This is a genomic window from Streptomyces sp. NPDC008317 (assembly GCF_042955955.1).
Classification (GTDB): Bacteria; Actinomycetota; Actinomycetes; order Streptomycetales; family Streptomycetaceae; genus Actinacidiphila.
In genome coordinates, this window is record NZ_JBIBFQ010000002.1 from 568,696 (window position 1) to 796,578 (window position 227,883).

General features: G+C 72.6%; 197 protein-coding genes, 4 tRNA genes, 1 other RNA gene and 2 pseudogenes (2 of these 204 cut by a window edge). 94 read left to right on the forward strand and 110 right to left on the reverse strand.

Features of this window, described 5'->3' with window-relative positions; all coding sequences use genetic code 11:
* Together ACFY9V_RS07530 and corA are read left to right on the forward strand one after the other, a co-directional pair.
* Nucleotides 1–393: the 3' portion of an NAD(P)/FAD-dependent oxidoreductase gene (locus tag ACFY9V_RS07530; protein ID WP_355334541.1), read on the forward strand. Its footprint begins 1,185 nt before the window's first position; only the last 393 of its 1,578 coding nucleotides appear in the window; the start codon falls outside the window, past its left edge; its stop codon occupies nt 391–393.
* Nucleotides 390–1,553 carry a magnesium/cobalt transporter CorA gene (gene corA, locus ACFY9V_RS07535; RefSeq protein WP_391160058.1) on the forward strand — a complete coding sequence of 388 codons (1,164 nt, stop codon included), beginning with the start codon at nt 390–392 and terminating at the stop codon, nt 1,551–1,553. Before ACFY9V_RS07530 ends, corA begins: the two co-directional genes overlap by 4 nt.
* 4 nt (nt 1,554–1,557) lie before the next feature.
* Here the strand turns inward: corA and ACFY9V_RS07540 are convergent, their stop codons facing one another.
* Complete coding sequence (locus ACFY9V_RS07540; RefSeq protein WP_391160595.1) at nt 1,558–2,544, reverse strand: small ribosomal subunit Rsm22 family protein; 987 nt, start codon at nt 2,542–2,544, stop codon at nt 1,558–1,560.
* Between the two features lie 295 nt (nt 2,545–2,839).
* Between ACFY9V_RS07540 and ACFY9V_RS07545 the strand changes: the two genes are divergently transcribed.
* The gene (locus tag ACFY9V_RS07545; RefSeq protein WP_391043682.1) at nt 2,840–4,336 is read left to right on the forward strand and encodes an exopolysaccharide biosynthesis polyprenyl glycosylphosphotransferase; all 1,497 of its coding nucleotides are present in this window, start codon (nt 2,840–2,842) and stop codon (nt 4,334–4,336) included.
* Here ACFY9V_RS07545 and ACFY9V_RS07550 read toward each other — a convergent pair.
* A complete protein-coding gene (locus ACFY9V_RS07550) occupies nt 4,333–5,295 on the reverse strand; it encodes an NAD-dependent epimerase/dehydratase family protein (protein ID WP_391160060.1) in 963 nt (320 codons plus the stop codon). The genes ACFY9V_RS07545 and ACFY9V_RS07550 overlap by 4 nt on opposite strands.
* A gap of 95 nt (nt 5,296–5,390) precedes the next feature.
* Between ACFY9V_RS07550 and gmd the strand changes: the two genes are divergently transcribed.
* From gmd to ACFY9V_RS07570, 4 genes are all read left to right on the forward strand, one after another.
* Complete coding sequence (gene gmd, locus ACFY9V_RS07555) at nt 5,391–6,404, forward strand: GDP-mannose 4,6-dehydratase (protein ID WP_188285703.1); 1,014 nt, start codon at nt 5,391–5,393, stop codon at nt 6,402–6,404.
* Nucleotides 6,405–6,523: 119 nt separating this feature from the next.
* The gene (locus ACFY9V_RS07560) at nt 6,524–8,746 is read left to right on the forward strand and encodes a LamG-like jellyroll fold domain-containing protein (RefSeq protein ID WP_391043679.1); all 2,223 of its coding nucleotides are present in this window, start codon (nt 6,524–6,526) and stop codon (nt 8,744–8,746) included.
* Nucleotides 8,743–9,495: a hypothetical protein gene (locus ACFY9V_RS07565; protein ID WP_391160061.1), complete on the forward strand. Its 753-nt coding sequence runs from the start codon at nt 8,743–8,745 to the stop codon at nt 9,493–9,495. The genes ACFY9V_RS07560 and ACFY9V_RS07565 overlap by 4 nt, the downstream gene beginning before the upstream one ends.
* Nucleotides 9,496–9,545: 50 nt before the next feature.
* Nucleotides 9,546–10,370 carry a glycosyltransferase family 2 protein gene (locus ACFY9V_RS07570; protein WP_355334560.1) on the forward strand — a complete coding sequence of 275 codons (825 nt, stop codon included), beginning with the start codon at nt 9,546–9,548 and terminating at the stop codon, nt 10,368–10,370.
* Between the two features lie 155 nt (nt 10,371–10,525).
* Here the strand turns inward: ACFY9V_RS07570 and ACFY9V_RS07575 are convergent, their stop codons facing one another.
* Nucleotides 10,526–11,671: a glycosyltransferase gene (locus ACFY9V_RS07575; RefSeq protein ID WP_391043673.1), complete on the reverse strand. Its 1,146-nt coding sequence runs from the start codon at nt 11,669–11,671 to the stop codon at nt 10,526–10,528.
* Between the two features lie 152 nt (nt 11,672–11,823).
* Between ACFY9V_RS07575 and ACFY9V_RS07580 the strand changes: the two genes are divergently transcribed.
* Nucleotides 11,824–13,338 (forward strand): O-antigen polymerase, encoded by a 1,515-nt coding sequence (locus tag ACFY9V_RS07580; RefSeq protein WP_355334566.1) that lies wholly within the window; start codon nt 11,824–11,826, stop codon nt 13,336–13,338.
* On the opposite strand, the gene ACFY9V_RS07585 is transcribed toward ACFY9V_RS07580, so the two are convergent.
* The 3 genes from ACFY9V_RS07585 to ACFY9V_RS07595 form a co-directional block, all read right to left on the reverse strand.
* Entirely contained in the window at nt 13,307–14,557 is a 1,251-nt protein-coding gene (locus tag ACFY9V_RS07585; protein ID WP_355334747.1) for a hypothetical protein, read from the reverse strand. The genes ACFY9V_RS07580 and ACFY9V_RS07585 overlap by 32 nt on opposite strands.
* 209 nt (nt 14,558–14,766) lie before the next feature.
* Nucleotides 14,767–16,482, reverse strand: a complete 1,716-nt coding sequence (locus ACFY9V_RS07590) for a lipopolysaccharide biosynthesis protein (RefSeq protein ID WP_391160063.1) — start codon at nt 16,480–16,482, stop codon at nt 14,767–14,769.
* Nucleotides 16,479–17,795, reverse strand: a complete 1,317-nt coding sequence (locus ACFY9V_RS07595; protein ID WP_391043668.1) for a glycosyltransferase — start codon at nt 17,793–17,795, stop codon at nt 16,479–16,481. Before ACFY9V_RS07595 ends, ACFY9V_RS07590 begins: the two co-directional genes overlap by 4 nt.
* Before the next feature lie 218 nt (nt 17,796–18,013).
* Between ACFY9V_RS07595 and ACFY9V_RS07600 the strand changes: the two genes are divergently transcribed.
* Nucleotides 18,014–18,472 (forward strand): adenylyltransferase/cytidyltransferase family protein, encoded by a 459-nt coding sequence (locus ACFY9V_RS07600; protein ID WP_355334575.1) that lies wholly within the window; start codon nt 18,014–18,016, stop codon nt 18,470–18,472.
* Here ACFY9V_RS07600 and ACFY9V_RS07605 read toward each other — a convergent pair.
* Complete coding sequence (locus ACFY9V_RS07605; RefSeq protein ID WP_391044246.1) at nt 18,450–19,151, reverse strand: CDP-alcohol phosphatidyltransferase family protein; 702 nt, start codon at nt 19,149–19,151, stop codon at nt 18,450–18,452. The genes ACFY9V_RS07600 and ACFY9V_RS07605 overlap by 23 nt on opposite strands.
* Before the next feature lie 484 nt (nt 19,152–19,635).
* Between ACFY9V_RS07605 and ACFY9V_RS07610 the strand changes: the two genes are divergently transcribed.
* Both ACFY9V_RS07610 and ACFY9V_RS07615 read left to right on the forward strand, forming a co-directional pair.
* Entirely contained in the window at nt 19,636–20,457 is an 822-nt protein-coding gene (locus tag ACFY9V_RS07610; RefSeq protein ID WP_391160065.1) for a polysaccharide deacetylase family protein, read from the forward strand.
* Nucleotides 20,457–21,734: a beta-propeller fold lactonase family protein gene (locus tag ACFY9V_RS07615; RefSeq protein ID WP_355334581.1), complete on the forward strand. Its 1,278-nt coding sequence runs from the start codon at nt 20,457–20,459 to the stop codon at nt 21,732–21,734. The genes ACFY9V_RS07610 and ACFY9V_RS07615 overlap by 1 nt, the downstream gene beginning before the upstream one ends.
* A 114-nt stretch (nt 21,735–21,848) precedes the next feature.
* On the opposite strand, the gene ACFY9V_RS07620 is transcribed toward ACFY9V_RS07615, so the two are convergent.
* The 3 genes from ACFY9V_RS07620 to ACFY9V_RS07630 form a co-directional block, all read right to left on the reverse strand.
* Nucleotides 21,849–22,949 (reverse strand): serine hydrolase, encoded by a 1,101-nt coding sequence (locus ACFY9V_RS07620; protein ID WP_391160066.1) that lies wholly within the window; start codon nt 22,947–22,949, stop codon nt 21,849–21,851.
* Nucleotides 22,915–23,184 carry a hypothetical protein gene (locus ACFY9V_RS07625; RefSeq protein WP_391160068.1) on the reverse strand — a complete coding sequence of 90 codons (270 nt, stop codon included), beginning with the start codon at nt 23,182–23,184 and terminating at the stop codon, nt 22,915–22,917. The genes ACFY9V_RS07620 and ACFY9V_RS07625 overlap by 35 nt, the downstream gene beginning before the upstream one ends.
* 71 nt (nt 23,185–23,255) lie before the next feature.
* On the reverse strand, nt 23,256–24,560 hold the full coding sequence (locus ACFY9V_RS07630) for a Bcr/CflA family efflux MFS transporter (protein ID WP_391043660.1): 1,305 nt from the start codon (nt 24,558–24,560) through the stop codon (nt 23,256–23,258).
* Nucleotides 24,561–24,663: 103 nt separating this feature from the next.
* On the opposite strand from ACFY9V_RS07630, the gene ACFY9V_RS07635 reads away from it, so the two are divergent.
* Complete coding sequence (locus ACFY9V_RS07635) at nt 24,664–25,680, forward strand: Gfo/Idh/MocA family oxidoreductase (RefSeq protein WP_355334584.1); 1,017 nt, start codon at nt 24,664–24,666, stop codon at nt 25,678–25,680.
* 155 nt (nt 25,681–25,835) lie between these two features.
* Here ACFY9V_RS07635 and ACFY9V_RS07640 read toward each other — a convergent pair whose 3' ends face one another.
* Nucleotides 25,836–26,156, reverse strand: coding sequence for a 4a-hydroxytetrahydrobiopterin dehydratase (locus tag ACFY9V_RS07640; protein WP_391160070.1), 321 nt, complete (start codon nt 26,154–26,156; stop codon nt 25,836–25,838).
* 74 nt (nt 26,157–26,230) lie between these two features.
* Here ACFY9V_RS07640 and ACFY9V_RS07645 point away from each other — a divergent pair, with 74 nt between their 5' ends.
* Nucleotides 26,231–26,986 (forward strand): SDR family NAD(P)-dependent oxidoreductase, encoded by a 756-nt coding sequence (locus tag ACFY9V_RS07645; RefSeq protein ID WP_391160072.1) that lies wholly within the window; start codon nt 26,231–26,233, stop codon nt 26,984–26,986.
* A gap of 67 nt (nt 26,987–27,053) precedes the next feature.
* Nucleotides 27,054–27,914 carry a PhzF family phenazine biosynthesis isomerase gene (locus ACFY9V_RS07650; protein WP_391160075.1) on the forward strand — a complete coding sequence of 287 codons (861 nt, stop codon included), beginning with the start codon at nt 27,054–27,056 and terminating at the stop codon, nt 27,912–27,914.
* Nucleotides 27,915–27,932: 18 nt separating this feature from the next.
* Here ACFY9V_RS07650 and ACFY9V_RS07655 read toward each other — a convergent pair whose 3' ends face one another.
* Nucleotides 27,933–28,805 carry an SAM-dependent methyltransferase gene (locus tag ACFY9V_RS07655; protein ID WP_391160076.1) on the reverse strand — a complete coding sequence of 291 codons (873 nt, stop codon included), beginning with the start codon at nt 28,803–28,805 and terminating at the stop codon, nt 27,933–27,935.
* Nucleotides 28,806–29,014: 209 nt separating this feature from the next.
* Here ACFY9V_RS07655 and ACFY9V_RS07660 point away from each other — a divergent pair, with 209 nt between their 5' ends.
* Together ACFY9V_RS07660 and ACFY9V_RS07665 are read left to right on the forward strand one after the other, a co-directional pair.
* Nucleotides 29,015–29,854, forward strand: a complete 840-nt coding sequence (locus ACFY9V_RS07660; RefSeq protein ID WP_391160078.1) for a polysaccharide deacetylase family protein — start codon at nt 29,015–29,017, stop codon at nt 29,852–29,854.
* Between the two features lie 53 nt (nt 29,855–29,907).
* A complete protein-coding gene (locus ACFY9V_RS07665; protein ID WP_355334600.1) occupies nt 29,908–30,924 on the forward strand; it encodes an acetylxylan esterase in 1,017 nt (338 codons plus the stop codon).
* Between the two features lie 160 nt (nt 30,925–31,084).
* Here the strand turns inward: ACFY9V_RS07665 and ACFY9V_RS07670 are convergent, their stop codons facing one another.
* From ACFY9V_RS07670 to ACFY9V_RS07705, 8 genes are all read right to left on the reverse strand, one after another.
* The gene (locus tag ACFY9V_RS07670; protein ID WP_391160080.1) at nt 31,085–35,227 is read right to left on the reverse strand and encodes a beta-galactosidase; all 4,143 of its coding nucleotides are present in this window, start codon (nt 35,225–35,227) and stop codon (nt 31,085–31,087) included.
* Between the two features lie 356 nt (nt 35,228–35,583).
* Entirely contained in the window at nt 35,584–36,600 is a 1,017-nt protein-coding gene (locus ACFY9V_RS07675) for an ABC transporter permease (protein ID WP_355334606.1), read from the reverse strand.
* Between the two features lie 61 nt (nt 36,601–36,661).
* Nucleotides 36,662–38,404 carry an ATP-binding cassette domain-containing protein gene (locus ACFY9V_RS07680; RefSeq protein WP_391160082.1) on the reverse strand — a complete coding sequence of 581 codons (1,743 nt, stop codon included), beginning with the start codon at nt 38,402–38,404 and terminating at the stop codon, nt 36,662–36,664.
* Nucleotides 38,404–39,501, reverse strand: a complete 1,098-nt coding sequence (locus ACFY9V_RS07685; protein WP_355334612.1) for a substrate-binding domain-containing protein — start codon at nt 39,499–39,501, stop codon at nt 38,404–38,406. The genes ACFY9V_RS07680 and ACFY9V_RS07685 overlap by 1 nt, the downstream gene beginning before the upstream one ends.
* Before the next feature lie 452 nt (nt 39,502–39,953).
* Nucleotides 39,954–41,459: an L-arabinose isomerase gene (araA, locus tag ACFY9V_RS07690; protein ID WP_355334615.1), complete on the reverse strand. Its 1,506-nt coding sequence runs from the start codon at nt 41,457–41,459 to the stop codon at nt 39,954–39,956.
* The gene (locus ACFY9V_RS07695) at nt 41,456–42,313 is read right to left on the reverse strand and encodes an L-ribulose-5-phosphate 4-epimerase (RefSeq protein ID WP_391160084.1); all 858 of its coding nucleotides are present in this window, start codon (nt 42,311–42,313) and stop codon (nt 41,456–41,458) included. Before ACFY9V_RS07695 ends, araA begins: the two co-directional genes overlap by 4 nt.
* Nucleotides 42,314–42,388: 75 nt before the next feature.
* Nucleotides 42,389–44,065 carry a ribulokinase gene (araB, locus tag ACFY9V_RS07700; protein ID WP_391160086.1) on the reverse strand — a complete coding sequence of 559 codons (1,677 nt, stop codon included), beginning with the start codon at nt 44,063–44,065 and terminating at the stop codon, nt 42,389–42,391.
* 238 nt (nt 44,066–44,303) lie between these two features.
* Nucleotides 44,304–45,362 carry a substrate-binding domain-containing protein gene (locus ACFY9V_RS07705; protein ID WP_391043637.1) on the reverse strand — a complete coding sequence of 353 codons (1,059 nt, stop codon included), beginning with the start codon at nt 45,360–45,362 and terminating at the stop codon, nt 44,304–44,306.
* A gap of 782 nt (nt 45,363–46,144) precedes the next feature.
* Between ACFY9V_RS07705 and ACFY9V_RS07710 the strand changes: the two genes are divergently transcribed.
* Complete coding sequence (locus ACFY9V_RS07710) at nt 46,145–47,065, forward strand: phosphotransferase (RefSeq protein ID WP_391160088.1); 921 nt, start codon at nt 46,145–46,147, stop codon at nt 47,063–47,065.
* Nucleotides 47,066–47,130: 65 nt separating this feature from the next.
* On the opposite strand, the gene ACFY9V_RS07715 is transcribed toward ACFY9V_RS07710, so the two are convergent.
* The 7 genes from ACFY9V_RS07715 to ACFY9V_RS07745 all read right to left on the reverse strand — a co-directional run bounded on the left by ACFY9V_RS07715 (nt 47,131) and on the right by ACFY9V_RS07745 (nt 52,162).
* Entirely contained in the window at nt 47,131–47,292 is a 162-nt protein-coding gene (locus ACFY9V_RS07715) for a hypothetical protein (RefSeq protein WP_391160090.1), read from the reverse strand.
* The gene (locus ACFY9V_RS07720) at nt 47,256–47,639 is read right to left on the reverse strand and encodes a hypothetical protein (RefSeq protein ID WP_391160091.1); all 384 of its coding nucleotides are present in this window, start codon (nt 47,637–47,639) and stop codon (nt 47,256–47,258) included. The genes ACFY9V_RS07715 and ACFY9V_RS07720 overlap by 37 nt, the downstream gene beginning before the upstream one ends.
* Nucleotides 47,549–48,724, reverse strand: coding sequence for a hypothetical protein (locus ACFY9V_RS07725; RefSeq protein WP_391160092.1), 1,176 nt, complete (start codon nt 48,722–48,724; stop codon nt 47,549–47,551). Before ACFY9V_RS07725 ends, ACFY9V_RS07720 begins: the two co-directional genes overlap by 91 nt.
* 165 nt (nt 48,725–48,889) lie before the next feature.
* Nucleotides 48,890–50,104, reverse strand: a complete 1,215-nt coding sequence (locus ACFY9V_RS07730) for a GDSL-type esterase/lipase family protein (RefSeq protein WP_391160094.1) — start codon at nt 50,102–50,104, stop codon at nt 48,890–48,892.
* A gap of 6 nt (nt 50,105–50,110) precedes the next feature.
* A complete protein-coding gene (locus ACFY9V_RS07735; RefSeq protein WP_355334633.1) occupies nt 50,111–50,689 on the reverse strand; it encodes a WHG domain-containing protein in 579 nt (192 codons plus the stop codon).
* 243 nt (nt 50,690–50,932) lie between these two features.
* Nucleotides 50,933–51,100 carry a hypothetical protein gene (locus ACFY9V_RS07740; RefSeq protein WP_391160096.1) on the reverse strand — a complete coding sequence of 56 codons (168 nt, stop codon included), beginning with the start codon at nt 51,098–51,100 and terminating at the stop codon, nt 50,933–50,935.
* 510 nt (nt 51,101–51,610) lie between these two features.
* A complete protein-coding gene (locus ACFY9V_RS07745) occupies nt 51,611–52,162 on the reverse strand; it encodes a winged helix-turn-helix transcriptional regulator (RefSeq protein WP_391047226.1) in 552 nt (183 codons plus the stop codon).
* A 76-nt stretch (nt 52,163–52,238) separates the two neighbouring features.
* Here ACFY9V_RS07745 and def point away from each other — a divergent pair, with 76 nt between their 5' ends.
* Nucleotides 52,239–52,832, forward strand: coding sequence for a peptide deformylase (def, locus tag ACFY9V_RS07750; RefSeq protein WP_355334644.1), 594 nt, complete (start codon nt 52,239–52,241; stop codon nt 52,830–52,832).
* A 40-nt stretch (nt 52,833–52,872) separates the two neighbouring features.
* On the opposite strand, the gene ACFY9V_RS07755 is transcribed toward def, so the two are convergent.
* Complete coding sequence (locus ACFY9V_RS07755) at nt 52,873–53,511, reverse strand: molybdopterin-dependent oxidoreductase (RefSeq protein WP_391160598.1); 639 nt, start codon at nt 53,509–53,511, stop codon at nt 52,873–52,875.
* 202 nt (nt 53,512–53,713) lie between these two features.
* Entirely contained in the window at nt 53,714–55,006 is a 1,293-nt protein-coding gene (gene eno / locus ACFY9V_RS07760) for a phosphopyruvate hydratase (protein ID WP_391160099.1), read from the reverse strand.
* Nucleotides 55,007–55,144: 138 nt separating this feature from the next.
* Between eno and ACFY9V_RS07765 the strand changes: the two genes are divergently transcribed.
* Entirely contained in the window at nt 55,145–56,035 is an 891-nt protein-coding gene (locus ACFY9V_RS07765; protein WP_391160101.1) for a winged helix-turn-helix transcriptional regulator, read from the forward strand.
* A 15-nt stretch (nt 56,036–56,050) separates the two neighbouring features.
* Here ACFY9V_RS07765 and ACFY9V_RS07770 read toward each other — a convergent pair whose 3' ends face one another.
* A complete protein-coding gene (locus ACFY9V_RS07770; RefSeq protein WP_391160103.1) occupies nt 56,051–56,806 on the reverse strand; it encodes a helix-turn-helix domain-containing protein in 756 nt (251 codons plus the stop codon).
* A 46-nt stretch (nt 56,807–56,852) separates the two neighbouring features.
* Between ACFY9V_RS07770 and ACFY9V_RS07775 the strand changes: the two genes are divergently transcribed.
* From ACFY9V_RS07775 to ACFY9V_RS07785, 3 genes are all read left to right on the forward strand, one after another.
* Entirely contained in the window at nt 56,853–58,058 is a 1,206-nt protein-coding gene (locus ACFY9V_RS07775) for an MFS transporter (RefSeq protein WP_391160105.1), read from the forward strand.
* A gap of 63 nt (nt 58,059–58,121) precedes the next feature.
* Nucleotides 58,122–58,334 carry a hypothetical protein gene (locus tag ACFY9V_RS07780; protein ID WP_391160107.1) on the forward strand — a complete coding sequence of 71 codons (213 nt, stop codon included), beginning with the start codon at nt 58,122–58,124 and terminating at the stop codon, nt 58,332–58,334.
* 189 nt (nt 58,335–58,523) lie between these two features.
* The gene (locus ACFY9V_RS07785) at nt 58,524–59,690 is read left to right on the forward strand and encodes a type III polyketide synthase (RefSeq protein ID WP_391160109.1); all 1,167 of its coding nucleotides are present in this window, start codon (nt 58,524–58,526) and stop codon (nt 59,688–59,690) included.
* 171 nt (nt 59,691–59,861) lie between these two features.
* Here the strand turns inward: ACFY9V_RS07785 and ACFY9V_RS07790 are convergent, their stop codons facing one another.
* Together ACFY9V_RS07790 and rnpB are read right to left on the reverse strand one after the other, a co-directional pair.
* Entirely contained in the window at nt 59,862–62,018 is a 2,157-nt protein-coding gene (locus ACFY9V_RS07790; protein WP_391160111.1) for a SpoIIE family protein phosphatase, read from the reverse strand.
* 285 nt (nt 62,019–62,303) lie between these two features.
* An RNA gene (gene rnpB, locus ACFY9V_RS07795) (RNase P RNA component class A) lies at nt 62,304–62,709 on the reverse strand.
* Nucleotides 62,710–62,963: 254 nt separating this feature from the next.
* On the opposite strand from rnpB, the gene yaaA reads away from it, so the two are divergent.
* Both yaaA and eda read left to right on the forward strand, forming a co-directional pair.
* Entirely contained in the window at nt 62,964–63,749 is a 786-nt protein-coding gene (gene yaaA / locus ACFY9V_RS07800) for a peroxide stress protein YaaA (RefSeq protein WP_355345317.1), read from the forward strand.
* Nucleotides 63,750–63,842: 93 nt separating this feature from the next.
* Nucleotides 63,843–64,460 (forward strand): bifunctional 4-hydroxy-2-oxoglutarate aldolase/2-dehydro-3-deoxy-phosphogluconate aldolase, encoded by a 618-nt coding sequence (eda, locus tag ACFY9V_RS07805; RefSeq protein ID WP_391160113.1) that lies wholly within the window; start codon nt 63,843–63,845, stop codon nt 64,458–64,460.
* A gap of 91 nt (nt 64,461–64,551) precedes the next feature.
* Here the strand turns inward: eda and ACFY9V_RS07810 are convergent.
* The 3 genes and pseudogenes from ACFY9V_RS07810 to ACFY9V_RS07820 form a co-directional block, all read right to left on the reverse strand.
* A pseudogene (locus ACFY9V_RS07810) lies at nt 64,552–65,301 on the reverse strand (histidine phosphatase family protein); the annotation flags it as partial.
* Nucleotides 65,302–65,321: 20 nt separating this feature from the next.
* Nucleotides 65,322–66,065 (reverse strand): C4-type zinc ribbon domain-containing protein, encoded by a 744-nt coding sequence (locus ACFY9V_RS07815; RefSeq protein ID WP_391160599.1) that lies wholly within the window; start codon nt 66,063–66,065, stop codon nt 65,322–65,324.
* Nucleotides 66,062–66,985 carry a Nif3-like dinuclear metal center hexameric protein gene (locus ACFY9V_RS07820; RefSeq protein WP_391160116.1) on the reverse strand — a complete coding sequence of 308 codons (924 nt, stop codon included), beginning with the start codon at nt 66,983–66,985 and terminating at the stop codon, nt 66,062–66,064. Before ACFY9V_RS07820 ends, ACFY9V_RS07815 begins: the two co-directional genes overlap by 4 nt.
* A 347-nt stretch (nt 66,986–67,332) precedes the next feature.
* On the opposite strand from ACFY9V_RS07820, the gene ACFY9V_RS07825 reads away from it, so the two are divergent.
* A complete protein-coding gene (locus ACFY9V_RS07825; protein WP_391160118.1) occupies nt 67,333–68,670 on the forward strand; it encodes a hypothetical protein in 1,338 nt (445 codons plus the stop codon).
* A 795-nt stretch (nt 68,671–69,465) separates the two neighbouring features.
* Here ACFY9V_RS07825 and ACFY9V_RS07830 read toward each other — a convergent pair.
* A complete protein-coding gene (locus tag ACFY9V_RS07830; protein WP_355345326.1) occupies nt 69,466–70,119 on the reverse strand; it encodes a TetR family transcriptional regulator in 654 nt (217 codons plus the stop codon).
* A 157-nt stretch (nt 70,120–70,276) separates the two neighbouring features.
* On the opposite strand from ACFY9V_RS07830, the gene ACFY9V_RS07835 reads away from it, so the two are divergent.
* On the forward strand, nt 70,277–71,746 hold the full coding sequence (locus ACFY9V_RS07835) for an MFS transporter (protein WP_391160120.1): 1,470 nt from the start codon (nt 70,277–70,279) through the stop codon (nt 71,744–71,746).
* Between the two features lie 395 nt (nt 71,747–72,141).
* On the opposite strand, the gene ACFY9V_RS07840 is transcribed toward ACFY9V_RS07835, so the two are convergent.
* The 3 genes from ACFY9V_RS07840 to ACFY9V_RS07850 form a co-directional block, all read right to left on the reverse strand.
* Complete coding sequence (locus ACFY9V_RS07840; protein ID WP_391160121.1) at nt 72,142–73,095, reverse strand: 3-oxoacyl-ACP reductase; 954 nt, start codon at nt 73,093–73,095, stop codon at nt 72,142–72,144.
* Nucleotides 73,095–74,180, reverse strand: coding sequence for a Zn-dependent alcohol dehydrogenase (locus ACFY9V_RS07845; RefSeq protein WP_355345335.1), 1,086 nt, complete (start codon nt 74,178–74,180; stop codon nt 73,095–73,097). The genes ACFY9V_RS07840 and ACFY9V_RS07845 overlap by 1 nt, the downstream gene beginning before the upstream one ends.
* A 120-nt stretch (nt 74,181–74,300) precedes the next feature.
* On the reverse strand, nt 74,301–75,176 hold the full coding sequence (locus tag ACFY9V_RS07850; protein WP_355345338.1) for a MaoC/PaaZ C-terminal domain-containing protein: 876 nt from the start codon (nt 75,174–75,176) through the stop codon (nt 74,301–74,303).
* 286 nt (nt 75,177–75,462) lie between these two features.
* On the opposite strand from ACFY9V_RS07850, the gene ACFY9V_RS07855 reads away from it, so the two are divergent.
* The 3 genes from ACFY9V_RS07855 to ACFY9V_RS07865 are packed head-to-tail and all read left to right on the forward strand — an operon-like array spanning nt 75,463 to nt 78,571.
* Nucleotides 75,463–76,479, forward strand: coding sequence for an ATP-binding cassette domain-containing protein (locus ACFY9V_RS07855; RefSeq protein ID WP_391160124.1), 1,017 nt, complete (start codon nt 75,463–75,465; stop codon nt 76,477–76,479).
* Nucleotides 76,476–77,207, forward strand: a complete 732-nt coding sequence (locus tag ACFY9V_RS07860; protein WP_355345344.1) for an ABC transporter permease — start codon at nt 76,476–76,478, stop codon at nt 77,205–77,207. The genes ACFY9V_RS07855 and ACFY9V_RS07860 overlap by 4 nt, the downstream gene beginning before the upstream one ends.
* Nucleotides 77,204–78,571: a histidine kinase gene (locus ACFY9V_RS07865; RefSeq protein WP_391160127.1), complete on the forward strand. Its 1,368-nt coding sequence runs from the start codon at nt 77,204–77,206 to the stop codon at nt 78,569–78,571. The genes ACFY9V_RS07860 and ACFY9V_RS07865 overlap by 4 nt, the downstream gene beginning before the upstream one ends.
* A gap of 26 nt (nt 78,572–78,597) precedes the next feature.
* Here the strand turns inward: ACFY9V_RS07865 and ACFY9V_RS07870 are convergent, their stop codons facing one another.
* From ACFY9V_RS07870 to ACFY9V_RS07880, 3 genes are all read right to left on the reverse strand, one after another.
* On the reverse strand, nt 78,598–82,287 hold the full coding sequence (locus ACFY9V_RS07870) for a LamG-like jellyroll fold domain-containing protein (RefSeq protein ID WP_391160129.1): 3,690 nt from the start codon (nt 82,285–82,287) through the stop codon (nt 78,598–78,600).
* A gap of 361 nt (nt 82,288–82,648) precedes the next feature.
* Nucleotides 82,649–83,353, reverse strand: coding sequence for a hypothetical protein (locus tag ACFY9V_RS07875; RefSeq protein WP_391160131.1), 705 nt, complete (start codon nt 83,351–83,353; stop codon nt 82,649–82,651).
* A 297-nt stretch (nt 83,354–83,650) separates the two neighbouring features.
* Nucleotides 83,651–84,016: a nuclear transport factor 2 family protein gene (locus ACFY9V_RS07880; RefSeq protein ID WP_355345356.1), complete on the reverse strand. Its 366-nt coding sequence runs from the start codon at nt 84,014–84,016 to the stop codon at nt 83,651–83,653.
* Nucleotides 84,017–84,219: 203 nt separating this feature from the next.
* On the opposite strand from ACFY9V_RS07880, the gene ACFY9V_RS07885 reads away from it, so the two are divergent.
* Nucleotides 84,220–84,825 carry a response regulator gene (locus ACFY9V_RS07885; protein WP_391047638.1) on the forward strand — a complete coding sequence of 202 codons (606 nt, stop codon included), beginning with the start codon at nt 84,220–84,222 and terminating at the stop codon, nt 84,823–84,825.
* A gap of 4 nt (nt 84,826–84,829) precedes the next feature.
* Here the strand turns inward: ACFY9V_RS07885 and ACFY9V_RS07890 are convergent, their stop codons facing one another.
* The gene (locus ACFY9V_RS07890) at nt 84,830–85,390 is read right to left on the reverse strand and encodes a TetR family transcriptional regulator (protein ID WP_391160132.1); all 561 of its coding nucleotides are present in this window, start codon (nt 85,388–85,390) and stop codon (nt 84,830–84,832) included.
* 245 nt (nt 85,391–85,635) lie between these two features.
* On the opposite strand from ACFY9V_RS07890, the gene ACFY9V_RS07895 reads away from it, so the two are divergent.
* The 4 genes from ACFY9V_RS07895 to ACFY9V_RS07910 all read left to right on the forward strand — a co-directional run bounded on the left by ACFY9V_RS07895 (nt 85,636) and on the right by ACFY9V_RS07910 (nt 88,856).
* The gene (locus ACFY9V_RS07895) at nt 85,636–86,634 is read left to right on the forward strand and encodes an NAD-dependent epimerase/dehydratase family protein (protein WP_391160134.1); all 999 of its coding nucleotides are present in this window, start codon (nt 85,636–85,638) and stop codon (nt 86,632–86,634) included.
* A 184-nt stretch (nt 86,635–86,818) separates the two neighbouring features.
* Nucleotides 86,819–87,202: an SRPBCC family protein gene (locus ACFY9V_RS07900; protein ID WP_391160601.1), complete on the forward strand. Its 384-nt coding sequence runs from the start codon at nt 86,819–86,821 to the stop codon at nt 87,200–87,202.
* 143 nt (nt 87,203–87,345) lie between these two features.
* Nucleotides 87,346–87,849 carry a hypothetical protein gene (locus ACFY9V_RS07905; protein ID WP_391160136.1) on the forward strand — a complete coding sequence of 168 codons (504 nt, stop codon included), beginning with the start codon at nt 87,346–87,348 and terminating at the stop codon, nt 87,847–87,849.
* Between the two features lie 53 nt (nt 87,850–87,902).
* A complete protein-coding gene (locus ACFY9V_RS07910) occupies nt 87,903–88,856 on the forward strand; it encodes a helix-turn-helix domain-containing protein (RefSeq protein ID WP_391160138.1) in 954 nt (317 codons plus the stop codon).
* Here the strand turns inward: ACFY9V_RS07910 and ACFY9V_RS07915 are convergent.
* Complete coding sequence (locus tag ACFY9V_RS07915; protein ID WP_391116493.1) at nt 88,807–90,261, reverse strand: DHA2 family efflux MFS transporter permease subunit; 1,455 nt, start codon at nt 90,259–90,261, stop codon at nt 88,807–88,809. The genes ACFY9V_RS07910 and ACFY9V_RS07915 overlap by 50 nt on opposite strands.
* A gap of 138 nt (nt 90,262–90,399) precedes the next feature.
* Here ACFY9V_RS07915 and ACFY9V_RS07920 point away from each other — a divergent pair, with 138 nt between their 5' ends.
* The 5 genes from ACFY9V_RS07920 (at nt 90,400) to ACFY9V_RS07940 (ending at nt 95,123) form a co-directional block, all read left to right on the forward strand.
* Entirely contained in the window at nt 90,400–90,987 is a 588-nt protein-coding gene (locus ACFY9V_RS07920) for a hypothetical protein (RefSeq protein WP_391160140.1), read from the forward strand.
* 44 nt (nt 90,988–91,031) lie between these two features.
* On the forward strand, nt 91,032–91,682 hold the full coding sequence (locus ACFY9V_RS07925) for a class I SAM-dependent methyltransferase (RefSeq protein ID WP_355345385.1): 651 nt from the start codon (nt 91,032–91,034) through the stop codon (nt 91,680–91,682).
* 224 nt (nt 91,683–91,906) lie between these two features.
* Complete coding sequence (locus ACFY9V_RS07930) at nt 91,907–92,890, forward strand: N-acetylmuramoyl-L-alanine amidase (RefSeq protein WP_391160142.1); 984 nt, start codon at nt 91,907–91,909, stop codon at nt 92,888–92,890.
* Nucleotides 92,891–93,028: 138 nt separating this feature from the next.
* Nucleotides 93,029–93,868, forward strand: coding sequence for a hypothetical protein (locus tag ACFY9V_RS07935; RefSeq protein WP_355345391.1), 840 nt, complete (start codon nt 93,029–93,031; stop codon nt 93,866–93,868).
* 244 nt (nt 93,869–94,112) lie between these two features.
* Entirely contained in the window at nt 94,113–95,123 is a 1,011-nt protein-coding gene (locus tag ACFY9V_RS07940) for an LLM class F420-dependent oxidoreductase (RefSeq protein WP_391160144.1), read from the forward strand.
* Nucleotides 95,124–95,230: 107 nt separating this feature from the next.
* Here the strand turns inward: ACFY9V_RS07940 and ACFY9V_RS07945 are convergent, their stop codons facing one another.
* The gene (locus ACFY9V_RS07945; protein WP_391047296.1) at nt 95,231–95,785 is read right to left on the reverse strand and encodes a hypothetical protein; all 555 of its coding nucleotides are present in this window, start codon (nt 95,783–95,785) and stop codon (nt 95,231–95,233) included.
* A gap of 184 nt (nt 95,786–95,969) precedes the next feature.
* On the opposite strand from ACFY9V_RS07945, the gene ACFY9V_RS07950 reads away from it, so the two are divergent.
* Nucleotides 95,970–96,257: a hypothetical protein gene (locus tag ACFY9V_RS07950; protein WP_188285062.1), complete on the forward strand. Its 288-nt coding sequence runs from the start codon at nt 95,970–95,972 to the stop codon at nt 96,255–96,257.
* 15 nt (nt 96,258–96,272) lie between these two features.
* Here ACFY9V_RS07950 and ACFY9V_RS07955 read toward each other — a convergent pair whose 3' ends face one another.
* Genes ACFY9V_RS07955 through ACFY9V_RS07965 form a run of 3 tightly spaced genes read right to left on the reverse strand, consistent with a single transcriptional unit; the run spans nt 96,273 to nt 99,657 of the window.
* Nucleotides 96,273–97,379, reverse strand: a complete 1,107-nt coding sequence (locus tag ACFY9V_RS07955) for a prenyltransferase (protein WP_391160146.1) — start codon at nt 97,377–97,379, stop codon at nt 96,273–96,275.
* Entirely contained in the window at nt 97,376–98,158 is a 783-nt protein-coding gene (locus ACFY9V_RS07960) for a class I SAM-dependent methyltransferase (RefSeq protein ID WP_355345403.1), read from the reverse strand. Before ACFY9V_RS07960 ends, ACFY9V_RS07955 begins: the two co-directional genes overlap by 4 nt.
* The gene (locus ACFY9V_RS07965) at nt 98,158–99,657 is read right to left on the reverse strand and encodes a glycosyltransferase (RefSeq protein ID WP_391160149.1); all 1,500 of its coding nucleotides are present in this window, start codon (nt 99,655–99,657) and stop codon (nt 98,158–98,160) included. Before ACFY9V_RS07965 ends, ACFY9V_RS07960 begins: the two co-directional genes overlap by 1 nt.
* Before the next feature lie 276 nt (nt 99,658–99,933).
* Here ACFY9V_RS07965 and ACFY9V_RS07970 point away from each other — a divergent pair, with 276 nt between their 5' ends.
* From ACFY9V_RS07970 to ACFY9V_RS07980, 3 genes are all read left to right on the forward strand, one after another.
* Nucleotides 99,934–100,584, forward strand: coding sequence for a TetR family transcriptional regulator (locus tag ACFY9V_RS07970; RefSeq protein WP_188285065.1), 651 nt, complete (start codon nt 99,934–99,936; stop codon nt 100,582–100,584).
* 407 nt (nt 100,585–100,991) lie between these two features.
* Nucleotides 100,992–101,846 (forward strand): helix-turn-helix transcriptional regulator, encoded by an 855-nt coding sequence (locus ACFY9V_RS07975; RefSeq protein ID WP_188285066.1) that lies wholly within the window; start codon nt 100,992–100,994, stop codon nt 101,844–101,846.
* 11 nt (nt 101,847–101,857) lie between these two features.
* The gene (locus ACFY9V_RS07980) at nt 101,858–102,043 is read left to right on the forward strand and encodes a DUF397 domain-containing protein (RefSeq protein WP_188285067.1); all 186 of its coding nucleotides are present in this window, start codon (nt 101,858–101,860) and stop codon (nt 102,041–102,043) included.
* A 147-nt stretch (nt 102,044–102,190) separates the two neighbouring features.
* Here ACFY9V_RS07980 and ACFY9V_RS07985 read toward each other — a convergent pair whose 3' ends face one another.
* Together ACFY9V_RS07985 and ACFY9V_RS07990 are read right to left on the reverse strand one after the other, a co-directional pair.
* Nucleotides 102,191–102,427 (reverse strand): ferredoxin, encoded by a 237-nt coding sequence (locus tag ACFY9V_RS07985; protein ID WP_355345411.1) that lies wholly within the window; start codon nt 102,425–102,427, stop codon nt 102,191–102,193.
* Entirely contained in the window at nt 102,427–103,968 is a 1,542-nt protein-coding gene (locus ACFY9V_RS07990; protein ID WP_391160152.1) for an aldehyde dehydrogenase family protein, read from the reverse strand. The genes ACFY9V_RS07985 and ACFY9V_RS07990 overlap by 1 nt, the downstream gene beginning before the upstream one ends.
* A gap of 132 nt (nt 103,969–104,100) precedes the next feature.
* Between ACFY9V_RS07990 and ACFY9V_RS07995 the strand changes: the two genes are divergently transcribed.
* On the forward strand, nt 104,101–105,141 hold the full coding sequence (locus tag ACFY9V_RS07995) for an MBL fold metallo-hydrolase (protein WP_355345417.1): 1,041 nt from the start codon (nt 104,101–104,103) through the stop codon (nt 105,139–105,141).
* A 29-nt stretch (nt 105,142–105,170) separates the two neighbouring features.
* On the forward strand, nt 105,171–105,446 hold the full coding sequence (locus ACFY9V_RS08000; protein WP_391047311.1) for a hypothetical protein: 276 nt from the start codon (nt 105,171–105,173) through the stop codon (nt 105,444–105,446).
* A gap of 30 nt (nt 105,447–105,476) precedes the next feature.
* Here the strand turns inward: ACFY9V_RS08000 and ACFY9V_RS08005 are convergent, their stop codons facing one another.
* On the reverse strand, nt 105,477–106,646 hold the full coding sequence (locus ACFY9V_RS08005) for a steroid 3-ketoacyl-CoA thiolase (protein ID WP_391160155.1): 1,170 nt from the start codon (nt 106,644–106,646) through the stop codon (nt 105,477–105,479).
* A gap of 222 nt (nt 106,647–106,868) precedes the next feature.
* On the opposite strand from ACFY9V_RS08005, the gene ACFY9V_RS08010 reads away from it, so the two are divergent.
* Nucleotides 106,869–108,116: a cytochrome P450 gene (locus ACFY9V_RS08010; RefSeq protein WP_391116527.1), complete on the forward strand. Its 1,248-nt coding sequence runs from the start codon at nt 106,869–106,871 to the stop codon at nt 108,114–108,116.
* 76 nt (nt 108,117–108,192) lie between these two features.
* On the opposite strand, the gene ACFY9V_RS08015 is transcribed toward ACFY9V_RS08010, so the two are convergent.
* The 3 genes from ACFY9V_RS08015 to ACFY9V_RS08025 form a co-directional block, all read right to left on the reverse strand.
* Nucleotides 108,193–109,257 (reverse strand): hypothetical protein, encoded by a 1,065-nt coding sequence (locus ACFY9V_RS08015; RefSeq protein ID WP_391160157.1) that lies wholly within the window; start codon nt 109,255–109,257, stop codon nt 108,193–108,195.
* Nucleotides 109,258–109,356: 99 nt separating this feature from the next.
* Nucleotides 109,357–110,109, reverse strand: a complete 753-nt coding sequence (locus ACFY9V_RS08020) for a hypothetical protein (RefSeq protein ID WP_355345432.1) — start codon at nt 110,107–110,109, stop codon at nt 109,357–109,359.
* Nucleotides 110,110–110,219: 110 nt separating this feature from the next.
* On the reverse strand, nt 110,220–112,286 hold the full coding sequence (locus tag ACFY9V_RS08025) for a DHA2 family efflux MFS transporter permease subunit (protein WP_391160159.1): 2,067 nt from the start codon (nt 112,284–112,286) through the stop codon (nt 110,220–110,222).
* A gap of 183 nt (nt 112,287–112,469) precedes the next feature.
* On the opposite strand from ACFY9V_RS08025, the gene ACFY9V_RS08030 reads away from it, so the two are divergent.
* The 3 genes from ACFY9V_RS08030 (at nt 112,470) to ACFY9V_RS08040 (ending at nt 115,500) form a co-directional block, all read left to right on the forward strand.
* Nucleotides 112,470–113,633, forward strand: a complete 1,164-nt coding sequence (locus ACFY9V_RS08030) for a peptidoglycan-binding protein (protein WP_391160161.1) — start codon at nt 112,470–112,472, stop codon at nt 113,631–113,633.
* A gap of 528 nt (nt 113,634–114,161) precedes the next feature.
* Nucleotides 114,162–114,740, forward strand: a complete 579-nt coding sequence (locus ACFY9V_RS08035; RefSeq protein ID WP_391160164.1) for a hypothetical protein — start codon at nt 114,162–114,164, stop codon at nt 114,738–114,740.
* 109 nt (nt 114,741–114,849) lie between these two features.
* Nucleotides 114,850–115,500 (forward strand): HAD-IA family hydrolase, encoded by a 651-nt coding sequence (locus ACFY9V_RS08040; RefSeq protein WP_355349995.1) that lies wholly within the window; start codon nt 114,850–114,852, stop codon nt 115,498–115,500.
* A gap of 74 nt (nt 115,501–115,574) precedes the next feature.
* Here ACFY9V_RS08040 and ACFY9V_RS08045 read toward each other — a convergent pair whose 3' ends face one another.
* Complete coding sequence (locus ACFY9V_RS08045; protein WP_355349992.1) at nt 115,575–116,156, reverse strand: TMEM165/GDT1 family protein; 582 nt, start codon at nt 116,154–116,156, stop codon at nt 115,575–115,577.
* A 314-nt stretch (nt 116,157–116,470) separates the two neighbouring features.
* On the reverse strand, nt 116,471–117,244 hold the full coding sequence (locus tag ACFY9V_RS08050; protein WP_355350004.1) for an ABC transporter permease: 774 nt from the start codon (nt 117,242–117,244) through the stop codon (nt 116,471–116,473).
* A gap of 401 nt (nt 117,245–117,645) precedes the next feature.
* Between ACFY9V_RS08050 and ACFY9V_RS08055 the strand changes: the two genes are divergently transcribed.
* Nucleotides 117,646–118,326 (forward strand): VTT domain-containing protein, encoded by a 681-nt coding sequence (locus ACFY9V_RS08055; protein WP_355349989.1) that lies wholly within the window; start codon nt 117,646–117,648, stop codon nt 118,324–118,326.
* Between the two features lie 78 nt (nt 118,327–118,404).
* Here the strand turns inward: ACFY9V_RS08055 and ACFY9V_RS08060 are convergent, their stop codons facing one another.
* Complete coding sequence (locus ACFY9V_RS08060; RefSeq protein ID WP_188285091.1) at nt 118,405–118,590, reverse strand: hypothetical protein; 186 nt, start codon at nt 118,588–118,590, stop codon at nt 118,405–118,407.
* A gap of 267 nt (nt 118,591–118,857) precedes the next feature.
* On the opposite strand from ACFY9V_RS08060, the gene ACFY9V_RS08065 reads away from it, so the two are divergent.
* Complete coding sequence (locus ACFY9V_RS08065; RefSeq protein ID WP_355349985.1) at nt 118,858–120,279, forward strand: family 2B encapsulin nanocompartment shell protein; 1,422 nt, start codon at nt 118,858–118,860, stop codon at nt 120,277–120,279.
* A 137-nt stretch (nt 120,280–120,416) separates the two neighbouring features.
* On the opposite strand, the gene ACFY9V_RS08070 is transcribed toward ACFY9V_RS08065, so the two are convergent.
* From ACFY9V_RS08070 to ACFY9V_RS08095, 6 genes are all read right to left on the reverse strand, one after another.
* Nucleotides 120,417–121,175, reverse strand: coding sequence for a DUF4239 domain-containing protein (locus ACFY9V_RS08070; RefSeq protein ID WP_391160167.1), 759 nt, complete (start codon nt 121,173–121,175; stop codon nt 120,417–120,419).
* Nucleotides 121,176–121,199: 24 nt separating this feature from the next.
* Nucleotides 121,200–121,502: a hypothetical protein gene (locus tag ACFY9V_RS08075; RefSeq protein WP_391160168.1), complete on the reverse strand. Its 303-nt coding sequence runs from the start codon at nt 121,500–121,502 to the stop codon at nt 121,200–121,202.
* 1,101 nt (nt 121,503–122,603) lie between these two features.
* Nucleotides 122,604–123,890 (reverse strand): histidine kinase, encoded by a 1,287-nt coding sequence (locus tag ACFY9V_RS08080; RefSeq protein WP_391160170.1) that lies wholly within the window; start codon nt 123,888–123,890, stop codon nt 122,604–122,606.
* A gap of 17 nt (nt 123,891–123,907) precedes the next feature.
* Nucleotides 123,908–125,911, reverse strand: coding sequence for an MMPL family transporter (locus ACFY9V_RS08085; RefSeq protein WP_391160603.1), 2,004 nt, complete (start codon nt 125,909–125,911; stop codon nt 123,908–123,910).
* Between the two features lie 272 nt (nt 125,912–126,183).
* Nucleotides 126,184–126,735, reverse strand: coding sequence for a flavoprotein (locus ACFY9V_RS08090; protein ID WP_391160173.1), 552 nt, complete (start codon nt 126,733–126,735; stop codon nt 126,184–126,186).
* 139 nt (nt 126,736–126,874) lie between these two features.
* Nucleotides 126,875–126,946, reverse strand: a tRNA-Val gene (locus ACFY9V_RS08095).
* A gap of 149 nt (nt 126,947–127,095) precedes the next feature.
* Here ACFY9V_RS08095 and ACFY9V_RS08100 point away from each other — a divergent pair.
* A complete protein-coding gene (locus ACFY9V_RS08100; protein WP_355349974.1) occupies nt 127,096–128,337 on the forward strand; it encodes a hypothetical protein in 1,242 nt (413 codons plus the stop codon).
* A 138-nt stretch (nt 128,338–128,475) separates the two neighbouring features.
* Here ACFY9V_RS08100 and ACFY9V_RS08105 read toward each other — a convergent pair whose 3' ends face one another.
* The gene (locus tag ACFY9V_RS08105) at nt 128,476–128,709 is read right to left on the reverse strand and encodes an FmdB family zinc ribbon protein (protein WP_391047336.1); all 234 of its coding nucleotides are present in this window, start codon (nt 128,707–128,709) and stop codon (nt 128,476–128,478) included.
* Between the two features lie 234 nt (nt 128,710–128,943).
* Between ACFY9V_RS08105 and ACFY9V_RS08110 the strand changes: the two genes are divergently transcribed.
* Complete coding sequence (locus ACFY9V_RS08110; protein ID WP_355349968.1) at nt 128,944–129,480, forward strand: DUF4383 domain-containing protein; 537 nt, start codon at nt 128,944–128,946, stop codon at nt 129,478–129,480.
* Between the two features lie 25 nt (nt 129,481–129,505).
* Here the strand turns inward: ACFY9V_RS08110 and ACFY9V_RS08115 are convergent, their stop codons facing one another.
* Entirely contained in the window at nt 129,506–130,165 is a 660-nt protein-coding gene (locus tag ACFY9V_RS08115; RefSeq protein ID WP_355349965.1) for an O-methyltransferase, read from the reverse strand.
* Between the two features lie 54 nt (nt 130,166–130,219).
* On the opposite strand from ACFY9V_RS08115, the gene ACFY9V_RS08120 reads away from it, so the two are divergent.
* Complete coding sequence (locus ACFY9V_RS08120; RefSeq protein WP_391160175.1) at nt 130,220–130,846, forward strand: nucleoside/nucleotide kinase family protein; 627 nt, start codon at nt 130,220–130,222, stop codon at nt 130,844–130,846.
* A 261-nt stretch (nt 130,847–131,107) separates the two neighbouring features.
* On the opposite strand, the gene ACFY9V_RS08125 is transcribed toward ACFY9V_RS08120, so the two are convergent.
* From ACFY9V_RS08125 to ACFY9V_RS08135, 3 genes are all read right to left on the reverse strand, one after another.
* Nucleotides 131,108–131,926: an HAD family hydrolase gene (locus tag ACFY9V_RS08125; protein ID WP_391047340.1), complete on the reverse strand. Its 819-nt coding sequence runs from the start codon at nt 131,924–131,926 to the stop codon at nt 131,108–131,110.
* Nucleotides 131,923–134,526 carry a phosphoribosyltransferase domain-containing protein gene (locus ACFY9V_RS08130; RefSeq protein WP_391160177.1) on the reverse strand — a complete coding sequence of 868 codons (2,604 nt, stop codon included), beginning with the start codon at nt 134,524–134,526 and terminating at the stop codon, nt 131,923–131,925. The genes ACFY9V_RS08125 and ACFY9V_RS08130 overlap by 4 nt, the downstream gene beginning before the upstream one ends.
* Before the next feature lie 111 nt (nt 134,527–134,637).
* Nucleotides 134,638–135,804 (reverse strand): HpcH/HpaI aldolase/citrate lyase family protein, encoded by a 1,167-nt coding sequence (locus ACFY9V_RS08135; RefSeq protein WP_355349953.1) that lies wholly within the window; start codon nt 135,802–135,804, stop codon nt 134,638–134,640.
* Nucleotides 135,805–135,967: 163 nt separating this feature from the next.
* Between ACFY9V_RS08135 and ACFY9V_RS08140 the strand changes: the two genes are divergently transcribed.
* Entirely contained in the window at nt 135,968–136,882 is a 915-nt protein-coding gene (locus ACFY9V_RS08140) for a TerD family protein (protein ID WP_355349950.1), read from the forward strand.
* A gap of 27 nt (nt 136,883–136,909) precedes the next feature.
* Here the strand turns inward: ACFY9V_RS08140 and ACFY9V_RS08145 are convergent, their stop codons facing one another.
* The 6 genes from ACFY9V_RS08145 to ACFY9V_RS08170 form a co-directional block, all read right to left on the reverse strand.
* Nucleotides 136,910–137,641: a Tellurium resistance gene (locus ACFY9V_RS08145; protein ID WP_355349947.1), complete on the reverse strand. Its 732-nt coding sequence runs from the start codon at nt 137,639–137,641 to the stop codon at nt 136,910–136,912.
* Between the two features lie 70 nt (nt 137,642–137,711).
* Nucleotides 137,712–138,905: a DUF475 domain-containing protein gene (locus tag ACFY9V_RS08150; protein ID WP_391160179.1), complete on the reverse strand. Its 1,194-nt coding sequence runs from the start codon at nt 138,903–138,905 to the stop codon at nt 137,712–137,714.
* A 55-nt stretch (nt 138,906–138,960) separates the two neighbouring features.
* Nucleotides 138,961–139,536 (reverse strand): TerD family protein, encoded by a 576-nt coding sequence (locus ACFY9V_RS08155; protein ID WP_355349942.1) that lies wholly within the window; start codon nt 139,534–139,536, stop codon nt 138,961–138,963.
* 111 nt (nt 139,537–139,647) lie between these two features.
* Nucleotides 139,648–140,223, reverse strand: coding sequence for a TerD family protein (locus ACFY9V_RS08160; RefSeq protein ID WP_188285108.1), 576 nt, complete (start codon nt 140,221–140,223; stop codon nt 139,648–139,650).
* 108 nt (nt 140,224–140,331) lie between these two features.
* The gene (locus tag ACFY9V_RS08165; RefSeq protein WP_391047347.1) at nt 140,332–140,814 is read right to left on the reverse strand and encodes a redoxin domain-containing protein; all 483 of its coding nucleotides are present in this window, start codon (nt 140,812–140,814) and stop codon (nt 140,332–140,334) included.
* 199 nt (nt 140,815–141,013) lie between these two features.
* Nucleotides 141,014–141,454: a DUF3052 domain-containing protein gene (locus ACFY9V_RS08170; protein ID WP_188285110.1), complete on the reverse strand. Its 441-nt coding sequence runs from the start codon at nt 141,452–141,454 to the stop codon at nt 141,014–141,016.
* 411 nt (nt 141,455–141,865) lie between these two features.
* Here ACFY9V_RS08170 and aceE point away from each other — a divergent pair, with 411 nt between their 5' ends.
* A complete protein-coding gene (aceE, locus tag ACFY9V_RS08175) occupies nt 141,866–144,613 on the forward strand; it encodes a pyruvate dehydrogenase (acetyl-transferring), homodimeric type (RefSeq protein ID WP_391160182.1) in 2,748 nt (915 codons plus the stop codon).
* A 109-nt stretch (nt 144,614–144,722) separates the two neighbouring features.
* On the opposite strand, the gene ACFY9V_RS08180 is transcribed toward aceE, so the two are convergent.
* Entirely contained in the window at nt 144,723–144,989 is a 267-nt protein-coding gene (locus ACFY9V_RS08180) for a small hydrophobic protein (protein ID WP_355344825.1), read from the reverse strand.
* Nucleotides 144,990–145,393: 404 nt separating this feature from the next.
* Here ACFY9V_RS08180 and ACFY9V_RS08185 point away from each other — a divergent pair, with 404 nt between their 5' ends.
* The 3 genes from ACFY9V_RS08185 (at nt 145,394) to ACFY9V_RS08195 (ending at nt 147,782) form a co-directional block, all read left to right on the forward strand.
* A complete protein-coding gene (locus tag ACFY9V_RS08185) occupies nt 145,394–146,560 on the forward strand; it encodes an alpha/beta hydrolase (protein WP_355344870.1) in 1,167 nt (388 codons plus the stop codon).
* Between the two features lie 77 nt (nt 146,561–146,637).
* Complete coding sequence (locus ACFY9V_RS08190) at nt 146,638–146,991, forward strand: MmcQ/YjbR family DNA-binding protein (RefSeq protein ID WP_355344822.1); 354 nt, start codon at nt 146,638–146,640, stop codon at nt 146,989–146,991.
* 38 nt (nt 146,992–147,029) lie between these two features.
* On the forward strand, nt 147,030–147,782 hold the full coding sequence (locus tag ACFY9V_RS08195; protein WP_391047353.1) for a DUF4429 domain-containing protein: 753 nt from the start codon (nt 147,030–147,032) through the stop codon (nt 147,780–147,782).
* Between the two features lie 61 nt (nt 147,783–147,843).
* On the opposite strand, the gene ACFY9V_RS08200 is transcribed toward ACFY9V_RS08195, so the two are convergent.
* Both ACFY9V_RS08200 and ACFY9V_RS08205 read right to left on the reverse strand, forming a co-directional pair.
* Entirely contained in the window at nt 147,844–148,866 is a 1,023-nt protein-coding gene (locus ACFY9V_RS08200) for an aldo/keto reductase (RefSeq protein ID WP_391160185.1), read from the reverse strand.
* The gene (locus ACFY9V_RS08205) at nt 148,866–149,375 is read right to left on the reverse strand and encodes a MerR family transcriptional regulator (protein ID WP_391160187.1); all 510 of its coding nucleotides are present in this window, start codon (nt 149,373–149,375) and stop codon (nt 148,866–148,868) included. The genes ACFY9V_RS08200 and ACFY9V_RS08205 overlap by 1 nt, the downstream gene beginning before the upstream one ends.
* A gap of 144 nt (nt 149,376–149,519) precedes the next feature.
* Between ACFY9V_RS08205 and ACFY9V_RS08210 the strand changes: the two genes are divergently transcribed.
* Complete coding sequence (locus ACFY9V_RS08210; RefSeq protein ID WP_391160190.1) at nt 149,520–150,338, forward strand: serine hydrolase; 819 nt, start codon at nt 149,520–149,522, stop codon at nt 150,336–150,338.
* An 18-nt stretch (nt 150,339–150,356) separates the two neighbouring features.
* Here ACFY9V_RS08210 and ACFY9V_RS08215 read toward each other — a convergent pair whose 3' ends face one another.
* Nucleotides 150,357–151,070: a pirin family protein gene (locus ACFY9V_RS08215; protein WP_391047646.1), complete on the reverse strand. Its 714-nt coding sequence runs from the start codon at nt 151,068–151,070 to the stop codon at nt 150,357–150,359.
* Between the two features lie 371 nt (nt 151,071–151,441).
* Here ACFY9V_RS08215 and ACFY9V_RS08220 point away from each other — a divergent pair, with 371 nt between their 5' ends.
* From ACFY9V_RS08220 to fabF, 5 genes are all read left to right on the forward strand, one after another.
* Nucleotides 151,442–152,647 (forward strand): helix-turn-helix domain-containing protein, encoded by a 1,206-nt coding sequence (locus tag ACFY9V_RS08220; protein WP_355344804.1) that lies wholly within the window; start codon nt 151,442–151,444, stop codon nt 152,645–152,647.
* Between the two features lie 89 nt (nt 152,648–152,736).
* The gene (locus ACFY9V_RS08225; RefSeq protein WP_355344801.1) at nt 152,737–153,687 is read left to right on the forward strand and encodes an ACP S-malonyltransferase; all 951 of its coding nucleotides are present in this window, start codon (nt 152,737–152,739) and stop codon (nt 153,685–153,687) included.
* Nucleotides 153,688–153,700: 13 nt separating this feature from the next.
* Complete coding sequence (locus ACFY9V_RS08230) at nt 153,701–154,711, forward strand: ketoacyl-ACP synthase III (RefSeq protein WP_355344798.1); 1,011 nt, start codon at nt 153,701–153,703, stop codon at nt 154,709–154,711.
* 70 nt (nt 154,712–154,781) lie between these two features.
* Nucleotides 154,782–155,030 (forward strand): acyl carrier protein, encoded by a 249-nt coding sequence (locus ACFY9V_RS08235; RefSeq protein ID WP_355344795.1) that lies wholly within the window; start codon nt 154,782–154,784, stop codon nt 155,028–155,030.
* Nucleotides 155,031–155,109: 79 nt separating this feature from the next.
* Nucleotides 155,110–156,378: a beta-ketoacyl-ACP synthase II gene (gene fabF / locus ACFY9V_RS08240; RefSeq protein WP_355344792.1), complete on the forward strand. Its 1,269-nt coding sequence runs from the start codon at nt 155,110–155,112 to the stop codon at nt 156,376–156,378.
* Nucleotides 156,379–156,658: 280 nt separating this feature from the next.
* Here the strand turns inward: fabF and ACFY9V_RS08245 are convergent, their stop codons facing one another.
* Both ACFY9V_RS08245 and ACFY9V_RS08250 read right to left on the reverse strand, forming a co-directional pair.
* Nucleotides 156,659–157,546, reverse strand: a complete 888-nt coding sequence (locus ACFY9V_RS08245; RefSeq protein ID WP_391160191.1) for an NAD(P)-binding domain-containing protein — start codon at nt 157,544–157,546, stop codon at nt 156,659–156,661.
* Between the two features lie 56 nt (nt 157,547–157,602).
* Complete coding sequence (locus tag ACFY9V_RS08250) at nt 157,603–158,097, reverse strand: DUF3145 domain-containing protein (protein WP_188285125.1); 495 nt, start codon at nt 158,095–158,097, stop codon at nt 157,603–157,605.
* 453 nt (nt 158,098–158,550) lie between these two features.
* On the opposite strand from ACFY9V_RS08250, the gene ACFY9V_RS08255 reads away from it, so the two are divergent.
* On the forward strand, nt 158,551–159,273 hold the full coding sequence (locus ACFY9V_RS08255; protein WP_391047362.1) for an SGNH/GDSL hydrolase family protein: 723 nt from the start codon (nt 158,551–158,553) through the stop codon (nt 159,271–159,273).
* A gap of 76 nt (nt 159,274–159,349) precedes the next feature.
* On the opposite strand, the gene ACFY9V_RS08260 is transcribed toward ACFY9V_RS08255, so the two are convergent.
* Both ACFY9V_RS08260 and ACFY9V_RS08265 read right to left on the reverse strand, forming a co-directional pair.
* Nucleotides 159,350–160,120 carry an EI24 domain-containing protein gene (locus ACFY9V_RS08260; RefSeq protein ID WP_391160193.1) on the reverse strand — a complete coding sequence of 257 codons (771 nt, stop codon included), beginning with the start codon at nt 160,118–160,120 and terminating at the stop codon, nt 159,350–159,352.
* Between the two features lie 613 nt (nt 160,121–160,733).
* On the reverse strand, nt 160,734–163,289 hold the full coding sequence (locus ACFY9V_RS08265) for a glycoside hydrolase family 3 C-terminal domain-containing protein (protein WP_391160196.1): 2,556 nt from the start codon (nt 163,287–163,289) through the stop codon (nt 160,734–160,736).
* A gap of 149 nt (nt 163,290–163,438) precedes the next feature.
* Between ACFY9V_RS08265 and ACFY9V_RS08270 the strand changes: the two genes are divergently transcribed.
* Entirely contained in the window at nt 163,439–164,101 is a 663-nt protein-coding gene (locus ACFY9V_RS08270) for a TetR family transcriptional regulator (protein ID WP_391160198.1), read from the forward strand.
* Between the two features lie 59 nt (nt 164,102–164,160).
* On the opposite strand, the gene ACFY9V_RS08275 is transcribed toward ACFY9V_RS08270, so the two are convergent.
* Together ACFY9V_RS08275 and ACFY9V_RS08280 are read right to left on the reverse strand one after the other, a co-directional pair.
* Nucleotides 164,161–164,589 (reverse strand): organic hydroperoxide resistance protein, encoded by a 429-nt coding sequence (locus tag ACFY9V_RS08275; protein WP_355344774.1) that lies wholly within the window; start codon nt 164,587–164,589, stop codon nt 164,161–164,163.
* Between the two features lie 118 nt (nt 164,590–164,707).
* Complete coding sequence (locus tag ACFY9V_RS08280; protein WP_355344771.1) at nt 164,708–165,718, reverse strand: NADP-dependent oxidoreductase; 1,011 nt, start codon at nt 165,716–165,718, stop codon at nt 164,708–164,710.
* 149 nt (nt 165,719–165,867) lie between these two features.
* On the opposite strand from ACFY9V_RS08280, the gene ACFY9V_RS08285 reads away from it, so the two are divergent.
* Nucleotides 165,868–166,374, forward strand: a complete 507-nt coding sequence (locus ACFY9V_RS08285) for a MarR family transcriptional regulator (RefSeq protein ID WP_355344768.1) — start codon at nt 165,868–165,870, stop codon at nt 166,372–166,374.
* A 28-nt stretch (nt 166,375–166,402) separates the two neighbouring features.
* Here ACFY9V_RS08285 and ACFY9V_RS08290 read toward each other — a convergent pair whose 3' ends face one another.
* From ACFY9V_RS08290 to efeU, 4 genes are all read right to left on the reverse strand, one after another.
* A complete protein-coding gene (locus ACFY9V_RS08290) occupies nt 166,403–167,446 on the reverse strand; it encodes a hypothetical protein (protein WP_391160200.1) in 1,044 nt (347 codons plus the stop codon).
* Between the two features lie 154 nt (nt 167,447–167,600).
* Nucleotides 167,601–169,115 (reverse strand): aldehyde dehydrogenase family protein, encoded by a 1,515-nt coding sequence (locus ACFY9V_RS08295; protein ID WP_391160202.1) that lies wholly within the window; start codon nt 169,113–169,115, stop codon nt 167,601–167,603.
* A 149-nt stretch (nt 169,116–169,264) separates the two neighbouring features.
* The gene (efeB, locus tag ACFY9V_RS08300) at nt 169,265–170,515 is read right to left on the reverse strand and encodes an iron uptake transporter deferrochelatase/peroxidase subunit (protein WP_355344867.1); all 1,251 of its coding nucleotides are present in this window, start codon (nt 170,513–170,515) and stop codon (nt 169,265–169,267) included.
* Between the two features lie 131 nt (nt 170,516–170,646).
* The gene (gene efeU / locus ACFY9V_RS08305) at nt 170,647–172,800 is read right to left on the reverse strand and encodes an iron uptake transporter permease EfeU (protein WP_391160204.1); all 2,154 of its coding nucleotides are present in this window, start codon (nt 172,798–172,800) and stop codon (nt 170,647–170,649) included.
* 247 nt (nt 172,801–173,047) lie between these two features.
* On the opposite strand from efeU, the gene ACFY9V_RS08310 reads away from it, so the two are divergent.
* The 3 genes from ACFY9V_RS08310 to ACFY9V_RS08320 all read left to right on the forward strand — a co-directional run bounded on the left by ACFY9V_RS08310 (nt 173,048) and on the right by ACFY9V_RS08320 (nt 176,065).
* Complete coding sequence (locus tag ACFY9V_RS08310; RefSeq protein WP_391160207.1) at nt 173,048–173,854, forward strand: SDR family oxidoreductase; 807 nt, start codon at nt 173,048–173,050, stop codon at nt 173,852–173,854.
* Between the two features lie 215 nt (nt 173,855–174,069).
* Nucleotides 174,070–175,038 carry an SDR family oxidoreductase gene (locus tag ACFY9V_RS08315; RefSeq protein WP_391160210.1) on the forward strand — a complete coding sequence of 323 codons (969 nt, stop codon included), beginning with the start codon at nt 174,070–174,072 and terminating at the stop codon, nt 175,036–175,038.
* Nucleotides 175,039–175,222: 184 nt separating this feature from the next.
* Nucleotides 175,223–176,065: a helix-turn-helix transcriptional regulator gene (locus tag ACFY9V_RS08320; protein WP_355344751.1), complete on the forward strand. Its 843-nt coding sequence runs from the start codon at nt 175,223–175,225 to the stop codon at nt 176,063–176,065.
* Nucleotides 176,066–176,127: 62 nt separating this feature from the next.
* Here ACFY9V_RS08320 and ACFY9V_RS08325 read toward each other — a convergent pair whose 3' ends face one another.
* Nucleotides 176,128–176,304, reverse strand: coding sequence for a hypothetical protein (locus ACFY9V_RS08325; protein ID WP_355344748.1), 177 nt, complete (start codon nt 176,302–176,304; stop codon nt 176,128–176,130).
* Nucleotides 176,305–176,811: 507 nt separating this feature from the next.
* Here ACFY9V_RS08325 and ACFY9V_RS08330 point away from each other — a divergent pair.
* The 4 genes from ACFY9V_RS08330 to ACFY9V_RS08345 all read left to right on the forward strand — a co-directional run bounded on the left by ACFY9V_RS08330 (nt 176,812) and on the right by ACFY9V_RS08345 (nt 179,385).
* Entirely contained in the window at nt 176,812–177,924 is a 1,113-nt protein-coding gene (locus ACFY9V_RS08330) for a hypothetical protein (RefSeq protein ID WP_391160211.1), read from the forward strand.
* Between the two features lie 140 nt (nt 177,925–178,064).
* Nucleotides 178,065–178,505 (forward strand): phage holin family protein, encoded by a 441-nt coding sequence (locus ACFY9V_RS08335; protein ID WP_355344864.1) that lies wholly within the window; start codon nt 178,065–178,067, stop codon nt 178,503–178,505.
* Nucleotides 178,502–179,122 (forward strand): DUF3618 domain-containing protein, encoded by a 621-nt coding sequence (locus ACFY9V_RS08340; RefSeq protein WP_391160213.1) that lies wholly within the window; start codon nt 178,502–178,504, stop codon nt 179,120–179,122. The genes ACFY9V_RS08335 and ACFY9V_RS08340 overlap by 4 nt, the downstream gene beginning before the upstream one ends.
* Nucleotides 179,119–179,385, forward strand: coding sequence for a DUF4235 domain-containing protein (locus ACFY9V_RS08345; protein ID WP_391047392.1), 267 nt, complete (start codon nt 179,119–179,121; stop codon nt 179,383–179,385). Before ACFY9V_RS08340 ends, ACFY9V_RS08345 begins: the two co-directional genes overlap by 4 nt.
* Before the next feature lie 230 nt (nt 179,386–179,615).
* Here ACFY9V_RS08345 and ACFY9V_RS08350 read toward each other — a convergent pair.
* From ACFY9V_RS08350 to ACFY9V_RS08360, 3 genes are all read right to left on the reverse strand, one after another.
* Nucleotides 179,616–179,689, reverse strand: a tRNA-Ile gene (locus tag ACFY9V_RS08350).
* 156 nt (nt 179,690–179,845) lie between these two features.
* Nucleotides 179,846–179,918: transfer RNA gene (locus ACFY9V_RS08355), tRNA-Asn, on the reverse strand.
* 5 nt (nt 179,919–179,923) lie between these two features.
* Nucleotides 179,924–179,996: transfer RNA gene (locus ACFY9V_RS08360), tRNA-Asn, on the reverse strand.
* 210 nt (nt 179,997–180,206) lie between these two features.
* On the opposite strand from ACFY9V_RS08360, the gene ACFY9V_RS08365 reads away from it, so the two are divergent.
* The 5 genes from ACFY9V_RS08365 to ACFY9V_RS08385 all read left to right on the forward strand — a co-directional run bounded on the left by ACFY9V_RS08365 (nt 180,207) and on the right by ACFY9V_RS08385 (nt 187,979).
* A complete protein-coding gene (locus ACFY9V_RS08365; protein ID WP_355344861.1) occupies nt 180,207–180,506 on the forward strand; it encodes a YtxH domain-containing protein in 300 nt (99 codons plus the stop codon).
* Between the two features lie 116 nt (nt 180,507–180,622).
* Entirely contained in the window at nt 180,623–182,068 is a 1,446-nt protein-coding gene (locus ACFY9V_RS08370) for an FGGY family carbohydrate kinase (protein WP_391160215.1), read from the forward strand.
* A gap of 188 nt (nt 182,069–182,256) precedes the next feature.
* The gene (locus ACFY9V_RS08375; RefSeq protein ID WP_355344731.1) at nt 182,257–183,990 is read left to right on the forward strand and encodes an ABC transporter ATP-binding protein; all 1,734 of its coding nucleotides are present in this window, start codon (nt 182,257–182,259) and stop codon (nt 183,988–183,990) included.
* A 50-nt stretch (nt 183,991–184,040) separates the two neighbouring features.
* Nucleotides 184,041–185,960, forward strand: a complete 1,920-nt coding sequence (locus tag ACFY9V_RS08380) for an ABC transporter ATP-binding protein (RefSeq protein WP_355344858.1) — start codon at nt 184,041–184,043, stop codon at nt 185,958–185,960.
* 207 nt (nt 185,961–186,167) lie between these two features.
* Nucleotides 186,168–187,979, forward strand: coding sequence for a phosphatidylglycerol lysyltransferase domain-containing protein (locus tag ACFY9V_RS08385; protein ID WP_391160606.1), 1,812 nt, complete (start codon nt 186,168–186,170; stop codon nt 187,977–187,979).
* A gap of 31 nt (nt 187,980–188,010) precedes the next feature.
* Here the strand turns inward: ACFY9V_RS08385 and ACFY9V_RS08390 are convergent, their stop codons facing one another.
* Nucleotides 188,011–189,189 (reverse strand): sigma-70 family RNA polymerase sigma factor, encoded by a 1,179-nt coding sequence (locus ACFY9V_RS08390; RefSeq protein ID WP_391160217.1) that lies wholly within the window; start codon nt 189,187–189,189, stop codon nt 188,011–188,013.
* A gap of 120 nt (nt 189,190–189,309) precedes the next feature.
* Nucleotides 189,310–191,253 carry a DNA primase gene (gene dnaG, locus ACFY9V_RS08395; protein WP_355344725.1) on the reverse strand — a complete coding sequence of 648 codons (1,944 nt, stop codon included), beginning with the start codon at nt 191,251–191,253 and terminating at the stop codon, nt 189,310–189,312.
* Between the two features lie 151 nt (nt 191,254–191,404).
* Between dnaG and ACFY9V_RS08400 the strand changes: the two genes are divergently transcribed.
* Nucleotides 191,405–193,333, forward strand: a complete 1,929-nt coding sequence (locus ACFY9V_RS08400) for a glycoside hydrolase family 9 protein (RefSeq protein WP_391160219.1) — start codon at nt 191,405–191,407, stop codon at nt 193,331–193,333.
* Nucleotides 193,334–193,369: 36 nt separating this feature from the next.
* Here ACFY9V_RS08400 and ACFY9V_RS08405 read toward each other — a convergent pair whose 3' ends face one another.
* The 4 genes from ACFY9V_RS08405 to ACFY9V_RS08420 form a co-directional block, all read right to left on the reverse strand.
* Entirely contained in the window at nt 193,370–193,858 is a 489-nt protein-coding gene (locus ACFY9V_RS08405) for a GNAT family N-acetyltransferase (protein WP_355344719.1), read from the reverse strand.
* A gap of 53 nt (nt 193,859–193,911) precedes the next feature.
* Nucleotides 193,912–195,174 (reverse strand): FAD-dependent oxidoreductase, encoded by a 1,263-nt coding sequence (locus ACFY9V_RS08410; protein ID WP_355344716.1) that lies wholly within the window; start codon nt 195,172–195,174, stop codon nt 193,912–193,914.
* Between the two features lie 302 nt (nt 195,175–195,476).
* Entirely contained in the window at nt 195,477–196,811 is a 1,335-nt protein-coding gene (locus ACFY9V_RS08415; protein ID WP_391160221.1) for a deoxyguanosinetriphosphate triphosphohydrolase, read from the reverse strand.
* A 330-nt stretch (nt 196,812–197,141) separates the two neighbouring features.
* A complete protein-coding gene (locus tag ACFY9V_RS08420) occupies nt 197,142–197,573 on the reverse strand; it encodes a gamma-glutamylcyclotransferase family protein (protein ID WP_355344710.1) in 432 nt (143 codons plus the stop codon).
* Between the two features lie 139 nt (nt 197,574–197,712).
* Here ACFY9V_RS08420 and ACFY9V_RS08425 point away from each other — a divergent pair, with 139 nt between their 5' ends.
* The 4 genes and pseudogenes from ACFY9V_RS08425 to ACFY9V_RS08440 all read left to right on the forward strand — a co-directional run bounded on the left by ACFY9V_RS08425 (nt 197,713) and on the right by ACFY9V_RS08440 (nt 199,853).
* Nucleotides 197,713–198,438, forward strand: a complete 726-nt coding sequence (locus tag ACFY9V_RS08425; protein WP_355344852.1) for an ElyC/SanA/YdcF family protein — start codon at nt 197,713–197,715, stop codon at nt 198,436–198,438.
* Nucleotides 198,368–198,667: pseudogene (locus ACFY9V_RS08430) on the forward strand (hypothetical protein); the annotation flags it as partial. The gene ACFY9V_RS08425 and the pseudogene ACFY9V_RS08430, both read left to right, overlap by 71 nt.
* A gap of 44 nt (nt 198,668–198,711) precedes the next feature.
* The gene (locus ACFY9V_RS08435; protein WP_391160224.1) at nt 198,712–199,347 is read left to right on the forward strand and encodes an FCD domain-containing protein; all 636 of its coding nucleotides are present in this window, start codon (nt 198,712–198,714) and stop codon (nt 199,345–199,347) included.
* Nucleotides 199,348–199,370: 23 nt separating this feature from the next.
* On the forward strand, nt 199,371–199,853 hold the full coding sequence (locus ACFY9V_RS08440) for an OsmC family protein (RefSeq protein WP_355344704.1): 483 nt from the start codon (nt 199,371–199,373) through the stop codon (nt 199,851–199,853).
* An 8-nt stretch (nt 199,854–199,861) separates the two neighbouring features.
* Here ACFY9V_RS08440 and ACFY9V_RS08445 read toward each other — a convergent pair whose 3' ends face one another.
* Nucleotides 199,862–200,581: a hypothetical protein gene (locus tag ACFY9V_RS08445; RefSeq protein WP_391160227.1), complete on the reverse strand. Its 720-nt coding sequence runs from the start codon at nt 200,579–200,581 to the stop codon at nt 199,862–199,864.
* Nucleotides 200,582–200,820: 239 nt separating this feature from the next.
* On the opposite strand from ACFY9V_RS08445, the gene ACFY9V_RS08450 reads away from it, so the two are divergent.
* From ACFY9V_RS08450 to ACFY9V_RS08475, 6 genes are all read left to right on the forward strand, one after another.
* Complete coding sequence (locus tag ACFY9V_RS08450; RefSeq protein ID WP_355344695.1) at nt 200,821–201,930, forward strand: LacI family DNA-binding transcriptional regulator; 1,110 nt, start codon at nt 200,821–200,823, stop codon at nt 201,928–201,930.
* Between the two features lie 279 nt (nt 201,931–202,209).
* Entirely contained in the window at nt 202,210–203,652 is a 1,443-nt protein-coding gene (locus ACFY9V_RS08455; protein ID WP_391116662.1) for an endo-1,4-beta-xylanase, read from the forward strand.
* Nucleotides 203,653–203,895: 243 nt separating this feature from the next.
* Complete coding sequence (locus ACFY9V_RS08460) at nt 203,896–204,504, forward strand: isochorismatase family protein (protein WP_391160229.1); 609 nt, start codon at nt 203,896–203,898, stop codon at nt 204,502–204,504.
* Nucleotides 204,501–205,427: a DJ-1/PfpI family protein gene (locus tag ACFY9V_RS08465; protein ID WP_391160231.1), complete on the forward strand. Its 927-nt coding sequence runs from the start codon at nt 204,501–204,503 to the stop codon at nt 205,425–205,427. The genes ACFY9V_RS08460 and ACFY9V_RS08465 overlap by 4 nt, the downstream gene beginning before the upstream one ends.
* Before the next feature lie 396 nt (nt 205,428–205,823).
* Complete coding sequence (locus tag ACFY9V_RS08470; protein WP_391047416.1) at nt 205,824–206,741, forward strand: oxidoreductase; 918 nt, start codon at nt 205,824–205,826, stop codon at nt 206,739–206,741.
* A gap of 113 nt (nt 206,742–206,854) precedes the next feature.
* The gene (locus tag ACFY9V_RS08475) at nt 206,855–207,577 is read left to right on the forward strand and encodes a DUF4230 domain-containing protein (RefSeq protein ID WP_355344680.1); all 723 of its coding nucleotides are present in this window, start codon (nt 206,855–206,857) and stop codon (nt 207,575–207,577) included.
* 272 nt (nt 207,578–207,849) lie between these two features.
* Here the strand turns inward: ACFY9V_RS08475 and ppdK are convergent, their stop codons facing one another.
* Nucleotides 207,850–210,573, reverse strand: coding sequence for a pyruvate, phosphate dikinase (gene ppdK, locus ACFY9V_RS08480; RefSeq protein ID WP_391160233.1), 2,724 nt, complete (start codon nt 210,571–210,573; stop codon nt 207,850–207,852).
* 411 nt (nt 210,574–210,984) lie between these two features.
* Entirely contained in the window at nt 210,985–212,142 is a 1,158-nt protein-coding gene (gene dusB / locus ACFY9V_RS08485; RefSeq protein ID WP_391047420.1) for a tRNA dihydrouridine synthase DusB, read from the reverse strand.
* A 153-nt stretch (nt 212,143–212,295) separates the two neighbouring features.
* On the opposite strand from dusB, the gene ACFY9V_RS08490 reads away from it, so the two are divergent.
* The 3 genes from ACFY9V_RS08490 to ACFY9V_RS08500 all read left to right on the forward strand — a co-directional run bounded on the left by ACFY9V_RS08490 (nt 212,296) and on the right by ACFY9V_RS08500 (nt 215,232).
* Nucleotides 212,296–213,717, forward strand: a complete 1,422-nt coding sequence (locus ACFY9V_RS08490) for a DHA2 family efflux MFS transporter permease subunit (RefSeq protein ID WP_391047423.1) — start codon at nt 212,296–212,298, stop codon at nt 213,715–213,717.
* Nucleotides 213,714–214,295, forward strand: coding sequence for a MarR family transcriptional regulator (locus ACFY9V_RS08495; protein ID WP_391160235.1), 582 nt, complete (start codon nt 213,714–213,716; stop codon nt 214,293–214,295). The genes ACFY9V_RS08490 and ACFY9V_RS08495 overlap by 4 nt, the downstream gene beginning before the upstream one ends.
* A 121-nt stretch (nt 214,296–214,416) precedes the next feature.
* The gene (locus tag ACFY9V_RS08500; RefSeq protein ID WP_391047428.1) at nt 214,417–215,232 is read left to right on the forward strand and encodes a DeoR family transcriptional regulator; all 816 of its coding nucleotides are present in this window, start codon (nt 214,417–214,419) and stop codon (nt 215,230–215,232) included.
* 50 nt (nt 215,233–215,282) lie between these two features.
* On the opposite strand, the gene ACFY9V_RS08505 is transcribed toward ACFY9V_RS08500, so the two are convergent.
* The 9 genes from ACFY9V_RS08505 to ACFY9V_RS08545 form a co-directional block, all read right to left on the reverse strand.
* Entirely contained in the window at nt 215,283–218,189 is a 2,907-nt protein-coding gene (locus ACFY9V_RS08505) for an FAD-linked oxidase C-terminal domain-containing protein (RefSeq protein WP_391160237.1), read from the reverse strand.
* 527 nt (nt 218,190–218,716) lie between these two features.
* The gene (locus tag ACFY9V_RS08510) at nt 218,717–220,177 is read right to left on the reverse strand and encodes an aldehyde dehydrogenase family protein (protein WP_391160239.1); all 1,461 of its coding nucleotides are present in this window, start codon (nt 220,175–220,177) and stop codon (nt 218,717–218,719) included.
* A 183-nt stretch (nt 220,178–220,360) separates the two neighbouring features.
* Complete coding sequence (locus ACFY9V_RS08515; RefSeq protein ID WP_391160240.1) at nt 220,361–221,392, reverse strand: cyclase family protein; 1,032 nt, start codon at nt 221,390–221,392, stop codon at nt 220,361–220,363.
* Nucleotides 221,389–222,420: an alcohol dehydrogenase catalytic domain-containing protein gene (locus ACFY9V_RS08520; protein ID WP_355344599.1), complete on the reverse strand. Its 1,032-nt coding sequence runs from the start codon at nt 222,418–222,420 to the stop codon at nt 221,389–221,391. The genes ACFY9V_RS08515 and ACFY9V_RS08520 overlap by 4 nt, the downstream gene beginning before the upstream one ends.
* Entirely contained in the window at nt 222,420–223,307 is an 888-nt protein-coding gene (locus tag ACFY9V_RS08525) for a shikimate dehydrogenase family protein (protein WP_391160242.1), read from the reverse strand. Before ACFY9V_RS08525 ends, ACFY9V_RS08520 begins: the two co-directional genes overlap by 1 nt.
* Nucleotides 223,304–224,761, reverse strand: coding sequence for an FGGY family carbohydrate kinase (locus tag ACFY9V_RS08530; protein ID WP_391160244.1), 1,458 nt, complete (start codon nt 224,759–224,761; stop codon nt 223,304–223,306). Before ACFY9V_RS08530 ends, ACFY9V_RS08525 begins: the two co-directional genes overlap by 4 nt.
* A gap of 89 nt (nt 224,762–224,850) precedes the next feature.
* A complete protein-coding gene (locus ACFY9V_RS08535; RefSeq protein ID WP_391160245.1) occupies nt 224,851–225,795 on the reverse strand; it encodes a 2-deoxy-5-keto-D-gluconate 6-phosphate aldolase domain-containing protein in 945 nt (314 codons plus the stop codon).
* 50 nt (nt 225,796–225,845) lie between these two features.
* Nucleotides 225,846–226,931, reverse strand: a complete 1,086-nt coding sequence (locus tag ACFY9V_RS08540) for an ABC transporter permease (protein WP_391160247.1) — start codon at nt 226,929–226,931, stop codon at nt 225,846–225,848.
* Nucleotides 226,928–227,883, reverse strand: partial view of an ATP-binding cassette domain-containing protein gene (locus ACFY9V_RS08545; protein WP_391160251.1) — the 3' portion only. It continues 619 nt past the right edge of the window; only the last 956 of its 1,575 coding nucleotides appear in the window; its start codon lies beyond the right edge, outside the window; its stop codon occupies nt 226,928–226,930. Before ACFY9V_RS08545 ends, ACFY9V_RS08540 begins: the two co-directional genes overlap by 4 nt.

Here is a 227,883-nt window from a genome sequence, read left to right on the forward strand (position 1 = left end):
CACACGCCCGCGCGGCTGTTCGCGGCGGACCCGGCGGGGGCGAAGGACGCGCTGCTGGAGGCGACGCTGGCGCAGCTCGACGCGGTGCTCGCCGAGCCGCTGGCGGACTGCCTGCTGCTGGACGGCGACGGCAGGCCGTGTCTGGAGGCGAAGTCGCCGCTGGACCTGGAGCGCGAGGTGGGCCTGCCCGGCGGCCACATCTTCCACCGCGACCTGTCGTGGCCGTACGCCGCGCCGGACGCGGACCAGGTGACGTACGCCACAGGCCGCTGGGGCGTCGGCACCCCGCATGAGAACGTCTTCCTCTGCGGCGCGGGCGCGGCCCGCGGCGGCGGGGTGAGCGGCGTTCCCGGGCACAACGCGGCCATGGCGGTACTGGAGAAGGCACGATGACCACCGACGAACGCGGCATCACCCCTGGCCGGCGTCTGGACCCGCGGCTGATCGACCCCATGCGGCTCGCCCGCCGCACGGTCGGCCGCAGGCAGTGGCGGCGCGGCGGCACCTGGCACACCCTCGGCGAGGACGGCACGGTGCCCGAGCAGCGCCGCCGCACCGCGGACGTGGTGGTCGACTGCGCGGTGTACGCGGACGGCTCGCGGGTGGCGTCGCTGCCGCCGCGCGAGGCGCTGGCGGAGGCCAGGAAGCACACCGGCGGCTTCGCCTGGATCGGGCTGCACGAGCCGGAGGCGGAGCATCTGACCGAGATCGCCGAGGTGTTCGGGCTGCATCCGCTGGCGGTCGAGGACGCGGTGACCGCGCACCAGCGGCCCAAGCTGGAGCGGTACGGCGACTCGCTGTTCATGGTGGTCAAGACGATCGTCTTCGTCGAGCACGAGAAGCTGACCGCGACCAGCGAGGTGGTCGACACCGGTGAGCTGATGATCTTCCTCGGCGCGGACTTCGTCGTGGTGGTGCGGCACGGCAGCGCGCCGGGGCTGACCCGCGTACGGCACGCCCTCGAAAGCAGCCCGGAGATGCTGGCGCACGGACCCTCGGCGGTCCTGCACGCCATCGTCGACCAGGTCGTGGACGACTACCTGGACGTCGCCGACGAGGTCGAGCTGGACGTGGACGACCTGGAGGCCGACGTCTTCGCCGACTCGCACCGCGACGACGCCGAGCGGATCTACCAGCTCAAGCGGGAGCTCATCGAGTTCAAGCGGGCCGTGCACCCGATGGCCAGGCCCTTGCAGCGGCTGAGCGAGGAGCCGGACCGGCTCATCGGCGCCGAGGTCGCCCGCTATCTGCGCGACGTCGCCGACCACCTGACCCACGTCCGCGAGCGGCTGGTGGGCTACGGCGAGCTGGTCGACGGTCTGCTGGCGGCCAATCTCAGCCAACTCGCCGTGCAACAGAACGTCGACATGCGGCGGATCAGCGCGGGCGCCGCGATCCTCGCCGTCCCGACGATGATCGCGGGCTTCTACGGCATGAACTTCGACCACATGCCCGAGCTGCGCTGGTCCTTCGGCTACCCGCTGATGGTGGGCGTGATGGCCACGCTGTCCTTCCTGTGCTACCGCGCCTTCCACCGCTACGGCTGGCTGTAGGACGCTAGCTCCAGGGGTCGCCCCAGGAGGCGTCGCGGGCCGCGCGGTAGGTGTCGCCGTGCCGTTTGCTGACGGTGTCGCGGACCAGGCCGCGGTCGGCGGTGCACAGGTCGAGCAGGACCAGGCCCTTGCGGATCTGCGGGTGGCGCACGACGCGGCCGGGGGCGGGGGCCGCGGGGAACCGCGCGGCGGCCACGTAGCTGAACTTCTCGTCCTCGTAGGGCAGTGAGCCGCCCTTGACCTGCCGGTGCAGCGAGCTGCGCTGGACGCGGGCGGCGAAGTGGCACCAGTCGTCGCCGGTGACCGGGCAGGCCGCGTCGTGCGGGCAGGGCGCGAGGACGGTGAGCCCGGCGGCGAGCAGCCGGTCGCGGGCGGCGATCGTGCGCGCGTACCCCTCGGGGGTGCCGGGCTCGACGACGAGCACCGCCCCGGTGGCCGCCAGCGCGGCCGCGTCGATCAGCGCGGTGCGGTCGGCGGCGGTCAACTCCCCGATCACGTACGAGACGGTGACCAGGTCGGCGGCGGGCAGCGCGGGTCCGCCGCCGAGCGGCGACCGGGTCCAGCGCGCGGCGCGCAGGGCGGGCGACTCGGCGGTGCGCGCCAGTTCACTTCCCAGGTCGAGGGCGGACTGCGACCAGTCGAGGACGGTGGAGGTGTGCGCGCTCGCCGAGGGATCGCCCGGGAACGCGTCGGCCACCGCCCACGTCGCCGCGCCGGTCCCGCCGCCGAGGTCGAGATGGGTCGCGGGCGACCACTGCCCGGCCTGCAAACGGAATGCCTCGAGCGCGGCCCTGACGGCCGCGTACGTGGCGGGCATACGGTAGGCCGCGTAAGCCGCCACCGACGCCGCGTCCCGCAGAATGGGCGCTGACGTCGGCGACTTGCCACGATATGTTTCGATGAGGCGTTCCACCTCGGCGGAAGCCCTGGTGGGGGCCGTGGCGCTCAGTCGCGCCGACAGGGCTGTACGCAGGTCGTCGGGTAGGTGCACAGTGGACACAAGTCCCAAGGGTAAGGGTCGTGCACACCCGTAACGGCCTCCTTACACTCTGTGGCCATTCGATATCCATACTTGTGTTAACTCGGTCATAACAACGGCTCGAATCTGCGTAAACCGCAGCGGAAAGCCCTCGTGTTGGCCTAGCGTTCGCTCTTATCCAGGCGCACTACCCCTTGGGGAAGTGGTAGAGCGCCTCGTCGGTCGCGATGTGCCAGGGGGGTCCATGCGGCGTGTCGAAGCAAACCGGGTTCTACCGGTCATACCCATGAGTGCCGATACGAGACCCGTGCGCGCGAAAGCCGCGCACGCGTTCGGCAGGAGGGCATCGGGTTCCACCGGTGCCCTCGCTGCGCCCGGCCCTTACGGCGGGCACGGCAGGTTCAGTGACAAGGCGCGGTGGTATCTGCCGCTCGCGCTCACCGTCGACGTGCTCGGGATCGCGTTCCCGGTCGCGGCGATCTTCCATGCCACCGGCCAGCCGCACCCGCTGGTCTGCGCCGCCGTGGCGGCGCTCGCCTGGGTCGGTGTCCAGGCGGTCAGGCGGCGTTACGCGGCGGACGTCCTCGGCGAGCACCGCGGCGCCGGGGCGGTGCTCCGGGACTGGCTGATGCTGCTCGGGGTGCTCGCCGTGCTCAGGACCGCCTTCGATCAGGTGGCGGAACCGTCGTACGCGCTGGCCGGGCTGACCGCCGGTCCCGTGCTGACGGCGGCCTGCCGGATGCTCACCCACCACCACCTGATCGCCGCCCGGCGCGAGGCCCACGCCGTGCGCAGGGTCCTGGTCATCGGCGAGCCGAGCTCCGCCGACCATGTGGTGGGCCACCTCGCGGCCCGTACCGAACACGCGTATGTGGTGGTCGGGGTGGTCCCGGTGGGCAACGCCAAGCTGGAGTGCGGGGCCCCGGTCACCGCACGGCTCGGCGCGGTCGCGCCGTCCGGTCTCGCCGAGGACGCGGGCATCGTGCTGGGCGCCGCCCGTGACCACGGGGCGGAGCTGGTCCTGGTGGCGCCGGGACCGCGGCTGTCCGCGGAACGGCTGCGCAGGCTGTCCTGGTCGCTGCACGACGCGGGCCTGCCGCTCGCGGTGCTGCCGGGGCTGATCGATGTGGCCGTGCGCCGGGTGCAGTTGGACGCGCCCGCGGGCCTGGCCATGCTGCACATCGCCCCGCCGTCCAGGCGCGGCGTCCAGCCGGTGCTCAAGTCGGCCCTCGACCGGGTCGGCGCGGGGCTCGGACTCCTGCTGCTCTCCCCGGTCTTCGGCCTGGTGGCGGCGGCGGTCCGGCTGACCTCGCAGGGCCCGGCCTTCCACCGGCAGATCCGGTACGGGCAGGGCTGTGTGCCGTTCACCATGTGGAAATTCCGCACGATGGTGGTCGACGCGGAGCAGCGCAAGCCCGATCTGCACGGGTCGAACGAGAACGACGGCCTGATGTTCAAGATGCGCCGTGACCCCCGGGTCACCCGCGTCGGGCGGCTGCTGCGGCGGCTGTCGCTGGACGAGCTGCCGCAGCTCGTGAACGTGCTGCGCGGCGAGATGTCGATGGTCGGCCCGCGTCCGCCGCTGCCCGACGAGGTGGCGCGGTACAACGAGGTGGAGGTCAGGCGCCTCGCGGTCAAGCCGGGCATCACGGGTCTGTGGCAGGTCAGCGGCAGGTCGGAGCTGTCCTGGGACGAGACCCTCGCGATCGATCTGCGGTACGTCGACAACTGGTCGCTCTCGGGCGACGCGGATGTGATGGCCCGCACCCTGCGGGCCGTGGTCGACGGACGCGGGGCGTACTAGTGAGTCACTGTTCCGGCCACAGACCCGGCGGTCGCCCGCCAGTCCGCGTACACCGCGGCGATCCCGTCCCGCAGCGCGATCTCCGGCCGCCAGCCGAGCGCCTGAAGACGGGACACGTCGAGCAGCTTGCGCGGCGTGCCGTCGGGTTTTGTGGTGTCCCAGCCGATCGTGCCGCGGTAGCCGACGACGTCCCTGACGGTCTCGGCCAGTTCGCGGATGGTCAGGTCCTCGCCGCAGCCGACGTTGACCGGCTCGGCGCCGTCGTAGACCCGCAGCAGCAGCGCGCAGGCCGCCGCGAGGTCGTCCACGTGCAGGAATTCGCGCCGCGGTGTGCCGCTGCCCCACAGGGTCAGTTCGGCCGCGCCGTCCCGCTCGGCCTCGTGGAAGCGGCGGATGAGGGCGGGCAGCACGTGCGAGGTGGCGAGGTCGAAGTTGTCGCCGGGGCCGTAGAGGTTGGTGGGCATCGCGGAGATGTACGAGGCGCCGTACTGCTTGCGGTAGGACTGCACCTGGACGATGCCGGCGATCTTGGCGAGCGCGTACGCCTCGTTGGTCGGCTCCAGGGGGCCGGTGAGCAGCGCGTCCTCGTGGATCGGCTGCGGGGCCAGCTTGGGGTAGATGCACGAGGAGCCGAGGAAGAGCAGGCGGGCGACGCCCGCCTCGTGGGCCCCGGCGACGACGCTGAGCTGGATCCGGAGGTTGTCCTCCAGGAACTGCACGGGGTAGGTCGAGTTGGCCATGATCCCCCCGACCTTGGCCGCCGCGAGCACCACCGCGTCGGGCCGGGTGTCGCGCAGATACGCGGCGGTCGCCGCCGCGTCCCGCAGGTCCAGTTCCGCGCGGCCCCGGGTGAGCACCTGGTGGCCGTCGGCGGTGAGGCGGCGGGCCACGGCGGAGCCGACGAGGCCGCGGTGGCCCGCGACGAAGATCCGGGCCGCGTCCGGCAGTAGGTCTGTCATGGAACGGCATTCTGCCAGCACACTTCACCCGATCGGGTGCCAACCCATCTTTACGTACGAAATACAGCACAACCCGACCAGTTGGGGGGACTCACATGGGCAAGACCGCGCTCATCACCGGCGTCACCGGCCAGGACGGCTCGTATCTCGCGGAGCTGCTGCTGTCCAAGGGCTACACCGTGCACGGCCTCGTGCGCCGCTCGTCGACGTTCAACACCGAACGGATCGACCACATCTACCAGGACCCCCAGGAGAAGAACCGCTCCTTCGTGCTGCATCACGCGGATCTCACCGACGGCATCGCGCTGGTGAGCCTGCTGCGTGACCTGCGGCCGGACGAGATCTACAACCTGGGCGCGCAGTCCCATGTGCGGGTCTCCTTCGACGCGCCGCTGTACACCGGGGACGTCACCGGCCTGTCCGCGCTGCGGCTGCTGGAGGCGCTGCGGGCGAGCGGCATCGAGGCGCGGATCTACCAGGCGTCGTCCTCGGAGATGTTCGGCGCCGCCCCGCCGCCGCAGAACGAGCGCACCCCGTTCCACCCGCGCAGCCCGTACGGCTGCGCGAAGGTCTTCGCCTACTGGGCGACGGTGAACTATCGCGAGGCGTACGGGATGTACGCCGTCAACGGCATCCTGTTCAACCACGAGTCCCCGCGCCGCGGTGAGACCTTCGTCACCCGCAAGATCACCCGCGCCATCGCGCGTATCCAGGCCGGCCTCCAGGACCGGCTCTACCTGGGCAATCTGGACGCGGTGCGCGACTGGGGCTACGCGCCGGAGTACGTGGACGCGATGTGGCGGATGCTCCAGCGCGACGAGCCGGAGGACTACGTGGTGGCGACCGGCGAGGCCGCGACCGTGCGGCAGTTCCTCGAGGTGGCCTTCGAGCACGCGGGTCTGGACTGGGCCGAGCATGTCCGGTACGACCCGAAATACGAGCGGCCCAGCGAGGTCGACGCGCTCATCGGCGACGCGAGCAAGGCACGGGACCTGCTGGACTGGAAGGCGCAGGTCAGGGTGGCGGAGCTGGCCCGGATCATGGTCGACGCGGACATCCGACAGGTGGCGGACCAGTTGTCGGGGGCCACGATTCGCATCGACAGATGATGTGATGTCACTTTATTCGTCAAAAAGGCAGACCGGGCTAAGCGGAACCCCCTACTCTGCCGTGCATCACGACGGCCGTATCGGCCGTTGCAACACATCAGGGGCCTGGGGGGCAACTCATGCGTAAATTGCCGGTGTTCTCGGCTGCCATATTGCTGGCAGCCGCGACGCTGGGAGTGATGTCGTCGCCATCGGCGACCGCGCTCCAACCACCGGTCGGCATCACCGCCGACAATCTCAGCACGTACCAGACCAACGGGATCGTGTGGGCCATGGCCCAGGCGAACGGCGTGGTCTACACAGGGGGCACCTTCTCCGCGATCCGGCCCGCCGGGTCCGCGGCCGGGACCAACGAGACGTCCGTCGCGAACTTCGCGGCCTTCGACGCCGCGACCGGCGCGCCCACCGGCTGCCAGCTCAACTTCACGGTGGGCTCCAACAACGCCACCGTGCGCGCGCTGGCCGTCTCGCCCGACGGCCAGACGCTCTACGCGGGCGGCTTCTTCGGCGCGGTCAACGGTGTCGGGGTGAGCAGCCTGGCCGCGATCAACCTGGCCACCTGCGCGGTCAGCACGACCTTCCACCCGGCGGCCTCGGGCACGGTGCGCACCATCGCCGCGACCTCGGACGCCGTGTACTTCGGCGGCGACTTCACGTCGGTCGGCGGCCAGTCCCGTGGCAAGTTCGCCGCGGTGAACACCGCCGGCGCCCTGCTGCCGTGGTCGCCCAACGCCGACCTGCCGGGCCGGGCGCTGGCGATCACCCCGGACGGCCAGAACGCCATCATCGGCGGTGACTTCAACTACGTCGGCGGCACCTACTCGCACTCGCTCGCCGTGGTCGACACCACGACCGGCGCGCTGACCAAGGCGTACCCGCCCGGGTTCCTCGACGCGACCTCGGTGACGAAGTCGATCATCGTGGACCCGGCGAGCAACGCCTTCTACACCGCCAACGAGGGCACCGGCGGCGGCGTGTTCGACGGCCGGGTGGCGCTCAGCCTCACCGACTTCAACCAGATCTGGCGGGACACCTGCCTGGGCGCCACGCAGAGCCTGGTGGTCCACGGCACCGTGCTCTACAGCGGCTCGCACGCCCACGACTGCTCCAGCATGGGCGAATTCCCCAACTCGACGCGCAAGCACCTGGTCGCCGAGTCGGTCACCGACCCGCACCTGCTGTCGTGGTACCCCGACACCAACGACGGGATCGGCGAGAAGATCGGCCCGCGCGTGATGGCGATCTCGTCGTCCGGCGGACACGACTACATGTGGGTCGGCGGCGAGTTCACCACCGTCAACGGCGGCGCGCAGCAGGGCCTGACCCGCTTCGCCGACGGCCCCGACACCGGCGCCCCGACGCTGCCGCAGACCGCGGTGAGCAGCATCGACCCCAGTGCGGTGAAGGTGACCTGGCAGTCGAGCACCGACAACGACGACGGCACGCTGATCTACAACGTGTACCGCAACGGCGCGGCCACCCCCGTCTACACGGTCAGCGGCGACTCCAAGCCCTGGATCCGCCCGCAGATCACGTTCACCGACACCAATGTCACACCCGGCGTGAAGTACACCTACCGGGTGTCGGCCAGTGACGGCGTCAACACCAGCGCCCAGTCGCCGAATGCGGCGGCCACCGTCCCGGCCACGGCCGAGCCGTACGCCACGCAGGTCCTCGCCGACGGCGCGAATCTGTACTGGCGCTACGACGCCGCCGCCGGTTCGTACAACGCGGACGCCTCCGCGGCCGACGACAGCGGGATCAGCGTCGGCGGCCCGGTGCACGCCGTCTCGCCGGGCGCGGTGCCCGGCTCGAAGGCGTACACCTTCAACGGCTCCACCCAGTGGACGTACAGCGACCGCTCGCACCCCACACCGTCCGCGTACAGCGTCGAGACGTGGTTCAAGACCACCACGACCTCCGGCGGCAAGCTGATCGGCTTCGGGAACCTGGCGACCGAGACCAGCGGCAACTACGACAAGCACGTCTACATGACCGACAGCGGTCAGCTCATCTTCGGCGCCTACACCGGCAGCACTCGCATCGTCTCCACGCCCACCGGCGGCTACAACGACGGCAACTGGCACCAGGTCGTCGCCACGCAGGGGGCGAACGGGATGCGGCTGTACGTGGACGGCGTCCTCAAGGGCAGTGACGCCACCGTCACCACCAGCCAGAACTACGACGGTTTCTGGCGGGTCGGCGGCGACAACCTGAACGGCTGGCCTTCCCAGCCGAAGAGCCAGTTCTTCGCGGGCTCGATCGACGAGGCGGCCGTCTTCCCGACGGTCCTCAGCCCGGCCCAGATCGCGAACCAGTACGCGCTCGGGACCGCCGGGTGACCCGGAAACACCGCTCCGCCACTGCCGCCGCCGTCCTCGTGACGGCGGCGGCGGTGCTGCTCGGCGCCTGCGGCGGCGGGGGTGGCGGAGGCGGTCACGACACGGCGAAGAACGACGCGAAGGCGTCGCCCGGCGTCTCCGCGACGGCCACGGGCGGCACTTCGGGACCGTCCGCGACCACGAGCCCCGACGCCGGTGCCGGTTCGGACGACAGCACCGAGGCGCCGGGGTCCGCGGCCGACGCCCCGAAGGTGCCGGACGCGCAGCTCACCCCGCCCGGCGGCGGGACCTTCAGCAAGCCCCAGAAGTCGTATCTGTCGGGGCGGGTGCCCAAGGGCACCGACCCGGTGGCCGTCCTCGAGGGCGGCCAGGAGATCTGCGACCGGCTGACCCGTACCGCGAAGATCGACAAGGACGCGGCGGCCGGGGCGATCGTCACCGGCGACATCAGCGGGTCCGGCGCGGCGGCGGCCGTCCGCAGCCTCTGCCCCGACCAGCAGCCGGTGATCGACGCCGCCGCGCGGGGCTTCGCCGACGGGACGTTCACAGTGGCGGCGAAGGCCGTCCCCGGCACGTCGGTCGCGCCCGGCACCTACCGCGCGCCGCACCCGTCGACGCACTGCACCTGGCGGGTGACCAGCTCGAACGGCACCCTGTCGGCCGGCAGCGGCGCCCGGATGACCGTCCCCGCCGCCGCGCGCGGCGTCACCTCCAGCGGCTGCTACGTGTGGCTCGCGGGCACGGGGTGAGCGATGCGCCGTGAGCCGCAGGACGAGACCGAGATGAACGGAGGGACCGCATGAGCAAGCTCCCGATCGTGGTGGCGATACCGACCAAGAACGAGGCGGAGAACATCGCCCGTACGGTGTCGTCGGTCATCGACCACGTCGAGGCCGTGGTGGTGGTCGACTCGGCCAGCACCGACGACACCTGCAAGATCGCCGAGGGCCTCGGCGCGGAGATCGTCGAGTACGCGTGGGACGGCAAGTACCCCAAGAAGAAGCAGTGGTGTCTGGACCATGTGCGCACCGAGATCCCCTGGCTGCTCTTCCTCGACGGCGACGAGACGCCGAGCCCCGAGCTGCTGGCCGAGCTGAAGGCCGCCTTCGCGGCCGGGCCGCCGTCGGTGGCCGCCTTCGACATCCCGCTGGGCTACTGGTTCGCGGGACGGCGGCTGCGGCACGGCTACACCATCGTCAAGCGCGCGCTGCTGGACCGCACGCGCTGCCACTTCCCCGAGGTCGGCGACCTCGAAGCGCCCGGCATGGGCGAGCAGGAGGGCCACTACCAGCCGGTCGCGCCGTCGGCCGCCCGGCTGCGCTCACCGATCGAGCACGAGGATCTCGACCCGGTGCGCACCTGGTTCGAGCGGCACAACCGCTACTCCGACTGGGAGGCGTGGCTGGAGCTGAACCCCCGGGTGAAGGAGGAGATCCGGCAGGTCAAGACCCGCCAGGGCCAGCTCTTCCACAAGGCGCCGTTCAAGCCGCTGGTGTCCTTCACCTACGCCTACGTCTACAAGCGCGGCTTCCTCGACGGCCGGGCGGGCTTCGACTACGCGCTCGCCATGAGCTTCTACCGCTGGCAGATCGGCCTCAAGACGCGGGAGGGGCGCAAGCCGTGACCCGCAGTCGGCCGTGACCCGCAGTCGGCCGTGACCCGCAGTCGGCCGTGACCCGCGGTCGCTGATCGCGCCGCCCGAGGCCGGCCCCGGTCCTCCCGGGGCCGGCCCGCGGACCGCGCTCCGGGACCCGGGGTCCGGAAGCGCACGCGGGGGCGTCACCCGGCGCGGGTGACGCCCCCGTACACCTCCATGAGCGTGTCGACGACGGCGCCGATGGAGAAGCGGTCGCGGATGAGCCGCCAGGCGGCGTCCGACGCCTCCTCGTTGGCGGCCGGGTCGAGCAGTTCCAGGATCGCCTGGCCGACCAGCGGGCCGTTGTCCGCGTCGGGGTCGCTGTCGGTGATCCGCCCCGCGCCCGCCGCCTCGACGTCGGGCGACAGGCCGCCGGTCCGGGTCACCACCACGGGCAGGCCGACCGACATCGCCTCCAGGATCGAGACGGCGAACGGCTCGACCACCGACGGCAGCACGTACACATCGGACTTCCTGAGCTGCTCCAGCACCTGCTCGTGGCCGAGCGCGCCGACGCACTCCAGCGAGTCCGCCACGCCCAGCTTCGCCGCCAGCTCCCGCATGGGGCCGGTCAGATCGCCGGTGTCGGGGCCCGCCAGCACGAAGCGCGCGTCCGGGTACTTGGCCAGCACCACGGGCATCGCCGACACGAAGTCCTCGGGGCGCTTGCGCTTCTGCACCCGCGCCAGATAGAGCACGGTCGGCGGGCGGTCGGCCCGCGCGGGCCTGCGGTCCTGCAACGTCACGCCGTTGACCAGCCGGTGGAAGGTGGTCAGCGGAGTGTCGGGCACCACCGCCTGCACACCGTCGCGTTCCATCCGCGTCAGGTGCAAGATCGCGTCCGCCTTGCGCAGCACCCGCTTCATGCCCAGGACGTCGACGGCCTTCGCGAACAGCTTCTCCGTCGGGTCGATCATGCCGTGCGTCTGGATCACCAGCGGCACCCCGGCCTCCAGCGCGACCAGCGCGAACGGCAGCGTGATCAGGTCCCGCATCAGGTGCACATGGACCACGTCCGCCGACTTCACCATCCGGCGCGCCTTCGCCAGCAGCCCCGGCGACGTGATGCCGCTCACCTCGAACGGCAGCACGTGGCGCGCCTGGTGCACGAACGACGGCACGCCCTCCAGCTCCGTCGGCAGCGGGCCCGTGAAGCCGTCGCCCAGCGTCGCGATCCGGGCGTCGACACCCTGGGCCCGCAGGCCCTTGGACAGATTCAGCGCCACCCGTGTCGGGCCGCCGAAGTCGTTCGTCGGCGTATGCAGCGTGACGACATGCAGCACCTTCATATGACTCCCCACCCCTGTTTTTCGGCGCCCCCGCGCCTCGGGTTCACATTATCGACACCGAACCCTCATCGGGGCACTTCCGGCCCCGGACGCCCTGATCCTCCCGGCCGGAGGCCATAGACTCGGCGCGGGGAGCATGAAGGGGGTGGGCCATGGCCCTGGACGTGGCACAGGACCAGGCCGGTGCGGGCGGGCCGCTGGAGCGGCCCGGCCCGGACGAGGCGCAGGCCACGACGTCGGTGCCGCGTGCGGCGCTGTCGCGGGCGCTGGCGGTGCCGCTGGTCATCGCGTTGGTGGGATTCCTGCCCGCGTACGTGGCGGCCCAGCCCGGCACGGGCGTGCGGGACACCGCGTACTGGCTCCAGTTGACGCTGACGGTGTACGGCGGCGGCCGGCTGGCGGCGATGGTGCTGACCCGGCGACGGCGGCTGATCCAGGGCGCGTTCTGGCTGTTCGTGTACGTGGCGATGGGCGTGGCCCCGCTGGCGCAGGCGGTCATCGGGCAGGTCCCGACGCCGGTGGTGGGCCCTCGCTCCGACACGACGACGGCGATCACGCTCGTCCTGATCGGCTGCGTGGCCTTCGACGTCGGCGCGCTGCTGGCCCGGCACCGCCCGGCGGCCCGTATCCGCAAGGCCCGCCCGCAGGCGTCCGTGTCGCGGCGCCGCCTGTGGCTGCTGATCGTGGTCGCGTACCTCGGCAGCGCGCTGTGCATCATGAAGCTCGGCGGCCCGACCGTCTTCTTCTCCAGCCGTCAGGGCATCAGCGAGTCGGTGCAGGCCAGCGGTCTCGCGGGCAGCGGCGGCGACAGCCATGTCGGCTCGGCCTTCATCCGCGGCTTCGGCACCGTACCGGCGCTGCTGGCCATGCTCTTCCTGATCCGCTGGATGATCACGTCCCGGATCGCCCGCCGCAGGCCGCTGGCCATCGCCGCGCTCACCGGCCTGGTGCTGATCAACGTGATCGTGAACAACCCGATCTCCAACCCGCGGTACTGGTTCCTGACCGTCGTGTTCTCGCTGCTGTTCACGGCCTTCCCCAAGAGCCCGGTGATGTACCGCACGGCCCTGGTGACGGGCGTGGTGGCGGCGCTGCTGCTCTTCCCGTTCCTCGACCGCTTCCGGTACGACTCGGGCGGCTACCACCCGGTGGAGACGACATCGGCGCTGGAGCCGCTGACGCTCAAGGACTACGACCAGATCGGGATGTTCGCGAACACCATCACCTTCGTGCAGTCCGGCGAGGGCCACTCCCACGGGCGGCAGCTCGCGGCGGACGTCTTCTTCTTCGTGCCGCGTTCGATCTGGCACGGCAAGCCGCTGGACTCCGGTGTGCAGGTCGGCCAGTGGATGGGCATGACCAACACCAACCTGTCGTCGCCGCTGTGGGCGGAGCTGTGGCTGGACTTCGGCCCGGTCGGCATGACCGGCGGCTTCCTGCTGCTGGGCTACTTCTGCGCCCGCGGCGACCGCAGATACGCCCAGCGCACGCTGGAGGACGGCCGCCCCGGCACGGTGATGGCCGTGGTGATCCCGCTGGTGTGCGGCTACTCCTTCATCCTGCTGCGCGGCCCGCTGCTCCAGGCGTCGGGCCGGATCGGCATCGCGGCGGTGTGCCTGCTGCTGGTGACGACCTTCAGCGCGGACCGGCGGAAGATCCTGCGGTGACGCCCTCGGCGGAGGCGTCCGGGGCCTGAGGGTCGGTGGCGGCGGCGGGCGCGCGCTTGACGGCGACGATCCGCAGCCACAGCGCCACCGCCTTGAGCGCGGAGCCCAGGGCCAGGCCCCAGGCGGCGCCCATCACGCCGTCCCACTGGTAGCCGGCGAGCATGAAGACCACGGACGCGAGCGAGAAGACCACCTGGATCGGCAGCGTGGCGCGGGGCCGCAGCACGCGCAGCGTCAGCAGGGCGCTGGTGCCCAGCGCGATGCACGCGTACTGGCTGCCGGAGGCGGCCAGCAGCGCGGACGACGACGCCCAGGTGTCACCGAGCAGTTGGCGGCCCACATGGGCGGGCAGCAGCATCAGCACGACCGTCCAGGACACCGCGATCCAGGCGAGGACGGTGGCGAGGACGGCGGTCGCGCGCACCTTGTCGTCGGAGCCGCGGACCCGGTTGAGCAGCGGCGGCCCGAAGGCGGTCGCGGAGTTGAAGAGCACGTTCATCGGGCCGAAGAGCGTGGTGGCGCCGCGCAGGGCGCCGACGGCCAGCGGCGCGGCGAACAGGCCGAGGCCGACGACCGCGAGCTGACTGGTGGCGTTGCCGACGCCGAACTCGATGACGAAGCGCTGCCCGAGGTGCCCGCGGCGGACGAATTTGCGCAGGTCCACCGGCGCGCCCTTGACCTTCGGCCACAGCAGGGCGGCGCCCACGAGCAGCGCGGGCACGGCGGACACGCCCCAGACGGCGACGAGCCGGACCGCGCCCGCGCCGTGCGGCTGCATGGCCAGCGCCGGTACGGCGACGGCCAGTCGTACGGTGTCGGCGGCCAGCGCGTAGTGCGGCAGCCGCAGGGCGGAGAAGCAGTACCGCATGCCGTCCTGGGTGAGCACGATCGGCAGCACCAGGCCGAGGACCGCGAGGCCGCGCGCGGTGCCGCCGGGCACGAAGGCGAGCCCCGCGGCCATCGAGAAGCCGATCACGGTGGACGCCACGGCGGTGAAGGTGGCCGCGCTGCGGCAGGCCGCCCGCACCTGCGCGGCGCCGCGCTCCAGCACCAGCGCCTGTCCCACGTAGGAGACGCCGACGCCCAGCAGCACCGTGAACACCATGTAGACCATGGAGAACACGGAGAATCCGGCGGCGCTGGACAGCCGGGCGGCCACGACGAGCACGATGATGTTGGTGAAGGCGGCGACGCCCTGGTCGGCCACCGAGCTGATGATGGCGGCCTTGGTGCCGGGCCCGCCCTTGGACGTGCCGGACCCGGCCGGGTCGCCGGACTCGTCCTCGCCGTCCGCCGACGCGTCGGTCGGGCCGGACGGCGCTGAGGCGCCCGGGGGATCGGGCGGGCCGCCGTACGCGAACTCGGCCCCGGGGCCCACGGCCGCCGTCGTGACCGGGTGGGTGACGGGGCGCCGCGGGTCGGGGCCCGTCAAGGGACCGGGTGTCGTTCCGGAGCGGCCGGGCTGTGGGACTGGGCGGACGGCTCCCCGTCGTGGTGCCGGGGCTGCTGCGGTATCCCGCCGCCACCGCCGGAACCGCCGCTCCCGGTGCGGCCGGTGGCGGCCCTGCGGCGGCCGAGGCGGAAGCGGCGCCCGCCGCCGGTCTCCGCGGCCGAGTGCAGGACCACGCCGAGCACGGCGCCGCCCGCCGCGTTGACCAGCTCGCGGACGCGGACGAGGTCGGCGCGGTGCACCTCGCGCGGGTCGCAGACCACGACCACGCCGTCGACCCGGTCGGCGAGCGCCAGCGCGTCGGCGTAGGCGAGGACCGCGGGGGCCAGTACGACCACGGCGGCGCCGGGGGTGTCGGCCTCGGAGAAGAGCCTGGTGGCCGGGGCCGAGGTGAGCGCGCGGGCCACATTGCGCACCCGGCGGCCGGGCACAAGGTCGAAGGAGCCGGACTCGCCCGCGTCGATGGAGACTTGCAGCCCGGCGGGCCAGCCGCCCTCGCCGAGGCCCGGCGAGCGGGCCCAGCCGGGGCGCGCGCCGCCGTCGGCGGTGCGCAGCCGGGCCGACAGCGACGGGGTGCGCAGATCGGCCTCGACCAGCAGCACCTCCATGCCCATCTCGGCGAAGGACGCGGACAGGTTGACCGCGACGCCCGCCGCGGTGTCGCTGCTGCCGCGCGGGGCGACGACCAGCAGCCGCCGCCGGTCGGCGAAGCGCTTGTCGTGGGCGAGCCGGAAGCCGACCGCGCGGTACTCCTCGGCGAGCCGTCCGCCGCTCTGCCCCTCGGCGAGCAGCGACGCGGGGCCGCTGCCGCGCCGGCGGCGGCCGCGCGGCAGCGTGCCGAGCACCGGGGCGCCGAGCGTGCGCGTGACCTCGCCCTCGGAGCGGACGGTCGGGTCGAAGACCAGCCTGACCCAGGCGCCCAGCAGGCCGAGCGCGATACCGACGCCGCCGCCGAGGCCGAGCATCATCGGCAGTCCGGGACCCGCGGGGGCCTTGGGCGCCACACCGGGCCTGATGATCGAGCCGGGCGTGGTGTCCAGGGCGCGCAGGCCGCTGATGTTGCCGTTGAGTTCGAGGATGCGCGAGAGCAGGTTGGTCTGCTGGGTGGTCAGGGCGCTGATCACCTGGGCGTTGACGGTGTTGTCGATCTGCTTGAGCAGGTCGTCGCGCTGCTTGTTGAGCGGGTCGAGCTGGGCCTTGTAGCCGTTGACCATCGTGTTGATGGTGGATTTGGTCTGCGCCTGCCGGTTCTCCAGATACGCCTTGGTGAAGGCGTTGACCCACAGCGCGGACTTGGCCGCGTTCCCGGTGCTGCACGTGAAGCGCAGGACGAGGGTGTTGGGCGGGTTGGTGACCTGGAGGCAGTGCTCCATGGCGTCGGCCGGCGCCTTGACGATCTTCGCCGCCGCGTCGGAGACGGTGCTGCTGACCGCGGTCTGCCGCTCGGAGCCGATGTCGATGCCCTTGTCGGCGGAGGCGCCGGTGGCGAACGGGTCGACGGTGGCGGCCCTGATCCGTACCTCGCTGGTGGCCGCGTAGGAGTCGGCGCCGGTCAGCGCGAGCCAGGCGCCGCCGAGGAGGCCGACCAGCACACCGGCCACGATCAGCGCCCGGTAGCGGATGAGCTGGCGGAACTGGTCGCGGAGCAGATCCGGTTCGTCCTGCGCCTCGGTGGCGCGCGTCGTGTCGCTCACTTGCCCACTGCCCCCTCGATCTCCCCGGTTCCCCCGGCCGTCCCGGGCTCCCGGGCCTCCCCGTCCTCAGGAGGCGTCTCGCGGGGCGCCCCCAGCGCCTCCGCGAGCAGTGCGTCGATCCGCGCGAGACCCGCCTCGCGGCTGAGATGCGCGTCCACGTACTCGGGCCCGCGCGCCCCCAGCGCGTCGGCCCTACCAGGATCATCGGCCAGAGCGCGTACTACGTCCAGCAGTGCACGCGGATCCTCCGGCGGTACGACGATTCCCGCCTCCGAGCGTTCCACTTCCTGGGCGGTGCCGCCCTCGGCCGCGACGGAGGCGACGACCGGCCGCCCGGCGGCGAAGTAGGAGGTGAGCTTGGAGGGGATGCTCATGTCGAGCACGGAGGCGCGCTGGGTGACCGCGAGCGCGTCGGCGGCGGCCAGCATGTCGGGGAAGTCGTCGTCATCGGCGGGGGGCGCGAATTCCAGGTTGGGCAGGCCGCCGGCCAGCGAGCGCAGGTGCTCGCGCTGGTTGCCGTCGCCCATCAGCACCACGCGCAGCGCCGGGTCGAGGCGCGCGGCCTCGACGAGCACTTCGAGGCCCTGTTTGAGGCCCATGTTCCCGGAGTGCAGCAGCACCGTCTGGCCCGGACGCCAGCCCAGCCTGGCGCGCATCTCCTCGCGCGGCCTGCTCGGGCGCTTGACGTGCGACCAGTTGGGCACCAGCCGTATTCGCTCCTCGGGCACGCCCATCGCGGCGACCTTGGCGACGAAGCTCTCGTGGATGACGCCGACCAGCGTGGCGCGCTTGAGCGCGTACGCCTCGACCGCGCCCGCCGCGGAGGCCGCCCTGCCGCCGCCGCGTATGCCGCTCTGCGCCGCCGCCGCGCCCATCAGGTCCTGCACGACGGGGATGTACGGGACGCCGTGCCGCCGGGCGATCCGGGCGCCGACCAGGCCGCCGCCGAGGCTGGGCATCTGGGCGATCACCGCGTCGGGGCGGTTCATCGCGGGCGGCGCGAGCAGGCCGTGGCCGAGCACGGTGGCCTCGAACAGGGCGCGGGTGACGGCGCTCTGGCGCGGCGGCACGAGGTGCTTGCGGCGGTGCACGCTGACCCCGGCGCGCCGCTCCTCGGTGCGCCACACCCGGGCGTACTCCGGGTCGAGCCGCCAGGCCGGGTAGTGCGGCATACCGGCCAGGACGTGCACCTCGTCGCCGTTCGCCGCCCAGTGCTCGGCGATCTGGGTCGCGTACGGACCGATCCCGGCGTGCTCAGGCGCGTAATTCGTGGAGACCAGCAGCAGACGGCGGCGCGCGCCGGACTCAGCCACGGAGTGTTCCCTTCCCCCGGCGTCCCCAGACCCCCCAGAGACCGCCAATGACGAACAAGTGCCCACCCTAGCTGTTCACCAGGAGAGCACACGCCCGCTTACCATCGGTTGTACTTTCGCTAATCGCCGCTTGACCGCAACACGGCACGGCTATCGTCTGAGACTCCGCGACGCTGGGGAGCGTCGCACAGCTCACCGTACGACCGGGGGGTCGTTTTATGTCACATCGGGTCGGTTACGCGCCTGGGGTCTACGACCTCTTCCACGTGGGGCATCTCAACATCCTGCGGCACGCCCGCAGCCAGTGCGACTACCTGGTCGCGGGCGTCGTCTCGGACGAGATGGCGCAGCTCGCCAAGGGCCGCAGTCCTGTGGTGCCGCTGGTGGAGCGGCTGGAGATCGTCCGCAGTGTGCGCTTCGTGGACGCGGCCTTCGTCGAGACGGTGCCGGACAAGCTGGAGACCTGGCAGCAGGTCCGCTTCGACGTGCTGTTCAAGGGCGACGACTGGCGCGGTACGGACAAGGGGCGCCGTCTGGAGCGGGACTTCGCGACGGTGGGCGTGGAGATCGTCTACTTCCCGTACACCGTGCACACGTCGAGCACCCAGCTCCGCAAGGCGCTCGACGTGCTGACCGAGCCGGCGCAGCCCTCGGTCAGACCCTCCGAAGCTCTCTGAACCACTTGGTGAGGAAGGCCGCGAGGAAGAGCGCGTGCACGGCGAAGAGGACCAGGTATCCGGTCCTGAAGGCGCTCTGGCTGCCGAGCAGCAGGAAGACCAGGCAGAAGACGCCGTAGTCGACGGGCAGCAGGGCGACCGCGCGCAGCCGTGAGGGCGGGGGTGACGGCGCGGGGGCCGCCCCCTGGCTCTTCGGCTCCTTCGGCTCCTTCGGCTTGAGCTTGTCGGTGAGCAGGCCGCCGAAGAAGATCAGGACGGCGGCGAGCTGGAAGCCCAGCGGCAGCAGCAGCCAGCCGTCGCCCGGCAGGTCGAAGTGCCGGTAGAAGGTGATCAGCACGGCCGCGTGCACGGCGGTGATCTTCGCGCAGTCGACGACGTGGTCGAGCCACTCCCCCGCCGGGCTGCCCGCGCCGAGCAGCCGGGCGAGCTGTCCGTCGGCGGAGTCGAAGGCGAAGCCGACCACCAGGCCCGCCCACACGGCGAGGGCCAGCGGCCACGAGGGGCGGCCGAGCGCGAGCGCGGCGACGGCCGCGCCGCTGAACACGGCGCTGACCAGGGTCACCTGATTGGGCGTCAGTCCGATCCGGTACGCCCCCGCGGCGAGCACCCGGCCGACCGGCCGGTTCACGTAACGGGAGTAGAGCGACACGCCCTTGGCGGTCTTCTGCGCGGCGCGCAGCCGCCGGACGGCGGTCAGGAATCCGGCGTCGCGGACAGGCGCGGTACGCGTGCCGCGCGCCACCACCGGGCCCCCCGCACCGTCGTCCGTCGCGGCGGCCGGACCTTCGCCCGCGCCGCCGTCCGTCCCGGCGGCCGGACCTTCGCCCGCGTCGCCGTATGTCCCCGGCGCGGTCCCGGCGCCCGGGGCGCTGCCCGCGTCCATGCCGACGCCGCTGGCGGCGCCCGTGTCGGCGCCGTCGCCCGCACGGGCATCCGTGCCGCCGTCCGTCCCGGCACCCGTCCCCGCCGTTGTCCCGGCCACGCAGCCCCCCACGCACCTCTTCGCGGTCACCCGCGGTCCACCCCCCGGTCACCGCGGCGCGGTGCCTTCGTCGGCCCATGATGGCAGGCGGCCCAGCGGACTGACTCATCCGTGCGACTCCGCGCGACGCGGGCCCGGCGACATGGGCCGAAAGTGGCGTTACGTCATAAGGTGATGCCCGATGTCCATCTCCCGCCGAAATCTGCTGCAAGTGACCGCGTCCGGGGCGCTGCTGGCCGGGTGCTCCGACGGCCGTCCGTCCGGCGCCGCACCCGCCCCCGCGCCCGGCACGTCGTCCTCGCCCTCGTCCCCCGCGTCCCCCGCCCCCACCGGCGCGCCCTCGTCCCCGCCGCACGCGCCCGCTGGGGAGCCCGCCACGTCCGCGCCGCCGCTGCCGCCCGGCCTGCCCGACCAGATCGAGCACGGCCCGCGCGACCGCGAGCGGCTCGCCCTCACCTTCCACGGCCAGGGCGAACCGGCGCTGGCCACGGCGCTGCTGGCCGAGGCGGAGAAGGCCGGGGCGCGGGTGACCGTGCTGGCGGTCGGCGCCTGGCTCGACACGTATCCGCGGCTCGCCCGCCGGATTCTGGACGGCGGTCACGAACTGGGCAACCACACCCAGACGCACGGCGACATCGGCGCGATGGACGCCGCCGCGGCCACCGCGGAGATCGAGGGCTGCGCCCGGCGGCTGACCGAGCTCACGGGCTCGCGGGGCCGCTGGTTCCGCCCGTCCCGGGCGCGGATGGCGACCCCGCTGGTGGTGAGACTCGCCCGCGAGGCGGGCTACCCGCACGTGCTGTCGTACGACGTCGACCCGCTCGACTACACCGATCCGGGGGCCGACCGGGTGCGCGCCGCAGTGGCCGCCCAGGCCCGCGCGGGCTCGGTGGTCTCCCTGCACTTCGGGCACTCCGGCACGGTCGCCGCGCTGCCCGGGATCCTCGACGACCTGCACCGCCGGGGCCTCCGCGCGGTCACGACCTCGGAGCTGCTGACCTGATGCGCCGCATCCCGTTCCGTTCCCCGCACCCGGCCCCCGGCCACTCCCGGCCGCCCGCGGTCTCCGCCCGCACGCTCCTCGTGGCGGGCGCCGCCACCGTCGCCGTACTCGCGGGCGGTGTGCTCACCGCGGGCTGCGGTACGACGGCCACCGGCGGGCACCCGCACGCGACCGCCTCCGCCAAGGCCGCCAAAGCCGCCGCCGGGGCGACACCGCAGTCCGCGCCGCGCGTCCCGGCCGCCGGGCAGGGCCTGCCGGGCATGCCGCCGCCGCTCGACCCGAAGGACGTCTACGCCGCCGACCGGCCGAACGCGCTGTCCCCCGTGGTGCGGAACTTCCCTTCGCGGGTCTACGTGCCGAACACCGACTCCAACACGGTCTCGGTCATCGACCCGAAGACGTACAAGGTCATCGAGACGATCCCGGTCGGCGAGCAGCCGCAGCACGTGGTGCCGTCGTGGGACCTGAAGACGCTGTGGGTCAACAACGACGTCGGCAACACCCTCACCCCGCTCGACCCGGCCACCGGCAAGGCGGGTCCGACGGTCGACGTGCACGACCCGTACAACCTGTACTTCACGCCGGACGGCAAGTACGCGGTGGTGATGGCGTCGCTCGACCGCGAGCTGGTCTTCCGTGACGCGCACACGATGGCGGTCAAGAAGACCGTGCCGGTGAGCTGTTACGGCGTGAACCACGCGGACTTCTCGCCCGACGGCCGGTACTTCATCGTGTCCTGCGAGTTCTCCGGCGAACTGCTGAAGGTCGACACGGCGGAGATGAAGGTCGTCGGCCAGCAGCGGCTGCCGTTCGAGGGCGCGATGCCGCAGGACGTGAAGATCTCGCCGGACGGCAAGACCTGGTACATCGCCGACATGATGGCCGACGGCGTGTGGGTGATGAACGGCGACACCTTCTCCAAGCCGACGCTGCTGCGCACCGGCAAGGGCGCGCACGGCCTGTACGTCTCGCGCGACTCGAAGGTGATGTACATCTCCAACCGCGGCGAGGGCTCGATCTCGCTGCTCGACTTCGCCACCGGCAAGCTGGTCCGCAAGTGGCACATCGAGGGCGGCGGCAGCCCCGACATGGGCGGGGTGTCCGCGGACGGCAAGGTGCTGTGGCTGTCCGGGCGGTACGACGGCGAGGTGTACGCGATCGACACCGCCGACGGGCGCACCCTGGCGAAGATCCCGGTCGGCTCGGGACCGCACGGCCTGGCCGTCTACCCGCAGCCGGGCCGCTACTCGCTCGGCCACACCGGCATCTTCCGCTGAACGGCCGCACGGGCGTCGTCCGTTGAACGGCCGCACGGGCGCCCCGCATTGAACGGCCGCACGGGCGTCTCATGTTCAACGGCCGCACGGGCGGCCCCGCGTTGAGCAGGCCCGCTACACCGGCCCCGCGGTTCCGGCCTTGAGGATCGCCCTGGCCAGTCCGGTCGCGGCGGCGGCGCGTGGCGCGCTGCCGTCGCGCCAGGTCCTGGTCGGGTGGACGGAGTTGGCGAGCAGCACGAGAAAGCTGTCGCTCTCCGGGTCGACCACGAGGCTCGTGCCGGTGAAACCGGTGTGCCCGTACGCGCCGCGCCCGGCCAACTCGCCCATGAACCACGCCTGGTCGGTCTCGAAGCCGCCCCAGGGCCCGCCCCGGTCGAGCAGCGCCCGGCAGAACAGCGCCAGGTCCCAGGCCGTCGAGAACAGCCCGGCGTGCCCGCTGACCCCGCCCATCGCGTACGCGTTCTCGTCGTGCACGCTCCCGCGCACCATGCCGCGGTCGAGCCTGCCCCACGGCCGGCGCTGGTCCTCGGTGGCCGCGATCCGCGACAGCGCGGCGGACGGCGGGTTGAAGCCGGTGTCGAGCATGCCGAGGGGGCCGGTGACCTCCTCGCTGATCAGCACCGCGAGCGGGCGGCCCGTGGCGGCCTCCAGCGCGTACTGGACCGCGATGAGGTTCAGGTCGGAGTAGACCCGCAGGGTGCCCGGCGGGTGCACCGGCTCCTCGTCCCACAGCATCCGCGCCCGGCCCTGCGCCGTCGGCCGGTCGTAGAAGGGCAGTTCGGGGCGCAGGCCCGAGGTGTGGTCGAGGAGCTGCCGTACGGTGATCGCGCCCTTGCCCGCCGCGCCGAACTCCGGCACGTACGCGGCGACCTCCCGGTCCTGGTCGAGGTGGGTGGCCGCGACGGTGGCCGTGAAGAGCTTGGTGAGCGAGGCCAGGTCGAAGACGGTGTCCTCGCGCATCGGCACCCACTGCCCGGGCGGCAGCTCGACGCCGACGTCCGCGCTCTCGTCGTACGCGCCGTAGCGCACCGCCCAGCCGACCGCCTCGTGCAACGCGACGGTCCTGCCCCGGCCGGCCAGCACGACGGCGCCCGCGCACCAGGGGTGCGCGGGCGCCGGGCGCGTGTACGCGGCCAGCGCGGGGACGATACGGCTCAGCTCTGCGGCGTCGAGACCCGCCTCAGGGCAGGTACCTCTCGACAGCGGCGGCGCCATGTTCCTCCAGTGCTCTGCGGGCCTTCTCGATCCGTTCCGGCGTGGGCTCACGGCCGGAGAGCAGTACCAGGTCCTCCGGGCTCACCGAGCCGTCGGCCGCCCCCTCCGCGCCCGTGCGCAGGGAGCTGTCGGCGCTCTTGAACGCCCATGTGCGCTCGTCGTCGCCCGGCTCGGCGAGCCGGTCGGTACGCGCGCCCACGCTCTGTCCGGGGCTCTCGTCCGCGGTATCGGACATCGCATCCTCCTGATGGCCCGCGGGCCTCCTGATGGTCCGCGCCGCGAGCCGCCTGATGGCCCGCGTGCCGCCTAGGGTCCCTCCACGGTACGACGCCCGCGCACGCACAGCCCGACGAAACAGGCGACGGCCACGAGTGCGCAGGTCAACTGCACGAGGGCCATCGGCACCGCGGTGCCGTCACCGGCCACTCCGGCCAGCGGCGACGCGAGGGCGCCGATCAGGAAGGACGAGGTGCCCACCAGCGCGGACGCCGAGCCCACGTCCCGCTTGACGCGCAGCAGCGCCAGCGTGTTCGCGGTGGGCAGGGTCAGGCCCATCGACGCCATCAGCACGAAGAGCGCGGCGGAGACGGCGGGCAGTCCCGCCCGGCCGAAGACGCCGGTGGTCAGCAGCACCAGGGCCACCGAGGCGGCGGTGATCAGCGCGAGCCCGATCGTGAGGATCTTCTCCATCGCGACCCGGCCGACCAGCACCTTGCCGTTGAGCTGGCCCACGCCGACGATGCCGATGGAGTTCAGCCCGAACAGCAGGCTGAAGGTCTGCGGCGAGGCGCCGTAGATGTCCTGGATGACGAAGGCGGACGCGGACACGTAGGTGAACAGCGCCGCGAAGGCGAAGCTGCCCGAGAGGACGTACCCGGTGAAGATCCGGTCGCCGAGCAGCCGCTTGACCGCGCCGAAGGTGCCCAGCAGCCCGCCGGAGTGCCGGCGCTCGGGCGGCAGCGTCTCGTGCAGCCAGCGCCACACCACCAGGGTGAGCAGGACGCCGATCACGGTGAGGACGGCGAAGACGCCGCGCCAGTCGGTGATCCGCAAAATCTGGCCGCCGATCACCGGGGCGACGATCGGGGCGACGCCGGAGATCAGCATCAGGGTGGAGAAGAAGCGGGCCATCTCCACGCCGTCGTAGAGGTCGCGGACGACCGCGCGGGCGATGACGATGCCCGCCGCGCCCGCCAGGCCCTGGATCAGCCGGAAGGTGATCAGCAGGCCCGCCGAGGGCGCGAAGGCGCAGACGGCGGTGGCGAGGATGTAGATGACCATGCCGGTCAGCAGGGGACGGCGGCGTCCCCAGCGGTCGCTGAGCGGCCCGACCACGAGCTGGCCGAGCGCCATGCCCGCGAGGCAGGCGGTGAGGGTGAGCTGCGCCGTCGCCGCGGTGCTGTGCAGGGCGTCGGTGACCTGGGGCAGCGCGGGCAGATACATGTCCATCGACAACGGCGGCACCGCGGTGAGGCCGCCGAGAACGAGCGTGACGAGCAGGCCGGTACGGCGCTGCGTGCCGATGGTCGGGGTAGGGGTGGTGGTGTGGGCGGTGGTGACATCGGTGATGTCAGCGGTGTGCGCGGGTATGGGCGGCCCGGCGTCCTGCACGGCACTCTCCGTAGGTGGTAGTTGAACCGTTCTCTATCCTTCCAGTGATCGCGCACGACCGAGACCACGTTTTGACCCTGACCGACGAGTGGGAGACCGACCGATGAGCGACGACGGCGTACGGACCATCCGCTGGGGCATCCTGGCGACCGGCGGGATCGCCGCGACCTTCACCGAGGCGTTGCTGACGCTGCCGGACGCGGAGGTCGTCGCCGTGGGCTCGCGCACCCTCGAGGGCGCGAAGGCGTTCGCCGAGCGGTACGGGATCGCGCGCGCGTACGGCTCCTGGGCGGAGCTGGCCGCGGACGACGGGGTCGACGTGGTGTACGTCGCCACGCCGCACTCCGCGCACCGCGAGGCGACCGGGATCTGTCTGGAGGCCGGGCGGGCCGTGCTGTGCGAGAAGGCGTTCACCATCAACGCCCGTGAGGCGCACGAGCTGGTGGACCTCGCCCGCGACCGCGGCCTGTTCCTCATGGAGGCCATGTGGATGTACTGCAACCCGCTGATCCGGCACATGCTCGCGCTCATCGCCGAGGGTCTGATCGGTGAGGTTCGGGACGTCTCGGCCGCCTTCGGATTCTCCGGGGACTTCCCCGCCACCCACCGGCTGCGCGACCCCGACCAGGGCGGCGGCGCCCTGCTCGACCTCGGCGTCTACCCGGTCTCCTTCGCCCAGCTCCTGCTCGGCGAGCCCGACGAGGTCCGGGCGTGGTCCCACCTCACGCCCGAGCGCGTGGACGACAACACCGGCATCGTCCTGGGCTGGAACGACGGCGCCGTCGCCACTTTGACCTGCTCCATCACCGCCGACACCGGCGCCCGCGCCGTCGTCACCGGCAGCGCCGGCCGCATCGAGCTTCCCGAGGGCTTCTTCAACCCCGAGCGCTTCGTCGTCCACCGCCAGGGCGAGGAGCCCCGCACCGTCCTCTTCTCCGACGTCGTCGCCGACGGCCTCACCCGCGGCACCATGGCCTACGAGGCCGCCGAAGTCATGCGCTGCCTCCGCGCCGACGAACTCGAGTCCCCCCTCGTCCCCCTCGCCGGCTCCCTCTCCATCATGCGAACCCTCGACACCATCCGCGAACACACCGGCGTCACCTACCCCGGCATCGACTAGGGCCTGTCCGGGACGTGCCCCGTCACGGGCGCCGGGGCACCTCCCGGCCGAAGGCCGGGGGAGGAACCGCGCGAGCAACCCGTCACCGGCGGGTGGTCCGGAGACCACCGGGCTGCCCCGCCGGGGCGGGTGGTGACCCGCGGGAGCGCCGCGGCTCAGGCGGCGGAGTGGGCCGGGGCGATGCCCTCGATGCGGGCGGCGAGGTCGAAGTCCTTGGCGGTGAGGCGCCCGCCGGCGGCGTGGGTGGTGAGGGCCACCGTCAAGGTGTCGTAGCCGAGGGTGAGTTCCGAGTGATGGTCGAGCTCGGCTTGGATCCCCGCGATGTGCAGCGCGAAGATCGCGGCGGGAAGGTGCGCCAACCGGTAGACCCGCCGGAGCGAGGCGGCCCCGTCACCACCGGGCAGCACTTCCCAGCCGGGAAGCCCGGCGAGCCGCGCGGCCACCTGGTCGGACGAGAGCGGTTCGGCGTAGGGCATCCGGGGGCCTCCACGGAAAAGGGGCGGGCGGGCGAATTCATCCTCGCACCGCCCAGCGCATAACCTGCGGTGCCATGAGCGAGAACGAGCGAGTCGCGGTCGTCACGGGTGCGGGTTCGGGCATCGGCCGGTCCGTCGCGGTGGAACTGGCGGCGGCGGGCTGGACGGTACTGCTGGCGGGCCGCCGTGAAAAGGCGCTGGCCGAGACGGCGGAGCTGGCGGCGGCCGGCCCCGGACGGACTCTGACCGTACCGACCGACGTCACCCGTCCGGCGGACGTGGAGCGACTGTTCGCGCGGGACACCGCCCCCGGCCGCCTGGACCTGCTGTTCAACAACGCCGGGATGTTCGGCCCGCCGGTCCCGGTCGAGGACCTGTCGTACGACGAGTGGCGCGCCGTCGTGGACGTGAATCTGCACGGCGCGTTCCTGTGCGCGCAGGCGGCGTTCCGGCGGATGAAGGACCAGGACCCGTCCGGCGGCCGGATCATCAACAACGGCTCCGTCTCGGCCCACGTCCCGCGCCCGCACAGCATCGCGTACACCGCGACCAAGCACGCCATGACCGGCCTGACGAAGTCGCTGTCGCTGGACGGCCGCCCGTACCGCATCGCCTGCGGCCAGATCGACATCGGCAACGCGGCGACCGAGATGACGGCCCGGATGCGGACCGGGATTCTCCAGGCGAACGGCACCACGGCCGTCGAGCCGGTGATGGACGTCGCCGACGTGGCCCGTACGGTGCGGCACATGGCCGAGCTGCCGCTGGAGGCCAACGTGCAGTTCGCGACGGTGACGGCGACGACAATGCCGTTCATCGGACGCGGCTGAGGGCGCGCCGCGCCCGGCGGCGACAGCCACGGGAATACGCGCGGGACGGCGCCGGGTTGGAGCGGTCATGACGACACCCACGGGGCCCGACATCCTGCGCTACACGGCCTTCTCCGACGACCCCGAAGGCGGCAACCCCGCCGGGGTCGTCCTCGACGCCTCGGCGCTCGACGCCCCCGGCATGCTGGCCGTCGCCGCCGACGTCGGCTACTCCGAGACCGCCTTCGTCACGGCGACGGACGGCCGCACGCTGACCGTGCGGTACTTCAGCCCGAAGGCGGAGGTCTCCTTCTGCGGCCACGCCACCCTCGCCACCGCCGTGGCGGTGGCGGACCGACTCGGCGCGGGCGACCTGCTGTTCCGCACCCGGGCGGGCGACGTCCCGGTCACCGTCTCGACCGGCCCGGACGGTACGCCGCTGGCGACGATGACCAGCGTCGAGCCGTACGTCGAGGACATCGCGTCCGACGCCCTCGCCGAGGCGCTGGCCGCCCTCGACTGGCCCGCCGCCGACCTCGACCCGGCCTTCCCGCCCCGGGTCGCGTACGCGGGCGCCCGCCATCTGGTGCTGGCCGCGGCCACCCGCGAGCGGCTGGCCGACCTCGCCTACGACTTCGACCGGCTCGCCGCGCTGATGACCGCCGTGGACCTGACCACCGTCCAACTCCTGTGGCGCGAGAGCCCGTCGGTCTTCCACGTCCGCGACCCGTTCCCGGTCGGCGGTGTGGTCGAGGACCCGGCGACCGGCGCCGCCGCGCTGGCCCTGGGCGCGTACCTGCGCGACCTCGGCCTGGTCGCCCCGCCGGCCACCCTCACCCTCCACCAGGGCCACGACCTCGGCCGCCCGGCCACCCTCACGGTCACCGTCCCGCCGCCCGCGACCCCGTACATCCAGGTCACGGGCACGGCCGTCCCGATCCCGGCGTAAGGCCACCGTCCCGGCGGGTCAGACCGCTTCCTTCTCCCATACCGAGACGTGCCGGGTGCTGTCCTGCGTGAACGGTTCGCGCGACCAGCCCGCCCACCGCTCCCGCAGCCGCATGCCCGCCAGTTGGGCCATCAGGTCCAGCTCGGCGGGCCAGACGTAGCGGAACGGCGTCGAGGTGACCTGTCCCCTGCCGTCCTCGGTGACCGTCACGTAGTGGCAGGTCGCGTCCTGCGTGACCGTGTCGTAGACGGTGTACGAGCAGCCGTCGGGGCCGGTGTGGAAGGGCACGACGTTCTGTCCGTGCGGGATCTTCCGCAGTTCGGGGACCATGACCTCCACGACGAACCGCCCGCCGGGGCGCAGGTGCGCCGCCGCGTTGCGGAAGCAGGCGACCTGTGACTCCTGCGTGGCGAGGTTCATGACGGTGTTGAACACCAGGTAGGCCAGCGCGTATCCGCCGCCGTCACCGTTCCCGTTCCCCTCCGCGGTCCCGTCCGTGCGCGCGTTCCCGCCCGCGATCCCGTCCGTGCTCGCGTTCCCGTCCGCGGTCCCCGCCGCGTACCCTTCCGCCGTCGTCGTCGCGATGTCCCCGATCGTGACGGGGATGTCCCGTCCGCCGGGCTTGGCCCGCAGCCGGGCCACCATCGCGCGCGACATGTCGATGCCCGCCACCGGCACACCGCGCTCGGCGAGCGGCACCGCGATCCGGCCGGTCCCGATGGCCAGTTCCAGCGCCCGCCCGCCGCCGGCCTGGTCCGCGAGGAAGTCCACCGTCCGCCGCACCACGCCCGGATCGAACTCCTCACTCGTGTCCGCGTCGTACCGCCCGGCCACGTCTTCGCCGAAGTACCCGTCGTCATGTCCGTCGTCGTGTCCGTCGTCATTGCTCACGCGCCGGACGCTAACCCGATCCCCGGGACGGCCGCGCCCGATTATTCCCGGCCACCGCGGCCTGCACCGGCCTGCACCGGCCTGCTCCGCCGCCCCGGCCGCCCGCGCTGTCCTGGCCGGGGGGCCGTGAGGTGGGCGGATACGGCGTGGATAGAGTGCTGGACGGTCCGCGCGAGCGGGCGTCCGTCACGACGAGGGGGAACTCGCGCATGCGCAGCACGACCGGGGCACGCAGGGCCGGAATCGGGGCCGAGGCCGGGCGGCGGGTGCGGCTCGGGGCCGCGGTCGTGGTCACGGCGGCGCTGGGGCTCGGGCTGGCCGGGTGCAACGGGTACCAGAGCACGTCGCCGTCGGCCGCGCGCAAGCATGTGGCGGCGGACGGCAGGACGGCCGCCTTCGCGCAGGGTGCGGACGGGCCCGTGGACTGCCGGAAGGCGAAGTGCGTGGCGCTGACCTTCGACGCGGGGCCGAGCGTGCGGGCGCCGCAGATCATGAGCATTCTGCGGAAGTACCACGTGCACGCGACCTTCTTCACGCTCGGCAAGAACCACGTGATGAAGCACCCGCAGATGGTGCGGGACATGGTGGCGCAGGGCGACGAGGTGGAGACGCTGACCTGGTCCCACCAGATCCTCACCAAGATCAGCTCGTCCGAGATCCGCAAGGAGATCACCGAGGGGCGGGACGCGGTGCAGAAGGTGACCGGCGTCCGGCCGATGCTGCTGCGCCCGCCGCAGGGCCGTACGAGCAGCAAGGTGACGGCCATCGCGCGGGACCTGGGCATGGCGGAGGTGGTGTGGAGCGCCAACGGCCAGGACTACCGGACCACCGACTCCGCGCTGATCGCCAAGCGCATCCTCCAGCAGACCAAGCCCGACGGCATCATCCTGCTGCACGATCTGGTCGACCCGACGAACAAGGGCTACAACGGCACGGTCGCCTCGATCGCGCCGATCATCTCCACGCTCCAGGCCCGCGGCTACACCTTCGTCACCGTCTCCCAACTCCTCGCGCCGGGCACACCGCAGCCCGGCAAGGTCTACAAGTAGCCACGCCCCGAACGACGTTCACAGCGAAGCCCTGACTGACGAAGGCGGACCCGATGGCCCTGTTCGACCTGCCCCTCGACGAACTCCGCGCGTACCGCAGCCGGTCCGCGGAGCCCGCCGACTTCGACGCCTTCTGGTCGCAGACCCTGGAGGAGGCCCGCGCGCACCCGCTCGAGGCGCGGTTCGAGCCGGTACGGACCGGGCTCTCGACGGTCGACGTGTACGACGTCACCTTCGCGGGCTTCGGCGGCCAGCCGGTCAAGGGCTGGTTCGTGGCGCCCGCCCACGCGGCCGAACCCCTGCCGCTGCTGGTCGAGTTCGTCGGCTACGGCGGTGGGCGCGGCCTGCCGCACACCCATCTGCTGTGGGCCTCGGCCGGTTTCGCGCACCTGGTGATGGACACCCGTGGCCAGGGAAGCGGTTGGTCGGTCGGTGACACCCCCGACGAGGCGGGCAGCGGGCCCGCCGTCCCCGGTTTCATGACCCGTGGCATCGAGGACCCGCGATCCTTCTACTACCGCCGGGTGTTCACCGACGCGGTGCGCGCCGTCGAGGCGGGCCGCGCGCACCCGTTGACCGACGCCGCGCGTACGGTCGCGCTCGGCACCAGTCAGGGCGGCGGGATCACGCTGGCCGTCGCGGGCCTCGTACCGGACCTGGCGGCCGTCGCCCCCGACGTCCCCTTCCTGTGCGACTTCCCGCGCGCGATCCGGCTCACCGACCGCGACCCGTACCGCGAGGTGGGCCGCTACCTCAACACCCACCGCGCGAGTGTCGACCGGGTCACCCGGACGCTGTCCTACTTCGACGGCGTCCACTTCGCGGCCCGCGCCAACGCCCCCGCCCTCTTCTCCACCGCGCTCGAAGACCAGACGTGCCCGCCGTCCACCGTCTTCGCCGCCTTCAACGCCTACGCGCACGCCGACAAGCAGATCGAGATCTACGACTTCAACGGTCACGAGGGCGGTGGTCCTCACCAAGAGGCCACCCGCCTCGACTGGCTCCCCAACCACCTCACCCCCCGCCACCCGGCCTCGGAGGACGGGAACCCCGCCCCGTCGGGGCCGTGAACCCTCGCCTCAACTGCGCGCAGGAGGACGACCTGCGCGACGCCCCGGACCTCGGCCCGCTGGAGGAGTAGCCGCTCCACGGAGAAGAGGCAGCGCGACGACGAGCCCGCGCACCGCGGTCGCGGTGGCGCGGGCTCGTCGTCGCCGCTGTCGGCCGCGGTCAGCCCGTGCAGGTCAGGGTCGGATTGGCCCAGTCCCCGTGGTCGTTGCCGTTGCCGTCGCCTCCGTCGCCGACGCCCAGGTCGATGACCTGGCCGCCGGTGACCGGCACGTCGATCGCGACCGGGGCCGAACCGCCGTTCAGCACGGGCGTGGTGGTGAGCGCCTTGCCGTCGAGGGTCACGGAGAAGGTGACCGTGCCCGGATCGCCGTTGTCGACGCCGACCAGGGCGGTGAACCTGGTGCAGCGCCCGTCGAGGTAGATCTGCACGTCGCTGGGCGAGTTGGTGCCCAGGCCCTTGGCGTAGGTGACGCCGCCCAGCTTCAGCGGGGTGCCGTCGCCGGACGCGGTGTCGCCGACGCTCTGGTCGCGTTCCACCGGTCCCCAGCCGTTGGTCGTGGACAGGAACTCCAGGTCGCTGACCTGGTTGTCCCCGGCCGGCGGCGGCGCGGGCACCGCCCCGACGATCCGTACGTCACGCGGGGCCTTGGTGGACCGGCCCTGCGTCAGACGGGCCTTCACTGTCAGGGAGTTGACCTTGGCGGGGCTCTGCGGCGCGGTGACCTTCCAGGTGAAGGCGGCCGAGGAGCCGCCGCGTATCCGGTCGACGGCGGCGGGCGCGGACCGCGGGCTCACGGTCCACCCCGGCGGTACGTCGAGTGCCGCCGTGACCTTGGTGGCGGTCGGGCCGCCCTTGGGCACGGTGACCGTCGCGGTCGCGGTGAACGTCGCGCCGCCGCCCACCGATCCGGGGACCTGGAGGGAGACCGCGGAGGCCGGGGCGCCCGGCATCGCGTAACGGGCCTTGTCGTAGCGGGGGCTCTGGTTCCGGGCGACGGTCAGCGAGGAGGCGTAGCTGCCGTAGTCGGTCAGCGCGACCTTGCCGAGTCCGCCGGTCGTGCCGTCGAGATTCCACACGGCGAGGCTGACGGTGTTCCTGCCGTGCGGGTCGATGACGCCGTTGGGCAGCGGGAAACTGTGCTGCGGGCCCACGTAGTTGACGTAGTTGCCCATGTTCCAGCCGTTGACGTAGATCTCGACGCGGTACTTGCGGGACGGGTCGTCGGTGAAGGTGAGGCCGAGCGAGGTGTCCTGGCCCTTGGGGAGGTCGAGGTTGACGTCGGTGGTGTACCAGGAGACGCCGGGCGTGGTGTCGGTGGTCGGCAGGGTGACCGGCGTCCAGCCGTCGGTGGGGTGGCCGGGCAGCGGGTATCCGGCGCGCTCGCCGTACAGGCCGCCGGAGTTGAGCGGGCCGCGCACGGTGTCGACGGGGGTCTCGCCGCCGCGTACGCCCTGGAGCCGCCAGGTGATCGTGTCCAGCGGCGCGCCGGCCAGTGAGGCGCCGGTCAGGCCGCGGGCGGCCTTGTTGCCGTTGGGCGGGTTGTAGTCCTCCTCGTGGCCCATGTTGACGGTGAGCACCGAGACGACGTTGTCGCCGGTCGTCTTGAGCACTCCGGCCGGGAACGCGTACGTCTTCTGGCCGTCCGCGGTCGCGCTGCCGAGGAAGGTGCCGTTGAGCCAGACCGAGGAGGCCGCGGCGCCGCCGCCGCTCTGCGCGGACAGCGTGATGCCGGTCTCCTTGCCCGTGGCGGTGAACCGGCCGCGGTACCAGGTGCTTCCGGTGTGGAAGCCGTAGTCGTCGGCGAACAGCACCGGCAAGGTGGCGGGCGTGGTGCGGCTGTTCGAGGTGGTCTTGTCGGCCACCTGCCAGGTCGAGTCGTCGAAGCCGGCGGCCGACTCGGGCGACTCCTGGATGTGCTTCCAGCCGGTCAGGGCGGGCAGGCTGACGGCCGCCGCGGTCGGTACGGTGCCGGTCCTGCTGCCGGTGGCCGTGGTGGCGGTACGGACGCTCTTGCCGTTCCACGTCACGGAGTCGGCGGTGCTGAAGACCTCGATCGCGCCGTCGGTGGCGACGTCGCCGGTCAGGGCGAGCGCCGAGCCGTTCGAGACCGCGCCGCGCAGCAGGTGGGTGCCGCGCACCAGCACGGGCCCTGCGGCGGTGTCCTGCCGCCAGAAGGTCTTGGCGGTGTCGGTGTCGGCGAGCAGCAGGAGCAGCGGGTGCGCGCCGCCGCTGATCCGCACGCGGGTCAGGCCGGTGTGGGCGTAGTTGAGCCGCAGGTCGCCGGTGGCCGGGTCCCAGGCGGAGGTGACGGCGCCGCCGGTGGCGGTGACCGTCGGGCGGGTCGCGTAGTGCAGGACGGTCTCGCCGTCGGAGCCGTGGTCGCCGTAGAGCACCGCGACATCACGGCCGCCGATGGTGGCGTTCGTCATGATCTCCGAGGTGCTGTACTGGAGTTGGTTACCGCCGAGGCTGTAGTCCGCGACGATGATCTTGCTCTGGCGGCCGTTGAGGGTCAGCGCCGTGCCGGGCTGCTGCGGGACGGTGTAGACGGGGGCGGTGGAGCCCTGGCCGTTGTCGACGTCGATCGCGTCGATGGTGACGAACTGCCCTGACGCGGCGGTGTTCTTGGTGCCGGTGGCCACGATCTTCAGGGTGTGCGCCCCGGCGGCGAGCCCGGTCGCCCGGTAGGCCACGTACTGGTTCTGCTTGGTCGCGCCGTACAGGTCGACGGTCTTGACCTTGGCGCCGTCGAGGTAGACGTCCGCGATGCCGTGGTTGCCGTCGAGGTTGGTGACCCACTTCACGCCGGTGCCGGTGAAGCCGACCGAGACGCTGTCGCCCGCGGTGTCGGAGAACGACTCGGTGTGCTGGTAGTCGCCGCCGGTGTAGTTCTGTTCCGCGCCGACGTGCGACCAGGCGCCGGTGTACGCGAGCGCCGGGTCGACGTCGTCGTACGTGTAGCCGGGGTGCGCGCCGAGGTCGATCGTCACGTGCCCGCTGTCGGTGGTCGTCGCGGTGGAGTCGGAGTGCCGCAGCACGTGGAACTGCGTGCCGGTGTCGGGGTTGCGGCGCGCGGTGTCGACGATCTTCGCGTTGTCGGTCGGGGTGGCGGGCAGCGCGTCGGTCTTGGTGAGCGGCGCGAGCGCCTGCGTGAAGTAGCCGATCAGCTTGTCCTGGTCGTACTTCGGGTCGAGCTGCCGGCTCTCGCGGATCGCGGCGCCGTAGTCGTACGACGTGTAGTTCTGCGGCTCGCCCAGCCAGCCCCAGTTGGTGCCGCCGTAGAGCATGTAGAAGCTCTGCGAGGTGGCGCCGACGGCGATGTTCTGCTTGTAGAACACGTCCGCGAACTGGTCGTTGATGAGCTGCGCGCACTTGTCGTAGCCGGGGCCGCCCCACGGGTCGAAGGCGCCGCCCTGGAACTCGGCGGTGGCCAGCGGCTTGCCCGGGACGTGGTCGTAGCTGATGTCGGGCACGCCGTTCCACCGGGTGGGGTTGGAGCAGTTGAAGCCCTGCGGGTAGGAGTCGGCCGCGTCGACGGCCAGTTCGGCGTCACCGGAGTTGAAGGTGCCGTTGTTGTTGCCGACCAGCGGCACCTTGATGCCGTCCGCGGTGGCCTTGTCCTCCAGGTGCTTCATGTAGGCGCGGCCCGCCGCGCTGCCGTTGTAGTACTCGTTCTCGACCTGGTACTCGATCACCGAGCCCTTGCCGTCGGTGAGTTGGTGCCGGGCGATGATCCGGTCGATCTGCGTCTGCCACTCGTCGCTGTACTTCAGATACGCCGGGTCGCCGGTGCGGGTGTCCCCCGCCTTGGTGGAGAGCCAGCCGGGGAAACCGCCGCCGTCCACCTCGGCGTTGATGTACGGGCCGGGTCGGGCGACCACGTAGATGCCGAGGTCGTCGGCCATGTCGAGGAGCTTGTCCACGTCGCGGACGCCGGTGAAGTCGTAGACGCCCGGGGCGGGCGAGTGATAGCCCCAGTCGAAGTAGAGGGAGACGGCGTTGAATCCGGCCGCCTTCATCTTCTGGAGCACGTCCAGCCACAGATCCTGGCTCGGCAGCCGGTAGTAGTGGAACTCGCCGCCCCACAGGTAGGTGCGCTTTCCGTCGATCATGAACGAATAGCCGTCGTAGGTGACCGAGTGGGTGGCGTGCGGGGCGCCCGCGTGCGCCGTGTCCGGCGCCCGCCCCGGCGGTTCGGCGGCGGCCCCCACGCCGACGCCGAGACCGACCATGAGCGCGGCGGTGACCCCCAGGGCCAGACAGCGCCGCAGCACCCATCGGTACGTGCGATGAACAGCCATTCCTACCTCCACGTCACGTGCGGGAGTGGTCGCGAGCTTCAGCGGTCGCTCATGAACAGCCAGGAAAGAGCAGATTCCCTGTTGATATATGTGCGAACGAGTCGCATAGCGACGGGAAGTGTCGCAGTCTCCGATGGGTAACGCAACCATTCGGGCCGAAACGATTCAGCCGGATTCGGAGGAGGGCGGCGCCACGCGGGGCGGCCCCCGGACGGCCGTGCGTCCGGGGGCGGAACAGTCCCTGATCGGCGGCTGACCGGCGGGCGGGCGGCGGTCGGTCAGCGGCGTGGCGGCGGGCGGGCGGCGGCCCGGCGGCGGCGGGGCGGTGGCCGGTCAGCGGTCGGTTGGATGCCGGGTCAGCCGCGGCGGGCCACGCTTCTCGCCCGCAGCCGGTCGGCGGTGATGGCCAGCCCGAGCACACAACCCAGCACGATATTGGTGTAGTTGGAGTTGATCTGAAGCGTCGTCAGGCCGTTGTTGATCAGTTCGAGCAGGATCGTGCCCGCCACGATGCCGAGAATCCGGCCCTGTCCGCCGACCAGGCTCACCCCGCCGATGACGGCCGCGGCGATGGCCGACAGCTCCCACCCGACCCCGACGCCGCTGGCCGAGCCCACACCCATCCGGCCGAGCACGAAGATCCCGGCGAAGCCGGACAGCAGCGAACTGGTCACGTACATCGAGACGATGCGGCGGTCGCCGCGGATGCCCGCCAGCCGGGCCGCCTCGGGATTGCCGCCGACCGCGTACACCTGGCGGCCGGTGTAGGTGCGTTCCAGGAAGAACCACGCCGCCACGGCCACGACCGCGAAGACGATCAGCGGGAGGGGGATCTGCGCCACGTACGTCTGTCCCAGGTCGCCGAAAGTGCCGTCGATGCCGGTGATGGAGGTGCCGGAGGTGATGGCCAGCGTGACGCCCTGCGCGACCGTGTAGGTGACCAGGGTGACGACGAAGGGCGGCATTCTCAGCCGGGTGACGGCGAGGCCGTGGACGAGGCCGACCGTGCCGGTGACGGCCAGCGTGAGCAGGATCGCGAGCGGCGCGGGCAGTCCCGCGCGGACGTTGAACCAGGACATCAGGATGACGCTGGTGCCCAGCAGCGCGCCCACCGACAGGTCGATGCCGCCGGTCAGGATGACCAGGGACTCGCCGATCGCGATCAGCCCGTACTGGGACAGGTCGAAGCCCATGCCCTGGAGGTTGACGGCGCTGGCGAACGTCGACTTGTCCAGCGCGAGCGCGACGAAGACCACGACGCAGGCCGCGACCACGCCGACCTCGGGCGTCTCGGCCAGGCGGCGGACCGGCGACGTACGGCCGCCGCTCGCGGCGTCCTCCGTGGCCTCGATCGGTGCGGTGCTGGTGGTCATGGCCTCGCCTTCCCGTGAGTGCCGACGCCGACGGCGGTCATCGGCAGGGGCCTGTTGTCGTTCATGCGCGTGCCTTCCCCTGACGGTCGGCGACGTCGCCGGCGCCGGTCCGCGGCCCGAGCGCCCCGGCCTGTTCCCCGGTTCCGTCCCGCGCCCCGTCCCTCTCGCGCGTGCCGGGCGCGCCGTTCCGCGTACCGGCCGCGGCGGTCATGATCGCTTCCTTGCCGAACCGGTCACGGGGAAGGTCGGCGACCACCCGGCCGTGCGCCATCACCACGATCCGGTGGCAGATCCACAGCAGTTCCTCCAGCTCCGAGGAGGCCACCAGCACCGCGAGGCCGTCCTGCGCCGCGGTGTCGATGAGGCTGTAGATCTCCGCCTTGGCCCCGACGTCCACGCCGCGGGTCGGCTCGTCCAGGAGCAGCAGCCGGGGCTCGGTCGCCAGCCAGCGCCCGAACACCACCTTCTGCTGATTGCCGCCCGACAGGTCCGAGATGAGCTGTTCCTGGCTGCGCAGCCGCACCCCGAGGTCCTGGACGATCCGGGCCGCGTGCGCCTTGTCCGCCCTCGGCCGCAGGACTCCGTGCGCGCTGATCCGGCGCAGCGTGGCCAGCGTGACGTTCCAGCGCACCGAGTGCGCCGGGAGCAGCGACTGGACCTTGCGGTCCTCGGGCACCAGTCCGATCCCCGCCTCCACCGCGTCGGCGGGGCGGCGCGGGCGGAAGTCGGCGCCGTCGAAGACGACCGTGCCACCGGTACGCGGCTGCGCGCCCATCAGCGTGTGCAGCAGGCGGCTGCGCCCCGAGCCCATGAGCCCGGCCACGCCGACGATCTCCCCCGCCCTCACGTCGAGGTCGACGGGCCCGAGGCCGTCCGCGGTCAGCCCGCGTACCGACAGGGTCGTCGTGCGCTCGACGGAGGACGGCGGGGCCAGATCGGCGCGGGCCAGCTCACTGCCGACCATCTCCCGGATCATCCGCTCCTCGCTCATCTCCGCCGGGGCCAGATCGGCCACCATCCGGCCGCTGCGCAGCACGATCACCCGGTCCGCGACGGCCTGGACCTCGTCCAGGCGGTGGCCGATGAACAGCACCGCCCCGCCGGCCGCCGCGTGCGTACGGGCCAGGCCGAGGACGCGCTCGGCCTCGACCGGGCCGAGCGAGGAGGTGGGTTCGTCCAGGATCAGCACCAGCGGATGGTGGCCCCACGCCTTGGCGATCTCGATCATCTGCCGTACGGGGACCGGGAATCGCTCCACCGGCCGGTCCACGTCCACCCCGCTGACGCCGACTTCGGCGAGCAGCGCGCGCGCCTCCGCCCTCGTACCGGCGCGGTCGTAGACGACCCGGCCCAGGGTGCGGGACGCCGCCCGCGCGGGACGGCGGCCCAGCAGCAGGTTCTCCGCCACGCTCAACTGCCCGACGAGCGGGAACTCCTGGGCCACCAGGGCGACGCCCAACTCCTTGGAGTGGTCGGGCCGTCCGGCGTGGAGCGGCGTACCGGCGATCTCGATGCTGCCGGTGGTGGGCGTGACCGTGCCGGACAGCACGCCCATCAAGGTGGACTTGCCCGCGCCGTTCTCCCCCACCACCGCGACGATCTGTCCACGGGCCAGGTCCAGGCTCGGGATGTCGAGCACCTTCACCGGCCCGTACGACTTGCTCACCGACCGCAGCCGGACGGCGACCTCGGGTGCCGGGGCCCCGTCCGGGGCGGAGGCCGGGCCGGGGGCCGGGGTCTGAGCCGGGGCCGGGACCGGGGTCGGGGACCGCGGAGCCTCGTACGGGGCCGGACCCGAAGCCATCAGCCGATGCCCAGGTCGGTCAGCTTGGTCTGGTACGCGGCCAGGTTCGCCTGGGTGACCAGGCCGACGCCCGAACTGAGCGTGGTGCCGTCCGACTCCAGATACGGCTTGACGATCCGGAGGGTGGCCTCCTTGCCGAGCACCTTGAACGCGGCCAGCAGATAGGCGCCGGTGTAGCCCTGCTGGTAGGGCTGTTGGAGGACGGTGGCCTGGATGACACCGGCCTTGATGAACTTCAGCGTCTGCGGGTCGCTGTCGTCCGAGATGATCTTCACCCGGCCCGACTTCCCCGCGGCCTGCACCGCCTGCCCGGCTGACGGTCCGTCATAGGAGTAGACGCCGTACAGGCCGTTGATGTTCGGGTTGGTCTGGATCGCGGTCTGCGCGTTGGTGAGCGCCTTCGCCGCGTCCATGCCGTCGCTGAGCTTCTGCGCGACCTTGATGCCGGTGCCCTTGAGCGCGTCCTCGAAGCCCTGGATCCGCTCCACCGCGTTCGACGTGGTCAGCGAGCCGACGAGGACGACGACCTGGCCCTTGCCGCCGAGCGCCTGCTTCATGGCCTCACCGGCCTTCTGGCCCGCCTGGTAGTTGGGCGTGCCCAGATACAGGTCGGCGCCGTCCTCCGGCGGCAGCGGGGAGTCGATCGCCAGCACCGGTATCCCGGCGCTCTTCGCGGACGCGATCGGCGCCTTGATCGCCGTCGGGTCGATCGCCGACACGCTCAAGCCCGTGATGCCCTGGCCGCGCAATGTCTGGATGAGGGAGAGCTGCTGGTCCAGACGGCCGTTGGCGGGCGCCTGGTAGACACCCTTCACGCCGAGGTCGGCCAGGCCCTTGGTGAAGCCGGACTTGCCCGCGTTCCAGTAGTCGACCGCCACGTTGACCACCATGGCCTCGTGCAGCTTCGACAGGTCCTTCCCGGCCAGCGCGGCCTTCAGCGCCGCGTCCAGCTTCGCGAGATTCGCGTCGTTGAACGCGATGTCGCCCTTGATCGTCACCGCGGCGGGGCTCCCGCCGCTCGCCGCGTCCGCCGCGGACGAGTCACCGGCACCGCTCTTACTGCACGCCGTCGCGGACAGGGCCACCGCCAGCGTCACCGCTGCGGCTCCCCATCGTCCGTGCCGGGCAAGGGCCTTTCGGGCGTCGCGCATGGCTGCATCCTGTTCGGGCAGTGGCCTCTCAGCCAGTTTTGTGAGCGCTAACAAATAGTGGGAACAGAATCACGCAGAGCGGGACATCTGCTCTCTCCTCCCGGTAACTCGCCGATCTCCTACGGCACCAACGGGTGTTCCGGCTGCTGAGCGGGCCGCTGAACAGGCCGGACCCACTGACCCGATCGCCAGGCGCGCCGTCAGCTGTCGCCTATGAGTGTTAGCGCTCACTGATCGGTCGTCAAGACGTTGCACAGAGAAAAACCCGCCTCCGGTGCGGTGGCGGTCGCGGTGCGGCTCCCCCCGCGGCGGGGCGCGCGGACAGGGCCGCGCCCGCGGACGCGGTCGGCCGTGCGGCGCGGGGCGGGTGCGGGGGCGAGGGCAGCCCCGACGGTCAGTCAGAGGCCGCCCGCCAGGCGGTAATACGCCTGATTCCAACGGATCTCCTGGGTGAAGCGGCGCAGTTGGGTGTCGTGGTCGATGAGGAGGAGTTCGGTGCGGAGCATGTCGGCCAGGTCGGCCAGTTCCTCGGCGCCGACGGCGCTGGAGAGCACGGTGTGGTGCGGGCCGCCCGCGGTCAGCCAGGCTTCGGTGGAGGTCCGCAGATCGGGCGCGGGCCGCCACACCGCGCGGGCCACGGGCAGTCGGGGCAGCGGTTCCGCGGGCGCGACGACCTCGATCTCGTTGGCGACCAGCCGGAAGCGGTCGCCCATGTCGGCCAGGCCCACGACGACCGCGGGCCCCGGCCGGGCGTCGAAGACGAGCCGTACCGGGTCCTCCCGGCCGCCGATCCCCAGCGGGTGGATCTCGCACGAGGGCCGGTGCGCCGCGATCGTCGGGCAGACCTCCAACATGTGCGCGCCCAGGATCACTTCACCGCCCGGCGTCAGGTCGTAGGTGTAGTCCTCCATGAAGGAGGTGCCGCCCGGCAGACCGGCCCCCATGACCTTCACGGTGCGCAGCAGCATCGACGTCTTCCAGTCGCCCTCGCCGCCGAAGCCGTAGCCGTCGCCCATCAGCCGCTGCACCGCGAGGCCCGGAAGTTGCCGAAGGCCGCCCAGATCCTCGAAGTTGGTCGTGAAAGCGGAGAAGCCGCCCTCGGTGAGGAAGGCGCGCAGGCCCAGTTCGATCCGGGCCGCGTACCGCAGCGCGTCGTGGCGCTCGCCGCCCGCCGCCAGCTCGCCCGCCAGCCGGTAGGCGCTCGCGTACTCCTTGACCACCTCCGAGACGGCCGCGTCGTCCACCTCGTCCACGACGGCCACCAGGTCGTTGACGCCGTAGGTGTTCACCGAGACGCCGAACCGCAACTGCGCCTCCACCTTGTCGCCCTCGGTGACGGCGACGTCGCGCATGTTGTCGCCGAAGCGGGCCACCTTCAGACGGCGCAGCGCGTCGTGTCCGAGGGCGGCGCGCATCCAGGTGTGGACGCGGGCCACGACGGCGGGATCGGAGACATGGCCCGCGACCGTCTTGCGGGCGATGCCGAGCCGGGCCTGGAGATAGCCGAACTCGCGGTCGCCGTGGGCGGCCTGATTGAGGTTCATGAAGTCCATGTCGATGGTGGACCACGGCAGTTCGACATTGGCCTGGGTGTGCAGATGCAGCAGCGGCTTGCGCAGCAGGTCGAGGCCCGCAATCCACATCTTCGCGGGCGAGAAGGTGTGCATCCACGCGATCAGACCCACGCACGCCCGGCTGGAGTTGGCGTCGACGACCGTGCCGGTGATGCCGGAGGCGTCGGTGAGCACCGGCTTCCACACGATCCGCACCGGGCCGCCGGGGGTGGCGGCGAGCCGGTCGGAGATGGCGCGCGACTGCTCGGCGACCTGCCGCAGCGTCTGCTCGCCGTACAGGCCCTGGCTGCCGGTGAGGAACCAGACCTCGCGCTCGTCGGACGGTGTCATGCCAGGGCTCCTCGGTCGGCGGGGGCGGCGGTATCCGCGGGATCGGCGGTGTCAACGGGGGCGGCCGGACCGTCGCGCACGACGGCCCGCGGCTCCTGGCCGGCGGGGGGCGGCCCGGCGGGGCCGCCGGAATCGACGCTATCGGCGGCATCAGCGCGATCGGCCGCCGCCTGCTGCCCGTAGACGTTCTGGTAGCGGTCGTGGAGCCGGTCGATGTCGGCGCGGGTGAGGGGCAGCGGATCGCCCAACTGCCGGGAAATGTGCACGGTACGGGCCACGTCCTCGCACATCACCGCCGCTTTCACGGCCGCGCGGGCGTCCTTGCCGATGGTGAACACCCCGTGGCTCTTCATCAGCACCGCCGGCGAGCGGTGCCCGGCCAGCGTCTCCACGATGCCCCTGCCGATCGAGTCGTCACCGATCAGCGCGAACGGCCCGACCGGGATCTCGGCCCCGAACTCGTCGGCCATCGCGGTCAGTACGCACGGCACCGGCTCGCCGCGCGCCGCCCACGCGCACGCGTACGTCGAGTGGGTGTGCACCACCCCGCCGACCTCCGGCAGGTGCCGGTAGACGTAGGCGTGCGCGGCGGTGTCCGAGGACGGCGACAAGTCGCCTTCCACCACCCGCCCTTCGAGGTCGCACACGATCATCGCGTCCGGTGTCAGCCGGTCGTAGTCCACACCGCTCGGCTTGATCACGAACAGGCCGTGCCCCGGCACGCGCGCCGAGACATTGCCCGCCGTCCAGACGACCAGCCGGTAGCGGACCAGCTCCTGATGCAGGTCGCTGACCTGCTGCCGCAGACGTACGACGGCCTCTGCGGCAGGGGGCGGAAAGGGGTGACTGCTCATACGGGACCTCGGCAGGGAGTGAGCGTTAACATTCGGGGTGAGCGCTAACAAAGAGCGGTGCCACGAGACGCCGCCCTACGGCTGAGCCGGGGTGTCCGCCTGCGCCCGCCCTCGGAGCGCCCGCAGGCGGTGCATGACATCGCTGACGCCCCGGCCGAAGTGGTCGTGCAGGGCGCGGTATTCGGCGTAGAGGTCGTCGTAGGCGGCGGCGCGTGCGGGGTCGGGCAGATAGGCGTTGCGGTGCAGGCGGCCCATCGCGGCCGAGGCGGTGCGGATGTCGGGGTGGGCCCCCGCCGCGACGGCCGCGTGGATCGCGGCGCCCAGCGCCGGGCCCTGCTCCGAGGACAGCACGTTGACCGGCCGGTTCAGCACATCGCTGTAGGTCTGCATGAGGAAGGTGTTCTTCAGCAGGCCGCCCGCCGCCGTGAAGTCGGTGACCGGCACCCCCGCGCCCTCGAACGCCTCCACGATGGTCCGCGTGCCGAAGGCCGTCGCCTCGACCAGCGCCCGGTAGATGTCCTCGGGGCGGGTGTCCAGCGTCAGCCCCACCAGGAGCCCCGAGAGGTGGTGGTCCACCAGCACGGAGCGGTTGCCGCTGTGCCAGTCGAGCGCCAACAGCCCGTGCGCGCCGACCGGTTGGGCGGCGGCCTTCTCCGTCAGCAGCTCGTGCGGGCTGATGCCGCGCTGCCGGGCCTCCAGCGCGTACGGCTGCGGTGTCGCGGTCCGCACCGCCCAGGCGAAGATGTCCCCCACCCCGCTCTGGCCCGCCTCGTAGCCCCACAGGCCGGGGACCACGCCGTCGCGGACCACCCCGCACATGCCCGGCACCTCGGCGAGCACGTCGGAGTTCATGATGTGACAGGTCGAGGTCCCCATGATCGCCAGCAGATGGCCGGGGTCCAGGGCCCGCGCGGCGGCGCTGGTGACATGCGCGTCGACGTTTCCGACCGCCACGACCGTGCCCGCGCGCAGCCCGGTCAGCGCGGCGGCCGAAGCACTCAAACCCCCGGCGGCGGTGCCCAGTTGGGACAGCGGGTGGTCCAGCTTCGTCGTGAAGCCGGCGAAGTCCGGGTGCAGGGAGGCCAGGAACGTGGCGTCCGGATAACCGCCGTCCTGGTGGATGCCCTTGTAACCGGCCGTGCACGGATTGCGGTTCTCGGCCCCGGTCAACTGCCAGACGATCCAGTCGGCCGCCTCGATCCACCGGTCGGCCGCCGCGTAGACCTCCGGGTCCTCGCGCAGCACCTGCAACGCCTTGGCGTACTGCCACTCGCTGGAGATCCGCCCGCCGTAGCGGCCGAGCCACGGCTGCCCGGACTCCCCGGCGCGGCGCACGATCAGCTCCGCCTCCGGCTGGGCCGCGTGGTGCCGCCACAACTTCGGGTAGGCGTGCGGGCGTTCGGCCATGTCCGGCAGCTCGCACAGCGGCGTGCCGTCCGCCGTCGCGGGCAGCACCGTACAGGCGGTGAAGTCCGTCGCCACCCCCACGACCTGCTCCGCCCGCACCCCGGCGGCCTCCAGCGCGCGCGGCACGGCGAAGCGCAGCACGTCCCGCCAGTCCTGCGGAATCTGCAACGCCCAATCGGGCGGCAGCTCACGGCCGTTCGGCAGCGCGCCGTCCACCACCCCATGGGTGTACTCGTGGACGGCGCTGCCCAGCTCCTTGCCGTCGTCGACCGCCACGACCAGGGCGCGCCCGGACAGCGTGCCGAAATCGATGCCGACGGTGACGGCGGGAGGATCGGTCATCATGCGTGTCTCCCCATGCGCCGGGGGCTCCGGCAGCCGGTCGCGTACCGATTGCCCTGCGGTGTGAACTCTGCGGCGGTGCGGTCCTGTTCTGTCCTGCGGGACGTGCTGCGAGAGGTGCTGCGGGATGTGCTGCGGGGCTTCCTGCCGGACTCGGTGCCGGTCCGGTGGCCGGACCTGTGGCGACGCGTGCTGCGATCCGTGCCGCGGTGCCGTGCGCCGCCCGTACGGACCGCCGCCCTCAGGACGGGTTGCTGCTGCTGCGGACGATCAGGCGCGGTTCGATGACGACGCGTTCGCCGCCGCGGGTGGTGCCGGACTCCAACTGGTCGACCAGCAGGCGGATGCTGGCCTGGCCGACCGCGGTGAAGTCCTGCCGGACGGTGGTCAGCGGCGGCGCGAAGAACTCGGCTTCAGGGATGTCGTCGAAGCCCGCGATGGCGACCTGGCCCGGCACCGAGAGACCGGCCTCGCGGAAGGCCCGCAACACCCCCAGCGCCATCTGGTCGTTGGCGACGAAGACGGCCGACACCTCGGGTGAACCGCGGCGCCCGGAGCCCGCCGAGACCCGGCCCGCCAGCTCCTGTCCCGCGCGGTAGCCCGACAGCGGTGTCCAGTCCCCCACCAGCGGCGACGGCACCTCGACGCCCGCCTCCTCCAGCGTGGCGCGCCAGCCTTGCACGCGGGCCTCGGCCTCCAGCCAGTTCTGCGGGCCCGCGACATGCCAGACCGTGCGGTGGCCGCCGGCCAGCAGATGGCCCGTGACCAGCCGCGCGCCCAGCTCCTGGTCCACCGAGACGCCGGGGATCGGCAGGCCGTGCCCGCCCTCCACCGTGACGACGGGGAACGGCAGCTTCAGCTCGGCCAGTGCGGCGACGGCCTCCCGTTCCGGCACTATCACCACGATGCCCTCCACCCCCCAGTCGCTGAGGTGGTCGATCGCGTCCGCGAGCGCCTTCGGGGTGTGCCGCCGCAGGGTCACCGCGGAGACCATGTAGCCCTCGTCCCGCGCCGCTTCCTCCAGCCCGAACAGCGTGCTCGCCGGGCCGAACAGCGTCGGATTGCACGCCACCACCCCCAGCGTCAGCGTCCGCCGCGTCACCAGCGCCCGCGCCGACGAGTTGCGCCGGTACCCCAGCGCCTCGATCGCCCGCAGCACCTCCGCGCGCGTGGTGTCCCGCACATTCGGGTGATCGCTCAGCACCCGCGACACCGTCTGATGCGAGACGCCCGCCACCTGGGCGACATCCGCCATGGTGGGGGCCCTGCGGGGCGCTGCCGGGTCCGCGGTGCGAGACATGGCTCTCCGTTCCGTGATGCTGCTAAGTGTTAGCGCTCACAGTCCCATCCGTCAAGGCCGTACGCTCGCGCTTGGCGGAGGAAGACGGCCCTTTACCAGGCCCCCCGCGGGGGGCGACCCTCCCAAGGGCTTGGGCCCCTGAGGCGCACGGGGAAGGCGCGCCGCGCTGGCGCAGGGCCTGCTCTTCAGGGGCGCGGGGAACTGCGCGCTCAGCCGAAGCGCTCCCGCACCTCACCACCCGCCCCAGCGGGGCAAACCGGTTGCCTCCGGACCACCGGCCGGTGACGGGTTACCCGCGCAGTTCCCCGCGCCCCTAACGGGGCACCGTCTCTCGTCCGGACGGGGAGCCGATCCTTTCGGCGGCGCGGGGTCCCGCACCTCACCACCCGCCCTAACGGGGCAATCCGGCAGTCCCCGGACCACCCGCCGGGGGGCGCGGGCCCCGGGCGCACGGGGAAAGCGCGCCGCGCTGGCGCAGGGCCTGCCTTTAAGGGGCGCGGGGAACTGCGCGCTCAGCCGAAGCGCTCCCGCACCTCACCACCCGCCCCAGCGGGGCAATCCGGCTGTCCCCGGACCACCGGCCGGTGATGGGTTACCCGCGCAGTTCCCCGCGCCCCTAACGGGGCCCGCCCTCTTTCGTCCAGACGGCGAGCCGACCTTTTCAGGGGCGCGGGGAACGCCCCCGCACCTCACCACCCGCCGGAGGGGGCGGGCGGCGCGGACGGCGCGACTGTGGGGATACGGTCACAGAGGGAACCTCACGGCGAGAGGCGGGACGGCGCGTGGTGGAAGTGGACGGGCACGGGCACGTGACGGCCGACGCGGAGGTCGTGCGGTGGCTGGTGCGGGAGCAGCACCCGGACCTGGCGGAGCTGGAACTGCGTCCGGTGGACGGCGGTTGGGACAACCAACTGTGGCGGTTGGGCGAGGAGTTGGCCGTACGGCTGCCGCGTACGCCGCGCGCACCGGCGCTGCTGGCGAAGGAGCGGCGGTGGCTCCCGCTGCTGGCGCCGCGCCTGCCGCTGCCGGTTCCGACGCCGGTACGCGACGGTGAGCCGTCCGCGCGCTTCCCGCGGCCGTGGGCCGTCACGAGGTGGGTGCCGGGGAGCCCGGCGGACCTCACGCCGATCGGCCGGGGCGAGCACGCGGCCGACGCGCTCGCGGGGTTCCTCACGGCGCTGCACCGGGAGGCACCCGCCGACGCACCGGCCAACCCGGACCGCGGTGTCCCGCTGAAGTCCTTGGCCGACGGGTTCGACCACGGCGTGGCCGCCCTCGCCGAAGGCGGCCTCGACGCGCGCCTGGCCGACGGCGCCCGGCGGGTCTGGGCGGACGCCGTCGCCGCCCCCGAGAGCACCGCCCCGCCGACGTGGCTGCACGGCGACCTCCACCCCGCGAACGTCGTCGTCACGGACGGCACCCTCGCGGGCGTGATCGACTTCGGCGAGCTGTGCGCGGGCGACGCGGCGAACGACCTCGCCGCCGCCTGGCTGCTCCTGCCCGCGGGCGCGGCGCCCCGCTTCTTCGCCGCCTACGGCCGTACGGACCCGGCCACGATCCGCCGCGCCCGCGGCTACGCGGTCCGGGCCACGCTGGGTCTCATCAGCGTCGGACAGGCGGCCGAGAAGGGCCTGCCTGGCGGAAAGCCCACCTGGGGAGTCGCCGGGCGCGCGGCCCTGGAGCGCGTACTGGCCGACGTCTAGGCCCGGTTGACCAGTCCGATTGACCAGTCCGGTTGACCAGGACCGGTCGACCAGCCCCGGTACGCCTACGCCCGGTCGGCCGGTTCGTCGTCGCGCCGCCCGCCCGGCTGCCGAGACCCGCGGACCTGGTGGCTCGCCCACCAGGTCCGGAAGTCCACTTCCCGGAGGCTGAGTTCACCGACGAGCGCGGTCAGCTCGGGATCGTCGGGATCGCGGCCCGTGTCCATCGGCAGCGCCACGACGCACTCGTGGGCGACCCGCGACCAGTCCGCGTACAGCGCAGCGGTCTGAACAGGGACCGGATGTCGGACGTGGACGGCGTGACGTACACCTCGGACGGCGGCCCGGTGTCGATGGTGCCGTAGGTGGTGTACGACAGGGAGCCGGGCCAACTCCCGCCGCCGATCTGCACGGTACGGCTCGACACGAGCTTGCCGGTGCGCAGTTCGAACACCTTCACCGGGATCGCGATCTTGCGGAATTTCACCTCGCGGGGGAAGTCGGGCAGCAGCTTGTTCTCGTACGGGCAGGTCGTGACCGTCGTGCCGTAGTCCTTGTCGCCGACGCAGACCACGAGTACCGCCTTGGTGACGTCGTCGGCCGACCAGGAGCCGGGCAGTTCGCGGGTGAACTCGTCGTCGCCGTAGAACAGCGCGTGGTGGGTGCCCTTGCGGTAGGGCGCGGCGGCGCTGTACTTCGCCGGTTCGAGCAGTAGTCGGGCTCGGTGTCGGTCGAAGTGCCCAGCAGCGTAAGGACGTTGTCCAGCTCGATGGTCAAGGTGGCCTGCTCGACGCCGCTGCTGGCCTTGGCGAGCCGGTCGCCGGGGTACTGGTCGAGCTGCTGCTGGTAGCGGTCGCGGGCCTTCGCCCACTCCTTGGCCTCCATGAGGTCGTCACCGCAGCCGCCGAGCGCGGCGGGCGCGGTCTTCGGGACGACGGCCGCCGCCCGGCCCAAGTTGCCCTGGCCGGGCTTGTGTTGGCGGAGCCAGTCGGTGACCGTGACGGTGTCGCAGGGCACCTTGGTGGGCAGTCGGCCGAGGAAGCCGTTCAGCACGGTGTCGACCATCTTCTCGTGGCCCGGCAGATCCGCGAGTACGGCGGCCAGGCCGTCGAAGCCCGCCGTCAACGCGTGGGTGTCACCGCTCAGTCCGGTGGTCAGCTCGTGCCGCGCCGCGCCGAGCCGGTGGCAGGCCCGTACCGTACGGTCGCCGCTCGCGGTCAGCGGCGCGTCGGCCACGCGGGGGCCGAACCAGAGACCGTCCTGGGCGCGCAACGCCTGGGCACAGTCGCCGCTCCGGCGCGCGGCGGCCACCTTCCCCTCGGTCCGCGAGGCGTCGAGCCGCAGCAGCCCCGCGACCAGCAGCATCGGCAGGAGGACGGCGAGCGCGATCACCCGCTGCCGAAAGACCACGCCCCGGCGGCCGAGCAGCAGGTAACCGGCGCTGAGGAGTGAGGCGTTGGCGAGGGCGACGGCCAGCGGGTCGCGCGAGCGCCCGCCGTCGCCCGCGCCCCTGACGGCTCCGGTGACGGCCCGGCCCGCGCAGCCGTCCCCGTTCCCGTCAACGGGGCCCGGACGCTGCCCCGGCAGATAACCCGGCGGGGGCCCCGGCAGCGGTCGCAGCGGGGGCCCCGGCAGCGGTCCCGGCGGCGGCTTCGGCACGCCGTCCTGTTCGGATACGTGCCGGGGCTCGGGGTCCGGTGCGGCCTGGGGCGGGTGGTCCCTCTCGGTCCCCTTCGTCGGGCGGTGGGCGGCGGCCGTCGCCCATTGTCACCACCTGCGCCGGGAGGGGTCCCGGACGCACATCCGCCCTGTTCAGGGGTACTGCTACCGGCTCGCGGCGAAGGCGCCGCTCTCCGCGAAGACCCGCTCGGCGAAGCGTTCGCCGATACGCCGGTGGGTGGCGGCGTCCGGGTGCAGCTCGTCGGGCAGCGGCAGTTCGGCGTAGTCCGCCTCGCCGTAGAGTTCGCGGCCGTCGAGGTAGTACAGGTGCGGGTCGGTGGCCGCGCGCTCGGCGACGATCCGCTCCAGTTCCGCGCGGATGACGGTCAGGGTCAGCTTGCCCGCCGCCAGCTCCGCCGGGTCGCCGGTGGCGCGGAACCGCAGCTTCCCGGTGCTGAGCGCTTCGAGGTCGAAGGCGGCGGGGCCCGGGGTGTTCTCGTGGATCGGGCTCAGGATCGGCGAGACGACCAGCAGCGGGGCGTCCGGGTGGCCCTCACGGATGGTGTCGAGGAAGCCGTGCACGGCGGGGCCGAAGGCGCGCAGCCGCATCAGGTCGGCGTTGACGATATTGATGCCGATCTTCACGCTCACCAGGTCGGCGGGCGTGTCGCGCAGGGTGCGGGCCGTGAACGGGTCGAGCAGCGCGCTGCCGCCCAGGCCCAGATTGATCAGCTCCACACCGCCGAGGGAGGCCGCGAGAGCGGGCCATGTGGTGGTGGGGCTCGCCGCGTCGGAGCCGTGGCTGATCGAACTGCCGTGGTGCAGCCAGACCTTACGGCCCCGGTCGGGGACCGGCCCGACGGGCGCGTCGGTGCGCAGCGCGACGATCTCGGTCGTCTCGTTGTGCGGCAGCCAGATCTCGATGTCCTTGTCCGCGTCGGGCAGTTCGGCGAAGCGGAGGGTGCCGGGGTCGCCGGGCTTGTGCTCGGCGGTTCCGGTGCTCATGTCGACGGTCAGGGTGTGGCCGCCGGCCACGCTGCCCTGGCCCGCGGGGCGGCCGTCGACCAGCAGGTCGTAGAGGCCGTCGGGGCGCGGCGGCGCGCCCGCGTACACGCGCTTGGTGGGCAGCGTGTCCAGCTCCACGGTGGTGGCGCGGGTGCGGAACACCAGCCGTACGCCGGAGGGTTGGGACTCGGCCATGGCGAGCTGGGCGTCGGCGCACTGGGCGCGGGCCCGCGCGGGCAGCCGGTGCGGCAGTACGCCGTGTCCGGTGGGCTCCAACTCCAGCGCACCGCGCACCAGTTCCGCGCCCTCGGGCGTGGTGAACAGGGTCGTGGTCCAGTCGCCGTGCTCGGTCCGTGCGTCGTTCTCGGTAGGCATTGCTTTTCAACTTCCGTCTTTTTCCGGCCAGTTCTTCAACAGGGCGTCGAGGGCGTCGATGACGCGTTCCCAGGTGTCCTGGGTGTCGGGCGCGCTGTGGCTGAACCCGCCGCCCATCTCCAGGCCGACGTAGCCGTTGAACACGCTCCCGAGCAGCCGCACCGCGTGCGTCTGGTCCGGCTCGTCGAGGTCGTAGCCGCGCAGGATCGCCCGTGTCATCTCCGCGTGCCGCCCGCCCGCGCTCGCGGCGGCGGCCTGCGGATCGAGGCGGAACTGGGCCGCCGCGTACCGTCCGGGGTGCTCCCGGGCGTAGTCGCGGTACACGTTCGCCAGTCCGGCGAGCGCGTCCTTCCCGGCCCGGCCCGCCAGGGCGGCGGCACCGCGATCGGCCATTTCCGCCAGTGCGAGCTGCGCGATCCCGGTCTGGAGATCGTGCGAATTCCGCACGTGCGAATACAGGCTCGCGACCTTCACGTCGAACCGCCTGGCCAGCTCGGAGACGGTCACCGCGTCGAACCCGACCTCGTCGGCCAGCTCCGCCCCCGCCCGCACCAAACGCTCCCGTGTCAGCCCTACGCGCACCACAGCCGTCCTCCTCATTACCTAAGTCCATCATGCACATACCTAAAGCCTTTAGGCAAATGACCACAGCCCGATGTGACGGCGCCCCCCCGCTCATGGTCGGACCGCCGCCGTAAGGCCGCGCGGCGTGGGACCGCTCGGGGTGGGACCGCTCGGTGTCGGGCCGCTCACCGCGGGGGCCGCTCACCGCGGGGGCCGCTCGCCGTAGAGCCCACTCGCCGTGGGACAGAAAAGCCCGGGGCCCGGCTAGTCGATCGGGAAGCGGTAGACCGTCGACTCGCGGGCCCGGAAGGCCAGCCGCGCGAGGGGCCGCGCCGTCGCGGACAGCTGCGGCAGCAGCCGGGCGAAGGTGTCGACGAGTTCCTGACCGGTCTCCGGGCTGATCTCCCGGACGATCTCCACGCGGGCGTCCATGCGGGGAGCCTATCCATCCGTTCCGGCCGCACCGACGCGCCGGAGCCGGGGCGGGCTTGGCCGTAAAACCGGTTGGGCGGGCGATGCGCCGTTGGTAGCGTCCGCAGGACCGTCACACCAGGCGAGGAGGTGGAACCCGTGAAGGCCGGTTCTGACGGGGTGCTCCCTGTCCTCCTCACGGCGTGGACGGCTCGCGTGGACGTCACCGGAGGTGCCGGGATCGCCCGGTCGCTTCCCGAGCGCAACACCGCCTGTCTTCTGTGCGGTTCACCGCGCGGACGACGTCAAAAGGCGTCCGTGAACGAGACGTCGCCATGGGTGAGGTCAATGGCCCGCTCCGGCCGCCGCTTTCCCGCCCAGAACAGCCGGCGCTCGTGCTGCTGGGCCACCTCGGCGGCCCGCACAAGAAGGCGCCGCGGACGCTGGGGCGCGCGCAACGCCCTGTGACCGACGCCGGTTCACCCGCGCCGGCCCCCGTACACCCGCATCGACACCCTGCGACCTCAGGCCCTAGCCCTCGTCGGGCAGCAGCGGGAAGAGCCGTGCGACGACCGCGACCGGACGGGCCGCGGCGGGGCGGGCCGCCGGATTCGGCTCCCGGTCGCGGTAGCGGGCGAGGGTCTGCCGGATCGCGTCGGCCACGGCGGCCATCTCCTCCGGGGTCAGATACGCGACCGCGCTGAACGCCTCGTCCTGCCGCCACGGGGCGGGAGCGCTGTCGCGCTGGGTCTGCCAGCGCCGGTAGCTCTCGTCCTCCAACCCGCGGGCCAGCTCCCCGAATTCCGTCGCGGGACCCTCCCCCTTCTCCGGCTCCCCCGCCTGCCGGATCCGCCACGGCCGGGCGCGGCCACCGCTGTGCGGGGCCTCCTCGATGTAGCCGTAGCGCGCGAGTTGCCGCAGATGGAACGAGCACAGGCCGGAGCTGTAGCCGAGCCGCCCGGCCGCCTGTGTGGCCGTGACCGTACCGACCTCGGCGAGCAGGCCGAGCAGGTCGCGGCGTACGTCGTGGTCGGGCAGACCGCTGTCCGCCGAGGTTCCCGTCTCCGCTTCTTCTTCTGTCACTTTGCAAAGCCTGCTACTTTGCAAAGAGCTTTGCAAGCTCCTGGCCGACGCCACCGCTCCGAGGAGAGTGAGCCCCTTGGTCTCCCGCCCCTTCGACGTGTCCGAGCGCGCCGTCGTGCGCGCCATCACCGTCACCGGCGACGACATCCTGCACCGCCCCTGCCGCGAGGTGACCGAATTCGGGACCACGGAACTGGCCGAGCTGATCGAGGACATGGTGCTCACCATGCACGTCGCCGACGGCGCGGGCCTGGCGGCCAATCAAGTGGGCGTCGGCCTGCGGCTGTTCGTGTACGACTGCTGGGACGACGACGGCGTCCACCACACCGGGCACCTGGTCAATCCCGTGCTCGACGAACCCGCGCCTGCCGACCGGCGGCTCGTCGACGACGCCGAGGGCTGTCTGTCGGTGCCGGGCGCGACGGTGGACGTGCCGCGCACGGACCACGCCGTGGCGCGCGGCTTCGACCAGTACGGCGAGCCGGTCGTCATCGCGGGCAACGGCCAGTTCGGGCGCTGCCTCCAGCACGAGACCGACCATCTGGACGGCCGCCTCTACCTCGACCGCCTCTCACGGCGCGACCGGCGCGAGGCGCTGCGTCAGATGGCCGACCGCCGCGAACACGTCTTCGCCCTGCGCGCGGCCAGGGCCGCCGAGTTGGGCCGCTGACCTCCGCGCACGGGGCTCGGGGGACGCGTCAGGCCGGTCGTCACACCGCCGGGCCGTCGCCGTCCTCCTCCTGGTGGGTGTAGCGCTGCTCCTTCCAGGGGTCCGCGAGGTTGTGGTGGCCGCGCTCCTCCCAGAAGCCGCGCCGGTCCGTCGTCATGTACTCGATGGCACGGAGCCACTTGGGCCCCTTCCAGCTGTACAGATGCGGTACGACCAGGCGTACGGGGAAGCCGTGTTCCGCGGTGAGCTGGTCACCGTTGTGGTGGGTGGCCAGCAGGGTGCCGTCGGCGGTGAAGTCGGCGAGCCGGAGATTGGCGCTGTAGCCGTACTCCGCCCAGGCCATGACGTGGGTGGCGTGCGGCGCCGGGGGTGCCAGGTCCAGCAGGGTGCGGGCGGTGACGCCGAACCACTCGTGGCCGGTCGAGGTCGTCCCGGACGCGCAGTGCAGGTCGGCGGCGACCGTGGCGCGCGGCAGCGCGCTGAACTCCTCAAGGGTCCACGTGTGTTCGCCGCCGGCGGCGGTGGCGCCGAACACCTTCAGGCTCCACCGGTCCGCCCGGAATCTGGGCACGGGTCCGTAGTGCGAGACGGGCCAGCCCCTGACCTTGCGCTGTCCCGGGGGAAGCTCGTCGTTTCCGCCAGGGTGATCGTCCTTCCCTGCGGGTCGATGCGGGTCGATGGCACGGCGGCGGTCCCGGTGGTGCGGTGGAGTTCCAGTGGCGCGCTGGAATCCGGTGGTGCGAGGAGATCAGGCGTCCGCTCATGCGAGGCCAGACACCGTTAACGATTATCACATGCGGCGGCATCCGGCCCTTTCGCCTCGCATTCGCCGGGCGCCCCACGAAAACCGTTCCCTGGACCCGCTCGCCCCCGGACACGCCCTAGCGCCGCAGCCCGAGCGCCTCGCGGCCCGCGTACCGCGCCTGCGTCCCCAGCTCCTCCTCGATCCGGATGAGCTGGTTGTACTTGGCGGTGCGGTCGGAGCGCGACAGCGAACCCGTCTTGATCTGGCCGCAGCCGGTCGCGACGGCCAGGTCGGCGATGGTGGTGTCCTCGGTCTCGCCGGAGCGGTGCGACATCACGACGGTGTAGCCCGCGCGGTGCGCGGTGCCGACGGTCGCCAACGTCTCGGTGAGCGTGCCGATCTGATTGACCTTCACCAGAACGGAGTTGGCGACGCCGTCGCGGATTCCCTCGCGCAGCAGCGTCTCGTTGGTGCAGAAGACGTCGTCGCCGGTGAGCTGGCAGCGGTCGCCGAGCCGCGCCATGAGCAGCCGCCAGCCGTCGCGGTCGTCCTCGGCCATCGGGTCCTCGATGGACGCCACGGGGTAGTTCGCCACCAACTGGGCCAGGTAATCGGCGTGTTGCTCGACGCTGCGGCGTACGCCCTCGCCGGTGTAGTCGTAGACCCCGTCGCGGAAGAACTCCGACGCGGCGGGGTCCATGACGACGGTGATGTCGGTGCCCGCCTTGTACCCGCTGCGCTCGACGGCGCGTACGACGAAGTCCAGCGCCTCTTCGGCGGTCCGCAGGTCGGGGGCGAAGCCGCCCTCGTCGCCGACCGCGGTGCTGTGCCCCGCGGCCAGCAGGTCGCCGCGCAGGGTGTGGAAGACCTCGGAGCCGATGCGTACGGCCTCGGCGAAGGTGGCCGCGCCGATCGGCGCGATCATGAACTCCTGGAAGTCCAGCGGATTGTCGGCGTGCGCGCCGCCGTTGACGATGTTCATCATCGGCACCGGCAGCAGCCGGGCGTCCACGCCGCCCACGTAGCGGTAGAGCGGCAGCCGGTGCGCGTGCGCGGCGGCCTTGGCGGTGGCCAGGGAGACGCCGAGGATCGCGTTCGCGCCGAGCCGGGACTTGTCGGGCGTGCCGTCCAGCTCGACCAGCGCCGCGTCCACGGCGGCCTGGTCCTCCGCCTCCAGGCCGACGACGACGTCCACGATCGACTCGTTGACGGCGTCGACGGCCCGCCGAACTCCCTTGCCGTGGAAGCGGGCCGGGTCCTCGTCGCGCAGTTCCACCGCCTCGCGGGCGCCGGTCGAGGCTCCGGAAGGTACGGCCGCGCGGCCGGTGGAACCGTCGGCCAGCTCGACGTCGACCTCGACGGTCGGATGGCCCCGGCTGTCGATGATCTCGCGGGCGACGACGCGGGTGATGGTGTTCCTTGCGGCCATGGCGGTGGTGCTCCTCACGTGCGGTGCGGACGACAACGACGCGGACGACGACGACGCGAACGGCGACGACACGGACGGCGACGAATAAGTTCCGAGCGAGAACAAAGTGAGTTCAGAAAGTGAATGTACTCTGTGCGGATGAGGATGCACAACGCCGACGAGGACTGCGGGATCGCCCAGGCCGCCGTGGTGATGGCCGACTGGTGGAACGTGCTCGTGCTGCGCGAAATCGCGCGCGGCCACGTGCGGTTCGACGCCCTGGCCTCCGGACTCGGCCTCTCCCGCAAGGTGCTCACCGAACGGCTCGGCGCGCTCGTCGCCCGCGGCGTCCTGCGGCGCAGCCTCTACCAACGCCGCCCGGTCCGCTACGAATACCTGCTCACCGACTCGGGACTCGCCCTGCTCCCGCTGCTGGTGGCGATGCAGGACTGGGGCGACCGCTGGGTCCTCGGCGACGGGACGACCACGGCGACCGCGCCGCCGGACGGGGCGGAGCACGCACGCGTGCACGCCCTGGCGGGCGGCGGTACCGATACGGGTACGGGTACGGGCGCGCGGCTGCCCGCGGATCTCCGACTGCCCGCGAGCGACGGCGCCGAGCGCCCCGTCGTCGCGCCGGACGCCGCCGCCACCGTCCTGTTCACCTACCCCGGCACCGGCGTCGACTGGGGCGAGGACCCGATCCCCGGCGCGCCCGGCTGCACACTGGAGAACCGGCTCTTCCGCGACGCCTACGCCGACTTCCGCCGCGCCGACGTCGCCGTCCACGGCGTCAGCACCCAACTCCCCTACGAACAGGCGGCCTTCGCCACCGCCGAAGCCGTCCCGTACCCGCTGCTCTCCGACGCCCAGCAGCGTCTGGCCGCCGCCCTGCGGCTGCCGACCTTCCGCGGGGCCGGGCGGCTCCGCCTCAAACGGCTCATCCTCGTCCTCGCCCCTGACCGCACCGTGCGGCACGCCCTCTTCCCCGTCGAGGACATTCCGGCGGCCGTCGAGGAGACGCTGCGCCTGGCGACGGCCGGTCCCTGACCGTCCGCGCAGGAACTATCCGGCCTGGTCCCGCGACTGGTGGGCGCCCGGCGTATGGCCGAAGGTGCGGCGGAAGACGTCGATGAAGGCGCTGGCGGACGACCAGCCGCACCGGTGGGCCACGGCGGTGACCGGGGTGTTCTCGGCGAGCAGCACCAGGGCGTAGTGGAGGCGGAGTTGGGTGCGCCACTGCGGGAAGGTCATGCCGAGGTCGCTCTTGAAGAGCCGGGACAGCGTACGGTCGCTGGCGCCGACCTGGCGGCCGAGGGCGGTCAGCGTACGGTCGTCGGCCGGGTCGGCGCGCAGGATCGCGCACAGGGACCGGAGTTGGGGCGCGGCCGGCCAGGGCAGGTGGAGCGGCTGCTGCGGTGAGGCGCGCAGTTCGTCGAGCAACACCGCGCGCAGGCGGGCCCGTTCGGGGCTGCCGTCGTCGGGGGTGCGGGTGTGGGCGAGGAGCAGTTCGCGCAGCAGGGGGGCGACGGCCAGGACGGTCGGGGTGTCGAGGCCGAGCGGGTTCTCGTTCTCCGGGAGGCCGACCAGGTGGAGTTCGAGTTCGCCGTGGGCCTGGTGGGCGTGGACCGTACCGGCGGGGACCCAGATGGCGCGGGTGGCGGGGGCGACCCAGGAGCCCGCGCTCGTGGTGATGGCCAGCACTCCGCGTCCGGCGTAGACGATCTGGTGGTCGTCGTGCCGGTGCGGGTCGATCTCCGCGCCGGGGGCCAGCCGCTCGGTACGGGTCGGCGCGACCGGCTCATGGCGGATTTTCGTCATTGGTTGGCAGTTTATCGGAAGCCCGACATATCACCGCCTGAAGACCATGGGTGACGTGCCGAAAAACACCTCGATCACGCTGCTGTCCTTCGGGCATGCCTGCGTCGACATCTACCAGGGCGCCGTCGCGGCCCTCGTCCCCTACTTCGTCGCCGAACGCGCCTACAGCTACGCCGCCGCCTCCGGCATCGTGCTCGCCGCGTCCGTCCTGTCCTCCGTGGCCCAGCCGCTGTTCGGCCTGCTCACCGACCGGTGGGCGATGCCGTGGCTGCTGCCGGTGAGCACCGTCCTCGGCGGTGCGGGCATCGCACTCAGCGGCGTCAGCGGCTCGTACGCGCTCACGCTCGTCTTCGTCGCGGTCTCCGGCGTCGGCGTGGCCGCGTACCACCCGGAGTCCGCGCGCGTCGCCCGCCTCGCGAGCGGGGGCAGCCACAGCGCGATGGGGTGGTTCTCGGTGGGCGGCAACATCGGCTTCGCGCTGGCCCCGCTCATGGTCGCCGCCGTCGTCGCGACGGGCGGCCTGCGCCTCACCCCGCTGCTGGTGCTGCCCGCGCTCGTCGGCAGCGTGCTGTGCCTGCCGGTGCTGCGCGAGCTGGAACGGCGGCGCTCCACCGGGACCTCGGCCGCCGTCGCCGTCGGGCGCGACGACAGGGCGTCCTTCGTGAAGCTCTCCGTGGCCGTGGTCTTCCGCTCGATCGTCTTCATCGGCCTGAGCACCTTCATCTCGCTGTACGCCAAGCAGCGCATGGGCGGCAGTGACGTGGCGGGCACCGCCGCGCTGTTCGTCCTCTACATCGGCGGCGCGATCGGCTCCGTCCTCGGCGGCTCGCTGGCCGGCCGCTACGACCGCGTCACCGTCACCCGCTGGTCGTATCTGGTCTCGATCCCGTCCGTCGCGGGCGTCGTCCTCGTCCCGGGACCGGCCCTCTACCTCTTCGTCGCCCTCACCTCGATCGGCCTCTACGTCCCCTTCTCCCTCCAGGTCACCCTCGGCCAGGACTACCTCCCCACCCGTGTCGGCACCGCCAGCGGCATCACGCTCGGCCTCACCGTCAGCATCGGCGGCCTCGCCACCCCCGTCATCGGCGCGGTCGCCGACGCCACCTCGCTGCGTACCGCTCTCGCCCCGCTCATCGTCATGCCCGCCCTGAGCTGGCTCCTGTTCCGCTCCCTCCCCGAGCCCACCGCGCCCCTCTCGTCCCCCGCCGCCGCGCCGGAGGACGCGGCCACCGACCCCGCCCTCGCGGGCTAATCCGCGACACGTCGAGCGGGCCGCCTCCCGCGCCCCCGGGCCACGGCCCACCAGACTGTCCCCATGTCATCCCCCCGCCGCCGCTGCCCCCAGTGCGGCCGAGAGATCGCCGTCGTGGCGGGCCGCATCGCCCGCCACGACCCACCCCCCGGCCCCCGCACCGCCACCCTCGTCTCCTGCCCCGGCTCCAAATCCCCCGCCGCCCCCACCGCCGCCCAACACACCCTGGACGGCTACACCATCCCCGACTTTCCCGGTCAACTCCCCTTGTTCTAGACATATCGCCGCACCCACGGAAACGGCCGGTCCGCACGGGCCGCTGAATCCGGTCGAGTTGACCGGTCAGATCGGCGAATTCCTCGACATAGAGGTCGAAACGGTCAATGTGGAATCCGGACTTCCGTTTCGGGGAGAGGGACAATACGGTGATACGGCGCCGTCCGGGCGCCGGGAAGGGGGTGCGGGATGAGCGTGTACATGTGGCCTCCCGCCGTGGTGCCGGGGCCGTACACCATCACTACCGAGGAGATCCTCGCCGAGGTCAACGGCCGTCACCCGGGGGCGAGTTGGCTGAAGCGCGCGGACGGGATGGCCAAGAACACCGGGATCGGGGAGCGGCGGTGGATGCAGCCCCTGGAGGCGATCACGGCGCCGAGCCGCAGCGGCTTCCCCGGGCCCGCGGCCTCAGCGGCGGGCGAGACGGGCGAGACCGGCACGCCGGCCGAGGCGGGCCCGCCGGTGCCGCAGACCGTCGAGGAGCGCACCGCGTCGGTGTGGGTGACGGTCCAGGACTGCGCGGAGCGGGCGGCCCGCCAGGCGCTGGAGACCGCGGGAGTCACCCCTGACCAGGTGGATTACGTGGTCACCAGCAACTCGACCACCCCCGCCCTGCCGGGCCTGGACATCGCCTTGTTCAACCGGCTCGGGCTGCGCGAGGACGTGCTGCTGCTGCCGTTCTCGCAGTGGGCCTGCATCGCCGGTACCCGGTCGCTGGCCACCGCTTCGAAACTGCTGGCCGCCGACCCCGGCGCGACGGTGCTGATCGTCATCGCGGAGGCGCTGAGCACCACCTACCAGCCCGACGACACCGGCATCGACTCGCTGCTGATGCGGCTGCTGTTCGCCGACACCGCGGTCGCCGCCGTCGTCCGCGGCCGGCCGGACCAGGGCGCGTTCCTGCGGCTGGACGCCGCGTGGCACCGCACGGTGCCCGGCACCGCCGACATCCACCGGCTGCACACCCGCGCCGACGGGGTGCACTACGAGATGGACCGCTCGGGGCCCAAGTGGGTGCAGTCGACGCTCCCGCCGATGTGGGAGTGGGTGCGCGGCCGTCACACCGACCCGGACTGGCACCCGGACCTGCTGGTGGCCCACCCGGGCGGCACCCGCGTCCTGGAACTCATCCAGGAGAGCGTCCCGAGCTCCTGGCCCGACGTCCCGGGGCCCTGGCCCGACCACCTGCTGGACCACTCCTGGAGCAGCATCGTCACCGGCAACCGTGGCGGCGCCGCCGTATTCGACGTCCTCGACCGCGCCCTCAGCGCGGGCGTACCCGCCGGAGCCCGGACCGTGCTGTACGGAGCGGCGCCGGGGCTGACGGCCACCGCGATGGACGGAGTGTGGCTCTAGCCCGCCGTACGGGACGCGCGGATCACAGGGCCGGTCCGCGCCCAACTGCCCGCCGCCGACGGTCAGTCCGGGGGACACCTACTCGCCGCCAGCGTTCAGTCCGGGGCGAAACTGCCCGCCGCCGACGGTCAGTGCGGATCACGCCCACCCGCTGCCGACAGTCGGCCCTGGTCACAACTGCCCGCCCGTGACGGCCAGTTGTGACCACACCGTGCGCTCCCCCGCGGTCTCGCCGAGCCGCGTCCCCCACGCGGCACTCGTGTGCTGGACGACGAGGAGCCCGCGTCCGCTGGTCTCGGACACCGCGGGGCGGGCGGCCCGCGGCCTGCCGTGCGAGGAGCCGGTGACCTCGCAGATCAGACGGTCGGACAGGTGCAGCAGCCGGAGGGTCACCGGGTCGCCGGTGCCGAACCGCAGGGCGTTGGTGACGAGTTCGGACACCACCAGGGCGCTGCGGCCGTGGGGGTCGGCGATGCCCCACTCGGCGGTGCGGGCGCCGGTCCACGCCCGTGCGCGGGCGACCGCCGTGAGATCGCCCGCGGGCAGGCGGAGTGCGGGCATGTCGGCCGCGGGCAGGCCGTCCATGCGCGCCAGGAGCAGCGTGAGGTCGTCGTGCTGCGGCGGCGGCCCGGTGACGTGGTCGACGACCGGGCCGACGACGGCGCTCAGGTCGCCGGTCGCGTAGTGCCAGGACAGTGCCTCCAGCAGGGCGGTCATCCCGTCGTCGAGGTCGCGGCCCGGGTGCTCCACGAGGCCGTCGGTGTAGAGCCCGATCAGGGCGCCCGGCTCGGCGGTGACCTCCAGGGCCTCGTACGGTTCCTCGCGGGCCGTGCCCAGCGGCGGGTGCAGCGGCGGGGCGAGCAGTTCCGCGGCCCCGTCCGGGTGGACCAGCACCGGCGGCAGGTGCCCGGCGCTGACCACGGTGAGCCGCCGGGCGGCCGGGTCGTACACGGCGTAGCAGCAGGTCGTGCCCAGCGCCGCCGCCGCGGCGCCCAGTTCGCCGTCGGTCTCGGCGGTCGCGTGCAGGCTCCCCACGAGGGTGTCCAGGTGGGTCATCACCTCGACCGGCGGATGGTCGGCGGCGGCCAGGGTCTGGGCGGCCTGGCGCAGTGTGCCCATGACGGCGGCGGCTGCCAGGCCGTGTCCGACGGCGTCGCCGATCACCAGCGCGATCCGGCCGCCCGACAGGCCGATGACGTCCATCCAGTCGCCGCCGAGGCCGGCGCTGTCGGGTGCGGCGGGCCGGTAGGCGCCCGCGGTGTGCATCGCCCGGCTCGGCGAGTGCGGCGGGCGCAGCCTGCGCTGGAGCGCCAGGACCTGCCGGTGCTCCCGCTGATGACGGCGCCCGTGCTCCAGATTCATCGCGGCGCGGAAGGCCAGTTCCTGGACGGCGAGCTGGTCGTCGCCGTCGAAGGCCCCGCGGGGGTTGTCCTCACGCCGCCAGACCGCGACCGTGCCGAGTACGCGCTGCCGCCGGTCGGCGTCGGGGACGGTCAGCGGCGCGAAGGCCACCGCGAGCGGGCCGTGGTCCGGCACCAGGGCCCGTATCAGGTCCGGGTCGTCGCCCAGGGCCCGCTCGATGGCGGCGCGGTCGGGCAGCACGGTGACGCCGGGGTGACCGGTGGTGTCGGAGGCGGGGTGGGCGGGCAGGTCCGGCAGGCGCTCGCCCAAGCGGAGGAAGCCGCGCGGCCACGGCCGGTTCCCCGCGCGGGCGTACGCGGCGCGGCACAGCGGCTCGGTCCGATCGGGCAGGTCCCCGCTCCACAGGCACTGCGCCAGCGACACCGTGACGGCGTCGCCCCAGGGCAGCAGCCCTTCGGCGAGCTGGCGCGCCGTCGTTTCGATCTCCAGGGAGGTGCCCAGGGTCGAGGAGGCGGCGAAGACGTCGAGCTGGGCGCTGACGTCGATCAGGCTGATCACCACCCGGCCCGGAGCCGCCGGGAGGACCGAAAGCGACACCACCGCGGGCGTTCCGTCCGGCCGGATCATGCGCTGGACCCGCGCCAGCAGCGGGCGGCCGGTTGCCAGTACCCGCTCCACCCGGGCGGCGATCGCCGCCGCGTCCTCGGTCGGGAAGAGGTCGGTCGCCCGCGCGCCCGATCCGTCGACCACCCCGTCGAGCCAGGTCCCGGCCAGATCGGCCTCCAGCACGGTCAGCCGCTCGTCGACGACGATGATGCCGAGCGTGTCGTCCGACCCCGCCCCCGACGGCGCGCTCAGCGCACTGGGCGGCTGCTGCGGAATCATCTCCGTCAGCACGGCACCGACCCGGCCGCCCGCACCGGACGCACCCTCGGAAGAAGCGTGGCTGGAGTTGGGGCTGGTCATCACGGCAAAGTCCGATCATCCGCCAACGGTTGATTTCAGACATTACGGACAATTAGCCAATAAAAACATAAAGAGCAAGTAAAGCGACTCTTTGTTCACCATGACTCACACGGTGTACGGGCCGCGCGATCAGCCCCTCCCGGTGGACCCGCACGCCCCCACCTGCGGTCCAGGACCGCGTCCCGGCAAGAGCCCTCGCGGCACCCAGGGAGCGCATCAACGATGCACGACGCGGCTCACCCGACCGCGCTCGCGCCCCGGGCGAACCCAAGGGGGCGGTGGCGGCAGACGAGTCGAGCTGTACGCCGGGTTCTGTCGCCGGGCGGCCTCGCGGCCGGCCGGGAGACGGCCATCCATCTAGGGCCGGCGTTGCCACCGGCCTCGTGCGGTCTACCCGCGGACTCGGGCGGGCAGCCCTCGAACGTCCGCGCGGGTGCCGTATCGCTACGACGCCCTCTTGACCTTGCTCCGGGTGGGGTTTACCTAGCCGTCCAGGTCACCCTGGACGCTGGTGGTCTCTTACACCACCGTTTCACCCTTACCGGGGACCGAGATCCCCGGCGGTCTGTTTTCTGTGGCACTGTCCCGCGGGTCACCCCGGGTGGCCGTTAGCCACCACCCTGCCCTGTGGAGCCCGGACGTTCCTCGGGAAGCCCCCGAAAGGGCTCCACGCGGCCGTCCGCTCGGCTCGTCTGCCGTGTGGACCATGGTAGTGGCTGCGCGGGGGCGAAGAGCACCGCGGGGTCGGCGGCGAGCGTACGGCCGCCCGCCGGGGCCGTCCGGCCGGGCGTGGGCGGACAGGTCCCGTGGGCGGCCCGCCCAGGTCCTACTCTGGTGCGGGCCCCCCGACCAGGCGCGGGCGGCCCGAGCGCGAGCCGTACGACCCCGCGCACCGTACGACCGCCTGGACCGTACGAACCGCAAGAACCGTATGAAGGAGATGCCGTGCTCGTCCTGTTGCCGCCGTCCGAGGGGAAGGCCACCGGAGGGACGGGGGCCGCGGTCGCGCTGGACTCGCTGTCGCTGCCGGGGCTGAACGAGGCGCGGGCGACGGTCCTCGACGAGCTGGTGGAGCTGTGTTCGGGCGACGAGGAGAAGGCGGCGGAGGTGCTGGGGCTCAGCCCCGGCCTGCGCGGCGAGGTCGCCAAGAACGCGGCGCTGCGGACGGCGCCCGCCATGCCCGCGGCGGAGCTGTACACCGGAGTGCTGTACGACGCGCTGGGCCTGGCGACGCTCGGACGGGCGGCGCGCCGCCGCGCCGAGGAGTCGCTGCTGGTGTTCTCCGGGCTGTGGGGCGCGGTACGGCTCGGCGACCGCATCCCCTCCTACCGCTGCTCGATGGGCGTCAAGCTGCCGGGCGTCGGCGGCCTGGCGGCGTACTGGCGGCGGCAGATGGCCGATGTCCTGCCGGCCGAGGCGGGCGACGGCCTGGTGCTCGACCTGCGCTCGTCGTCGTACGCGGGCGCCTGGAAGCCGGCCGGGGAGGTCGCCGGGCGTACGGCGACGGTCCGCGTGCTCCAGGTGACGGTGGTCGGCGGGGTCGAGAAGCGGACGGTCGTCAGCCACTTCAACAAGGCCACCAAGGGCCGTCTGGTCCGCGCCCTGCTGGAGTCCGGCGCCCGGCCGAAGGACCCCAAGGGCCTCGCGCGAACGCTGCGGAAGCTGGGTTTCACGGTGGAGGAGCAGCCGGGTACGGGTCGGCTCGACGTCCTGGTGCGCGAGATCCACTGAGGCGCGCGGCGCGACGGTACGGAGCAAGGCCCTCGTTGCATCCTGCGCAACGGCCGTTGCGCACGCTGGCGCCCGCCAGGCAGGATGACGGGCATGACTTCCGTGCTCGGCCTCGCCCCCGTCATCCCTGTGGTCGTCCTGGAGGACGCGGCGGACGCCGTACCGCTGGCGCGGGCGCTGGTGGCGGGCGGGCTGCCCGCGATCGAGATCACGCTGCGGACGCCCGCCGCCCTGGACGCGATCCGGGCCGTCGCGGACGGCGTCCCCGGCGCGGTGGTCGGCGCGGGCACGGTGCTGACGCCCGAGCTGACGGACGCGGCCGTGGGCGCGGGGGCCCGTTTCCTGGTCAGCCCCGGCTGGACGGACCGCCTCCTCGACGCGATGCGCGGCGCGGGCGTGCCGTTCCTGCCGGGCGTCTCGACCGCCTCGGAAGCACTCGGGCTGCTCGAACGCGGCGTCACCGACATGAAGTTCTTCCCCGCCGAGGCGGCGGGCGGCGTCGCGTACCTCCGCTCCCTGGCCTCACCGCTCCCCCGGGCCCGCTTCTGTCCGACGGGCGGCATCGACGCGGCCCGCGCGCCCGAGTACCTGGCGCTGCCGAACGTGGGGTGCGTCGGCGGTACGTGGATGGTTCCGGGCGACGCGGTGCGGTCCCGGCGGTGGGATCTCGTGGAGAGCCTGGCGCGCGAGGCGGCGGCGCTGCGGGGCTGACGCCCTCAACAGCCGTACGGAGAAAGCCCGTACGGAGAAAGCCCGTACGGGGAAGGCCCGCACGGAGAAAGCCCGTACGGGAAAGGCCCGTTCACCGCAGGTGGGCCGTCTCGTTCAGCGACCGCAGCGACGCGTTGCCGTCCGCGTAGTACGCCACCTCCGAGAGCGACGCCGGGGCGAGGTACATGCGGAAGAGCGCTTCGGGCGGCGCGTCCAGGGCGAGGCGCGCGAGCGTCTTGATCGGGGTGACGTGACTGACGAGCAGGACGGTACGGCCGCGGTGGGCGGTCAGCAGCGCGTCGCGGGCCGCGGCGACGCGGGCGGCGACGTCGGTGAAGCTCTCGCCGCCGGGCGGCGGGACGTCGGGTGAGCCGAGCCAGGCGGTGAGTTCGGCGGGCTGCCGGTCCCGTACCTCGGCGAAGGTGAGGCCGTCCCAGGCCCCGAAGTCCGTTTCGCGCAGGCCCTCTTCGAGGTGGACGTCCAGGCCGAGGCGGTCGGCGGCGATCCGGGCGGTCTCCCGGCAGCGGGCGAGCGGCGAGCTGACGACGGCCTCGATGCCGTGGCCTTCGCTCAGTCGCCCCTCGGCGCGCACCAACTCCTCGGCGCGCACCAACTCCTCGGCGCGCACCGGCCCTTCGGCACGCACCGACTCCTCAGCGCGCACCGGCCCTTCGGCGCGTACGGCCAGCGCCGCCGCGGCCCGTTCGGCCTGGCGCCGCCCGGCGGCCGACAGCGACGGATCGCTTCCGCCGCTCCCGGAGAACCGCTTCTCCCCCGTCAGCGCGGTCTCGCCGTGCCGCAGCAGGACGAAGGTGGTGGGCGCCGCCATGTCGGGCGCCGCACCCTCGTGAACCAACGCCACTACAGGCCGGACTCGGCCGTACGCACCAGGATCCGGCGGCAGTTCTCGCACCGTACGACGGTGTTGGCGGGCGCGGCCCTGACCTCGTTCAGCTCGGTGATGTTGAGTTCGAGGCGGCAGCCCTCGCAGCGCTTCTGGTAGAGCCGCGCCGCGCCGACGCCGCCCTGCTGCCCGCGGAGCTTGTCGTACAGCTTGATCAGGTCGTCGGGCACGGTCCCGGCGATGACCTCGCGCTCCTTGGCCGCCGTGAAGCCCTCCGCGTCGATGCCCTCGATGGCCGCGACCTTGCGGGCCTCGGCCTCGGCGACCTTGGCCTGGACGGACTCGACGCGCGCGGCCAGTTCCGTGGCGCGCTCCTGGGCGCCCTCGCGGCGCTCCATGACGTCCAGCACGACGTCCTCCAGGTCGCCCTGCCGCTTGGCGAGCGAGGTGATCTCGCGCTGGAGGTTCTCCAGGTCCTTCGGCGAGGTGACCGCGCCGGAGTCCAGACGCTGCTGGTCGCGGGCGGAGCGCTGGCGTACCTGGTCGACGTCCTGCTCGGCCTTGGTCTGCTCGCGCGCGGTGTCGCTCTCCTCGGTCTGCGCGGCGACCAGCAGGTCACGGAGCTGCGCGAGGTCGGCGCCGAGCCGCTCCAGCTCGGCGTGCTCGGGCAGGGTCTTGCGCTTGTGGTCGAGTTGCGCGATACGCGAATCGAGGGCCTGGACTTCGAGAAGTCGGATCTGGTCGGCGGGCTCGGCGTTCAGCGGGGGGCTCCTGTGCGGCTGGAAGGGCGGGAAGTGGATTGCGGGAGTTCCCGGCCGCCCCGGAATTCCGGGGTGTCCGAGCGCTCCGGGGCGACAGCGTGCGCTGTCCACGGGTCGGTGACCGCGTACGAGACATGGGTGCGCAGCGCCCAGCCGTGCCGGTCGGAGATCTCGTCGAGCTGCGCGGCGGCCTGCTCGCACCACGGCCACTCGGTGGCCCAGTGCGCGGCGTCGACCAGCGCGGGCGGGCCGGACTCGCGCGCCTCGGAGACCGGGTGGTGGCGCAGGTCGGCGGTGACGTACGCGTCGACGCCCGCCGCGCGGACCTCGGCGAAGAGGCTGTCGCCCGAGCCGCCGCAGACCGCGACCGTACGGACCGTGGCCTGCGGGTCGCCGGCGATCCGCAGCCCGGTGGCGGTACGCGGCAGCCCTCGCGCCGCCCGCTGCGCGAATTCGGCCAGCGTCAGCGGTGCGGCGGTCTCGCCGATCCGGCCGAGGCCGCGGCGGCCCGCGGGGTCGGTGGGGTCGGGTACGAGCGGGCCGGTGATCCGCAGGCCGAGCGCGGCGGCCAGGGCGTCCGAGACGCCGGGGTCGGCGCGGTCGGCGTTGGTGTGCGCGACGTGCAGCGCGACCCCGTTCCTGATCAGGTCGTGGACGGCGCGGCCCTTGAAACCGGCCGGGCCGGTCGGCGCCACCGTCGTCGTACCGCGCAGATAGAGCGGGTGGTGCGTGACCAGCAGGTCCGCGCCGATCCGTACCCCCTCGTCGACGACTTCCCGCACCGGGTCGACGGCGAACAGCACGCGTCCGACCTCGGCCTCGGGCTCGCCGCAGACCAGGCCGACGGCGTCCCACGCCTCGGCCAGCTCCGGGGGCCAGAGGGCGTCAAGCGCGGCGATGACGTCGGACAGTGTGGGCACGGTAGGAAGGTTACCTGGCCGCCCGTGTCCGCCGGATGCCGTACGCCGTGACCGCGGGCGCCGGGGGTGCCACGACGGGTGCGCGGGCCGGTCCGTCACCCGTGCGGCACCCGTTCGGCACCCGTGAGTCAAGGGCGCGCGGGGCGCATCCGATGTCCGCGGGGAGCGCGACCGCTCGCCGGGCGGAGCACATCTGCCCCTTCGCGCGGAGCAGAACGGGAAAACCCGCACTCTTACGTGTGAACCGCACCGAGTCGCGTTGATCGTCCGGAAAAATGAAAACTACGGTCCTGTGCCGGAGGTGGGTGAGTCATATGAGCGCCAGTACAGATGCCAGTGCCCGTGCCATGGGGATCCCCCCGGCCGTCCGCGTACTGCGCCGGTCGGGCTTCACGATCGCCGCGGACGGGTCGTACGCGGCCTGCCTCGCCGAGGCTCGCGTACCCGCGCCGGAGGGGGACGGGGACGTGGACGAGTACGGCGGGGGCGGCGTCAGCGGCTGGTTCCCCGAGCGGTGGACGCTCGGGCCCGAGCCGTACGCGGTGCCGCTGCCCGGCGCCCAGCCGGAGGAGGCCGGGACGCAGGTCGTACCGCTGCCCGACGGGCGCGTCCTGATCCGGCGGCGGGTCGCCGACCGCCACGACCTGGCGCTGCTGTATCCGGCGGGGGCCGGTACCGGGGAGGTGCCGATCGGGTCGCTCGGCGGGGATGCAGTAACGCTTCTTCCCCCGTGCCCCTTGGGCGGGGCGGCTTTCGCGCTCGTGTACGAGGGGGGTTCCGGCGAGAGGGGCTCCGCTGGTGGGGGCTCTGGCGAGGGGGGTTCCGGCGAGGGGGACTCTGCTGAGGGGGACGGGGTCACGACCGTCTGGCAGGTGTACGGCGCCGGGAAGGACGGGCCCGTCGCCGTCATGCGCGTGCCCGGCCGCTGCACCGGCGGCGTCTGGCTCGACCGTACGGGGCGGCTGCTCGCCGTCGACCGTACGCTCGCCGGCCGCACCAAGGCCGTCGCCGTCGACCTGCGACTCGGCGAGGCCAGCCCGCTCCTCCAGATCACCGAGGACAGCGACGACCGGCTCGTCCTCGCGGAACCCGACAGCGGGCTGCTGCTCCTGCGCAGCGACGCCACCGGGGAGGCGCGGCTCGGCTGGGGCGTCCTCGGCAGCCGTCGGCCGGTACGTTTCCCCGACGCGCTCCAGGTGCCGGGCATCCTGCTCACGCCGGTCGCCGCGCAACCGGGGCAGATCCTGATGCCCGAGGCGGCGGTGGTCGCGCTCCGCGCGGAGGCGCCGGGCGGGGCGGAGTCGCTGGCGCTGTGGCGGCCGGGTGAGCGGCGGCTGCACTGGCGGGCGTCCCCTCCGGGGTGGCTGGGGGCGACGGGGTACTGGGGGGCCGACGATTTGCTGCGGCTGCCGTGTTCGGTGCCGGAGTGGCCTTGCGGGGTGGCGCCGTACGAGGCGCCACGGGTGCGGCCTGCGGCCGGGGCTTCGGGGTCTCGGCGTGGGCGGGGTGCGGTGCCCGCCGCTCTGCCCGGGCCTGGTTCTTCCGCCGGCCGCGGCTCTTCCGGTGCTCGCGGCTCTTCCGGTGGCCTCGGCTCTTCCGGTGCGGCTCTGCCCGCGCCGACGCGGCTGCCCTGGCGGGTGCTGCCGCTTCAGCAGGCGCCGCTGGCTGCCGCCAAGGCGGGGTGACCCCCATGACCGTGACGTCGGCCCCGCCAGTAGACTCACCCGAAGCCGCGCATCCGGGCACTCCGCGTGACCACCGCGGGGCGGCTTCGCCGCAGTCCGGGTCGAGTTTGTTCGCGCGCTTTCGGCGTAGGCCGGTTCGTTGTTCCACGGGGATTTCGGGGAGATTCAAGAAGATGTCGTCCGACGCGCGTTCCTCTCACGACCACGGGGGGTCCGGGGACAGCTCGGGGCGCCACCGGGGGCCTGCTTCTTCCTCTGAGGAGGGGGAGGCTCAGCCTCAGGGGAAGCATCGGCGTCCTTCGGACGATTAGCGGGTTTTTCTTTCCCGCCCGCCCACCCGTGCGGGTGTTTTCTTCGTCTGCGGGTGCCGCTTGTGCCTGGTCGGTGCCGGTCCGGGGTACCTCCTCGAAATCCGTCTCACCTGGTCCTGCGTATCCGGTGCCGTTCCTGTTGACGTATTTCTGCGGGGGCACCCCGGCCCGTCCCCTTCCGGTACGTCGGCGTCCGACGGTCGGTGGGGGTTGCCGGGGTGGGTGGGTGGGCTGAGGTGCGGGGGCGGCCGACGGTCCGCTGCGGTGCCGGGGCGGGGGTGGGTGGGCTCGGGTGCGTCGGCGGCCTGCTGTCCGGTGGGGGTGCCGGGAGGGGGGTGGGCTCCGGTCCGCCTGTCCGCCGTCGACCCGCCCGCGTAGGCGGGAGGGGGGCTCGGGTGCGTCGGCGGCCGGGGGTGGGGGCGCCGCAGGCTTATGGAAGCCCCGTCCTCGGCGCGCGGGGGCGGGGCCGACTCAGCTCGCCGACTCAGGCTTTGGCTTTGGCTTGGAGGCGGAGGCCGGTCAGGGTGAGGTCTAGGGCGGCGCGGAATTGGTCGATGTCGTCGTGGCCGTCGAATTCGTCGACGATTTCGTGGACGAAGGGGAAGTCGGCGGGGTCGAGTTCGCGCCAGGTCTTGGCGAAGCGGCCGAGGAATTCGTCGCGGTTGACGGCGCCGTTGAGGACTTCCGGCGGGGGCTCCTGGCCGAGGTCGACGGCGGAGCCGACGACGACGCCGACGATCGCGGAGACGGCGTGGAAGCGCTGCCGGGCCGTGAGGTCGAGGCGGAGGGTCTGTTCGCCGAGCTTCTCGTAGACGAGCAGGGAGTTGGCCTGCACGTCGGTGTTGCGCATGAAGTAGGCGCCGAGCCAGGGCCGGCGGACGATCGCGTCGAAGAGGCGCAGGGCCATGGCGCGAAGGTCGTCGATCGGGTCGTCGCTCCGCGGAAGGGCCTCGACGTCGGCGAGGATCGCGCCCATCGCGTGGTCGGTGGCGCGGTCGAGTAGTTCGTCCTTGCTCTCGACGTACCAGTAGATGCTGGCGACGCCGCCGCCGAGGCGCTGCGCGAGGGCGCGGAAGGTCAGGCCGGGCGCCCCGGCCTCGTCCAGGAGGGCCACGGCCTCCGTGAGGACGGACTCCATCGAGTGAGAGGCCCGTCGGCGCCCCTGGGTCGAGCGGTCTTGCAGGCGTGCCATGGCTCACATCCCCATCGCGATCTTGCGTCGTATCGAACGTTGTTCTATCGTAGCGGATCGTACGTTGTTCGATAACCGAATGACGTTCGATTGGAGGACTGCCATGACCACTCCCACGCTTGAGAAAACGTCACACACCTACCCGTCCCTGAGCGCGGCGTGGATTCCGCTGGCCGCCCTCTGCCTGGCCTTCTTCGTCGAGATGGTCGACAACACGCTGCTGTCGATCGCGCTGCCGACGATCGGCCGCGACCTCGGCAGCGGGACGACCGCGCTTCAGTGGGTCACCGGGGCGTACTCGTTGACCTTCGGCGGCCTGCTGCTCACGGCGGGGTCGATGGCCGACCGGCTCGGGCGCCGCCGGGTGCTGCTGGTCGGACTCGCCGTGTTCGGCTCGCTGAGCCTGTGCGTCGTCCTCGTCACCACGGCGGGCCAACTCATCGCCCTGCGGGCCGCGCTCGGCGTCGCCGCCGCGGCGATGGCGCCGATCACGAACTCACTGGTCTTCCGGCTGTTCGACGACAAGGCCCTGCGCATGCGCGCGATGACGGTGATGATCGTCGTGGGCATGTCCGGCTTCGTCCTCGGACCGCTGCTCGGCGGCACCGCGCTGGCGCATGTGCGCTGGGAATGGCTGCTGGTCGTCAACGCCCCCATCGCCGTCATCGCGTGCGTCGGCGTCCGGCTCGGCGTCCCGGCCGACCGGCCGGAGGACCTGACCCACGACAAGCTCGACCTGCCGGGCGCCGTCCTGAGCGTCGCCGCCATCGGGCTCGCCTGCTACTCCCTGACCAGCGGCGTCGAGCACGGCTGGCTCTCCGCGATCACTCTCGCGTCGATCGCGGGCGCCGTCGTGGCCGCGATCGCCTTCGTCCGCCACGAGCGCGGCACCCCGGCGCCCATGCTGGACCTCAGCCTCTTCTCCAACGGCACCGTCCGCGGCGCCGCCATCGCCCAGATCGGCACGTCCATCGCGATGGCCAGCGTGATGTTCGGGCTGATCCTCCACTTCCAGTACGCCTACGGCTGGAGCCCGGTACGCGCCGGACTCGCCAACCTGCCGATCATCGTGACCATGCTCGCCGCGACCCCCTTGTCCGAATGGCTCGCCCGCCGCTTCGGCCACCGCATCGCCTGCCTCGTCGGCGCTGCCTGCCTGGCCGGCGCGCTCGCCGGTCTCTCCTGGGGCGTCGACCACGGCTACGCCGCCATCGCCGTCTGCATGGTGATCATGACCATCGGACTGCGCACCGTCATGACGATCTGCGCCGTCGCCCTCGTCGACGCCATGCCCAGCAACCGCACCTCCATCGGCGCCGCCCTCAACGACACCGCCCAAGAAGTCGGCTCCAGCGTCGGCACCGCCCTGGTCGGCACCCTCATCGCCGCCCTCGTCACCACCCAACTCCCGCCCGGCACCTGGAGCAGCGACCTCGTCGCCTCCTTCTTCCACGGCGAACGCGTCACCTACGCCCTCCTCTCCCTCCTCGTCGGCCTCATCGCCGCCGGCGGCGCCCTCACCCTCACCAACTCCCACACCCTCGAAGACCCCCCCACCGATTCCCCCGCCTGACCCCCCAGCCCGCTACCGACAGCAACCAGCACCACAGCGGCCCGTCGAACGCCCCCGCACCCGAGCCGACCCCCCACCCACCCCACCGGCGGCCGGACGCCGACGACCTCACCCCCGCCCCGGCACCGCAGCGGACCGTCGGCCGCCCCCGCACCTCAGCCCACCCACCCCCCTCCCGGTAACCCCCACCGGACAGGCGGACGCCGACGTACCGGAAGGGGACGGGCCGGGGTGCCCCCGCAGAAATACGTCAACAAGAACGGCACCGAATCCCCAGGACCAGGTGAGACGGATTTCGAGGAGGTGCCCCGGACCGGCACCGACCCAGGCACAAGCGGCACCCGCAGACGAAGAAAACACCCGCACGGGTGGGCGGGCGGGCGGGCAAAGAAAAACTACGAGCGGCGCAGCCCCAACACCTCAACGGCAGCGAAAGACCCCCGCTCCCCCCCTTCGAAATACGGCGTCAACACCCCATCAAGCTCCCCATACGAAAACACCGACTTCGCCGTCTCGAACCGCGCCGCCACCACCGGCCGTTGCAGAACGGCCACCATCCCCCCGTGCACAACGAAAACCTGCCCGGACACCCCCGCGGCAGCGGGCCCGGCAAGGTACCCGACCAGCGGAGCGACATGCTCGGGGGCCAGCGGATCGAGCCCCCCGGGCTCGGCAGAGCCGAACACATCAAGAGTCATCCGCGTCCGCGCCCGCGGACAAATGGCGTTGGCGGTGACCCCGTACCGCCGAAGCGCCTCCGCCGTGGACGTCGTGAGCCCGACGATGCCCCCCTTGGCGGCAGCGTAATTCGGCTGTCCGGCCGACCCGGCGAGAAACGCCTCGGACGCGGTGTTGACGATGCGCCCGAAGACCGGAGCCCCGGAGGACTTGGCGCGCGAGCGCCAATGCGCGGCGGCGAACCGAATGGTGTTGAAGTGGCCTTTGAGGTGCACCCGGATGACGGAGTCCCACTCGTCCTCGGTCATGGAGAAGACCATGCGGTCCCGGAGAATCCCGGCGTTGTTGACGAGGATGTCGAGCTGCCCGGTGTGCTCGACGGCCAACTGGACGAGTTGCGACGCCTGTTCGTGGTCGGCGACATCGCCGTGGTGGGCGACGGCGCTGCCGCCGGCGGCGGCGATCTCGGCGACGACCTCCTGCGCCGGGGTGGCGGAGGAGGCGCCGGAGCCGTCACGGCCGGGCTGGCCGAAGTCGTTGACGACGACGTGCGCCCCGAGCCGGGCGAGTTCGAGCGCTTCGGCGCGCCCGAGTCCGCGCCCGGCCCCGGTGACGACGGCGGTCCGTCCGGCGAGCGGGAGTTCACCGTTCGGCATTGGCTGATCCCCCATCAGATCGTGATGCTCGTACGCAGCGCGACGCCCGTCCGCATCTGGTCGATCGCCTCGTTGATGTCCTCCAGGCGCACGCGGTGCGTGATCAGCCCTTCGAGGTCGATGCGCCCGGCGCGCCAGAGCCGGATGACGCGGTCGTAGGAGCGCAGGACGTCGCCGCCGCCGTAGAGGGACGGCAGGATGCGCTTCTCGTCGAAGAACAGCTCGAACATGTTGATCTGGAGGTTGTCGTCCATGGCGCCCGCGCCGACGATGCACAGGGTGCCGCCGCGCCGGGTGGCGTCGTACGCGGCGCGCGCGGTCGCGGACTTGCCGACCACCTCGAAGACGTAGTCGAAGCCCTCGCCCGCGGTGAGCCGGTTCTTGGCGTCGGCGAGGCCGTCGGGGTCGACGGACTCGGTGGCGCCGAAGCGGACGGCGGCCTCGCGGCGGGACTCGACCGGGTCGACGGCGACGATCTCGGCGGCGCCCGAGGCCCGCGCGCCCTGGATGACGCTGATCCCGACGCCGCCGCAGCCGATCACGGCGACCGACGAACCCGCCTCCACCTGGGCGGTGTTGAGGGCGGCGCCGATGCCGGTGGTGACCCCGCAGCCGATCAGCGCGGCGATCTCGTACGGCACGTCGTCGGGGATCGGCACCGCGCACCTGGCGTCGACCACGACCTCCTCGGCGAAGGTGCCGGTCCCGGCGAAACCGAAGACGTCGGGTGAAGCGGCGCCGGGGCGGCGGTAGTTGGCGGTGCCCGCGTTGAGGAATCCGGCGATGCACAGCTCGGTCTGGCCGCGCTTGCAGGACGCGCACTCGCCGCACGCGGGCAGCCAGCAGACCAGGACGCGGTCGCCCGCTGTGACGGACGTGACGCCCTCGCCGACCTCAGCGACCTCGCCCGCGCCCTCGTGGCCCGGCACGAAGGGCGCGGGCTGCGGCAGGACGCCGCTCATCGCGGACAGGTCGGAGTGGCACAGTCCGGTGGCCTTGACGCGGATACGTACCTTGCCGGGCCCGAAGCCCGCGGTCTCGATGTCGTCGACGACTTCGAGCTTGTCCTGGCCGGTCTCCTGCTGGATGGCTGCGCGCACGGTACGGCTCCCCTCGGATGGTGCGAAGACGGTGGTCGCTACGGAGGCCCGGCCGACGACCGGGCCGAAAGCTGCTGAGCCGAGAGCCGCCGGGCGCGCGGCCCGGTGTGCCCCACGGGCTCAGGTGTGCTCGATGACGGTGTCCGCCAGGACCGGCGCCTCGTCCCGCTCCACGGCCGACACCGCGGCCACGATCCGGCCGGAACCCGCGCCGCCGCCGTCCCCGTCCGCCCACATCCGTACCCGCAGCGTCTCGCCGGGGTAGACGACGCCCGCGAAGCGCGTCGCGTACGAACGAATCCGGGCGACGTCGCCGCCGAGCAGCGTGTCGGTGACGGCCTTGAGCGTGGCGCCGTACGAGCACAGTCCGTGCAGGATCGGGCGGTCGAATCCGGCGGTGGCGGCGAATTCGGGGTCGGCGTGCAGCGGGTTCCAGTCGCCCGACAGCCGGTAGAGCAGCGCCTGGTCCTCGCGGACGGGTACGTCAACGGCCTTGTCGGGCACGCGGGTTGGCGGTTCCGGACGGCGGGAGGGACCGCGTTCGCCGCCGAAGCCGCCTTCGCCGCGGACGAAGATCTCGTTGTCGGAGGACCACAATGGCCCGTCGTCGTCGGCCACTTCGGAGCGCAGCACGATGACGGCGGCCTTGCCCTTGTCGTAGACGGCGGCGACCGATCCGGTCCGTACGGCACGGCCGCTCACCGGCAACGGCCGGTGGAGTACGAGGCGTTGGCCGCCGTGCAGGACGGCGGCGAGGTCCACGTCGATGCCGGGGCCGATCGAGCCGTCCACCGAACCGGGCCCGCCGCCCGCGACGGTGGCGAAGCTCGGCAGGACGTGCAGCCGGCTCTCCAGCGTGTAGCGCAGTTCGTCCGCGTCGGTGGCCGGGCGCCCGGCGCCGATCCCCAGGTGGTAGAGGAGAACGTCCTTGTGGTTCCAGGCGATTTCGGTGCGGCGCGGCTCGGCCGCGAGGGCCTTGGCGACGTCGATGGGCATGGTCCCTCCGGGGCACTTCCGGTGGCGGCTACTTCCGGTGACGGGTATTTCCGGGGCGCTGGCTAGAACATGTTCTAGAGATGGCCCCTGTATAACGCAAAGCCCAGGAAGTGAGAAGAGCTGACACATCGTCAGCTGAAGGGATTCCCGGCCCTTCCCGCCCGCCGACGCGGCGGATTCCCGGCCGCCCCGCCCGCCGGGGCACCGCACCCGTGACATTTGTCCTGCCCCCCTGCGGACATTCCCCTCTGCCCGCCGCCCCTCCCCCCTCCGTAGCGTCGTGGCCATGGAGAAAACCCCGTCCACGCCCCGGCCCGACACCCCGCCCGACACCTCGTCCGGCGCCCGGCCCGACGCCTCGCCCGCCGTACGCTTCACCGCCGTCCACAAGAGCTTCGGACCGGTCAGGGCCGTGGCCGGGATCGACCTGGAGATCGCGCGCGGCGGCACGATGGCACTGCTCGGCCGTAACGGAGCCGGGAAGTCGACCACCATCAGCCTGCTGCTCGGCCTGGACCGGCCGGACGCGGGCGAGGTGCGGCTGTTCGGCGGCCCGCCGCAGGAGGCGGTCAGGGCCGGGCGGGTCGGCGCGATGCTCCAGGACGGGCGGCCGATCCCGCGCGCCACCGTCAAGGAGCTGGTGACGTTCGTGGCGGCCACGTATCCGCGGCCGATGCCCGTCGCCGAGGCGCTGTCGCTGGCCGGGATCACGGAGCTGGCGGGCCGCCGCGTGGACAAGCTGTCCGGCGGCCAGACGCAACGGCTCCGCTTCGCTCTGGCCGTCGCGGGCAACCCCGAGCTGATCGTGCTGGACGAGCCGACGGCCGCCCTCGACGTGGAGGCGCGGCGGGTGTTCTGGCGGTCGATGCGCGGTTACGCGGCGCGCGGCAACACCGTGCTGTTCTCCACGCACTACCTGGAGGAGGCGGACGAGCACGCCGACCGCATCCTGGTGATCGACCAGGGCCGTACCGTCGCCGACGGCACCGGCGAGCAGATCAAGCAGGCCGTCGGCGGCACGCTCGTCTCGTTCGACCTCGCCGGGTCCGGCTCCGCGGGCCTGCGCACGCTGCCCGGTGTGACCGCCGTCGAGATCCGCGGCGACCGGGCCCTGCTGCGTACCTCCGACTCCGACGCCACCGTCGTCGCCCTCGCGGCGAGCGACCGCGTCCGCCGTCTGGAGGTCGTCCCGGCCAGCCTGGAGGACGCCTTCCTGACCCTGACCGCACCTCACCCGGCGACCGAATCCCCGGCGCCGCGCTCCACCCCCGCCCACCCCCTCACGAAGGAAGCCGTCCGATGACCGAGTACGTGAAGCTCGAAGTCCGGCGCGCCCTGCGCGACCCCGGCTTCATCGTCATGGGCTTCGCCATGCCCGTGCTGATGTACCTGCTCTTCACCAACCTCGGGGTCGGCGGCGACGGCCAGGACAAGATCGACTACGCGCGGTACTACATGGTCGGCATGGCGGCGTACGGCGCGCTCGGCGCGTCGATGGGCATCGGGACCGGCGTCGCCGAGGACAAGGGTCTGGGCTGGCTGCGGCAGCTCCGCGTCACCCCCCTCAGCCCGTTCCGTGTGGTGGTCGGCCGGGCGCTGACCGCCGGGGTGACCGTCCTGCCCGCGATCTGCGCCGTCCTGCTGGCCGGGGCGCTGGTGAACGGCGTGCACCTGGCCGCGTGGCAGTGGGTCGCCACCGCCCTGCTGCTGTGGGTGGGCACGATCCCCTTCACCCTGCTCGGCCTCGGCAACGGCTACGGGCTGACCGCGCAGACCACCGGCGTCACGAGCATGGCCTGCATGATGGGCCTGTCGATCGTCGGCGGCCTGTGGATTCCGGTCGACGCCTTCCCGCGCTGGCTCGCCCGGATCTCCCAGTGGACGCCCGCCCAGCGCTTCGGCCAGCTCGGCTGGAGCGTGCTTGACCGGCACGCGCCCGGCGCGGGTACGGTGGCCGTGCTCGGCGGATGGCTGGTCGTCTTCGCCGGTTACGCCGTCCTCTCCTACCGGCGGGGTGCGCGGACCGCATGACGACGACGCGGCAGGCGACCTCCCGCCGGGACACGTACAGCGCGTACCGAACGGGGACGGTGACCGCCATGACGGCGAACAGCGGCATGGCCGACGGCGTGACCGACCGCCCGGCCGGCGGGGCGGACCACCCGGTCGAGAGCACGGACAAGCCGTGCGGCAGGGCCTGGTGGCGGCGCGGCACACCGCACGACTTCGCCCGCGAGATCGAGCACATCAAGTCTCCCGACGGCAACGCGCTCTACCCCTGGCTGCTGATGGTCATCGGCCCCGGCACCGACATCGCCCAGGGCCAGGTCCCCGCCCCCTGGCTCGCGGGCTGCGGCCTCGCGCTGTTCTGCCTCCTGTACGTGTTCACGGTCCGTTCGGCTTTCCACGAGCGGTGGCGCGGGGGGCCGGTCCCGTACCGTCTGCTGGGTGCGCTGGCCGTCTGTACGGCCACGCTGGCCATCGCCTACGGCGGGAATTTCCTGCTGCTGTACACGCTGGTCTCGCTGAGCGTCGGGGCCGTGGCCTCCACCCGCCGCGGCCTCGGCCTGATGCTGACGCCGCTGAGCGCGACCGCCGGAGTCACCGCGAGCACGCACGGCCAGGGCTTCTGGGGCACGGCGGGCCTGGCGTACGGCACCTTCCTGTCCGGCCTGGTCGTCTCGGTGATCATCACGCTCTCCTACGCCGTCGCCCAGCTCAGGGAGACCCGGCAGGAGCTGGCGCGCAGCGCGGTCGCCCAGGAGCGGATGCGGTTCTCACGCGACCTGCACGACCTGCTCGGGCACACCCTGTCGGTGGTCGTGGTGAAGTCCGAGGCCGCGCGCCGGATCGCGCCGCGCGACATCGACGCGGCGCTCGCCCAGGTCGCCGACATCGAGGCGGTCGGCCGCCAGGCGCTCACCGAGATCCGTGAGGCCGTCACCGGCTACCGCGAGGGCAGCCTGTCCACCGAACTCGACCGGGCCCGGTCCGTCCTGACCGCCTCCGACATCGAGGTCGTCGTCCAGGAGTCGGGCCCGCCCCTGCCCCCGCAGACCGAGGCGCTGCTCGGCTGGGTCGTCCGCGAGGGCGTCACCAACGTCGTCCGGCACAGCGGCGCGACGCTGACCCGTATCGAACTCGCCACCGGGCGCGGCCGGGCCCATCTGACCATCAGCGACAACGGCCGCGGGTCCTGTCCGCCGCCGTCCGGTCAGGACGGCGACATCAGGACCCGCACCGGTACCGGCCTGCGCGGCCTGACCGAACGCCTCGCCGCCGCCGGCGGCTCCCTCACCTCGGGCCCGGCCGCCGACGGCGGCTTCCGCCTGACGGCCGCCCTCCCGGTGGAGGAGGACGCGGCCCCGGCCGGTCACGCCGTGTCGGCGCGCTGACCGGCCGGGGCCGCCGTCCGCCGGGGTCAGCCGTCGATGACCGACGTGATCTGGTCGGAGTCGGTCATCGCGCCCGACCAGACGCGGATGTCCTCGATCTGGCCCGCCAGGTAGTGCCCCCAGGTCGCGCCGACGTAGGCGCGGCCGCCGGTGAAGTCGCCCGCTCCCTGGACGGCGGTGAAGGGCTGGGTGTCCTGGAGGTTGTCGCCGAGGTAGAGGCTGACCGTGCCGGACTGGGCGTCGAGGACGCCGGTGACCTGGACGGTGCCGTCGGCGCTGCCGCCGCTGGGGTCGTCGTTGGGCGAGACGGCGCCGGTGAAGGTGCCGTCGGTGGCGACCCGGCCGAAGAGCCACTGGCCCTGGGGGACGGTGATGACGTTGCCGTCGTCGTCCAGTGTGGTGGTGGTGCCGGTGTACTTGAACCACACGCCCCACGAGGAGCCGTCGGCCGAGCGCTGCCCCGCGATCTGTTCGGTGTAGCCGACGGGGTGGGTGACCAGGGCCGCCGCGTCGAGCTGGGTGCGGGTGGTGACCGTGAAGGAGCCGGTGTCGTCCACGACGGAGCCGGGCGTGGAGACCGAACCGGTGGCGCCGTCGAGGGCGATGGTGTCGCCGTCGAGGGTGGCGCCGCCCGAGGTGGTCAGGGTGCGGCCGTAACCGGAGGCGGTGTCGGCGAGGGTGGTGCCGGAGGCGCCCGACGGGTCCCAGGCCGCGGTCAGTTCGACCTGGGCCTTGCCGTCGGTGCCGAGCAGCCGCGCCTCGTCGGAGGCTTCCTGCGAGGTCAGCGTCCGCTGCCAGACCTTCACCTCATCGATGCTGCCGGGGAAGTTGTACTGGTACGTCCCCCACTTGTACCGCCCGATCTGGAAGGCGCCGGTCGCCGACCACGAGCCGGTGGTGGTCGCGGTGCCCTGGAGCACGCCGTTCACGTACAGCGCGCTCTGCGAGGTGGCCGGGTCGTAGCTGCCCAGCAGGTGGGTCCACACCCCGGTCCTGGGCGGGGACTTGGCCGCCACTCCGTAGTACGCGGTGCCGGTGTTGGCGTCCTGCTGCTTGACCCCGAAGAACCAGGTGCCCAGGCCGTGGTCGTAGGCGAGGATGAACGGGCTGTACGTCACCCCGTCCTGGGAGAGCACGATGCCGTTGGGCGTGGTGGTGTCCAGCTTCACCCACGCCGAGACGGTGTACGCCGAGCGGGTCTCCAGTACGGGCCCCGCCGTCGAGGCGTACCCCGACGTCCCGTCCAGGTGCAGGCCCTTGTCCGGGGTGCTGCCGCCGTTGCCGTCCGGCAGGTCGCCGCGGCGGCCGTTGGCGTCGCGGACCGCGCCGGTGCCGGACAGCGTCGCGTTGTGCTGCTGCGCCGCCACGGTGGTCGAGGTGTCGACGGCCTGGCCGCCGCTCTCGTCGAAGCTCCACTGCCCGACCGGGCCCGCACCGGCCGCGACCAGGAAGTCCTTCACCGTCTCCGCGCCCCACCGCCCGACGACGTCCTTGGCGCGGACGTCCAGGTGGTACGTGCCGGAGGCGGGCGGGGTGATCGTCGCACTGGTGACCCCGGCCGCGAGCGCGATCCACGCGTCGGACGAGGACAGCTTGTACTCGTAGGCGGTGTTGGTGTCACCGGACGCGGGCCCGAAGACGACCTTGCCCTCCACGCCGGGACCGCCCGCCGGAACACAGGTGTTGGGCAGGCACTCGCTGTAGGTTCGCGCGAAGGTGACCGTCGGCGCCTTGGGGGCGGTGGAGTCGACCTTGAAGTAACACCAGCCGGTGGTCGAGCCGTTGGACGGTCCCGCCAGATAGCTGCTCTGGTTGTCGTAGTACGAACGGGTCCATGTGCGGTAGCGGTACAGCGTGCCGTCGGTCAGGGTCGGTGCGGTGGCGACGCCGGGTGAGACGTTGTCGCCGACGAATCCGGTCGCGGGCCGCACGATGTCGCTGAACGCGCTCGACCAGGTGGCGCTGGAGGCCGTGTACTTGTCCATGCTGAAGACCGAACGCAGCCGCGCGCCCGACTCGCCGCCCGCCGCCGTCTGCGGTACCGACGACAGCGCGGGCGTCGGGTCGGAGATCACCGACGGGTCGGCGCTCTTGGTCGAGCACACCACGCCGCTGCCCGTGACCAGACCGATCTTCGTCGGGAGCGCGGGGTTGGCCACGTAGTTGACGGACAGCGCCGCGTTGTTCTTGAACCGCTTCCACGCGGAGGTGTCGGACTCGTCGTGCGCGCGCAGTTCGAGGGTGAGCTTGGCGAATTTGCCCGCGGCGAAGTCCGCGACCGTGGGCGTCAGATTCTCATTCGTCTCGTCCGGGTTGTCGGCGAATTCGATCGGCGCGTCAGGGGAGTTGGGGTCGCAGGTCGAACCGCGGCCGGCCGAGAAGGAGCGGTCGACCATCAGGTCGAGCTCCTTGGGGCGTGACGACCAGGTCGTGGACGACGAGAAGTTGTTCGTGCGCTCCAGGTCCGTCCAGCGCGCGTCGCACTGGAACGCCCAGGGCGAGGTGACGCGGAAGGTCGCCTTCAGGACCTTCTTGCCCTTGAGGGCGCCGGGGGTGAACTGGAAGTAGAGCCGCTGCGTGTAGCCGGGACCGCAGTAGTAGCCGTTCCAGGAGCCGCAGTGGCCGTCGCCCTCGCCGTTGGTGCCGTTGCCCCAGCCGTAGCTGCTGTAGCCGTCGCTGCGCAGGAGGGTGCGCTGCGGGGCGCCCGAGGCGAGCGACACGTCGGGGTCGATGTACAGCGGGTACGCGGCGGTGTCCTTGGCCGCGAGGAGGTGGGGGTCGGGGACGACGGCGACGGAGGTGCCGGTGACGTCCAGCGGGGTGGTGGCGGTGGTGGCGCCGGGGGCCGGGCCGTCTTCGGGGGCGAGGGCCTCGGCGGCCTCGGCGCTGGGCGCGGCCTTTGTGGTGGGCGCCGTCTCCGCCGTGGGCGCGGCCTTTGTGGTGGGCGCCGTCTTCGCCGTGGGCGCGGCCGGGTTGTCGACCGGGGCGGACGCCGTACCGAGCGAGTCCCACATCTGGGCGGCCGAGGACGTGAACAGCTCCTGCCCGTCGGGGCCGACCGCGCTCAGGCCGCCGCTCGCGGTGTCACTGACGTCCAGGCCGGAGGCGCGCATCCCGAACTCGATCCGCTTCAGCGCCGGATTGGCCGCCGCGGTCGGCGTCTTGACCACCAGCACCTCGCGGTAGCCCTGCGTGGTCGCCGTCATGCGCAGGTCCACGCCCGGCAGCACGTCGGCGTACACGGCGCTCTCGCCGTCCAGCGTCGGGGCGGGCAGCGTGCCGGGCCAACTGAAGGCCAGCGTGCGGCCGTTGCGCCCGATCGTCACCAACGGGGCGGTGCCGCCGCCGGAGAAGGCCAGGTCCACCACGGCCGCCTTCGGAGCCAGGCTCCCGTCGGCCTTCCTGGCCAGGGTCGCGTCCGGCTCGGCCCAGGAGCCGTCCGCCCGCGCGACCCGTACCGGGGCCGTGAACTGGTCGAGCCGCATGGTGATTCCGTCGGGATTCGCGTACGTCGTCGTGTTCTCCGTACGCGCCCCCACCACCTCCACCGGCTGCCCGGACGCCTGCGCCTGGTCCAGGTCCCGCTGCGCCTCGGTCTGCGGTGCGGGCGCGGGGTCCGCCGTCGCGTCCAGGGGCGTCAGCCCCGCCCACGCCACCGTGGCCGCCGCCCCCACCGCGACCCCCCGCCACGCCAGCTTCCGCGCTCTGCGCCGCATACGAATATTCACAGTCCGCCCCCACCCCGTTCCACCCGAACTCCCCTATGAGCGAAGTGGATTCTGTGTCCATCTAACGAAGCGCGTCAATCCTTTCAGGAAAAAATTAAGTGGAATCCCGCCTTCTGCACCTGCCGCCACCTGCTCCGATACGTACCTCGGGGTTCACGAACCCCGAGGTACGTACAGCCTTTTCCCGCCACTCTTTCCGCCGGCCGGATTCCGGGACGAATTCCCCCCGCAGCCCCTTTATCCGCTTTTCCTCCGGTCAGTCCGCCGCCACAACCCCCGCCCAGTCCAGCCCACCCCGCGCCCCGACCCCGGACGCATAGCCGCCGCCGGTGAAGAACGGGGTCGATCTCTAGGACCTGTCGTCGGGGGCGGGAGGGGGCGGAGGGGTGGAGGAGGTCGCCTCGGGTGTCGGGGTGGGGGTCTCGGAGGAGACGGGGGGCTCCGCAGGGGTGGGGGTCTCGGAGGAGACGGTGGGCTCCGCAGGGGTGGGGGGCTCGGAGGAGGCGGCGGGCTCCGTAGGGGTGGGGGGCTCGGAGGGGGTGGATGCGGGTGGGGTGGTTTCGGCGGGGGTGGCCTTGCGGAGACGGGAGCGGGTGGGGGCGGGGGCCGGGTCGTCGGAGAGTTCCTGGATGTCGTCCATGCCCTCGTCGTGGCCGGTGAGGGGGGCGGTGGGGCGGTCGGCGCCCACGCCCGGGGCGCCGGACGCCTGGCCCTCCGGCGGGAGGAGCCCGTAGTGGGCGTACAACTCCTGCTCCTGGTCGAGTCCGAGGTGCTGCTCGGCGTCCTCGCGCGGCGCGGCCTTGATCGTGTCGAGGTCGTACGCCACCCGCAGCACACCGCCGCCCGTGTCGCGCCCGATCTCGTGCTCGGCGCCTGCCAAGGGGACGAACGTCTCCTCGAAGCCGTGCATCCCGGTCCTCACCGTCACCCACTGCGGCCGACGGTCCCAGTCGTCCACGTACACATGGCTGACCCGGCCGATGAATTGCCCGTGCCGGTCGTGGATCGTCAGTTCCCTCAATGCCTCGGAACTCCCGAAGACGTCATCCGTCATACGAATTCACTCCTCTACGACGTGCCTGCGGCCCAACCGGAAAAGGTGCGGCACCGTCCTCCCGCGAACCGCGTGCCCGACGAGGCCACCTTCTCCCATCCCGACCGCTACCCCGTGGCGGGACACCTAGGGCTTTTCTTTCAGATCATCGGATCTGCGCGCGAGGTCGCCCCGCCAAGGCGGCTTCCGGCGAGGCGGCTTCTTCCGGCGAGGCGGCCGATCCCGGTGCCCTCCCCTGTCACGACGTCCTCGCCGAGGTCACGTCTTGGGGAACTCGGGGGCGGCGGGGGAATCGGCCTACTTGATCTCTCCGGCGAAGACGATGACCTGGTCGATGAGGCTCCGCCGCAGATGGACGACGTCGGTTCCCGTCAGGCGGGGGCCTCCGTCGGGAGTGGTGAAGACCCACTCGTACCGGGCCCACTCGTCGGGCATGTCCACCGCCGAGCAGCGCTCCATCGTGCCGGCCCCCGCCGGATGGCGCCGGATGTCCAGCACGAAGCGCTCGACCGCCTCGATCCCCTCGCTGCGTCCCAACGGCCCCCAGAAGAGGACATCCGAGGTCAGGGCCTGGGAGAGCAGCCCGGTCACATAGGTGTCGTCCGACGCGTTGAACGCGGAGATGAACGTGTCGATCGCGGACTGCGCGGTCTCTTCATGCATGTACCAGTAGTACCAGCCCACTCGCGGCAATAGTCGCCGTGCGAGCCATGTCCCGGACACGGCGGGCGGACCGCGCGGGCGGGGGCTGTCTAGGGTGGCGGCTGCCTAGGGCGAGGGCTGTCTAGGGTGGGGGGATGACCGACGGGGAGACAGGGCAGGGCGGGGAGCGGGGCGGCGAGCACGGCGCCCGGCGGGACGGGGCGCTGACGCGGGTGCTGCTCGCGGAGGACCAGGGGATGATGCGGGGCGCGCTCGCGTTGTTGCTGAATCTGGAGGACGACCTGGAGGTCGTCGCGCAGGTGGCCGCCGGGGACCGGATCGTGGCGGAGGCGCTGGAGGCGCGGCCGGACATCGCGCTGCTGGACATCGAACTGCCGGGGCGCAGCGGCCTCGACGCGGCGGCGGAGCTGCGCGAGCGGCTGCCGTCGTGCCAGGTGCTCATCCTCACCACGTTCGGCCGGCCGGGGTATCTGCGGCGCGCCATGGAAGCGGGCGCGGCCGGATTCCTGGTCAAGGACGGGCCCGTCGAGGAACTGGCCCACGCCATCCGCCGTGTCCTGCGCGGCGAACGCGTCATCGACCCGGCGCTGGCCGCGGCCGCGCTCAGCGCGGGACCCAGCCCGCTCACCCCGCGTGAGCGCGACGTGCTCAACGCCGCCGCGGACGGCTCCACCGTCGCCGACATCGCGGCCCGTGTCTTCCTCTCCGAGTCCACCGTGCGCAATTACCTCTCCGCGGCCATCGGCAAGACCGGCACCCGTAACCGCATCGAAGCCGTACGCCACGCGCGCCAGAACGGCTGGCTCTGACCCCTCACGCCAGCGAGGCGAGGAACGCTTCGGCCGCGTCGTCGACGCGGGCGCGGTCGCCGGTGGCGAGGAGGTCGAGGAGCAGGCCGCGAACGGTGGCGATGACGAGGGTGGCCGTACGCACTGCCGACTCGGGTGATACGTCGGGCCCTTGGGTGGCGCACAGGGCGTTCATCCAGTCGGTGACGACGTGGTCGAGGAAGTCGGAGAACTGCTCGGGCGCCTGGAGCGCCCGCCCGTAGACGGCGAAGAAGAGCCGGAACTCGGCGCCTTGGCGCGGGTCCGAGGCGCGTCGCCAGACGGCGCGTACGGACGTCGCCAGATCGGGCTGGTGTCCGGCCGTCTCGTTGGTGGCCTGGAAGATGCGTTCGCGGAGGCGCCCGAGGACGGCCTGGAGCATCTGCTCCTTGGTGCCGAAGCGGTGGACGAGGGTCGTGGGCGACACCCCGAGGGCGGCGGCGACCGGCCGCCACGACACCTCGGAGAAGCCGTGCTCGACCGTGTAGTCGACCACCGCGTCGAGCAGTTCCGCGCGCCGCTGGTGGTCGACGGGGCGCCCCGCCATCGCTGCCTCCGGTTGATCGTCACGGTCGTTCGTGATCATCGCGGTCCGTCGCGACCGTCACGGTCCGTCCTGTTCGTCGCGGTCCGCCCTGTTCGTCGCGGTCCGCCGTCGTCCATCCTCCCTCGCGCACCGGCCGCCGTCACCGCTTGACTTTTCTTGCACGACCGTACAAAGAATAGAGGGTGACCGCAAGGCCGCCCGCTACGGATTCGCCGGACGGGCGCGCCCCTTTCTGGAGGTTCCCCATGCGCGTTTTCGTCACAGGAGCGTCGGGCTGGGTCGGCCGCGGGCTCGTACCCGAGCTGATCACCGCGGGTCACTCGGTCGTCGGGCTCGCCCGCTCCGATGCCGCCGCCCGGACCCTGCGGGCCGCGGGCGCCGAGGTCCTGCCGGGCTCGCTCGACGACCTCGGCACGCTGCGGGAGGCCGCCGCGTCGTCCGACGGGGTCGTCCACCTGGCGTTCAAGCACGACATCGCCTTCGCGGGCGACTTCGCCGGTGCCACCGACGCCGACCGCGCGGCGATCGAGACCTTCGGCGAGGCCCTGACCGGTACGGACAAGCCTTTCGTCATCGCCTCCGGCATCCTCGGCGTGCTCGGGCTGGCGCCCGGCGTCGTCGCCACCGAACGCGACGGTCTCGCGCGGGCCGCGAGCACGGAGGGCGACACCGATAGCACCGACGGCGGTGACGGCACTGACGGCACCGGTGCCACTGACAGCACCGACGCCCCGATCAGCGGCTCCGGCGGCCGGATCGGCAACGCCCACTACGTCCAGGCCCTCGCCGGCCACGGCGTCCGCTCCTGCGTCGTACGCCTCCCGCCCGCCACGCACGGCACCGGCGACAACGGGTTCATGCCGGTCGCGATCGGCTTCGCGCGCGAGAAGGGCGCCGCGGCCTACGTCGGCGACGGCGCCAACCGCTGGCCGTCCGTCCACCGCGACGACGCCGCCCGGCTGTTCCGCCTCGCGCTCGAATCGGCGCCCGCCGGTTCCGTGCTGCACGCGGTCGCCGACGAGGGCGTACCGATCCGCGAGGTCGCCGAGATCTTCGCCGCGCATCTCGGCGTCCCCGCCGTCTCCGTCACGGCCGAGCAGGCCGGGGAGTACGTCGGCTGGCTCGGCCGCTTCTGGGCCGTCGACGGCCCCGCCTCCGCGCGGATCACGCGCGATCTGCTCGACTGGCGGCCGACCCGCCCCGGCCTGCTCGCGGACCTGAAGGACGGCCACTACTTCGGCTGAGCGCCGCGGGATTCCCGCGATGTCCGATTCGTTCAAGAAAACGGCGCCGGTCGGCCGTAGCGTCGCGGTCATGGACAACAGCAACGGCACGGACAGCACAGGCAGGGACGGCGCAGGCAAGGACGGCGCAGGCAGGGACGGCTCAAGCAGGAAGGGCGCAGGCAGGGAATCCCGGCACCTCGGCATCCGTATCGACCGTCCCGTCAAGGACGTCTACGACTACGCCTCGGACCCGGCGAATCTGCCGGAGTGGGCGCACGGGCTGGGCGGCTCGATCGAGGAGATCGACGGTCAATGGGTCGCGCGATCCGCCCCCTTGGGGCGGGTGACCGTCGCCTTCTCGCCCGCCAACGAGTGGGGCGTGCTCGACCACGACGTCACGTTGCCCTCCGGGCAGACCGTCTCCAACCCGGTCCGGGTGATCGCGGACGGCCCGGCCAGCGAGGTCGTCTTCACGCTTCGGCGACAGCCGGAGACGAGCGACGACGAATTCCGGCGCGACGCCGAGTCCGTCACCGCCGACCTGGCCCGGCTCAAGAGCCTGCTCGAAGCGGCCGGACGGCCGTAAGGCGCCCCCGCGGGTGTCAGTGCCGTGCGATAGACAACTCCTCACAGACTCCGGCGGTAGCGGGAACGAGCGATGAGGGGGCCACCATAGCGGTCGAGGACGCGGCGGCGGATACGGAGGCCGGGCTGGCCGGGCGTACCGAGGTGGTCGGCGGGATCGAATCGCTGGTCCTCGACGGCCGCCGCCTCTGGTTCGGCTTCGACTTCACCTCCGACCAGGTGCTCTCCCCGCTGATCGACGACGCGGGAGCCATGGCGCGGTTCGCCGCGCGGCACATGCGGCAGCGCACCGGCGCCCACGACGAGGCGTACTGGGCGGAGCTGGTCGCGTCCGCCGTCGACAGCTCGGACCTGGTGTGGCGCGACGAACAGCGCGCCTTCACCACGAGCGCCTTGGAGGCCGGGGACGCGGGCCCGGCGGCCGGACACCTGCTGTACCTGCTCGACGCGGCCACCGAATGGGACGGCCACGCGCCCGCGGACCTCCCAACAGCCGGCCTCCCGGCCGATGTCCCCGCCGACCTCCCCGCCGACGCGGAAGAGGCCGAACAGACACTGCGCGCCCACCACGCCGTGGGCAACTGGTCCCTGCTCTTCGCCCCCTACATCCGCGGCCTCCCGCACAAGACGTCCGCCCGCGAGCGGTAGCCAGGGACAGGTTCTCCCTGGCTAAAAGGGCGGCGGGCTCGGAGGATGGGAGGGTGATCGACAGGACAGGGCTGGCCGACTTCCTCCGCCGGAGGCGGGAGGCGCTGCGGCCCGCGGACGTCGGCCTGGCCGAGGGGGTACGGCGGCGGACGCCGGGGCTGCGGCGCGAGGAGGTGGCGCAGCTGGCGGGGGTGTCGACGGACCACTACACGCGGCTGGAGCAGGCGCGCGGCTCGGCGCCGTCCGAGTCCGTCGTGGCGGCGCTCGCGCGTGCGCTGCGCTGCGACCCGGACGAGCGGGACCACCTGTTCCACCTCGTCGGACTGTCGGCGCCCCCGCGCCTGGCCGGGAACCGGATCCGCCCGGGGCTGATCAGCCTCGCGAGCCGTCTGGTGGACGTGCCGGTGTGCATCTACACCGACCTCGGCGAGGTGGTGTGGACGAACGCGCTCCAGGACGCGCTCACCGGCCGGGACATCACGGGCCCCGGCCGCGAGAACAACATCTTCTGGCAGTGGTTCACCGATCCGGCCTGGCGCGCGCGGGTGCCGGAGGAGGACTGGCCGCGGATGTCGGCGGCGCACGTCGGCGACCTCCGCTCGACGTACTCCCGCCGCGCCGGGCACCGGGGCCTCGCCGACCTGGTGCGGGATCTGCTCGACAGCAGCGCCGAATTCCGCGCGCTGTGGGAGCGGCACGAGGTCGCGGTGCGCCGCGCGGACCGCAAGAACGTCCTGCACCCGCGGGTCGGGCTGGTCCGGCTGCGCTGCGAGGTGCTGCTCACACCCGAGGACGACGTACGGATGCTGGCGTCGTTCCCGGTCGAGGGCACCGACGCCGCGGAGAAGCTCGCGCTGCTCCGCGACGACGCGACGGCGGCCCCGACCACAGGCCCGGCTACGGCTACGGCCACAGGCGCGGCTACGGCCACAGGCCCGGCTACGGCTACGGCATCTGCTACGACACCGGAACGATCTTCGGAGTCGGCTTCGGCAACAGCGCCGTGAGCGCGGTGCCCACGACCAGGAAGGCCGCGCTGATCAGGAAGGCCAGGGAGTAACCCGAGGTCAGCGCGCGGGCCGCCGACGCTCCCGCGTGACCGCGGGAGGAGATACGGCTGGCGGCGGCGGTAGCGAGGATCGTGAGCCCGAGTGCCCCGCCGAGCTGGCGGGAGGTGTTGAGGAGGCCGGAGACGAGCCCCTGTTCGCTCATGCCGACACCGGAGGTGGCCGCCGCCGCGATGGGGGTCATCATCAGGCCCGCGCCGAACATGGTGAGGACGCCGGGCCCGAGGATCGAGGTGAGGAAGGCCCCGTCCACGGTGAGCCGGCTCTGCCAGGCCAGGCCCGCCGCCGAGATGAGCCCGCCCGCCGCGCCGACGATCCGGCTGTCCACGTAACTCATCAGCCGGGGCGCCAGCTTGGAGCCGACGATGATGCTGACGGTGTGCGGCAGGAAGGACAGACCGGCCCGCACCGGGCTGTAGTGCAGCACATTCTGCATGTACAGCGACAGGAAGTACCAGGTGGCGAAGGTCGCGGCCCCGGCCGCGAGCAGGACGGTGTTGGCCGCGGACACCGAACGGATACGGAACAGGCGCAACGGCATCAGCGGCTGGGCGGTCCTGGCCTCGACGGCGACGAAGCCGCCGAGCAGGACGGCGCCCCCGATGATCGGCAGCAGCGCGGTGGCGGACGTCCAGCCGTGCGACTCGCTCTCGGCGATGCCGTACGCGAGGGCGGCGACACCGCCGGTGACCAGGACGGCGCCGGGTACGTCGAGACGGCGGCTCGTACCGCCCCGGCTCTCGGTGAGCCACAGCGCCGCGCCGACGATCACCAGCGCGCCGATCGGCACGTTGACCAGCAGCACCCAGCGCCACGACAGGTAGTCGGTCAGCAGGCCGCCGACCAGGCCGCCCGCCGCGCCGCCGCCCGCGCCGACCGCCGTCCAGGTGCCGATGGCCCTCGTCCGCTCGGGGCCCTCGGGGAAGGACGTGGTGAGAATGGCGAGTGTGGTGGGCGCCAGTACGGCGGCGCCGATGCCCTGGAGGGTGCGGGCGGCGATCAGCAGCCCCGAGGACTGCGCGAGGCCGCCCGCGAGGCTCGCGGCCGTGAACAGGCCGAGGCCGACGAGGAAGACGCGCTTGCGGCCGAAGAGGTCGGCGGCCCGGCCGCCGAGCATCAGCAGGCCGGCGAAGGTGATCGCGTACGCGTTCACCACCCACTGCTGACCGGCCTGGCTCAGCGCCAGGTCCGTACGCATCGACGGCAGCGCCACGTTCACGACGGACACGTCGAGCACCACGAGGAACTGGCCCGCGCACACCGCGACCAGCACCGCCCATGCGGGCGGCGCCGGGCGCCCGGTACGGCGGGGGGTTCGTTCGCGCTGTCCGAGGAGATCGCTCATGGGGACCATGCTGCCGTCCCGACTGTCACGAAAGCATCGGGATTTTGGCCTACGTCCACCCCCGCCGGGGCCTAGGCCGACTTCCGGGGGGTACGTGCTTCGGGACCGGTCCCGGGACAGGTGGGTTTGGCTGTACGCATGAACCATCAGCCTTCCGCGGGCCCGGCCCGTTTCCGTCCGCTCGTCCGTGCCGTGCTGTTCGCGGCCGTGGCCGCCGTCCTCGTATCGTGCGGCGACGGCGGCGCGGGCGGCTCCGGCCGCTCCGACGGCGCGGGCCGGGCCGTACCGGCGTCCCGCACACCGACGACCGCCACGCCATCCCCGAGTCCCACGACCCCCAGCCCGTCGCCCGCCCCGACGCTGCCCGTGCCGTCGGACGGCACGGACACGGAGCTGTGCAGGGACGGGCGCTGCGAGGTCCGGGTGACCGAGGGCGACACGATTCCGGTGCCCGCGCGGTCCGGTGTCGGACGGCTCACGGTGACCTCGGTCGGGGGTCACACGGTCATGCTGACCGCACCGCTGATCCAGTCGCAGTTCGACTCCGACGGCGGCTGCCAGATGAGCGTCACCGGCCCGTCGGACGAGGACTCCGGCTCCACCGACCTGACCTGCGAGGCGGGCACCAAGGGGAGGGTGAACAAGCTGAGTCTCCAGGTGCTCGGCGTCGTGGGCAGGGCCGCCGTGCTGCGTATCGGCCTCGCGGCCTCGGGCACCGGCGCATAAGGCCCCGGCCCGGCCCGCGTCCCGGCGGAAATAAGGTGAACCCCATGACGGATGTGGTGGCGGCGTTCGAGGCCGCGAAGGGGTTCATGCCACGGGACGAGGGCCTGGCCCTGTACGCGGCGGCGAAGGAGGCCGCGGCCGGACTCGGGCTGCCGCTGCTGGAGGTGGGCACGTACTGCGGGCGGTCGACGATCCTGCTGGCGGACGCGGCCCGGGGCGCGGGCACGGTGGCGGTGACCGTCGACCACCACCGGGGCAGCGAGGAGCAGCAGCGGAACTGGGGCAACGGCGAGTACCACGACCCGGAACTGGTGGTGGAGGAGGCGACGGGGCTGATGGACACGCTCCCGGCCTTCCGCAGGACGCTGTACGAGGCGGGCCTCGAAGAGCACGTGATCGCGGTGGTCGGGAGGTCACCGCAGGTCGCGAAGGTGTGGCGGCAGCCGCTCGGGCTGGTGTTCATCGACGGTGGGCACACCGACGAGCACGCGGGCGGCGACTACGAGGGGTGGGGGCCGCTGGTCGCCGAGGGCGGGCTGCTGGTGATCCACGACGTGTTCGCGGACCCGGCCGACGGAGGGCAGGCGCCGTACCGGGTGTACCGGCGCGCGCTGGACTCCGGCGCCTTCGCCGAGGTCTCGGCGACGGGGTCACTGCATGTGCTGCGCAGGCTGCCGGGCCCGTTCGAACCGTAGCCCGCGCGTCCTACGGCCGGACAGCCGCACGAACCGCGGCCCCTTCCCGCCGCCCCGCGCGAACCGCGGCCCCATCCCGCCGCGCCCCGCACAACCCGCGCGGCTTACGGCCGAGCGGCCCACGCCACCCGTCGCCGTCACGACCACCTCGCCCTCCGTAGCTCCCCGGCCGCGCCGCGCGACCGCCCTTCAGGGATGTCCGCGAGGCCGATAGAGTCGCTGGCGTGTTCAGGAACGAGTCGTACGGGGGCGGCAAGCGCCGCTCTCTGATCATCGCCGTCACCGTGGTCGTACCGGCGTGCCTGGCAGGCGGTCTGGTGTACCACGCGGTGGGCGATTCCGGGGGCTCGGAGCAGGACAGCGCGGTACGGGCCGCGCCGACGTCCTCGCCGTCGGCCTCACCGACCTCGGCGGGTACCGGCGACGACGGCCAGAAGGGCTCGGCGCCGCAGGCGGACCTGGCGGGCACGGCCCCGACCGCGCAGGCGACGGCCTCCCCCCGACCGCTCAACACCGCAGGCGCGATGAGGCCGTTGGCGGGAAAGGTCGTCGTCCTCGACCCCGGCCACAATCTCAACAACGCCAAGCACACGGCGGAGATCAACAAGCTGGTGAACATCGGCACCGCCCGCAAGGAGTGCGACACCACGGGGACGGAGACCAACTCCGGTTACGCGGAGGCGACGTACACCCTGGACGTCGCGCACCGGGTGCGGGCGATCCTGCTGGCGCGCGGCGCGCAGGTGAAGCTGACGTACGACGGCGACCGGGCGTTCGGCCCGTGCGTGGACGAGCGGGCCCGGATCGGGAACGCGGCGCACGCGGACGCGGCCCTGTCGATCCACGCGGACGGCGCGCCCGCGTCGGCGTCCGGCTTCCATGTGATCGCGCCCACGTCGGTGCACGTGGGCATCGCGGACACCCGTAAGATCGCGGCGCCCTCGTATCTGCTGGCCACGACGCTGCGTTCGCGTTTCGCCGCGGCGACCGGCGAGCACTTCGCCGACTACCTGGGCGGCGGTACGGGGATGACGGTCCGCGACGACCTCGGCGGGCTCAACCTGTCCACCGTTCCGAAGGTGTTCATCGAGTGCGGGAACATGCGCAACGCTCATGACGCCAAGTCGTTGACGGACTCCGCGTGGCGGCAGCACGCTGCCCAGGGGATCGCCGACGGCCTCACCGCCTTCCTCGAAGGGAAGAGGTGACAGGGCTGTAGCAGTCCGGTATGGATCGTGCACCAATGGTCATACCTGGCTGTCCGGACATGATCACACCCGTACGATGGGGCACCGCCCGATTGAGTACGGCCGAGTTAACCGAACTGACAAAGGACAGGACCTGACGTGAACATCCGCTCCCTGACCCGAGGAGACGGCGCGGTGATCGGAGCAGCGGTGCTGCTGCTGATCGCCTCGTTCCTGCCGTTCTTCAGCTTCAAGTCGCCGTTCAACGGCGCGGAAAGTTCGCGGAACCTGTGGCACTCGGACTACTTCCCGATCCTGCCTTCGGTGACGCTGGCCGCGCTGATCGCCGCCGCCGCGGTGGTGCTGGCGCGTACCGGTCCGCTCGTCGGGCGGCAGATCCTGGGGCTCTCCCTTGAGCAGTGGGCCGTCGCGATCTCGCTGTTCGTGGGCTGGACCGCTCTGTGGGCGACGCTGTTCGACAACCCGGACGGCGTCGACAAGGGCGCGGGCAACTGGCTGACGCTGCTGTTCGGCGTCGTCATCGCGGTGGCGGCCCCGCTGTCCAACCGTCTTCCCGCGCTGAAGGCCCCGCTGCTCGGCGCCCCGCGGCCCGCGGCCCAGCCGTACGGTGTCGGCCCCGGCCAGCAGCCGTACGCGGCGGGTCCGCCGCAGGCCGGTTACGGCTACCCGGGCGGCGCGCAGTCCGTCGAGACGCCGTACGGTCAGCCGCAGCAGGCCCAGCAGCCGTACGGTGCGCAGCAGTCGGCGCCGCAGCCGGCCGCCGCGCAGGGTCCGTCGTCGGACTTCACCGCTTTCTGGTTCGCGGTGCCGGTCCCGCGCCCGTTGTTCGCGGAGGACAACCCGGGCGCGCAGATCGCCGAACTGACGCCGGGTACCTGGTACTTGGCCGTGGACCAGCGCGGCTCCGCGCTGATCGCGCAAACCCAGGACGGGCGGCGCGGTGTGCTCCAGGACAGCAGCGGCATCCAGCGCGGCTGATCGTTTCTCCTTCCGGTACGCGACAGCGGCCGGTCCCGCTCCGGACCTCCGGACGCCGGGACCGGCCGCTGTTCTTTTCCGCCCGCCCGCCTGCCCGCCCCCCAGCCCGTCACCCGGCCCCCAGCCGCCCGCTGCCTGCGAACGGCCCCGCGCCCGGCCGCCGGTCTTCCGGCCCGCGGCGGGCGCGCGTACCCTCCCATTATTCCTGACGTACCGTCAGATCACTTGCCCCCAGGAGGCGTTCATGCGGCTCGGACTCGCGCTCGGTTACTGGGGCCGCGGCCCGGACCCCGGCCATGTGGGGCTGGCACAGGAGGCGGAACGGCTGGGCTACGACTCGGTGTGGACCGCGGAGGCGTGGGGCTCGGACGCCTTCACCCCGCTCACCTGGATCGCCGCGCACACCAGCCGGATCAGGCTGGGCACGGGTATCGCGCAGATGGCGGCCCGCTCCCCCGCCGCCACCGCGATGCAGGCACTCACCCTCGACCACCTCTCCGGCGGGCGGATGCTGCTCGGCCTCGGCCTGTCGGGACCGCAGGTGGTGGAGGGCTGGTACGGCCGCCCGTTCCCGAGCAGCCCGCTGACCGCGACCCGCGAGTACGTGGACGTGATCCGCCAGGTGCTGCGCCGCGAGGCGCCGGTACGGCTGGACGGCCGTTTCCACGCGCTGCCGTACGCCGGTCCCGACGGCGCCGGGCTCGGCCGCCCGCTGAAGCCCATCACCCACCCGCTGCGCGCCGCCCTGCCGGTGCTGCTGGGCGCCGAGGGTCCCAGGAACATCGCCCAGACGGTACGGATCGCCGACGGCTGGCTGCCGCTGTACTGGTCGCCGTTCCGTACCGACGCCTACGACGCGCCGCTCGGCGAGGCGTCGAAGGACTTCATGGTCGCCCCGTTGGTCCGCGCGCAGGTCTGCGCGGACCCGGCCGACGGGCTGCTCCCGGTCAAGGCGATGCTCGGCTTCTACATCGGCGGCATGGGCGCGCGCGGCCGTAATTTCCACGCCGAGCTGATGGGCCGGATGGGGTACGAGGAGGAGGCCGGGCGGATTCAGCGGCTCTTCGCCGAGGGCCGCCGGGAGGAGGCGGTGCACGCCGTGCCGGACGCCTTCGCCGACGAGATCTCGCTGGTCGGGCCGCGTGAACGGATCGCCGACCGGCTCACGGCCTGGCGGTCGGGCCCGGTCACCGACCTGCTGGTGACCGCGCCCGACCGGGAGACGCTGCGGGTGCTGGCGGAGCTGAACCCCTAGCGGGCGGCCCGGCGGAGGGCTCCGAACGCGTCAGCCGACGATGTCCTCAGCCGACGATGTCCTGAGCCGCCGCCGCCCTCAGCCGCCGCCCTCAGCCGCCGCTGCCCTCAGCCTCCGATGTCCTTGAGCGACGGCACGTTGTCGGTGACGTCCGCCCCCGCGCTCTTGCCCGCTTCCTTGACCTTGTTGATCACGTCGTCGAAGCTGTTCGCCGCCTGGTCGGCGGAGTCGCCCTTGCGGAGCTTGGCCGGCAGGTCCTTGAGCGCGTCGATGCCCGCCGTCAGCGGTGCCACCGCCTTGCTCAGCGTGGGGTCGGCCTTGGCGTTCCCGGCCGCCGCCTTCAGCCTGTTGTAGGCGAAGGTGCCCGCGAGACCGGCCTTGACCAGCGCGAAGGTCCGGCCGCTCGCGCCCTTCTTGAACTTGCCCGCCTTGTACGGCTTCACGATCCACTGGTACGTGGCCCCGGCCGCGAGGCCCGCGTTGGCGACGAAGCGCGTCTTGGCCAGCTTCTGCTTCTCGACGGTGCTGGTCGGCGACGCGCTCGGGTCCGAACTGCCGGTCGACATGGAGTCCGTGGACTTGCCGCAGGCGGTCGCCGTGAAGAAGGTGACGGCGAGCAGGAGCGCGACGATCGTCCGGCGCAACGGGATGCCTGTCGGCACGGGGACCTCCGGGGTGGCATACGGGCTACGGGTGCGGGGCGTGCGTGATCTTTGGCAGCATCACCCGGCCCCGGTCCGCCCGCCACTCGGGAGTTCTGGCCAGATCCTCACGCTTCGCGAGGGCGCGCCGTCACCGCGGAATCGAAAGGAGTTTCAATCGCCGGAGCCGGGCAATGCGGTTGTCATGGCCAGACGGTATGGCGGTAACCCCGCCGCGGCGATCATCCTCATCGTCGCAGACATCGCTGCACTGATCCTGATCCTGTGGATCTTCTTCTTCGTGTTCGACGCCAACCGGGCGAACGACCTGGTCAACTGGGTCCATCACTCGGCGAATTGGCTCGCGGGCTGGTCGAAGGACCTGTTCACGGTGGACAACGCCAAGTGGCGCACCGTGCTCAACTACGGTCTGCCCGCAGCCGTCTACCTGCTGGTCGCGCACGCGGTGGCAGGCCGGGTCAACCGCGCCTGACGTACGGCACGCGTCTCAGCAGCAGCCCGTCCTGCCGGACGCCTCGGGTTCCAGCCCGACCGGCAGCCGTTCCCCGCTGAATACGGCGGTGGTCGCCTCGTCCCCCCCGAGCGCGGCCACCGCCAGCAGCACGGCGGCGGCGGTCCACGCGGTGCGCTCCACCGGCCAGACGGCGTCGTCGTCGTAGACGTACCCCGTCCAGTACAGGCCGTCGTCCGCGCGCAGGTGCCGCATGTCGGCCAGCAACTGTACGGCGCGGTCGGACTCGCCCACCGCCCAGAGCGCCAGGGCCAGTTCGGCGGTCTCGCCGCCGGTCACCCACGGGTTGGGCACCACGCAGCGGACGCCGAGGCCCGGCACCACGAAGCGGGACCAGCCCTCCTCGATCCGCTCCAGCGCGCGCGGCCCGCGCAGCGCGCCGGACAGCACCGGGTAGTACCAGTCCATGGAGTAGCGGCTCTTGTCCAGGAACCGCTCCGGGTGGCTGCGGATCGCGTGCCCCAGCGCGCCGGTCGCCAACTCCCAGTCCGGCTGCGGCTCTTCGCGGTGCTCGGCGATGGCCAGCGCGCAGCGCAGCGCCTGGTGGATCGACGAACTCCCGGTCAGCAGCGCGTCGGTGACGACTCCCCCGCCGTGCTCGGCCGCCTCCCGCTTCCAGCCGATCTGGCCGCCGGGCTGCTGGAGCCCCAGCACGAACTCCACCGCCGCGTAGACCGTGGGCCACAGCCGGTCCACGAACGCGTCGTCCCCGGTGGACAGATAGTGGTGCCACACGCCGACGGCCACGTACGCGCAGAAGTTGGACTCCTGGCCGCGGTCGGTCGGCCGCTGCGGGTCGCCGTCCTGGTAGGCGGCGTACCAGGACCCGTCCTCGTTCTGGTGCCTGGCCAGCCAGTCGTACGCGGCCCGCGCGCGCTCGTGCTCGCCCGCCGCGTCCAGCGCCATCGCCGCCTCGACGTGGTCCCAGGGGTCGAGGTGGTGGCCGCGGAACCAGGGGATCGCGCCGTCCTCGCGCTGGACCGCCGCGACGGCGTCCACCGTCTCCGCGGCCTGCTGGGCGGTGAGCACACCGGGCAGCGCCAGCCGCTCCGTGCGGTCCGGCCTCCGGCTGGGATACGTCACTTGGCGGCGCCCGGGGCGGCTGTGACGTCGGTGTCGTCCGCGGACGGCGAGACGGCGTCCACCGGCAGGTGCGGCTTGGTCGCGTAGGCCACGAAGCTCTTGCCGATCAGCGGGTTGAGCGCCTGTTCGGCGACCCTTGTGGCCAGCGGTTTCTTCATGATGTCCCAGACCAGCAGCTTGTGGTACAGCTTCACCGGCAGCGCCTTGTCGTTGTCCACGCCGACCGCGCACTTGATCCACCAGTACGGCGCGTGCAGCCCGTGCGCGTGGTGCGTGCCGTACGGGCGCAGGCCCGCCTCCCGCATCCTGCCGAGCAGTTCATCGGCCTTGTAGATGCGGATGTGGCCGCCCTCGACCTCGTGGTAGGCGTCCGACAGCGCCCAGCAGACCTTCTCCGGGCCGTAGCGCGGCACCGTGACCGCGATCCGGCCGCCGGGGCGCAGCACCCGCACCATCTCGGCGAGGACGCCCTTGTCGTCGGGGATGTGCTCCATCACCTCGGAGATGATGACGACGTCGAAGCTCTCGTCGGGGAAGGGGAGTTGGAGGGCGTCGCCCTCCATCGCCACCGCCGACGCGCCCTCCGGCGCCTCGCCCTCCTCCTTCATCGCCGCGAACCAGCGGGCGACTTCGCGGATCTCCTCGCCGTTCCTGTCCAGCGCCACCACGTGCGCTCCGCGCCGGTAGCACTCGAAGGCGTGGCGCCCGGCGCCGCATCCGAGGTCCAGCACGCGGTCGCCTGCGGCGAGCGGGAAACGGGTGAAGTCGACGGTCAGCATCAGCGGTTGCTCCCTACCGGGCCGGACTCGGTCTCGGGGGGCACGTCCCCCATACGTTCACCTTGCGCGAGGGCGCGCCCTTCAGGGGCGCTGGGCACCGCGCGCTCGGCCGGTGCGGCGCCGCGGCTCACCGACCGCCCCAGCGGGGCGGACGCGGTCGGTTCCGCGACCACCGGCCCGGTGGCGGCTTGCTCGCGCCCACGCGGCGGCAGCCGCACATCGGACACAGGCCCGCGAGCCCGCGGGGCGGAGGCGATCGCTTCGCGGTACAGGGCCACCGTCGCCTCGGCGGCCCGCTCCCACGTGAAGTGGGCCAGGACGCGGGCGCGGCCGGCGGCGGCGAGCCGCTTGCGAAGGCCGGCGTCGTCGAGGACACGTTCAAGCCCAGCGGCAAGCGCACCGGCGTCGCCCGGGGGCACGGCGAGGCAGGTCTCGCCGTCGGGCCCTGCGACCTCGGGGATGGCGCCGCCGGTGGTGGCGACCAGCGCGGTGCCGGTGGCCATCGCCTCGGCGGCGGGCAGGGAGAAGCCCTCGTAGAGCGACGGCACGCAGGCGACCTCGGCGCCGCGCAGCAGGTCGACCAGCTCGGCGTCGCTGATGCCCTTGACGAATTCGACGGCGTCCGCGAGGCCGAAGTCGGCGATGGCCTCGGCCACGGGCCCCTTCTCCGGCCGTTTGCCGACGACGACGAGATGGGCGTACGGCCGCTGCGCCCGTACCTTGGCGAGCGCCTCGATCAGGAAGACCAGGCCCTTGAGAGGCACGTCGGCGCTCGATGTGGTGACGATCCGGCCGGGCACCTCGGCCACGGAGGGGTCGGGCGAGAAGAGCCGGGCGTCGGCGCCGATCGGGACGGCACGGATGCGGTCCGGCCGTACGCCCAGGTCCTCGATGATCTCGTCGCGCGAGGAACCGGAGACGGTCACCACGGACGGCAGGCGGCGGGCCACCCGCTTCTGCATCTGCGTGAAGCCGTACCAGCGGCGTACCGACAGCCGTCGCTTCCAGCCCTGCGCGGCGGCCAGGTCCAGGCGGCGGTCCACGGTGATGGGGTGGTGGATCGTGGTGACCAGCGGCAGGCCGAGGCCGAGCAGCCCGTAGCCGAGCGTCTGATTGTCGTGGACGACGTCGAACTCGGCGCGGCGGGCGGCGAGATGGCGCCGGGCACGCAGGCTGAAAGTGAGCGGTTCAGGGAAGCCGCCGGTCCACATGGTGGCGACCTCGAGGGCGTCGACCCAGTCGCGGTACTCGCCGCGCTTGGGGGTGCGGAACGGGTCCGGCTGCCGGTACAGGTCGAGGCTGGGCAGCTCGGTGAGGGTGACGCCCTCGCCGACCGCGTCCAGCACGGGGTAGGGCTGCGCGCCGATCACCTCGACGCTGTGGCCGAGCGCGGCCAGCTCGCGGGACAGGTGCCGGACGTACACGCCCTGGCCGCCGCAGAAGGGATTTCCCTTGTAGCTGAGCAGGGCAATCCGCAGCGGCCTGGCCTGTGAGGTCACTCCGGCCCCCTTCTCGGTCGCGATTGAGCCGGAGCGTAACCGCTGTCGCGCTAATCTAGAACAAGTTTCAGACTTGATGGTACAGAAAGCCAGTCCACCGGCCGCCGGACGGTCGGATCACGCCGCCGGGGGCGGGGCCCGGTGCGGGCCGAGGGTGACTCGCACCACGTCACCCGCCCTGCCATCATGCACGCAGCGCGGGACACCGGCGGCACGGGCCGACCGGCCCGCGGACCGGCACGCAAACGGGTACGGGAACGGCACGGGATGGGACACATGAGCACTGACTCCAAGCCGTCCAGCCCGCCGCTGCCGCGCGTACCGTCGCACTCCCCCGCGCCGCACTCGCCGCCGCTGACGGAGCGGCAGGAGGCCCGGCGCCGCCGCATCCTGCACACCAGCGCGCAGCTCGCCTGCCGGGGCGGTTTCGACGCCGTGCAGATGCGGGAGGTCGCCGAGACCTCGGGCGTCGCGCTCGGCACGCTCTACCGCTACTTCCCCTCCAAGATCCATCTGCTGGTCGCGACCATGCAGGACCAGCTCGGGCAGTTGCACGGGACGCTGCGCAAGCGGCCCCCGGTGGCGGCCGAGCCGGCCGACCGGGTCGCGGAGACCTTGATGCGGGCCTTCCGCGCGATGCAGCGCGAGCCGCATCTGGCCGACGCGATGGTGCGCGCCCTCACCTTCGCCGACCGTTCGGTCAGCGCCGAGGTCGACACCGTCTCGCGGCTGACCACGGCGATCATCCTGGACGCGATGGGCCTGGACGCGCCCCCCACGGCCGAGCAGCTCTCGGCCGTCCGGGTCATCGAGCACACCTGGCACTCCGCGCTGGTCACCTGGCTCTCCGGCCGGGCCTCGATCGCCCAGGTGAAGATCGACATCCAGACGGTCTGCCGTCTGATCGACCTGACGTCCCCCGAGTAGCGCCCGCGCGGGCGCGGCCCGGCGCGCTCCCGGCCGAGGGTCACGGGCGAAGATCGCGGGTGAAGATCACGGGCGAAGATCACGGGCGAAGATCACGGGCGAAGATCACGACCGTGGCTGGCCGCCACCGCCCGGCGACCGGGGACCCACGACCCCTTCACGGGAACTTCACCGGGCCCTCGCCGACCCGTCGCCCGTCGTACCGTCGGAGCGGGATCGCCGGTAACCGGATACCCGGTCAACACACTTACACCTTAAGGGAGTTGACTGTCCGCGTGCGCCTAAGCGCGCGCAGCATATGGGGCAATAATGCCCCACTGCAACCTTGTCTCCGAAATTTCCAGAAACGATCTGGACCCCGCGTGAGCGGAACGGCAGACTCGGAACCACCATTCAGAAGGGACACCATGCCGCTCAGAAGCACCGCAACCGCCCGCCAGGAGCGCCTCGGTGCGGAGCTACGGAAAATGCGGGAAGCCGCAGCGATCACCGCGCGGGACACCGCGCGGCTGCTCGGCACCGACCCGGCGAAGGTGAGCCACATCGAGGCCGGGCGGCTCGGCGTGAGCGAGGAGCGGTTACGCAGACTCGCGGCGTTCTACGAGTGCGGCGACACCGCGCTGATCGACGCGCTCGTGGTCATGGCCAACAGCCAGGGCCGCAAGGGCTGGTGGGAGACCTACCGCGGCGTCGTACCGGCCGGGCTGCTGGACATCGCCGAGCTCGAACACCACGCCACCCGGCTCCGTACCATCCAGATCACCCACATTCCGGGTGTGTTCCAGACCGAGGACTACACCCGTACGGTCTTCGGCTACGCCATCCCGCCGTTGCCGGACAACGAGCTGGAGGCGCGGGTGGCCCAGCGCATGGAGCGTTCGGGAGTGCTCTACCGGGAGACGGCGCCGCCGTACGAGGCGCTGATCCACGAGGCCGCGCTGCGTATGCGGTTCGGCGGCGGGAAGGTGGCGCGCGCCCAGCTCGAACACATCCAGGAGCTGAGCCATCTGCCGCACATCAGCGTGCGCGTGATCCCCTTCGCGGTGGACGGTCACATAGGTTCCGGCCACGCGATGCTCTACGCGAGCGGTCCGGTACGGCCGCTCGACACCGTTCAGATCGACTCCGCACACGGCATCAGCTTTCTGCACGCGGCACCGCATCTGTCCAATTACCGCGTGCTCTACAACACTCTCGCGGAGGTTGCGCTGGATCAGTCCCGGTCACGGGACTTCATCCGCGACATCTCCCAAGACCTCTGAAAGGCCCGCCGATGATCGCGCCCGCGCCGCTCGTTTGGCAGAAGTCCACGTACTCGCAGGAACAGGGCGAGTGCGTCGAGCTGGCCGAGGACGGCGGCGCGGTCCTGCTCCGCGAGAGCGACGACCCAGGGGTCGTGCTGTGTACGACGCCGACCGCGCTGGCCCGCTTTCTGCGGGCCATCAAACGCGGCGGGTGAGGCGGGGACGGTTCCGGGCCGCCGCGCCCGGTCCGGGCCAGTCCGGCCCGGCGGCCCGGCGGCCCGGCGGCCCCGCCCGCAAGGGTGACGACGGGTAGCCCGGCCGGGTGATTCCGGCCGGGCGGGCTGTTCACACCGTCCGTCCGGTCACTCCTCCGGCGGGAAGACCGGCTCTCCCGACCCCTGCACGGTCAGGGTGATGGCCTCCACCGGGCAGCTCTCGGCCGCCGCGAGGAGGCCCTCCGAGGCGTCCGCCTCCGCCTCCACCGCGCGGGACTGGCGGGGCACGCCGCCCAGCACGAAGGCGCCGGGGGCGCCGATCGCGCACAGTCCCGAGCCGATGCAGACGGAGCGGTCCACGTCCACGTGCCAGCGGTCGCCCATCAGTCGGTGCCGCCCGCCGCGCCGCCCGCCGCGCCCGCTGCCCCGGCGGCCTCCCGCGCCGGGGCGGCCGGGTAGTCGGCCGGGAGGTGGATCATCTTGTGCTCCAGGTACTCGCTGAACCCCTCGGGCCCGAACTCCCGCCCGAGACCTGAGTCCTTGTAGCCGCCGAAGGGGCCGAGCATGTCGAGGCTGAAGGTGTTGACGGAGTACGTGCCGGTACGCACCTGGCGCGCGATGTCGATGCCGTGCTCGGTGTCGGAGGTCCACACGCTGCCGGACAGGCCGTAGTCGGAGTCGTTGGCGATGCGTACGGCGTCGGCCTCGTCGTCGTACGGCAGCAGGCAGATCACCGGGCCGAAGATCTCCTCGCGGGCGATCCGCATCCCCGGCGCGACGTCGCCGAACAGCGTCGGCTCGACGTACCAGCCGGTGTCCAGGCCGCTCGGCCGGCCGCCGCCGGTCAGCACCTTGGCGCCCTCGCGCTGGCCGATCGCGATGTAGTCCAGGGAGCGCTGCCGCTGGCGTTCCGCGACCAGCGGGCCGACCTCGGTGGCCGGGTCCAGCGGGTCGCCGACCACCAGCGCGGAGGCCGCCGCCGCCAGCCGCTCGGCGATCTCGTCGTAGTGGGTACGGGGGGCCAGGACGCGGGTCTGGGCCACGCACGCCTGGCCGTTGTTCATCCACGCGTTGGGCACGATCCCCGCGACGGCCGCCGTCAGGTCCGCGTCCGGCAGGATCACGGCCGCCGACTTGCCGCCCAACTCCAGTGTCACGCGCGTGAGATGGCGCGCGGCCACCTCCATCACCCGCTTGCCCGCCGCGACCGAGCCGGTGAACGACACCTTGTCCACGCCGGGGTGGCCGACCAGGTACTCGCTGACCTCGCGTCCGGCGGGCACGATGTTCAGCACCCCGTCAGGCAGCCCGGCCTCCCGCGCGATCTCCGCCAGCAGATAGGCGTCGAGCGGCGACTCCGGCGACGGCTTGAGCACCGCCGTGCACCCGGCGAGCAGCGCGGGCCCGAGCTTCGCCGCCGCCGTGAACTGCGGTACGTTCCACGGCACCACGGCCGCGACGACGCCGACCGGCTCGCGCCGTACCAGGATCGGCCCGAGCGCTCCGGCCCGCCGCTCCTCGTAACGGAAGTCGCGCGCCACGGTGATCGCGGCGTCCCAGACCATCATCGCGCCGAGCGCCTGGGCCAGGACGCTCCAGGAGACCGGTGAGCCGTTCTCCCGGCTGATCAGCCGGGCTATCTCCTCGTGCCTGACCAGGACGGCGTCCTTGATCCGGCCGACGACCTCGATCCGTTCCGCCAACGTCGAGCGGGGCCAGGGCCCTTCGTCGAACGCGGTGCGGGCCGCCGCCACCGCCCGGTCCACATCCGCCCGCGACGCGTGCGGCACCCGTCCGAACACCCGCTCCGTGTGCGGCGACACGACCTCGATCGTCCCCCCGTCCCCCGCCGGATCGACGAACGCCCCTCCGATGAACAGCTTTCCGTGCTCGATGAAGTCGGAACCAGGACCGGGATCGTTCATCGCTGTCGCCTCCGCCGCTCTCGCTGTCTCCGCTCGAACCATTTCTGACGCTCAGTCAGAACTGATACCAGTTCTCGTTATAGTGGGCAATGGACGCGGCACGCCCAGCGGCGGCCGGAGAGGAGCCATCCCATGGCGGACCACGGCACGGCTGGCCGGCGGGAGGACCGGGGGCGGGTGGTCGACCACGGCGGCGGGGTGTGGAGCGTGCCGGTGCCGATTCCCGACAACCCGCTCGGGTACACGCTGGTGCACCTGCTCGACACCGACGACGGGCCGGTGCTGGTGGACAGCGGGTGGGACCATCCGGACTCGTTCGCGGCGCTGGAGCGCGGGCTGCGGGAGGCGGGCACGTCGGTGGGTGACGTCCTGGGGGTGCTGGTGACGCACCACCATCCCGACCACCACGGGCTGAGCGCGCGGGTGCGGGAGGCGTCGGGGGCGTGGATCGCGATGCACGCGGCCGACATCGACGTGGTGCGGCGCACGCGGGAGGCCGAGCCGGGTGTGTGGGTGGAGTACCTGCTGGCGCGGCTGGCGGCGGCGGGCGCGCCCGAGGAGCACCTGGCGCCGCTGCGCGAGTACGGCGGGCAGGCGCTGCCGGGACGGCCGCCCGCGCTGCCGGACCGCGAGATCGTCCCCGGCGAGCGGCTGCCGCTGGCGGGCCGCCGGCTGCGCGCGGTGTGGACGCCAGGACACACGCCGGGGCACGTCTGCCTGTATCTGGAGGAGAGCCGCCGGCTGTTCTCCGGTGACCACCTCCTGCCGGAGATCTCGCCGCACATCGGCCTGTACGAGGACCCGGACGCCGTCGTCGAGACCGACCCGCTCGGCGACTACCTCGACTCGCTCGAACGCATCGCCCGCCTGGCCCCCGCCCAGGTGCTCCCGGCGCACCAGTACGCCTTCGCGGGCGCCGCCGGCCGGGTCGGCGAGCTCCTGGAGCACCACGCCGCACGCCTGGCCGAGCTCCTCGCCCTCATCACCCCCGGCCCCCGCACCCCCTGGCAGCTCGCCGAGGCGCTGCCCTGGAACCGTCCCTGGTCGCGCATCCCCGCGTCCTCGCGGACCATCGCCGTCTCCGAGACCGAGGCGCATCTGCGGCGGCTGACCAAGGCGGGGCGCGCCGAGCCCGTGCCGGGGTCCGACCCGGTGACGTACCGGGCCGTATAGCGCGGCACCGGGACGTTAGGGTGTTCCTCATGCTCCTGCGCCGCCGCGCCACCACCGTGGCCACCGTCGCCGTCCTGGCACTGGCCGCCCTGACGGCGGCGCCGTCCGCCGTCGCCGCGTCGCCCGACACGCGGTCGCGCGTGACGGCGGCGAGCGCGACGGCCTCGCCCAGCCCGACCGGCGACACGAAGAAGGACGGCGGATCGGCGGGCACCAGTACGTGGCTGATCGTCAGCATCTTCTTCGTCGCGAGCGTCGGCGTGGGCTTCCTGCTCAGCGGCCGCAAGGGCCGCAGGCAGCGCTGACCCCCGCGCGGGGCTCGTCCGGGCGGTGCTTCACAGCCGCTGGATGATCGTGCCCGTGGCGAGCGCGCCGCCCGCGCACATCGTGATCAGGGCGAACTCCTTGTCGGCGCGCTCCAGTTCGTGCAGCGCGGTGGTGATCAGCCGGGCGCCGGTGGCGCCGACGGGGTGGCCGAGCGCGATGGCGCCGCCGTTGACGTTGACCTTTTCGAGGTCCTGGTCGAAGACCTGGGCCCAGGACAGGACGACGGAGGCGAAGGCTTCGTTGATCTCGACGACGTCGATGTCCCGCAGCGTCATCCCGGCCTTGCCGAGGACGGCGCGAGTGGCGTCGACGGGTCCGTCGAGGTGGAAGTGCGGGTCGGAGCCGACCAGGGCCTGGGCGACGATCCGGGCGCGGGGGCGCAGGTGCAGGGCGCGGGCCATCTTCTTGGAGGCCCACATCACGGCGGAGGCGCCGTCGGAGATCTGCGAGGAGTTCCCCGCGGTGTGGACGGCGGTGGGCATGACGGGCTTGAGCCCGGCGAGCCCGTCCATGGTGGTGTCCCGCGGGCCCTGGTCGCGGTCGACCAGCCGCCACATGCCGAGCCCGGCGTGCTGCTCGACCTCGGTGGTGGGCACCTGGACGGCGAAGGTCTCGCGCTTGAAGCGCTCCTCGGCCCAGGCGCGGGCGGCGCGTTCCTGCGAGATGAGGCCGAGCCGGTCGACGTGCTCGCGGGTGAGTCCGCGGCGGCGGGCGATCCGTTCGGCGGCCTCGAACTGGTTGGGCAGGTCGACGTTCCACTCGTCGGGGAACGGCTTGCCGGGCCCGTGCTTGGAGCCGCTGCCCAGCGGCACCCGCGACATGGCCTCGACTCCGCAGCCGATGCCGATGTCGATGACGCCCGCGGCGACCATGTTGGCCACCATGTGGTTGGCCTGCTGCGAGGACCCGCACTGGCAGTCGACGGTGGTCGCGGCGGTCTCGTAGGGCAGGCCGACGGCGAGCCAGGCGTTGCGCGCGGGGTTCATGGACTGTTCCCCGGCGTGGGTGACGGTGCCGCCGACGATCTGCTCGACGGCGTCGGCCTGGATGCCGGTGCGGCCGAGCAGTTCGCGGTAGGTCTCGCCGAGCAGATAGGCGGGGTGGAGGTTGGCGAGCGCGCCGCCGCGCTTGCCGATCGGGGTGCGTACGGCTTCGACGATGACGGGTTCAGCGGCCATGAAGCTCGTCCTCTTCTCAACTAAACTAGTACGCGTTCTAGTTCTTCCCGCAGTCTTATTACCCGCGGTACGGCGCGCGCAAGAGTCGCGCACGGCCCACGTCGTTCCCGTACGTGATCCACACGCCCGCGGCCCTTGCGACTTGTGGAACTCGTTACTACCTTCGGTCGTATATCTGATGGACCGTCAGACAACTTATGACACGTCAGACCTGGAGTGCCGATGCCCTGTCCCGCGCTTCCCGAAGGCTTCGACTTCACCGATCCGGACGTCTACCAGGACCGCGTCCCCCTCCCGGAACTGGCCGAACTCCGGCGGACCGCCCCGGTGTGGTGGAACGCCCAGCCGCACAACACCGCGGGTTTCGGAGACGACGGCTACTGGGTGGTGACCCGGCACGCGGACGTCAAGGCGGTGTCGACCAACCCGGAGGTCTTCTCCTCGTACACCAACACCGCGATCATCCGCTTCAACGACCGGATCAGCCGCGACCAGATCGACGTGCAGCGCTTCATCATGCTCAATATGGACCCGCCCGAGCACACCCGGCTGCGGCAGATCGTCCAGCGCGGCTTCACCCCGCGGGCGATACGGGCCCTGGAGGACGCGCTGCGGGCCCGCGCCCAGCGGATCGTGACCGGCGCGGCGGAGGCGGGCCGGGGGAACTTCGTCACCGACGTCGCGTGCGAACTCCCGCTCCAGGCCATCGCCGAACTCATCGGCGTGCCGCAGGACGACCGGCTCAAGCTCTTCGACTGGTCGAACAAGATGGCCGCGTACGACGACCCGGAACTCGCCATCACCGAGGAGATCGGCGCCGAGTCGGCGATGGAGCTGATCTCGTACGCGATGAACATGGCCGCCGCCCGCAAGCAGTGCCCGGCCGCCGACATCGTCAGCAAACTCGTCGCCGCGTCCGACGAAGGCAGCCTGACCTCCGACGAGTTCGGCTTCTTCGTGCTCGTGTTGACCGTCGCGGGCAACGAGACGACGCGCAACGCCATCACCCACGGCATGCACGCGTTCCTGACCCACCCCGAGCAGTGGGAGCTGTTCAAGGAGCGGCGCCCGGACACGACATCGGACGAGATCGTCCGCTGGGCCACCCCGATCGTGTCCTTCCAGCGCACCGCCACCCGGGACACCGAACTCGGCGGCGCGAAGATCAAGGCGGGCGACCGGGTGGGGATGTTCTACTCCTCCGCCAACAACGACCCCGAAGTCTTCGACGACCCGGGCACGTTCGACATCCTGCGCGATCCCAACCCGCACCTCGGGTACGGCGGCGGGGGCCCGCACTACTGCCTCGGCGCGAATCTCGCCAAGCTGGAGATCAACCTGATGTTCAACGCCATCGCCGACAATCTGCCGGACATCCGGCTGCTCGGCGACCCGCGGCGGCTGCGCTCGGCGTGGATCAACGGCGTCAAGGAACTGCGAGTCGACTACGGGGGCCCTCACCGTAGGTGAGAGCCCCCGTCCGTCCGCTGTCGTCAGCCGTCGGCCGCGCGCCTGCGCCCGCGCGCGGTCCGGTCCGGCTGCGGCGTCAGATGCCGGTCGTCAGCAACTGCCGTGTCATGTCGCGGTACTTGGTGAGCGCGATCCGCAACTCCTCGGTCCCGGTGCCGTCGCTTCCGTCGTCACCGTGCCACGACCCGCGCAGCGCGGTGCGCCGCTCCTCCAGCAACCGGGTCAGCCGCGCCGCGGCCTCGTCCAGTACGGCGTCCGCCTCGCGCACGGCGCGCTTCGGGTCGTCCACGAAGCCGCCGACCGCGCGGTCCATCCGTCGGCTCAGCCGGTCCACTTCCTCGGCCCCGCCGTCGGCCGCTCCGGACGTGCTGTCCGTCGCGGTCGTGGACGTGTCCGTGTGTGCGGACGTGTCCGTACGTGCGGACTCAGGCGTGGAGGTGTCCGTACGTATGGACGCGGGCGTGGACGTGTCCGTACGCGTGGCCGTGGTCTCCGTCTCGGAGGCGGTGCCGGGCTTGGTGGCGAACGCCGAGGTCCCGGTGCCGGGACCGGACGTGCGCTCGGCCTCCGGCTCGGTCGCGGTGGTCCCGGTCGTCGACTCGGCGGGCGTACGCGGCGCCGGTACGGACGTGCTCGCGCTGGTACCCGTACCCGTGCCGGTCGTCGCCCGCCCGGTGTCGGAGCCGGAGGTCCCGGCAGCCTCAGCGGTTTCGGCGGCCTCAGCGGTCTCGGAGGACTTGGAGGCCCCCGAGGTCCAACGGGCCGACGTGCCCGAGCCGGTGGAGGAAGCCGCTTCGGGCTCCTTCTCCCGCTGTTCGGAGAACTCGGACCTGTCCAGTCTGCCGGGCCGGTCGGTCCCGGACGACGCCTTGGAGGCGGCCCGGCTCCCGGTGCCGGTCTCGGCCTTGTCGGCCTCGGACTCGGACCCGGTCCCAGTGCCGGTCCCGCTCCCGCTCCCGTACGTGGTCGTCCGGGTCTTGCCGGACCCGATCCTGTCCGTGCCGTTGCGCTCCGTGCCGGTCCGGTCCGCGCTGCTGCGGTCCGTGCCGGTCCTGTCGGTGCCGGTCGCGGCCTTCTCCGCCTCGGTCTTCTCGGCCTCGGCCCGGTCGGTACCGGTCTTCTCGGTGTCGCGGTCACTCATCGCTTCATCTCCCTGTCCGTGGTCCTGCTGAGCCGACTCGTCCGGCCGGCGCAGGGTGGTGCACCCCGCTTGGGGGGTCGAGCGGCGCCCAGCCGAACGTCACAGACGTTCGTCCGCGTCGTCGTGCTCCCGCCGCCCGCCGCTAAGGGCCGCGAACCGGCCGCCGAGCGCACCGCGCCGACCGCCCGCCTTCGCGTCCTCGTCGGCCGCGGCGTCGTGCTCCACGACGGGCTCGTCGGCCTCGTCAGCCCGCTCCGTGGTGTTCTTCGTTCCGCGCGCGCTCTCGGTCATCAGCTCGTCGAAGAGCCCTCGCGCGCCCAGCAGCGCCTTGCGCAGGTCTTCCGTGGACTGCCGCTTCTGCGGCGCCGCGGAACCGGGGGCCCCTACGGAGTCGACCAGCGTGTGGGCCTGGCGGTAACCGTGCACCGCGTGCGGGTGGTGGACGGACAGCGCGTCGAAGTGCTCCGGCTCCCGCGCGGCCGGGAAGCCCCGGTCGGCGGCGATCTCGCCGATCAGCGCGTCGGCCTGGCCGACCGCCGCGACGGGCTCGTCCACGAACCGCGCCTGGAGGGCGGTCCAAGCGGCGGTGTACCGCTCCCGCTCCTGCTCGGAGACGGGTCGCAGTTCGAGGTCGCCGTGGCGCTTGACCCGCTCGGCGAGTTCCGCCCGGGTGGCCTTCACATCGCCGTCGTGCCGTTCGAGCACGCGGTCGTACTCGGGTCCGAAGCGATGCTTCAGCCGCGCTCCCGAACCCACACCTCCCGTACCGTCGCCCCTCATCACCAGGGTCGCGATCAGCGCCAGGACAATCAGCGCCACTACGACGATGGCTACAGTCGCTCCGGTGGACATGGCGTGCCTCCCGTTCCTACGGGTCGTCAGACAGTGACGTTCTCTCCCTGCTCGGCTTGCCACTGCCAGGCACCGCAAACGGACGGCTTCAGGACGACGGGCTCGAACCCTCAGGCCGGAGGCGTACCGCCGGCCGCCGACTGGTGCCGCGTACGGCCCTCGGGGCGGTCCCCGTCGCCGCCGCACAGTTCGCCGCTCAGCTTCGTGACCAGGGCGGCCAGGTCGGCGTGGGCGGCCGGGTCCCAGTCGCCGAGCAGATCGGCGAGGACCGTGCGCCGCGCCTCGGTCAGGCGTCCGGCCAGCGCGTGTCCGGACGCGGTGAGGACCAGCGGACCGCCGTCGCGTACGGCGAAGCCGCGGGACAGCGACTCGTCGGCCGCCGCCTCGATGACCTCGGCGGGCACGGTGGTACGGGCGGCCAGCTCGACCGGGTCGCCCTCGCCGTCGTGGGCCAGCCGCAACAGCAGCCAGCTCGTGGCGGGGTGGATGTCGAGCCCGGCCAGACCGGTGATCCGGGTGTAGAGGTCGCGGCGGGCTTCCCGGCTGCCGAGCAGCGAAAGGCAGCGGGCGATCTCGTCGAGCGAGGACCGCTCCACCGGGTTGGTGCCGAGCGTCTCGCTGGCGTCCGGCACGGTCACCGTGCCCCGCAGCGGCTGCTCCTTGAGCAGCCACGCCAGCAGGAAGCCGACCAGCACGATCGGCACCGCCCACAGGAAGACGGTGGTGATCGAGTTCGAATACGCGTGCAGCACGGGCCCCTTGACGGCCGCGGGCAGCTTGCCGACCGCCGTCGGGTCGGCCTGGAACTGCGCCGGATTGACCCCGGCGGGCAGCGACTTGCCCGCGAAGGCCGATGTCAGCTCGTCGGAAAGGCGGTTGGCGAAGATCGTGCCGAACAGCGAGACGCCGAAGGACGCGCCGATGGAGCGGAAGAAGGTGGCGCCCGAGGTGGCCGAGCCCAGGTCCTCGTACCCGACGGCGTTCTGCACGGCCAGCACCAGCACCTGCATCACCAGGCCGAGACCGAGGCCGAAGACCAGGAAGTACAGGCTCATCACCCAGGTGCTGGTCGTCTCGTCCAGGGTGTGCAGCAGGATGAGTCCGACGGCGATGACGCCGGTGCCCGCGATCGGGAAGACCTTGTAGTGGCCGGTGCGGCTGACGATCTGCCCCGACACCGTGGACGACAGCAGCATGCCGATCACCATCGGGATCATGTGCACGCCGGACAGCGTGGGCGAGAAGCCGTGCACGACCTGGAGGAAGGTCGGCAGGAACGTCATCGCGCCGAACATCGCGAAGCCGATGATGAAGGAGATCACCGAGCAGAGCAGGAACGTACGGTTGCGGAACAGCTTCGGCGGCAGCACCGGCTCCTGCGCGCGGCGCTCGATGGCCACGAACAGCCCGATGAGGACGACTCCGGCGACCGCGAGGCCGATGATCCCGGCCGAACTCCACGCCCATGTGGTGCCGCCGAGCGAGGTCATCAGCACCAGGCAGGTCGCCGCTGCGGCGATCACCGCCATGCCGAGGTAGTCGATCCGGTGGGCCGTACGGCGGACCGGGATGTGCAGCACCGCGGCGATCACGGCGAGCGCGATGATCCCGATGGGGAGGTTGATGTAGAACACCCAGCGCCAGGAGAGCTGCTCGGTGAACACCCCGCCCAGCAGCGGCCCGAGGACGCTCGCCGCGCCGAACACCCCGCCGAACACGCCCTGGTAGCGACCGCGGTCGCGCGGCGGCACGATGTCGCCGACGATGGCCATCGACAGCACGATCAACCCGCCGCCGCCCAGGCCCTGGAGGGCCCGGAAGGCGATCAACTCGCCCATGTTCTGGGCGATTCCGCAGAGTACGGAGCCGATCAGGAAGATCACGATGACGGTCTGGAAGAGCCGCTTCCTGCCGTACATGTCGCCGAGCTTGCCCCACAGCGGGGTGGCCGCGGTCGACGCCAGCAGATAGGCCGTCACCACCCACGACAGGTGGTCGATGCCGCCCAGTTCGCTGACGATCGTGGGCAGCGCGGTGGACACGATGGTCTGGTCGAGGGCGGCCAGCAGCATGCCGAGCGCCAGGGCGCTGATCGCGATCCGCACCGCTCGCTTGTCCTGGTGCTGCCCCGGCTCTGCCGCCGCCGGGCCCGCGGCGGTCGTGGTGTCCTGGGCCATGGAACGGCTCCTCGCGTCATCCCCCGACGGTCGGAACCTTATATTCCCACCATTTGTACGACTTTGGCCTCCGATACTCGCCCACTTGTGCGGTCAGCGGGCTGCGCTCGCCGCCGGAGGTCGGCATAATCGGCACGTCTTTGCGAATATGCGAAATGCGAACGACGGCCGGGAGGGGAACCAGTGGCGCCGCAGCCGGACGCTGCCCGCGAGGGGGACGCCGAGTCGTCCTCGGCGGGGATACCGGTCGTGCCCGGGGTGCCGCACGCTTCGCCCGAGGTGACCGCCCCGCGGCCGACGCCGCCGCCGAGCGAGCTGGTGCCGCCGGGGGCCCTGGTCACCTGGGACGACTCGGCCGAGCCGGGCCCGCCCGGCCTCCCCGGCGAGCAGGACGAGGGCGGGGAGACGCGGGCGGCGGAGCGTTCCGCCGCGCGGGCCGCCGCGCTCGCCGCCACCGAGGGCTTCCACCCGCTGCGGATGCGCCCCTACGTCGCCGAGCCGGACGGCGAGGCGGGCGAGACGACCGTACGGCCGCTGCTGGCGCCCGGCGACGGCGGTCCCGAGACCGCCGATGTCGGGCTGTTCGCCGCGCTGTACTCCGGCGTGGAGTACGCGCCGAGGGGGGACGCCGAGGCCGGGACCCCGGCCGCGTTCGCCGGGGCGGCGGCCGGGACCGGGCTGTACCAGGACCGGGGCAGGCACCGGCGCCGCAGACGGGGCCTGGTGGTGGCCGCGGCCGCGGTCGCCGCCTCCGCGCTGGCCGCGGGCGCCGTCGCCGTCACCGGACAGGTCATGGGCGACGAGCCGCGCACCGACCGGGCGCTGCCGCCGGACCGGACGTCCTCGATGCCGGACGTCGAGCTGCCGACGGAGTCCACCGCCGTCGTGGGCACCGTGGCCGTCGGCGCCCCGCGCCACACGCCCGCGCCGACCACGACCTCCGCCGCGCCGGTGGTGCCCGAGACCGCCACGGCGCCGCCGTCCCCATCCACGACGGCTCCCGCCGCCACCGGCTCCACCCCGTCGGCCCCCGCCGCGCCCGCCACGACCGGCTCCACGCCGTCCGCGCCCACCGCACCGGCCGACCCGGCCCCCACCACGCCCCCCGTCACCCCGACCTCCCCCGCCTCCAAGATCCTCCAGTTCGGCGACACCGGCGCCGCCGTCTCCGATCTCCAGCAGCGGCTCCGCGACGTGTGGGTCTACCACGGCCACGTCAACGGCTCCTACGACCAAGGGGTTCGCGAGGCCGTCGCCATGTTCCAGATCTGGTACGGCGTCCGCGGCGACCCCATCGGCGTCTACGGCCCCCAAACCCGCACCACCCTCGAACACCAAACCAGCTAGCGCCGCTTTCCGAAGGTCGGGCGCCCCCTCAAGACCCCGGGCTCCGCCCCGACGCTCCCGCACCTCACCACCCGCCCCAGCGGGGCAATCCGGTAGTCCCCGGACCACCGGCCGGTGGGGGCTGGCCGCGCCGTTCCCCGCGCCCCTAACGGGGCGCACCGCCTTTCGTCCGGACGGCGAGCCGATCTTTTGGGGGCGCGGGGAACTGCGCCACCAGCCACGACGCCCCCGCACCTCACCACCCGCCCCAGCGGGGCCGGCCGGTTGTCCCCGGACCACCGGCCGGTGGTGGGTTACCCGCGCAGTTCCCCGCGCCCCTGACGAGGCGCACCGTCTTTCGCCCGGACGGCGAGCCGATCTTTCAAGGGGCGCGGGGAACTGCGCGACAAGCCACGACGCCCCCGCACGTCACCACCCGCCCCAGCGGGGCAGACCGGTTGTCCCCGGACCACCGGCCGGTGGGGGCGGGCCGCGCGAGCCCGCGCGGGCGGCGCCCCGCCTGGGGGGCGGAGGTTCTAGGGTCGAAGGATGGTCACGCAGGCGTTCGGGGTCGCGGAGTTCCAGCTGATGCTGCTGCGAAGAATGGCGGACCACCAACCGGAATTGGTGGACGAGGCGCTCCGGTCGCTGGGAGCGACACACGCCCAGGCGCGCGAGGCGCACAAGAGATGGCAGGCGAGAGTCCACTCGCGCACGTTCCCGACCGGTGAGCGGAGGTACAGGACGGCGCTGGGCCCTCCGGAGACGGAGGAGGAGCGGCGGATCGGCGACCTGACGTGCCGGGCCCTGCGCTGGCCGACGCCCCTGTGGCCGGACCTGAGATTCGAGGTGCTGTGCGCACCGGGCGGCGGCTCGGCGGTGTGGAACGAGTGGCTGGTACGGGCCCCGGAAGCGCCCGCGCCAAGGCTGCGGGAGGTGGCCGACCTGACGCCGTGGTCGTGCACGGTGGACGACGCGGCCAGGGCCTTCCCGCCCGCGGAACCGCTGCCGCCGGACGCGCCGAGCCGTACCCGCGTGGCGCTGACACCGCCCGGCGGCGGCGCGAGGGTGGTCGCGCACTTCACATGGGGCCTGTTGCAGTACGTGGACCAGGGGGACTGGCGCTGAGCGCCCCACTTTTGTACCGTGAGGGAACAAAGTGGTTCCGCCCGCTTCCCTGACCGGCGGGCGGAACCACGTTGCCGTTGATCACCGATGTGCCGAGGAGCCCCAGAACATGCCCGTCCTCTCCGCGAAAGCCCTGCTGCTGGACATGGACGGAACGCTGGTGAATTCGGACGCCGTCGTGGAGCGCTGCTGGCGCGCCTGGGCCGGCCGCCACGGCCTGGACGCCGACGCGGTGCTGAAGGTCGTGCACGGCCGCCAGGGCCACGCGACGATGGCCGTCCTGCTCCCCGACCGCCCGATGGCAGAGAACTACGCGGAGAACGCGCTGATGCTCGCCGAGGAGACCGCCGACACCGACGGTGTCGTGCAGGTGCCCGGTGCCACCGCCTTCCTGGCCTCGCTCGACGGCCGCCCGCACGCGCTGGTGACCTCGGCGAGCGAGGAGCTGGCCACGACCAGGATGGCCGCCGCGGGCCTGCCGCTGCCGCCCGTCATGGTGACCGCGGAGCGGGTGAGCGCGAGCAAGCCGGACCCCGAGGGCTTTCTGAAGGGCGCGGCGGAGCTGGGCTTCGCGCCCGAGGACTGCGTGGTGTTCGAGGACGCCGAGGTCGGCATCGCGGCGGCGCGGGCCGCCGGAATGCGCGTGATCGGCGTCGGCCCGCGCGCCGCGGTCCACGCGCCCACCGCGCACGTCGACTCACTGGAGCGGGTACGGGTAGAGGCCGTCGCGGACGGCGGCCTCCGTATCGTCGTCGACTGAGACGTACGGACGCGACGAACGGGCCGGACCCTCGTCAGGGTCCGGCCCGCCGTGCCGTACGGCCCCGCGGAACGTCAGCCCGCGGCGGCCTCGTACAGGCTGAATCCGGCGAGCACCACCATCACAGCTGCCGCGATCTTCGTGATCAGCGCCAGCGGCACCCGCTTCATGAGCAGCCGCCCGCCGAAGATGCCCAGGGCCGCGACCGCCCACAGGCCGAGGACGGCGCCGATGCCGACCGAGACCGGGTCGTCGTAGCGGGCGGCGAGGTTGGCGGTCATGATCTGCGTCAGGTCACCGAATTCGGCGACCAGGATGAGCATGAAGCCGGTGCCCGAGACCTTCCAGAAGCTCTGGTTGGCGGGCTCGCGCACCTCCTCCTCGTCGTCGCCCTTGGAGAAGAGCAGCATGGCCGCGCCGCCGAGGAAGAGCAGTCCGACCACGCCCTGGACCCAGCGGTGCGGCAGCAGGGTGAGCAGGCTGCCCGCGGCGATGGCGAGGGCGACGTGGACGACGAAGGCGGCGGCGACGCCCACGAAGACGTACGAGGCGCGGTAGCGGGTGCCGAGCATGAGCCCGGCGAGCGCGGTCTTGTCGGGGAGTTCGGCGAGGAAGATCACGCCGAAGACGACGGCGATGACGGTCAGGCTGAGCACGGGGTCTGGTCCTCAATCGGTCGGGCGCCGCACCGAGAGATCCAGGGGAACGTCAAGCCGTATCTGAGATCGCTTCGGCACGGCAGCGTCGGAACACTGCGGCCGAAGGTCTCGCTGGCGGGCTGTACGCGCATCGCGCGGCACATCCGCCTCCGGGCGCCGGCTCAGAACAGCGAACTGCGGCTGAACTGAGCAGTATGTCGACGGTCCGGCGAAGAGCTACTCCCCTTCTGCTCCGACGAGTCTACGCGACGCCCGAACGGGGTACCGCACCGCGAGGTCGCGGGGCCAGGTCCCCCGGTCCGAAGGCCCGGTCACAGGGCCGGAACGCGGGTGATGCGGCCCCGCGCGACCAGTTCCAGGACGACGGAGACCGCGACCGCCTGGACGGCCATCAGCGCGATGAGGACGAAGAACTGCACGGCCCCGGCCGACACGGGGCTCGCGCCGCCCAGCAGCATGCCCACGAAGGCGCCGGGCAGGGTCACCAGGCCCACCGTCCTGGTCTGGTCGAGGCCGGGGACCAGCGCCCCGGAGGCGGCCGGTCTGGCGATCTCCAGGCGCGCGTCGCGGTCGGAGAAGCCCAGCGCCATCGCGGCCTCCACCTCGCCCGCGCGCAGCTTCAGCTCCTCCAGGGCGCGCCGCCCGCCGAGCACGGTGGCGGTGAGCGCGCCGCCGATGAGGATTCCGGCCACGGGGATGAGCGCGATCCCGTCGATCGGCACCAGGCCGGTCAGCACGAGCACGACGACCACCGGCAGCGCGCCCGCCGCGACGGGCACCGCGGCCCACCACCAGGTGCGGTTGCGGGTGATCCGGCGCCCCGCGGTCCGCGACGCGACCGCGAACATCAGCGCCACGAAGCCCAGCAGCGCCGCCTGGTGCTTGACGACCCAGCCGATGAGGGCGGCGACCACCGCGAGCTGTACGGCCGCCCTGAGGCCCGCCAGGGCGATGCCGCGCGCGTAGTTGTCGTGCTCGTCGGCGAGCCTGGCGTACGCGGCGACCCCGGCGGCCGCCACGAGCAGCGCGGCGAGAACGAAGCCGAGGGTCTTGTCGACCGGCAGCAGGGAGGAATTCGAGGCCAGCGACGTGGACAGCGTCTCGTGGGTGGACACTGGAGGAGCGGGTGCGGAAGCCACAGCGTCACTGTAGGCGGGCGCCCGCCCGGCGCCCCCGCCGATTCCCGCGCGGATCGTACGGATTTCCGATCAGTTCTCTGATCAGCGATGAACGGTCCCGGCGGAAAGTATTCTCGTAGTGATGTCTACTACGTCACGTGCCCTCGCCGGTTCCGGCGGTGCCCCTTGGCGTACGCTGTACGGCTGACGGTGGATGAAGATCTTCGACCACCGGACAGCACCCCTTCAGGACCCGGTTCGACGAGGCGGAACGCCGACGGAGAGCCGGACAGCACGGCAAGTACGAGGTGCCCGGCATCAGACGGGCGCTCCACGGGTACGAATTCGGCCAAGGACGAGGAGGCGCGGTGCTGCAAGGCCTGGGCTCCCTTTTCGACTGGCCCTGGATCTACGTGCTCGTGGCGAGTTCCGTGATCCTCGACGTCTTCGTGCCGGTGCTGCCGAGCGGTGTGCTGGTGATCAGTGCCGCCACCGCCGGGACCGCCAGCTCACGCGACGACATGCTCGACGTCTTCGCGCTGCTGGTGTGCGCCGCCGTCGCGTCCTGCCTCGGCGACCTGCTGGCGTACCGGCTGGCCTTCCGCGGCGGGGACTGGTTCGACCGGAGAGTGGCGTCCTCGCGGCGCCTGGCGGGCGCGCACGAACGGCTCGGACAGGTACTGCACCAGGGCGGCGGCGCCCTGGTGATCCTCGCCCGCTTCGCACCGGCCGGCCGCAGTGTGGTCAGCCTGGGCGCGGGCGCCGCCCGCCGCAGCCCGCGCGAGTTCCTGCCCTGGTCGGCGCTGGCCGGGGTCGCCTGGGCGACGTACAGCGTCGGACTCGGCTGGATCGGCGGCAAGTGGCTGGGCGCGAGCTGGCTCGGCACCCTGATGTCGTTCGTCGCGCTGCTGGGCGCCGGCGCCTTCGCCGCGTACGTCTTCCGCCGGGAGCGCCGCAGCGCGCTGGCCGCGGCGCTGGCCGCCGTGCCGCTCACCATCCCGCCGCAGGTGACGCCCCCGGACCGCGGCTCGGTCGTCGAGGCGCTGTAGCCGCCGCGGCCACCGCGAGCGGTGGTTCCTGACCGCCGCGTGGCCGCCGCCTCACCTCGGGTGCGGTCCCGCACCCGGTCAGCGGCGACGACGCCGTCTGCTGGGGACCGCCCAGCCCGATCCGACGCCCGCCAGGTGCAGTGCGACGAAGACCAGTCCCGCGAGCAGCAGACTGATCGGCGTGAAGCCCGCGTCCGTGCTCGTGCTCGTGGCGTTGATGATGTACGCGATGGCGAAGATGACTGCCCCGATTGCGGCGAACATCCCGGACCTCCTGTAAGCCGGCCCTCGGGGCCGGCGGTGCTCGTGCGGTGCGGCGGCGCCGGGTGGCGTCCCCACCCACCGGTTGCCCCCGAACTCCCCCCTGACGCACACGGGTTCGAGCGCGCGCGGGGTCGCGCGCCCCGTGCGCCCCACCAAAAGCCGCGATCCGGATTTTCGGAAAGTATTCTCACTCGTTTCGGCAATAGGCAGCACTCTGCGTCACGGAAAGAATGAGGCCGTATCACCCGCTTACGGGAAGGACAGCACATGTCGGTTGATGCGGGCCAGGACACCGCACTCGGCAATCCGCACGACGACCAGGCGCGTACGAGTCTGGACACGTCGGCCGCCAGGAATCTGGCGACGACCACCAAGTCCGCCCCGCAGATGCAGGGCATTTCCTCCCGGTGGCTGCTGCGCGTACTGCCCTGGGTGCAGGTCAACGCGGGCACGTACCGGGTGAACCGCCGGCTGAGCTACTCGGTCGGCGACGGGCGCGTGACCTTCGTGAAGACGGGGTCCGAGGTCCGGGTGATCCCGCAGGAGCTGGGCGAGCTGGCCGCGCTGCGCTCGTTCAACGACGTCGGCGCGCTGACCGCGCTGGCGGACCGTTTCGTCCAGCGTGAATTCGCGCCGGGCGAGGTCATCGCCGAAGCCGGGACGCCCGCGGACACCGTCTATCTGCTGGCGCACGGCAAGGTCGAGAAGCTCGGCGAGGGGTCCTACGGCGAGCCGACCCGGCTCGGAGTCCTCGCCGACGGCGACCACTTCGGCGACCAGGCGCTGCTCGGCGCCGACGGCGAGTGGGAGTACACGGCCCGCGCGGCCACCGTCACCACGGTGCTGGCCCTGCCCCGGCAGGAGCTCGAACCGCTGCTCGGACAGTCAGAGGCGCTGCGCACGCACCTGGAGGCGCACCGCGCGATCCCGCGGCAGCGGGTCAACAAGCGCGGTGAGGCCGCGATCGAGCTGGCGTCGGGCCACAAGGGCGAGGAAGCGCTGCCCGGCACCTACGTCGACTACGAGGTCAAGCCGCGCGAGTACGAGCTGAGCGTCGCCCAGACCGTGCTGCGCGTCCACAGCCGTGTCGCGGACCTCTACAACGAGCCGATGAACCAGACCGAGCAGCAACTCAAGCTCACCGTCGAGGCGTTGCGCGAGCGCCAGGAACACGAGCTGATCAACAACCCCGAGTTCGGGCTGCTGCACAACGCGGACTACGACCAGCGCATCCAGCCGCACGCGGGCCCGCCGCTCCCCGACGACCTCGACGAGCTGCTCAGCAGGCGCCGCGGCACCAAGTTCTTCCTCGCCCACCCGCGGGCCATCGCCGCCTTCGGCCGCGAGTGCACCAGGGCGGGCCTCTACCCCGACCCGGTGGAGGTGCACGGCCACACCGTTCCCGGCTGGCGCGGTGTGCCCATCCTGAGCTGCAACAAGATCCCGGTCAGCACCGCTCGTACCAGCGCGATCATCGCGGTCCGCAGCGGCGAGGACAACCAGGGCGTCATCGGTCTCAACCAGACCGGGCTGCCCGACGAGTACGAGCCGGGGCTCAACGTCCGTTTCATGGGTATCGACGACAAGGCGATCATCAGCTACCTCGTCAGCACGTACTTCTCCGCGGCCGTCCTGGTGCCCGACGCGCTCGGCATCCTGGAGAACGTGAACGTGTCCAACTGGCGCTGACCGCACGGCGGTTCTCCTGAAAGCGGCTCCCCTGCCCGGCCTGGCAGGGGAGCCGCTTCGTTGTGTCCGCCGGGCGCGTTCCCAGCCGCGTCCGCCGTGCGCGTTCCCGGCCGTGTCCGCCGGGGCGCGCGCCCTGGTCAGCGGCGCAGTACCAGGTCCCGGAAGACGTCGGCGGAGACGGCGAGTCCGCCGCCGAAGGGATCGTCGAGGTCCCAGATCAGGAACAGCAGGAAGGCGATGAGCGCGCTGAACAGACCGGCGAGCAGCAACTCCTTCGGTGAGCGCCGGATCTGGAGGGTGAAGATCAGTCCGACCGTCACCAGCGCGCCGGTGATCAGGCCGAACCACACCATCCCCGGCATCGTCGCGCCCACGCTCTGGCTGCGCGACGTGCGGGCCTCGTCGACGGCGGCGACCTCGTCGACCAGCGGCTGGTACGCCTGGGCGCCGAGGTCGGACGTGGGCGCGTACTGCGAGACGTCCTTGCGGAGCGTGTCGAGCAACGCGTTGCCCCGCGGATCCAGTTCGCCGTGGTTCTTCATGTACGGCCACTCCTTGTCGGCCACGAACGCCGCGTAGGCGTTCACGTCCGCGCGGATCCGGTCGCGTACGTCAACGGGATACACCTGCGCCCGCGCGCTCACCTCGTGCAACGCCTGTGCCTCGGCGAGGACTTCGGCCTGTGCCCCGCTCCTCCCCTCCCAGACGCCGGCGATGGCCAGACCGAGCACGATCGCGTAGACCACGCCGATCATCATGACCATGTACTCGATGACGTCGGGTGTCTCCGACGGATCGTCGTCCTCGTGGACCTTGCGCGTACGCAGCACGACCACGCCGAGGACCACAGCGCAGACCGCGGCCATCGCGATCACCAGCGCCAACCACTGCGACATGCGGAAATCCCCCTTGTTTCACGTTCAGTTGTTCCTGCTGCGACCGGAGTTGGAGCCGGAGGAGCCGGGCCGCAGGACGGCGACGGCCAGCACGGCGGGCACGGTGGTGAGCATCATCGTGATCATCAGCGACCGGCGGTGCTCCTGCGGCGCCGCGACCGGCGCCGGCGCCTTCTCCGGCCAGTGCACCGCCACCGGGGCGGCGGGCGGCGCGGGTTGGGACCGCGGCACCGGCGCGGGAGCCGGTACGGGTGCGGCGGTGGGTACGGGCTGCGGTACGGGTGCGGGCGCCGGGGGCTTCGGCGCGGGTCTGGGACGTGGCGTCACCGCGGCTTTCTGACTCGGCGTGGGAGTCGGGGTCGGAGTGGGTGTCGGCGTGGGGGTCGGAGTCGGGGTCGGTGTCGGTGTGGGCGTGGGCGTAGGAGTCGGTGTGGGGGTGGGAGTCGGCGTGGGGGTCGGTGTCGGGGTCGGGCACGGCTTCGGATGGTGGTGGTGGCGGTGGCAGAGCCACGTCCAGGGCCACTGGTCCGGCCAGTACCCGCACCAGGGCACATACGGGTCGGGGTGGTGGTAACCGGGCCCGTGATGATCGGGCCGGTGCCGTCCGGGGTCGTGGTCCGCGGGGTCGTGGTGCCCGGGGTCGTGGTGATCCGGGTCAGCGTGGTCCGGGCCGTGATGACCGGGGTCGTGCCGTACGGGCTCGTGGTGCGTCGGCTGGTGCCGTACGGGCTCGTGGCGGTCGGGCACACGGCTGGGCGCGGGCGAGGTCGTCGGCGCGGCCGTGGGCTCGGGATCGGTCCTGTGGGTGGGAACAGACGTGGGCGCGGCCGTACGCGTCGGTTCGGGCGCGGGCGCGGTCGTGGGAGCGGGATTGGGTGTGGGTGCCCGGGTGGGCGGGGACGTGGGATCGGGCCGGGAGGGCCGCGTCCGTGTCGGTGCGGGTGTGGGTGTCGACGTCCGGGTCGGTTCCGGACCGGGCGACGCGCGGTGCGACGGCGCGGGCGACGCGGCCTCGGACGGTACGGGCGACGCGTGGTGCGACGGGTGACGGGACGGCTCGGCGGGGCATGACTCCGCTCTGCCGTGGCCCGCTCCCGCCGGGCACCGCGCGCGCGGCTCGGCCGAGGCCACCGCGCCGAGTCCCCACGATCCTGCCGCCATCGTCACGACAAGCAGCGCCGTCCAACCGCGGACGCGCCTCCCCCTAGAAGTGGTCACCCTTCATGGTCAGCATGCGCGCGGCACGTGCCGACGCTTCCCGCGACCGTTCCCCCAAAGGAGTAACGAAGGCGTCAAACCCTCGATTTTCCGCGCGAATCAGGGCCGCCCGCACCGGCCGCCGCGCGGGCGTGACCGGGCCCGACTCACAGCGGTTGAGGACCAGTTGGGCGCGGTCGCGGGCGCCGGTCCCCCGCGCGGCGGGGCGCGTCAGGCGGGGTCGTGCGGTGCGGCGGCCCCGTCCGTACACGCGTGCGCGCGGGGGGTCAGCGGGAGGTCGGCCGCGACCCGGAATCCGCCTCCGGCGAGAGGGCCCGCCGTCAGGGTGCCGCCGACGCTGCGGACGCGTTCGCGCATGCCGATCAGACCGAAGCCGGGGCCGAGGTCGGGCCCCTGGGCGGGGCCGTGGGCCGGGCCGTCGTGAGGGCTGTCGTGAGGGCTGTCGTGAGGGCCGAGGTGGAAGGTGGGTCCGGGGCCGGGCCCGGGCCCCGTGCCGACGGCCGCCCCGCCGTCGTCGGTGATCTCGACCAGCAGCGAGCCGGGGCCGACGCGCACGGTCACCTCGGCCCGCGCCCCGGCCCCCGCGTGCCGGGTGGTGTTCGTCAGGGCCTCCTGCACGATGCGGTACGCGGCGGCCTCGACGGCGGGCGGGATGTGCGGGTCCGCGCCGCCGGAGGAAGCACCTCGCGCCGTAAGCACGTGGAGCCGGGCCCCGGCCGGGCGGGCGAGGTCCGACAGCGCGGCCAGACCGGGCAACGGCCCCTCGTCGGCGGCCCGTTCGCCGTACCGCAGCACCTCCAGCGTGGTGCGCACCTCGACGCGGGCCGCGCGGCAGGTGTCCGCGATGCCGTCCAGCGCCTTGGACACCGCCGCCCGGTCGAACTCCTCGGGCGCCACCGTCATCACGTGCGCGGCCACCGCCGTCTGCACACCGATCAGCGTGATGCTGTGCGCGAGCAGGTCGTGCAGGTCACGGGCGATCCGCAGCCGTTCCTCCGCCACCCGCCGGGCCGCCACCTCCTCCCGCGTCCGCTCGGCGCGCTCGGCCCGCTGCGTAGTCGCGGCCACCAACTGGCGGTGCACGCGCACGGTCGCGCCCGCCACCAGCACCGCCGCGATCCAGCCCGAGGTCCGCAGCGTGTCCACCGCTCCCCCGGCGTCCGAGACCCAGTCCGCCGCCACCGTGCCGCCGACGACCACCGTCCCGATGGCCGCCGCCCGCCACACCGGGCTCGTGGCCGCCGCCGTGAACAGCAGCGTCATCGAGCCCAGCACCGGCGCCGCGTGCGGATACCCGAGCGCGTGGTACGGCCCGAGGAAGGCGACCGTCACCACCAGCGCAGCCGTCGTGTGCGTCCGCCGCCACAGCAGCGGGATCTGGCAGCAGACCAGCAGCGTCCAGCCCAGCGCGTCGGGACGCGTCCCCGGCGTCAGCAGGGCCAGCGGCACCGACAGCGCCGCCAGCCCCGCCGCGAGCGCCGCGTCCTGGCGCGTCACGCGGCGCCCTCGCGGGCTCACCCCCGTTCGCCCGGCGCCGGGCGGCTCAGGGCGCCGGGCCACCAGACCCGGCGGCGCAGCAGCAGCGCGGCCGAGGTCACCAGGAAGGTGCGGACGAGGAAGGTGTCGAGCAGGACGCCGACGGCGATGACGAAGCCGAGTTCCGCGAGCTGGACGAGAGGCATGTTCATCAGGACGGAGAAGGTCGCGGCCAGGACGACACCTGCCGAGGTGATGACGCCGCCGGTGGAGTGGAGCGCGCCGAGGGTGGCCTCGCGTGGCCCGGCGCCGTTGAGCGCTTCTTCGCGCATGCGGTGCATGAGGAAGATGCCGTAGTCGACGCCGAGGGCGACGAGGAAGACGAAGGAGAGCAGCGCGAGTCCTGGATCGGTGCCGTGGAAGCCGAGGACCGGGCCGAAGACGAGGCCGCCGATGCCCAGGGCGGCGCCCCAGACGGCGACGACCGCGACGACGAGCAGCAGCGGCGCGACGAGGGACCGCAGCAGGAGGACGAGGATGAGCAGGACGGCTGCGAGGGTGATCGGGATGACGATGCCGCGGTCGCGCTGGTTGGTGTGCTGGAGGTCGAGCTGCTGGGCGCTGGGGCCGCCGACGTAGGAGCCGGGGAGTCCGGTGCGCAGGGCCTTGATGGTGGCGGTCTCGGCCGCGGTCTGCGGCGGGCCCGCGGTGGTGACGAAGAATTCGCTCCAGCCGTCGGCGGTGCGCCCGGCGCGCACGTCGGTGACGCCTCGGGTGGAGCGGGCGGCGGCCCGCGCGGCCTCGGCGCGGTCGGCGGGCGCGATGACGGCGACGGGACGGCTGCCCTGGTCGGGGTAGGCCGCGCCGAGAATCCGCATGGCGGTGATCGCGTCGGGCTCGCTGCTGAACATGTCCTGCTGCTTGACGCTGCCGGGCAGGTTGAGCACGCCGACGGCGAGGGCGCCGAGCAGCAGCACACCGCCGACGAGCACCGCGACCGGCCTGCGGCCGACGCCGTCGCCGATCGCGACGAAGGCGCCGCGCCGCTGCTTCGGCTCGCTGCCGTGGGCGGGGATCAGCGGCCAGAACACGCGGCGGCCGAGGACGACGAGGACGGCGGGCAGCAGCGTCACCATGGCGAGCAGCGCGCAGACGACGCCCACGGCGGCCGTCGGGCCCATGCCCCGGCTGCTGTTGAGGTCCGCGGCCAGCAGGCAGAGCATGCCCGCGGCGACGGTGCCCGCGGAGGCCAGGACCGCGGGCGCGGCTTTGCGCAGGGCGGTGCGCATGGCGTCGTACGGGCGCTCGGTGCGGCGCAGTTCCTCGCGGTAGCGGGCCACGAGCAGCAGCGCGTAGTCCGTGCCGACGCCGAAGACGAGGATGGTCATCACACCGGAGCTCTGGCCGCTGACGGTGACGCCGAACGCCTGGTTGAGGCCGTAGGTGACCGCCATCGACAGCACGTCGGCGGCGCCCGCGCAGATCAGCGGGATCAGCCACAGCACGGGGCTGCGGTAGATGAGGATCAGCAGGACGGCGACGACGAGGACCGTGGTGTAGAGGAGCGGGCCGCCGAGCGCGCTGTAGACCTCGGCGCTGTCGGTGTCCAGGGCGCCCTGTCCGCCGACCTTCACCGTCAGCCCCGAGCCGCCCTTGGCGACGTCCCTGACCCCGTCCACGAAGTCGGTTCTGGCCTGGGAGTCCTGGCCCGGCGCCGTGGTCGACATCGGGTACATCAGCGTGGTGCCGTCCTTGGACGGCACGGCCCGCGGGGCGTCCCCGGTGAGCCGGTTCGTACGGGCGATCTCGGCGGTCTGCCGCGCGGCGGTGGCCCGGTCGGCCGCGGTGAGGCCGCCGTCGCGGTGGTAGACCACGACGATGTCGGTCGTCTCGCCGCCGGGCAGCGACGCCTGGATCTTGGCCGCCCGCGTGGAGTCCGCGCTGTTCGGCAGGTAGTCCACGACGCTGTCGCGCTGGACGTCACCGAGCCTGGCGGACAGCGGTATCGCGACCGCCAGCACCCCGACCCACAGCGCGAGCATCAGCCACGGCAGCTTCCGCGCCCGGCCCCCGCCCGCCCTTGCGCCCGGCGGCGCGGCGCCCCCGTCACGTACCCCGCTGACCTGCTCCGCGGTCCTCATCCCGGCCTCCCCTTGCGACGAACGACTGATCGCCTCCATCGTCAAGGCGTGACAGCCACGGAACGTCGCGCCAGCGGCGGACATCGCCGTACCCCCGCGGGCGGTACGGGCCGCGCCGTTACATCCATGGGAGTACGGACGCGGGCCGGTCGGCCGGTGTCCCCGGCCCGGTGTCAGCGCAGGTGATCGGGGAGTGCCGCCTTCGCCGCCTCGAACAGCAGGGGCCAGGGGAAGTCGTCCGGGGCGTCCTGGCCGGGCGGGTGGGGGACGAAGCCGCCCTCGCCGTAGAGGACCCTCACCCCGGCCACGCGCAGTTCGTCGACCGACCGGTCGAAGGCGGGGTGCCGGGCGGTGGCGGTGTTCACGCACGGCATCGTCACCAAGGGGATGCCCCTGCCGATGGCCTCGGCCGCGACGCCGACGACGAAGTGGTCGGTGATCCCGAGCGCCCACTGGTTGATCGTGTTGAAGGTGGCCGGTGCGACGGCGATCACGTCCGCGGGCGGCCAGACGTCCGGCTCACCGGGCTTCTTGTACCCGCTGCGCACCGGGTGACCGGTCAGCTTCGTCAGCTTCTTCGTCTGGGTGAAGAGCCAGTCGGCGGCGGCGGGCGTCAGACCGAGGCAGACGTCCCACCCGGCTCGTTGCGCGCCCTCGACGACCGAGGCGATATCCAGTACCGGGGGTGCGGCGGAGCCGAACAGATAGAGCACGGGGCGCGTCATGACCCCACCCAACCCCGACCGTGACGGGCCACGCAACCGCCCCCGGCCGCCGCGCACGGGCCGGGGCGGCACACGGAGCGGGACAGGGAAGAGGCCCCTGTCCAAGGACGCTGGACAGGGGCCCGGGGGCTTCCGAGGGTGGGCGTGGACGGTTTCGAACCGCCGACATCCGCCTTGTAAGGGCGGCGCTCTACCACTGAGCTACACGCCCTCGGTGAGTTCGACGTCACAGGTTACCCTGCCCTGGGGCGTGATCAGCAACCACGGGGCCGTGGGGACCGGGCGGTGTGTTCGGGGCGGCCTGGTGGGAGGATGGGTCCGACGGTGGTCGGCGGCGATCTGCGGGGAGAGAGTGTCACGGTGACGACGGCACGTTCGTGGTGGCGACGCGGCGACAATCACCGTGCGGAGGCGCAGGCGGCGAAGGACGCCGCGTCACAGGCGTTCTACGAGCTGGACACGGCGCAGCGCGATCTGGAGATCTCGATAGAGACGATCTCGGCGGTGGACGACTCCCCCGAGGCGCGCCGGGCGCTGGCCGGATTCCGGTCGCTGGGCGAGCGCATCGACCAGGTGAGCGCGGCCTACATCAACACCGTGGACGCGCACGACATCGACCGGGACGAGCTGGACGCGGGCACGGCGGCGCGGGCGCGCACCGAGCTGACGAAGGCCAAGGACGAGCTGGACAGGGCCAAGACCGAGCTGGAGCGTTTCTCCGCGGGTCTCGCGCCGCTGCTCGGCAAGGCGGAGACGCAACTCGCCCGGCTGGCGCCCGCCGTGGAGCGGGCCAAGCAGTCGCTGCTGGCGGCGACGAACGCGCTGGACGGGGTCCGCGCGGTCGGGCTGAAGGCGGACGACCTCGCGGCCCGGCTGGCCGCGCTGGCACCCGAGCTGACCAGGCTGAACGAGGGCGCGAGCAAGCACGGCGTGCAGGAGACCGTCCAGCGGGCCGACGATGTGCGCCGCAAGGCGGACGCGGTGCGGACCGAGGCGGAGCGGCTGCCCGAGCAGGCCAGGGAGATGGACAAGCGGCTGGTGTCGCTGCGCACGCGCGTGCAGGCGCTGGCGACGCGGGCCGAGGGCGTGGACCCGGTGCTCAGCGAATTGCGGCGGCGGTTCTCGCTGGCGTGCTGGCAGGACCTCCAGCAGGTGCCCGAGCGGGCCGCGCAGGCGGTACGGCAGGCGGAGACGGCGCTGGCCGAGGCGCGCAAGGCGCGGGACGAGCAGCGCTGGCCGGACGCCACGTCACGGCTGGCGACGGTCAGGGCGCTGATGGACGACGTGGAGGGCGCGGTGTCCGCGGCCGGTGACCGGCTGCGGCAGCTCAATGAGGTGAGCAAGGACCCGAAGGGCGAGGTCGAGAAGACCCGCTTCGCGATCCGGGACGCGCAGCGGCTGGCCATGCAGGGGCGTTCGACGCCGGAGCCGCGGCACGCCCGCCCGCTGGACGACGCGGTGGCGCGCCTCGACCGCGCGGTGGCCGCGCTGGAGGGCAGGCACCCGGACTACTGGGCGTTCCTCACCGAGACCGCAGCGGTGCGCGAGACCGCGAACCGCGTGGTGGCCAACATCCGTGAGGACCGCGCGGCCGGGCGCTGAGCACCCCTGGCCGGTCTCCTGCTCCGGCGACCGGCGGTACGGCCGGACCGGCGTTGTACGGCCGGACCAGCGTTCATACGGCCGGACCGGCATACGTACGATCCGACCGCCGCCCGTACCGGCCCCCGTCCCGTCCGTTCAGCTACAGCAGCCGCCACCGCAGCATCCGCCGCCGCCGTTGCCGCTCGCCGGGGCGGGACCGGCCGACGACGAGGACGAGGACGACGAGGAGCCGACCGCGACCGTCGAGAGCAGCTTCACGGTGTCGTCGTGACCCTTGGGGCAGACGGTCGGGGCGTCCGACTGGGACATCGGGCGGCGCAGCTCGAAGGTGGAGCCACAGGTCTTGCAGCGGTACTCGTAGCGAGGCATGGGCCCAGGGTAGCGGGGACGCGGCCCGCGGAGGGCGTTCCTCCACAGGTCACCCGGCGTCGCCGGGGTCCGGGAACGATGCGCCGGACTTCGCGCACTGCCGCCCGCTGCCGCAAGCCCCGCGCCGCCGGCCCGTGACCCGGGGTGACCCGCGCGGAGCGCCGGATTCCGGACCCCGGCCTATCCTGTAGGAGCAGCGGCCTCGATTCCCCTTCAGCGAAGGAGGCCGGTCATATGCGACTCGACGATCATCTGCCCGTGGACCACAAGCTGAGCCAGATGTACCGCTTCGGCGCCGGTCTGATGGGCCTGATCCTGGTCGTCTTCGGGATCCTCGGACTCCTCAACGGCGTGTCGTTCCTGTCCAAGGCGGGCGACCGGATCGCCGGGCTGAACTCCAACGGCGCGCTCAGCACGATCTCCATCGTCATCGGCGTGCTGCTCTTCGCCGGGATGGTGAAGGGCGGCAACTTCGCCTCGACCCTCAACATCGTCGTCGGCGTCGCCTTCCTGCTCAGCGGGTTCGTCAATCTCGCCCTGCTGGACACCGGCAGCAACCTTCTGGCGTTCAAGATGTCGAACGTGCTGTTCAGCTTCGCGGTCGGCGTGATGCTGATGTTCTTCGGCATGTACGGGCGGGTGACCGGCGGACTGCCGCACGACAACCCGTACTGGCGCAAGCGCCACCCCCAGCAGGCAGCCCGCGAGGAGGAGGCCCGGGCGGCGGTGACCACCCGGCGGCCGCCTCCCCGCGGACTGCCGCAGCACTGACCCCGTGACGGTCCTGCCGGAGTGACTACTTCTTACGGGCCAGCGTCAGGCCGTCCGCGACGGTGAGCAGGACGTCGTCCACCCGGTCGTCCGCGCGTACGTGGTCGTTGAACGCGCGGATGGCCGCGGCGCCGCCGGTCGCGTCCTCGTCCACGACCTCGCCGTGGAAGAGCGTGTTGTCGACGACGAGCAGGCCGCCGGGGTTCATGCGCGGCACCAGCTCCTCCCAGTAGTCGGTGTAGGACCCCTTGTCGGCGTCCAGGAACACCAGGTCGATCCACTGGCCGCCGGGCAGCGCCTTGAGCGTGTCGATGGCCGGGGCGATCCGCAGGTCGACGCGGTCGGCGACGCCCGCCTTGGCCCAGGCGTCCTGGCCGACGGCGGTCCACTCCTCGGAGACGTCGCAGGCGATGAGCCTGCCGTCGGCGGGCAGGGCCTGGGCCATCGACAGGGTCGAGAAGCCGGTGAAGGTGCCGACCTCCACGATCTGCTTGGCGCCGGTCAGGCGGACGAGGAAGGCCAGCAGCGGGCCCTGCTCCTCAGCGGTCTGGAGCCCGGCCACATCGGCGAGGCGGGCGTGCGTGGTCTCGACCAGTTCCCGCTGGACGGCGTCCAGCGGCGGGTTGTGCGCGAGGACGTATCCGTACAGCTCGGGTGTGAGCTGCGGGTTCTTCGTTTCGGACAAGGGTCTTCTCCCTGGTGCGGCGCTCAGGGCCCGTCCGGGCCCTAGGGTGACGGAATGCTCGTGGATGACGCGGTCGCCTTGGTCCCCAGCATTCCAGGCCGGAGGGCTCTGCTGGGGCTGGCGGGCGCCCCGGCCGCCGGGAAGTCGACTCTGGCGCGGCGGCTGGTGTCCGGGGTGAACGACCGGGTGGGCGCGGGGACGGCCGCGTATGTGCCGATGGACGGGTTCCATCTGTCCAACGCGCAGTTGGACCGGCTGGGGCTGCGGGACCGCAAGGGCGCGCCCGAGACGTTCGACGTGGACGGCTACGTCCACCTGCTGCGGCGGCTGCGCGGTGACCGTCAACACCCGGTCTACGCGCCCGACTTCGACCGGGGCCTGGACGAGCCGGTGGCCGCCGGGCTGGTCGTCGCGCCCGGTGTCCGGCTCGTCGTCACCGAGGGCAATTACCTCGCCGACGACGGTGCCGGGTGGGAGCAGGTCCGTGACCTGCTGGACGAGCTCTGGTACGTCGACGCGCCGCGTCAGCTGCGTGAGCGGCGGCTGCTGCGACGGCACGTGCGCGGGGGGCGCAGCGAGCTGGAGGCCCGGGCCTTTATCGCTGCGAGCGAGCGGCCCAACGCGCGACGCATAGAGCGCTCCCGCGCCTATTGCACCCGGGTGGTGGCCCCGGGGCACTGACCCCGGGCCCCGGAGCGGTTCCTCTCCGCCGGGGGCGCCGGCCACGCGCTTTTTTTGGGGGCGCGGGGAACTGCGCGCTCAGCCACAGCGGTGGTGCGCCTTCGAAAACCGGCCCCAGCGGGGCAGATGCTGTTGTTTCCGGGCTGACAGCCCGGTGGGGGCTGGTCGCGCAGTTCCCCGCGCCCCTAAAAAACAGGCCCTGCGCGACGGCAGCGCACCAGCCCCACACCCCCAAAAAACAAGGCCCTGCGGGGGGCGGCGTTAGAGGGCGTTGCGCATCCGCAGGATGATCTCTTCGCCGGCGGCGACACCGACCGTGGGGAGGCCGGTGACGTGGGGGGCGGTCCAGCCGGAGTCGGCCAGCTCGCCGTGGCCGGGGCGCCAGCCCTCATCGGCGGCGAGGAGCAGATCGGCGTCGAGGAGGGAGTCGCCGGCGGCGAGGACGCGGTCGGCGCCGGTGCGGCGGACGACCTCGGCGAGGGCGGCGGACTTGCTGAGCGGCAGCGGCACGGCGTAGATCTTTCGGCCCTGGAGGGAGACGGTCCAGCCGCGGGGTTCGGCCCAGGCGGCGAGTTCCTTGACCCAGCCGGCGGGGAGGCGCTCGCGGTCGACCACGAGGTAGGCGAAGAGGTCTTCCGCGATGCGCTCCTTGCGCAGCCACGCGGGGTCGGCGGTCGCGGCGAGGTGGGCGCGTACCTCGTCCAGCGGCGCGGAGCCGTCGGCGAGACGACGGCGGATCTCGGCGTTCCAGTCGTGGTCGGTGCGGCCGTCGACCAGGAGGTGGCCGCCGTTGGCGCAGATGGCGTACCGCGGCTGGGGTCCGGGCAGGCTGATCCGGCGGTACTGCTTGCGGGTGCGGGTGGTGGAGGGCACGAACTGCCCGGCCTCCGCGGCGAGTCGCACCAGCAGCGCCGCGGCGGTCTCGGTCATGTAGGACAGCGGCTTGGCCTCGTGCACCTCGACGCAGAGCAGGCGCGGCGCGTGCTCGTCGGCCATGGTGAGGGCGAGCGCCGCCGTGGAGTAGATCAGGGTGCGGTCGAGGTCGCTGGCGACCAGCGTGCGGTTCTGACGGGTACTCACTTCGCGTCCACCGCCTTGCCGTCGGTCCCGGTGGCCCCTCGGGTGTAGCGGGGGTGGATGAGACCCACGCAGGAGTACGGCAGCCCGTCCACCTCCTCGACCGGTACGCCGCGCTGTGCGGCCAGCAGGCGGACGTGGTCGAGGTCGGCGCCGACGCCGCGCTGGGCGAGGATCTTCCAGGGCACTCGGCGCAGCAGCACGCGGGTGGTCTCGCCGACGCCGGGCTTGACGAGGTTCACGTCGCCGATGCCGTACTCCTCGCTGATCCGCTCGACCGCGGCCCAGCCCGCCCAGGTGGGTGAACGGTCGGCGGAGCGCAGCGACTTGACGTCCTCGGCGACGGCGTCGCCGACCCGGTCGAAGGCGGCGGTGACGGTGTCGAGGAAGAGCCCGGAGACGTCGGCGCCCGCCAGCTCGCGGTAGAACTTCGCGCCGTGGTAGTCGTCGGGCCCGGTCAGGTCGGCGCGCAGCACGGTGCGCGAAATGAGGCCGGAGACCGTGGAGTTGAGGCACGCGGAGGGGATCAGGAAGTCGTCGCGGGTGCCGTAGGTGGACACGCAGCCGCCGGGGTCGGCGAGCACCGCGATGTCCGGGTCGAAGACGCCTTCGCCGTCGAAGTCCTTGACGGCTTCGGCCAGTTCGCGGGTGATGGCGCCCTTGCCCGTCCAGCCGTCGACGAACACGGCGTTCGCCGCGTCGTGGTGGGCGGCCAGCCAGCTCAGCGCGTTGCGGTCGATGCCCCGGCCGCGGACGATGGAGACGGCGTAGTGCGGCAGGTCCAGGCCGTGCGCGTGCCGGGCCCAGCGGCGCATCAGCACGCCGACCGGGGTGCCCGCGCGGGCGAGCGAGACCAGGACGGCGTCAGGGCCGCGCTCGGCGAGCACGAGTTCGGTGACGGCGCCGACCGCGCGCGCGATGCGTTCGGCGGAGCCGTCGAGGGCGGCCTTGAACAGGTCCTGGTACGCGGCGCTCGGCTGGTACTCGACGGGCAGCGACTCGGCGTAGTGCGCGCCGCCGCTCTGGATGGCCTCCTCGCGCTCCTCGGTCGGCGCTTCCAGCTCGACCTCCGACAGGTCCTTGAGCAGCCAGCCGACCTCGTCCGCCGCGTACGACGAGAAGGCGGGGCCGCGCAGGGGCTCGGGCAGCGGTCGGGCGGTGGCGCTCACAGGGGCGGGGCTCATCGGTGCGGCGTGTCCGTTCGGTCGGGGACGGGACTCGGTTCCGGCGGTGAGCCGGGACCGCAACCGGGCGTGCAGCCGGGGCCGCGGCCGGTAGGTGGGGACGACGGCGACCAGTACGCGGTCGGTGTGCGCGGCGAGCTGGGCGATCAGGCCGCCGGGCCCGTACAGCTCGGGGGTCTCGCCCGCGGAGTCGATGACGCAGACGACCGCGTCGAAACCCGCGCCCGCCACGTTGTACGCGTACCGGTCGCCGGGGCCGTCGCTGGGCTCGTCGTGGGCGGGGAACACGATCCGGCTGCGGATGGCGTAGCCGGGGTCGTCGACGGCCAGCACCGGCGAGCGGGTCGTGGTGGAGTAGCGCACATCGAGAGCGCCGCCAGGGGCCGCCTGCGAGCCCCCAAGGCCCGCGTCCGCTGCGGCGGTGTGCCGCCCCAGGCCCTCAAGGCCCGCGTCCGCTGCGGCGGTGTGCCGTCGCAGCGCCTCCGCCAGCCGCAGCGGGGCGTACATCAGCTCCTCGTTGCCGAGGACGAGGACGCGGCGGGCGCCGGGCGGGAGCGCGGCGGCCAGCCGCTGTCCCATCGCGGGCAGCGCGGCCTCCAGGGCGGCGCGGTGCTCGGGCAGGAAGCCGTGCCTGCCGCCGTCCGGCACCCCGGCCGGCCAGTCCAGCTCGACGTGCGTGAGGTCGTAGTAGTCGGCGGGCGCGGGCGGCGGCGTCTCGTGGGCGGCCACCAGGGCCTGGCCGCGCTCCAGCACGCCCTCGGGGAGCGTGACGGCCCCCGCGACCAGGGCGACGACGTCCACGCGGGCGCCGAGTTCCGCCGCGAAGTCCTCCAGCCGCGCCTGGTCGGCGGCGGACCGCATGTCGGTCAGGGCGACCACCACATACCGCTCGCGCGGGTGGCGTCCGTGCAGGTCACGGATGGTGTTGAGGATGGTCTGGCCGGTGGAGAACTCGTCGTCGACCAGGACCAGCGGGCCGCTGCCCGCCAGCAGCGCCGGGTCCTCGGGGAGCAGCAGGTGCCCGGTGGCGTGGCTGTGCTCCTCCTGGAAGCCGCCGCCCGCCGCGACGCCCGCGACCTCGCGCCGGGTGGAGTGCAGGTACGGCACACCGCCGACGCCGTCGGCGACGCAGTGGCCGAGTCCCGTCGCGGTCTCGGCGTAGCCGAGGACCACGGCGTCGGCGACCGCGTCCGGGCCGAGCAGGTCGCGGACCCGCTCGCCGAGCGCGTACGCGGAGCCGTAGACCGCTCGCGGGTCCTGCGGGACGTGCTTGCCGAGGATGTTGGAGACCAGCAGGTGGGCGCGCTTGGGGTTGCGGCGCAGCGCGAGGCCGAGCACTCCGTGCAGGCCCTCGCCCACCAGGCCGATGCCCAGCCGGTCCGCGACCCACTGGCCCGGCCAGGGCGTGTGCGTTGCCATGCGGTGCTTCTCTTCCGTTCGGTGCGAGCGCGGCGCGGGGGCCGTGCTCAGGGCTGGGCGCGGCGCCTGGCCGTGCTCAGGACTGCGCTGGAGGCTGTTCCGGGACCGCGCTCAGGACTGCGGCAGGCTCGCCGCGAGCAGTTCCACGAAGCCGATGTCCTCCTGGGCGACGCCGAAAACCTCGGCGCGGCGCATGGTGCGCTCCGCCCAGGCGCGGTGCGGCTTCACCTCGTTCATCTTGTTGGTGTACGCGGACCGCATGACGCCGCCGCCGGAGCGGTCCTCGTCGAGTATGTCGGCCGCGTCGCAGAACTCCTCGTGCGTGACGACGCTCAGCGCGTGCACGACGGGCACGTGGGTGGGGTGGATGCAGGTCTTGCCCTGGAGGCCGTTGGCGCGGTCCAGCTCGATCTCGCGGAGCAGTCCGTCCATGTCGCGCTCGATGAGGGTGTCGCGCAGGTCCTCGGCCTCGGGGGTGAAGGGGCTGCGGCGCAGTTGCGGCTTGAACATCCGCTCGTGGTGCCTGAAGTACTCCCAGACCGGTCCCGTCACGGTGAAGCCGCTGCCGTCGGCGCGGCCGAGGACGTTGACCACGTCGGCGATCACCGAGGCGACGATCTGCACGTCGTAGGCGGTCATCGCGGGGGCGCGGCGCAGGCCGTAGGAGGAGCAGAAGTCGGTGACGCCCAGGCGCAGGGCGAGCACCCGCTCGCGGTATTTGTCGACCGTCCTGGATATCCCGTAGAGCGTCTCGACCCGGCTCTCCAGGTGCAGGAGCTGCGGGGACTCCAGTACGGGCATGGCGAAAAGGCGCCGCCCGCTGGCGGCCTCCGCGTGCGCCATGGCCTCCAGGAAGGGGACGCCGGTCTCCTCGGTGAACTTGGGCAGCACGAATCCGGACAGCAGTTCCACGGTGCCGCCGAGCCGTGTCACCAGGTCGGTGATCTGCGCGGGCGTGCGGACCCGGATGAACAGCAGCGGAAGGGCCGCCTCCGGCCGGGTCGCGAGATCGGCGAACTGCCGGACGAGATTGGCCTCACCTGCGACGACGTCGCGGTCGTCGATGGAGTCCTCCAGGCACAGGACCATCGACACCACACCCCGGGCGGCCTGCTTCACCACGTCGTCCGCGAGCTGCGGGCGGGTGGCGGGGCTGTAGAGGGTGGCGCCGAGGGCGACCGCGAGCATGCGTGCGGGCGAGTCGGCAGTGAACTCCTGCGGCTCGCGGTGAAACAGTTCGCTCCTGGCTTCAGGAGCGAGGTGCCCGAAGTGTCGCATACGCCCCATTTCGAGGTAGTGAGCCCGATGATATCTGGCCGATTATCGTACGTGCGAGCATGGGGTAGAGGTTCCCTCCGCACGTGAAAAACAGGTAACCGCGGCGGGTCCACCGCGTGACCGTCCCGCCCGGCGTTGTGGCGCACGCCACGGGGAGGGCAGGATGACCGGTATGACGCACGTGATGGTGAAGGGCTCGAACACCCCACTGGACGCCCCCGGAATCCGGGCGGTACTGCGCTGGACCCCGGCGTCCGGTTCCCCCGATGTTGACGCCTCCGTGCTGCTGCTCGGTTCCAACGGCAAGGTCCGTTCCGACGCCGACTTCGTCTTCTACAACGAACCGCGCCACCCCTCGGGGCTCGCCCGTCACCTGCCCAAGAAACGCGTCTCCGGCAGCCTGACCGACACCGTCGAGGTCGACCTGGCCGCCCTCGGCTCCGACGTGGACCGCGTCGTGATCGTCGCCTCCTGCGACGGCGGCCCCTTCGCGCAGGTCCAGGACCTGTGCGTGCTCCTCTACGACACCACGGGGCCGCAGCACGCGCCCGTCATCACCTTCGAGGTGCGCCCCGACACCGGCTACGAGACCGCCCTGAACTGCGGCGAGATCTACCGCAAGGACGGCGGCTGGAAATTCCGCGCCCTGGGCCAGGGGTACGACACCGGTCTGGTCGGCGTGGCCACCGAATTCGGCATCGCGGTGGACGACGTCGAGGGCGGCGACTCCGACCGTACCGCCGTACCGGCCACGACCGCGCCGCCCACCGTCTCCCCGGCGGCGCCGCCCACGGCCGGGCCGGTGTCCCAGCAGACCGCGCCGTACGCCCAGGAGCCGGAGCCCGCGCCCACCAGTGCGTACGGATACCCGCTCCAGGCGCCCTCGCCCGGCCACGTGCCCGCACAGCCCGCCTACGGCTACCCGCAGCCCGTGGCGGCCACCACGGCCCCCGCGGTCCACCAACAGCCGCAGCAGGGCTACCCGGCGTACGGCTACCCGCAGCCGGTGGCCGCCGCCGCCAACGACGGCGGCTTCCAACTGCCGCCGCAGGGACCCCAGTTCCAGTCGGGCAGCTGACCCGCGCGGACAGCGCGCCGGACGCGGTCAGACCTTGGACTTGTAGCCGCGGCCCCACTGGAGGCCCCAGCCGTAGAGCCGGTCGATCTCGGCCTGGAAGCCGTAGACGTACCTGACCTCGCGGCGCACGACCAGCTCGCCCTTGCGGTTCTCGATCAGCACGACGGCGCACGAACGGGCCTGCGGCTCCCGCTCGTTGAGCGGGATCTCGATGCGCGGGCCCGAGGTCGGGAAGATCTCGACCTTCGCGTGCGTGCGGTCGAAGGCGGGCGTGCCGTCGTAGATGTAGACGAAGACCAGCAGCCGCCGGAATTCGTCCCGCTTGTCGAAGTTGATGTACAGCGTCTCGCCCGAGGTGCCGCCGAACCGGTCGTCGCCGCTCATCTGGATGTACGGCGGCGCGTCCAGGTCGCCCAGCAGATTGCCGAGCGGCTGGACAACTCCCTTGCTCCCGTCGGCCAGTTCGTACATGCAGGCCAGGTCGAGGTCGACATTGACCATGGCGGGTCCGGCCGCCTGCACCACGCGCGGTTTGAAGACGTCGAGCTGGCGGCGGAAGAACCCGCCGTTGGAGGTGGCCCAGCCACCGGTGTCGGATGTCCGCATCGACCACGAGAGGTTGACCCGGAGGTTGCCGACGGCCGCTCCCTGCTTGGACAGCGACACCATCGGGTGCCGCTTGGTGAGTTCCACGGTGTGCGCGTTCGCGACGTCGAACTGCTGCCCGCCGCTCGGCCGCAGAAAACTCCACCAGGCCATCTGCCCTCGCCCTCCCCTGACATGAGGCTGCCCCCGCCGGACGGCGGGGGCAGCGCTGGCGCGACCGGGGTCAGACCCCGCTCGCGACTTCCGCCTTGTCGTCGTCCTTGTCACCGTCCGGTTGCCCGGAGTCTTCCCCGAGTCGGCGGTTGCGTACCACCGAGGACCAGTACGAAGCGGCGATCAGCACCACGCCGACCAGACCGGTGATGACCTCGCTGACGTCGTACTTGATCGTGACGAGCAGGATGACGGCCAGCGCGCCGATCGCGTAGTGCGCGCCGTGCTCCAGGTAGACGTAGTCGTCCAGGGTGCCCTTGCGGACCAGGAAGACGGTCAGCGACCTGATGTACATCGCGCCGATGCCGAGACCCAGCGCGATCTCGAAGATGTCGTTGCTGACCGCGAAGGCGCCGACGACACCGTCGAAGGAGAAGGACGCGTCGATGACTTCGAGGTAGAGGAACATGAAGAACGCGGCCTTGCCCGCCAGGCCCACGACCTGTCCGGTGCTGACGCCGTTGCCGTTCTTCGCCGCGACGGGCTCCGCTCCGCCCGCTTCCGCGCCGTCCTCGTCGTCCGCGCCGTCCTCGTCGTCGTCCTCCAGCCGCTCCTCGAAGAAGCTGGAGACACCGCCGACGATGAGATACGTGAGCAGGCCGCCGACGCCCGCCAGCAGCACCGTCTCACCCTTGTCGATGGTGCCGTGACCGCCGTGCAGCGGGACGCCGGTGGCGACGGTGGTGGCGGCGACGAGCAGCGCGACCAGCGCGACCACGACGGAGAGCATGTCCAGTTTGCCGACCTTGGCCAGCGGCTTCTCCAGCCAGCCCAGCCAGGTGATCTCCCGCTCCTCGAAGATGAAGTCGAGGAAGATCATCAGCAGGAACATGCCACCGAAGGCGGCGATCGCCGGGTGCGCGCCGGTGACCAGCGCCTCGTAGCGGTCGTGGTCGTTGATCGCGACCCTGACCGCTTCCCACGGACTGAGCTTGGCCGTGATGGCGACGATGATGATCGGGAAGACGAGCCTCATGCCGAAGACGGCGATCAGCACGCCGATGGTGAGGAACATCTTCTGCCAGAAGGCATTCATCTTGCGGAGGATGCCCGCGTTGATCACCGCGTTGTCGAACGAGAGTGAGATCTCGAGGACCGACAGGATCGCGACAATGGCCAGGCCCTTCCAGCCCCAGAGGACGCCGGCCAGGGCGAGGCCGGCGGCAGTGATGCCGAACGACCAGCCGAATGTTCTGAGGAGCACGAGCTACCTACCTATTTCCCTGATGATCACGAGGACCCCCGCGAGGTACGCGGCTTTACGAAACGTTGACCCCGAAGTCTAGGGCGATGCCGCGCAGTCCGGAGGCGTACCCCTGACCTACCGCACGGAACTTCCACTCGCCGCTGTAGCGGTAGAGCTCGCCGAAGATCATCGCGGTCTCGGTCGAGGCGTCCTCGGTCAGGTCGTAACGGGCCAGTTCGGCGCCGTCCGCCTGGTTGAGCACCCGGATGTACGCGTTGCTGACCTGGCCGAAGGTCTGGGAACGGGCGTCGGCGTCGTAGATCGAGACCGGGAAGACGATCTTGTCGACGCGCTCGGGGACGAGGCTCAGGTCCACCAGGATCGTCTCGTCGTCACCGCCGGTGCCGCCGACCAGTTCGTCGCCGGTGTGCTCGACGGAACCCTCCGGGCTCTTGAGATTGTTGTAGAAGACGAAGAACTCGTCTCCCAGGACCCGGCCGTTGCCGCAGAGCAGCGCGCTGGCGTCCAGGTCGAAGTCGGCTCCGGTGGTCGAGCGGGAACTCCAGCCGAGACCGATCTGCACCTTGGTGAGATTCGGCGCGGCCTTGGAGAGGGAGACATTGCCTCCCTTGGCGAGCGTGACGCCCATCGTGTTTCGTTCCTCCCCGTCGCAGGGTGTGCTGGGTGGGTGCTGGGTGGGCCCTGGGTCCTGGGTCCGCCAGGGACGGGCGGCGCCCGGTGGCCGGGCGCCGCACCGCGATCAGACGTTGACGCCGAAGTCCTGGGCGATGCCGCGCAGTCCCGAGGCGTAGCCCTGGCCGATGGCGCGGAACTTCCACTCCGCGCCGTGCCGGTACAGCTCGCCGAAGACCATGGCGGTCTCGGTCGAGGCGTCCTCGGTCAGGTCGTAGCGGGCCAGCTCGCGCTGGTCCGCCGCGTTGAGCACCCGGATGTAGGCGTTGCGCACCTGGCCGAAGCTCTGCTGGCGGCTCTCGGCCTCGTAGATGGAGACGGGGAAGACGATCTTCGCGACATCGGCCGGGACACCGGCCAGATTCACGTTGATGACCTCGTCGTCGCCCTCGCCCTCACCGGTGAGGTTGTCACCGGTGTGCACCACGGAGCCGTCGGGGCTGGTGAGGTTGTTGAAGAAGACGAAGTGCGCGTCGGAGAGCACCTTGCCCTGGTCGCTGGTGAGCAGCGCGCTCGCGTCGAGGTCGAAGTCGTTGCCGGTGGTGGTGCGGGCGTCCCAGCCCAGACCGACGACGACGGCCGTGAGATTCGGCGCCTCCTTGGTCAGCGAGACGTTGCCACCCTTGCTGAGGCTGACTCCCACGAGTCCTCCCAAATCGGTTCGTGCGTGCTGTGTGCGTGGCGTACGCGTGCACAGATCCTGCGCTGGTGCCGGATCAACGTGCCGAGCTTAGTGACGGGTTCCCGAGGTCTACAGCGATTCGAGCGCCTTTGCGTAGTCGTGAAGATCGCGGGCGTCCGGCAGCCCGTTGACGACGGTCCAGCGCACGGTGCCCTCCTTGTCGATGACGAAGGTGCCGCGCAGGGCGCAGCCCTTGTCCTCGGCGAAGACGCCGTAGGCGCGGGAGACCGCGCCGTGCGGCCAGAAGTCGGACAGCAGCGGGTAGTCCAGGCCCTCCTGGTCGGCGAAGACCCGCAGCGAGTGCATCGAGTCGCAGGAGACGGCGAGCAGTTGCACGTCCGCGTTCTGGAACGCGGGCAGCTCGTCGCGCAGCGCGCACAGCTCGCCGGTGCACACGCCGGTGAAGGCGAAGGGGTAGAAGAGCAGCACGACGTTCTTCCGGCCGCGGAAGTCGGCCAGGCGCACGGTACGGCCGTGCTGGTCGGGCAGGGCGAAGTCGGGTGCCGGGGCGCCGACCGCGGGGATCTCGTGGGCTGCGCTGATCTCGCTCATCGCGCGGGCGTCCCTTCTCGGGGAGGCGCGGGACCCGGCGCGGCCGTCGCGACCGCCGCAGGGCCGCGACACAGGGTGGGCCAAGCGCGCGGTTCCCCGCTCCCCCGAGGGGGCGCGGGGAACCGCGCGGCCAGCGTGTGACGGGCGGCGGACGGCCGCGGGGCGCAACCCCTGCGGCGGGCCGCCGGTGCCGGGAAAGCTACCGCTTCCCCGCGCGGGCCGTCTTGGGTGTCACGAGACGGCTGCCGGTCCAGTCCTTGGCGGCGTTGACGCTGCTGGTCTGGGCGAGGCCCGCGGTCTGCGCGGCCTCTCCGATCTCGCTGGGCTCGACGTGGCCGTCACGCCCGGTCTTCGGGGTCATGAGCCAGATCGGGGCGCCGGGGTCGACCGTCGACGTGGCGTCGACGAGTGCGTCGGTGAGGTCGCCGTCGTCCTCGCGGAACCACAGCAGGACGGCGTCGGGCACGTCGTCGTACTCCTCATCGGCGAGCTCCTCGCCCGTGAGCTCCTCGATACCCTCTCGAAGCTCCTGGTCGCAATCCTCGTCGTACCCGAGCTCCTGGACCACCTGTCCGGGCTCGAAACCAAGCCGGCTCGCCGGGTTGGTCCGCTCCTCCGCGTGGTCCGCGGTCGCGCTCACGCTTTGCCTCCTGTCATGGGGAAAATCTGCCCGCGCCTGTGCGGGTTATTGGCGGTAGTCCACACGGGCTGGGCGGATCGCGCAAGTACCCGGCGTACGAGACCGTCGAAACGGTGACGATTCGACCGTGTCACCGCAACCCGCACACTCAATGGTGACGCACATCACGGCGGTTTGCCGGTGTTGTGCGTGATTGGAGCCGCGAGTCGGTCGTACGAGCGACTGGGCGTAGAGTTCAGGTTTGGCCTCCCTCAACCTCAGGCCGGGAGGCTCCCGGCCGACCACCGGCCCTGGGGCCGCGCGGCTCATGAGCTGCGGTTACCGCTCGGTAGAGATGACGTATCGAACGACGCGGTACACGATGGAGGCGGCGCGACCCAGCAGAGCTCCACCTAGCAGCGAAGGAACAGCGTGGCTTCCGGATCCGATCGCAACCCGATCATCATTGGCGGCCTTCCCAGCCAGGTCCCGGATTTCGATCCCGAGGAGACGGCGGAATGGCTCGACTCGCTCGATGCGGCCATCGACGAGCGCGGCCGTGAGCGGGCCCGCTATCTGATGCTCCGCCTCATCGAGCGCGCGCGCGAGAAGCGCGTCGCGGTGCCCGAGATGCGCAGCACCGACTACGTGAACACCATCGCCACCAAGGACGAGCCGTTCTTCCCGGGCAACGAGGAGATCGAGCGCAAGATCCTCAACGCCACCCGGTGGAACGCGGCGGTCATGGTCTCCCGCGCCCAGCGTCCCGGGATCGGAGTCGGCGGCCACATCGCCACCTTCGCCTCCTCCGCCTCGCTCTACGACGTGGGCTTCAACCACTTCTTCCGCGGCAAGGACGACGGCCTCGGCGGCGACCAGATCTTCTTCCAGGGCCACGCCTCCCCCGGCATCTACGCCCGCGCCTTCCTGCTCGACCGGTTGAGCGAGGCGCAGCTCGACGCCTTCCGCCAGGAGAAGTCGAAGGCGCCGAACGGCCTTTCCAGCTACCCGCACCCGCGGCTGATGCCGGACTTCTGGGAGTTCCCGACCGTCTCGATGGGCCTCGGCCCGCTGGGCGCGATCTACCAGGCCCGGATGAACCGCTACATGGAGGCGCGCGGCATCGCCGACACCTCCACGTCGCACGTGTGGGCGTTCCTCGGCGACGGCGAGATGGACGAGCCGGAGTCGCTCGGCCAGCTCTCGATCGCCGCCCGCGAGGGCCTGGACAACCTGACCTTCGTCGTCAACTGCAACCTCCAGCGCCTCGACGGCCCGGTGCGCGGCAACGGCAAGATCATCCAGGAGCTGGAGTCGCAGTTCCGCGGCGCCGGCTGGAACGTCATCAAGCTGATCTGGGACCGCTCCTGGGACCCGCTGCTGGCCCAGGACCGCGACGGTCTGCTGGTCAACAAGATGAACACCACCCCGGACGGCCAGTTCCAGACGTACGCGACCGAGACCGGTTCGTACATCCGTGAGCACTTCTTCGGCGACGACCAGCGGCTGCGCAAGATGGTCGAAGGCATGTCCGACGAGCAGATCCTGCACCTCGGGCGCGGCGGCCACGACCACCGCAAGGTCTTCGCGGCCTACACGGCGGCCAAGGAGCACAAGGGCCAGCCGACGGTGATCCTCGCGCAGACCATCAAGGGCTGGACGCTGGGTCCGAACTTCGAGGGCCGCAACGCGACGCACCAGATGAAGAAGCTGACGGTCGACGACCTCAAGCGCTTCCGCGACCGGCTGCACCTGCCGATCACCGACCAGCGGCTCGACGAGGGCTACCCGCCGTACTACCACCCCGGCCGGAACTCCGAAGAGATCCAGTACATGCACGACCACCGCAAGGCGTGCGGCGGTTACGTGCCCACGCGCGTGGTGCGGGCCAAGCCGCTGCCGCTGCCGCCGGAGAAGACGTACGCGACCGCGAAGAAGGGCTCGGGCCAGCAGTCGATCGCCACCACCATGGCGTTCGTCCGCGTCCTGAAGGACCTGATGCGGGACAAGGAGATCGGCAAGCGCTTCGTGCTGATCGCCCCCGACGAGTACCGCACCTTCGGCATGGACGCGTTCTTCCCGAGCGCGAAGATCTACAACCCGATGGGTCAGCAGTACGAGTCGGTCGACCGCGAGCTGCTGCTGGCGTACAAGGAGTCGCCGACCGGGCAGATGCTGCACGACGGCATCTCCGAGGCGGGCTGTACGGCGTCGCTGATCGCGGCGGGCTCGGCGTACGCCACGCACGGCGAGCCGCTGATCCCGGTCTACGTCTTCTACTCGATGTTCGGGTTCCAGCGCACCGGCGACCAGTTCTGGCAGATGGCCGACCAGCTCTCGCGCGGCTTCGTGCTGGGCGCGACCGCGGGCCGCACCACGCTGACCGGTGAGGGCCTCCAGCACGCGGACGGCCACTCGCAGCTCCTGGCCTCCACCAACCCCGGCTGCGTCGCGTACGACCCCGCCTTCGGCTACGAGATCGCGCACATCGTGCAGGACGGTCTGCGCCGGATGTACGGCGAGACTGCGGACGGCAAGCCGGGCGAGGACGTCTTCTACTACCTCACCGTCTACAACGAGCCGATCCAGCACCCGGCCGAGCCCGCGGACGTCGACGTGGACGGCATCCTCAAGGGCATCTACCGCTTCAAGACCGGCGAGGCCGGTACGATCCCCGCGCAGATCATGGCGTCGGGTGTCGCGGTGCCGTGGGCGGTCGAGGCGCAGCGCATCCTCGCCGAGGACTGGAACGTACGGGCCGACGTATGGTCCGCGACGTCCTGGAACGAGCTGCGGCGCGAGGCCGTCGCGATCGAGGAGCACAATCTGCTGCACCCGGAGGAGGAGCAGCGCGTGCCGTACGTGACGCGCAAGCTGTCCGGGGCCGAGGGGCCGTTCGTGGCCGTCTCGGACTGGATGCGGGCGGTGCCCGACCAGATCTCGCGCTGGGTGCCCGGCACGTACTCCTCGCTGGGCGCGGACGGCTTCGGCTTCGCGGACACCCGTGGCGCGGCCCGTCGCTTCTTCCACATCGACGCGCAGTCGGTGGTCCTGGCGGTCCTCACCGAGCTGGCCCGCGACGGCAAGGTCGACCGGTCCGTGCTGAAGCAGGCCGTCGACCGCTACCAGCTCCTGGACGTGGCCTCGGCCGACCCGGGCGCGGCGGGCGGCGACGCGTAGTTCGGCTCTCGGGTTCGCCTCGGGCTCCGCACGACAACGGCCTCCGGGCCGAGAGGGCTCTCCCTCTCGGCCCGGAGGCCGTTCGTACGCCCGCGCGGCGCGGGCGGGGCTACTGGGCCACGTAGAGCAGCGCGATGAGTGTGTCGAGCGCGCCGAGGAACAGCGCGATCAGGGCCAGCAGGGGTTTGCGGCCGCTCCAGCGGCGGCCCATCGCGAGCCAGCCGCAGACGACCGCCACGGGGCCGAACACGATGCCCAGGACGAAGAAGCCCACGACCGCGCTGATGACTCCGATGATGCCGAGCCTGCCGCCGGTGCGCTCCACTTCGACTCGGGTGCCGCGGGAGCGTTCGGTCGTGGCGAAACGTCGAGCCATGGTTCCCTCCTCGGGGTCCCGTCCTCGGGTCCTGCCGGTTCGATTGCCCGCTGCGGGCACCGCTATGCCGCGCGGAGGCCGCCTACCGGCCGCGTATCGCCTTGTGAGTGCCTTCCGGCGGGCGCCGGGAACCGGGGGTGCGTCCGACTGGCGGCAGCCGCGTAACCTCCGGTCAGATCATTCCGTTTCCAAACGTGATCTGACTCACCCTTGACCCGGCCACCCGTCCGGGTCTTCTACGCTGGACCGCGGAGCCGCGCCCAGGGACGCCGTTGTCCGCACGTACTGCCCCACAGCACCTGACGCCCCACCTCCCGCCCCCCATATCCCCGCCGCCCGGTTGAACCCGGGACGAATCCGCGAGGCATCTGCGAGTGAGCCTTCTCGAAGCGCGACTGAGCCCCATGTCGATCCGCGCCCTGCTGGCCCTGTCGGTCGTCTTCATCATGCTGGCGACCACCGGCTGGACGGCGCTGCGCCCCGGCGGGGCCGGCGACCCGCGGGCCGCCGCCCTGTCGTCCTGGCGGCACGGCACCATCGCCTCGCACAAGCTGCCGGACCCCGACAGCGGCGCCCGGACGATCGCGCGCTTCTTCGCGTCGCTCACCGGCGGCCAGCGGCTCGCGCTCACCGAGCGGTACCCGCTGATCGTCGGCAATCTCAACGGCGCGCCGCTCACCTTGCGCTACCGGGCCAACCACGCGGCCATCGAGCAGGCCCGCACCGCGGAGACCGCGCGCTCGCACAGCGACCAGTTCACCGTGGCGGGCCGGATCGACGCGGCGCGGCGGGCCGCGCGCTACACCTCGCTGCTCAGCGGCCACCGGCAGATCCTCTCCTTCGACCCGACGGGCTCCGGCCGGGTCGCGGAGGTCTTCGGCGACCTGAAGGCCGCCAAGCGGGTCTCCGTCGTCGTCCCCGGCGTCGACACCAACCTGCTCACGTTCGAGCGCGCCACCAAGTCGTACGCGGCCCCGGTCGGCATGGCGACGGCGCTGTACGACGCGGAGCGCGCCGCCGACCCCGGCGTGCGGACGGCCGTGATCGCGTGGGCGGACTACACCACGCCGACGGGGCTCGGCCTGGACGCCTCGACGGGCAACATGGCCGAGCGCGGCGCCACCCGATTGAACGCGCTGCTCAGCGCCTTGCCGCAGCACGCCGAGGTGTCGCTCTTCTGCCACTCCTACGGCTCGGTGCTGTGCGGGGTGGCCGCCCCCGACCTGCCGGGCCGCTCGGTCTCCGACATCACGGTCTTCGGCAGTCCCGGCATGCGCGTGCAGCGCGCCTCGCAGCTCCACACGTCGGCGCACGTGTGGGCGGCGCGGGACAGCTCCGACTGGATCAGCGATGTGCCGCACCTGGAGATCGCCGGGCTCGGCCACGGCGCCGACCCGGTCAACGACTCCTTCGGCGCCCGGGTGATCAGCGCCGCCGGAGCCAGCGGGCACCCCGGCTACTTCGCGCCCGGCACCACCAGCCTGGCCAACTTCACGCAGATCGCCCTGGGCAACTACGCGGCGGTCGCCTGCCAGGACGCGGACGAGGGCTGCACCTCGGGGCTCGCCTGAGGGCCGGGCCGGGCCTCGCACCGTCCGGTGGCGGGCTGCGGGGGCGGGCTGTCACAGGGCCGCCCTACGCTGGCCGCATGGCCACCTTCGAGGAGTTCGCGGACAGCGCCCTGGCGCTGCCGCGGGCGCACCGGCAGATCACCTGGGGCAGCGAGCACACCTTCCGGGTCGGCGAGAAGATCTTCGCCATGGGCAACCCCGACGGCGCCCATGTGTCGCTGAAGGCGTCCAAGGAGGATCAGACCGAGCTGATCGCCGCCGACCCCGGCACCTTCTCGCCCGCCCCCTACGTCGGCCGCTTCGGCTGGGTGCGCGCCGCCCTGGACTCCGTCGACCCGGACGAGCTCGCGGAACTCCTCACCGAGGCCTGGCGCCGCACGGCTCCGCGCCGCCTGGTCAAGGAGTTCGACGAGGCCGCGGGACGCGCGTAGTTCCTGACGGGGTACCGCCAAGCGGGAGGCCGCTTACGATGGCCCGTATGGGTGATGTGCTGGCCGGAAACAACGCTGAATGGGAGTTCGAACCAGAAGCGGTGGTGATCCGGTACAGCAGAGGCGTACGGGGCGTGAGGTTTCTCCAGGCCCTCGGGGAACGCCGGATTCCGCATGAGGCGCTGGACGGGATCGAACTGCTGGACGGGCGGCGCGGCACCGTCGTCCTGCGGGCGCTGCCCAGGCCCGGCGCCGATCCGGTGATCGAGGCGGCCGGCGGCCAGCTCAAGGAGAGCGCGGACCCGTACCGTCTGGTGCTGCCCGCGCAGTCGCGGACGCTCGCGGAGTACTACCGGGACGAGCTGCGCCCCCTGCTCGGCCCCCAGGTGCGGCACAGCCTCGACGACGGCCCGGCGGAACGTTTCCTCGTGGCCCCACCTGCGGCGCCGCGCTCCTTCAAGGCGTACGACGCGAAGGCGCTGTTCGACGGCCGCACCGTCAGTTTCCGCTGGTTCTGGACGGGCGCGTCGTCCGCGAAGTGGAAAGCGGGCGACCAGAGCTTCCCGGTGGAACAGCTCAGCGGCCTCGACTGGCGCTCGCCCGAACTCCTCCACGGCCATCTGCGGCTGCTGCGCCGCGACGCCGACCGGCAGGAGCAGCCCGGCGAGGCCGACCAGGACCCGGCCGCCGTCGTCTTCGGCCTCGGCTACGGACCCGTGCACGAGTCGCTGCCCTTCGCCGCGGCGGTGCTCGCCGCGATCAAGTCCGCCCGCGTACGGCCGCAGCCGTAGGGCGCGGTCGTACGCGGGCGGGTGGCGCCGTGTAGCGCCGTGTGTGGCTGAATCCGTACGGCTACTCGCGCGCCGCCGACGTACTGCTCATGTCCGGGTAGCGGTCGCCCGCCACCTGCGCGGCGATCGGTTCGAGCAGCTCCAGCTCGGCCGGGGTGAGCGTGATCCGGGTGGCCGCGGTGTTCTCCAGCACGCGGGCGGACTTGCGGGTGCCCGGGATCGGCACCACCGGCAGGCCGTGCACGGCGGCGCGCTGCTGCACCCAGGCCAGCGCGATCTGGCCGAGGGTCGCGCCGTGCGCCTCGGCGACGGCGCGGACCGGGGCCAGCAGGTCCGCGTTGCGCCGGGCGTTCTCGCCGGTGAAGCGCGGCTGGCTCTGCCGGAAGTCGCCGCTGCCCAGCTCGGTGGCCGCGTCGGTGAACGAACCGGTCAGGAAGCCGCGGCCGAGCGGCGAGTACGGCACGAAGGCGATGCCCAGTTCGGCCGCCGCGCCGACCGCGGACTGCTCCACGTCCCGGCTGAACAGCGACCACTCCGACTGGATCGCGCTGATCGGGTGCACCGCGTGCGCCTCGCGCAGTTCCGCGCCGGTCACCTCGGACAGCCCCAGCCAGCGGACCTTGCCCTCCGTGACCAGCTCGCCCATCGCGCCGACCGACTCGCTCAGCGGGACCGCCGGGTCGCGCCGGTGCATGTAGTACAGGTCGATGACGTCCGTGCCGAGGCGGCGCAGGCTGCCCTCGACGGCCTGCCGGATGTACGGCGGGTCGTTGCGGATCGCCCGGTACGAGGAGTCGTCGCGCTTGCGCTCGTTGGCGAACTTCGTCGCCAGGACGATCTCGTCGCGGTGCGCCTTGACGAAGGGGGCCAGGAACTCCTCGTTGTCGCCGATCCCGTACATGTCGGCGGTGTCGTAGAGGGTGACGCCGACGCCCAGCGCCGTCTCCAGCGTCTCGCGGGCCGCGGCCTCGTCGGTGTCGCCGTAGAACTCGCTCATGCCCATGCAGCCCAGCCCCTGGACACCGACCGCGGGTCCTTCGGTGCCGAGGGTCGTGGTGGCGATACGTGAGGTGTCGTCGCTCATCAGGCACCTGTCCTTTCCTGCACTTCGGGGTGCCGCACGGCGGGGGTCCGCGGCGCGGGGTCCTGCACGGTGGAGCACGCGTACGTGCTGATCTTGAAGTCGAGGACCGTCAGGGTGTCCTGGAGCTCGGCGATCCGCTGGAGCACGTCCAGCCGGGTGGACTCCAGCAGCGCCTGCCGGTCGGGGAACGTGTGGTCGCCGCTGCGCACCAGCTCGGCGTACCGGACCATGTCGGCGACCGGCATCCCGGTCAGCCGCAGCTTGCCGACGAAGGCCAGCCAGTCCAGATCACGGTTGGTGAACCGGCGCTGGCCGGTGTGCGAGCGGTCCACGTGCGGCATCAGGCCGATCCGCTCGTACCAGCGCAGGGTGTGCGCGCTGAGGCCGGTGAAGGCGGCCACCTCGCTGATCGTGTACTGGTCCTGGCCGTCGGGCCGCAGGTGCCCGTCGTCATCCGCGCAGCTCGTCGTATTACTCGGTTTGCTCTTCGCCACCTGCACGACCGTCATACCCTCCACGCTAAGACCTTGGAGTGCACTCCAAGCAAGTGGGCTCCGCGCGCCGGGCCCGCTCTGATCCCGCTCCTGCCCCACCCCGGCCTCGCTCCGGTCCCGCCCCGAAGCGCGGCACGGACACGCTTTAAGCTCGCACGCATGGAGAGCTTGCGCCTGATCGAGCAGTGGCCGGTGACGAACGCGGCGGCGGCCGTGGTGCGGCAGGACGGGACGGTGGCCGGGTCGCACGGGCCGACGGGACAGCGGTTCCGGCTCGCCTCGGTCACCAAGCCGCTGACCGCGTACGCGGCGCTGGTGGCGTACGAGGAGGGCGTCTTCGAACTGGACGACCCGGCGGGTCCCGAGGGCTCCACCGTGCGGCACCTGCTCGCGCACGCGTCCGGGCTCGCCTTCGACGAGGACCGGGTGACGGCGCCGCCCGGCACCCGGCGGCTGTACTCCAACGCGGGCTTCGACGTGCTCGGCGAGCACCTGGCCAAGGCCGCGGGCATCCCCTTCGCGGAGTATCTGCGGCAGGCCGTGCTCGAACCGCTGGGCATGACCGCCACCGGTCTGTCCGGCGCGGGCTCCCCCGCCGCCGACGGTGTCTCCACGGTCGACGACCTCGTCCGTTTCGCCGCCGAGCTCCAGGCCCCGCGGCTGCTGCACCCCTCCACCGTGGCCACCGCCACCTCGGTGGTCTTCCCCGGCCTCAAGGGCGTCCTGCCGGGCTACGGCCACCAGAATCCCAACGACTGGGGCCTGGGCTACGAGATCCGCGCCGCCAAGTCCCCGCACTGGACCGGAGCCCTCTCCTCCCCCGCGACCTTCGGCCACTTCGGCCAGTCCGGCACCTTCCTGTGGGTCGACCCGGTCGCCGGAGCCGCCTGCGTCGCGCTCACCGACCGCGACTTCGGGGAGTGGGCGGTGCCGCTGTGGCCGCGCTTCACCGACGCCGTCCTCACCGAGCTGCGCTAGGGCTTTCGGGGAGGGCGGTCAGCCGTACGACGGCTCGGCGTGCATCTCCCACACCAGGTACTCCGCCGGGCCCTCGCACCGCGCCGTGAGCGCGTCCGCGCCGGTGATCCGGGCCGCGTCCCCCGCCGTCAGCAGCTCGTCGCCGAGCCGCACACCGCCGCGGACGACATGCACATAGCGGTACGGGGCCGACGGCAGCGGCGCGCTGTCCGCCGTCACCGGGCGGCCCACGTACAGCGCGGCGGCGCGCTGCCGCAGCCGCAGCGCCCGCGGGGGCGCGTCCGGGGCGCCCGTGGCCAGCAGCGTCAGACCGGGGCCCGGCGGGGCCGGGTCGCTCACGCTCGCGTAGGCCGGGGCTTCCCCGAACGTGTCGGGGTGCAGCCACATCTGAACGAACGTCAGCCGCGTCCCGCCCGCGTTGCGCTCGACATGGCGTACGCCGCCGCCCGCGCTCAGCCGCTGGAGCCCGCCGGGGCCGAGGCGGTGCGGCGCGCCGCCCTCGTCCCGGTGCTCCAGCTCGCCTTCCACCACCCAGGTGACGATCTCCGTGTCCCGGTGCGGGTGTTCCCCGAACCCCGCGGCCGGTTCCAGGCTCTCCTCATTGCACGCCAGCAGCAGGCCGAACCGGACGTTCTCGGGGTCGTAGTGACCCCCGAACGAGAACGCGTGCCGCGTCACGATGCCCTTCTCCGGCACCGATCGCATCCTGCTCGCGGCCCGCCGCACGTCGATCACCGCCCCACGATACCCAGACCCCACCCCGCCGGGCCGTGGGCCTGCCCGTGCGGCTGCCGCCGCGCGGGCCCGCTGTCCGCACGACCTGTGCCCCGTCTGGGGCGCTGGGGGCACCCCCGGCCGGAGGTTGGGGGAGGAACTGCGCGGCCAGCCACGACGCTCCCGCAGGTCACCACCCGCCCCGGCGGGGCAGTTCGGATGTCTCCGGACCACCCGCCGGTGGGGGCTTGTCGCGCAGTTCCCCGCGCCCCTAAAAGCCACGTCCTGCGCAAGGTGGACGTACGGGACCGGGGCCGGGTCGAGGAGGGTGGGGGTGATCACCGTACCCGTGGAGCGCGCCCCGCAGGGGATAAGGCAGGCTTGTCCTCGTGCCCGAGCCCTCGCAAAGCCCGCAACCTCCCGCAGAGACAGGCCGCGGCAGCCATGCCGCCACGCTCCGGCGGCTGGAGAAATCCGCCGGAAGGCTCGCCGCGAACGCCATCGCGCGGATGGACGCGCAGTTGCCGTGGTACCGGGCGATGCCACCGGAGAACCGGTCGTGGATCGGCCTGGTGGCCCAGGCCGGCATCGCCGCGTTCACGGAGTGGTTCCGGCACCCCGAGGCGCCGCAGGCGATCAGCACCGACGTGTTCGGCACGGCGCCGCGCGAGCTGACCCGCGCGATCTCGCTGCGGCAGACCGTGGAGATGGTGCGGACCACCATCGAGGTGATGGAGGCGGCGATCGACGAGGTCGCCGCCCCGGGCGACGAGGGCGTACTGCGCGAGGCGCTGCTGGTGTACGCGCGGGAGATCGCCTTCGCGACGGCGCAGGTGTACGCGCAGGCCGCGGAGGCGCGCGGCGCGTGGGACGCGCGGCTGGAGTCGCTGGTGGTCAACGCGGTGCTGTCGGGCGAGGCGGACGAGGGCGTGCTGTCCAGGGCCGCCGCGCTGGGCTGGAATTCGCCGGACAAGATCGTGGTGGTGCTCGGCACCGCGCCCACCGGGGACAGCGAGTTGACGGTCGAGGCCATCCGGCGGGCCTCCCGGCACGCGAAGCTCCAGGTGCTGACCGGGGTGCTCGGCGAGCGCCTGGTCGTGGTCGCCGGCGGCGACGACGACCCGATCCGGGTGGCGAAGGCGCTGATCGGCCCGTTCGCGGCGGGCCCGGTCGTCGCGGGCCCGGTCGTCGGCGACCTGCTGACGGCGACGCGTTCCGCGCAGGCGGCGGCGGCCGGACTCAAGGCGTGCGCGGCGTGGCCGGACGCGCCGCGCCCGGTGCTCTCGGACGACCTGCTGCCGGAGCGGGCGATGGCGGGCGACCGCTACGCTCGTGAACAGTTGGTGGAGGAGATCTACAGACCGCTGGAGGAAGCGGGCTCGGCGCTGCTGGAGACGCTGAGTGTCTATCTGGAGCAGGCGTCATCCCTCGAAGGTGCGGCCCGCATGCTCTTCGTACACCCCAATACCGTTCGCTACCGGCTCCGACGTGTGACCGATGTCACCGGCTGGTCACCCTCCGATGTACGCTCCGCGTTCACCCTGCGCATCGCGCTCATCCTGGGGCGACTGTCCGACGCCGACCGGACGCACTGAGCTTTTGTTGGACACATACAAATCGCCTGACAGTTCTTGGTCCCTGTCCCCACGGGCGGTCATCCCCGTCCGCGAGAGAGAGTGTGAAGGTGCTCGTACTCGTCGCTCCCGGCCAGGGCGCGCAGACGCCCGGCTTCCTGGCCCCCTGGCTCGAACTCCCCGGTGCCGCCGACCGCCTGTCCGGCTGGTCCGCCGCGGCGAACCTCGACCTCGCCCACTACGGCACGAAGGCGGACGCGGACGAGATCCGCGACACCAAGGTGGCACAGCCGCTGCTGGTCGCCGCGGGTCTGCTGTCCGCGGGCGAACTGACCGGCGGGGCCTCCCCGCTGACCCCGGACGCGGTGGCGGGTCACAGCGTCGGTGAGATCACCGCGGCCGTACTGGCCGGGGTGCTGTCCGCCGAGGACGCGATGACCTTCGTCGCGGCCCGCGGCCGGGCCATGGCGGACGCCGCCGCGGTCACCGAGACGGGCATGTCCGCGGTGCTCGGCGGCGACCCGGACACGGTCCTCGCCCACCTCGCCGGTCTCGGTCTGACCCCGGCGAACATCAACGGCGCCGGCCAGATCGTGGCGGCCGGCACCATGCCACAGCTCGCGGCGCTGGCCGCGGACAAGCCGGAGAAGGCCCGCGTCATCGCGCTGAAGGTGGCGGGCGCCTTCCACACCGAGCACATGGCCCCGGCCGTGGCGACCCTGGAGGCGCTCGCGCCCTCGCTGGCCGTCACGGACCCGGCGCTGCCCTATGTGTCGAACGCCGACGGCCGGTTCGTGGCGTCCGGCGCGGACATCGTACGGCGGCTCGTCGCGCAGGTGTCCAACCCGGTTCGGTGGGATCTGTGCATGGAGACCTTCAAGGAACGCGGCGTCACTGCGATGATCGAGGTATCGCCCGGTGGCACGCTCGTCGGCCTCGCCAAGCGGGCGCTGCCCGGGGTGCGAACCCTCGCGCTGAAGACGCCGGACGATCTGGAAGCGGCCCGCGCCCTCGTCGCCGAATACGGCACCCCCGCCGAAGCCGTAGACGCAGCCGAATAGGAGCCGTGCAGAGATGACAGCGAAGATCAGGCCGAGCAAGGGCGCGCCGTACGCGCGGATCCTCGGTGTCGGCGGCTACCGGCCGACCCGCGTGGTGCCCAACGAGGTCATTCTGGAGCACATCGACTCGACGGACGAGTGGATCAGGTCCCGGTCCGGGATCGCCACCCGGCACTGGGCGGGTCCGGACGAGACCGTCGCCGAGATGTCGCTGGCCGCGGGCGGCAAGGCCATCGCGGACGCCGGGATCAGCGCGTCCGACATCGACGGCGTGATCGTCGCCACCGTCTCGCACTTCAAGCAGACCCCCGCCATCGCGACCGAGATCGCCCACCGGATCGGCGCGGGCATGCCGCCCGCCTTCGATATCTCGGCGGGCTGCGCGGGCTTCACCTACGGCCTGACGCTGGCCAAGGGCATGGTCACCGACGGCACCGCCAAGCACGTCCTGGTGATCGGCGTGGAGCGGCTCAGCGACCTCACCGACAAGGAGGACCGTGCCACGGCCTTCCTGTTCGGCGACGGCGCGGGCGCGGTCATCGTCGGCCCTTCGGACGTACCCGCCATAGGCCCCACGGTGTGGGGTTCCGACGGCGAGAAGTCCGAGACGATCAAGCAGACCGTCTCCTGGGAGGTCTACCGGGACACGCCCGCCGGGGAAGTCCGTTTTCCGGCGATCACGCAGGAGGGCCAGTCGGTCTTCCGGTGGGCCGTGTTCGAGATGGCCAAGGTCGCCCAGGAGGCGCTGGACGCCGCCGGGATCACCGCCGACCAGCTCGACGCGTTCATCCCGCACCAGGCGAACATGCGGATCATCGACTCGATGATCAAGGCTCTGAAGCTGCCGGACCACGTCGCGGTCGCCCGTGACGTGGAGACCACGGGCAACACCTCGGCCGCCTCGATCCCGCTCGCGATGGAACGACTGCTCGCCACGGGCAAGTCCAAGAGCGGCGACACCGCGCTGGTCATCGGCTTCGGGGCGGGTCTGGTCTACGCGGCAACTGTGGTTACTCTCCCTTAGTCACACACACCCTCGCGGCGCCGCAGTCCCGCACGCCGCTCACCCAGCAACACATCAAGGAGCGCCGTCAATGGCAGCCACCAAGGAAGAGATCGTCAGCGGTCTCGCCGACATCGTCAACGAGATCGCCGGTATCCCGCAGGAGGACGTCCAGCTCGACAAGTCCTTCACCGACGACCTGGACGTCGACTCGCTGTCCATGGTCGAGGTCGTCGTGGCGGCCGAGGAGCAGTTCGGTGTGAAGATCCCGGACGACGACGTCAAGAACCTCAAGACCGTCGGCAACGCCGTCGACTACATCCTGGCCGCCCAGGTCTGACCGGGCCCCGCCCGCCAGAAAGCCCTACCGGGACGACGCGACTGTCGCCCGCCCTTCTAGACGTGGAGAGACAATTCCTGTGAGTCCGACCAATCGCACCGTGGTCGTCACCGGTATCGGAGCAACCACACCGCTGGGTGGCGACAGCGCGTCGACCTGGGAGGCGTTGCTGGCCGGCCGGTCCGGCGTCCGCACGCTCGACCAGGACTGGGCGGCGGATCTGCCGGTGCGGATCGCCGCGCAGATCGCCGTCGAACCGGGTGAGGTGCTGCCCCGCCCGCTGGCCCGCAAGCTGGACCGCAGCGCGCAGTTCGCGCTGATCGCGGCCCGTGAGGCGTGGGCGGACGCGGGCTTCACCGCGAAGGCGGGCGAGGACCCGGCGGTCGACCCCGACCGGCTCGGTACGGTCGTCGCCTCCGGCATCGGCGGCGTGACCACGCTCCTCGGCCAGTACGACGTGCTCAAGGAACAGGGCGTCCGCAAGGTCTCCCCGCACACCGTGCCGATGCTCATGCCGAACAGCCCGTCGGCGAACGTCGGCATCGAGGTCAACGCGCGGGCCGGTGTGCACACCCCGGTCAGCGCCTGCGCCTCGGGCGCGGAGGCCATCGGTTACGCCATCGAGATGATCCGCACCGGCCGCGCCGACGTGGTCGTCGCGGGCGGTACCGAGGCGGCCATCCACCCGCTGCCCATCGTCGCCTTCGGCAACATGATGGCGATGTCCAAGAACAACGACGACCCGCAGGGCGCGTCGCGGCCGTACGACTCCGGGCGGGACGGCTTCGTCCTCGGTGAGGGCGCGGGCGTGATCATCCTGGAGTCCGAGGAGCACGCCACCGCGCGCGGCGCCCGGGTGTACTGCGAGGCGGTCGGCCAGGGCATCTCGGCCGACGCGCACCACATCACCCAGCCGGAGCCGTCGGGCCGTGGCATCGCCGCCGCGCTGACCAATCTGCTGCACAACTCCGACCTGAAGCCGGCCGAGATCGTGCACGTCAACGCGCACGCGACCTCGACCCCGCAGGGTGACGTCGCGGAGATCAAGGCGCTGCGCCAGGTCTTCGGCGACGACGTGGACCACATGGCGATCTCCGCCACCAAGTCCATGACCGGTCACCTGCTGGGCGGCGCGGGCGGTATCGAGACGGTCGCGACCGTTCTCGCGCTGTACCACCGCATCGCCCCGCCGACGATCAACCTCAACGACCCGGACCCGGAGGCCGACGCCGACATCGTCCGCGCCGAGGCCCGCCCGCTGCCCGAGGGCACCATCGCCGCCCTCAACGACTCCTTCGGCTTCGGCGGCCACAACGTGGTGCTGGCGCTCCGCTCCTGGAACCGCTGAGGCGCTGCCCGCTGAGCTGTGACGCGTGTGCCCCTGCCGGTCGGTCCGGCAGGGGCACCCGTGTGAGGTCGGACCGCCGGGCGCACTGGCGCGGCGGGGTTCGCCGGTAGCCGGCGAGCCACAGGGCGCGGCGGGGTTCGCCGGTAGCCGGCGAGCCAAAGGGCGCGCCGGTGTCGAAAGCGACGATGAGCAGGGAGCGAGGAACGAGCGACCGTCGAAGAGGAGCGTCGACACCGGATCTAAGCGCCCGGAGGCGAGACGGCGGCAAAAAAAGGGGGCGCTACTTCGCTTCGGGGTCGGGGAAGCTCGCGAAGTACGAGGCGGCCATGTCCTCGTCGCCGTGGCCCTGGGCGGAGGCGCGGTGGAAGCGGTCGGCCCCGGCGGCGGTGAGGTCGAGGCGGATGCCGTGCCGGTCGGCGGCGCCGAGGATGAGTCCGGCGTCCTTGGCGGCGGCGTCCACGGTGAAGTTGGGGGCGAAGTCGCCGCTGAGGATGACGGCGGACTTGGCGCGGAGGTAGGGCAGGTCGAGGGGGCCGCCCCCGATGGCTTCGAGGATGTGGTCGCGGTCGACGCCGAGCCCCTTGGCGAGCGCCATGACTTCGGCGGTGCCGTGGGTGACGGCCAGCACCCAGGTGTTGAGGACGAGCTTGAGGCTGCTGGCGGCCCCGGCCGTACCGTCGTCGCCGAGCCAGATGGTGGTGCGGCCGACCGCGTCGAAGACCCGTTCCGCGACCGGGCGGGCGGCGGCGGGGCCCGCGGCCAGTACGGTCAGCTCCCCGGCTTCGGCGACCGGCCGGGTGCCGAGGACGGGCGCGTCGAGGAAGTGCGCCCCGGTCTCGGCCGCCAGCGCGCCCAGTTCGGCCAGCGCGTCGGGCCCCACGGTGCTGCTCTGGACCCAGACGACGCCCTCGCGCAGGGCGGGCGCGGCGGCGTGCATCACCTCCAGGACGGAGGGCCCGTCGAAGAGCATGGTGATCACGGCGTCGGCGTCGCGTACGGCGTCGGCCGGGTCGTCGGTGACGCGGATGCCGTCGGCTTCGAGCGGCTGGGCGCGGGAGCGGGTGCGGTTCCAGGCACGGACCTCGTGCCCGGCGGCGGACAGATTGCGGGCCATCCCGGCGCCCATGATTCCGGTGCCGAGGACCGCGACGGTGAGAGTGTCGGACATACCGGCAGGCTATGCCGCGCGGCCCCGCTCGGGGCGACGACGTACCGCCGACGGGATTAGACCACTTGGTGGAGCCAGCGGACGGGGGCGCCCTCGCCCGCGTAGCGGAAGGGCTCCAACTCGTCGTCCCAGGGCTTGCCGAGCAGCCCGGACAGCTCGCTCTCCAGGTCGGCCTCGCCCATGCGGGCGCGCTGCATCGCGGCGCGCAGCCGGTCCTCGGGGATCAGGATGTCGCCGTGCATGCCGATGACGGCGTGGAAGATGCCCAGTTCGGGGGTGGCGCTGTAGCGCTCGCCCTCGGCGGTCGCGCAGGGCTCCGCCGTGACCTCGAAGCGCAGTTGGTGCCAGCCGCGCAGCGCGGACGCCAGTTTGGACGCGGTGCCGGGCTCTCCCTGCCAGGAGAATTCGGCGCGCCAGGTACCCGGCGAGGCGGGCTGCCGGATCCAGTCCAGTGTGACGCGCACGCCTAGGACGCCCGCGACGGCCCATTCGACGTGTGGGCAGAGCGCGCGCGGTGCGGCGTGCACGTACAGAACTCCACGTGTCGTCACCGGTACCTCCAGTGTGGGACGAGGTTCGCCTTCCCCAGCGGCCTCACACCCGAACTGGCTGCTCTCGGGGCAACATTAGACATTCTGCACTATTCACCACAATCAGGACAACAATCTACGTTTGACGCCCGGCAGTCGCCGATCTCCCGTCTTTTCGCCCGGGTGTCAGGGAAAAAGCTACCGTGCGGCGTCCTTGAGGGAGTCACGTACCGTCGTGCTGGTACGAGATGTCACCCACTCGTCGGAGGGGAGCACCGGATGCGACCGATGCTGCGCCGTGGCCTCGCACTGGCCGTAGGGGCCGTTCTCCTGGGCGGATGCACCGTCAGCGGGTCTCCGCCCGACGGCGGTCGGGGTGAACCCTCCGCACACACCTCGCATTCCGCTTCGGGACCGCGCGACCCGTCCCCGAAGCCGTCGCCGACCCGCCCCTGGAACGTCCGTCCGCCGTCGGTGGCCGCGCTCGGTGACTCCATCACCCGCGGTTTCGACGCCTGTTCGCCGCTGTCGGACTGCCCCGACGTGTCGTGGTCCACCGGCGACCGCGACAAGGTCGACAGCGTGACGCACCGACTGGCCGCGACCGCGCCCGCCACCAGGAGCTGGAATCTCGCCCAGTCCGGCGCCCTGGTCGCGGACCTGCCCGCCCAGGCCGAGGCCGCGGCGGCCCACCGGCCCGCCATGGTCACCGTGCTGATCGGCGCGAACGACGCGTGCACCGCCACCGCCGCCGCGATGACCTCGATCGCCGACTTCCGGGCCGACTTCGCCCGCGCGCTGTCGTATCTGCACCGCGTGCTGCCCGGAACGCAGGTGCTGGTGGCCAGCATCCCCGACCTCAAACGGCTGTGGTCGGTCGGGCGGACCAACGTCCTGGGCAAGCAGGTCTGGAAGCTCGGCCTGTGCCCGTCGATGCTGCGCGACGCGGACTCGCACAGCGCGGCGGCCGAACAGCGCCGCGACACCGTACGGGACCGCGTGATCGCGTACAACAAGGTGCTCGGGCAGGTCTGCGGACAGTACGAGCGCTGCCGCTACGACGGCGGCGCGGTCTTCGCGTACCCCTTCGGCACGGACGACCTGAGCCGCTGGGACTGGTTCCACCCCAACGAGCGGGGGCAGGCCCAACTGGCCAGGATTCTGGCCCGAGTCGCCTTCGGCGCGAGTCCGGCGTAGGGGCGGAACCGGTCATTTCACGGAGGGATCCGGCCTTTTCGGCGGCGGGGGGCCGGGGGCGGTGCGGGGGCGGCCCTCAGTCGTCGGGCCGGTCCTCCTCGGCGGGCTCGCCCGGCGGCAGCACTTCCCTGGCCAGCAGCGTCGCGCCCGCGACTGCGCCGGGCATCAGGAAGACCGCCACCAGCGGAACGAGGAAGGCCAGGACGAGCGGCACGCCGAAGCCGAGGACCAGCGGCAGCCGGGCCCGCAGGACGCGGATGCGTTCGCGCAGCGGTACGTCGCGGCGCTGCATCGCGACCGCGGCGAGTTCCAGGGTGAGGAAGAAGCCGGAGACGCAGAAGCCGACGGCGGGCACCACGGTCTGGCCGAGGACCGGCACGAAGCCGAGTGCGAACAGCACGATCCCGAAGGCCGCGACGCGCACCAGGACTCGGACGCTGTCCACCGTCGAGACCCACAGCTCCCGCCACAGCCCCAGCTCGGGCCCCTCGGGCGCCCCGCCCTCGGCCCGGTCCACGCGCGCCGCGACCGTCTCGTAGAACGGCTGCCCGACCAGCAGCGTCACCGCCGTGAACGAGATCACCGCCAGCAGCAGCCCGCCCCCGACCACGACCGCGTCCAACAGCCCCCGGAACGCCCCGGACCACGGCGACGCCCAGTGATCCGCGAAGGGCGTCGCCCACGCGACCATGTCGTCCGTCCACACCAGGAGCGCCACGAGCGCCGCCGCGTACCCGACCAACGTGATCAGCGCGGGCACCATCCCCAGCCGCCACTCCCGCCCGTGGCCTGCGGCCCACTTCTGGCCCAGATACAGCAGCCGCACTCCACCCCAGATCTCCCGCATGCGCGGAGCTTAGAGGACAAGCACGTCGGCCGCCGCCGAGAGGCATACAAGCGCGACGCGGCACCCGCCGCCGCCGGGTCAGCCTTCGGCCCAACCCGCCCGCCAGCCACCACGCGCAGCGCCCAACTCGCCTTCGCCGAAGGCGAGATCCCCCTGCGGGGCTGCCGTTGGCCGGTACCCGAACCGCACGGCGCGCGGTCGCCGAAGGCGAGATCCCCTGCGGGCAGCCATCCGCGCCGCTGCCCGCATCGCACGGACCGCGGTCGCCAACAACGAGAGCCCCTGCGGGACGGCCGTTGGCCGTAGCCCGAACCACACGGACCGCCGTCGCCGAACGCGAGATCCCTGCGGGACGGCCAACCGCCGAATCTCGCATCGCACGGACCGCGGTCGCCAACGACGAGAGCCCCTGCGGGACGGCCGTGGGCCGTAGCCCGAACCACACGGACCGCCGTCGCCGGACGGGAGATCCCTGCGGGACGGCCATCCGCCGAACCTCGGATCGCACGGCGCGCGGTCGGCGACGGTGGGGACCCCCGCCGGGAGGCCGGCAGCCGAATTGCCCGCCTGCACGGGTGGGGGTCCCCCCGCCGAAGGCGGGGGGAGGGCGGGGTCAGGGGGCGGGGACGGAGAGCGGGGCCGTGAGGCGGGGCGAGGCGATGGAGCGGCCGGCGACCACGGCGTAGGCGCCGGGCACGAGCCGCCACGCGGCGGCGTCCTCGTCCCAGACCTCGGCGGCCCGCCGGGGCACCCGGACGGTCACCTCGACGGCCTCCCCCGCCTCGGCGGCGACGGAAGCGAATCCGGCCAGCCACCGCCCGGGCCGCGCGACGTCCGAGGTCGCCCCCTCGGACGACGCCCCGTCGAGGTAGAGCTGGACGACCTCACGCCCGGCCCGCGCCCCGGCGTTCCGCACCCGCACGGTCGCGGTGACCAGCACGTCCGGCTCCGAACTCTCGGCGACGACCAGCGACTCGTACTCCCAGTCGGTGTACCCGAGCCCGTGCCCGAACGGATAGGCGGGCGCGACGGCCTGCCGCTCCCACGCGCGGTACCCGATGAACACCCCTTCGTCGTAGGCGAGTACGCCGTCCTGCGGCGTGACCCGGCTGACGGGCGCGTCGGCGAGCCGTACCGGCCAGGTCGTGGGCAGCCGCCCGCCCGGCTCCTCCACGCCGAGCAGGACGTCGGCGAGGGCGGCCCCGGCCTCCTGCCCGGGGAACCAGCCGAGGAGTACGGCGGCCACGTCCTCGCGCCACGGAAGCTCCACCGGGGAGCCGGAGTTGACCACGACCACGGTCCGCGGATTGACGGCGGCGACGCGGGCGACGAGTTCGTCCTGGCGGCCGGGCAGCCGCAGATCGCGCCGGTCGAAGCCCTCGGACTCGACGCGTTCCGTGGTGGCGACCACGACGACGGCGGTGTGCGCGGCCCGCGCGGTCTCGACGGCCTCGGCCAGCAACTCCTCCGGGTCGCGGGCCGGTTCGCCGTGCAGCAGGGCGAACCCGACGGCGAGGATGGGGAGTTCGACGCTCTTGGGCACGGCGTGCACGAGGCTGATCTCGACCCGCTCCCCCGCCGCCAGTTCGACGGTCCCGTGCTCGGCGGGCGTGCCGAGGAACGCCTCGAACGGGTCCTCGTGCTCGCTGCCCTCGACGCCGTCGAACAGCACGTGTCCGCCGACGGTCAGGGTGAAGCCGCCGGTGCCGCGGGTGCCGAAGCGGTGCGCGCCGCTGACCCGCGGGGTGAACCAGCCGCGGGTCTCGACGGTGTGCAGCGCCTCGTACGCGACGCCTTCCGGCAGTTCGCCGAGCCACTGGAGCTGGCCGTTGGGCAGCTCCTCCGAGCCCAGTTCGGCTCCGTGTTCGTCGCGGGCGACGGCGGTGAGGGCGAATCCGGGCCCGGCGACGGGCAGTTCCTCGGTGGGGTCGGCGCCGACGCTGTGGCTGAGGGCGACGCCCGCGTGCAGCGCGGCCCGCAGCCCGTCGAGCGGCGAGACGACGTGGTCGGGGAAGACCTGCGCGGAGCCGCCGCCCAGGACGCGCGGGTCGCGGGCGGCGGCGCCGATGAGGGCGATGCCGCCGCCGAGCGGGGTCGGCGCGAGCGGCAGCACGGGCGCGTTGCCGCGTACCTCGTTGCGTACGAGCACGAAGCCGCGGCGGGCGATCTCGCGGGCCAGCGCGTCGCCGTCGGCCGGGGCGGGCCGGTCGGCCACGGCGACGGCGGGCGGCGCGCCCTCCAGCAGGCCGGTGCGGGCGGCGAGCAGCAGGACCCGGCGGGCGGCGGTGTCGACGGCCGCCTCCTCGACGGCCCCCGCGCGTACGGCGGCGGCCAGCGCCTCGCCGTAGACGGTGACCGGTCCCGGCATGGCGATGTCGAGGCCGCCCAGGAGCGCGCCGACGGTGTCGCGGGCGGCCAGCCAGTCGGAGACGACGACGCCGTCGAAGCCCCACTCGCCGCGCAGCACGCCGTTGACCAGGGGGTCGTGCTCGGTCATCGTCGTGCCGTTGACGGCGTTGTAGGCGGCCATGACGCCCCAGGGGCGGGCGCCCGCGACGATCGCCTCGAAGGGCGCGAGGTACAGCTCGCGCAGCGGCCGGGGCGCGATCCGGTTGTCGACGGTGAAGCGCTCGGTCTCCGCGTCGTTGCCGACGAAGTGCTTGACGGTGACGCCGACTCCGCCGTCCTGGACACCGCGCACATAACCGGTGCCGATGGCGCCGGTGAGATACGGGTCCTCGCTGTACGCCTCGAAGTGCCGTCCGCCCAGCGGCGACCTGTGCAGGTTGACGGTCGGCGCGAGCAGGACGTGGACGCCCTTGCGATGCGCCTCCTGGGCGAGCAACCGTCCTGCGCGGCGGGCCAGTTCGGGGTCCCAGGACGCGGCGAGCGCGGTGGGGCTGGGCAGCGCGGTCGACGGGTCGCCCGCCGTCCAGCGCTTGCCGCGTACGCCGATCGGGCCGTCGGACATCACCAGCGAGCCGAGGCCGATCTGCGGCAGCGCGGGCAGCGTCCACATGTCCTGGCCCGCCAGCAGCCGCGCCTTGGCGTCGAGGTCGAGCTTGCCGAGCGCCGCGTCGACCGCCCGCTCGCGCTCCGCGTCCCCGCGCGCGTCCGCGCGTACGCCCTCGTCCCCTGCTCCGGCCGCCGCCCCGCTGATCGCCGTCATATTCCGTCCCCTTCCGCCTGTCCCGTACCGCTCCCGTCCCACCGCGCCCACGCTACCTGTCGTACGGTAGGGATAGATGCCATTTCGTAATCTTGTAGGCTCCCGAGCGGCAAAGGCTCCCGAGCGGCAGGGGAAGGGGGCGGGGTGGCGTGGCGGGAACCAGGAGTGAACGGCGGGGCGACCGGCGGGCGGAGATCATCCAGGCCGCGACGGAGATGATCGCCGAGCGCGGCTACCGGGGTGCCACATTGGTGGCGGTGGCCGAGCGGGTGGGGCTGACGCAGCAGGGGCTGATGCACTACTTCCCCACCAAGGACGCCCTGTTGGTGTCCGTGCTGGAGGCGCGCGACCAGTGGGACATGGCGTCGGCGGCGCTGCACGGCCGGTCGTGGCCGCTGGAGGTGGTGGCGGAGCTGGTCGAGTACAACGCGACCAGGCCCGGCATCGTCCAGGCGTTCACCGTGCTGGTCGGCGACAGCGTCACCGAGGGGCACCCGGCGCAGGAGTATTTCCGCGAGCGCTACGCGCGGGTCCGCGAGGGCGGCGCGCAGGCGCTGCGCGCCGAGTACGGCGACCGGCTGCCGGGCGGCCTCACCCCCGAGCGGGCGGCCACCTTGCTGGCGGCGGTGATGGACGGCCTCCAGGTGCAGTGGCTCCTCGACCCCGGCGCGGTCGACATGTCGGCGGCCTTCCGCGACTTCCTGGCGCTGCTGGCCCCGCCGTCGGAGCCGGGGACGGCCGGACAGCCGTCGGAGCCGGGGACGGCCGGACAGCCGTCGCCGTCCGAGCCGGGGACGGCCGGACAGCCGTAAGGACCGCGCTCCTGGGAGCGCGGTCCTTACCGGGGCCGACCGGGTGAGCGGCGGAGAACTCAGACGACGCTCAGGTCCACCGTGATGTTGCCGCGCGTGGCGTTGGAGTACGGGCACACCTGGTGCGCCTTCTCCACCAGGTCCTTGGCGGTGACGTCGTCCACGTTGGGGATGGAGACGGCCAGTTCCACGGTGAGGCCGAAGCCGCCGGAGGCGATTTTGCCGATGCCGACCTTGGCGGTCACGCGGGAGCCGCTGATGTCGGCCTTGGCCTGGCGGGCGACGACGCCCAGCGCGCCCTGGAAGCAGGCGCTGTACCCGGCGGCGAAGAGCTGCTCGGGGTTGGTGCCGTTGCCCGCGCCGCCCATCTCGGTCGGCGGGTTCACGATGACGTCGAGCTTGCCGTCGTCGGTGGCGACGCGGCCGTCACGGCCGTTCTCCGCGGTGGCGACGGCGGTGTACAGGACGTCTACGGGCTGGATGCTCATGAAAGTGTCCTCCTGAGGGGCGGGCGGCCCGCAAGGCACGCGAGCACGCCTGCAACATTTTGTTGAATTTTCGGCCGGGTGTCGAGCCCGGCCGGTCGGTCGGCGGCCGGACGGCGGGTCACTCCGCCGGAAGAGAGACGATCATCTTTCCGGTGTTGTCACCGCGCAGCACGCCCAAGAACGCTTCCAGATTGTTCTCGATTCCCTCCACCACCGTCTCGCGGTACCGCAGCCGGCCGTCACGCAGCCAGCCGGCGGCCTCGCGGACGAACTCGGGGCGAAGGTCCTCGTGGTCGGTGACGAGGAAGCCGCGCAGGGTGAGCCGCCTGCCGACCATCAGGCCGAGATTGCGCGGCCCCGCCACCGGCTCCGTCGCGTTGTACTGCGCGATGGCCCCGCACAGGGCGGCCCTGCCGTGCACCCGCATCGCGCCGACCGCGGCCTCCAGGTGCTCCCCGCCGACGTTGTCGAAGTACACGTCGATGCCATCGGGCGCGGCGGCCTTCAACTGCCCGGCCACCGGGCCGTCCTTGTAGTTGAAGGCGGCGTCGAAGCCGTACTCCTCCACCAGCATCCGGACCTTCTCCGCGGAGCCCGCGCTGCCGATGACCCGCGAGGCGCCCTTGAGCCGGGCGATCTGCCCGGCCTGGCCGCCGACGGCGCCCGCCGCGCCCGAGACGAAGACGACCTCGCCCGGCGCGAATTCGGCGACCCTCAGCAGACCCGCGTAGGCGGTGAGCCCGGTCATGCCGAGGACTCCGAGATACGCGGTGAGCGGCGCCTGGTCCGGGTCGACCCGGACGGCGCGCGCGGCGTCCACCAGGGCGTACTCCCGCCAGGCGAGGCCGTGCAGCACATGGTCGCCGACCGCGAAGTCCTCGGCCCGCGAGGCCACGACCCGGCCGACGGCGCCGCCGTGCATCGGCTGGTTCAGCTCGTACGGCGGCGCGTACGACTTCGCCTCGTTCATCCGGCCGCGCATGTACGGGTCGACCGACAGGTGCAGATTGCGGACCAGAATCTGGCCGGGGCCCGGCTCGGGGACGTCGGTCTCGACCAGCGCGAAGTCTTCCGGCACCGGCCAGCCCTTGGGGCGGGCGACCAGGTGCCATTCACGGCTCTTCGGCATGGGGGAAGTCCTCCTTCGGCGACGGTTCGACCACTGGTCGGCGTCGATCACTGATCAACCGCTGATCAACCATGGAAATGATTCAGGTGCTGAACTAACCATGGACCTTGATGTTTCATGATGTCAAACATTTGGGTAAACTGTTGGTCATGACACGTCGCCGAAGCGATCCCCTGACCGTCGAGGTCGTCGGCCTGATCGGCACCGTCGCCGCCCGCTACCACCAGGAGTACGAGTCGGCCGCCGCCCGCCACCGGCTGACCGGCGCGCAGGCCAAGGTGCTCGCGCTGCTCAATTCGGGGCCGCTGCCCATGCGGCGGATCGCCCGCTGGCTGAAGTGCGAGCCGTCCAATGTGACCGGCATCATCGACCGGCTGGAGGTCAGGGGGCTGGCCGAGCGCCGTACCGACCCGGCCGACCGCCGGATCAAGCTGGCCGCGGCCACCGCCGAGGGCCACGCCGTCGCCGACAAACTCCGCGACTCCCTGGACTTCGCCCGTGAACCGCTCGCCGGGCTCTCCGAACAGGAACGCACCATGCTGCGCGACCTGTTGCGGCAGATGCTGGGCGACGACCCGGCGGACGGCGCGCACCGCGACCACAGCCTCGGAGACGCCCCGGGCGCGGGCCGCGAGCCGGGCGAGGGCGACGGCTGAGGCCCGCTGATCCGTCCCCGCGGGGACCCTACTGGCACCACCAGAGCACATGCGTGCACGTCGGCGACGGCGTCGCGGGCGAGGACGGCGGCGCGGTCGTGGTCGGCGGCGCGGCGGTCGTCCTCGACGGCGACGCGCTCGCGGTGCGCGAGGGCTTCCCCGCCGGGCTGGACGCGGGCGCGCTCTCGGAACGCGAGGCCGACGCCGACGGCGAGCCGGACGCCTTGCCGGACGCCGAGGGCGACGCGCTGCCGCTGGTCCGGCCGCCGCCCTTCGGGACGCCGGGGGTGCCGCTCGCGCCGGTGGACGGCCGGGTCGCGTCGGGCGAGGGGGAGATCGCGGAGACGCCGGGGCCGGGATCGGTGGACGGGCTCGGCGAGCCACCGGAGAAGGCCGCGACGCCGAACATCGTCAGCGAGCCGACGACCGCGACCGCGCCGACGCCGAGGATCGCCGCCCGCTGGTGACGGCCGCGGCGGCGCCTGGCGGTCCCGCGCAGGTCGTGGTCCTCGCGGTAGTCGCCGCCACCGGCTCCGAGCAGGCTGTCGGCCAGGGCAGTGGGGGCGTCCCGTCGCGGGGCTTCGCCGTACGCGGGGACGTACGGGTCGGCGTACGGGGCGGTGTACGTCCCGCCGTACGCGCTGTCGTCGCCCGCCGTGCCGGGGTCCGTGTCCGGGCCCTCGCCGACGCCGGGGCCGACTGCGACGGCACTGCCGGTACCCGTGCCCGCGCCGCCGGGCTCGGGCTCGGCGGCGGTCGGGGCGGGGGCGGCCGGGACGGGGGCGGTCGGGGCGGGGGCGGTCGGGGCGGCGGCGGGGCCCGCGTCCGGGCCGAGGCCCGAGTCCCTGAGGAGGTCGTCCACGAGGGAGCCCTCGACGGGGGCCTCCGGTGCCGCCGCGCTCGCGGGCGGCGCCGGGTCGGCGCCGTCCCCTGCGGCGGCCTCCTCGGTGACCGGCGGCAGTTGCGCCGTGTCGGCCTCGTCGGGCAGCCCCGACCGGTCCGCGATCGCGCCGCATCCGGGGCAGGAGAAGGCGCCGTTGAGGTGTCGTCGGCACGTGTGGCAGTAGTTCATGGCGGATGGACTGTAAGGGACCGTCGCGGTGCGGCGGAACCCCGGAGTTCCGCTTGTCCCGGCTTCGCCGGGAAACTCCCCTGCGGACAAGTCGCCGCAGCTCAGGCCAGGTCGGGGCGGTCTGTACAGCGTCGGGCCGGTGCCCGGCGGCGGCTCAGCCGGGCCAGACGAGACTCTGCGTCTCGCTGTAGGCGTGCAGCGCGTACGACCCCACGTCCCGGCCGACGCCGCTGCGCTTGAAGCCGCCGAAGGGCGCCTCCATGTTGCGGCCCACGGTGTTGATCCCGACGCCGCCCGCGCGCAGCCGCCGCGCGACCCGGAAGGCGCGGGGCACGTCGGCGGACCACACGTAGTCGATCAGGCCGTAGTCGCTGTCGTTGGCGAGCGCGACGCCCTCGTCCTCGTCGTCGAACGGCAGCACCACGACGACGGGCCCGAAGATCTCCTCGCGGACCACCCGCATGTCGGGCGCGCAGTCGGCCAGCAGTGTGGGGGCGACGTAGAACCCCCTTTCCAGCGGCGGGCGTTCACCGCCCGCCAGCAGGGTGGCGCCCTCCTTGCGGCCGAGCGCGACATACGCCTCGACGCGGTCGCGGTGGGCGGCGGAGATGACCGGGCCGACGACGGTGGCGGGTTGGGCGGGGTCGCCGACGACGAGCCGTCGCGCGTACCCGGCCAGTCGCTCCACCAGCCGTGGGTAGACCGCGCGTTGGGCCAGTACGCGGGTGGGAGCGGTGCAGATCTGGCCGCTGTAGAAGCTGAAGGTGGTGCCGATCCCGGCGACGGCCGAGTCGAGGTCGGCGTCGTCGAAGACCAGCGCGGCGCCCTTGCCGCCGAGTTCCATCAACTGCCGTTTCATACCGCGCCCGCAGGTCTCCGCGATGCGCTGCCCGACGGCCGTGGAGCCGGTGAAGCTCACCATGTCGGTGTCGGGCGACCCGACGACCGCCTCGCCGACGTCGGCGCCCGAGCCGGTCACCACGTTGAGCACACCCGGCGGCAGCCCGGCCTCGGTCAGCGCCTCCGCCATCCGGTAGACCGACAGCGGGTCCTGCGGGGCGGGTTTGACCACGACGGTGTTGCCCATCGCGAGCGCGGGCGCGACCTTGCCCGCCGGATTCGCCCAGGGGTTGTTGTAGGACGTGACGCAGGCGACGACGCCGATCGGCTGCCGGACCGCCAGCGCGCCGAAGACGCCGCCCGCGCCCATCGCGGACGCCTCGTTGAGCTGCGGGAGCAGCGCGGTCTCGGTGGGTTCGAGCGCGCCGCGCGCGTATCGCAGGAAGCGGGCGGCGGCCACGCCGACCTGCATGCCGCGGGCGGTCGCGGCGGTGGCGCCGCTCTCGGCGCCCGCCAGGGCCGCGTACGGCTTCAGTTCGCGCAGGATGATCCGCCCGGCGCGCTCCAGTATCCGGCCGCGCTCCTCGGGGCGGGTGCGCGACCAGCCGTCGAGCGCCTGCCGGGCGGCGGCGGTGGCCGCGAGCGCCTGTTCCGGGCTCGCTTCCGGCGCCCGCCCGACCACGCGCTCGGTGGCCGGGTTCAGGACGTCGTAGTGCCCGCGCTCCGGGGCGGTCCACCGCCCGCCGATGAACAGCGCGTCCTCGATCGCCGTCCCGTCCGTACCTGTTGACGTATCCGTCGGCCCGTCCGCCGCCCTGTCCACCGCCATGCCCGCCTCCTCGGCCGCCGGTCCCACCGGAATCCGGCACGGGCACAGCATGCCTGACGGGCCGTCAGATGAGGAGAGGCGGACGGCACCTGATCCGCCCGGCCCGACGGCGTGCTGACGGAATGTCAGGCGGAGGCTCAGGCGGAGGCTCAGGCGGAGAGCAGGCCGCGGCCGAGCCAGTCCTTGGTGTCGCGGACGCCGGGCAGCACGAAGAAGTAGCCGCCGCCGACCGGGGAGATGTAGTCGACCAGCGGCTCGTCGATCAGCCGGGTCTGGGTGGCCTCGAACTGCCGCTGTACGTCCTGCTGGTAGCAGCAGAAGACCAGCCCCATGTCGAGGTTGCCGACCGCGTCCACGCCCCGGTCGTAGTTGTAACCGCGGCGCAGGATGCGGGAGTCGTCGGTCCTGGCGGTGCGCGGGTTGGCCATCCTGATGTGCGCGTCCAGCGGGATCGCGTTGCCCTGCGGGTCCTTGGCGTAGAGCGGCGTGTCGGTCTCCTTCGCGCCGTCCAGCGGCGCGCCGGTGTCCTTGCGGCGGCCGAACATCAACTCCTGCTCGGTGAGCGAGACCCGGTCCCAGAACTCGACCAGCATCCGGATGATCCGGATCGCCTGGTAGCTGCCGCCCGCCGCCCACGCGGGCTCGCCGAGCGCGTCCGTCACCCACACCAGGCGGTCCATCTCCCGGCCGGAGCGCACGTCCGGGTTGGCAATGCCGTCCTTGAAACCGAGCAGATTGCGCTGCGCGCCGGTCGGCCGGGGCGCGTTCTGGAAGCCGTCCATGCGCCACTTGATCTGCATGCCGCCGCGGGTGTGCCGGGCGATGTCGCGCAGCGCGTGCAGGACGGTGTCCGTGCTGCCCGCGCAGATCTGCAACGACAGGTCGCCGTGGCACTGCGCGGCCTGGAGGTTGTCGTTGGGGAAGGTCCGCATCGGGGTGAGGCGGCGCGGCTTGGCGCCCGCGAGGCCGTAGCGGTCGTCGAAGAGCGAGGAGCCGACGCCGACGGTGACGGTGAGCGCGTCGGCGGGGACGGTCGGGCCGAGGATGCCGTTGTCGGACGGCGGCGCGCCGACGCCCAGGTCGTCGGGGGTGCCGCCCGCGGTGAGGAAGCGGGCCCGCTCGGTGATCGTCCTGAACAGGTCGGCGAGTTCGGCCCTGGTGTCCGCGATGACGTTCAGCGAGACGAAGGTCGCCGCGGCGGGCTGCGGGGTGATGACGCCCGCCTGGTGCGCGCCGTGGAAGTCCACCGCCGCGGCCTGGCCGCGCTGACCCGCGTCGGCCGCCTGGGCGCTGCTGCCGCCGGCCGCCGTGCTCAGCGCGAGGCCGCCGCCCGCCAGCGCCGCCGCGCCCGCGCCCGCGCCGAGCGCGGTCTTCACGAAGGACCTGCGGCCCGCGCCCATCGGGCAGGTGCCGCCGCCCGCCGCGTCACCCCCGTAGCCCTCGTGGCCTTCGGGTCGGGTGGAGTCGGCGGGCATCTGCTGCTTCCCTTCGGGGAGTTGTTCGGGTCCTGGCGCCGTACGGTCCTCGCGCCTCATGCGGACTTCCGGATTTCGAGCAGGTCGGGGACGGGCGCGAGGTCTTCCAGGAGCTGACCGGTCGCGCCGTCGATCGTCGCGCGGGCCGCCGCGTCGAGCGAGCCGACCGGGGTCCAGGCGGCGCCCTTGTGCGCGCCGTCGAGCAGCCTCTGAAGGCGGGCGATGTCCGCGTCGATCAGGGCCAGTTGCCGCGGGTCCCGCCGGGTGATCAGCGGCCGCAGCACCGTCAACAGCTCTTTCGTACCGGCCAGGTTGGCGTTCGCGGTCGCCAGATTCGTCCCGCTGCCCTCGTCGGTGTCGCCGGTCAGCTCGAACTGGAGGGTGTTCTCCAGGATCTCGTGGCTGCGCAGCGGCAGGTCGGACGGGTCGAAGTCCTGCGTGGGGAACGCCTTGCGCAGGCCCGCCACGTCGGCGCCGAGCCGGACGGCGAGCGGCCTGAGCGAGGCCGCGGACTCGCCGTGCCACAGCCCGTACTCGATGCGGTGGAAGCCGGTGAAGGACGGGTCCTTCTCGCCGCCCGGCAGCCCGTCCTTGCGGCCGTTGATCTTCGCGTCGAAGTCGGCGAAGGTCCCGTAGGCGGCGCCGAGCGCGGAGTACGTGTCGTGCGCGGTGAGCCAGTCGGCGCGCGCCGCGGTGAGGTCGCCCGCCGCGAGGTCGGCCGTCAGTGTGCCGGTCTGGCCGACCAGCGTGCCGAGCCCGCTGTTCACATAGGCGCGGTACGACGCGAGCGGCGGCTGGAGTTCGGACGCGGCCAGCGGCAGGACGGCCTTGGTGGTGCTGCCGCCGGAGACCCGTACGGACGCCGAGGTGACCGCCTTGCCGCTGGTCGGCACGCAGCGCCAGGCGTATTCGCCGCTGCCGACGGTGGCGACCAGGTCGCGGGTGGTGCCGGGGGCCAGGCCCTCGATCTCGCCGTAGACGGCGTTGGTGGCGGGGTTGATCAGATAGACCTCGGACGCCTTGTCGCCGGTGTTGCGCATCGAGAAGGTCCGGCGGCCGGGCTGGGGGGCGCTGAAGCCCTTGCCGCACTCGGTCGGCGAGACGGCGACGGTCTGCGCTCCCGCGGGCTTGCCGTCGCCGAAGGCCACGACCAGGCCGCCGATCACGGCGGGGATCGCGACGACGGCGGCCGGGAGCAGCCATACGGGACGGGAGCGGGTGCGGGCGGGCGCCGCCGTGACAGCGGGCACAGGGGCGGGGTCCGGTGCGGAAGCGGGGGCCGGTGCGGCGGCGGGGGCCGGTGCGGAAGCGGGCGCCGTCTCCGCCGCCGTCGGCTCGGCCGTCGGTGCCTCGGCCGCCGGTGCCTCGGCCGCCTTCTTGGATACGGGCGCGGGCGCGGGCTTGCGCAGGCCGCGTACGAACAGCGTCATGACGATCGCGAGGTAGCCGACGTAGGCGGCGACCTGGAGCCAGGTCATGGCCGGGGTGAGGTTGAGGACGCCCTGGAGGAGGGCGGCGTACCAGGAACCGGCGTCGATGTGCGCGCTGAGGTCGAAGGCGTACGCCGTCTTCCCGGCGATCACGCCGCCCTCCTGGAGGTCGCGCAGGCCGTAGCCGAGGACGCCCGAGGCGATGACGATCAGGACGGCGCCAGTCGCGGTGAAGAAGCGGCTCAGATTGATCTTGAGCACCCGCCGGTACAGGCCCCAGCAGAGCCCCGCGGCCAGCACCAGGCCGATCGCGGCGCCGGCCAGCGGGCCGCCGGACTCCCCCGCGGCGCGGGCGGTGGTCCACAGGAAGAGCGCGGTCTCCAGGCCCTCGCGGCCGACCGCGAGGAAGGAGGTGAGGATCAGCATGCCGCCGCCCATGGCGAGCGCGGCCGTCACCTTCTCCCGGATCTCACCGGACAGATTGCGGGCCGAGCGGCGCATCCAGAAGACCATCGCGGTGACGAAGGCGACGGCCACGACGCTGAGCGTGCCGCCGAACGCCTCCTGCGCGGTCGCCGACAGATTCGCGGCGGTGAAGGTGAGGACCGCCCCGAAGCTCATCGACAGGGCGATGGCGGCCAGGACGCCCGTCCACACCTGCGGGAGCCGGGACTTGGCGTCGCCGCGCACCAGGGTGGCCACAAGGATCGAGACGATCAGCCCGGCTTCGAGACCTTCCCTGAGTCCGATCAGGAAGCTCGGAAACGCGTCGTCCCACATCGATGTTCGTCCTCCCGGACCCGTGCTTAGGTGTGCCTGGCCTGACTTAGGCATACCTATCCTGCGGATCGGGGCCCGCGAAGTCTCTATGCTCCGGTTCCGTATTGGGTAAAAAGGACACCAGGTGACACCAGGTGACACCGGATGTGCGCGGGCCGCGCGGGCCGCTCCCCGCTCAAGGTGGGATCGGCGATCCCTGGACAAGTGGGGCCTTCATCCGGCCGTCGCCGCCGCCCACGCTGGAGTCATGACCACGCACACGGACACGACCACCGGCACGACCACGGACAGCGCCGCACCGGCCAGGATCGCGATCGTCACCGGCGCCAACCGCGGGCTCGGCCGCGCCACCGCGCTGCGGCTCGCCGCGGACGGCGTCGATCCGATCATCACCTTCCGGTCGCACGAGGACGAGGCGGCGGCCGTGGTCGCCGAGGCGAGGGCGCTCGGCCGCACCGCGTACGCGCTCCGCCTGGACACCGCGCGGACCGCCGGATTCACGGACTTCGCCGACGAGGTGCGGCGGCTGCTCAAGGAGGGCTGGGGGCGGTCGGACTTCGACTACCTCGTCAACAACGCGGGCTCCGCCGTGACGGAACCCTTCCTCGAAGCCACCGAGGAGGGCTTCGACACGATGCTGAACGTCCACTTCAAGGGCGTGTACTTCCTCACCCAGCGGCTGGTCCCGCTGCTCGCCGACGGCGGCCGGATCGTCAACCTCTCCACCGGGCTGACCCGCTTCACCAGCGAGGGACTGTCGGCGTACGCGTCGATGAAGGGCGCCGTGGAGGTGTTCACCCGCTATCTGGCCAAGGAGCTGGGCCCGCGCGGCATCACCGCGAACGCCGTCGCGCCCGGCCCCACCGGCACCGACTTCGGCGGGGGCTTCATGCGGGACGACGAAGGCGTCAGGGCCGCGCTCTCCGGCCAGGCCGCGCTCGGCCGGGTCGGGACCGCCGAGGACATCGGCGGGGTGATCGCCGCGGTGCTGTCCGACGGGACCGGGTGGGTCACGGGACAGCGGATCGAGGCGTCGGGCGGGTTCCTGCTCTGACCCGGCGGGTTCCCACTCTGATCCGGCGGGTTCCCGTTCCAGCCGGGCGGGTTGCTCCTCCGACCTGGCGGTTCCCTCGCCCGCCGCACGGGATACGTATCCGCACGCCGTCCCTCTGTGTTCCTCCCCCCTCCTCCCCCTCCGCTGGAAAGCGCTCGCCCGCCCCCGCGAATGCGGCATCGCCCGCCCCCACTCACCGTCAGGAGCGAACCGTCATGACACGTAAGAACGCACTGGACACCGCGGTGCCCGATCTCAGCGGAAAACTCGCCGTCGTCACGGGCGGGAGCGACGGGATCGGGCGGGGGCTCGGCGGGCGGCTGGCGCGGGCGGGCGCGGAGGTCGTGCTGCCGGTGCGGAACGCGGCGAAGGGCGCGGCGGCCGTGGAGCGGATCCGGGCCGAGGTGCCCGGCGCGCGGGTGTCGACGCGGGAGCTGGACCTGGCGTCGTTGGAGTCGGTCGCCGCGCTCGGCCGGACGCTGGTCGCCGAGGGCAGGCCGGTCGACATCCTCGTCAACAACGCGGCGGTGATGACCCCGGCGACCCGGCAGACCTCCGCGGACGGCCTGGAGTTGCAGTTCGCGACGAATCACCTCGGGCACTTCGCGCTGACCGCGCATCTGCTCCCGCTGCTGCGCGCCGCGGGCGGCGCGCGGGTGGCGACCCAGTCGAGCATCGGCGCCCGCCAGGGGGCGCTGGCCTGGGACGACCTCCAGGCGGAGCGCGGCTACGCGCCGATGAAGGTCTACAGCCAGTCGAAGCTGGCGGTGCTGATGTTCGGCCTGGAACTGCACCGGCGCAGCGTCGCGGGCGGCTGGGGCATCACCAGCACCCTCGCGCATCCGGGCCTGACCTCGACCAATCTCCAGACGGCCGGGCCGAATCTGGGCCGCGCGAAGCGGACGACCTGGATGGACCGCGCCTTCCGCTGGCAGTCCAGGCTCGGGCTGTTCGTGCAGACCGTCGACGACGGGCTGCGGCCGGTGCTGTACGCGGCGACCGCGCCGGGGGCGGTCGGCGGCGCCTTCTACGGCCCCGGCGGCCTCGGGCATCTGACCGGCCCCGTGGTGGAGCAGCCGCTGTACCGGTCGGCGCGGAGCGAGGAGGAGGCGCGGCGGGTCTGGCAGGTGTCGGAGGAGCTGGCCGGGGTGCGCTTCCCGGACGGCGTGGCCGCCGAGAGCTGAGCCGCGGACGTACGGGGGGAAGCCGTGGCCGTACGGGCGGGAGGGCGCGGACGTACAGGCGGGAGGGCGCGGACGTACAGGCGGGAGGGCGCGGACGTACAGGCGGGAGACCGGGACCGGACAGGCGGAAGACCGGGGACGTACAGGCGGAAGACCGCGACCGGACAGGCGAGAGACTGGGGTCATGGACCGAGAACAGCTGGCGGACTTCCTGCGCACCCGGCGTGAGGCGCTGCAACCCGAGGACGTGGGGCTGCCGCGCGGGCCGCGGCGGCGAACGCGGGGGCTGCGGCGCGAGGAGGTCGCCGCGCTGTCCGGCATGTCGACCGACTACTACAGCCGGATCGAGCAGGCCCGCGGCCCGCAGCCGTCCGCGCCGATGCTGGGCGCCATCGCGCGCGGCCTGCATCTCTCGCTCGACGAGCGCGACCACCTCTTCCGGATGGCGGGGCACAGCGCCCCGGAGCGCGGATCGGGCAGCGACCACGTCAGCCCCGGTCTGATGCGGATTCTCGGGCGCCTGGACGACACTCCCGCGCAGGTCATGACGGATCTCGGCGAGACGCTGACGCAGACCCGGATGGCGCTCGCCCTGCTGGGCGACGAGACCGGGCACACCGGGATGGCCCGCAGCTTCGGCTACCGCTGGTTCACCGACCCCGTCACCCGCCGCATCTACCCCGAGGCCGACCACCCCACCCACAGCCGGATCTTCACCGCCGGGCTGCGCGAGACGCTCTCCCGCCAGGGTCCCGGCTCGCGGGCCGCCGCCCTCGTCGACGCCCTGCTCGCCGTGAGCCCCGAATTCGCCACCCTCTGGAGCGCCCACGAGATCGGCGTCCGCCACCCCGACGACCTCAAACGGATCCGTCACCCCGAGGTCGGTATCCTCCACCTGCACTGCCAGGTCCTCCAGGACCCCGCCCAGTCCCAGACCCTCCTGGTCTTCACCGCCACCCCCGGCACCGACTCCTACGAGAAGCTCCAGCTGCTGTCGTCGCTGGGCGAGCGCGGCGCGACGGCGTAGTCAGGGAGTCACGTACGGGTACGTCCCGTACGGGTACGGCCCCGTACCGCCGCGGTCCGGGGTCAGACCTGTTCCGACTCGCCTTCCACCGCGAGCTGCCACTCCGCCTGGAGGCGGGCCAGTTCCGTCAGCTCGTCCGGGGTCCATGAGGTGCGACCCGCGCTGAGCCGACGTATCCGGGCATTGAGCTCGGCCGCGTCGGCGAACGCGGAATCGGGAGCCGGAGGCGTGCTGGGCATGGGCGCAAACATATCCACGATCCGATAAACGCCCGGTATACGCCGAGCCCATCCCCCGGACCCCCCGGGTGTAATCCATCCCACTCCGGGGCAGACACACGGCCGGCCCCTCCGCGCCCCCGGTCGGCGCCTCTCAGCGCCGGTCAGCCTTCGGTCGGCGGCGGCCCGGCAGGGGCACCGAGGCCAGGGCGGGTGAGCCGCGCGGACACGGAGGTCGTTGGCCAGGTTTTTACGTTCCGCCGGGACGGCGTTCCGGATCATGGCCGCCCCGGCCTCGCGAGCCCGAACCGGACCTGCGGGGGCCCGCATGAGGCGGCGGCGCCGGGCCGTACTCCGCTTGCCGGGCCGGAGGACAACGGCGGCCGGACCGGGGGCGGTCGCGGTCTTGTCGGCCGCCGGGGCCCGGCCTAGCGTCGGGGCCTCATCCACTCGTCACGCGTTCGGTACGCCGACCACGGGGTCCGTCGTGCCGCGTGACGGGGTGCGAAGCCGAGGAGCGTGGCCGTCATGCCCGCCGAACACGTCACGCACAGCGCCGGAACCGGACCCAGCCGCCGGGGGCTGCTGCGTGCGGGGGCGGGCCTCACGGCCGCCGGGGCGCTCGGCGCGGCCGGAGTCCTCGCCGCCGCGGGACCGGCCGCCGCCGACCTGCCGGTCACCGCGCCCTTCTCGCTGGAGGGCGGCGGGGACCAGGTGTTCTGGCGCAAGCGGCTGCACGAGACGTCCTGGGCCATGCAGTCCTTCGCCTACGACAACGTCAACGGCCACATCTACTTCGCCCAGCACCGCCCCGGGGACAACGAGAACGACTCCGACGACGGGGACCCGTCAAAGGCGCACATCCACTACGGCGACATCTGGATCGTCCGCACCGACCTGGCGGGCAACGTGCTCGGCACCATGGCCCTGCACCAGTTCGGCCACGGCTCCTCGATGGCCGTCGAACCCACCGGCGCCGGTTCCGCGCCGTACCTGTGGATCGAGGGCGACAACTACAACGTCGCCAAGGGGGCGTACGAGGACAGCGGCTACCGGCTCACCCGGTTCCGTTACACCGAGGGCATCACCCTCACCTACGGCAACCCGTCGGTGATCCCGATCCAGGACCGTACGCCCACCATCAACACCTACGCGGGCCTGCCGCGCCCCGCGATCGACCCCGTCAACAACATGCTGCTGGTCCGCTACGCCACCCAGTCCACCTCACCCAACCCCTGGCGGCTGGTGGTCTTCCCGCTGGCGGACGCGGTGGCGGGACGGCTCTCCCAGGACGACAGGAAGGCCGAACGCGCGCTGCCCACCAACGCCCAACTGAAGATCCCGGACGACGCCGCCTTCCAGGGCGTCACCCTGTACGGCGAGTACGCCTACCTCCTCTACGGCGGGTCGGGCGGCCCGTCCTACCTCGCCGCCGTGAGCATGAACCACGCCGGGGGCGAGCACGGCGAGGTCTTCCACACCACCGCGGGGGCGACGATCCCGGGCCGCGAGCCGCAGGGCTGCGCGATCTGGGTGGCCGACGGCCAGCCCCGCCTCGCCTTCGGCTTCTCCGGCAAGACCGGCACCACGACCGACCCCAGCTTCGACGCGAGCCTCTTCTACAAGAACACCTTCGCCTGAGGGTGCCCGCGCCTTCCCCGTACGTCCCCCGCCTGAGCCGAACCGATGTGCCCGGCACGCGGCCGCCTGCCGAAGCGCGTGTGCGCCCGTCCGGCCCGGGTAGCCGGGCGCATAGGAGACGGAAGGACCGGTGAGTGGTGATGGATCCCGTCGGAACTCGGGCGGCAGGGGACGGCTCCGGAGCGGCGGACGGCTCGGGCGAGCCGTCGGTCGGTGAGCTGGTGTCGCGCGCGACACAGCAGATGTCGCAGCTCGTGCGCGAGGAAATGCGGCTCGCCCAGGCCGAGATGGCCCAGAAGGGCAAACGGTTCGGCATGGGCGGCGGGCTGTTCGGCGGTGCGGGGCTGCTGGCCTTCATCGGTCTGGAGGCGCTGGCCGCCACGGCGGTCGCGGCGCTCGCCCTCACGTTCTCGGTGTGGCTGTCGGCGCTGATCGTCGCGGTGGCGCTGCTGGCGCTCGCCGCCACGCTGGCGCTGGCGGGGAAGAAGGAAGTGAGCCGCGCGACGCCGCCGGCTCCCGAGCAGGCGATCGCCGGTGTCAAGGCCGATGTCGCCACCATCAAGGAAAAGACGAAGCGATGACCATCGACCCGCATGACGAGAAGGACCCGTCCACCCCCGAGGAACTGCGCGCCCAGGTGGAGAGCACCCGTGAGCAGCTCGGCGAGACGGTGGAGGAACTGGCCGCCAAGGCCGACGTAAAGGCCCGCGCCAAGGACAAGGCCGCCGACATCAAGGACGAGGTCGGCGACAAGGCCGCCCAGGCGAAGGACAAGGCCGCCGAGGTTAAGGACAAGGTCGGCGACAAGGCCGCCGAGGTCAAGGACAAGGTCCAGAGCAAGGTCACCGAGCTGAAGGACCGCGCCCAGACCACGAAGGACGAGGCCCAGGACACCGCTCAGGACACGGCGGCCGACGCGTCGGCCTCGGCCCGGGCGAAGGCGGCCGAAGTCGGCGCGCTGGTCCGGGACAAGACGCCAGAACCGGTGCGGGAGAAGGCCGCCGCCGCCTCGGCCAAGATCGCTGAGGGCACCGCGGCGGTGGCCGCCAAGGTCAGCGAGAAGACCCCCGAGCCCCTGGCCGAGAAGACCCAGCAGGCCGCCGACGCCGTCAAGCGCCGCCCCGGCGCGGCCGTCGCCGCGGCGATCGGCGCCGCCGTGGTGTTCTTCACCGTCCGCTGGAAGAGGGGCCGCAAGTGAACGCAGCGAAGATCGTCTACCGCCCGGTCGGTCTCCTGCTCAGCGTGGCCAGTGGCGCGTTGGCCGGAGCCGCCTTCAAGCAGATGTGGAAGGTGGTCGGGCACGACGACGACACCCCGGACGCGCTGGACGAGGAGCGCGCCTGGAAGGAGGTCCTGATCGCGGCCGCGCTGCACGGGCTGATCTTCGCCGTCGTGAAGGCGGCGGTCAGCCGGAGCGGCGCCACCGCCACCCGGCGGCTCACCGGCACCTGGCCGGCCTGACCCGCGCCCCACGCACGCGGAAAGCGGGGCCGCGCCGCGCGGTCTCACGCCGATCAGCCCTGTCCCCCGCCGAGTTGTGCCACGAGGCCGCCAGGGCGACCTCACCCGGCCCCGTCAAGGACGTGCCGCGGACGCCACTCGGACGGATGCTCGCGCGGGGGGTGTCGGCACCATGATCGCCGCCCCCGGAGACCGTCCGCGATGTGCCGGCTTCGCGGCACGGCGCAGGGTGGGGCGGGTGGGACTCGAACCCACGACCGACGGATTATGAGTCCGCTGCTCTAACCGGCTGAGCTACCGCCCCGTACGGTGCGCCTCGCGCGCCGTCTGCCGCAGCATAGCTGCTCATACGATCTGTCGCCCTCGCGGGTCACAGACGCGTCATTGGGTGGACTCGCGGGGGCGGGGAGTTGGTTCCCCGGGACATGAAAAAGGACCCCAACGGGGTCCTGATCCGGCGCTCCCCCGACTGGACTCGAACCAGTAACCTGCCGGTTAACAGCCGGCTGCTCTGCCAATTGAGCTACAGGGGACCGAGCTCCCCCGACTGGACTCGAACCAGTAACCTGCCGGTTAACAGCCGGCTGCTCTGCCAATTGAGCTACAGGGGATCGCTCTGCGTGCACCGAATGCACTCGTCAGGGTGTCCCCGGACGGCGCGCGTTCGCTGCGACACATACATTAGCGCAAGTGAGGGGGTGCTCCGCCAACCAGTTGCGCCAGGGTTGTCACCCGGGTGCACAGGGTAGGCGCGCAGCACACGGCACCTTGGCCCGACTTGTCCTATGCCTGACGTGTCCGACGGAAAGAGGGTGGAGCCCATGCGCTACCGGCTGACGTTCATCAGTGGAGCCGTCGTCGGCTATGTGCTCGGCGCGCGCGCCGGGCGCGAGCGGTACGAGCAGTTGCGCAAGAGCGCGCAGCGCGTCGCGCAGAACCCGGCGGTGCGCAACGCGGCGGAGAGCGCCGCGCAGACCGGCAGGAACGCCGCGGTGAAGGCCGCGGACACGGTGACGGCGAAGGTCGGCGACCGGCTGCCGGAGTCGGTGACCGAGCGGGTGAAGGCACTGCGCGACCGCAGCGCGCCGCCCGAGGACGACTGGGGCACCTCCAACACCTGAGGATGGGCATCCCCGCCCGCATCCCGCCCGCACCCCGCCCGTTTCTCGAACACCTGACGCAACCTGATGCACAGCTGTCACCCCGCACCCGCCCCCCGTGGGGCATCATCTCGTCCATGGGGAAAGTCGCGGGCATAGACAGCTCCACCACCGGTACGACCGTCGTCGTGTGCGACAGCGAGACCGGGGCGGTACTCAGGCAGGGCCATGCGCCGCACCCTCTGGACGACGGCGAGAAGCCGACCGAGATCGACCCGCAGGCGTGGCTGCTGTCGCTGGGCGAGGCGGCCAAGGACGGCGTCCTCGAAGGGGTGCAGGCGATAGGCATCTCCGGGCAGCAGCACGGGCTGCTGGCCCTGGACGCGGGCGGGGTGGCCGTACGCCCAGCCCTGTTGCGCGGCGACAAGCGGGCGCAGGCGCAGGCCGTGGACCTCACCGACGAGCTGGGCGGGGCGGCCGGGTGGGCCGAGGCGGTCGGCTCGGTGCCGCAGGCCGCGTATCCGGTGGCGAAGCTGCGCTGGATCGCGCAGCACGAACCGCAGACGGCCACGCGCATAGCGCAGGTGATGCTCCCGCACGACTGGCTGGTGTGGCAGTTGCTGGGGCGGCCCGCGCGCCGTACGACCGACCGCGGCGACGCCTCGGGCACCGGCTACTGGTCGGCGGCCACCGGCGAGTACCGCACGGATCTGGTCGAGCGGGCGCTCGGCCACCAGGTGGCGCTCCCCGACGTACTGGCCCCCGCCGAGCCCGCGGGACAGACCCCCGAGGGCCTGCTGATCTCCGCGGGCACCGGCGACAACATGGCCGCCGCCCTGGGCCTGGGCCTCGGCCCCGGCGACGCGGTGGTCTCCCTGGGCGCGGCGGGCACCGTCTTCGCCGTGCACCACGAGGCGCTGAAGGACCCGACGGGTACGGTCACCGCCTTCGCCGATGCGACCGGCCGCCATCTGCCCGTGGTGCAGGTGCGCAACGCCGTCCGTACGCTGCGCGGCACCGCCGATCTGCTGGGCACCGACCTGGCCGGGCTGTCCGAACTGGCGCTCCAGTCCACGCCCGGCGCGTACGGACTGGTGCTGCTGCCGTATCTGGAGGGCGAGCGGACGCCCGATCTGCCGCACACCGCGGGGACGCTGGCCGGGCTGCGGCGCGACTCGATGAAGCCGGAGCACCTGGCGCGGGCCGCCTTCGAGGGCATGCTGTGCGGGCTGACGGACGTGCTGGACGTGCTGCGCAACAAGGGCGTCGAGGTGCGCCGGGTGTTCCTGCTGGGCGCGGCGGGCGAGCTGCCCGCGGTGCGCGCCATCGCGCCCGCGCTGTTCGGCACGCAGGTCGTCGTCCCGCCGGCCGCCGAGTACGCGGCGCTGGGCGCGGCGCGGCAGGCCGCCTGGTCGCTGGGCGCGGTGCTCGGCTCGCAGTCGCAGACCGAGCCGCCGCCGTGGGCCGAGGCGGCCACGCAACTGCTGGAGCCGGGCGACGACTCGGCCGTGGGGTCAGCGGTGCGTCAGCAGTACGTCGCGGTGCGCGAGCAGACTCACCCGGGGGCCTTTGCCTCGCTTTAATCCCATGCGGCCCGGCGGTGTCGGAAGATAAGATCCTCCGCCGATCAAGACGGGCAAAGGGCGGGCAAAGCTCGGCGGGCCGGGGCAACGTCCCCTCCCCCGCGCTGCGTCTCCGTACGCGCCTTCCGCCGCCTGCGTACGTCCCGCCGGGTACGCGGCGCCCGTACCGCCGACACCGAGGTTTCAGTGTGCTGATCAGACTCCTGCGGGCCCACCTGGGCCCGTACAAGCGACCCATCGGTCTCTTGGTACTGCTCCAACTCGTCCAGACCATAGCCACGCTCTACCTGCCCACGCTCAACGCCGACATCATCGACAACGGGGTGGTGAAGGGCGACACCGGCTACATCGTGGGGCTGGGCGGCGTCATGATCGGGGTGACCGTCGTCCAGGTCTGCTGCGCGATCGGCGCGGTCTTCTTCGGCGCCCGGACCTCGATGGCGGTCGGCCGTGACATCCGCGCGTCGGTCTTCGACCGGGTGCAGAGCTTCTCGGCCCGCGAGGTCGGGCAGTTCGGGGCGCCGTCGCTGATCACCCGCACCACCAATGACGTGCAGCAGGTGCAGATGCTGGTGCTGCTGACGTTCACGCTGATGGTGTCCGCGCCGATCATGTGCGTCGGCGGCATCATCATGGCGCTCGGCCAGGACGTGCCGCTGTCGTCGCTGCTGCTGGCCGTGGTGCCGCTGCTCGGCATCGTGATCAGCCTGATCATCCGCAGGATGCGCCCGCTGTTCCGCACGATGCAGACCCGCGTGGACACCGTGAACCGGGTGCTGCGCGAGCAGATCACCGGCATCCGCGTGATCCGCGCCTTCGTCAAGGACGACTACGAGCAGCGCCGCTTCGCCGAGGCCAACGACAGTCTGACCGATGTGTCGCTGGCCACCGGAAAGCTGATGGCGCTGATGTTCCCGCTGGTGATGGGCGTGGTGAACATCTCCAGCGTCGCCGTGCTGTGGTTCGGCGCGCACCGCATCGACAGCGGCGGGATGCAGATCGGCGCCCTGACGGCGTTCCTGAGCTATCTGATGCAGATCCTGATGTCGGTCATGATGGCCACCTTCATGTTCATGATGGTGCCGCGCGCCGAGGTCTGCGCCGAGCGCATCGAGGAGGTGCTGGGCACCGAGTCCAGCGTCGTCCCGCCGACCGCGCCCGTGCTGACCCTGCGCCGCCACGGCGACCTGGAGCTGACCGGCGTGGAGTTCGCCTACCCCGGCGCGGAGGCGGCCGTCCTGCGCGGGGTCGACCTGGTCGCCAGGCCCGGTGAGGTGACCGCGATCATCGGCTCCACCGGCAGCGGCAAGTCGACGCTGCTCGGCCTGATCCCGCGGCTGTACGACGCGACGGGCGGCCGGGTGCTGGTCGACGGCGAGGACGTCGCGGAGCTGGCCCCCGCGCTGCTGGCCGAGACCGTCGGCCTCGTACCGCAGAAGCCGTATCTGTTCTCCGGCACCGTCGCGACCAACCTGCGGTACGGCAAACCGGACGCCACCGACGAGGAGCTGTGGCACGCGCTGGAGGTGGCGCAGGCCAAGGACTTCGTGGAGCGGCTCGACGGCGGGCTCGACGCGCCCATCGCGCAGGGCGGCAGCAATGTCTCCGGCGGGCAGCGGCAGCGCCTGGCCATCGCGCGGGTCCTGGTCCGCAAGCCGGAGATCTACCTCTTCGACGACTCCTTCTCGGCGCTGGACTACGCGACGGACGCGGCGCTGCGCCGCGCGCTGCTGCACGAGACCGCCGCCGCGACCGTGCTGATCGTCGCCCAGCGGGTGTCCACCATCCGTGACGCGGACCGGATCGTCGTCCTGGACGAGGGCCGGGTCGTCGGCACCGGCACGCACACCGAGCTGATGACCGACAACGAGACCTACCGGGAGATCGTCCTGTCCCAGCTCACGGAAGCCGAGGCCGCCTGATGAGCGACGACGAGCACAAGCCCGCCGCCGCGCAGCGCCCGCCGCGGCCGATGGGCGGGCCCGCGCGCTTCATGAGCGGCGGCCCGGTCGAGAAGCCGATGGACTTCGGCGGGTCGCTGAAGCGGCTGCTGGGTCTGATGCGTCCCGACCGTTTCCTGCTCTGCCTGGTGCTGGTCCTCGGCACGGCGAGCGTCGCGCTCGCCGTGACCGGGCCGCGCATCCTCGGTCACGCCACCGACCTGATCTTCGCCGGGGTGATCGGACGGCGGTTCCCCGGCGGCACCAAGCAGCAGGCGCTCGACGCGCTGCGCGCGCACGGTGACGGCCGGGTCGCCGACATGCTCAAGGGCATCGGTTTCACGCCGGGCCAGGGCATGGACTTCGACGCCATCGGCAAGGTGCTGCTGGTGGTCCTCGCGGTGTACGTGGCCGCGGCCGTCTTCAGCGTCTTCCAGATGCGCACCGCGACCAAGGTGATCAACCGGGCGATGTTCCGGATGCGCTCCGACGTCGAGGACAAGCTGGCGAAGCTGCCGCTGTCGTACTTCGACCGGCAGCCGCGCGGCGAGGTGCTGAGCCGGGCCACCAACGACATCGACAACATCGGCCAGACGATGCAGCAGACCATGGGCCAGCTGGTGAACTCGCTGCTGACCATCGTGGGCGTGCTGGCCATGATGTTCTGGATCTCCTGGCTGCTGGCGCTGATCGCGCTGGTCACCGTGCCGGTGACGCTGCTGGTGGCCACGCGGGTGGGCAAGCGCGCGCAGCCGCAGTTCATCCAGCAGTGGAAGACCACCGGCAAGCTCAACGCGCACATCGAGGAGATGTACACCGGCCACTCGCTGGTGAAGGTCTTCGGGCGCGCGGAGGAGTCGGCGGCGGCCTTCGAGGAGCAGAACGAGGCGCTGTACCGCTCGGGCTTCAAGGCGCAGTTCATCTCCGGCACGATCCAGCCGATGATGATGTTCATCGGCAATCTGAACTACGTGCTGGTGGCCGTCGTCGGTGGCCTGCGGGTCGCGTCGGGCGCGCTGTCCATCGGTGACGTCCAGGCGTTCGTGCAGTACTCGCGGCAGTTCAGCCAGCCGCTGACGCAGGTGGCGAGCATGTCGAACCTGATCCAGTCCGGCATCGCGTCGGCCGAGCGGGTCTTCGAACTCCTCGACGCCGAGGAGCAGTCGGCGGAGCCGGCGAAGCGGGACGTCCCCCGGGTGCCGGTGCGGGGCCGGGTAGCGCTGGAGGACGTGAGCTTCCGCTACGACCCGGACAAGCCGCTGATCGACCACCTGTCGCTGAAGGTGGAGCCGGGCCACACCGTCGCGATCGTCGGCCCGACCGGCGCGGGCAAGACCACGCTGGTCAATCTGCTGATGCGGTTCTACGAGGTGTCCGGCGGCCGGATCACCCTGGACGGCACCGATGTGGCCACGCTCTCCCGCGAGGAGCTGCGCTCCTCGATCGGCATGGTCCTCCAGGACACCTGGCTGTTCGGCGGCACGATCGCGGAGAACATCGGCTACGGCAGCGAGGGGGCGACCGCCGAGCAGATCGAGGAGGCGGCGCGCGCCGCGCACGCGGACCGCTTCATCCGCACGCTGCCCGAGGGCTACGACACGGTGATCGACGACGAGGGCGCGGGGGTCAGCGCGGGTGAGAAACAACTCATCACCATCGCGCGGGCGTTCCTGTCCGATCCGACGATCCTGGTACTGGACGAGGCGACCAGCTCCGTCGACACCCGTACCGAGGTGCTGATCCAGCGGGCGATGGCCAAGCTCAGCCACGGCCGTACCAGCTTCGTGATCGCGCACCGGCTGTCCACGATCCGCGACGCCGACGTCATCTTGGTGATGGAGTCCGGCGCGATCGTCGAACAGGGCACGCACGAGGAGCTGTTGGCGGCCAAGGGCGCGTACGCGCGGCTGTACGCGGCGCAGTTCGCGCAGGCCGTGGCGGAGGTCGACTGAGGTACGAGGGCCGGCCGGGACGGGTGTTCCGTCCCGGCCGACCGGCCGGAGCGGGGGGCCGGAAAACCCGAGGAGCCAGCGGGTACGGCGGCGCGCGGCGTTGGTAGCCTGTGCCGCCGTACCTCCGGAAGGGCAGAAGTGATGAGCAGCGCCACCACCGCGGCGTCGGTCGCGGGTACCGGCACGCGGGCGGGTACGAGTACCCGTATGGGTACGAGCACGGATTCGGGTACGGGTACGGGTACGAGTACGGGCGAGGGGCCGCGGCAGGGGCGACCGGGCGGTTCCGACCCGGTGCGCTGCCCCGCGCGGCGCGAGACCTCGACGCTGGCGCGGCGCAGCGCGCGGGTGCCGATCTGGTACCTGCGGGTGATCGGCGTCGTCGATCTGCTGTCCGCCGTATCCCTGACGATCCGTCAGGAGATGTCGAACCACAACACCGGTGAGCTGTTCACGCCGTTCATGCTCTTCGCGGGCTTCGGCTCGGCCGCCGCGACGCTCTTCATGGCCATGATGCTGGCCCGCCACAAGCGCGTGGCCTGGATCGTCTTCATGGCGCTGTGCGGCGGCTACGCGGCCCTGTCGGTGTGGGCGCTGTGCTACGACGACCTGCGGCGGCACCCGTTCAACTGGGTCTCCACCGCGCTCACTTTGACCGTGCTGTGCTTCGGCGCGCTCGGCCGCCGCGAATTCCACGGCAAGGGCGACCGCACCAACCCGCAGCTCGCGCTCGCCGTCCTCGGCGTCGGCGCGCTGCTGTCGGTCCTGGTCGGCACGACCCTGGTCACGGCCGTCGGCCCGGAGCGCGCCAGCGTCGGCGACCGCGTCTGGTACGTGGCGCTGCGGCTCACGACGCTGAGCCGCGACTCCGACATCGAGCCGAATCTGCACATCAGCCCGTGGGTCAGCAGCGGCCTCAACCTGGCGGGCCTCGGCCTGCTGCTCGCCGTGCTCTACGCGCTCTTCCGCTCCCCGCGCGGCCGGGACCTCCAGAGCCGCGACGACGAGGACCGGCTGCGCGAACTGCTCGCCCGGCACGGCGCCCGCGACTCGCTCGGCTACTTCGCGCTGCGCCGCGACAAGTCCGTCATCTTCTCGCCCAGCGGCAAGGCCGCCGTCGCCTACCGCGTGGTCGGCGGTGTGGCCCTGGCCTCCGGCGACCCGATCGGCGACGTCGAGGCATGGCCGGGCGCCATCGACGCCTGGCTGGTGGAGACCCGCGACCACGCCTGGATCCCCGCGGTGATGGGCGCCAGCGAGGAGGGCGGCACCGTCTACGCCCGGCACGGCCTGGACGCGCTGGAACTGGGCGACGAAGCCATCGTGGAGACCGACGAGTTCACCCTGGACGGCCGGGCGATGCGCGGCGTGCGGCAGGCGTACAACCGGGTGCGGCGCGCCGGTTACACCACCCGTATCCGGCGGCACCGCGACATCCCGGCCGACGAGACGGCCGCGCTGATCGAGGCGGCGGACCGCTGGCGGGACGGCGCCACCGAGCGCGGCTTCTCGATGGCGCTCGGCAGGCTCGGCGACCCGGCCGACGGCGACTGCGTGATGATCGAATGCCTCGACGGCGAGGGCGAGTTGAAGGCGCTGCTCAGCTTTGTGCCGTGGGGCCCGAAGGGGCTGTCGCTGGACTTGATGCGGCGCGACCGGGACAGCGAGAACGGCCTGGTCGAGTTCATGGTCCTCGACCTGATCGAACGCGCCGCCGACGTCGGCGTGGAGCGGGTGTCGCTCAACTTCGCGATGTTCCGGTCGGTGTTCGAGGACGGCGCCCGGCTGGGCGCGGGCCCGGTGCTGCGGCTGTGGCGCTCGGCCCTGATGTTCTTCTCCCGCTGGTGGCAACTGGAGTCGCTGTACCGCGCGAACGCCAAGTACCGGCCCATCTGGGAGCCGCGCTTCCTGCTCTTCGCCAAGAGCGCGCACCTGCCGCGGATCGGGCTGGCGAGCGCGCGCGCCGAGGGGTTCGTGGTGGCGCCGAGGCCGCTGGCGCGGCTGCGCAGGGACGGCTAGGGCCTGAGGGGGGCTCCGCCGCCTGGGGGGCTCAGTCGAGGTAGCCGCGGAGCTGGTCGGCGAAGGCGTGGTCGCGGAGCTTGTTGAGGGTCTTGGACTCGATCTGGCGGATGCGTTCGCGGGTCACGCCGAAGATGCGGCCGATCTCCTCCAGGGTGCGGGGGCGGCCGTCGGCGAGGCCGTAGCGGAGCTGGACGACCTTGCGCTCGCGCTCGCCGAGCGTGGACAGCACCGCTTCCAGGTGCTCGCGCAGCAGCAGGAAGGCCGCGGACTCCACGGGCGAGGCGGCGTCGCCGTCCTCGATGAGGTCGCCGAGCGCGACGTCCTCCTCCTCGCCGACCGGCGCGTGCAGCGACACCGGCTCCTGGGCCAGCCGCAGCACCTCGCTGACCCGCTCCTCCGGCAGGTCGAGCTGGGCGGCGACCTCCTCGGTGCTCGGCTCGTAGCCGCGCTCCTGGAGCAGCCGCCGCTGCACCCGCACCACCCGGTTGATCAGCTCCACCACGTGCACGGGGACCCGTATCGTCCTGGCCTGGTCGGCCAGCGCCCGCGACATCGCCTGGCGGATCCACCAGGTCGCGTACGTCGAGAACTTGTAGCCGCGCGCGTAGTCGAACTTCTCCACCGCCCGGATCAGCCCGAGATTGCCCTCCTGGACCAGGTCGAGCATGGTCAGGCCGCGGCCGATGTACCGCTTGGCGACCGAGACGACCAGCCGCAGATTGGCCTCGATGAGGCGGCGCTTGGCCATCCGGCCGAGCACCACCAGGCGGTCGAGGTCGACGGCGAGCTGCGAGTCCAGGTCGGGGAAGGCACCGAGCTTCTCCTCGGCGAAGAGTCCGGCCTCCACCCGGCGGGCCAGGTCCACCTCTTCGGCCGCCGTGAGCAGCGGGATACGGCCGATCTCGCGCAGATACTGCCGGAAGAGGTCGGCGGACGGGCCCGCGGACTCCTCGCGCGGCGGCCGTACCGGCACCGCGTCCTCGTCGTCCCGCTCGTCGGTGACCACGCGTTGCTCCGGCACCCGCGACCCCGTGAGGTTCCCTGGCGGTTCCGCCTGGGGCTCCATCGCCACCACCTCGGCCGCGGTCGTGAGGGTCTGGATCTGGGTGTGGATCTGGGTCTGGGTCTGCACGGAAGCGACCTCCAGAAGTGAGCGCGTCCTCGGGCTCGCAGCGCGTCTTGCCGGACAGGCCCTGGGCGCCGTCACCCAGTGTGGCCCACGACGCGGCTCCGCTACGAGGGGCGTGCGCTCCCTTTTTCACACAAGGTCACCGCTCAGGTCCGTGCGGTGACGCAAGGCATATGCCCAGGCGTACGCCCGCGGCGGCTACAGCCCCGCCGCGCCCTGTTCGCGCAGCCGCTGGCCGTACTGCTGGAGCGCCCACAGCTCGCCCAGCGACGCGGTGACCTCGGGCGAGTCCTGCGGGACGCCCTGGGCGGCGAACCGCGCCTGCGTGGCGTGCACCTGGGCCACGCGCCGCTCCACCGCGTTGATCCGCACCCGGACCAGCACCTCGCCCGCGTAGAACTCGGGCGACTTGTGCATCACCGGCTCGACGGCCAGTTCGGTGACCATCATCCGTACGGTGTCGTCGGGCGCGGCCTCGCGGACCCGTACGAGATAGTCGCCGTCGGCCGCCTCGACGCCGCCCGCCTCGGCGATCACCCGGCGCACGGCGGCGTAGGGCGGTCCGGTGAACTCGTCCTCGCCGTACGCGTCGAAGGCCGGGGAGACCAGCTTCGGGTACTGGAGGGCGAGCTTGAGCAGCTCGCGCTCGACGCGGTGGGCGGGGCTGCGCAGGTCCAGGCGGGGACCGCGCGGCGCGTTCTGCGCGGGGACGCCGGAGGACTGCCGGTCGCCGCCCGCGTACGGACCGCCCTGGCCCTGGCGGCCGTACTGCGGGCGGTTGTCGGTGCTGCCGCCGCCCGCCGCGCGGGCCCTGGCCATCGCGCGGACCCGGCGGATGATCGACTGCTCCTCGGACTGCGTGCCGATCCCGGCCATGCCGACCAGCCGGATCGCGTAACGGTCGCGCAGCGCCTGGTTCTTGATCGCGGCGACCACGGCGACCCCCGCGTCCACGGCCGCCACCCGGCCCTCGTCGGTGTCCAGGTTGTAGCGGGACACGATGGAGCGCAGCGCGAAGGCGAACAGCGGGGTGCGGCCGTCGATCAGCCGCTGGATGGCCGCGTCGCCCTCGGCGAGCCGCAGTTCGCACGGGTCCATCCCGCCGGGCGTGATCGCGATCGACGTCTCGGCGGCGAATTTCTGGTCGTCCTCGAACGCCCGCAGCGCGGCCTTCTGGCCCGCCTCGTCGCCGTCGAAGGTGAAGACCACCTCGGCGGTCGAATTGTCCATCAGCAGCCGGCGCAGGATCTTGATGTGGTCGCCGCCGAAGGAGGTGCCGCAGGTGGCGATGGCCGTGGTGACCCCGGCGAGATGGCAGGCCATCACGTCGGTGTACCCCTCGACGACCACCGCCCGCCCGGTCTTGGCGATCTCCTTCTTGGCCAGGTCGATGCCGTACAGCACCTGGGACTTCTTGTAGAGCGGCGTCTCGGAGGTGTTCAGGTACTTCGGGCCCTGGTCGTCCTCGCGCAGCTTGCGCGCGCCGAAGCCGATCACCTCGCCGGTGATGTCCCGGATCGGCCAGATCAGCCGCCCCCTGAAGCGGTCGATCGCCCCGCCCCTGCGGCTCTCGGAGGCCAGTCCCGCGGTGATCAGCTCCTTGTCGGTGAAGCCCTTCCCCCGCAGATACCGCACCAGGTGGTCCCACCCGGCGGGCGCGTACCCCACCCCGAAGTGCTCCGCCGCCGCCTGGTCGAAGCCGCGCTCGGCCAGGAACCTCCGGCCGATCTCCGCCTCCGCCCCGCCCAGTTGCTCCACATAGAACTGCGCGGCGGCCTTGTGCGCCTCGACCAGCCGGATCCGCTCGCCCTGCTGCCGCCCGGGGACATGGCTGCCCTCCTCGTACCGCAGCGTGATCCCGGCCTGCCCGGCCAAGCGCTCGACGGCCTCGGTGAACGACAGATGGTCGAGCTTCATGACGAACGCGAGGGTGTCCCCGCCTTCCCCGCAGCCGAAGCAGTGGTAGAGGCCCTTGGAGGGGCTGACCTGGAAGGAGGGGGATTTCTCGTCGTGGAAGGGGCACAGGCCCTTGAGATTGCCGCCGCCGGCGTTCTTGAGCTGGAGGTATTCGGAGACGACGGCGTCGATCGGGACCGCGTCCCGTACCGCCTTCACGTCTTCGTCTCTGATCCTGCCCGCCACTCGCGCAAGTCTACGGCGCTGGTGGGACAGCGGAGCGCCGGGCGGTGGGTGGCGACGAAGGTCTTGACCCGGGCGGGGGTGAGGACTAGCTTCGCCAATCGTTAGGAACCTTTCCTATTGGGGTTCCGAAGTCGTGGGGAGACACAGCCGCATGCCCGAGCTTCGCAGAAGGCCGCTCCGCAGATGGACCACCGCCGCGGCGACGGCTGTCACCGCGACCGCCGTGCTGGCGGCGCTGTCGCTGGCGGGCGGCGCGGACACCGCCCAGGCCGCGACCACCGGCGAGGTCCGGGTGAACCAGGTCGGCTACGCGGGAAGCGGCGCCAAAGAAGCGTTCCTGCTGGCCAAGAGCGCGGTCGGCGAGACGTCGTGGAAGCTGGTCGGCCGCGGCGGCCGGGTCGTCGCGCACGGCAGCACGGGGGCGAGCCTGGGCCGCTGGAACAGCGCGTATCCGGCCGTCTACCTGATCGACTTCAGCGCGGTGCGCACGCCCGGCACCTACCGGCTGGTGGTCGGCGGCACCGCCACCGCCTCCTCCCCCGCCTTCACCATCGGCTCGGCGAAGGCCGTCTTCGGCCGTCCCGCCGCCGACGCCACCGCCTTCTTCCAGGCCCAGCGCGACGGCGCGAGGACGATCCCCGGGCAGCTGCGGCGCAAGCCGTCGCATCTCAACGACGCGCACGCCGCCGTCTACGCGTGGCCGTCGTTCACCGACCCCGACGGCGACACGATCAAGGCCGCCCCGAAGAAGATCGCGGGCGCGGCCCCGGTGGACGTCTCCGGCGGCTGGTTCGACGCGGGCGACTACCTGAAGTTCACCGAGACCACCTCGTACGCCGTCGCCGCGCTCCAGATCGCCGCCCGGCAGACCGGCGCGGGCCCCGCCTCGGCCCTCGGCGGCGAGGCGCAGCACGGCCTGGACTGGCTCGACAAGATGTGGGACGGCACAACGAAGACGCTGTACATCCAGGTCGGCCTCGGCTCCGGTACGGACAGCGGCAGCGTCGTCGGCGACCACGACGTGTGGCGGCTGCCGGAGAAGGACGACAAGGACTCCGCGCACCCGTTCCTGAAGAACCGCCCGGTGTTCAGGGCGGGCGCCCCCGGCGCGAAGCTCAGCCCCAACCAGGCGGGCCGGCTCGCCGCCGACTTCGCGCTCGCCGCCCAGCGGTACGCGGCCACCGCGCCCGCCAAGGCCCGCGCGTATCTGAACACCGCGGCGCAGATCTACGGCCTGGCCGACACCCGCCCTGGCACGCTCGTCACCACCGTGCCGTACGGCTACTACCCCGAGACGAGCTGGAAGGACGATCTGGCCTTCGGCGGGGCCGAGTTGGCGCTGGCGGCGCAGCGGCTGCACGACCGGCGCGGCGCGGACTGGCTGAAGCAGGCGGCGAGTTGGGCGAAGGCGCACCAGAGCGAGGCGGGCGCGGACACGCTGAACATGTACGACACCAGCGCGCTCGCCGACCTCGACCTGGCGCGGGCGATCAGGGCGGCCGGGCACCCGCGCGGCCTCGCGGTGACGTACGCCGACCTGGTCGGTTACGTGAAGGGCCAGATCGCCTCCGGGCAACGGCGGGCGGCGGCCGATCCGTTCCACGCGGGCGCGGTCTACGACGACTTCGACGCGGACTCCCACACGCTGGGTCTCGCGGCCACCACGCGGCTGTACCGCTCGGTGACCGGCGACACCTCGTTCGACCGCTTCGCGGTGCAGCAACTCGACTGGCTGCTGGGGGCGAACGCCTGGGGCACGTCCTTCATGGTCGGCCAGGGACAGACCTTCCCGCGCTGCACGGCCGGCGAGTTGGGCAACCTCGCGGGGAGCCTGACCGGTTCACGACCGCTGGAGGTGGGTGCGATCGTCAACGGACCCAACGGCGCGGAGCAGTTCAGCGACGGCCTCGGCGACTACCTGGACGGCATGCGGCCGTGCCCGCCCGGCGGCGCGGACCCGTACAGCGCCTTCAACGGGCGCGGCAGCCGGTACGTGGACGACGTGCGGTCGTGGCAGAGCTCGGAGCCGGCGCTGGACATGGACGCGTCGGGGCTGCTGGCCTTCTACCTGTCGAAGTAGCGTTCGGGGACAGGCGGAGAGGCGCTGGGCGACGGCCTACGCGGGACCCCGCGCGAGGTCCTTGGTGACGAACACGTAGTGCGGGCCGATCGGTTCCACGACGAATTCCTCGCCGATCGCCGTGAAGCCGAAGTGCTCGTAGAAACCGGCGGCGGACGTACGGCCGTTGCACCAGGCCAGTTCGGCGCCGCGGGCCGCGGCCTCGCGCAGGCCCGCGATCAGGGCCGCGCCGCCGAACCCCTGGCCGCGGACCTCGGGCGCGCTGCCCATCCCGCGGAAGCGGTACGCGGACGCCCCGGCCGTATCCGCGTCCGCGAGGGCGTCGTCCCCCGACAGCGGCTCGGGGAAGAAGGTGGCGCAGCCCCGTACCGCGCCTTCCTCGTCGTAGGCGGCGATGTGGAACGTGCCGTCGCGCGAGTCCTCCGGATAGACGGCGGTCTCGCGCGGCAGGCCAGTCCGCAGCACCGCCCAGCGCAGGGCGAAGATCTCCTCGACGGGCACGACGGCGGTACGGGTGACGGGCACGGCGGGGTGTCCCTTCCTGGTCGGTCCGGCCGGTCCAGGAAGGAAGCTCCTGGTCAGTCCAGGAACGAGGTTAGTGGCACCGCCGGATCGGACAGCCGCTCGGGGTCGACCGCGCGGCCGGAGCGGATGAGCTGCTGGATCGGCTCGGTGACGTCCCACACATTGACGTTCATCCCCGCCAGCACCCGCCCCTCGTTCAGCCAGAAGGCGATGAACTGCCGCTTGCCCACATCGCCGCGGCACACCACCTGGTCGTACGAGCCGGGCGCCGCGTTCCCCGAGAACTCCATGCCCAGGTCGTACTGGTCGGAGAAGAAGTACGGAACCCGGTCGTACGACACCGGGCGGCCGAGCATGGCGCGGGCCGCGGCGGGGCCGCCGTTCAGCGCGTTCGCCCAGTGCTCGACGCGCAACCGGCCGCCGAGCAGCGGGTGTTCGGCGTTGGCGACATCGCCCGCGGCGAAGATGTCGGGGTTCGAGGTGCGCAGCGAGGCGTCCACGGCGATGCCGCCGCCCTCGGCCGGGTCGACCAGGTCGAGTCCCGCGCTCTCGGCCAGCGCGGTGCGCGGGGCGGCGCCGATCGCGGCGAGCACGTCGTGCGCCGGGTGCTCCTCGCCGTCATCGGTGAGGGCGGCGAGCACCATGCCGTCCTGGCCGGTGATCTCGGTGAGCCGGGCGCCGAAGTGGAAGCGGACGCCGTGCTCGGCGTGCAGGTCGGTGAAGACCGCGCCCAGTTCGGGGCCGAGCACCGAGTGCAGCGGGGTCGGCGCGGACTCCACGACGGTGACCTCGGCGCCGTAGCCGCGGGCCGCGGCGGCGACCTCCAGGCCGATCCAGCCCGCGCCCGCCACCACCAGGTGGCCGTTCTCCCGGCCGAGGCTGGTCAGCACGTGCTTGAGCCGGTCGGCGTGCGCGAGCCTGCGCAGGTGGTGCACCCCGGCCAGGTCGGTGCCCGGGATGTCCAAGCGGCGCGGCTCGGAGCCGGTGGCGAGCAGCAGCTTGTCGTACATCAGGGTCGTGCCGTCGCCGAGGCGGACGAATTTGGCGGCCGGGTCCAGGTGCACGACCGGCTGGCCCAGGTGCAGCTCGATGTCGTGCTCGGCGTACCAGGAGGTGTTCTGCACGAAGACCGAGTCGCGCTCGTCGGCGCCGGTCAGATAGCCCTTGGACAGGGGCGGGCGTTCATAGGGGTGGTCGCGCTCGTCGCCGATCAGTATCACCCGGCCGGTGAAACCCTCGGCCCGGAGCGTTTCGGCCGCCTTCGCCCCGGCGAGCCCTGCTCCGACGATCACGAAGGTTTCGTGTGCGTCCACCACGGTGGCCCTCCAGGCGGGTCGGCGATCGGTACGTGTGCGAGCGTACGTGTACGTGTCGTGCGGTGCTGCGTGCGTGGTGCTTGTGCGTGGTGCTTGTGCGTTCTGTTCGTGCGTCGTGCGGTGCGTCTGAGGGCGCGTCGTGCTCGTGCGTCCTGCTTGTGCGTACATACGAGCGTCCCGCACGTCAGGGCCGTCCGGAAGAGCGCCGCGCCGTCCTTCCCCTCGTGCTTCTTCTGCCCAGTGGGCATCCGGCCATATGCCGGGCGGGTATCCCGGCGTACCGGACGCCCCGTTTCCGGCGGTTACGCGTGCAGCCGGGCGTGCAGGGCGGTGGCCGCCGCGTCGGTGAGGGAGGCGATCTGGTCGACGACGGCGCGGCGGCGGGCGCGGTCGTCGGGGGCGGCGTCGAAGATCCCGCGGAACTGCGGGTCAAGGCCCTCGGGGGCCCGCTCCAGCAGCCGCTGCGCCAGCTCGCCGATCACCACGCGCTGCTCGGCCCGGCGCTTGGCCTGCGCGGCGCGCTGCATGACGTACCGGTCGGCGACCGCCTTGAGAACGGCGCATTCGAGCCGCTGCTCGCGCGGCACGACGAGCTCCGCGCGGTAGCGGGTGAGGCGGCCGGTGCCGTAGCGCTCGCGGGTGGCGCTCTCGGCCGCCAGGCAGAAGCGGCCGATGAGCTGGGAGGCGGCGTCCTTGAGCCGCGCCTGGGCGAGGGCGGTGCCGTCGTAGCCGTGCGGCCACCAGGGCTGGTCGAGCAGCCGGTCGAGGGCCGCGGCCAGCTCGGCCGGGTCGGTGCCGGGCGGCACATAGCGGGCGGCGGCGCAGCCGAACACCTCGGCGCGCTCGGGGGCGGAGGTCAGCGCGCCGGGGTCGATGTGCCCGGCCTGGAGGCCGTCCTCCACGTCGTGCACCGAATACGCGACGTCGTCGGCCCAGTCCATGACCTGCGCCTCGAAGCACTGGCGGCCGTCGGGCGCGTCCTTCCGGAGCCAGCCGAAGACCGGCAGGTCGTCCTCGTACGCGCCGAATTTGGGGCTGCCGGGCGTGGTGGGGTGGCCGCCGCGCGCCCACGGGTACTTGGTCGCCGCGTCCAGCGCGGCGCGGGTGAGATTGAGGCCGACGCTGACCAGCGCGTCGCCGCCCGCCGGGTCCGGCACGAATTTCTTCGGCTCGATCCGGGTCAGCAGCCGCAGGCTCTGCGCGTTGCCCTCGAACCCGCCGCAGTCCTCGGCGAATTCGGCCAGGACCAGCTCGCCGTTGTGCCCGAACGGCGGGTGCCCGAGGTCGTGCGCCAGGCACGCCGTCTCCACCAGGTCGGGGTCGCAGCCGAGCGCCGCGCCCAGTTCCCTGCCGACCTGCGCGCACTCCAGCGAGTGCGTCAGCCGGGTGCGCGGGCTGGTGTCGATCGCCGCCGCGCTGTTGACGCCCGGGTCCACGACCTGTGTCTTCCCGGCCAGCCTGCGCAGCGCCGCCGAGTGCAGCACCCGCGCCCGGTCGCGCTGGAACGCCGTACGGCCCGGCCTCTTGTCCGGTTCCGTGACATACCGCTCCATATCGGCCTCGCCGTAGGGCCCGTACCGCTCGTACGGGCCCAGGTGCGCGGATGCCGCCCGCTGTGACCGGTCCTTCTCTTCCATACCCGTGACGGTAACCGGCCCCGGTGACCGGCGGCGTACGCGCGGGTGGCGGACCGGGCGCGCGACCGGCGGCCGGGCCGCCGGGGCCCGCGCTGACCTGCCCCGACGGCGGGCGTCGGCGCCCAGGAGCGTTTCGTCGTACCGGAGGGCTTCGTCGTACCGGCGCAGTACGAGCTCGGCCATCACGTCGTGCGCGCCGAGCGGGGCCGCGGCGATCCAGGGCGCGGCGGCCGAGGTCTGCGCGGCGAAGCGGCCGGGTGCGGTGAAGTACGAGGCGCGCGCCGGATTGCCTCGTCGTTCGCGCGGGCGCGAGAGCCGGTTTCGGTGCTCTCACCCGGCCGCGGGTCCGCTGTGAGGCCACCTTCCGCCGGAGACCCGCTCGCCGGAGAGCAGCAGCTCACGGGCGGTGCGGTCGGCCGCGAAGTACACCCAGGCGGGGGTCGGTCCGCCCGCCGTGCGCACGTACGTACGGCGGCGCTCGTAGAGGTTGGCGGGGGCGCCCGGCGCGTACTCCTCCAGCCGGTCGAGGTCGGCGAGGACGTCCGCGTACCCCTCGGGGCCGACCGCCGTCAGCGCCCCGTGGACGACGCCCTCGCCCGCCGGGTCGGGGACGGCGTACGGGTAGCCGGGGCCGTGGAAGAGCAGCGCGCCGGGCAGTTCGGCCGGTGTCCAGGTCAGGGCTCGGCCGCGCAGCACACCGTGGTTGCGCCCGCCGGGCAGCAGCGTGCCGTAGAGGAAGAAGGGGAGGCGGGGGTCGGTCACGCGGGCGCTCCGGGGGCGTTGTCAGTGGTGGGTCCTACTGTGATCCATAACGCAACCGGGCGGGGGTGTCCGGCGTCGGTCACGGAGGGGGCACGGGTCGGCGAGGGGCGGGTGCGATGACGGGTCAGGGGGTGGCGGTATGACGTGGGCGCGGACGTGGGGGGCGCGGGTCCGGGGGTGGAAGCCGTCATGGGCGCGGTTGCCGCGCACACGGCGGGGGTGGCGGCGGCTGCTGCGGTGGAGCGTGGCCGTGTGCGTGCTGGCGCTGCTGCCCGCGACGTGGCTGCGGCTGGCCGACGGCGGGCGCGTCCGCACGCTTGCCGACGTGCCGAAGGAGCCGGTGGCCGTGGTCTTCGGCGCCGGGCTCTGGGACGGTAAGCCGTCGCCGTATCTGGCGCACCGGCTGGACGCGGCGGCGACGCTGTACCGGACGGGCCGGATACGCGTGGTGCTGGTCACCGGCGACAACAGCCGTACGTCGTACAACGAGCCGGGTGCCATGCGCACCTACCTGGCCGCGCACGGCGTGCCCGCCGACAAGGTCGTCCTGGACTACGCGGGCTTCGACACCTGGGACTCGTGCAGCCGCGCCAAGCGCGTCTTCGGGGTCGACCGGGCCGTCCTGGTCAGCCAGGACTTCCACATACGCAGGGCCCTGGCGCTCTGCGAGGCCGCCGGGATCGACGCCTACGGGATCGCCGTCGACGAGCCGCACGACGCCACCTGGTACGCGGGCGGCGTACGGGAGTTGCTGGCCGCGGGCAAGGCGGCGGCGGACGTGGTGATTCGCCCGAATCCGCACTTCCTGGGGCCGCGCGAGCCGGGGGTCGCACGCGCCCTCACCGCGGGCGGGGCCGTGCGCTGAGGCGGACGGGCCGGAGGTGGTGGAGCGGACGGCGTTCCCGGTGAACCGGGGGGCGTGGTGCGGCAAGGGCCGCGCCTCGACCGAGGTGCTGTCCACGGCGGTGCGGCTGACCGGGCCGCTGGTACGGGGCGCGGACGGCGAGTCGGCGCCCGCGAGCTGGGAAGAGGCGCTGGATCGGGTCGCGGCGGGGCCGCTGCGGGTCCGGGCGGAGAAGTACGCCCCGGCCCTCCGTATGCATTGCATGCAATGCATACGGAAGCTAGCCTCGGCCGTGTGCAGCAGACCGATGCCGCCCGCGCGCGGCTGCGTGACCTGATCCTGGACGGCGCCTACGCGCCGGGCCAGCGGCTCACCGAGACCGAGGTCGCGCTGTCGCTGGAGATGAGCAGGACGCCGGTGCGCGAGGCGTTCCGCGCGCTGGTCGCCGACGGGCTGGTCCACTCGGCGGGGCGCGGTGTGCGGGTGGTCGCGCTGGACGCGGAGGCGCTGCGCCACGCCTACCAGGTGCGGGCCGCCCTGGAGGCGCTCACCGCCGAGCTGGCCGCCGGGCGCCAGGCCGAGGGCCGGATCGCCCCCGCCGACCTGGCCGAGCTGGTCCGCGAGGCGGACCGTACGGAAGAGGCCACGCTGGCCGGGCGCCTCGCCGAGGCCGTCGCCCACAACCGCCGCTTCCACGGCCGGATCGCCGTACTCGCCGCGAACCCCGTGGCGCTCGCCTCGCTCGACCGGCTGTGGGACCAGATCCTCGTCTCCACCCGTGCCTCCCTCGACCCGCCCCACCGGCCCGCCCAGGTCAACGCCCAGCACCGGGAGCTGCTGGCCGCGATCACCGGGGGCCGGGCGCGCGAGGCGGCCGAGGCGGCCCGCCGCCACGTTCTGGACACCTGCGGCGCCCGATCCACCGACTGAGCGACCCGAAGGGACATCGAGCCATGCCGTCAGCCCGTCAGCACTCCTACGAGACCGAGGTCGTCTGGACCGGCAACCGCGGCACGGGCACCAGCTCCTACCGCGACTACGACCGTACGCACGAGGTCACCGCGGCCGGACTCCCCGCCATCTCCGGCTCCGCCGACCGCGCCTTCCGCGGTGACGCCGGCCGCTGGAACCCCGAGCAGCTGCTCCTCGCCGCGCTCTCCCAGTGCCACCTGCTGTCGTACCTCCACGTCTGCGCCGTCAACGGCGTGGTCGTCACCGGCTACACCGACCACGCGACCGGCACGATGCGGGAGACCGGCGACGGCGGCGGCCACTTCACCGAAGCCGTGCTCCGGCCCGCCGTCGAGGTCGCCTCCCCCGCGATGGCCGCCGCCGCCCAGGCCCTCCACGAGGAGGCCCAACGGCTGTGCTTCATCGCCAACTCGGTGAACTTCCCGGTGCGGCACGAGCCGTCGGTGACGGTCTCGGCCCCATGAGCGTCCGGTTACGCGCCCGGTGCGGTGCCGGGTGCGGCCTCGGGGTCGTCGTCCCCGTCCCCGTCCCCGTCCGCTTCGGCGTCGCCGACCGTCAGCGTCCTCGTCACGTAGCTGTAGCCGTCCTCGTCCTCGGGGTCCTCGTCCTGCGGCCACAGGCGGACCGCCCGGCCGCCCGCCGCCCGGATCGCCGCGCCGTCCAGTTCCACCGACGCTTCACGCACCCCGGCGTCGAGCCACGAGGTGAAGACGGTCACCGGGCCGTCCGGCGGCAGCGGATACGTCCAGAAGCTCGCCTCCCATGTCAGACCGCTGCCGCCGCCGCCCTGGCTGATCAGGCGGATCGCCTCCGTGTCGTCGTCGCCCGGCCAGGGCACCGGCATCCCGCCCTGCGTCGCGACGCGTCGGCCGTCCGCGTACCGCAGGCCGAGCCGCAGATTGCTCTGCGGCTCGGGCGGACGCAGCGGGTTGGACCGGCCGTCGAGGGGATTGCCCAGCCAGGCGCCGTTGGCCGGGGTCCTTCGCAGGACCGCGCGCAGGTGGAACACGAAGCCGTTGGGGTACGCCCGCAGCCCGCCGATCCAGACCGCCGCCCGGTCCGAGCGCAGCAGCACCACGTCACCCGGCACCGACGCGGGAAGCACGTAGACGGACCGTTCCCACGGGGGACGCGGCCGGGGCTCCGGCTCCGGCGCGGTCGGCGGTTCTGGCACGTCCTGGAAGAAGCTCATCCCGTCACCGTCGCACCCTCCCTCCCCCTGCCGCCCGCCCGGAATCGGCCATGCCACCCCCGTTTCCGGCCGCGTGGGCGTCACGGCTGGCCGTGCGGCTCCCCGCGCCCCGAGGGGCACAGCCAAGCGGTGAGGGACGACACGGAGAATGATTCGAGTCGCTTACCGATCGTTGCCGGGAAAACAGGGGGCGCCCCGGGGTCGGACGGATGGGGCGGCGGCGGGCTACGATCGCAGGCATGAGCGCCGCAGACGTACCGTCCAGGACAGCCGACCAGCCCGATACGCCGTCGAACGGCGCGGCGGGAGCGGCGGGCCGCGCGAGCGCGGGCGGAAACGCGGGCGGCAGCGCCGGCGCGGCCACCCTCGCCGAGATCGCCCGGGCCGCGGGCGTCTCGGCTCCGACTGTTTCGAAGGTGCTCAACGGCCGCGGCGATGTCGCGCCCGCCACGCGGAGCAGGGTGGAGGAGCTGCTGCGCCTCCACGGCTACCAGCGGCGGCGCGGCAACGCGCAGCCCGCGCCGCTGCTCGACCTGGTCTTCCACGAGCTGGAGAGCGCGTGGGCGATGGAGGTCATCCGGGGTGTGGAGAACGTGGCGCGGGTCGAGGGCCTGAGCGTGGTGCTCTCGGAGTCGGCGGGCCGCCTGAGCCCCGGTCAGACGTGGGTGGACGGGGTGCTGGCCCGGCGTCCGACCGGCGTCATCCTCGTACTGTCCGGGCTCGACCCGGCCCAGCGGGCGCAGCTCACCAGCCGGGACATCCCGTTCGTGGTGATGGACCCGGCGGGCGACCCCGGCGAGGACGTGCCCGCGATCGGGGCGACCAACTGGCAGGGCGGGGTGGCCGCCACCCGGCACCTGCTGGAGCTGGGGCACCGGCGGATCGGTGTGATCGGCGGCCCGGCGGGGATGATGTGCAGCCGGGCCAGGATCGACGGGTACCGCGCCGCGCTGGAGACCGCGGGGGTCGCCTTCGACCCGGCGCTGGTCAGGGCGGGCGACTTCCACCACGAGGCCGGTTACACCGCGGGACTCGAACTGCTGCGGCTGCCGGAGCGGCCCACGGCCGTCTTCACCGGCAACGACCTCCAGGCGCTCGGACTGTACGAGGCGGCGCGCGAGCTGGGGCTGAGCATTCCGGGCGACGTGAGCGTGATCGGCTTCGATGACCTGCCGCTGTCGCGCTGGATCAGCCCGCCGCTGACCACGGTCAGGCAGCCGCTGACCGAGATGGCGGAGGCCGCCGCCCGGCTGGTGCTCGACCTGAGCCGCGGCAAGCAGCCGAGCACCCTACGGGTGGATCTGGCGACCCGGCTGGTGGAGCGCAGCAGCACGCAGTCCCCCGCCTAGGCGTCCTCGCGCGCCCGCACGCTCACCCACCCGCGAGCCCGCGCGCCCGCCCGCACGCCCGCACGCCCGCACGCCGAGGCGTACGCGTACCGCCCCGTCCGAAGTGCGGTGATTGCCGGGGGTGTTGACGGCCGGGTGGGGTGCCCGTAGGGTCTGCGCCGCAGTCGGAATTCGTATCGAAACATTCGATGCGTTCCTCCCTCGTCCCACGCGCATCGCTCGCAACCACGCGTACCGAACTGCCTGCTCCAATCCCCCACTTGGAAGAGGTATTCACACATGTTCTCCAAGCGAGCCCTCAGATCCGCCATCGGCGGATCCGGCGCGGCGCTGCTGGCGGCGACGGCGGCGCTGATCGCCGTCACCGTGCCGTCGGCGCACGCCGCGGACCCGCCGCTGCGCGACCTGGCCGCGGCCAAGGGCATCTACATGGGCACCGCCCTGACCGCGAGCGAGGCCACGGGTGCCAGCGGGCCCATCGCGGGCGCCCAGTTCGGCATGGTCACTCCCGGCAACGAGATGAAGTGGGACACCGTCGAGCCGAGCCGCGGCACGTACAACTGGGCGCCGGGCGACTCGATCGTCAACTTCGCGCAGGCGCACAACATGCAGGTCCGCGGCCACAATCTGGTGTGGCACAGCCAGCTCCCCAACTGGCTGACCTCCGGCAGCTTCAGCAACACCGAGCTGCACAACATCCTGATCAAGCACGTCACCGACGAGGCCACGCACTACAAGGGCAAGGTCGTCCACTGGGACGTGGTCAACGAGCCGTTCAACGAGGACGGCACCTTCCGCCAGGACCTCTGGTACAACCAGCTCGGCTCGTCGTACATCGCGGACGCGTTCACGGCCGCCCGCGCCGCCGACCCGGGCGCCAAGCTCTACCTCAACGACTACAACGTCGAGGGCACGGGCCCCAAGAGCGACGGCATGTACAACCTGGTCAAGTCGCTGAAGCAGCAGGGCGTTCCGATCGACGGCGTCGGCTTCCAGGCGCACCTGATCCTCGGCCAGGTGCCGTCGACCTTCAAGGCCAACCTCCAGCGCTTCGCCGACCTCGGCGTGGACGTGGCCATCACCGAGCTGGACATCCGGATGCAGACCCCGTCGGACGCCGCCAGGCTCCAGCAGCAGGCCAATGACTACACCTCGGTGGTCAACGCCTGCCTGGGCGTGTCGCGTTGTGTGGGCATCACGGTGTGGGGCGTCTCCGACGCGACCTCGTGGATCCCGGGTGTCTTCCCCGGCCAGGGCGCGGCTCTGCTGTACGACGACAACTACCAGCCCAAGCCCGCCTACACCGCGGTGCGTACGGCGCTCGGCGGCAGCACGACCACCACACCGCCGACCACACCGCCCACCACGCCCCCGACCACTCCGCCCACCACACCGCCCGGCGGTGGCGGCTGCGCGGTGACATACGGGGTCAACCAGTGGAACACCGGCTTCACCGCGAATCTGACGGTGAAGAACAACGGCTCCGCGCCGGTCAACGGCTGGACGCTGAAGTGGACTTTCGCGCCGGGCCAGACGGTCACGCAGGCGTGGAACGCGACGGTCACCCAGAGCGGCACCGCGGCGACGGCCACGAATCTGTCCTACAACGGGACGATCGCGGCGGGCGGCACGGTGGACTTCGGCTTCAACGCCAACTGGTCGGGCAGTAACCCGAAGCCGACCGGCTTCACTCTCAACGGCGCCGCCTGCACGGTGAGTTGAGAGCCGGGCGAGCGGGCGGCTACTCCTCGACGACCGGATGCACCGGCACCGCCACCGCGTCGTCGTCGAGACACCGCCCGCTCGCCGAACGCGGCGATGTCGAGGGGCGGGGCGGCGTCGGGCGGCCCGCGGGCGAGTCCGACGCGGGGGCGTACCCCGGTGCCCCGCCGCGTGACCGGATCGTTCCGCAGCGGGGCATGATCGGGTCTACCCGCGGGCCCGCGCCGGAGGCACGATCGAGTCATGGCTGACAACACGAACCCCGCGAGCGCGACCGCGCTCATCGTCATCGACGTCCAGGAGTCCTTCCGGCAGCGGGAGAGCTGGCAGGCCGCGTCCGACCCCGAGGTGGCCACGCGGGTGGCACGGCTGGTCGACCACGCCCGCGAGCAGGGGCACCCGGTGATCTGGGTGCTGCACTCCGAGCCGGGCTCGAACACGGTCTTCGACCCGGAGAGCGGCCACGTACGGCTGATCGACGGGCTGACCCGCGCCGAGGGCGAGCCGCTGCTCACCAAGACCGCGCACAACGCCTTCACGACCACGAATCTCCAGCAGATCCTCACCGCGCGCGGCATCCGCTCGCTGATCACCTGCGGCATCCGCACCGAGCAGTGCGTGGAGACCACGACGCGGCTGGCCTCCGACCTCGGCTACGACGTCACCTTCGTGGTGGACGCGACCGCCACCGAGCCGATCGAGCACCGCGACGCGCCGGCGGGCCGCCCGCTCGCCGAGGTGCTGGCCGACCCGCGCACGCTGCTCCCGGCGGACATCATCGCGCGCACCGAGTACGCTCTCGCGGGCCGCTTCGCCACCGTCTCGACCGTCAAGGAGCTGACCGGATCGTGACCCGGGTCGTCTTCCTGCTCGTGCCCCACCTGCATCTGCTCGACCTCGCGGGCCCCGCCCAGGTGTTCTCGACGGCCGCCGACTACGGCCTCGGGTACCGGCTGGACTACGTCGCCGAGCGGGAAGACGTCCCCACCGCCCAAGGGGTCGCGCTGCGCGCGGCCACCGAGCCGCCCGCGCTGACGGCCGACGACCTGATCGTCGTACCGGGCTGGCGGGCCCACACGCTGCACGAGAACGGCGCGCTCACGCCCGCGACCCTGGAGTGGCTGCGCGCGCACCACGCGGGCGGCGGCACCGTCGCCAGCGTGTGCGCGGGGGCGGACGCGCTCGGCCGGGCCGGGCTGCTCGACGGCCGCCGCTGCACCACCCACCACGACGTGCAGGACGAACTCGCCCGCGACTATCCGCGGGCCACCGTCGTACGCGACGTCCTCTACGTCGTGGACGACCGCGTCGTCAGCTCCGCCGGGATCGCCAGCGGCATCGACCTCGCGCTGCACATGGTCGCCGTCCGCCACGGGCCGGGCGCCGCTGCCCGCGTCGCCCGGCAGATGGTCGTCTACGCCCGGCGCAACGGCGACGAGCTCCAGACCAGCGCCATGCTCCGGCACCGCGGGCACCTCAGCGACGCCGTGCACCGGGCCCAGGATCTGATCGACGCCCGCTTCGCCCACCACCTCGCCCTCGCCGACCTCGCCGCCTCCACCGGGCTCAGCGAGCGCACCCTCACGCGGCGCTTCACCGCCTCCACCGGGCTCACGCCGCTCCGCTACCAACAGGAGCTGCGCATCGAGCGCGCCGAGCATCTCATCGGGCAGGGGGCCACGCTCGAAGCCGCGGCCCGCGCCGTGGGTTTCCAGGACGCCCGCATGCTCCGGCGCCTCCGCGCCCGCCGGCGCCCGGACCTCGCCTCCGCGTGAGGCGGCGGTCCCTTTCGCGCTCACCTTGCGCACGGCTCGTGCCCCGTAAGGGCGCGGGGAACTGCGCGGGCCACCCCCACCGGCCGGTGGTCCGGGACCAACGAACTGCCCCGCTGGGACGGGTGGTGACCTGCGGGAGCGCGGTGGCTGGTCGCGCAGTTCCCCGCGCCCCTAAAGATCGGCCCACCGCCCGCAGCAGAGGAACCGTCCCGGGGCCGCGCCCCCGGAAAGACCGGCGCGCCGCCCAGCGCAGAGGAACCGCCCGAGGCCGCGCCCCTGAAGATCGGCCCACCGCCCGCCGCGAAAGAACCGTCCAGGACGGGACCCTACGGGGGCACCGTACGCTGCCAGGGGCCCTACCCTGACGGGTAGTCAGGTGTGAGGGAGGGGGACGTCATGAGCTGGACGGCGGAAAGCGTTCCGGACCAGTCCGGAAGGACGGCCGTGGTGACGGGCGCGAACACCGGCATCGGTTACTGCACGGCCAGGGAACTGGCCCGCCGCGGCGCCCGCGTGACGCTGGCGTGCCGGGACGCGGAGCGCGCGACGGCGGCGCTGAAGCGCCTCCAGGCCGAAGTGCCCAACGCCCAGGCGGTGTTCAGGCCGCTGGACCTGGCCGACCTGGGAAGCGTGCGGGCGTTCGCGGAGGCGTACGAGGAGCCGTCGCTGGACCTGCTGGTCAACAACGCCGGGGTGATGGCACTGCCGTACGGCCTGACGTACGACGGCTTCGAGAAGCAGTTCGGGGTGAACCACCTGGGGCACTTCGCGCTGACGGGCCTGCTGCTGCCACGGCTGCGCGAGGCGGACCGCGGGGCCCGGATCGTCGTGGTGTCGAGCGTGGCGCACGTGCTGGCCGGGGTGCGTCTCGGCGACCTCAACGCAACCCGCGGGTACCGCCGTTGGACGGCGTACGGCCAGTCGAAGAGCGCGAATCTGCTCTTCGTGCACGAGCTGTCGCGGCGGCTCGCGGCGGCCGGTTCGGGGATCGTGGCCGCGGCGGCGCACCCCGGTTACGCGGCGACGGACCTGCACACGCGCGGGGCGCTGATGGAGGGCCGCAGGGGCGTGGAGCGCGTCTACGTCTTCGGCAACCGGCTGCTGGCGCAGTCGGCCGAGCGCGGGGCGCTGCCCACGCTCTACGCGGCGACGGCGCCCGGTGTCGCCCCCGACTCCTTCACCGGCCCGCGCGCGCCGGGCCTGCGCGGCGCGCCCGCCCGCGCCTGGCGGCTGCCCAGGACCCGTGACGACGTGACCGGCGAGCTGCTGTGGGAGGCGTCGGAGCGGCTGACAGGGGTCACGTACGCCCTGTGAGCCGCCGGGCGCGACCCCCGGACCGGCCGTACCAACTCACCTATGTCGAGCGCACGTTCGGCTCATGGAATCGCCGAGCGCGGGTACCCGGCACTTCAGGAGGTGACGCGGTCATGGCGATCAGTGGTGCTGCGGGACGTATGCCCTGGTGGGCGCGGACAGCTATCGGAGTGGTCGTACTCGCGCTGCTGTTCCTGTTGCTCGGCAAGGCCAATCTGCTGCCCGGTATACCGAATCCGTTCGCGGAGAAGGACAAGGACCGCAGCGGTCCCGTCCTGTTGAAGTCCATCCAGGACATGAACCGCTTCGAGGGCGCGAGCGGCAACTTCGAGGTCGTCGTCGACCTGGAGAAGGACGCCAAATTCCTGCCGTCCGCGGTGCGCGGCAAGCGCACGCTGTACGTCGGCGCGGGCAGCGTCGACGCGTACGTCGATCTCGGTTCCGTCGGCAACGACGCGGTGAAGGTCTCCGCCGACCGCAAGTCCGCGACGATCCGCCTGCCGCACGCGGCACTTGAGCGGACCTCGCTGGACACCAAGCATTCCTACGTCGTCTCGCAGCAGCGCGGCTTCTTCGACCGGATCGGCGACTTCTTCGGCGACAACCCGGGCAACGCCCAGCAGCTCAACGAGCTGGCCGCGCAGAAGATCCAGGACGCCGCTAAGCAGACCGAGTTGGGCGCGCGGGCCGAGACCAACACCAAATTCATGCTGGAGCACCTGCTGACCTCGCTCGGCTTCGAGCACGTGAACGTCGTCTTCGGCCCGCCCCCGAAGACCGCCCCGACGCCCAGCGGCAGCGCGACTCCCACCACGGCCAGCCCCACGTCCTCCTGACCCCGTCTCAAACGGTCGCCTGGGCCGCACCGCTACGGTGCGGCCCCGGCGACCTTCTTTGTGCTCATCGCGGGTGCGCGCCTCGGATCGTGGGCGTGGGACGCCGTGGCGCCGGCATGGCCGGGCCGTGCCCCGGCGTACGTGAGAGCGCCGGGGGCGGCGCTTCCGCACGAAGCGTCGCCCCCGGCGGGGTGGGGTCGGGAACGGGTCGCCGGTCGGTGAGGGTGCCCCCAGGGCAAGGGGCGTCCGGCGGCGGTCCGGGCCCGGCCCGGTCAGGTGGTCGGCGTGGGGGGACGGGCGGCGGCGCGGCCGGCCTCCAGGCGGGCGACGGGGATGCGGAAGGGCGAGCAGGAGACGTAGTCGAGCCCGACGTCGTGGAAGAAGTGGACGGACTCGGGGTCGCCGCCGTGCTCGCCGCAGATGCCGAGCTTGAGGCCGGGGCGGGTGGCGCGGCCGGCCTCGCAGGCGGAGCGGACCAGCGCGCCGACGCCGTCGCGGTCGATGGTCTCGAACGGGGAGACGCCGAAGATGCCCTTCTCCAGGTAGGCGGTGAAGAAGGACGCCTCGACGTCGTCGCGGGAGAAGCCCCACACGGTCTGGGTGAGGTCGTTGGTGCCGAAGGAGAAGAACTCGGCGGCCTCCGCGATCTGACCGGCCGTCAGCGCGGCGCGCGGCAGCTCGATCATCGTGCCGATGGCCATGCCGAGCGAGGCGCCGGTGGCCGCCTCGACCTCGGCGATGACGCGGTCCGCCTCCTCGCGGACGATCTCCAGTTCCTGCACGGTGCCGACCAGCGGGATCATCACCTCGGGGCGCGGGTCGCCCTTGACGGACTTGCGGTGCGCCGCCGCCTCCGCGATGGCCCGTACCTGCATGGCGAACAGGCCGGGGATGACCAGGCCGAGGCGTACGCCGCGCAGGCCCAGCATCGGGTTCTGCTCATGGAGCTTGTGAACGGCCTGGAGCAGCCGCAGGTCGTTCTCGTTGGCGTCCCTGCGGGACTCGGCGAGCGCGACCCGTACCGACAACTCCGTGATGTCGGGCAGGAATTCGTGCAGCGGCGGATCCAGCAGCCGTACGGTCACCGGCAGTCCGTCCATCGACTCGAACAGCTCGATGAAGTCGGCCTTTTGCAGCGGCAGCAGCGCGCCGAGCGCCTCTTCCCGCTCGGTGTCGGTGTCGGCGAGGACCAGCCGCTCGACCAGCTCGCGGCGCTCGCCGAGGAACATGTGCTCGGTACGGCACAGGCCGATGCCCTGCGCGCCGAAGCGGCGGGCGCGGTTGGCGTCCTCGGCGTTGTCGGCGTTGGCGCGTACTCGCAGCCGGCGGACCCGGTCGGCGTACGCCATGATCCGGTGCACCGCCTGGACGAGTCCGTCGGCCTCGTCGGCCCCCGCGTGCATGCGGCCCTCGAAGTACTCGACCACCGGGGACGGCACGACGGGCACCTCGCCGACGTACACCTTGCCCGAGGAGCCGTCGATCGAGATGAGGTCGCCCTCCTCTATCACCACGCCCCCCGGCGCGGTCAGCCGTCGCCGCTTGGTGTCGACCTCCAGCTCCTCGGCGCCGCACACGCAGGTCTTGCCCATCCCGCGGGCGACGACGGCGGCGTGCGAGGTCTTGCCGCCGCGGCTGGTGAGGATGCCCTCGGCGGCGATCATGCCGTTGAGGTCGTCGGGGTTGGTCTCGCGGCGGATCAGGATGACCTTCTCGCCGGACCGCGACCACTTGACGGCGGTGTACGAGTCGAAGACCGCCTTGCCGACGGCGGCGCCGGGCGAGGCCGCGATGCCCCAGCCGATCCGGCGTACGTTCCCGCTGTCGGCAACCGTGTCGTCGAAGCGCGGGAACATGAGCTGCGCCAACTGCGCGCCGTTGACCCGTTGCAGCGCCTCCGCCTCGCTGATCAGGCCCTGGTCGACGAGCTGGGTGGCGATCCTGAAGGCCGCCGCCGCGGTCCGCTTGCCGACCCGGGTCTGGAGCATCCACAGCTTGCCGCGCTCGATGGTGAACTCGATGTCGCACAGGTCGCGGTAGTGCGTCTCCAGCGTCTCCATGATCGAGATGAGCTGGTCGTACGACGCCTTGTCGATGCCTTCGAGGTCGGCGAGCGGCACGGTGTTGCGGATACCGGCGACGACGTCCTCGCCCTGGGCGTTCTGCAAATAGTCGCCGTACGTGCCCTGGTGGCCGCTGGCCGGGTCGCGGGTGAAGGCGACGCCGGTGCCGGAGTCAGGGCCGAGGTTGCCGAAGACCATCGAGCAGACGGTGACGGCGGTGCCCAGGTCGCCGGGGATACGTTCCTGGCGGCGGTAGAGCTTGGCGCGCTCGGTGTTCCAGGAGTCGAAGACCGCGCGCACGGCGAGGTCCATCTGCTCGCGCGGCTCCTGCGGGAAGTCCCGGCCGGCCTCCTTGGCGACGATCGCCTTGAAGTCGTCCACGAGCTGTCGCAGATCGGCCGCGTCCAGACCGAGGTCGCTGTCCGCGCCCTTGTGCCGCTTGGCCTCGTCCAGCGCGTCCTCGAAGAGGTCGCCGTCCACGCCGAGCACGGTCTTGCCGAACATCTGCACAAGACGCCGGTAGGAGTCCCACGCGAAGCGCTCGTTGCCCGCCTGCTGGGCGAGCCCGGCGACCGACGCGTCGGACAGGCCGATGTTGAGGACGGTGTCCATCATGCCGGGCATGGAGAACTTCGCGCCCGAGCGGACCGAGACCAGCAGCGGGTCGTCCGGCTGGCCGAGCTTCTTGCCCATCCGCTGTTCCAGCGCGTCGAGGTGCGCACTCACCTCGTCGCGCAGCGCGGAGGGTTCCGCGCCGGTTTCCAGATAGACCCTGCACGCCTCGGTGGTGATGGTGAAACCCGGAGGGACGGGCAGGCCGAGGTTGGTCATCTCGGCGAGGTTCGCTCCCTTGCCGCCGAGCAGGTCCTTGAGGTCTTTGTTGCCCTCAGTGAAGTCGTAGACGAACTTCTGCTTCTTCTGTCGTGCCGACACGGGACTCGACTCCTCGCGACCGGGATGCCCTGACGGCGGGGAGCGTACCCAGGTCGAAGGCGCCGCAGTGCGTCCATGACCTCGACACACGGCGGTAACCGCCCGTCTGCCGGTGTCTCCCGGGCGGGGGGCTCGCCGGCCGGTGTTCGCGCTCCGTTCACGAGTCGAACGGACGGTTTCACTCCGGTGGCCGCTTCGGCGACTCGGTCTACGGAGCGTCACGTGGCGCCTTGGCGCGTGGACACAGCGGGGGTGGCACCGCGTGCCATGCCTTCGGAAGGTGCGACACCCCTCTTCGCGCTCGTTTGAGCGCAAGCCCTATCAATCGTGGCGCGAATCACGCCTCGCGTCTCACATGCTGGACGGCGGCCAGGGCCCGCTCCGGCCGTGGGCGGCCGGCGTTCCCGGACGTTAGCCGCCCGAAGTGTCGGATTCGGCGTCCTCCGTGAGCACGGCGCAGTCGTACGGGTCGTTGAGCCAGCCGTCCGGGAGAACGACCCGCTTGCCGGGGGCGGTACGGCCGCGCGGGCCGTCGGCGTGCGCGGGCCAGGGCTGGGTGAGGTCGAGGCCGCCGAGGTGCTCGTCCATCTCGGCCAGCGACGAGGCCGTGGCCAGCGCCCGGCGCGCGTCCGAGCCGACTGAGAAGCCCTTGGTGTACCAGGGCACGTGCTTGCGGAAGTCGACGACACCGCGTGCCTCGTCCCCGATCCACTCCCCCAGCAGCTCCGCGTGCCGCCGCATCACCCGCGCGACCTGCCCGAAGTCGGGGGTGGCGGGCGCGGCGCCGCCCTCGAAGGCGGCGACCAGGTCGCCGAAGAGCCAGGGCCGCCCGAGGCACCCCCGGCCGACCACGACACCGTCGCAGCCGGTCTCCCGCATCATCCGTACCGCGTCGTCCGCGCACCAGATGTCGCCGTTGCCGAGCACCGGGATCTCGGGCACGTGCTCCTTGAGCCGCGCGATGGCGTCCCAGTCGGCGGTGCCGCCGTAGTGCTGGGCGGCGGTGCGGCCGTGCAGCGCGACCGCCGTCACGCCCTCCTCGACCGCGATCCGGCCCGCGTCGAGATACGTGAGGTGGTCGTCGTCGATGCCCTTGCGCATCTTGATGGTGACCGGCAGGTCGCCCGCGTTGCCGACCGCCTCGCGCAGGATCGCCCGCAGCAGATTGCGCTTGAAGGGCAGCGCGGACCCGCCGCCCTTGCGGGTCACCTTCGGCACCGGGCAGCCGAAGTTGAGGTCGATGTGGTCGGCCAGATCCTCGTCCACGATCATCCGCACGGCCTTGCCGACGGTCGCCGGGTCGACACCGTAGAGCTGGATGGAGCGCGGTGTCTCCGAGGCGTCGAAGTGGATGAGGTGCATGGTCTTCTCATTGCGCTCGACCAGCGCGCGCGTCGTGATCATCTCGCTGACGAACAGCCCCTTGCCGCCGCTGAACTCGCGGCAGAGCGTGCGGAAGGGCGCGTTGGTGATGCCCGCCATCGGGGCGAGCACGACCGGCGGCCACACGGCGTGCGGGCCGATCCGGAGGGTTTCCGGGCGGGTGAGCGTGGCGGCGTCAGCGGTCATGCCGTCCATTGTCGCGTACTCGCGCACGGCCCTCGGCCGAGATTGGTTGTACGATCAAAATGATTCTGGTCGTACAATCGTTGGTGTCAGCACCTATGACGCCGCCCCGTACCGGCGACGAGCGCCAAGAACCGACAAGAGGAGCCCGGACGCATGCCTGAGCTGACGCACCGGCGTCGGATGCTCATCCTGGGGATCTGCTGCATGAGCCTGCTGATCGTCAGCCTGGACAACACGATCCTGAACGTGGCGCTGCCGTCGATGAGGCGGGACTTCCACGCCTCCGTCTCCGGCCTCCAGTGGACGATCGACGCGTATCTGGTGGTGATCGCCTCACTGCTGCTGCTCTCCGGCTCCACGGCCGACCGGCTCGGCCGGAAGAAGATCTTCCGGATCGGGCTGGTCTTCTTCACGCTCGGTTCGCTGCTGTGCAGCCTCGCGCCCGGTCTCGGCTGGCTGATCGCCTTCCGGATGATCCAGGCGGTCGGCGGCTCCATGCTCAACCCGGTGGCGATGTCGATCATCACCAACACCTTCACCGACGCCCGCGAACGGGCCCGCGCCATCGGCGTGTGGGGCGGTGTCGTCGGGATCAGCATGGCGGCCGGACCGATCGTCGGCGGCGCGCTGGTGGAGACCGTCGGCTGGCGGTCGATCTTCTGGATCAACCTGCCGGTGGGCGTGCTCGCCCTGATCCTCACCTCGCGCTACATCCCCGAGTCCCGCGCGCCCCGGCCGCGCCGCGTCGACCCGGTTGGCCAGGTGCTGGTCATCGCGCTGCTGGGCTCGCTCACTTACGGCATCATCGAGGGCTCGGGCGCGGGCTGGACCTCCCCGCTGATCGTCGGCTGCTTCGTCGTCACGGTGCTCGCGCTGCTCGGCCTGACGCGGTACGAGAAGCGGCGCACCGACCCGCTGATCGACGTGCGCTTCTTCCGCAGCGCGCCCTTCAGCGGCGCGACCCTCATCGCGGTCAGCGGCTTCGCCGCGCTCGGCGGCTTCCTCTTCCTCAACACCCTCTACCTCCAGGACGACCGGGGCCTGTCCGCCCTCGACGCCGGGCTCTACATGCTGCCGATGGCCGTGATGTGCCTGGTCTTCGCGCCGCTGTCCGGGCGGCTGGTCGCCTCGCGCGGCCCGCGCCTGCCGCTGGTGCTCGCCGGTCTCACCATGACGGCCAGCGGCGTGATCTTCGCGGTGCTGGACGCCGAGTCGTCCAACGCCCTGCTGTTCACCTCCTACGTCCTGTTCGGCATCGGCTTCGGCCTGGTCAACGCCCCGATCACCAACACCGCGGTGTCCGGCATGCCCCGCGCCCAGGCCGGGGTCGCGGCGGCCGTGGCGTCCACCAGCCGCCAGATCGGCCAGTCGCTGGGCGTCGCCGTGATCGGCGCCGCGCTGGCCGCCGGAATGCAGACCACCGCCTGGTGGATCATCTCGGGCTGCGGCGCCTCCGTCCTGCTCATCGGTACGCTCACCACCGGACGCTGGGCCCGCGGTACGGCCGAACGCGCGGCCGATCTGCTCGTGCCCGAAGAAGACGACACCCCCCGAATCCCGGTGAGCACCTCATGACGACGACGCCAGAAGCCACGAGTTCCGTCGGTACGGTCTCCGGTCCTACGGTCTCCGCCGGTCGTACGGCCTCCGCCGACGCTGTCACCGTTGACGCTGCCTCCGTTGACGCTGCCTCCGGCGGGGAAACCGGCCGTACGGACACGGTCGGCCCGGCGGACACGGCCGATGCCACCGCGGAGCGGATCTGGCGCAATCTGCGCACCTACGTACTGGAGCGCAACGAGCGCCGCAAGGAGACCTCGGAAGCGCTGGGCATGAGCTTCTTCCGGGTCAAGGTGCTGCGCCGGGTCGCCGCTTCTCCCGCCCGGCTCAGCGAGTTGGCGGCCGAGCTCTCCTCCGACCGCCCGTACACGACGCTGGTGGTGGACGACCTCGCCAAGCGCGGTCTGGTCGAGCGGCACGAACACCCCGCGGACCGGCGCTCCAAGATCGTGACGGCCACCGCCGAGGGCCACGCCGCCGCGGATCGCGCCAACGCCATCATGGGCGCCCCGCCGGAGTCGCTGAGCGCCCTGTCGGCCGCCGATCTGACGGCGCTCGACCGCATCGTGGCGGCCCTGGCGGCCCTGGACTGAGCCCGCCTCGACCACCGCTTCGACCGCGGCTTCAGCCGCCGCCGCGGCCACCGTTTCAGCCGCCGCCGCGACCGGCTGGCTGTCCCCGTCCCCAAGGGGGTGATGGTCTAAGGTCTGGACGGTGACGCCAGAAGCCGATGACCGCGCTGCCGAGGAGGCCAGGCCCGCGTTCCCCACCGAGCGCCGACGGGCCCTGGTGGAACTGCTCAGGGAGCGGCGCAGGCTGACCGTCGTGGAGATCTCGGAGCGGTTCCAGGTCACCGCGGAGACGGTGCGCAGGGACCTGGTGGAGCTGGAGCAGACCGGCGCGCTGCGCCGGGTGCACGGCGGCGCGATCCTGCTGGACAACGAGCACGGCATCCCCGGTCTCGCCCAGCGCACCCGGATCATGGCCGAGGAGAAGACGGCGATCGGCGCGGCGGCGCTCGCGCACATGCCGACCGGCGGCGCGGTGCTCATCGACGCGGGCAGCACCACCGGACGGCTCGCCGATCTCTACGCCGGCGGGCCGCAGTTGGTGGTGATGACCAACTCACTGCCCATCGCCGTCACGATGACCGGCAAGCCGGGCGCGGCCGTCTACACGACCGGCGGGCGCGTCCGCAACGACACGCTCGCCGAGGTCGAGATGCTGACGCTGCGGGCGCTGGACGAGGTCAAGGTCGACGTCGCGTTCCTGGGCACCTCGGGGATAACGGTGGACCACGGCTTCTCCACCTCGGACGTCTCGGAGAGCGCCGTCAAGCGGACGATGATGGCCTCCGCCCGGCGGGTCGTGGTGCTGTGCGACCACTCGAAGATCGGCACCGCGCTGTTCTCCCGTTTCGCGCCCGTGGACGGCCCCGACCTGCTGATCACCGACTCGGGGATCAGCGCCACGCAGCTCGCGGAACTGCGCGGCGCCGGCCTTGAGGTGCAGGTGGCCGAGCCGGTCTGACGTCGTCACGGCGTCGCCCGCACAACCGTCGCCCCCCTGACCGTCCCCCCTTAACCGTCGTCGCCGTCCTCCACCGCCCGGCCGTCGGACGCGTCGAGCGCGGACGCGAGCAGTTGGGCCAGGTGGACCGCTCCGGCACCGGCCGCGAGGTCGTCGATCTGGGTGCGGCAGGAGAATCCGTCGGCCAGCACCGGGCCGGTGCGCTCCGCCGTCTCCAGCGCGGGCAGCAGCGCGGTCCGCGCGACGGCCACCGAGACGTCGTAATGGCCGCGCTCCACACCGAAGTTGCCCGCGAGTCCGCAGCAGCCGCCGACCGCCGTGACGTCGGCGCCCGCCGTGCGCAGCAGTTCCTCGTCCGCCCGCCAGCCCATCACCGCCCGCTGGTGGCAGTGCGGTTGGGCGACGGTCCGGACGCCCGACAGGTCCGGGGGGCTCCAGCCGGGCGTACGGCTCAGCAACTCGGCCAGGGTGACGGTGAGATCGGCCACCCGCCGCGCCCTGGGGTCGTCGGGCAGCAGCTCGACGCCGTCCCGGCGCAGCACGGACGTGCACGACGGTTCGAGGCCGACGATGGGCACACCGTCGGCGACGGCCGGCTCAAGTGCCGTGTACGTACGGCGCAGTTGTCGGCGTGCGCCGTCGAGCTGGCCGGTGGAGATCCAGGTCAGCCCGCAGCAGACCTGACGGCCGGTCAACTCGACGGCGTATCCGGCCTGTTCCAGTACGCGAACGGCCGCCGTGCCGACCTCGGGCGAGAACGACTGGGTGAAGCTGTCCGCCCACAGCAGCACGCGGGGGCGGGACGTGCGCGGGCCTCGGGCGTCGCGGTCGGCGCGGGCGTCGCGGTCGGCGCGGAAGGACGCCCGGAAGGTGCGGCGGGCGAAGCGGGGCAGCCCGCGCCGTCCGTCGATCCCGCCGAGCCGCTTGACCAGCGCGCCGACCCACCGGTTGCCGAGCAGCGCGTTGCTGACACCGGCCAGCCGGGTGGCGAGCCCGGCGGTGCGCGGCAGCCAGCCCAGCGAGTAGTGCGTCACCGGGCGGAGCCTGCGCCGGTAGCGCTGGTGCAGCACCTCCGCCTTGTACGTGGCCATGTCGACGCCCGCCGGGCAGTCGCTCGAACACGCCTTGCACGACAGGCACATGTCCAGTGCCTCGTGCACCGCCGGGTCGGCCCAGCCGCCGTCCACCAGGTCGCCCCTGATCATCTCCTGGAGCAGCCGGGCCCGGCCGCGGGTGGAGTGCCGCTCCTCCCCCGTCGCGAGGTACGACGGGCACATCGCGCCGCCCGAGGTCGTGAGGTCGGCGCGGCACTTGCCGACCCCGACGCAGCGGTGGACGGCGCGGGTGAGGTCGCCGGAGTCGTGCGGGTAGGCGAACGCGCCGGTGACGACGGGCAGTTGCGGCCGGACCCGCAGGTCGGCGTCGAGCGGCGCCGGGTCGACCAGCACACCGGGGTTGAGCAGGGCGCCGGGGTCCCAGACCGCCTTGACCGCGGCGGCGGCGCCCAGCGCGGCGGGCGAGTACATCCGGGCGAGCAATTCGCCGCGGGCGCGGCCGTCGCCGTGCTCGCCCGACATCGAGCCGCCGTGCGCTGCCACCAGGTCGGCGGCGTCCTCGAGGAACGCCCGCATCCGGGCCGCGCCGCCCTCGTCCCGCAGACCGAAGTCGAAGCGGCCGTGCACACAGCCGTCGCCGAAGTGCCCGTACAGCAGGCCGTCGTAGTGGTGCTGCCCGAGCAGCGCGTCCAGGTCCCGCAGGTAGGCCCCGAGCCGTTCCGGCGGTACGGCGGCGTCCTCCCAGCCGGGCCAGGCGTCGGCCCCGCCGGGCGTGCGGCCCGCCAGGCCCACACCGTCGGTACGAATCCGCCACAGCGCGGCGATCCGGCCGGGGTCGGTCACCACCTGGCCGTCCACCGCGCCGGACGCGGCCAGTACGGCGCGGGCCGCGTGCTCCGCCTCCGCGAGGCTCGCGCCGCCGGTCTCCACCAGCAGCCAGCCCGCGCCGCGCGGCAGCGCGGGCACGGCGGCGGCCCCCTTACGGCGGACCACGACCTCGACCAGCCGCCGGTCCATGCCCTCGACGGCCAGCGGGCCCAGGGCCACCAGCGCCGGGGTCGCGTCGGCGGCGGCGGGCATGTCGGGGAAGCCGAGCACCGCGAGCGCGCGGGCGGCGGGCCCGGGCACCAGCCGTACGGTGGCGTCGAGCACCAGCGCCAGGGTGCCTTCCGAGCCGACGAGCGAACTCATCACGTCGAAGCCGCGCTCGGGCAGCAGCGCGTCCAGCGCGTAGCCGGACGCCTGGCGCGGGAAGCGGCCGTACTCGGTCCGCAGGACGGCCAGGTGCGCGTCGGCCGTCTGCCGCAGCCGGGTGTTCAACTCCGCGTCCGACGTACCGTGCTGATTGGCCGTCACCTGGCGGCCGTCGGCCAGCAGCAGCCGGGCGGACACCACATTGTCACGGGTGTTGCCCCAGGCCACGGCGTGCGCGCCGCAGGCGTTGTTGCCGATCATCCCGCCGATGGTGCAGCGGTCCGCGGTCGACGGGTCGGGCCCGAGCAGCAGGCCGTGCGGCGCGGCCTCGCGCTGGAGGCGGGCCTGGACCGTACCGGCGCCCACGGTCGCGGTACGGCGCTCGGGGTCGATCTCGGCGACCGCGTCGAGCGCGGTGAGGTCGAGGACCACGCCGGGGCCGATCGCGTTGCCCGCGACCGAGGTTCCGGCGCCGCGTGCCACCACGGACAGCCCGAGCCGGTGGCAGTGGGCGACGGTGTCGACGGCGTGCGCCGCCGACTCCGCGCGCACCACGGCGACCGGGGGCACCCGGTAGTTGGACGCGTCGGAGGAGTACAGCGCACGGGTGCCCGCGTCCAACCGCACGCTGGGGCCGAGCAGTTCGCGCAGGCGGCGGGCGCCGCCCGCCGCGTCGTCCGGCCCGTGGGGTGCGTTCGGCTTGTCCATCGCGTTCGTTCCGTTCCTGTCGTCGCTTCCCCGCCGCGTCCGGACGGCGGGGCCACGAGGTCGTCGCCGCGAGGTCGTGTCCCGCCGCCGTCACCACGACGGCGGCACCCCGCGGCCGGCGGGGGCGTCGGTACCGGTCCCGCCCACCTCTTCGGCGCCACCCGCTGCCCCGGCACGCGGCGGAGTCCCGGTCGGCGGCGAGGTGCCCGCGCCGGTCGTCGGGCGGGCCGTCCTCGTAGTAGACCGCCTCGGCCGGGCAGACCGGCTCCCACGCGCCGCGGTCCACCCGCTCGTCCGAGTGGATGTACGGCGCCCGCGCGCCGTCGCCTGCGCGGTCGGCCGGGCGTTTTCGCCGGTGCGCGCCGTGTCGGGCGCGGCGGCGCACGCGCGTCCGGTCACTCGTCGGCCAGGTCACTCGTCGGCCAGGACATTGGGCCGACCGGCCGCTCCCCCCTTGGTGCGGCCGGTCGGCCTCCCCCGGGCCCGCGGACGTGGCGGCTTCCCCTCCGCGTCCGCCCGCGGGCCGGTCATGACGCGCTGCCGGGCGCTGACGCCTGGTACACGCTCTTGGTCCAGGTGAAGAAGTCCACGGCGGTCTGTCCCTGCTCGCGGTAGGTGTTGGTGGAGGAGTCGCCGACCCCGCCGAAGGGGACGTTCAGCTCGACCCCGCTGGTCGGCCGGTTCACCTTGATCACTCCGGCCCGCACCTCGGAGCTGAACCGGTGCACGGTGTCCAGGTCGTTGGTGACCACACCGGCCGTCAGGCCGAAGCGGGAGTCGTTGACCAGGTCGATGGCCTGGTCGAGGCCCGTGGCGTCGAGCACCGCGACCACCGGGCCGAAGACCTCCTCCTGGGCGACGGTGTCGGCGGGCCGCACGCCGGTCAGCACCGTGGGGCCGAGCAGCAGGCCGTCCGGGGCCGCGCCGCCGACCACGGTCCTGGCCCCCTCGGCCAGGGCCTTGTCCACGTAGCCCAGATCGGTGGCGAGTTGGGCGCCGCTGACCACAGGGCCCATCCGTACGCCGTCGGTCAGTCCGTCGCCGGGCCGGTAGGCCGCGGCCTCCTCCCGCAGGGCGTCGAGGAAGGCGTCCTTGACGCCCGGCAGGCAGATCACCCGGCTGGTCGCGGTGCACGCCTGGCCGGTGAGGCCGAAGCCGCCCGCCGCGACGATGCGCGCGGCCACCGCGGCGTCGGCGTCGTCGCAGACCACGACGGCGTTCTTGCCGCCGAGTTCGAGCTGCACCCGGATGCGGCGCGGCGCGGCGGCGGTGTAGATGCCCGCGCCGACGCCCACCGAGCCGGTGAAGGTGACCGCGTCGATCCGCGGCGACGCGACGAGTTGGGCGCCGATCCGGGCGCCGGAGCCGGTCAGCAGGGTGAACACCCCGTCGGGCAGGCCGGCTTCCTGGAGCACCCGGGCCAGGTGCCAGGCGCCCGCGGGGGCTATCTGGGCGGGTTTGAGCACCACCGCGTTGCCGCTGACCAGGGCGGGCGCGGACTTCCAGGCGGGGATGGCGATCGGGAAGTTCCAGGGGGTGATGACCGCGACCGCGCCCAGCGGTTCGCGTCGGCTGTAGACCAGGTCGGTGCCCGCGGCCGAGGGGTACGTCGTGCCGCCGATCCGCCAGCCCTCGCTGCCGTGGAAGCGCAGGATGTCGGCGGCCCGCGCGACCTCGCCGCGCGCCTCCGCGAGGGTCTTGCCCTCCTCGCGGGTGATGTCCCGGGCGGCCTCGTCCGCGCGGTCGTCGAGGAGCGCGGCGGCCCGCTCCAGAATCCGGCCGCGGGCGGGGGCCGGGGTGCGTCCCCAGTCGCGGGCGGCGGCGTGGGCGGCGTCCAGCGCGCGCTCCACGGTGGCGGCGTCGAGGTCCGCGCTGAGGCTGACCCGCTGACCGGGGACGGCCGGATTGTCCCGTACCGCCGTCGGGGCGCCGGTCCATCGCCCGCCCACCAGGGACTGAATCTCCAGGACGTCCATGCTGTCGGTCATCTCCTGTGGTTCTCAAGGCCGTTGGGGCCGTCGGAAGTCGTCGGTGGCATCGAATCGTCGGTGGCGGCGGGCCCTCGGTGGTGTCGGGTCCTCGGTGGCGCCCGATCGTCGGCGGCGTAGGGTCCTCGGTGGCCCCGGTGGCCCCGGCGCCGTCAGCTCCTTCGGGTCGTACGGGTCCCCGCGTCACTTCAGCGCGAGGGCGTTGGCGGTGGAGCCCGCCGCGCCGGTGAGGTGGAGCGGGGCCGCGGTGAACAGCCCCTCGTGGACGCCGTCCTGGGCGCAGTCCTCTGCCAGGGCGGCGAGGTCGAACAACTCGCCCACCGCGAGGCCCAGTTCGGCGATCAGCGTGTGGTGCAGGAAGGTCTCGGGCCCGCTCATGTCGAACGGCATGGCCTCCACCGCGGGGCAGTCGGCCGCGACCGCGGACAGCTCCAGGCCGCGCAGCCACCGTCTGGTCTCCTGATCGACGGCCAGGCCCGGCGAGGCGAAGAAGCCCTCCGCCGCCAGCGCCTCGCGCGCCGCCCGGTCCAGCCCCTCGTACCAGCGCGTCCAGCCGAAGTGCAGCAACAGGACGTCGCCGGGCCGCGGTTGGGTGCCCTGCGCGGCGAGCGCGGCCGTCACGTCGGCCGCGGTGTAGGCGACCCGGCGGGAGCAGTCGCCGCCGTGCCGCCCATGTCCGACCAGGTCGGCCAGGACGAAGCGGCCCGCGATGCCGCGCCGCGCCCAGTGCTCGATGCCCAGCGGCCCCGCCGCCGCCGCGATGTCGGCGGCCCGGTGGCCGCCGTAATAGGTGCCGTCGGGGCCGCGCACGTGCGCCAGCCCGTCCCACTGCGAGGACCCCTGCGGGTAGAAGGAGTCGAGGCGGTCGTCGAAGCCGTTGCCGAGGTCGATACGGGTGTGCGTGTGGCGGCCCCTGCCGAGGATCGGCGGGTCGGGCAGGGCCAGGTCCCAGTTGAGCGAGAAGACCCGGCCCCGGGTCACCAGCGCGGCGGCCTCCCTGACCCGCTCGGGCGTCTGCCGCGCCACGGCGCCCAGTTCGCCGACGACGGCCTCGGCGGTGCCGGTGGTGCCGGTGGTGCCAGTGAGGGCCGACGCACCGGAAGCCGAGTCGTGCACGGCCGACGTACCGGAAACCCCGGCCGTCGAAGCCGAGGCCGCACCGGATGTCCCGTCCTCCCGGCCCCCGTCGGGCTCCTCGCCCCGCGTGCCGGTCATGACGCGTCCACCGAGATCATGGCCTTCATGGCCACCCTGCCCGCCGCCGCGTCGGCCAGCGCCTTCGGCCCCTCCTCCAGCGCGTAGTGGTCGGAGACCAGGTCGTCGACCTCGACCGCGCCGCTGGAGACCAGCTCGATGGCGCGCGGCCAGGTGTGGGCGTAGCGGTGGACGGTGGTGAGGGTGAGTTCGCGGTAGCGGATCAGGGTGGACGACAGCGTGATCGTCGGCGCGGCGGGCACTCCGACCAGTACGGCCCGGCCGCGCGGCCGCAGCCGTGTCATCCCGTCGTCCAGCGCGGTGGGCGCGCCCGAGCACTCCAGGTAGCAGTCGAGGTCGGCGGCCACGTCCTGGAAGGCGGTGCCGGGGTCGGCGCCTACGTGAGCGGTCTCCACGCCGGGCGTGGAGTGCGCGAGCCGGGCCAGTCGGCGCTCGTCGACGTCCGCGACGATCACCCGGCCCGCCTTCTCGGCCAGGGCCACCCGCGCCACCAGGGTGCCGATCGGGCCCGCGCCCGCGATGAGCACCTGCTCGCCGGGGAGTACGGCGGCCCGGCCGACGGCCCATACGGCCACCGACAGCGGTTCGAGCAGGGCCGCCCGCGTGGCGGTCATCGCGGCGGGGACGGCGTGCACCGCGCGGCGCGGCAGCACCACCCGCTCGCGCGCCAGCCCGGCGTGCGGCGGCATCCCGAGGAAGCGCATCCGCGCGCACAGGTTGTACGTACCGGCCAGGCACTCGCGGCACCGGCCGCACCAGAGACCGGGCTCGACGGCGACCAGGTCGCCGGGGGCGAGGTCGGTCACCCGGTCACCGGTCTCCAGGACGGTGCCGGACGCCTCGTGGCCGAGCACGTGCGGCCCGGTGAGCCGGAAGGCGCCGATCCGCCCGTGCGCGTAGAAGTGGGTGTCCGAGCCGCAGAGGCCGACCCGCGCGACCGCGACGCGTACGTCGTCGGCGCCGAGCGCTTCCTCGTCGGTCTCGCCGAGCGCCGCGTCATGGGCGCCCCGCAGGGTGAGAGCACGCATCACGCCACCTCCGCGGCATCGCTCGCGTGCGCGAGCGGATCGGTGAGGTCCGGCGGATCGGGTTCGCCGGAGGGTTCGAGGGTCGGTTCGAGGCCGAGGAAGTCCGCGGTCGGCCCGAGTTGGTGGAGGAGCATGTGGACGCCGGGCACGACCGTGCATCCCGCGCGCCGCGCGTGGTCGAGCAGCCGGGTCCTGGCGGGCTTCATGATGATGTCGCTGACGGCCGTGGCGGGGCTGAGCGCGGCGAGGTCGACGGGCAGCGGATCGGCGGCGCGCATGCCGACCGAGGTGGTGTTGACCAGGACGTCGACGTCGGCGACGGAGTCCCGCTCGCGCACCTCGCAGCGCACGGCCGGGTAGTGGCGGCCGACCTGCTCGGCCAGGGCGACGGCGCGGGCGGTGGTCCGGTTGCGGACGGCCAGGTGCGAGACGCCCGCGGCGGCCAGCGCCATGGCGACGGCGCGCGCGCTGCCGCCCGCGCCGAGCAGCAGCACCCGCGCGCCCTCCAGCCGCACCCCGTGCGCGCGCAGCCCCGCGACCAGGCCGGGGCCGTCGTACTGCCCGCCGAGCAGCCGCCCGTCGGGCAGCCTGCGGATGACGTTGCTCGCCCCGGCCCTGACGGCGTCCTCGGTGAGGTCGTCGAGCAGCCCGGCGATGTGCTCCTTGTGCGGCATGGTGACCCCGATGCCCGCCAGGTTCTTCCAGGCGCGCGCCGCGGCGACCGCCTGCGCCAGATCCTCGACCCCGACCTGGTATGGCACCACGGCCGCGTCGATGCCGCGCTGGCGGAAGAAGCGGTTCATCACCTCGGGCGTGCGCACATGGGCCACCGGGTCGGCGAAGTGCGCGTAGATCCGGGTGTGCCCGGTGATGGGGTGGGACGTCATGATGCGGTGAACTCCGTCCAGTCGTCGATCCAGGTGCCGAGGTCGGGGATGAGTCCGCAGGCCAGCGCCGCCATCCGGGCGGCGCCGCAGGCGCCGGCCTCGGCGCCGACGGGCAGCCGGACCGAGCCGAGCACGCGGGCGCGGACGGCCCTGATGTAGCCGGACGTGTACCAGCCGCCCGCGGCGATCAGCGCGTTGCCGGGGCCGCCGAGCGCGTCGAGCAGGCCGATCGCGTCGCGGCAGCGCCAGGAGGTCAGTTCGACCAGTACGGCCCACGCCTCGGCGTCCGGCAGTCCGTGGAGGGCGGCCACCACGGCGGCCGGGTCGAGCGGGGCCATCGGCCGGGCCGCGCTGCCGAGGGTGACGGCGAATTCGGCCGCGCGGCCGGTCGCGGGCAGGCGGGCCGCGGCCCTGCCGAGCGCGTCGACGTCGGCGAGGGTCCGTTCGGCGCCGAGCCGGTCGTCGAGCAGGGCGCGCAGCAGGCGTCCGGTGCCGAGGACGCCGAAGAGGTAGTCGCGGCCGGGGACGATGTGCGGGCCGCGCTCGAATCCGGCGGCCACCGCCCGGGTCAGCGGGCCGGGGTCCTTGGCGGCGGGCCGGGAGCGGATCAGCGCCTCCCCGGTGCCGAGGCTGTCGAAGCAGTCGTCGGGGTGTACGGCCCCGGCGCCGATCGCGCCCGCCAGGTGGTCGTGGCCCGCGACGGTGACGACCGCGCCGCCGACCAGCGGCAGACCGGCCCGCGCGGTGCCGGTGGGCGACCCGGCGGGCAGCAGTTCCGGCATCGCGGCGGGGTCGAGCCCCGCCCGGTCCACGCCGTGCTTCCACCACTCGCGGGCGGTGACGTCCATGAAGCCGCTGCGCGCGGCGAGCGACCACTCGGCGGTGGCCCGGCCGCCCGCCCAATGGGCGGCCCACTCCGGTACGTTCAGCCAGCTCACGGCCTTGCCGGTCGGGCCGGACCTCGTACCGGAAGCGGTGGACGTAACCGTCCGGGGCCCGGCGGACGACGCCGACCGTCCGTCCAGTCGGGGCAGCAGCCAGGCCACCTTGACGGCCGAGGCGCGGGTGGTGGGCCGCAGGCCGGTGGTGGCGGTGAAGCCGTCGCCCTGTTCGGCGAGGAGAGCGGCCAGTTCGTCCGCCCCGCTGGTGTCGAACCAGGCCACGGCCGGTGCGACGGGTGTGCCGTCGGCGGCGAGCGCGTACCCCGCCTCGGCCATGCCCGCGAAGCCGACGGCGAGCGCGTGGCGGCCGGGCAGGCGGTCGGCGAGCTGCCGGAAGAGGCCGTCCAGCGCGCCGGACAGGTCCTCGTGCCCGAGCACCGTCGTCCCGGCGGCGAGCCGCCACGGGGTGTCGGCCCTGACCACCGCCAGCTCGTGGCCGCGCTCGTCGGTGGCGCACACCTTCACCGTGGTGGTGCCGATGTCCACGCCGACGACGCATGCCGTCCTTGCCATCACAGCCTCCTCAGCCGAAGATCCGGAATCCGCCGCTTTGTCCTGTCTACCGGTCGCGCGCCCGTCCGTACGGCCACGGCACGGTCCGGTCAGCGCGCCGCGCTCGGCATGTCCTCTCCGAGGGAGTACGCGGTGACCAGCCGTCGCAGCCGGCCGGCGATCGAGGCGACCACCTGCTCCTCGTCGAGGTCCCCGCGGAGATAGCCGTCGAAGGCGTCGATCCACAGGCTGCGGCCGATGGCGAAGCCGATGTAGCCGTCCACCCCGCGGATCTGCCGCACCCACTCCTCGACCGCGTCCATGTCCGCGCCGCCGCCGAGCAGCACCAGGGAGGTCGGGTACGGCGCCCCGGCCCGGCAGTGGCCGGCGACCACCGCGTAGTCGGCCTCGGCGGCCAGCGGCTCCAGCTTCCACACGTGCGGCCACACGCCCGCGTCCTGGTACTCCGAGACCGTCCGCAGCAGCAGTTCCGTGTGGTGCGCGCGCTGCCAGCGCTCCTTGTCGCCGCCTTCCGCGGCGAGTTGCGCGTCGGTCGGCGGGACCAGCATCTCCAGCATGAAGGGCCGCCGGTTGGCCTGGCACCAGTCGAGCACCTGGCGGGCGCGGGCGGTCTGCCGGGCCCTGCGCCCGGCGGGCAGTTCGGGGTTGTGCACGATGAGCGCCTTGACCATGTCCGGGCCGAGCGCGTCCAGGCGGGCGGCGAAGTCGTCGCCGCCGGTGAGGACGAACTCGCCGGTGTTGATGTCGAAGACCGAGGACCGGCTCTCCTCGACGGGCAGCACCAAACAGCAACCGGCCTCCCGTACGCGGGGGATGGTCCGTTCGCCGTACTCCTCGTCTATCAGCACCCCGAGGTTGGCCGGGTCGGTGCCGCCTTCGGCGATCGTGCGGACCAGCGCGTCGAAGGCCAGGTCCTTCACCCGGCCGAACGCCTCCCGGCGTTCGGCGGCCGGCACCGCGTCACCGAACAGCCCGCGCATCACCGCCCGGTGGTCCATGGCCAGGACCAGGAGCGGATGGGGGACGTCAGTCATCGTGTGTCCTTTCGAGAGGGGGTGGGGCAGCGGCCGACCGGACGGGCGGGTCATGCCGGACCCCGGCGTTCACCGGTCCTGCGGCGGGCGACGAAGCGCGCGGCGAGGACGGCGACCAGCAGGGCGAGGCCGTTGAAGAGCGGCTGCACCCAGAACGGGACGCCGAGCAGGCTCAAGCCGTTGAAACCGACGGCGAGCAGCAGGATCGCGACGATCACACCGGGCACGTTGTAGAAGCCCGGTCGGTAGGTGGTGACGCCCAGGAACGCGGCGGCGTAGGCGGGCAGCAGCAGGTCGGGGCCGAGACTGGGGGTCACGGAACCGGCCTGGCCGAGCTGGAGCACGGCGGCCAGCGAGACCAGCCCGCCGACGCAGCCGAAGGCGAGGATCTTGTACCGGCCGGTGCGCACACCGGCCAGGAACGCCACGCGCTCGGAGCCGCCGATCGCGTACAGCCGGGCGCCGACCGGGGTGTGCTGGAGCAGGTAGAAGCAGATGACGGCCACGATCGCGACGATCCACACCGCCCAGGCGACCTGCACCGCGTAGCCGCGGCCGAGGGTCTTGGCCAGGCCGGGAACGGTGGTGAGGATGGCGCCGTTGCTGAGCATCAGGGTCATCGCGGAGAGCACGATTCCCATGCCCAGGGTCGCGATGAACGAGTTGATGCCGAACACCACGTTGAGCACACCGTTCCAGGCACCGGCCACCGCCCCGCAGCCGGCCATCGCGAGGAACACCGCGGTCACCGGCCAGCCCTGGCCGGTCAGATAGGCGCCGAGCATCGCGCAGAAGCCGAGCAGATAGCCGACCGACAGGTCGAACTCGCCGACGATCAGCGGGAAGAGCACCGCCAGCGTCATCAGCGCGATCACGGACTGGCTGACCAGCAGCGAGGTCCAGTTCTGCCGGGTGGCGAAGTTGGGGGTGGCCATGCTGAACACCACGATCAGCACCACCAGCAGCACGATCTGGGCGTAGCGCTGGATGAGGGCTTCGCCGATCGTACGCAGGAGGCCGGCGCCGTGGGACCGCCCGGCGGCCGGTTGCCGGTCGGCGGCCGGTTGCCGGTCGGCGGTCACGGCGCCCCCGGTCAGCGCGTCGGGCTTCGCTGTGTCGAGATCTTCTCTGCTCATCTCGGACCGTCCTCCTGTGGACTCGCCACGATCCTGGCCAGCTTGACGGGGTTGTCGGGGACGGGGATCTCCTGCGCCCCGGCGCCGGGGCGCAGCACCACCATCCGGTCGCAGTACGCGGTGAGCTGCTCGAACTCCGAGGAGAACAGGACCGCGCCCATGCCCTGGTCCACGCGTTTCCTGACCGCTTCGAACATCAGGAGCCGTGCGCCCGGGTCGACGCCGTTGGTCGGTTCGTCGAGCACCAGGACCTTCGGGTCGGTCGACAGCCACTTGCCGAGCAGCACCTTCTGCTGGTTGCCGCCGCTGAGGCTGCCGAGGGAGGCGGAGGGGTCGCGCGGCCGTACGTCGAGTTCGCGGATCACCCGGCCGATCGCCTCGCGCAGCGCCGACCCGCGGTGCCAGAAGCGGCGCAGCGAGGGGAGCGCGATGTTGTCGGCGACGCTCAGGACGGCGACGCCGCCGTGCGAGAGCCGGTCCCTGGGCAGCAGCGCCACGCCCTGCCTGCGGGCGGTGGAAGCGGTCCAGGCGCGGGTGGGTTCGAACCCCCGCAAGCGGACGGTGCCCGAGCGGGGCGGCACGCCGCCCGCGAGGAGATACGGCAGTTCGTCCACGCCGGAGTCGGGCAGGCCGGTGACGCCGACGATCTCGCCCGCGCGGATGTCGAGGTCCAGCGGGTCGAGCCGGTGGCCGGTCAGCCCGCGGATCTCCATCAGAGTCCGGTCCGCGCCGTCCACGGGCGGCGCCCCCGCGCCGTACGCCTCGCGGGAGCCGGGGGCGGCGGGCTCCTTGCGGTGCCCGGCCCCGGCCGCCTGCTCGGCGGCCAGCCGCTGCTCAGGGAGCATGTACTCGATGATCCGGGCCGCGCTGACCTCGGCGGACGGTCCCTCGTACTGCGTACGGCCGGCCGCCAGCACGGTGAGGCGGTCGGCGTACTGGGTGATCTCGCCGA

Coding starts and splice junctions, on each gene's coding strand:
- corA (WP_391160058.1), top strand. CDS start 390: ATGACCACCGACGAACGCGGCATCACCCCTGGCCGGCGTCTGGACCCG.
- ACFY9V_RS07550 (WP_391160060.1), bottom strand. CDS start 5,295: ATGACAGACCTACTGCCGGACGCGGCCCGGATCTTCGTCGCGGGCCAC.
- gmd (WP_188285703.1), top strand. CDS start 5,391: ATGGGCAAGACCGCGCTCATCACCGGCGTCACCGGCCAGGACGGCTCG.
- ACFY9V_RS07560 (WP_391043679.1), top strand. CDS start 6,524: ATGCGTAAATTGCCGGTGTTCTCGGCTGCCATATTGCTGGCAGCCGCG.
- ACFY9V_RS07570 (WP_355334560.1), top strand. CDS start 9,546: ATGAGCAAGCTCCCGATCGTGGTGGCGATACCGACCAAGAACGAGGCG.
- ACFY9V_RS07575 (WP_391043673.1), bottom strand. CDS start 11,671: ATGAAGGTGCTGCATGTCGTCACGCTGCATACGCCGACGAACGACTTC.
- ACFY9V_RS07580 (WP_355334566.1), top strand. CDS start 11,824: ATGGCCCTGGACGTGGCACAGGACCAGGCCGGTGCGGGCGGGCCGCTG.
- ACFY9V_RS07600 (WP_355334575.1), top strand. CDS start 18,014: ATGTCACATCGGGTCGGTTACGCGCCTGGGGTCTACGACCTCTTCCAC.
- ACFY9V_RS07610 (WP_391160065.1), top strand. CDS start 19,636: ATGTCCATCTCCCGCCGAAATCTGCTGCAAGTGACCGCGTCCGGGGCG.
- ACFY9V_RS07615 (WP_355334581.1), top strand. CDS start 20,457: ATGCGCCGCATCCCGTTCCGTTCCCCGCACCCGGCCCCCGGCCACTCC.
- ACFY9V_RS07620 (WP_391160066.1), bottom strand. CDS start 22,949: ATGGCGCCGCCGCTGTCGAGAGGTACCTGCCCTGAGGCGGGTCTCGAC.
- ACFY9V_RS07625 (WP_391160068.1), bottom strand. CDS start 23,184: ATGTCCGATACCGCGGACGAGAGCCCCGGACAGAGCGTGGGCGCGCGT.
- ACFY9V_RS07635 (WP_355334584.1), top strand. CDS start 24,664: ATGAGCGACGACGGCGTACGGACCATCCGCTGGGGCATCCTGGCGACC.
- ACFY9V_RS07640 (WP_391160070.1), bottom strand. CDS start 26,156: ATGCCCTACGCCGAACCGCTCTCGTCCGACCAGGTGGCCGCGCGGCTC.
- ACFY9V_RS07645 (WP_391160072.1), top strand. CDS start 26,231: ATGAGCGAGAACGAGCGAGTCGCGGTCGTCACGGGTGCGGGTTCGGGC.
- ACFY9V_RS07650 (WP_391160075.1), top strand. CDS start 27,054: ATGACGACACCCACGGGGCCCGACATCCTGCGCTACACGGCCTTCTCC.
- ACFY9V_RS07660 (WP_391160078.1), top strand. CDS start 29,015: ATGCGCAGCACGACCGGGGCACGCAGGGCCGGAATCGGGGCCGAGGCC.
- ACFY9V_RS07665 (WP_355334600.1), top strand. CDS start 29,908: ATGGCCCTGTTCGACCTGCCCCTCGACGAACTCCGCGCGTACCGCAGC.
- ACFY9V_RS07670 (WP_391160080.1), bottom strand. CDS start 35,227: ATGGCTGTTCATCGCACGTACCGATGGGTGCTGCGGCGCTGTCTGGCC.
- ACFY9V_RS07675 (WP_355334606.1), bottom strand. CDS start 36,600: ATGACCACCAGCACCGCACCGATCGAGGCCACGGAGGACGCCGCGAGC.
- ACFY9V_RS07680 (WP_391160082.1), bottom strand. CDS start 38,404: ATGGCTTCGGGTCCGGCCCCGTACGAGGCTCCGCGGTCCCCGACCCCG.
- araA (WP_355334615.1), bottom strand. CDS start 41,459: ATGACACCGTCCGACGAGCGCGAGGTCTGGTTCCTCACCGGCAGCCAG.
- ACFY9V_RS07695 (WP_391160084.1), bottom strand. CDS start 42,313: ATGAGCAGTCACCCCTTTCCGCCCCCTGCCGCAGAGGCCGTCGTACGT.
- araB (WP_391160086.1), bottom strand. CDS start 44,065: ATGATGACCGATCCTCCCGCCGTCACCGTCGGCATCGATTTCGGCACG.
- ACFY9V_RS07705 (WP_391043637.1), bottom strand. CDS start 45,362: ATGTCTCGCACCGCGGACCCGGCAGCGCCCCGCAGGGCCCCCACCATG.
- ACFY9V_RS07715 (WP_391160090.1), bottom strand. CDS start 47,292: ATGGACACGGGCCGCGATCCCGACGATCCCGAGCTGACCGCGCTCGTC.
- ACFY9V_RS07730 (WP_391160094.1), bottom strand. CDS start 50,104: ATGCCTACCGAGAACGACGCACGGACCGAGCACGGCGACTGGACCACG.
- ACFY9V_RS07740 (WP_391160096.1), bottom strand. CDS start 51,100: ATGGACGCCCGCGTGGAGATCGTCCGGGAGATCAGCCCGGAGACCGGT.
- eno (WP_391160099.1), bottom strand. CDS start 55,006: ATGGCCGCAAGGAACACCATCACCCGCGTCGTCGCCCGCGAGATCATC.
- ACFY9V_RS07765 (WP_391160101.1), top strand. CDS start 55,145: ATGAGGATGCACAACGCCGACGAGGACTGCGGGATCGCCCAGGCCGCC.
- ACFY9V_RS07770 (WP_391160103.1), bottom strand. CDS start 56,806: ATGACGAAAATCCGCCATGAGCCGGTCGCGCCGACCCGTACCGAGCGG.
- ACFY9V_RS07775 (WP_391160105.1), top strand. CDS start 56,853: ATGGGTGACGTGCCGAAAAACACCTCGATCACGCTGCTGTCCTTCGGG.
- ACFY9V_RS07780 (WP_391160107.1), top strand. CDS start 58,122: ATGTCATCCCCCCGCCGCCGCTGCCCCCAGTGCGGCCGAGAGATCGCC.
- ACFY9V_RS07785 (WP_391160109.1), top strand. CDS start 58,524: ATGAGCGTGTACATGTGGCCTCCCGCCGTGGTGCCGGGGCCGTACACC.
- ACFY9V_RS07790 (WP_391160111.1), bottom strand. CDS start 62,018: ATGACCAGCCCCAACTCCAGCCACGCTTCTTCCGAGGGTGCGTCCGGT.
- eda (WP_391160113.1), top strand. CDS start 63,843: ATGACTTCCGTGCTCGGCCTCGCCCCCGTCATCCCTGTGGTCGTCCTG.
- ACFY9V_RS07825 (WP_391160118.1), top strand. CDS start 67,333: ATGGGGATCCCCCCGGCCGTCCGCGTACTGCGCCGGTCGGGCTTCACG.
- ACFY9V_RS07830 (WP_355345326.1), bottom strand. CDS start 70,119: ATGGAGTCCGTCCTCACGGAGGCCGTGGCCCTCCTGGACGAGGCCGGG.
- ACFY9V_RS07835 (WP_391160120.1), top strand. CDS start 70,277: ATGACCACTCCCACGCTTGAGAAAACGTCACACACCTACCCGTCCCTG.
- ACFY9V_RS07840 (WP_391160121.1), bottom strand. CDS start 73,095: ATGGGGGATCAGCCAATGCCGAACGGTGAACTCCCGCTCGCCGGACGG.
- ACFY9V_RS07850 (WP_355345338.1), bottom strand. CDS start 75,176: ATGCCCATCGACGTCGCCAAGGCCCTCGCGGCCGAGCCGCGCCGCACC.
- ACFY9V_RS07855 (WP_391160124.1), top strand. CDS start 75,463: ATGGAGAAAACCCCGTCCACGCCCCGGCCCGACACCCCGCCCGACACC.
- ACFY9V_RS07860 (WP_355345344.1), top strand. CDS start 76,476: ATGACCGAGTACGTGAAGCTCGAAGTCCGGCGCGCCCTGCGCGACCCC.
- ACFY9V_RS07865 (WP_391160127.1), top strand. CDS start 77,204: ATGACGACGACGCGGCAGGCGACCTCCCGCCGGGACACGTACAGCGCG.
- ACFY9V_RS07870 (WP_391160129.1), bottom strand. CDS start 82,287: ATGCGGCGCAGAGCGCGGAAGCTGGCGTGGCGGGGGGTCGCGGTGGGG.
- ACFY9V_RS07875 (WP_391160131.1), bottom strand. CDS start 83,353: ATGACGGATGACGTCTTCGGGAGTTCCGAGGCATTGAGGGAACTGACG.
- ACFY9V_RS07880 (WP_355345356.1), bottom strand. CDS start 84,016: ATGCATGAAGAGACCGCGCAGTCCGCGATCGACACGTTCATCTCCGCG.
- ACFY9V_RS07890 (WP_391160132.1), bottom strand. CDS start 85,390: ATGGCGGGGCGCCCCGTCGACCACCAGCGGCGCGCGGAACTGCTCGAC.
- ACFY9V_RS07895 (WP_391160134.1), top strand. CDS start 85,636: ATGCGCGTTTTCGTCACAGGAGCGTCGGGCTGGGTCGGCCGCGGGCTC.
- ACFY9V_RS07915 (WP_391116493.1), bottom strand. CDS start 90,261: ATGAGCGATCTCCTCGGACAGCGCGAACGAACCCCCCGCCGTACCGGG.
- ACFY9V_RS07920 (WP_391160140.1), top strand. CDS start 90,400: ATGAACCATCAGCCTTCCGCGGGCCCGGCCCGTTTCCGTCCGCTCGTC.
- ACFY9V_RS07925 (WP_355345385.1), top strand. CDS start 91,032: ATGACGGATGTGGTGGCGGCGTTCGAGGCCGCGAAGGGGTTCATGCCA.
- ACFY9V_RS07940 (WP_391160144.1), top strand. CDS start 94,113: ATGCGGCTCGGACTCGCGCTCGGTTACTGGGGCCGCGGCCCGGACCCC.
- ACFY9V_RS07950 (WP_188285062.1), top strand. CDS start 95,970: ATGGCCAGACGGTATGGCGGTAACCCCGCCGCGGCGATCATCCTCATC.
- ACFY9V_RS07960 (WP_355345403.1), bottom strand. CDS start 98,158: ATGCTGACCGTCGACTTCACCCGTTTCCCGCTCGCCGCAGGCGACCGC.
- ACFY9V_RS07970 (WP_188285065.1), top strand. CDS start 99,934: ATGAGCACTGACTCCAAGCCGTCCAGCCCGCCGCTGCCGCGCGTACCG.
- ACFY9V_RS07975 (WP_188285066.1), top strand. CDS start 100,992: ATGCCGCTCAGAAGCACCGCAACCGCCCGCCAGGAGCGCCTCGGTGCG.
- ACFY9V_RS07980 (WP_188285067.1), top strand. CDS start 101,858: ATGATCGCGCCCGCGCCGCTCGTTTGGCAGAAGTCCACGTACTCGCAG.
- ACFY9V_RS07985 (WP_355345411.1), bottom strand. CDS start 102,427: ATGGGCGACCGCTGGCACGTGGACGTGGACCGCTCCGTCTGCATCGGC.
- ACFY9V_RS07990 (WP_391160152.1), bottom strand. CDS start 103,968: ATGAACGATCCCGGTCCTGGTTCCGACTTCATCGAGCACGGAAAGCTG.
- ACFY9V_RS07995 (WP_355345417.1), top strand. CDS start 104,101: ATGGCGGACCACGGCACGGCTGGCCGGCGGGAGGACCGGGGGCGGGTG.
- ACFY9V_RS08000 (WP_391047311.1), top strand. CDS start 105,171: ATGCTCCTGCGCCGCCGCGCCACCACCGTGGCCACCGTCGCCGTCCTG.
- ACFY9V_RS08005 (WP_391160155.1), bottom strand. CDS start 106,646: ATGGCCGCTGAACCCGTCATCGTCGAAGCCGTACGCACCCCGATCGGC.
- ACFY9V_RS08010 (WP_391116527.1), top strand. CDS start 106,869: ATGCCCTGTCCCGCGCTTCCCGAAGGCTTCGACTTCACCGATCCGGAC.
- ACFY9V_RS08015 (WP_391160157.1), bottom strand. CDS start 109,257: ATGAGTGACCGCGACACCGAGAAGACCGGTACCGACCGGGCCGAGGCC.
- ACFY9V_RS08020 (WP_355345432.1), bottom strand. CDS start 110,109: ATGTCCACCGGAGCGACTGTAGCCATCGTCGTAGTGGCGCTGATTGTC.
- ACFY9V_RS08025 (WP_391160159.1), bottom strand. CDS start 112,286: ATGGCCCAGGACACCACGACCGCCGCGGGCCCGGCGGCGGCAGAGCCG.
- ACFY9V_RS08035 (WP_391160164.1), top strand. CDS start 114,162: ATGGTCACGCAGGCGTTCGGGGTCGCGGAGTTCCAGCTGATGCTGCTG.
- ACFY9V_RS08040 (WP_355349995.1), top strand. CDS start 114,850: ATGCCCGTCCTCTCCGCGAAAGCCCTGCTGCTGGACATGGACGGAACG.
- ACFY9V_RS08060 (WP_188285091.1), bottom strand. CDS start 118,590: ATGTTCGCCGCAATCGGGGCAGTCATCTTCGCCATCGCGTACATCATC.
- ACFY9V_RS08065 (WP_355349985.1), top strand. CDS start 118,858: ATGTCGGTTGATGCGGGCCAGGACACCGCACTCGGCAATCCGCACGAC.
- ACFY9V_RS08070 (WP_391160167.1), bottom strand. CDS start 121,175: ATGTCGCAGTGGTTGGCGCTGGTGATCGCGATGGCCGCGGTCTGCGCT.
- ACFY9V_RS08085 (WP_391160603.1), bottom strand. CDS start 125,911: ATGCTCGCGCTGTGGGTCGGGGTGCTGGCGGTCGCGATACCGCTGTCC.
- ACFY9V_RS08090 (WP_391160173.1), bottom strand. CDS start 126,735: ATGACGCGCCCCGTGCTCTATCTGTTCGGCTCCGCCGCACCCCCGGTA.
- ACFY9V_RS08105 (WP_391047336.1), bottom strand. CDS start 128,709: ATGCCTCGCTACGAGTACCGCTGCAAGACCTGTGGCTCCACCTTCGAG.
- ACFY9V_RS08110 (WP_355349968.1), top strand. CDS start 128,944: ATGCGACTCGACGATCATCTGCCCGTGGACCACAAGCTGAGCCAGATG.
- ACFY9V_RS08120 (WP_391160175.1), top strand. CDS start 130,220: ATGCTCGTGGATGACGCGGTCGCCTTGGTCCCCAGCATTCCAGGCCGG.
- ACFY9V_RS08130 (WP_391160177.1), bottom strand. CDS start 134,526: ATGGCAACGCACACGCCCTGGCCGGGCCAGTGGGTCGCGGACCGGCTG.
- ACFY9V_RS08135 (WP_355349953.1), bottom strand. CDS start 135,804: ATGCGACACTTCGGGCACCTCGCTCCTGAAGCCAGGAGCGAACTGTTT.
- ACFY9V_RS08140 (WP_355349950.1), top strand. CDS start 135,968: ATGACCGGTATGACGCACGTGATGGTGAAGGGCTCGAACACCCCACTG.
- ACFY9V_RS08145 (WP_355349947.1), bottom strand. CDS start 137,641: ATGGCCTGGTGGAGTTTTCTGCGGCCGAGCGGCGGGCAGCAGTTCGAC.
- ACFY9V_RS08155 (WP_355349942.1), bottom strand. CDS start 139,536: ATGGGCGTCACGCTCGCCAAGGGAGGCAATGTCTCCCTCTCCAAGGCC.
- ACFY9V_RS08165 (WP_391047347.1), bottom strand. CDS start 140,814: ATGAGCGAGATCAGCGCAGCCCACGAGATCCCCGCGGTCGGCGCCCCG.
- ACFY9V_RS08180 (WP_355344825.1), bottom strand. CDS start 144,989: ATGGCTCGACGTTTCGCCACGACCGAACGCTCCCGCGGCACCCGAGTC.
- ACFY9V_RS08185 (WP_355344870.1), top strand. CDS start 145,394: ATGTCGATCCGCGCCCTGCTGGCCCTGTCGGTCGTCTTCATCATGCTG.
- ACFY9V_RS08190 (WP_355344822.1), top strand. CDS start 146,638: ATGGCCACCTTCGAGGAGTTCGCGGACAGCGCCCTGGCGCTGCCGCGG.
- ACFY9V_RS08195 (WP_391047353.1), top strand. CDS start 147,030: ATGGCCCGTATGGGTGATGTGCTGGCCGGAAACAACGCTGAATGGGAG.
- ACFY9V_RS08200 (WP_391160185.1), bottom strand. CDS start 148,866: ATGAGCGACGACACCTCACGTATCGCCACCACGACCCTCGGCACCGAA.
- ACFY9V_RS08205 (WP_391160187.1), bottom strand. CDS start 149,375: ATGACGGTCGTGCAGGTGGCGAAGAGCAAACCGAGTAATACGACGAGC.
- ACFY9V_RS08210 (WP_391160190.1), top strand. CDS start 149,520: ATGGAGAGCTTGCGCCTGATCGAGCAGTGGCCGGTGACGAACGCGGCG.
- ACFY9V_RS08230 (WP_355344798.1), top strand. CDS start 153,701: ATGACAGCGAAGATCAGGCCGAGCAAGGGCGCGCCGTACGCGCGGATC.
- ACFY9V_RS08235 (WP_355344795.1), top strand. CDS start 154,782: ATGGCAGCCACCAAGGAAGAGATCGTCAGCGGTCTCGCCGACATCGTC.
- ACFY9V_RS08245 (WP_391160191.1), bottom strand. CDS start 157,546: ATGTCCGACACTCTCACCGTCGCGGTCCTCGGCACCGGAATCATGGGC.
- ACFY9V_RS08260 (WP_391160193.1), bottom strand. CDS start 160,120: ATGCGGGAGATCTGGGGTGGAGTGCGGCTGCTGTATCTGGGCCAGAAG.
- ACFY9V_RS08265 (WP_391160196.1), bottom strand. CDS start 163,289: ATGACGGCGATCAGCGGGGCGGCGGCCGGAGCAGGGGACGAGGGCGTA.
- ACFY9V_RS08275 (WP_355344774.1), bottom strand. CDS start 164,589: ATGAGCATCCAGCCCGTAGACGTCCTGTACACCGCCGTCGCCACCGCG.
- ACFY9V_RS08280 (WP_355344771.1), bottom strand. CDS start 165,718: ATGCCGAAGAGCCGTGAATGGCACCTGGTCGCCCGCCCCAAGGGCTGG.
- ACFY9V_RS08285 (WP_355344768.1), top strand. CDS start 165,868: ATGACACGTCGCCGAAGCGATCCCCTGACCGTCGAGGTCGTCGGCCTG.
- ACFY9V_RS08290 (WP_391160200.1), bottom strand. CDS start 167,446: ATGAACTACTGCCACACGTGCCGACGACACCTCAACGGCGCCTTCTCC.
- ACFY9V_RS08295 (WP_391160202.1), bottom strand. CDS start 169,115: ATGGCGGTGGACAGGGCGGCGGACGGGCCGACGGATACGTCAACAGGT.
- efeB (WP_355344867.1), bottom strand. CDS start 170,515: ATGGGCGCGGGCCGCAGGTCCTTCGTGAAGACCGCGCTCGGCGCGGGC.
- efeU (WP_391160204.1), bottom strand. CDS start 172,800: ATGTGGGACGACGCGTTTCCGAGCTTCCTGATCGGACTCAGGGAAGGT.
- ACFY9V_RS08310 (WP_391160207.1), top strand. CDS start 173,048: ATGACCACGCACACGGACACGACCACCGGCACGACCACGGACAGCGCC.
- ACFY9V_RS08315 (WP_391160210.1), top strand. CDS start 174,070: ATGACACGTAAGAACGCACTGGACACCGCGGTGCCCGATCTCAGCGGA.
- ACFY9V_RS08320 (WP_355344751.1), top strand. CDS start 175,223: ATGGACCGAGAACAGCTGGCGGACTTCCTGCGCACCCGGCGTGAGGCG.
- ACFY9V_RS08325 (WP_355344748.1), bottom strand. CDS start 176,304: ATGCCCAGCACGCCTCCGGCTCCCGATTCCGCGTTCGCCGACGCGGCC.
- ACFY9V_RS08330 (WP_391160211.1), top strand. CDS start 176,812: ATGCCCGCCGAACACGTCACGCACAGCGCCGGAACCGGACCCAGCCGC.
- ACFY9V_RS08335 (WP_355344864.1), top strand. CDS start 178,065: ATGGATCCCGTCGGAACTCGGGCGGCAGGGGACGGCTCCGGAGCGGCG.
- ACFY9V_RS08340 (WP_391160213.1), top strand. CDS start 178,502: ATGACCATCGACCCGCATGACGAGAAGGACCCGTCCACCCCCGAGGAA.
- ACFY9V_RS08365 (WP_355344861.1), top strand. CDS start 180,207: ATGCGCTACCGGCTGACGTTCATCAGTGGAGCCGTCGTCGGCTATGTG.
- ACFY9V_RS08370 (WP_391160215.1), top strand. CDS start 180,623: ATGGGGAAAGTCGCGGGCATAGACAGCTCCACCACCGGTACGACCGTC.
- ACFY9V_RS08380 (WP_355344858.1), top strand. CDS start 184,041: ATGGGCGGGCCCGCGCGCTTCATGAGCGGCGGCCCGGTCGAGAAGCCG.
- ACFY9V_RS08385 (WP_391160606.1), top strand. CDS start 186,168: ATGGGTACGAGCACGGATTCGGGTACGGGTACGGGTACGAGTACGGGC.
- ACFY9V_RS08400 (WP_391160219.1), top strand. CDS start 191,405: ATGCCCGAGCTTCGCAGAAGGCCGCTCCGCAGATGGACCACCGCCGCG.
- ACFY9V_RS08415 (WP_391160221.1), bottom strand. CDS start 196,811: ATGGAAGAGAAGGACCGGTCACAGCGGGCGGCATCCGCGCACCTGGGC.
- ACFY9V_RS08425 (WP_355344852.1), top strand. CDS start 197,713: ATGACGTGGGCGCGGACGTGGGGGGCGCGGGTCCGGGGGTGGAAGCCG.
- ACFY9V_RS08440 (WP_355344704.1), top strand. CDS start 199,371: ATGCCGTCAGCCCGTCAGCACTCCTACGAGACCGAGGTCGTCTGGACC.
- ACFY9V_RS08445 (WP_391160227.1), bottom strand. CDS start 200,581: ATGAGCTTCTTCCAGGACGTGCCAGAACCGCCGACCGCGCCGGAGCCG.
- ACFY9V_RS08450 (WP_355344695.1), top strand. CDS start 200,821: ATGAGCGCCGCAGACGTACCGTCCAGGACAGCCGACCAGCCCGATACG.
- ACFY9V_RS08455 (WP_391116662.1), top strand. CDS start 202,210: ATGTTCTCCAAGCGAGCCCTCAGATCCGCCATCGGCGGATCCGGCGCG.
- ACFY9V_RS08460 (WP_391160229.1), top strand. CDS start 203,896: ATGGCTGACAACACGAACCCCGCGAGCGCGACCGCGCTCATCGTCATC.
- ACFY9V_RS08470 (WP_391047416.1), top strand. CDS start 205,824: ATGAGCTGGACGGCGGAAAGCGTTCCGGACCAGTCCGGAAGGACGGCC.
- ACFY9V_RS08475 (WP_355344680.1), top strand. CDS start 206,855: ATGGCGATCAGTGGTGCTGCGGGACGTATGCCCTGGTGGGCGCGGACA.
- dusB (WP_391047420.1), bottom strand. CDS start 212,142: ATGACCGCTGACGCCGCCACGCTCACCCGCCCGGAAACCCTCCGGATC.
- ACFY9V_RS08490 (WP_391047423.1), top strand. CDS start 212,296: ATGCCTGAGCTGACGCACCGGCGTCGGATGCTCATCCTGGGGATCTGC.
- ACFY9V_RS08495 (WP_391160235.1), top strand. CDS start 213,714: ATGACGACGACGCCAGAAGCCACGAGTTCCGTCGGTACGGTCTCCGGT.
- ACFY9V_RS08505 (WP_391160237.1), bottom strand. CDS start 218,189: ATGGACAAGCCGAACGCACCCCACGGGCCGGACGACGCGGCGGGCGGC.
- ACFY9V_RS08510 (WP_391160239.1), bottom strand. CDS start 220,177: ATGACCGACAGCATGGACGTCCTGGAGATTCAGTCCCTGGTGGGCGGG.
- ACFY9V_RS08515 (WP_391160240.1), bottom strand. CDS start 221,392: ATGACCGGCACGCGGGGCGAGGAGCCCGACGGGGGCCGGGAGGACGGG.
- ACFY9V_RS08520 (WP_355344599.1), bottom strand. CDS start 222,420: ATGCGTGCTCTCACCCTGCGGGGCGCCCATGACGCGGCGCTCGGCGAG.
- ACFY9V_RS08525 (WP_391160242.1), bottom strand. CDS start 223,307: ATGACGTCCCACCCCATCACCGGGCACACCCGGATCTACGCGCACTTC.
- ACFY9V_RS08530 (WP_391160244.1), bottom strand. CDS start 224,761: ATGGCAAGGACGGCATGCGTCGTCGGCGTGGACATCGGCACCACCACG.
- ACFY9V_RS08535 (WP_391160245.1), bottom strand. CDS start 225,795: ATGACTGACGTCCCCCATCCGCTCCTGGTCCTGGCCATGGACCACCGG.
- ACFY9V_RS08540 (WP_391160247.1), bottom strand. CDS start 226,931: ATGAGCAGAGAAGATCTCGACACAGCGAAGCCCGACGCGCTGACCGGG.